We start from the raw sequence: 225,111 nt of genomic DNA, 5'->3' as shown, positions 1-225,111 counted from the left end.
GCGACCGTGACCGCCGCCCAGCCGGAGCGGGTCGACCTCGACCAGCAGCGCCGCAGTGCAGCGCAACTCGTCCGCCTCCGGGTAGAGCACGTGCGCGGTGCCCGCCGGCAGGTCGAAGCTCTGCACGCGGTCCGGGTGCTTGACGAGGAGGTGGCCCAGGTCGGTCGCGGGGCGGTGGGTGGTCGTCAGGGTGAGCAGCACGCCGTCGATGGTGTCAGCACGATCGATCTTGCGTCGTCCCGTTTTCGGTCGCGGCGGACACGGCGGTGCCCCGCCGACCGTGGTGGTCGGCGGGGCACCGGGTGTCGCTGGGTGGTGCGGGATCCGTCAGGCGACGAAGCGGGTCTTGCGGCGGCGGGCCACCACGTAGCCGCCCGCGCCGGCCGCCAGCAGCAGCGCGCCGAGGCCGGCGATCAGGGCGGTCGAGCTACCGGTGAGCGGCAGCGTGCCACCGTCACCGGCGCCACCACCGTTGCCGCCGTTGCCGGGCTCGCCGCCGTTGCCGCCGGACGTGCCGTTGATGACGACCGCCGCGGCGTTGTTCTTGAGGTCCGGGTCACCCGCGAGCCTCAGGGTCACCGTGCCGGTCGCGTTCGGCACGACCTTGTCGATCCGGAGCGCGAGCGGGTACTCGTAGTCCACGCCGGCCGGCGTCTCGCTGGCGGTGCAGCCGTACGCCTTCGCGCCGGGCTCGCCCCAGCTCATGTCGTACGGGTCCCACTTCTGGCCGGGGACCCACGGCGCGCACTCGCCGGACACGTCGACGGCGGTGGTGCCGGTCGGCACCACGATCTGGACCAGCGGCAGGCCCTGCTGCCACTCCAGCAGAGCCGGGCCGAGGTTGCGGAAGCCGGGGGTCACGGTGACCACGTCACCGGCCTTGCCCTTGGCCGATCCGCCGACGGCGGCGAGGTCGGCGTAGTGGGTGCCCTTGACGGCGATGTCCGCGATCGTCGAGCTGTTCCACTCCTCGCTGACGTCGGTCTGCGGCGCCCGCTGGGCCTTCGCCGGCCGCTCGACGAGGCGGAGTTCGCCGCCGGTGCCCGGCTCGCCCATTCCGGGGAAGTAGGGGTCCTTGGTGACGGTCTCCCAGTCGTCCACGGCCCACCAGTCCAGGTAGGCGTGCAGGGTGGCGCCGCTGCGGGCCGCCTTGGCCAGGCCCACCGGGAAGTCCTCGGAGAGCTGGTACTCCTTGTCGGTCTCCAGGTCGGCGGTGAAGGTGCAGATCGTGAAGCCGAACTCGGAGCTGCGGCAGTTGCGGTACTTGCCCGCGTACTCGGCGATCCCGTCGCCCTGCATCATCAGCACGGCGCCGTGGGCGGTGCTGGGGCCCGCGTTCCGGACCACGCCCGGCACCCCGACCGTGGTGCCGGGCTGGCCCTCGACCTTGACCGACTCGTCGCTCTGCAGGTCGATGCCCTCGGCCACGGTGACGGTCGGCTTCCGGGTCACCTCCTTGCCGTCGGCGGTCACCTTGACGACGAGCTCGCCGCTGGTGCCGGCCTTCGCCGCCGAATCGACGTTCACCCAGTACCCGAAGAAGGGAGCGCCCTGCTCCTCGGAGCCCTCGGCCTCGCAGTGGACCTTCGAGCCGGTGGTGTCGCACCGCCACAGCTCAGTGGCGATGTCGACGGTGGCGAAGCTGGAGATAGCCGACAGGTCGAGGTCGATGGCGAGTGCCTTGGGCTCCGGGTCCTCGGGCTTCGGCGTGACGTACAGGAAGCCGAGCTTTCCGTGGTCGACCGCGACCAGCAGGTCGCCGGCGTACACGTCGAAGGGGTCTTCCGCGGCGACGGCGGGGGTGGCGGAGGCGGCGACGAACGCGCCTGCGACGCCGATCCCGGCCAGCCAGCTCCGGGTGGAGTGGGTGAGCATTGGTGGGTTCCTCCCGTGGGGGTGCAGGTGGAGCGCGTGGATCTTAAGGAACCGTTAAGCCCACCCGCTGTCCCGAAAGACGGTCGGAGCCGGGAATCAGCCGAACGGATGATCCTCGCCCTTCTGCAATGTTCCGCGGGCCCGTACCCGTCAACAGGGCGGGACACCGGGAGGTGCAGTGACGTACGAGGAGTTCGCCGACTCGCGGCTGGGCGCCCTGCTGCGGTACGCGGTCATGTTGACCGGCGATCAGCACCAGGCTCAGGACCTGGTGCAGGACACCATGGTCCGGGTCCAGTTGAACTGGCGGCGGGTGGCCCGGACCGACTCCCCGGAGCGGTACGTCCGCCGGATGCTCACGAACCAGTATGTCGACTGGCGGCGTGGGTCGTGGGCGCGCCGGGTGCTGCTGCGCGGCGAGCCGGACGAGGCCGTGCCCGCGCCGACCGACCACGCGCAGTCCGCGGTGGACCGGGACCAGGTGTGGTCCTGGCTGTCCCGGCTGCCTCGAAGGCAGCGGGCCACGCTGGTGCTGCGCTACTACGAGGACCTCCCGGACGCCGAGATCGCCGAGATCCTCGGCTGTGCCGTCGGCACCGTCCGGTCCTGCATCTCCCGGGCGCTGGCCACCCTCCGAGCCGAGTACGTGGAGGCCTGATCATGATCGAGGACGACCTGCGGGCCGCTTTCGCGCGGCACGAGACCCTGACCCCGCCCACCGGCCCGGTACGCGCCGCCATCGAGCGGTCGGTGGTCCGCCGCCGGCGCCGCCGGTTCCGGCTCCGGGTCGGCGGCACGGCGTTGGTGCTGATCGCGGCCGCCCTGGTCGGCGTGCCGGCGTTCACCCCGGACCGGCCGGCACCCGCGAATCTCCTGCTCGACCCCGCCCCGTCGAAGCCCACCGGGGCGCTGAACGTGCTGCTGGTCGGGGCGGACGGGCCGGCGGACCGGCCCTACCGGCTCGCCGACTCGGTGCTGCTCGTGCACGTCCCGGCGGACCGCAGCCGGCTCTACCTGGTCTCGCTCCCGCGCGACCTGGAGGTGTCCATCCCCGGCCACGGCAGGGACAAGCTCAACGCGGCCCTGTCCGTCGGCGCCGGCACGCCGCGCCCGGACCTGGCCCGCGGCTACGCGCTGATCCGCCGGGTGGTCTCCGACACGATCGGTGTACGGATCGACGCGGGCGCCGTGCTGACGTACCCGGTGCTGCGCAAGCTGGCCGACGCGGTCGGCGGCGTGCCGGTCTGCCTGCCGGCCGAGATCCGCTCCGCGCACACCCGCCGAGTGTTCCCCGCCGGCTGCCAGCAGCTCGACGGCGCCGCCTCGGTGGACCTGCTCCGCCAGCGCTACGGGCTGCCCGACGGCTCCCTGGATCGCGACCGCAACGCGCAGCGGTACGCGGCCGGGCTGCTCCGCCGGGTCGACGAGCGGGGTGTGCTGACGAACCCGGTGCTGCTCTCCAGGCTGCTCACCCAGGTCGGCACCGGCCTGGTGACCGAGACGGGCGAGACGTCGCTGCCGGCGCTGCTCGCGGTGGCCGCGCAGGGGACCGGCGCCCCGCCGGTCGCGGTGGTCCTGCCGGTCAAGTACGTCGAGAAGCCCAGCTACCGGTTCCGGCTCGACCCCACGCTGAGCCCGGGGTTCCTGACCGCGCTGCGGGACGACCGGCTCGGTGAGTGGACGGCGGCCCACCCGGACCGGGTGACCGGCCTGGGGTGAGGGTCAGCGGTAGTCGTCCTCGTCGCGGGCGACCACCCGGGCCTGCTCCATCGCGTCCCAGTCGTCGACCTCCAGGCCACGGTGCGGCTCGCTCTCGCCGTCACCGGGGTCGGTGGAGATCGCCTGCTCGACCGCGTCGGCCGGTTCCGCCTCCAGATCCCGTTCCTCGGGAGCGAGGTGGTCGCTCGGGGCGAAGTCCTCGTCGGGCTGACCCATCGTCCCTCCCTGGATCTCGGTGCGGACAGCTACCCACACACCGTACGGGCTGCGCGGGAAGCCTGCTCGGAGCCGTGCGGAACGGAGTCGGCGGATTGTCCCTCCGTACCGGGACCCCGGTGCCAGGATGGGGGGCGTGGGATTCCTGATCCGACTGGCGATCACCGCGATCGCGCTGTGGGTCACCACGTTCATCGTGCCCGGGGTCGAGGTGACCGGCCGGAACGGCGCGAGCACCGCGCTCACCCTGATCGCGGTGGCGCTCATCTTCGGCGTGGTCAACGCGGTCCTCAAGCCGGTCATCAAGGTGTTCGGTTGCGTGTTCTACCTGCTCACGCTGGGTCTGTTCGCGCTGGTCGTGAACGCGCTGCTGTTCCTGCTCACGGACTGGATCGCCCGCGGGCTGGACCTGCCGTTCCGGGTGGACGGTTTCTGGGCCGCCTTCTGGGGGGCGATCGTGATGGCGGCGGTGAGCTGGCTGATCAGCGTCGCGGTGCCGGACCGCCTGGCGGACCGGTGAGCGGAACCGGTGGGCAGGGCCCGGGTCGGTTGTGCCCGTCGCCGCCTTCTACGGGATACTGCCCGCGGTGGACAGCGCGGTCCGGCGCACCCAAGGAAGACAACGGCCGGCACGGCCGAGAGCGGTAAGTAAGGAGCGTTCGACATGCCCATCGCTTCCCCCGAGGCCTACGCGGAGATGCTGGACCGGGCCAAGGCCGGCCGGTTCGCGTACCCCGCGATCAACGTGACCTCCTCGCAGACGCTGAACGCGGCGCTCAAGGGCTTCGCCGACGCGGAGAGCGACGGCATCATCCAGGTCTCCACCGGTGGCGCGGAGTACCTCTCCGGCCCGTCGATCAAGGACATGGTCACCGGCGCGGTGGCGTTCGCCGCGTACGCGCACGAGGTCGCCAAGAAGTACCCGGTGAACATCGCGCTGCACACCGACCACTGCCCGAAGGACAAGCTGGACAAGTTCGTCCGTCCGCTGATGGCGATCTCCCAGGAGCGGGTGAAGCGCGGCGAGGAGCCGCTGTTCCAGTCGCACATGTGGGACGGCTCGGCGGTGCCGGTGGCGGAGAACCTGGAGATCGCCGCCCAGCTCCTCGACGAGGCCGCCAAGGGCAAGATCGTCCTCGAGATCGAGGTCGGCGTGGTCGGCGGCGAGGAGGACGGCGTCGAGAACGCCATCAACGAGAAGCTCTACACCACCGTCGAGGACGGCCTGGCCATGGTCGAGGCGCTCGGCCTGGGCGAGAAGGGCCGCTACATGGCGGCGCTGACCTTCGGCAACGTGCACGGCGTCTACAAGCCGGGCAACGTCAAGCTCCGCCCGGAGGTGCTCGACCACATCCAGATGGCGGTCGGCGCCAAGTACGGCAAGGAGAAGCCGCTCAGCCTGGTCTTCCACGGCGGCTCCGGCTCGCTGCTCTCGGAGATCCGGGAGGCGCTGGACTACGGCGTGGTGAAGATGAACATCGACACCGACACCCAGTACACCTTCACCCGGCCGGTCGCGGACCACATGTTCCGCAACTACGACGGCGTGCTGAAGGTCGACGGTGAGGTCGGCAACAAGAAGATGTACGACCCGCGGGTCTGGGGCAAGGCCGCCGAGGCCGGCATGGCCGCCCGCGTCGTGGAGGCCTGCGAGCACCTGCGCTCCACCGGCACCACGATGAAGTAACCAGCACGTACCCCGGAAGGGCCGGCTCCCGCGCGGGGCCGGCCCGCCGTGTCAGGTCGTCGTGGTCAGCACCCGGACCGCCTCGTGGACGTCGTCGGTCAGGTGCACGGTCGCCGCCAGGTCGCCGCCGTGCGAGCCGGCCAGCAGCGGCCGCAGCAGCGTCTCGACCGGCAGCTGCGTCGTCCAGTACGCCCGGTCGAGGAAGACGTACGCGCCGCTCGCCCCGTCGGTGCCGTAGTACGTCTTGGTGGCCGCCTGGAACACCTCCTGCACCGTCCCGGCCCGGCCGGGCGCGAAGACGATGCCACCGCGGGCCAGCCGCAGGATGGTGTCCTCCCGGATCGCGTTGGAGAAGTACTTGGCGATCCGCCCGGCGAACAGGTTCGCCGGCTCGTGCCCGTACAGCCAGGTGGGGATGGCGAGCCCGCCCGAGCGGGCCCACTCGGTGCCGGCGGCCGCCGCCGGGCGCTGGGCGGGCAGCGTCGGCCCGGGCGCGTACCGCCGGCGTACCGCCAGGGCGGCGGCGGTGTAGCGGTCGTGGTCGGTGAAGTCGGGGGCGGTGGCGAGCAGGTCGATCGCGGCGGTCAGCTCGTCGGCCGGCCGGGCGGCGAGGAACGCGCCCAGGTTGGCCGCCTCCATCACGCCCGGACCGCCGCCGGTCACCACCAGCCGGTCGGCCCGGGCCAGCTCCCAGCCCAGCACCGCCGCCATCCGGTACGCGGCGCTGCCGCGCGGCACCGCGTGCCCGCCCATCACCCCCACCACCGACTGCGGCCGGTGCGCCGCCAGCCACGCCCGGGTGGCGTCGGCCAGCGCGTTGTCCACGCCGTGGTCGTGCAGCCGCTGGCCGAGCGCCTCGCGGACGTCCGGCAGCGCCCCGCCGTGCGCGCGGAAGTGCTCGTACACCCGGGTGTCGTACATCCCGGCGAAGCCACCCTCGGCGAAACCGGCGGCCAGGTCGTCCGGGGTGTAGAGGTGAGACGGCTGGGTCGGGTAGGGCAGCCCGGAGAAGGGCGGCACCACGTTCGCGCCGCGCCGGACCAGGTCCGCGCCGACCTCCCGGCCGGCGAACCGGCAGCCCACGAAGAGGGTGCCGGTGACCTCGGTGCCGGTCAGGTCGGGCACCGGGTCGAGGTCGAGCCGGAGGCCCTGCACGGTCAACCCGGCGAGGCTGCCGCCGGCCAGCCGCCGGTCGAACTCGGCGCGGGTCTCGATCTCGTGGACGCTGGTGTCGTGCGGCTCGATGACGTCCGCGGGAGGTGGGGTCGGCACCAGGCCATCCTGCCCCGACCAGGCAACGCGGCAAACTTGGGCCGGACGGACAGGAGCCCGGCGGCCAGGCCGTCGGGCTCCTGCGTAACCGGGTCCTGGGGAGGCTCCGGACCATCAGTTGTAGTGGAAAAAGTCGCCGCCGGGCATGGGCCGCGGGTACGTGCGTGGCGGGCCGCAGGCGTGACGAAACCCTCATCCGTTCAGCCGACCGGGTCGCCGGACCCCCTCGCGCGCCCCCGGGCGAAGCGGGTTGAATGGGGCGATGCAGAACCTGTTGCCTGAGCCACCGGCCACCCTCCTGCCCGCGCACGAGGAGGCCGACGCCGCCCTGGCTGACGCCGCCGCGCAGGACACCGACGAGGCGTACGCCTCGGTGGCGGCCCGTTTCCCGACCCACAGCGCGGCCTGGGCGGCGCTCGCCGCCCGCGCCTTCGCCGCGGGCCAGGTCATCCCCGCGTACGCGTTCGCGCGCACCGGCTACCACCGCGGCCTGGACCAGCTACGCCGGAGCGGCTGGAAGGGCCACGGCCCGGTGCCCTGGTCGCACAAGCCCAACCGGGGCTTCCTGCGCTGCCTCTACGTGCTCTCCCGGGCCGCCGACGAGATCGGCGAGGCCGACGAGGCGGCCCGCTGCGCCCAGTTCCTCCGCGACTGCGACCCGGCCGCCGGGGACGCGCTGGCCAGCAACTGAGCCCGCGCCGACGGCCGGCCCGGAATCCGCTCGGGCCGGCCGTCGTGCCTGTTCAGAGGCCTTCGGCGACCGCGGCGGCGATCTTCAGCCAGGCGTCCCGGGTGGCTGAGGAGAGCTGCCCGTACCGGATCGGCTCCCCGGTGTCGATCAGCCGCTCGTACGGCGCGAGCAGCACCGCCCGGGTCCGGGCGGCGAAGTGCTCCTGGATCGCCGGCAGGTCGATCTCCTTGCGCGACGGCGGCATCGACACCACCGTCACCGCCTGCCGGACCAGCCGCTGCCGGCCGCTCTGCTCCAGGTGGTCGAGCATCCGGGCGGCCGTCTCCGCCGAGTCGTTCCGGGCCGACATCGTGACCACCAGTTGGTCGGTGGCGTCCATCGCGGCCTGCCAGTTCTGTGCCCGGACGTTGTTGCCGGTGTCCACGAAGATCAGCTTGTAGAAGCGGCTGACCACGTCGCGGATCTCGGCGAACGCGGCCGCGGTGAGCATCTCACCGCCGGTGGCCGACTCGTCCGAGGCGAGCACGTCGAACATCCCCTCGCCCTGCGAGCGGACGTACTGCGACAGGTCACCGACCCGGCCGTGCGCGCCCTGGAACTGGCCCAGGTCGCGCAGCATGTCCCGGACCGTACGGGAGTGGAAGTCCTGCTGCGCCCGCATCCCCAGGGTGCCCTGGGTCTCGTTGTTGTCCCAGGCCAGCACGTATCCACCGCGCTTCTGTCCGAACGTCATGGCGAGCAGCAGGATCGCCACCGTCTTGCCGGCGCCACCCTTGGGGTTGACCACCGTCACCTGCCGCAGCCCGCCGAAGTTGCGGCGGACCATCTCGATGTCGCGCTTGAGTTCCTGCTCGTGCCGCCCGGGCGCGAGCCGGACCAGGCCCACCTTGTTGACCACCGCCCGCACGCCCATGGTGGCCACCGGGTCCACCGGCCGGCCCTGACGGCGACGCGCGAAGTCCTCCGCGGTCGGGGTGGCGCCCGTCTCCGGCGTCCAGCCCGGGTCCGGGTACGCCGCCGGCGCCGGCTGCGGCGGAACCGGCTGCTGCTGCGGCTGCGGGCCCGGCTGGTGCGCTCCGGTCGCGGCCTGCGACGGCCAGGCCGGCGGGTACCAGCCGGGCGGGGCGGCCGGGGTCGGCCCGGGCGCCTGCGGCGGCGGGTACGCGAACGCGCCGGGATAGCCGGGCCGGCCGTACGCCGACGCCGGCGGGTACCCGGTGCCGTCGCCGTACGGCGGCACCGGTCCGGGTGCGGGCGGCTGCTGGTCGGGCCGGTGGATCGGTACGCCCGGCGCGGGCGGGAACGGCCCGAGCCGGGGCGGGGTGGGCTCCTCGCCGGTCTGCGCGGGCGCCTCGGCGGCCGGCGGGGCCGGCGGGGCTGGCGGGGCCGGCGGGGCCGGCGACGGAGCGGATGTGCCGTCGGCTGCGGCGGCCGTGGCCGGGACGGTCTCCGGCCGGTCCGTGCGGGGCGTGGGCGGCTCGGTCGGTGCGTTCGTCAGCCGCTGCGGAGGCTGTGCCCAGGGCGACTCACCCGGCTTCCGGGGCGGGGCCGTCGCCGCGGCGCCCTTGTCCCCGCTGGCAGGTTCACCCGGGCCGCCGGGCCCTGACCCGACAGGTCCGTCGGTCTCCAAGGTGGCGTCAGCGCGCGGGGTGGCGGGGTGCCCCGCCGCCTCCTGGCCGTCGGCCACCGGTTGCGGCGTCGCGTCGGGCTGGGTGGTCGCCAGTTGCGGGGTCACGTCGGGCTGGGTGGTCGCCGGGTCGCCGGGTCCGGTCCTCGGCGGTGTGGCCATCGCCGACTGGTCGAGGGTGAACGGCAGGTCCAGGTCGACCGCCGGCTGTGCCGCCCGGGGCCCCGGGACCCCGACATCGGGAGTCGGCCGGGGTTGGTCCGCGTCGGCCGGGGCGGCGGACTGCTGCGGCGCCCAGGTCGGAGCGGGTGGCCAGGCGCCCGCGCCGGGCGGCCCGCTCATCGCCCAACCCGCGGCCGCGGTTCCATCGGCGGGCGGCGCCGGCGGCGTGTCCCCGTTCGACGGGGTGGGCCAGGCGGAGGCGGCCGGTTGGGTTTGCACCGCCCACGGTTGGGCGGCGACCGGTTCGGTCGGGTCCGGCGGCCAGAGCGGTTCGATGTCCCGCTCGGGCACCGGCGGTTGGCCCGGCACGTGGGCCCGGTCGGCGTTCTCGTGCACCACGGTTCCTCCCCATTCCTCCCGCCGAGGATAGGCCGTCCGGGTTTCCCGGTGGCCCGCCCACGGATCGACGGGGGTCAGAGCGTCCAGACCGCCCAGGCGCCCGGCTCGGTCCACCAGGACCGCTTGCGGCTCAGCTCGCTCTCGACGCCGTCGTCGAGGAAGGGCACCTTCTCGTCGCGCGGGACGACCGCCACGGCCCGGCCCCGGGCCCGGCGCACCTCCAGCCGTACCCGCTTTCTGCCCAGCGCCGTGCGGGTCACCACGGGAACGGCCACCGCCACCTCGAGCCGGCCGTCGGTCGGGTCCGGGTCGGCCAGCAGCGCCACGTCGTCGAGGCGGGCGTAGCCGCCGGCGTTGCCCACCGCGCAGGCCATGATCGGCTCGTCGCCGTCGGAGAGGACGGCGTCGTCCACCTCGACCCGGGCCCGCCAGTGCAGCGGCCGGCCGGCGTCGTCGGCGGCGCCGAGCAGCGCGCCGTCCAGGGTCACCGAGCCGCCGTCGTTGCGGAGCAGGTCCAGCCGGCGGGCGCTGCCGTCCAGCACCGCCGCGGCCACCGCCGCGGGGTCGCGGGGCAGCCCGAGCTGCGCGGCCAGGTCGCGGTGCGTCCCGCTCCGGGCCGGATCCAGCGGCAGTACGCCGACCGTCGGCAGGTCCGGCACGGTCCGGTTCGCGGGCAGGTCGGCGGGTCGGCGACTGGGCGGCGGGGCGTACCGCCGGACCAGCCGGCGCACCACGGCGCGCAACTGTCCGTCACTGGCCGTGGCGACCACGAGCCGGGTCTTCGAATCCGGGTCCGGCCAGGTCAGGCCGTCGGAGCGGGGTGGGCCGTCAAGCCGGGCCAGCACCTCGTCGATCTCCGCATCCGAGCGGGCGGTGACCATCTCCACCCGGCCCCCCCGGGCGGTCAGGGCGTCCGCGCAGGCCAGCACCGGTACGCGCGGCGTCTCGCAGCGCTCCCCGGTCTTCTTCCCGGCGGCCTCGTCGACGGCACCACCGCAGCAGGCTCCACCGCTGCCGCAGCCCTCACCGGTAGCGTCCCGCTCCGAGCCGAGGGTGAGCAGCACCACGTCGTACACGGGTAGAGCCTCCTGCCTCTCGCCGCGACCCCTGCCAGCCGCGCCGTCACTACTTGTTAGCCTGACACCCCGGGCTCGCCAACCGGTCGCCACCTGGCACCCGAGCCTTCTGGAGGCGGAAAAGATGCCAGCGATCGTGCTTCTCGGCGCTCAGTGGGGCGACGAGGGCAAGGGCAAGGTTACCGACCTGCTGGGTGAGCGGGTCGACTACGTGGTGCGCTACTCCGGCGGAAACAACGCCGGCCACACGGTGATCACCCCGGACGGCCAGAAGTACGCGTTGCACCTGATGCCGTCGGGCGCGCTGTCGCCCAGCGCGATGATCATCATCGGCAACGGCGTGGTGGTCGACCCGAAGGTGCTGCTGCAGGAGATCGACGGCCTCGCCGAGCGGGGTGTGGACGTCTCCCGGCTGCGCATCTCCGGCGACGCGCACCTGATCATGCCGCACCACCGGGCGCTGGACCGGGTCGTCGAGCGCTACCTCGGCTCCGCCCGGATCGGCACCACCGGCCGCGGCATCGGCCCGGCGTACGGCGACAAGGTCGCCCGGATGGGCATCCGGCTGCAGGATCTGCTCGACCCGGGCATCCTGCGCAAGAAGCTGGAGTTGGCGCTGCGCGAGAAGAACCAGCTGCTGTTCAAGGTCTACAACCGCAAGGCGATCGACCTCGACGCGACGATCGAGGAGTACCTGGAGTACGCCGAGCGGCTCAAGCCGTACATCGCGGAGACCCGGGTGATGCTCTGGGACGCGCTGGACCGCGGCGAGACCGTGCTGCTCGAGGGTGCCCAGGCCACCATGCTCGACATGGACCACGGCACGTACCCGTTCGTCACCTCGTCGAACCCGACGGCCGGCGGGGCGTGCGTGGGCGCGGGCATCCCGCCGACGGCGATCACCAAGGTGATCGCGGTGAGCAAGGCGTACACCACCCGGGTGGGTGCGGGGCCGTTCCCGACCGAGCTCTTCGACGACAACGGCCAGCACCTGGTCAAGATCGGCCACGAGTACGGCACCACCACCGGCCGGGAGCGCCGCGCCGGCTGGTTCGACGCGGTCGTCGCCCGGTACGCGTCGCGCCTCAACGGCGTCACCGACCTGGTCGTCACCAAGCTCGACGTGCTCACCGGCCTGCCCAAGGTCCCGATCTGCGTCGCCTACGAGATCAACGGCAAGCGGGTCGACGACATGCCGATGACCCAGACCGACTTCCACCACGCCACCCCCATCTACGAAGAGCTCGACGGCTGGTGGGAAGACATCACCAAGGCCAGAACCGAGGAAGAGCTCCCCGAAAACGCGAGACGCTACATCGCCAGGATCGAAGAACTCACCGGCACCCGCGTAAGCGTGGTGGGCGTGGGCCCCGGCCGCGAAGAAAACGTCCTCCGCCACCCCCTCCTCCCCTAACGACCCACCCCGGGCCTCCGCGTTGATCATGAAGTTATTGGTGTGACACGCCGGTAGCGCCGGCAATAACTTCATGATCGACCGGAGCGTGAGGCCCGGTTGTCCACAGCGGTGCGGGTGGTTGTCCACAGGGGGTTTCGCCGGGGTTCGGTGGGGTGGATCGTCGGCGGGTGTGGATGCTCTCGCGATCGTGCGTCGGGTGGCCGCCACCCGCGACGGTGTGGTGACGTTGGCGCAGGCGCGTGCTGCCGGTTTCAGCGTGCACGACGTGCATCGGTTTTGCCGGGCCGGGCGCTGGCGGGCGATCGCCCGGGGCGGCTACCTCGTCGACGCCGATCTCTATGACGGTGTTCCTCGGCGGGCACGCATCCGGGCCGCGGTGGCTTCGTTCGGTCCGGGGGCGGCTGTGGTGCTCGGCACGGCAGCGGAGCTGTACGGGATCGAAGGGCTAAGCGGCAGTGATGCAATCCATCTCTCCGTGCCCGGGCCGGCTGCGCGCCCGGCCCGGGCGGCCCACCCCGAAGTGGTGGTCCATCAGCTGCTCATCGCGCCGGTCCAGTTCGGGCGGGTGGCCGGCATCATGGCCACCGATCCGCTGCGCACTGTCTCCGATCTCCTCCTTCGCGAGGATCGGTACACCGCGGTCTCCCTGCTTGATTCCGCGCTGAATCGAGGGCTGGTTTCCACCGCTGGACTGGAGCGGGTGCCGTCGCTGCTCAGAGGCCGACGAGGCGCGGTGGCCGCCCGGGGATATCTCGCGGAGGCGAACGGTCTCGCGCAGTCCCCGCTGGAGACGCGCACCCGGCTGCGCTGCGTCGACGGGAAGGTCCCACCGGACGCCCTGCAACTGGAGGTCCGCGACCACGACGGCTACCTGGTGGGCATCGGCGACATGGGCTGGCGTGTCGCACGGATCATCGCCGAGGCCGACGGTCGCGCTCCACACGGCAACCCGGCCGACCTCTTCACCGACCGCCACCGCCAGAACCGCCTGCTCAACGCCGGCTGGACCGTCCTCCGCTTCACCTGGTCCGACACCCTCCGCCCCGACTACATCCCGTGGGTCGTCCGCGAGGCCATCGCCGCCGCCAACCAGTGTCGATCATGAAGCTGTTACCCGTGGCAACGCGGCGTTTCGGGACAACAACTTCATGATCAACGGGGGCGGGGGTGGGGTCAGTAGGATGCGGGGTCGTGCGGGTTCTTCTTGTGGGTGGTGGCGGGCGGGAGCATGCGCTCGCGCTCGGGTTGGCAGCCGATCCGTCCGTCGAGGTGTTGATCGCGGCGCCGGGGAATCCGGGGATCGCCGGGGTGGCGGACCTTCGGTCGGTCGACGCGGCCGATCCGGCGGCCGTGGCGGGACTCGCCGTGGAGGTCGGGGCCGACCTGGTGGTGGTCGGGCCGGAGGCGCCGCTGGTGGCGGGGGCCGCCGACGCGGTACGCGCCAAGGGCATCGCCGCGTTCGGACCGTCGGCGGAGGCGGCCCGGCTGGAGGGTTCCAAGGCGTTCGCGAAGGACGTCATGCTCGCCGCCGGTGTGCCGACCGCCCGCGCCTTCACCTGCGCCGACGCCGTGAGCGTCGGCCGGGCGTTGGACGAGTTCGGCCCGCCGTACGTGGTGAAGAACGACGGGCTGGCCGCCGGCAAGGGCGTCGTCGTCACCGACGACCGGGCCGCCGCGCTGAAGCACGCCGAGGAGTGCGGCCGGGTGGTGGTCGAGGAGTACCTCGCCGGCCCCGAGGTCTCGCTCTTCGTGGTCACCGACGGCGAGGCGGCGTTGCCGCTGCTGCCCGCGCAGGACTTCAAGCGGGTCGGCGACGGCGACTCCGGGCCGAACACCGGCGGCATGGGGGCGTACGCGCCGCTGCCCTGGGCGCCGCCCGGCCTGGTCGACGAGGTGATGCGCGACGTCGTGCACCCCACGCTGGCCGAGATGCGCCGCCGGGGCACGCCGTTCGCCGGGCTGCTCTACGTCGGGCTGGCGATCACCGCCGCCGGGCCGCGGGTGATCGAGTTCAACGCCCGGTTCGGCGACCCGGAGACCCAGGTCGTGCTGGCGCTGCTGGAGACGCCGCTCGCCGGGCTGCTGCACGCCGCCGCCACCGGCACGCTCGCCGCGCACCCGCCGCTGCGCTGGCGGGACGGGGCCGCGGTCACCGTGGTCGTGGCCGCCGACGGCTACCCGGCCGCGCCGCGTACCGGCGATGTGATCACCGGCGCGGACCGTGCGGGGGTCATCCACGCCGGCACCGCCCGCCGGGCCTCCGACGGCGCGTTGCTCTCCGCCGGCGGCCGGGTCCTCTGCGGTACGGCCACCGGCCCCGACCTGGCCGCCGCGCGGGACGCCGCCTACGCCCTGGTACGCGGCATCGAGCTGGCCGGCTCACACCACCGTACCGACATCGCCGCCGCCGCGGTGGCGGGCCGGATCACCCTGCCGCACTGACCCGGGCGTCCGCGACTGCGCCGCCCGCCGGTCCGGCGCCGGTCGCGACCGCGCTGGCCCGACACGCCGGCGCCAGCCACCACCCTCGGCCGGGGCGCTCGGTGACGGGCCGCGGCCGGCCGGTCAGGCCGCCGCGAACCAGCCGTTCGGCGGCCGTCCGGCGTTGACACCCCGTGCCACGATCAACCCTGCCGGTCAGGGGTGAGGCCCCCACCGGAAACGGGGAAGGGGGTGCGCCGGTGGCCGGGTTTCTGGGTACGGCGCTCAGCTTCCCCACCGTGCTGTTCAGCTTCCTGCTGGTGGTCGTCGTCGGGTACTGGCTGCTGGTGCTGACCGGGGTGCTGGACCTCGGCGACGACCTGGACGTCGACGGGGTGCCGGGTGGCGTCCTGGCCGGCCTCGGGCTCGGCGGCGTGCCCGCCACCGTCGTGTTCTCCCTGCTCGTGGCGGTGGCCTGGTTCGTCAGTCTGGCCGGCACCGCGCTGCTCGACGGGCTCGGCCTCGGCGTCGCCGCCCGGATCGCCGTGTCGATCGGGGTGCTGCTGGCGGCGGTGCTCTGCGCCTGGCTGGTGACCCGACTGGTCGCCGTACCGCTGAGCCGCCTCTTCCCCACCGGTACGGAGTCCAGCCGGCACGCCTTCGTCGGCAGCCTCTGCACCATCCGCACCGGCCAGGTGACGGCCGACTTCGGGCAGGCGGAGGTGACGGCGGCGGATGGCTCCTCCGCGGTCGTCCAGGTCCGCCAGCCCGGCGCCGAGCCGCTGCGCGCCGGCAGCTCGGCGCTGATCTACGACTACGACGTCGAGGGCGAGTTCTTCTGGGTCATGCCCGCGGGCATCGCCTTCGACCCTGACCCTTCGCGTCAGGCACCGATGTAACCGTCGCCGGTGGCCCACTCCCGCGACGGCGGGTCACCCCCTTCGAGCCCGGACCGGACACCGCACCCCGCCGCCGGCCCGCCCCACGCTGCCCCCGCACACCTCAGCGAAAGGAGGATGCGCGGCCCTCACCGGTCCGCCCGCACCCCGGGCCGGCGCCGCGCGCTCAGCCATGGATGTCATCACCACCGGGATCGGCGTACTGCTCGCCGTCCTCCTGCTCGTCGTACTCGGCGTGGTCCTGCTGGTCAGCCGCCTGTTCCGCAAGGTGGAACAGGGCAAGGCGTTGATCGTCTCCAAGGTCCGCCGGGTGGACGTCACGTTCACCGGGGCGGTCGTCCTGCCGGTGCTGCACAAGGCCGAGATCATGGACATCTCGGTGAAGACGATCGACATCGAGCGGACCGGCAACGAGGGTCTGATCTGCCGGGACAACATCCGGGCCGACATCCGGATCACCTTCTTCGTCCGCGTCAACAAGACCACCGAGGACGTCATCAAGGTGGCGCAGGCCATCGGCACCGCCCGGGCCAGCGACCGGGAGACCCTTCAGGAGCTGTTCAACGCCAAGTTCTCCGAGGCACTGAAGACGGTGGGCAAGCAGCTCGACTTCGTCGACCTGTACACCAAGCGCGACGAGTTCCGCGACCAGATCATCCGGGTGATCGGCACCGACCTCAACGGGTACAGCCTGGAGGACGCGGCGATCGACTTCCTCGAGCAGACCCCGATGTCCCAGCTGGACGCGAAGAACATCCTCGACGCCCAGGGCATCCGGAAGATCACCGAGCTGACCGCGATCGAACACGTGCGGACCAACGAGTTCCAGCGCAGCGAGGAGAAGGAGATCACCCGGCAGAACGTCGACGCCCGGGAGGCGATCCTGGAGCTGGAGCGTCGCCAGGCGGACGCCGAGGCCAAGCAGCGGCGCGAGATCGAGACGGTGCGGGCCCGCGAGGAGGCCGAGATCACCCGGGTCCGGGCGGAGGAGCGGCTGCGGGCCGAGACGGCGAACATCCGCACCGACGAGCAGTTGGGCATCCAGCACGAGAACCGGACCCGGGAGATCGCGGTCGCCGAGAAGAACCGCGAGCGGGTCATCGCGATCGAGACCGAGCGGATCGAGAAGGACCGCATGCTGGAGGTCATCGGCCGGCAGCGGGAGACCGAGCTCAGCACGATCTCCAAGGACAAGGAGGTCGAGGCGGAGAAGCGGGCCATCGCCGAGGTCGTCCGGGAGCGGATCGCGGTCGAGAAGACCGTCGCCGAGCAGGAGGAGAACATCAAGCGCCTGCGGGTGGTCGAGGAGGCCGAGCGGACCCGCCAGGCGGTGGTCATCCAGGCCGAGGCCGAGGCCCAGGAGAACCTGGTCAAGGACATCAAGGCGGCGGAGGCGGCCGAGACGGCGGCGAAGTTCAAGGCGCGTGAGGAACTCGTCCTCGCCGAGGCCCGGCAGCAGGCCGCCGAGCTGGACACCCGGGCCAAGATCCGGCTGGCCGAGGGCCTGCAGGCCGAGGCGGCGGCGGCCGGGCTGGCCGAGGTCCAGGTCCGCGAGCGGAGCGCCGAGGCGATCGAGAAGGTCGGCCGCGCGGAGGTCGCCGTCGAGCGCGACAAGGCCCTGCTTGCCGCCGAGGCGGTACGCGAGAAGCTGAAGGGCGAGGCCGAGGGTCTCACCGACAAGGCCGCGGCGATGGCCGCGCTGGACGACGCCACCCGCCAGCACGAGGAGTACCGGCTGCGGTTGGAGCTGGAGAAGGAGGTCCGGCTCGCCGGGCTGGACGCGCAGCGGCAGGTCGCCGAGGCGCAGGCGAGGCTGGTCTCCACCGGTTTGGAGAAGGCGAACATCGACATCGTCGGCGGGGACAGCGTGTTCTTCGACCGGCTGCTCAGCTCGATCTCGTTCGGCAAGAGCGTGGACGGCTTCGTTGCGCACTCCGACGTGGCCCGTGGGCTCGCCCAGCCGTGGCTGGACGGCACCGCCAGCTTCACCGACGACCTGACCCGGATGCTCGGTTCGATCAACACCGGTGACGTGCAGAACCTCACCCTCTCCGCGTTCCTGCTGCAGCAGATGCGGGCCGGCGGCGCGGATCAGGGCAAGCTTCAGGAGCTGTTGAAGGCCGCGCAGCGTCTGGGCGTGGCGGAGACCCCGGTGGGCGCCCTGGCCGGCCCCCGGCAGCGTGCCGGTGAGTGAGCCGGTGCCCGGTCCGACCGGCGGGAACGCGGCCGGGCCGACCGGGGTGGACGGCGGTCCGGCCGGGCTGGACGCGGGCAGCTACGAGGTGCTGCGGTACCGGCTCGTCGGGCAGGCCGCCGAGCTGGCCCGCCGGGCGGAAGGGCTCAACGCCCGGCGGCTGGAGGTCTTCGGCAGCACCGAGCTGCGCCTGCTCAGCACCGAGCGGATCCGTACCGGGAACAACTGCGTGCCCCGGGACATCGTCCCGGTGGGTGGGTTGATGCTCTTCGGCTACAACGTCTTCATCGGCCTGAAGCCGGAGACGACGGTCGACGACGTCTTCTCGCTGCACCGCTTCGCCTGGGACCGGGCCGTTGACGGCGCGGCCGACGAGGACGGGAAAGACGCGTTCCGGTTCGACCGGGCCGGCCCGGACGAGCTGCCCGGCCTGCTGCGCGACCCGGTGTTCCAGCGCGACTTCGCGGAGCTGTACCGCTACTACCGGCAGACCCGGCTGCTGCAGCTGCGCCGGCTTGACGGGCGGCTGCTGGCGGTGTTCCAGACCGGCCCGCGCACCGACGACATCCGGGTGCTGCGTTGGCGGCTCGACCCGGACGGCGGCGTCGGCTACCTGGACAACCGGGGCGAGCGGGACCACGTCTTCCCGCCGTCGCACGACTTTGAGTGGGTCGAGACGACCCGGGAGGACCACGTCCTCGGCCGCCACCCGCACATCTCCATCGCCGACGAGATCTTCGTGGAGACGGTCGGCGGCACGCTGACCGTCAAGCTGGAGAACAACACCGAGGTCGGCGAGGGCATCTACGACGAGCCGGTGGACGAGCCGTTGCAGAGCCTGGCCGACGGCGACGTGAGTTGGGCCCGGGTCGGCCCGCTGATCCTGCTGCGGATGCGGCCGTACAAGGAGACCGAGTGGCGGCACCTGGTCTTCAACACGCTGACCCGGGAGGTGGTCCGCCTCGACGGCATCGGGCCGGCCTGCCAGCGGCTGCCCGAGGACCACGGGATCATCTTCCCGGGCGGCTACCACCTGGCAACCGGGGTCACCCGGACCTTCGACACGGACGTGTCCGGGCTGGAGTTCGAGCGGGTGGTCCGCTCCCCGAACGGGGAGGACGTCCTCTACGTCTTCCACGCCCGGGCCGAGGGCCGCTCGCTGCTGCTGCCGTACAACGCCATCCGCAAGGAGGTGGCGGCGCCGATCCTGTGCCACGGGTTCTCGCTCTTCGACGACGGCACGCTGGTGGTGTTCCGGGCGACCTCCGAGGGGCCGACCCGGGTCCACCCGATGCAGATCTGGCAGACGCCGTACGTCTCCGACGCGTACGCGGCGGCCCAGCCGGCGGGCACCGGCCCGCTGGAGCGGGTCGGCAACGCCGACCTGGTCCGGGGCATCTCCGACTGCCTGTCGGTGGCCCGGATGGTCGACGGCGCCGTCGCCACCACCGGCGTGTACGAGGCGCTGATCGCGGCCTGCGCCCGGGTCGTCGACCACTACCACTGGCTCGGCGAGGCCGACCTCGGTGACCTGCTGGCGCCGCTGGCCGAGCTGCGGCGCACCGCCGTCGCGGTGCTCGACGAGTACGAGAAGGTCCGCGCCCTCACCGAGCAGGCGCGGACCGCGCTGGACGAGGCGGGCGAGCGGATCGCCGCGCTGGCCCGCCGGGCGCGCGGCGAGGCGCCGCTCACCGCCGACGACTGGGTGCGGCAGCTCGCCGGGCTGCGTCAGGCGCGCGGCCACCTGGAGACCCTGCGGGAGCTGCGGTACGTCGACCAGCGGCGGATCGACGAGCTGGCGGAGCGGCTGGACGGGGAGCTGACGGCCGCCGGCCGGCGGGCGGTGGACTTCCTGCGCCGGGACGACGCGTTCACCGGCTACCAGGCCGAGGTGGACCGGCTGGCCGGGCAGGGCGCCGCGATCGGCACGGTGGCCGAGGGCGGGGCGGTCCGGGAGGAGCTGGCCGGGCGGGCCGAGGGCCTGCAGACCATCACCGACGTGGTGGGCGGGCTGGACATCGCCGACGCGACCGTACGGACCGGGATACTGACCCGGGTCGGCGAGGTGCTGGGCGCGGTCAACCGGGCCCGGGCGGTGCTGGACAACCGCCGCCGGGAGCTGCTGGAGGTGGAGGGCCGGGCCGGCTTCGCGGCCGAGTTCGCGCTGCTCGGGCAGGCGGTGACCGGGGCGCTGGCGGCGGCGGACACCGCCGAGCGCTGCGACGAGCAGCTCGGCCGGCTGCTGCTGCGGGTGGAGGACCTGGAGTCCCGGTTCGGGGAGTTCGAGGACTTCCTCGCCGAGCTGACGACCCGGCGGACCGAGATCTATGAGGCGTTCTCCTCGCGCAAGCAGGCGCTGCTGGACGAGCGGGCCCGGCGGGCCGACCGGCTCGTCTCGTCGGCGGAGCGCATCCTGGTCAGCGTGCGACGCCGGATCGGCACCCTCGGCTCGCTGGACGAGATCAACACCTACTTCGCGGCGGACCCGATGGTCGGCAAGCTGCGCGCGGTCGTCGACGAGCTGCGTACCCTCGGCGACCCGGTCCGGGCCGAGGAGCTGGACGGCCGGATCCGGGCCGCGCGCCAGGAGGCCGGTCGCGGCCTGCGCGACCGCCTGGACCTGTACGCCGACGGCGGCGAGACGATCCGGTTGGGCCGGCACCGGTTCGCGGTGAACACCCAGCCGGTCGACGTGACCGTGGTGCCGCACGACGGCGGGCTGGCGGTGGCGGTGACCGGCACCGACTACCGCGCCCCGGTGCGGGACTCGGAGTTCGCCCGCACCCGCCGGTTCTGGGAGCAGCTGCTGGTCTCCGAGTCGCCGGCGGTGTACCGCGCGGAGTACCTGGCCACGTCGATCCTGACCGCCGCGGAGGCGGGCCGGGAGAGGCTGACCCTGGACGGGCTGCGGGCGGCGGCGGCCGACGCCGGTGACCTGCGCGAGCTGGTCCGCCGGTTCGCCGAGGCCCGCTACGACGAGGGCTACGAGCGGGGGGTGCACGACCACGACGCCACGGAGCTGCTGCGGGCGTTGCTGCGCCTGCACGCCGGGGCGGGCCTGCTCCGCTACCCGCCGGCCGCCCGGGCCGCCGCTCAGCTGTTCTGGCGGTTCGGCGCGGCCGAGCCGGCCCGGGCCGGCTGGACCGCCCGGGCCACCTCGCTGGCCCGGGCCCGGGACCGCTTCGGCCGCCCGGACCATGCCGCAGTGCCGTCCGACGGCGACCGGACGGACGCGGGTGACGCGATCGACCGGCTGCACGCCGAGCTGGCCGAAGAGGTGGGCCGCTTCCTGACCGACACCGGGCTGACCGGACCGGCCGCCGACGCCGACCTGGCCGGGGAGTACCTGTTCGAGGAGTTGTCCCGGCCGCCCGCGGGCTTCGTCACCGGCGCCGGCGCGCGGGCCGTGCTGGACCGGTTCCGCCGCGCCCTCGGCGGCCCGCAGTCCCGCTCCACCCGGGAGTTCGACGCCGACCTGCGCGCCCTCGACGGCGACCTGACCAGCCGGTACCAGCTCGTCGAGGCGTGGCTGACCGCGTTCCTCGCCACCGACGACGGCACGCTGTCCGGGTACGACCTGCCCGAGGCGGTCGCGGTGGAGCTGTGCGGCGCCGACCTGCCACGACACGAGGCGGCGGCGACGATGTCGGAGACCGTCGGCGGGCTGCTCGGCGCGCACCCGCGGATCGTCGGGTCGGCGGTCACGCTGCGGCTGGACGAGACGCTGGCCCGGACCCGCCGGTTCCGCACCGAGTCGGTGCCCGCCTACCGGGACTACCAGCGCCGGCGCAACGCGCTGGTGGCCGCCGAGCGGGACCGGCTGCGGCTGGAGGAGTACCGGCCGCGGGTGATGAGCGCGTTCGTCCGCAACCGGCTGCTCGACGAGGTCTACCTGCCGCTGATCGGCGACAACCTGGCCCGCCAGCTCGGCGCGACCGGCGACGCCAAGCGGACCGACCAGTCCGGCCTGCTGCTGCTGATCTCCCCGCCCGGCTACGGGAAGACCACCCTGATGGAGTACGTGGCCAGCCGGCTCGGCCTGGTCTTCGTCAAGGTCAACGGGCCCGCCCTGGGCTCGGGGGTCACCTCGCTCGACCCGGCCGACGCGCCCGACGCGACGGCCCGGCAGGAGGTGGAGAAGATCTCCTTCGCCCTGGAGCTGGGCAACAACGTCCTGCTCTATCTCGACGACATCCAGCACACCTCGCCGGAGCTGCTGCAGAAGTTCATCTCGCTCTGCGACGGGCAGCGCCGGATGGAAGGTGTCTGGGAGGGCCGGACCCGCACCTACGACCTGCGGGGCAAGCGGTTCGCGGTGTGTATGGCGGGCAACCCGTACACCGAGTCGGGGCAGCGGTTCCGGGTGCCGGACATGCTGGCCAACCGGGCCGACGTGTGGAACCTCGGCGACGTGCTCTCCGGCCGGGAGGAGGTGTTCGCGCTCAGCTACATCGAGAACGCGCTCACCTCGAACCCGGTGCTGGCGCCGCTGTCGGGCCGGGACCGCGGCGACGTCGAGCTGCTGGTCCGCCTCGCCCGCGGTGACGACTCGGTGCGGGCCGACCAGCTCTCCCACCCGTACTCGCCGGTGGAGCTGGAGCAGATCGTCGCGGTGCTGCGCAAGCTGCTGCGGGTGCAGCAGGTGGTGCTCGCCAACAACCAGGCGTACATCGCCTCGGCGGCGCAGTCCGACGCGTCCCGCACCGAGCCGCCCTTCCAGCTGCAGGGGTCGTACCGGAACATGAACAAGCTGGCCGAGCGGATCGTCCCGGTGCTCAGCGACGAGGAGCTGGAGGCGGTCATCGACGACCACTACGTTGGGGAGGCGCAGACCCTCGCCGCGGGCGCCGAGGCGAACCTGCTGAAGCTGGCCGAGCTGCGCGGCCGGCTCACCGCCGAGCAGGCCCGACGGTGGGCCGAGGTGAAGGACGGCTACCTGCGGGCCCGCGCGCTCGGTGGCGCCTCCGACGACCCGGTGGACCGGGCGGTGGGCGCGCTCGGCCTGCTCGCCGACCGGGTCGGCGGGGTGGCGGCGGCGATCGGCCGCGCCGCCGACCGGGCCTGACGCCGGCGGCGGGGTGTTTCCGGTACGCCGGGCGCCCCGCCGCCGACCCGTCAGCCGCCGGTTTGCACCACCGGGCCCGTCGACGCGCCGACCCGGCCGGTGATCCGGTCCAGCAGGTTGGCGGTGGCCCGCTCGATCCGCTCGTCCCGGTGCCCCTGCCGGTTCAGCGCCATCGTCCAGCACAGGGTGCCGGACGCGAACACCAGCGCGCCCTGCGGCGTCTCGTACAGGTGGGTGTTCTGCACCTGGCGGCGGCCGTCGCGGGTCCGGTACGGGGACGCGCTGAGCACGGCGGCGTCCACCCCGGACGGGCGGGGCGTGTCGGCTTGCACGCCGTCGGCCTCGCCGCCGACCAGGCCGGGGATCCGATCGCCGTCGGCCACCCCCGTGCCGGCCCAGAACCAGTGGTCCGCGGACCGGACCACCAGCGGCTCCGGGGTGCCGACGATGCCGTTGTACTGCACCCCCAGCAGCGCCTGCTCAGGTGGGCCGAGGGCGCGCCAGGTGACGGTCGGGCCGGCGCTGTCCGCGCCCGGGTCCGGGGTGGTCTTGGCGCAGGCCACCACCCGCCCGGGGCGGCCGTCGTCGGCGGGACGCACCCGGACGTGCCAGTAGATGCTGTTGGCGCCGAGGAAGGCGAGGCTGGTCCCGCCGGCGGCGGCCCGTTCCACCGCCCGGCGCATCTCCCGCGACCAGTACTCGTCGTGCCCGCAGAAGACGATCCCCCGGTGCCGGGTCGGGTCGAGCCGTCCCGAGTGCAGGTCGAGGCTGGTCGCGTAGGAGACGTCGTAACCGCTGCGCTCCAGCCACTGGATGGCGTCGTGGTCCCGGTCGAGCTGGATCGGGATGCCGTGTTGGGCATAGGGGCGGTCGAAGGAGACCTCCCGCGCCCGGAGCCGGGGGTCCCGGCGGCCGGTGGCCCCGTAGCCGTTGTAGAGGCTCTTGCCAGCCCGACGGTCCCGCGGCCACTGGTTGTACGCCTGCCAGGTGGTGAGCGGCAGGACCACGCAGAGCGCGGCGGGCCGCCGGTCGTCGCGGACCACGAACGGGGTGCAGGCGCGCCAGCCGTCCGCCGAGGTGAAGACGGCCTGGTAGAGGCCGGAGGTCCAGTCGTCGGGGACGCGGACCGTCCAGGACACCGGCCAGCGGCAGGTGATCGTCCCGGTCGTCGGGTCGGCCCGCGGCACCGGCCGCGGCACGCCGTCGAACTCGGGGCTGGTCAGCATCGTGCGGGCGCCCGCGCCGTCGTACCAGCCGAGCCGGTGGATGGCGATCCGGTACCGGCCGGCCGGGTTGACCGCGACGTGGAAGTCGATCGTCTCGCCGGGGGCGACGCTGGTGGCCGAGGCGTACCCCTGGATCTGGCGGTGCCGGTCGTCCACTGCCGGGTGGCGGTCCTGCGGCCACCAGGGCGTGCCGGCGGCGCGGTTCTCCACCTCGACCGGGGGCGGTTGCTGCCGGACCACCGGCTCGGTGTGGCGGCGCCCGAGGGCCGGCTCGGTGTGGCGGCGCCTGAAGACGGGCTCGCTGCTGCCGAGCGCCACGGCGGAGACCCCGCCGGCGAGGAGACCGAGTGCCCAGCGCCGGCGGAGACGGACCATCGAGCAGCTCCTGGAACATGTGAGCGAGGACCTGCCGGGACCGGCGGTGGATGAGAAGTTACCACCGGCCGAGAGCCGGGTCCGTCCCTTGTGTTCCCCGTTTCAGCCGTAGTAGCGGCGCAGCTCGCGGCTGAGCACCTTGCCGGTGGCGTTGCGGGGCAGGTACTTGACGAAGATCACGTCGCGGGGCACGGAGAAGCGGGCCAGGTAGTGCCGGACGTATTCGCGGACCGCCTCCGGGTCGAGCGTCTCGCCGGGGTGCAGGGCGAGGAACGCGGCGAGGCGCTGGCCGTACTCGGGATCGGGCACCCCGATCACGGCGGCCTCGCGGACCTGTGGCAGTTGGGCGAGCAGGTCCTCCACCTCGGAGGGGAAGACGTTCTCACCCCCGGAGACGATCATGTCGTCGGCGCGGCCGTCGACGAAGAGCAGACCCTCGGGGTTGACCCGGCCCAGGTCGCCGGTGTCCAGCAGGCCGTCGTGGGTCTCCCGGCCGGCCCCCGAGGTGTACCCCTCGAAGAGCATCTCGTTGCCCACGAAGATCCGCCCGACGCGCCCGTCCCCGACCGGCTCGCCGGTGTCGTCGAGGATCTCCAGTCGGGTGCCGTGCGGCGGGCGGCCGGCGGTGGTCGGGGCCGCGCGCAGGTCGGCCGGGCCGGCGATGGACGCCCAGGAGACCTCGGTCGAGCCGTACAGGTTGTAGAGGACGTCCCCGTAGCCGTCCATGAACCTCCGCGCCAGGCCGCCGGGCAGGGCCGAGCCGCTGACCGCGACCACCTTCAGCGGCGGCCGGGGGTTCGGCGGCGGCACCTCCAGCAGCCGCTGCAGCATCACCGGCACGGCGAAGAGCGCGTCGCACGGCTGGGCGGCCAGCGCGGCCACCGTGGCGGCCGGGTCGAAGCGGCGGTGCAGCACGATGGTGGAGCGCAGCGCGAAGGCGACCTGGAGGGCCGCGTACCCCCAGGTGTGGAAGATCGGCGCGGCGATCAGCACGGTGTCGCGGGCGTGCAGCGGGATCCGGTCGATGATGGAGACCAACGGGCCGAAGCCGTGCGGGGTGGGCCGTCGGGCGCCCTTCGGGGTTCCGGTGGTGCCGGAGGTGAGCACGATGGTCCGGCCGTCCCGCTCGGGCGGCCGGAGCTGGTCGCCGGGCAGGGCGCCCGCGATCAGCTCCTCCTGGCCGCGCTCGTCGACGCGCTGCACGTCGGCGGGGAGGCCGAGGACCCGCTCGGCGAACTCGGCGTCGTGCACCAGCACCCGCAGCGACTGTTCCTCAGCGACGGTGGTCAGCTGCGCGGCGGAGAGCCCGGTGTTGACCAGGACGGCGTCCGCGCCGAGCAGCATCGCCGCGACGATCGCCTCGATCAGCCCGTGGTGGTTGCGGCACAGCACCCCGACCCGGTCCCCGGCCTGGACGCCGAGCCCGGCGCGCATCGACCGGGCCAGGCGTTCGGACCGGTCCAGCAGCTCCTGATAGGTCAGTTCGACGCCCTGCTCGTCGACGACGGCCGTCCGGCCGGGGTCGCGGGCGGCGGCCTGGCGCAGCTCACCGGCGAGGCTCCAGCCCCACTTGCGCAGCGCGCCGAGCTGCGAGGCGACCCGGATCGGACGGCCGGGGGTGAGCAGCCCGCGCCGGGTCAGCGTGGCGACAATGAACGGCAGGTCCAAGCCGCAACCTCCTTCGGGGAGCAAGGGAGGGCCCCCGGGGAGCCCTGCCACGCCGAGCGTGTTCTTTCGATCATGCACCCGCGGCGGCGGGGAGCCCAGCCGGCGTTCGCCCTGCCCACCCGCCGGACACCGTGGGTCGGCACCGTCGGACCGGACGGTGAGGACGCTGTCGCCGCGTCGTCGGCCGGCGACCCGGGGTCACCCTCGGTGGGCGCCCAGGCCGTGGCGACGCCGCCCGGCACGGCGGCGCCGCCACGGGTCGGGTCCGCGTCGGCGGCCGGGGTCGGCCCGTGGGCCGGACCCGGCCGCGGTCAGCGGATCTGCACCCCGGAGATCGCGCGGGAGATGACCAGTCGCTGGATCTCGGAGGTGCCTTCAAAGATGGTGTAGATCTTGGCGTCCCGGTACCAGCGTTCGACCGGGTGGTCGCGCAGGAAGCCGGCGCCGCCGAGCAGCTGGACCGCCTTCTCGGTGACCGCGACGGCCACCTCGCCGGCCTTGAGCTTGGACATCGAGCCCTCGCCCGCGGTGAACGGCCGGTTGTTGCGCCCCATCCAGGAGGCCCGCCAGACCAGCAGCCGGGCTGCGTCGATCTCCATCCGCATGTCCGCCAAGGCGAACGCGACGGCCTGGTTCTCGATGATCGGCCGGCCGAACTGGACTCGGTCCTTCGCGTAGTCCAGGGCGTACTCGTACGCGGCCCGGGCCACGCCGAGGGCCTGCGCGCCGACCGTGGGCCGGGACAGCTCGAACGTGCGCATCGCCGCCTGGCCGGAGGCGCGCTGGCCGGAGCGGGCCCGGTCGAGCCGTTCCAGCAGGGCGTCCCGGCCGCCGAGCAGGCAGCGCCCGGGCACCCGCACGTCGTCGAGGAAGACGTCGGCGGTGTGCGACGCGCGCAGCCCCAGCTTGCGCAGCTTGCGGGTCGCGCTGAGCCCGGCGGTGCCCGGCGGCACGACGAACGCGGCCTGCCCCCGGGAGCCGAGCGACGGGTCGACGGAGGCGGTGACCACGTGCACCCCGGCGATCCCGCCGTTGGTGGCGTACGCCTTCTGCCCGCGCAGCACCCACTCGTCGGTGGCCTTGTCGTAGACCGCCCGGGTGCGCATCGACCCGACGTCGGAGCCGGCCTCCGGTTCACTGGTGCAGAAGGCGGCGACGGCCGGCGAGTCGACGTCACCGAAGCACTGCGGCACCCATTCGACGAGCTGGTCGGGGGTGCCCGCGCCGTAGATGGCGGCGACGGCGAGGGAGGTGCCGAAGATGCTGAGCCCGATGCCGGCGTCGCCCCAGAAGAGCTCCTCGCTGGCGATCGGCAGGGACAGGCCGGTGGGGTCGGCCCAGCAGGTGGCGAGGAACTCGAAGCCGTACAGGCCGACCTTCGCCGCCTCCTGGATGACCGGCCAGGGGGTCTCCTCCCGGGCGTCCCACTCGGCCGCGGCCGGGCGCACGACCTCGGCGGCGAAGCCGTGCACCCAGTCGCGGAGATCCCGCTGTTCCTCGTTCAGGTCGAGCGAGAACTCGGCCACGTCAGGCCTTGGGGATGTCGAACAGGTTGGCGATGTTGGCGGCGAGGCCCAGGTCGCCCTTGGCCTTCAGCTTGCCGGTCATGAACATCATGACCGGGTTGGCGCCACCGGAGACGATCTTCAGGAACTCGACCGGGCCCATGGTGAGGCTGAGCTTCGGGTCGCGCTGCGCGCCCTCGTTGACCGTGCAGGTGCCGTTGTCGATGACGATCTCGTAGGTGTCCGTGCCACCGTCCGGACGGCCCGTGATGTTCCAGTGGATGACCGCGTTGGTGGAGCCGGCACGGTCGGCGCGGAACAGCGACGGCATCCGGTTGAAGACCTCGCTGAGGACCTTGCCGCGCAGGTCGCCGGACATCACCTCGGCGATCTTGTCGTCGGGGGTGGACTTGACCAGCTGCGCGAACTCCTTGGGGCCGACGTTCGCGAAGTTGGCCGGGTCGAAGTCAGTCATGGGGGATGCACCTCTCGGGGCGGGCCGACTTTGGTTACTCTGGCGTAACCTTACGCACGAGTAGGTATGCTCGCAAGAGTGTCCAGCACACCCACCTTCAAGCGCCTGCCCCGGGCCGTCCGCGAGCAGCAGATGCTCGACGCCGCGGTAAAGGTCTTCTCCCGGCGCGGCTTCCACGCCGCCAGCATGGACGAGATCGCCGAGGACGCCGGGATCTCCAAACCGATGGTCTACGCGTACCTCGGCACCAAGGAGGAGCTCTTCGTCGCCTGCCTGCACCGGGAGGGCACCCGGATGATGGAGGCGATCGCCGGGGCCGCCGCCCCCGACCTCCCCGCCGACGAGCGGCTCTGGCGCGGGCTGCGGGCCTTCTTCGGCTTCGTCGGCGCGCACCGGGACGGCTGGGCGGTGCTCTACCGGCAGGCCCGCGGCGAGCAGCCCTTCGCCGGCGAACTGGCCACCATGCGCGGCCGGCTGGTCGAGGTGGTCGCCGGGATGCTCGACCACGCGCTGCGCGCCGAGGGACGCGAGGTGGGCCCCACCGACCTGGAGGTGGTCGCGTACGCCCTGGTCGGCGCGACGGAGTCGCTCGCGGACTGGCTCGCCGACCACCCCGACGCCGACCCGGAGAAGACCGCCACCCGGATGATGAACGTCGCCTGGCTCGGCGCCGCCCAGCTGCTCACCGGTGCCACCTGGCACCCACCCGCCCCCTGACGGCACCCGCCCCTACCGCCGTGCCCCACGCTGCGGCGGTTCGGAGCCGCGGCCGTGCCGGGTCAGCGGCGGGCAGCGGCGCGGGAGCGGGCGCGGCGGCGGGTCCAGCGGGTGACCTCCAGCACGCCGGTGACCGCGATGGCGAGGCCGATGCCGACCAGCAGGCCCTTGACCGGGTCGCGTTCGAAGGCCAGGCCGCCGAAGTAGCCGAGCAGCCCGCAGTAGACCGCCCAGGTCCCACAGGCCAGGGCGTCGTAGCGCAGGAAGCAGCGCAGCGGATAACGGACCGCGCCCATGGTCAGGGTGACGGCGGTGCGACCGCCGGGCAGGTACCGCGAGGTCGTGAGGATCGAGCCGCCGCGCCGGTCGACGGCCCGCCGGGCCCACTCCGACCCGGCCCGCCGGCGACTGTCGGCGGGCAGCCGGGCCACCCGGTGGGCGCCGCCGCCCCGGCCGATGCCGTAGGAGACGTGGTCGCCGACCAGCGCGCCGAACGCGGCCACCGCGATGACCGCGACCAGGTCGGGCTCGCCGCCCGCCGCGAACACCGCCGCGCTGATCACCACCGTCTCGCCCGGCACCGCGGGGAAGAACGCGTCGACCGCGGTGACCACGAAGATCACCAGGTACACCCACGGCGAGGTGACCGTGTGGTGCAGCAGGTCGAGCACGGACTCCATGCCCCCATGCTCGGGGGCTGCGGTGGCCCGAGGAGGCGCTTCCTCCACATACCGGTCGTCAGCGCACCGTCCCGGTCAGGTGCGGGCGCCCGGAACGGTCGTGCAGCGCGAAGTCCCAGCCCGGGGTGGCGCTGAACGCCACCATCGACGGCAGCGGCACCGGCAGCTTGAACGCCACGTCGACGGTGTAGGCGTCCGGCAGCCGGCCCTCCAGCGCCGCCAGGCAGTGCGCCTTGCTCCACATCCCGTGCGCGATCGGCCGGGAAAACCCGAACAGCCGCGCGCCCAGCCGGGAGGTGTGGATCGGGTTGTGGTCGCCGGAGACCCGCGCGTAGTCCGTGCCGACCCGCGGGGTCAGCCGCCAGTGCGCCGAGGGGGCCGGCGGGGTCGGCCGGTCGCCCCGGTCGCGCCGCGCACCGCCGCCGCCCTTGCGCTCCTTGCCGAGGTACGTCGAGACGCCGCGCCACACCTCCGCCCCGTCGACCGACCCGACGAGCACCACGTCGAGCTGCCGGCCCCGGTCGTGCGGGCGGAGGTTCTCCGCGTACGTCCGGAAGTCCAGCCGCTCGCCGGCCTCGATCGGCCGGTGCACGGTGATCCGGTTGGCCACGTGCACCACCCCGGTCAGGGGGATCGGGAACTCCGGCGCGGTCATCAGCCGCAACGCCAGCGGGAACCCCAGCACGTGCGGGTACGTCCCCGGCAGCCGGTCGGCGAGCCGGAAGCCGCAGACCCGGTCGTAGTCGGCCAGGTGGGCCCGGTCCACGGCGACACCGACCACCGTCAGCTCGACCGCGGGGAGGGTGTCGCCGCGCCGGCCGCCCAGCCCCGGCAGGGCGCCGAGCAGGGCCCGCCGGTAGAGCGCCCCGGCCGCCGGCATCCGGGGCAGCTCGACAACGGCCCGGCCGGCGCCGTCCGGTCCCGCCCCGCCGGAGCTGAGCCGCGCGGGCGATCCCCCGACCGCCCCGCCGGTCGGGGCGACCGCGCCGAAATCCCGGGTGGCCTCGACGCCGGGGTCCCCGGCCGCGTCGGCGGTGACGACGAACCCCGACAGGTCGCGGGTGGCATCCGCGTCCGGGGCGGCCGCCGCTGTCGCGGCGACGTGGAGGCCCGTGAGGTCCTGGGTGGGGCCGTCGATCAGCTCGTGGACCGAGAGGTCCTCGGCCGGGCCGTCCGCCGGCCGGTTCTTCCGCCTCGCCATCACGCCCCCAACAGACTCTGGCCGCAGACCCGGACCACGTTCCCGCTGACCGCGCCGGTCGCCGGCCAGGCCAGCCAGCCGATCGTCTCGGCGACGTCCACCGGCAGGCCGCCCTGGGACATGCTGTTCATCCGGCGGCCCGCCTCGCGCAGCAGCAGCGGGATGCGCGCGGTCAGCCGGGTCTCGATGAAGCCGGGGGCGACCGCGTTGACGCTGATGCCGCGGTCGCGCAGCGCCGGGGCCAGCGAGTCGACCAGCCCGATCACCCCGGCCTTGCTGGTGGCGTAGTTGGTCTGGCCGCGGTTGCCGGCGATGCCGGCGATCGAGGAGACCGAGACGATCCGTCCGCCGGTCGGGAACAGGGCGCGTTCCAGCAGCACGTCGTTGATCCGCTCCTGGCTGGAGAGGTTCACGTCGATGACGGAGTCCCAGCGGTCGGCGTCCATCCGGCCCAGCGTCTTGTCCCGGGTGATGCCGGCGTTGTGCACCACCACGTCCACCCGGCCGTGCCGGTCGGCCAGGTGCCGGGCGAGGCGGGTCGGGGCGTCCGGGGCGGTCAGGTCGAGCTGGACGGCGGTGCCGCCGATCTCGTTGGCGACCGCGGCCAGCTCGTCCCCGGCGGCCGGGATGTCCAGCGCGACGACCTGGGCGCCGTCCCGGGCGAGCACCCGGGCCAGCGCGGCCCCGATGCCCCGGGCCGCGCCGGTGACCAGCACGACCTGCCCGTCCAGCGGCCGGTCCCAGTCGGCCGGCGGCTGCGCGGTGCCGGCGCCGACCCGGATCACCTGGCCCGAGACGTACGCGGAGCGGCCGGACAGCAGGAAGCGGAGGGTCGACTCCAGGCTGGTCAGCGTGCCGGGGTCGGCGGCCTTCGTCACGTGGACCAGTTGGGCGGTGACGCCGCGGCCGAACTCCTTGCCGATGCTGCGGGTCAGCCCCTCCAGGGCGCGCTGGGCGGTGGCCGCGCGGGGCGAGTCGCACTCCTCGGGCGGGGTGCCGAGCACGACCACCCGGCCGCTGGGCAGCAGCGTCCGGGCCTGCGGGTGGAAGAAGTCGTAGAGCTGCCGCAGCTCGGTGGAGTCGGTGATGCCGGTGGCGTCGTACACCAGGGCGGCGTAGCGGGCGGTGGCGTCGGTGGCGGTGGCCGGGTCGCGCAGCTCGACCCCGGCGTAGGTCAGGATCTTGGCGACCGGCTCGGTGAGCCGACCGCCGTCGGCCGTGCCGAGCAGGACGGGTCCGGGGACGAGCGGGTCGCCCGGCGTGTGCCGGCGCAGTCGAGGCGGGTCGGGCAGCCCGAGGCGCTTGACCAGCGCGCGACCGGCCCCCGATTGGACGAAGCTCGCGTACCTGTCGGTCATGGGCGTAGCCTACTGGCGAGTAGGGTTCGGGCAACAGCTTCGAGGAGGCCGATCGTGCAGAGTGTCCGGCGGGTCGCGGTCATCGGTGGCAACCGCATCCCCTTCGCCCGCTCCAACTCCCGGTACGCGCACGCGTCCAACGCGGACATGCTCGGCGCGGCCCTGGACGGCCTGGTGGCCCGGTTCGGGCTGGCCGGCCAGCGGGTCGGCGAGGTGGTCGCCGGCGCGGTGCTCAAGCACTCGAAGGACTTCAACCTCACCCGCGAGGTGGTGCTCGGCTCCCGGCTCGACCCGCGCACCCCCGCGTACGACATCCAGCAGGCCTGCGGCACCGGCCTGGAAGCGGCCATCCTGGTCGCCAACAAGATCGCCCTCGGGCAGCTCGACGTGGGCGTCGCCGGTGGCGTGGACACCACCTCGGACGCGCCGCTGGCCGTCAACGAGGAGATGCGCCGCACCCTGATCCAGCTCAACTCCGCCCGGACCCTCGGCGAACGGCTGAAGGTCGCCGCGAAGTTCCGCCCGCACCAGCCGTTCAAGCCGGAGATCCCGCGCAACGCGGAGCCGCGTACCGGGCTGTCGATGGGGGAGCACGCGGCCCGGACCGCGCTGCGCTGGAACGTCGACCGGCAGGCCCAGGACGAGCTGGCGTTCCGCTCCCACCAGCGGCTCGCCGCCGCGTACGGCAAGGGTTTCTTCGACGATCTGATGACCCCCTACCTCGGGCTCAACCGGGACCAGAACCTGCGCCCCGACACCAGCCTGGAGAAGCTCGGCTCGCTCAAGCCGGTCTTCGGCCACCGTGGCCCCGACGCCGAGCGGGCCACCATGACCGCCGGCAACTCGTCGCCGCTCACCGACGGTGCCTCCACCGTGCTGCTGGCGTCGGAGGAGTGGGCGCGGGAGCACAGCCTGCCGGTGCTGGCCTGGTTCAGCTGGTCCGAGACCGCTGCGGTCGACTTCGTGCACGGCGACGAGGGGCTGCTGATGGCCCCCGCGTACGCGGTGCCCCGGATGCTGGCCCGGGCCGGGCTGACCCTCCAGGACTTCGACTACTACGAGATCCACGAGGCGTTCGCCTCGCAGGTGCTGGCCACGCTGGCCGCCTGGGAGTCGCCGGAGTTCTGCAAGGAGCGGCTGGGCCTGGACGCGCCGCTCGGGTCGATCGACCGGGACCGGCTCAACGTCAACGGCTCGTCGCTGGCCGCCGGGCACCCGTTCGCCGCCACCGGCGGCCGGATCGTGGCCACCCTGGCCAAGCTGCTCGCCGAGGAGGGCAGCGGGCGGGGCCTGATCTCGATCTGCGCCGCGGGCGGGCAGGGCGTCACGGCGATCCTGGAGCGCTGACTTCGGTACGAACGGCGACGCCCGCCCGGATCGTGCCGGGCGGGCGTCGAACGTGTGGTGCGGGCTCAGCCGAGGGTGAACTTCTCCCAGGGGCCGATGGCGGTGCGGTTGGCGATCAGCGGCTTGGCTCCAGCGTTTTCGGCGGTGACGTAGCGGGCGTTGATCGCGGCCTTGAGGCTGACCGTGCCGTCGGTGTTGCGGATCAGGGTGAACCGTTCCCAGGCGCCGACGGACGCCCGGTTGGCGATCAGCGGCAGGGTGCCCTTGCTGTCGGCGCTGACGAACTTGTTGTCGGCGCGGGCGAAGATGGCGATCTGCCCGTTGCCGAGGTCGACCAGGTCGAACCGCTCCCACGGGCCGACCGTGGTCCGGTTGGCGATGAGCGGCTTCGTGCCCCGGCTCTCGGCCGTGACATACCGGCCGTTCGCGCCGGCCTTCAGGGACCGGTCGGCGTCGGTGACGGTGACCCGGTAGAACTTCTGCGCCGTGCCGATCGTGGTGGAGTCGGCGGTCAGCGGCATGGTGGCCGACGGGACGCTCACGTAGCGGTTCGAGGCCGCCGCCCGCAGACTGACAGTGCCGTCCGCGTTGCGGAGCAGGTTGAAATGCTCGGCCGTGCTGGCCATGGTGCTGGCGGGAATGAGCGTGCCGTTGCCCTTGACATACCGGCGGGCGGCCCGGGAGAAGAGGGCCACCTGGCCGTTGCCGGCATCTGCGAGGTCGAACTGGGCGGTGGCGCCGAGCGCGGGCTGGTCGGCCACCAGTGTGCTGCCGGCGAAGGCCACCGCCGGGTAGCGGAGGTTCGTCAGGGCGAGGAGCCCGATCGTGCCGGTACGCCGCAGGATGGTGATGCCCTGCGTGGCGCTGCTGGACCGGCCGTCGCTGCCGGAGACCTGCACCGAGACGTTGTAGTCGCCGGGGGTCGCGTAGCGGTGCGAGGCGACGGGGGTGGCCTGCGTCAGGACCGTGCCGTCACCGAAGTCGAACACGTACGAGGTGATTGGCACGTAGCCGTTTAGCGAGGCGGAGGCGTCTGCTGTGACGGAACCGGCGCCGAGATCCAACGCCGTGTCGAGCTGGGCGTAGGGGCTGCCGAGGGTCTCGAGCGAGCCCCGGTCGGCGTAGGTGACCGGCCCGGCGCCGGTGTCGGCCCGAGAGGGATTGTCCACCCGGGCGGCCCCGACCCGGTCGGTGGCCTGATAGCCCGGGGCCGCCGAGTTGGCCGAGTCCTCTCTGTCCCAGCTGTACGGCGTGTCCCTGTCGTGGGCGGCCTGGCCCGACGCGGCACGGAAAGCGTTCAGACCCATCCGCGTGCCGTTCCACGAGTAGGCGGTCCCGGACGGCGAGGCGAAGTGGTAGGTGTTGTTGTAGTCGACCACCGTGTCCTTGCCGGCGTCGCCGTAGACGCCGATCTCCGCACCCGGGTCCGCCGACGGGTCGCAGTAGCTCTGGCCGAAGAGCCCGTTCGAGGTCAGCGCGTTGTTCTGCACCGACACGCCGGTCGACGCCCCGTCGACCCGGATGCCGTCGAGGCAACGACCGGTGACGCTGTTGTTGGTGATCGCCGTGCCGGCGGCACCACGGTTGTGGATGCCGGCGCCCGCGCCGCTGCCGACCTGGTTGTTGGCCACCACCGTGCCGGCCGCGTCCGGTCCCACCGCGATCGCCGCGCCGGTGAAGCCACTGATGTTGTTGTTCAGGACGGTGTTCCCGGGCCCGTCGACCTTGACGCCCACGCTGTGGTCGACGAGGTCGTAGTTCGACCAGCTCAGCACGTTTGCGGAGCGGACGACGACACCGGTGGTCGTCGCGTCCAAAGTCAACGCGGCGACGGGCGCCTTTCCGCTGGCGGTGAGCTGCTTCAGGGTCGACCGGGTAACCCCGGTGAGCCGTACGGCGGGCGCCGTGGAGACGTCGGCCATGGCGTAGGTGCCGCCCTGGATCGTGATGCCGGCGGCGTTGTGGAGGTCGAGGGCGGGCACGTCGACCGCCTTGGTCACCCGGAGGTTCTGGAGCACGATGTCGTGCTGGCCGTCGATGACGAAGCCGGCCGTCGCCCCGCTGAGGGTGGCGACGCCACTGGCGAGGATGGTGATCGGCTGGTCCGCCGTGCCGGAGGTGCCGATGGTGATGCGTTCCGGGTAGGTGCCCTGGCCGACATCGACGGTCTGGCCGGCGGTGACTAGCGCGACGGCCGGACCGATGGAGCAGAAGGGCTGCGCCAGCGTGCCGAACCCGGTGTCCGAGCAGTCGGTGGACTGCTGGCGGACGTACAGGACCGTCGGGTCGGCGGCCTGGGCGGGGGACGCGGCGGAGAGCAGGGAGCCGCCGGTCAGCGCGACAGCGGTGAGCCCGGCGAGGGAGGGTTTGCGCATGCGTGTCCTCGGTCGAGGAAGAAGGACCCGGCGCGTGCCGGAAGTGAGATGGAGACGATGATCTACTACTTTCCGGCAGCCCGCTGTCCGGGCCGGCATAAGGCGCAGAGCGTATCGAAGACGTCCAAGGAGGGCGGCCGTTCCACCCCGCTGCCGAGCTGATGGAACTCGGGAATGGACCGACACCAACCGCTCACGCCGTCTGACATCTCGCTTCGAAGCAACCTCGTCGCCGCGTCGTTCCCCAGACATGAGATGGACGAGAGGGCCGGCGCGGTGAAAGGCGTAGACGAGGACGAGTACCGGCAGTTCGTGGCGGCTCGGCTGGAGCCGCTGCGGGTGATGGCCTTCTTGCTCTGCCGCGACTGGCACACCGCCGACGACCTGCTCTCCATCATCATCGGCAAGCTCTACCGGCACTGGCGGCGGGTGCGCGCGATGGAGAACGTCGACGCGTACGTCCGGGCGATGCTGGCCAATGCCTGGCTGGACGAGCGCCGCCGGCCGTGGCGGCGGGAGCGGGCTACCGGCGAGCTGCCCGACCAGGCTCATCTGGAACTTCCCGATGCGGCGCTGGCCGATCGGGAACTGCTGCGCGACCTGCTGGCCCAGCTACCCCGGCGACGACGTGCGGTGATCGTCCTGCCGCTTCTACTGCGACCTCTCGGTCGAGGAGACGGCGCGGGCTTTGGGCATCAGCGCCGGCGCCGTCAAGAGCCAGGCGGCGCGGGGGCTGGCGAGCCTGCACCTACTGGCGACGGTGGATCCCACGGAGAACGGAGAGCGGGCATGAGCTACCGGGGGATCTTCCGGGAGGCGGTCGGGGAGATTCCGCCCACCTCCATCGATGTGGACCGGATCATCGCCCGGCAGCGCCGGCAGCGCCGGCAGCGCCGGCAGCGCCGGCAGCGCCGACTGCGGCGGATCCGGCTGGCGGCGACCGCGGCCATCACGGTGCTGGGGGTCACCGTGCCGGTGGCGCTGGCGGGTGGTCAGGGGAAGGACGCGCCGGTGACGTCCGGGAGCCCCACGCCGCACCTCGCGAGGACCCCCCGCCCCGAGCCAGGACGGACCTTCACGCCGCTCGACCAGGCCGTCTTCGCGGCGCTTGCAAGGCATGCCCCCGGCGTACAGTGGGCGACGGACAGCGGGAACCCGCGAGGTGACCTGGCGACGTGGAATTCCGGCAGCTCCAGTTCGCCCTACTTCGGGACGGGTCGGATCCGGTCGGGTGACCGGTTCGGCGACTTCCTCGTGCAGATTGACCGGGCCTGGAAGCTTGATCCGTGCACCGCGGACATGATCAAGCAGAACGGCTGCGTCGACAGTACGGGGCCGGGTGGCGAGAAGATCCAGTCCTGGACGAACCGTAATCCGGTCAGCCGTCCTCCTTCGCGGCCCGGGGCGCCCGCCCCGACCACCACTGCCACATTCTCGTTGCGCCACGACGTCCTGGGTGGAACGGCCGGACGGGATATTCCTGATCGTGACCGTCCAGGCCGACGGCGAGGATTCGCCCCTCACCCTGGCGCAGTTGACCGCGTTCGCCCTGGACCCCGCGATCACGGTCGACTGACGCCGTGGCGCCCGGCCGGGGGCGCGGTGGCGCCACGTCCCCGGCCAGCCCGGCGGCCTTCAGCCAGGGCCGACGGAGCCGGCCATCGCCTACTTGATCGAGCCGGCCGGTGCCAGCCAGCGCATCGGCTGGCCGGTCACGGCGGCGATCTGGTCGAAGTCGCGGTCGTAGTGCAGCAGGGAGAGCCCCTGGTACTCGGCCGTGGCGGCGATCAGGAGGTCGACCGCGCCGGCCGACCGGTGTTGACCCCGTCCGGTCAGCTCGACCTGGATCTCGGTCGCCCGTTCGTAGATCCGGTCGGGCATGGCCACCCACCCGAAGACGACGCGCAGTTGCTGCTCGAGGTGGGCGCGGTCGGCGGCGGACCGGGCCGAGTAGAGGAATTCCAGCTCGACGAGGGGGCAGACGGCGACGAGACCGGCGGTGACAGTTGGCTCCCAGCGGGCCAGCGTCTCGGGATCCCGGAGTAGTCGGACGAGGGCGCTGGTGTCGACCAGGTAGTCGGCGAGCTTCACGACCGGTACGTCGGCTTGTCGAGCAGCTCGTCGAAGTCGCCGGCCTGCCCACGGCTCGCCAGTTCGGCGAGCGCGCGGGCCCGGCGCACTCGTGCCGCTCCCTCGCGGAGCGCCACGTTGACCGTGTCCTTCTTCGTCCTGGTGCCGAACGCCTCGGCCGCGTCGGCCAGCGCGTCGTCGTCGACATCCACGAGGATCTTGGTCATCCGGCCCCCTATATACGGCAAGCTTCAGCAGTATATCCCCGCGGTGGCCTGGTGCAGGGCCGTGCGCCGGGTACGGGAGAATGAGGCGCGTGACGACGATCCCGAACGTGCTCGCCAACCGGTACGCCTCGCCCGAGCTGGTCGCCCTCTGGTCGCCCGAGGAGAAGGTACGCATGGAGCGCCGGCTCTGGCTGGCCGTGCTCCGGGCCCAGCGGGACCTGGGCGTGCCGGTGCCGGACGGGGTGGTCGAGGCGTACGAGCGGGTCGTCGACGACGTCGACCTGGCCTCGATCGCGCAGCGCGAGCGGGTCACCCGGCACGATGTGAAGGCCCGGATCGAGGAGTTCAGCGCGCTCGCCGGGCACGAGCACGTGCACAAGGGGATGACCTCCCGGGACCTCACCGAGAACGTCGAGCAGTTGCAGGTGCGGGCCTCGCTGGAGCTGATCCGGGACCGGGTGGTCGCCACCCTGGCCCGGCTCGCCTGGCACGCCCACGAGTACTCCGGCCTGGTGCTGACCGGCCGGTCGCACAACGTGGCCGCGCAGGCCACCACGCTGGGCAAGCGCTTCGCGTCGGCGGCGGAGGAGCTGCTGATCGCGTACGACCGGCTGACGGACCTGATCGGCCGGTACCCGCTGCGTGGGATCAAGGGTCCGGTCGGCACCGCCGCGGACCAGCTCGACCTCTTCGACGGTGACGCCGGCAAGGTGGCGGAGCTGGAGCGCCGGGTGGCCGAGCACCTCGGGTTCGCCCGGGTGCTGGACAGCGTCGGCCAGGTCTACCCGCGGTCGTTGGACTTCGACGTGCTCTCCGCGCTGGCGCAGGTCGCCGCCGCGCCGTCGTCGCTGGCCACCACGATCCGGCTGATGGTCGGCCAGGAGTTGGTCACCGAGGGCTTCAAGCCGGGTCAGGTCGGCTCCAGCGCGATGCCGCACAAGATGAACACCCGCTCCTCCGAGCGGGTGAACGGCTTCGCGGTGATCATCCGGGGTTACCTGTCGATGGTCGGCGAGCTGGCCGGTGACCAGTGGAACGAGGGGGACGTCTCCTGCTCGGTGGTCCGCCGGGTGGCCCTGCCGGACGCGTTCTTCGCCGCCGACGGGCTGTTCCAGACCTTCCTCACCGTGCTGGACGAGTTCGGGCCGTACCCGGCGGTGATCAACCGCGAGCTGGAGCGTTTCCTGCCGTTCCTGGCCACCACGAAGATCCTGGTCGCGGCGGTCCGGCGGGGCGTCGGCCGGGAGGTCGCGCACGAGGTGATCAAGGAGCACGCGGTCGCCGTGGCCCTCGCCATGCGGGAGAAGGGCGCCCCCGACAACGACCTCTTCGACCGCCTGGCGGCCGACGGCCGCCTGGGCCTCAGCCGCGCCGAGATCGACTCCCTGGTGGCCGACCGCAACGCCTTCGTCGGCACCGCCGCCGCCCAGGTCGACCGGATCACCGCCCGCATCGCCGACGTGGTCGCCGCCCACCCCCAGGCCGCCGCCTACTCCCCGCCCCCCATCCTCTGACTGCCCCTCCCCGGCCGCTCGGGGAGCCGACGTCGATCATGAAGTTGTTGCCGCGACACGCCGACGGCGAGAACAACAACTTCATGATCGATTCAGGTGGGCGGGTCCGGTCAGGAGTCGCGGGTGGGGGTTTCGGCGGCCGAGGAGAGATTGGGGGCGCTCGCGGGTTCGGCGATGCCGCCGGGGGCGGACGCGATCTCCGGCTCGTGGGCGGATTCCGCGGCCACCATGGGCTGGTCGGCGGGCATGACGTCCGGCATCTTGGGTACGACGATCACCGCCGTCCCGTACGCGCAGATCTCCATCCACATCTCGCCGCAGTCCCGGCTGTCGAAGCGCATACCGATCACCGCGTTCGCGCCGAGCCGCTCGGCCTCTTCGCCGAGCCGGGCCACCGAGTCGGTACGCCAGCGGGTGAGGTTGTCCGGCGCCATCGGGTCGTACGCGCCCCCGCGCAGGTTCTTCACCCCCTCGCGGTACGGGTTCCGGGTCCTGGCCATCGAGGACACCACTTCGCCGAGGATCTGGCGGATCTCGTAGCCGGGCAGTTGATCCGTCGTCACGACCAGCACGGTTCCGATGCTGTCAGGCGGGGAGCGGGTCTTTCGTGAGGGTTGTTCACCTGATCGGATGCTGCAAAACGGCGCGCCGGGGTCGGGAGGGCCGTCGGCCACCCGGAGGGCCGGCAACTGTCGGACATCGGCCAGTAGGCGATCGCCGGGCCGCTACCGTGTCGGATGCCCGAGAAGGCGTGATCAGTCCGAAAAGCGGCCGGAGCCGACAGCAGGGGACGGGCGCCGCGCCACGCCCAGGCGATCCGGTCCTTTCGCGGCTGCGCCGACGGACCTGGCGGCATGGAAGCTCACCGATGCGCTCCGCAAGGCGGTGAGGCGTGCGACATGCAGTAGCGCGACGGCGGCCGATGTAACAATTTGGCCACCTGTGGCGCTGTAAAACGCCTGGTACGGGCAGGTTTCCCGACCGACCCGACAGCCCGCCGGCCCGCTCTCCGCCGGTTATGTTGATCAGTGCCTGGACCGCGCCCGGCCGGTGCGGCCGGGACGGTATCTGCCAGGTACGCTGGCTGCGCTCGCCCCTTGTGGGTCGGCACCCAACTGCGTACACAGTCAGGAGTGCCCAGTGCCTCGCGTCGTCGTCGACGTCATGCTCAAGCCCGAGATCCTCGATCCCCAGGGCCAGGCCGTCGCAAACGCGCTGCCCCGGCTCGGCGTCAGTGACGTCGCCTCGGTCCGGATCGGCAGGCGGATCGAGATCGAGTTCACCGGTGAACCGGACCTGGACCGGGCCCGGGAGATCGCCGACAAGCTGCTCGCCAACCCGGTCATCGAGGACTTCACCGTCCGCGTGGTCGAGACCGACGAGACCGTGGACGCGCACCAGTGACCGCCCGGGTCGGTGTGGTGACGTTCCCCGGCTCGCTCGACGACGGGGACGCGGCCCGTGCCGTCCGGATCGCCGGCGCCGAGCCGGTGCGCCTCTGGCACGGTGATCCGGAGCTGTACGGGGTGGACGCCGCCGTCCTCCCGGGTGGCTTCTCCTACGGTGACTACCTGCGCTGCGGCGCCATCGCCCGGTTCGCCCCGGTGATGGAGACGATCGTGGACGCGGCCCGGGGTGGCCTGCCGGTGCTCGGCATCTGCAACGGCTTCCAGATCCTCTGCGAGGCCCACCTGCTCCCCGGCGCGCTCACCCGCAACCAGCACCTGCACTTCCGTAACCGGGACCAGGTCCTGCGGGTGGAGTCGACCGGCACCGCCTGGACGAACGCGTTCCAGCCGGGCCAGGAGATCCTCATCCCGGTCAAGAACGGCGAGGGCTGCTACGTCGCCGACCCCGCGACGCTGGACCAGCTCGAGGCCGAGGGTCGGGTCGTCGCCCGCTACCTCGGCGGCAACCCCAACGGTTCGCAGCGCGACATCGCCGCGATCACCAACCAGGCCGGCAACGTGGTCGGCATCATGCCGCATCCCGAGCACGCGGTGGAGGCCCTCACCGGCCCCTCCCTGGACGGTCTCGGCTTCTTCACCTCGGTGCTCAAGCACCTGGTGGGGGCGCCGGCGTGACCGTGCGCGGGATCATCGGCCGGCTCACCCGCCGGTACAGCGGCGAGCGCAGCGAGGAGAGGTCATGACCACCCATCCGGATCCGGCCGTACGGGAGACGCCGGGTGCCTTCCCGGCCGCCCCGGTGGAGCCGCGTGCGGCCGCCGTGGTGCCGCAGGCCGGCCCGGCCGATGCCGGTCGCCACGTCGAGCCCGCCCCGGCCGACGACTGGGCCCTCGGCGTGGACACCGTGCCCCGGGCGTCCGGCACGCCGGAGGAGCTCCAGCCGTACGCCGAGCTGGGCCTCCGCGACGATGAGTACGACCGCATCCGGCACATCCTCGGCCGCCGGCCCACCCAGGCCGAGCTGGCCATGTACTCGATCATGTGGAGTGAGCACTGCTCCTACAAGTCGAGCAAGGTGCACCTGCGCCAGTTCGGCGAGAAGGCTCCGCCGAGCGACCGGCTGCTCGCCGGCATCGGTGAGAACGCCGGCGTCGTGCAGGTCTCCGACGAGCTGGCGGTGACCTTCAAGGTCGAGTCGCACAACCACCCGAGCTTCGTCGAGCCGTACCAGGGCGCGGCGACCGGCGTCGGCGGCATCGTCCGGGACATCCTCGCCATGGGCGCCCGCCCGGTCGCGGTGATGGACCCGCTGCGCTTCGGCGCGGCCGACCACCCGGACACCGCCCGGGTGCTGACCGGCGTGGTCGCCGGCGTCGGCGGCTACGGCAACTGCCTCGGCCTGCCGAACATCGGCGGCGAGCTCGTCTTCGACCCCAGCTACCAGGGCAACCCGCTGCTCAACGCGCTCTGCCTCGGCGTGCTGCGCGTCGACCGGCTGCAGAACAAGGCCGCCGCCGGCCCGGGCAACATCGTGGTGCTGATGGGCGCCAAGACCGGCCGGGACGGTATCGGCGGCGTGTCGGTGCTGGCCAGCGCCACCTTCGACGAGGCCAGCGAGCAGCGCCGCCCGGCCGTACAGGTGGGCGACCCGTTCACCGAGAAGCTGCTGATCGAGGCCTGCCTCGAGCTGTACGACGCCGAGCTGGTCGTCGGCATCCAGGACCTGGGTGGTGCCGGCCTGACCTGCGCGCTCACCGAGACCGCCGCCGCGGCCGGCACCGGCATGCGGGTCTGGCTGGAGCGGGTGCCGCTGCGCGAGCCGTCGATGGAGCCGCACGAGATCCTGGCCAGCGAGTCCCAGGAGCGGATGCTGCTGGTCGTCGCCCCGGACAAGCTGGAGGCGGTGCTCAAGACCGCTGAGAAGTGGGGCGTGCTCGCCACCGCGATCGGTGAGGTCACCCCGCCGGCACCGGACGGCCAGCCGGGCCGGCTGCTGGTCACCTGGCGCGACCAGATCGTGGTCGACGTCCCGCCGGGCTCGCTGGTGGACGACGGGCCGGTCTACGCCCGTCCGATGCGCGAGCCGGCCGACCTGATCCTGCTCCAGGCGGACCGGGCCGAGACGCTGCCCCGGCCGAACGACCCGGAGGCGCTGCGGGAGACCGTGCTGCGCATGATCGCGTCGCCGAACCTGGCCGACAAGACCTGGGTCACCGAGCAGTACGACCGGTACGTGCTGGGCAACACCGTGCTGGCCCAGCCGGAGGACTCCGGCGTGATCCGGATCGACGAGCGGACCGGCCTGGGTGTCGCCCTCTCCGTCGACGGCAACGGCCGGTACGCGCGTCTCGACCCGTACCACGGCACCAAGCTGGCGCTCGCCGAGGCGTACCGGAACGTGGCGGTGACCGGCGCGAAGCCGATCGCCGTGACCAACTGCCTCAACTTCGGCTCGCCGGAGGACCCGGGCGTGATGTGGCAGTTCGCCGAGGCCGTCCGCGGCCTGGCGGACGGCTGCCTGGAGCTGGGCATCCCGGTGACCGGCGGCAACGTCAGCTTCTACAACCAGACCGGCGCCGCGGCGATCCACCCGACTCCGGTGGTCGGCGTGCTGGGCGTGCTGGACAACGTGGCCGAGCGGGTGCCGATGGGCTTCGTGCCGCGGCCGGGCGGCGACCACGACCAGCTCTTCCTGCTCGGTGAGACGCACGTGGAGCTCTCCGGCTCGGAGTGGGCCTGGGTGACGCACGAGCACCTGGGCGGTATCCCGCCGCAGGTCGACCTGGCCCGGGAGCGGCAGCTCGCCGAGCTGCTGGCCGAGGCGGCCCGGGTGGGCCACCTCAGCTCGGCGCACGACCTCTCCGACGGCGGTCTGGCCCAGAGCCTGGTCGAGTCCTGCCTGCGGCGGGGCGTCGGCGCCCGGATCGCGGTGCCGGAGCACTTCACCGGCGGTTCGATGCCGTTCGTCTACCTGTTCAGCGAGTCCGCCGGGCGGGTCCTGGTGTCGGTGCCGCGTGGGCACGAGAAGGCGTTCACCGCCCTCTGCGCCGAGCGTGGGGTGCCGTGGGAGTTGATCGGGGTCACCGACCCCGCCGGCGGTGCCCTGGAGGTGCACGGCCAGTTCCGGATCGGCCTGGACGAGCTCCGCACGGCGCACACCGAGACGCTGCCGCGGCTCTTCGGCGGCGCGGAGGCGGCCCAGGTGGAGGTGGAGGCGGCCCGGACCGGGGCGACCGGCGTCCTGCCGGCCACCGTCGAGCAGCCGGCCGAGGGCACGGTGCCCGCCACCGAGGGTGCCGCCGACGCGGCGACGACCGACGGCGGTCCCGACGCGTCCGGGACGGGCCCGGACGGGTCCGCGCCCGCCTCCTCCGGTGAGTCGGACCAGCCCACCGCGCCCGATCAGCGCTGAGGCGTTGGCCGCGGCCGTCTACGCACAGCCCGGTTCCGGCGCCCGGTTCGACTGGGGGCTGACCGGGGCGGCCGAACTCGGCCGGGTGTGTGCCGCCCTGGTGGTGGTGGACGTCCTCTCGTTCACCACCGCCGTGGAGGTGGCGGTCGGCCGCGGCATGCGGGTGCACCCCTTCCCCTGGGGTGAGCAGGCGGCCGAGTACGCCCGCCGGGTCGGCGCCGTCGCGGCCGTCGGCCGCCGCCGGGTGACCCCGGAGCACCCGTGGTCGCTGTCCCCGGCCGCGCTGCGCACCGCGCCGGTCGTCCCCGACCTGGTGTTGCCGTCGCCGAACGGTTCGGCGATCAGCGCCGCCGCCAGCGCCACCGGCCTGCCGGTGGTCGCGGCGTGCCTGCGCAACGCGCGCGCCGTCGGGCGTTGGCTGCGCGCCGAGGGGTACGGCTCGACCGACGCCCCGGTCGGTGTGGTCGCCGCCGGCGAACGGTGGCCGGACGGCTCGCTGCGTCCCTCGGTGGAGGACCAGCTCGGGGCGGCCAGCGTGCTGGATGCCCTCGCCGGCGTGCCGGGCGGGCTTTCGGTGGAGGCCGCGATGGCGCTGGCCGCGCTGGCCAGCACGCCGGACGTGCCGGCGGCGGTCCGGGGCTGCGTCTCCGGCCGGGAACTCGCCGAGGGCGGCTTCGCCGCCGACGTGGAGGTCGCGGTCCAGGTCGACGTCTCGGACGTGGTGCCGGTGCTGCGGCGGGGCTTCTTCTCCGCCGCCTGACCCGGTCCTGCCGGCCCGCATTCGGCCCTTGCCCTTGCCCTTGCCCTTGTGCTCGCCCTGCCGTCGACGCGGTCGCCTGGCCTGCCGTGGTGGACCGGGACGCTATGGACCTGATGACGTGGACGATTCAGGCGGGGTCAGGGGAGAGACTCGTCCGGGGTGGGCGTCGCGGCTGCGGCGCGATTCACTGACGACGTCAGCTTCATAGCCGTCGGCAGACCCTACCGCCGGCCGCGCCGGCCACCCGCAATGACGGCGACGGCCGCCCGGAATTCTCCGAGCGGCCGCCGTCGAGGTCACCGGGGCGGTGCACGCCCCGACCCGGTCAGTCGTCGAGCCAGTCCAGCCGGCGACCGCCGCGCTCCTGCGGGGCGTCCGGACGACCCCGACCGGCCTGCGCCGGGTCGGCGTAGTAGCCGCCCTGGTCGTAGCCCTGGTTGTCGTAGCCGCTGCGCTGCTGCGGCGGCTCCTGGCCGTAGCCGCCCTGCTGGCCGTACCCGCCCTGCTGGGGCTGGCCGTAGCCGGCGTCGGCGCCGCCGTAGCCACCGCGCTGGTCGTAACCCTGCTGACCGGTGTCGTAACCACCTGCGGGGCCGTTGTCGTACCCACCACCCGCAGGGCCGTTGTCGTAGCCGCTGCGCGTCCGGCCGCTGTCGTAGCCGCCGGCCGGCGCGCCATAGCCGGCGCCGGCGCCGTAGCCGTTGGTCGGCTCGGGCCCGCGGCCGTACTGGCCGGGATCCGGCTGGCCGTAGCCCCGCCCCTGGTCCGCCGGGGGCTGGTAGGTGCTGGTCGGGTACGGGTCGGCCGGCGGGACGTACGACTGCGTGCCGTCACCCGCGTAGCGACCGGTCGGCTCGTCGTACCGCTCGCCGTAGCCGGCGCCCTGGGCCGGCTCGCCGTAGCCACCGGCGCCCTGGGCGGGCGGGTAGCCAGCCGCTCCGGCGCCGTAGTCCCGGCTGCCGTAGCCGCCACCGGAGGACGGCGAGTTGCCGTAGCCGCCACCCGAGGAAGGGGCGTTGCCGTAGCCGTTGCCGGCGCCGTAGCCGCCCTGACCGGGGGCCTCCTCGCCGTAGCCACTGCCGGCCCAGCCCGGCTGCCCGCCAGGGCCGTACGAGGGCGGCGGAGCGCCGTACGGGTCCGGCGGGACATCGTCGACGACCGGTCGGTGCATCATCGTCGGCGCGTCGCTGAGCGGGGTGCCACCGGCCATGGTCGGGGTCGGACCGGCGCCCATCCCGTTCACCACCCGGGTGTGGTCGTCGGCGCCCCGGTAGGCGCCCCGGGCGCCCGGTACCGCACCGGCGCCGGTCACGGGACCCGGGCCGCCCGGGCCGTCCCCGTCGGTGTCGTCGTCGTTCTTGCGGCGCATGTAGAGCAGCACGATGGTGCCGACACCCACGGCCACGAAGAGGCCGCCGAGCAGGATCAGCAGCCAGGAGCTGCCGGAGTCCTCGTTGGCGGCGGCCTGCTGCTGGCCGGGGCCGGCCTCCGCGGAGGGGTCGTCGGTGGCCTCGTCGGTGGCCTCGTCCGTCGCCGCGGCCTCCTCGCTCGCCGCGGGGGTGGCGCTGGGGGTGGCCGCGGCCTTGATCGTCAAGCTGATCCGCTGGCCGGTCACGCTCTGCCCGGCGTTCGCGTTGATCATCTTGGTGGCCTTGATGTCGTTCTTGATAGCGCCGAGGTCGATCCGGCCGGGCGCGATCGGGTTGCTGGCCGAGCCGTCGAAGCGGTAGTTGCCGCTGCCGTCGCTGCTGGTGCTGTACTGGTGCCGCTGCGAGTCGAGCAGCATCACCGTGGCGTTCGCGATCGGATCCCCGGTGTTGCTGTCGACCACCTTGCCGGAAATCGACTTGACCGTCTGCGCCTGGGTCGGCGACGGAGCCGCCTTGGCCTTGACGGTCAGGGAGAAGGACGGCGCGGCGGGGCTGGAACTGTCCGGCACCACCTGGACCGTGACGTTCGCGCTGGCGTCCGGCGCGTTGTCGTTCGCCTTGAGCGTCAGCAACTGCGTCTTCGACGAGCCGGGGGGGCCGTTGAACTGGAAGTTGCCGCAACCGCCCGAACAGCTGACGCCCGCCGGCAGGCCGGTCAGGTTGATGGTGCCACTCTTGTCGTCGATGCTCGGCTTGATCACCACGGTGACGGTGGTGTCGCTGCCGGCGTTGAGGGTGACCGACTGGGGCTGCACGGTGGCTTCGGCCGCGAGAGCTGGTGTGGCGGGGGCGGCGAGCAGCGCGCCGGCAACCAGCGCTACGACCACACCGGCCCGATGCTTCCAGGCACGTCGGTGTGTTGACACGTCCACCGCCTTCCGGTCTGACTTCCCTGGCCGGTGGGAGCCGGGCCGGGGTTCATCACTCACGGTACGAATACGCCGTCGGCAACTATGCCTTGTCTGACCGGATCATCTCTACCCAGGGCCAGCCTCGACGGCTGCGCTCTCGGGTCGTATCGTCCCGTCGTGTCCTCTCCGCACATTAAATCCGCCGCCCTGGTCGCGGCATTGACGGCGCTGGACGAGGGGCGTACGCCCGAACGGCCGGTGTACCGGGAAGCGGTCCGTACTCTCTTGACCCTCCTCGCGGAGCGCGCCCCCGGCCGATCGGTGGAGGTGCGGGTCCCACCTTACGGTGCCGTGCAGTGCGTGGCCGGCCCGCGACACACCCGCGGCACGCCACCGAATGTGGTGGAAATGGACCCGGCCACCTGGCTCGCGCTGGCCACGGGTCGCCTCGAATGGTCGGAGGCGGTCACCGAGGGTCGCGTACGGACGAGCGGGATCCGGGCGGACCTTTCCGGTCATCTTCCCCTCTAGTGCGGTGTCCACTAACGTTCACCGGGTTTGCGGTGGGTGTTGTGGATCCTCGCCTGTTGGGCGAGCGACTCCCCACCGGGTGGTGGGGCGGGCCTCCGCGGGCCAACTGATCCTCGCGCCGTCCTTGGTGGGCGGCGGGGGTCACGTCGGGACCTGCCGGCACCGGGCAGGTGCCGGCCGGCTCGACGGTGCGTGACCACCTCCGGCAGCACGACGGCTGTCGGGGTGGTGGGTCCGCCGCCCGGAACACGGGTGGCGATGCTGGCAGCCGCGACGAGGTCGCGGTGGCCGGAGAATGCGCAGTGCGGGCAGGACAGGGTCCGCCCACGGGGTTTCGGGATTCGTTGACGGCAGGCGGGGCAGGTCGACGAGGTGCCGCGTTCGTCGACCAGCCGGACGGTGACGCCGGCGAGGGTGGCCTTGTCGGTGAGGATCTGCAGGAGCCGCCCGATCTGCCACTGCCGCAACCGCAGGTTGTGCCGCCGCCCCGCAGGAATGTCGAGCACCCCGCGGGGATCCCCGACGTGCAGCACACCCACCCGCTGCCGCACCGCCCACGACACGACGCCGCGGGCGGCTTCGTGCTGGGCTTGACGGACCCTGCGCCGGTGCCGGCCCTCCACCAGCCGTGCCCGACGCCGGTACTGCCGCCACCGCCGCGACCCCCGCTCACCACGTTTCGGCGCCCGCCGCGAGACGGCACGACGGCGGGCGTTGGTGTCCGCCAGGTGCATCCGGTGCTCCGCGCGGATCGCCCGCCCCGACACCAACAACCCCTCCCCGCCAGGGCCGGCCACCGCGTACGGGTGGATGATCCCCAGATCCACCCCGGCCACCCTGCCCGGATCCGGTCGTTCACCGGACGGATAGACGGCCACCGGCACCTCGGCGGTCACGTCGAGGAACAGTCGGCCACCCTCACAAAGCAGCGTGATCGAGCGGACCTGCTCGACCGGATACGGCACGTCGCGCGCCAGGCGCACCCACAACGGCGACGTGCCTTTCGCGGTCGGGATGCGCACCCGAAGTCTGTCGAGGGTGAACGTGCCGTGATACCAGCGCACCGGCACCAACCGTCGCCGACGACGCGGGAACCGCGCCGACAGGTCACCGGCGCTGCGGCGTTTCGCCGCCGCGAACCACGCATCGGAGAACCGGCGCAATACCGACCGGGCGTCGACCGAATCCAGCTCGGCGAACGTGCCCGACCCCGACGCCGCCAACTCCCGACACAACTCCTGATAACCGGACAGGGGTACGTCCCGGCGGCGGCGCCGCCACGCATTCACCTCCAACACGCACGCCCACACATCACCGGCCGAGCGGAGCAGCCCGAAACACCGCCGCCGCTGCGCCGGCGTCACTCGCACAGCAAGGCGAGCCGTGCGATGCACGACCCGCGGCAAAGCGGGATCCCGACGGCGAGGCATGAACCGGAGTCAACACCACCCCTACGACACTCTCCCCAACCCCGACCATCCCGGCGAACGTTTTATGGTCAGAGCACTAGTGGGCGGACGCCGGACCTCTGGTCACGATGAGCAGGCGAATCGTGACTATCAGTGCCGATCCCGATTCGCGTACACTGTCAGGCGACGACGGTCCCGGCCGACCGTGCGGAGCTGCCCCCCGACTCCGCCCAGGCCAGTCCAGAGCAGCATGAGGGAGCGGCACGTGCCCCGAGGCGATGGCCGGCTGAGCCACGACCTTGACCCCCAGCGACCCGGCCCGCAGGACGCGTGTGGCGTCTTCGGCGTCTGGGCGCCGGGCGAGGAGGTCGCGAACCTCACCTACTTCGGGCTCTACGCCCTCCAGCACCGTGGCCAGGAGGCCGCCGGCATCGCGGTGAGCGACGGATCGGGCGTGGTGGTCTACAAGGACCTCGGGCTGGTGGCCCAGGTCTTCGACGAGCCGACCCTGGCCAGCCTGCGCGGCCACCTGGCGATCGGCCATGCGCGCTACTCCACCACCGGCGGCTCGACCTGGGAGAACGCCCAGCCGACCATCCGGTCGACCACCTCCGGCACCACGATCGCCCTGGCCCACAACGGCAACCTGGTCAACACGGCCGAGCTCCAGCGTGAGGTGGCCGAGCGAGGGCTGGTCGCCGACGGCTCGACCAACGACACCTCGCTGGTCACCATGCTGCTGGCCAGCCGGCCGGATCTCTCCGTCGAGGCGGCCGCCCTCGAGGTGCTGCCGCAGCTGCGCGGCGCCTTCAGCTTCGTCTTCATGGACGAGTCGACGCTCTACGCGGCCCGCGACCCGCACGGCGTGCGGCCCCTGGTGCTCGGCCGGCTGGAGCGCGGCTGGGTGGTGGCGAGCGAGACCGCCGCGCTGGACATCGTCGGCGCGAGCGTGGTCCGTGAGGTCGAGCCGGGTGAGCTGATCGCGATCGACGAGGACGGCCTGCGCTCGGCCCGGTTCGCCGCGCCGGAGCCGAAGGGCTGCCTCTTCGAGTACGTCTACATCGCCCGCCCGGACGCCACCATCGCCGGCCGCAACGTGCACGCCGCGCGGGTGCAGATCGGCCGCCAGCTCGCCAAGGAGCACCCGGTCGAGGCCGACCTGGTGATCCCGGTGCCGGAGTCCGGCACGCCGGCCGCGATCGGGTACGCCGAGGAGTCGGGCATCACCTACGGCGCCGGCCTGATGAAGAACCCGTACGTCGGGCGCACGTTCATCCAGCCGTCGCAGACCCTGCGCCAGCTCGGCATCCGGCTCAAGCTGAACCCGCTGCGGGAGAACGTCCGGGGCAAGCGCCTGGTGGTCGTGGACGACTCGATCGTGCGCGGCAACACCCAGCGGGCCATCGTCCGGATGCTCCGCGAGGCGGGGGCGCTGGAGGTGCACGTCCGGATCTCCTCGCCGCCGGTCAACTGGCCCTGCTTCTACGGCATCGACTTCGCCACCCGGGCCGAACTGCTGGCCAACGGGCTGGACAACGAAGGCGTCCGGCGTTCGATCGGCGCCGACACGCTGGGCTACGTCTCGCTCCCCGGCCTCATCGCCGCGACCGAGCAGCCGAAGACCCGGCTCTGCCGGGCGTGCTTCGACGGGGAGTACCCGATCGAGCTGCCGGCCGGGAACCTGATCGGCAAGCACGTGCTCGAAGGGGTCGGCCGCCGGGTCGCCTCCGAGGCGTCCGACGCCGGCGGGCACGCCACCCCTCCGCTCGTCGCCACTCCGGGCGGCGTTGCCACCCACCGCCCGTAGCACCACCCGACGCGGAAGCCGCCACCGCAACGGCGGCCCCGCGAGAACCACAAAGGGGAGAACCGTGACGCACGTGTCCGAGCGCAGCGGCGCAGGAAGCAGCCCGACGGGCGCCGGTGGCGACCGCCAGCCCTGGACGGCCGGCACCAGCCGCTCGCCGCGCAAACGCTCGGTCTCGTACGCCGACGCCGGGGTGTCGATCGAGGCGGGCGACCGCGCGGTCGAGCTGCTGAAGTCCAAGGTCAAGCAGACCCGGCGCCCGGAGGTCATGGGCGACCTGGGCGGCTTCGCCGGCCTGTTCCGGCTGGACACCAAGAAGTACAAGAACCCGATCCTGGCCTCCTCCACCGACGGGGTCGGCACCAAGCTGGTCATCGCCCAGCAGCTCGACATCCACGACACGGTCGGCATCGACCTGGTCGCGATGGTCGTCGACGACCTGGTGGCCTGCGGCGCGGAGCCGCTCTTCCTGCTGGACTACATTGCCACCGGGGAGGTCGTGCCGGACAAGGTCGCCGAGATCGGCGCGGGCATCGCCGACGGCTGCCGGTACGCTGGCTGCGCGCTGCTCGGCGGGGAGACCGCCGAGCACCCGGGCGTGCTACGCCCCGACGAGTACGACATCTCCGCCACCGGCGTCGGTGTGGTCGAGGAGAGCGAGCTCCTCAGCCCGGAGCGGGTCGAGGTGGGCGACGTCGTCATCGCGATGCGCTCCTCGGGCCTGCACTCCAACGGCTACTCGCTGGTCCGGCACGTCCTGCTGGGCGCCGGTCGGATGCGGCTGGACGTGGTGATCGACGACTTCGGCCGACAGCGGACCCTCGGCGAGGAGCTGCTCACCCCGACCAAGATCTACGCGCAGGACTGCCTCAAGCTGATCGCCGAGGCCGAGGTGCGGGTGCTGGCGCACGTCACCGGCGGCGGCATCCCGGGCAACCTGGTCCGCGTCCTGCCGGAGCACGTCGACGCCGTGGTGAACCGCTCCACCTGGAAGCCGCAGCCCATCTTCGACCTGATCCAGTCGAAGGGCCGGATCGAGGACCCGGAGATGGAGGCGACGTTCAACATGGGCGTCGGCATGTTCGCGATCGTCTCGGCGGAGGACGCCGACCGCGCGTTGGCCACGCTGACGGGTCGGGGCGTGGACGCCTGGCGGGCCGGCGAGATCATCGAGGGCTCGGGCAACGTGCAGATGATCGGGCAGCACACCCGGGGTTGATCACGCTCTGCTGATCATCCAGGCACCTGATCGGGGGTTCACCCGAGTGGCCACCTCCGCCTAGCCTGAAGGGCACTTCGGGCTGGACGGGGGAGGGTTGATGGCTGCTCGTACATCGAGCGGGATGCGCGGCATCGCCGCGGTCCCCTCGTACGTGGTGATGCAGCCGACCACTCTCTGCAACCTGGACTGCGCCTACTGTTATCTGCCGATGCGGGCGGCCGACCAGCGGATGCCGGTGGCGGTGGCCGAGGCGGTGGCGGCGTCGGTCAACCCGTGGGCGGCCGCCGGCCGCTTCTCCGTGGTCTGGCACGGCGGGGAGCCGCTGGCGGCGGGACGGGAGCATCTGGCGGCGCTGCTGGCCCCGTTCGGGCCGGAGGTGGAGCACCACATCCAGACCAACGCCACGCTGATCGACGACGCCTGGTGCGCGTTCTTCGCCGAGCACGGCATCCGGGTGAGCGTCAGCGTGGACGGGCCGCGGGAGCGCAACGCCGAGCGGGTCACCCGGGGCGGCCGGCCGGCGTACGACCGGATCGTGGCCGGGGTGGCGGCGCTGCGCCGGCACGGGCTGCCCTTCTCGGCGCTCGCGGTGGTGTCCCGGCCCGGCCCGGGGCTGGCCACCGAACTGTACGACTACTTCCTCGGCCTCGGCTGCGACGTGCTGGGCGTCAACATCGAGGAGACCGAGGGGGTCAACACGCGGACGAACGCCCGGGACGCCGGCGCGGTCACCGCGTTCTGGGCGGAACTGGTCGCCGCCTGGCGCCGGGATCCGCGGATCCACCTGCGGGAGGTGGAGTGGTCGCTCCGGTACGCCGGGGCGGTGCTGGCCGGTACGGCGGACGGGCTGCTGCCCCGGAGCCTGGATCCGATCCCCACCGTCGCCCACGACGGTTCGGTGGTGGTGCTCTCCCCGGAGCTGGCGGGCTTCACCGATCCCCGGTACGGCGACTTCAGCAGTGGCAACGTGCTGGCCACACCGTTGGTCGAGATCCTGGCCGACGCCGGCCGGACGCCCTGGGTGGGCGAGTTCCTCGCCGGGGTGGAGGCGTGCCGGTCGTCCTGCCCCTACTTCGGGTTCTGCGGGGGCGGTCATGCCGCCAACCGCTACTTCGAGCTGGGGCGTTTCGACGGTACGGAGACCGAGCACTGCCGCAACAGCAAGATCCGCCTACTGGAGGGAGTGTTGGAGCATGCCAGAGACCACGAGTCGCCGGCAGCCTGAGGGCGTCGGGGGTGCCGACCCGGATCCGGTGGTCGACCGGGTGCGGGAAGCCGCCGTGGGGTTGACCGCACTGCTCCATGAGGCCGAGGCCGCACGGCGGCTGCGGGCGGAGGTGGCGGGCGGCGACGGTGCCAGCGCGGTGTGCGCGTGGAACCACTTCGAGAACATCCCGACGTTCTACAACTGGAACAACCGGCCCCGCTGAGGGGTACGCGTCCGAGATCAGGGACCCGCCGACCAGCCGGAGAGGTTTCCGGCAGGGCGAGGTCCCTGATCGTCGGTTGCGCCGCGTTGGATGGGCACATGCGTGAGCACGCGGGGAGTTACCGCGTGCTCAGCTGCGTCCGGAGGTCAGCGGGTCGGACGGACCCAGGTGTCCGGGTCCTCGTCCGCGTGATCCTCATCATCGTCGTCGACATACTCTTTGTAGTCGTCGTCGAAGTGCTGCTCAGACTTCCCACCAGCACCCGCCAGTTCGCGCTGCAAGGCGGTGAGGTCGGTGTTCGGGGAGTGGTACTTCAACTCCCGGGCCACCTTCGTCTGCTTGGCCTTAGCACGGCCGCGCCCCATGGCTCGACCCCCTCGCACAGAATGCGGGGCAGCCCGAAGGCGGGCCCCGATGACGTCAGGCATCTCTCGTGGCTCTTACGGTACATGGGGATGCCGCCGTTCGGCACCTCGGGTTACCGTCAGCCGGTCCTGCGCGTCGCAGTGATCCGGCCGTCACAAAGTGTACCCGGTAAGGACCGATGGCCGGGACCGGCCGTGACAGCGGTCAAACCGGCACGAAGCCCCCCAATTTCCAGTTTAACGCCGCTGCCCCGCGACCCATGGCCCGGGGGCGGACCCGACGACCCGCCCCCGGGTGACATTCACCGCAGGTGGATCGTGCGCAGCCGGCCGACCTCGGCCATCCGCCGCTCGGCGAGCCGGTCCGCGGCCACCGCCGGCGGGACGCCCTCGTCGTCGGCGAGCCGGAGGATCTCCCGGGTGGTGTCGTAGATCCGGGTGGCCCGCAGCTTGGCCCGGTCGAAGTTGAAGCCCTCGATCTCGTCGGCGACCTGGATCACGCCGCCGGCGTTCACCACGTAGTCGGGGGCGTAGAGGATGCCCCGGTCGGCGAGGACCTTCTCGATGCCCGGGTGGGCGAGCTGGTTGTTCGCCGCGCCGGCGACCACCTTCGCCCGCAGCACCGGCACCGTGTCGTCGTTGAGGGCGCCGCCCAGCGCGCAGGGGGCGTACACGTCGATGTCGGCGGCGACGAGCGCTGCGGCGTCGTCGACCAGGGCGACCTGCGGGTGGGTGGCGCGCACCCACTCCAGCGCCTTCGGGTTGACGTCGGTCGCCACCACCTCGGCGCCGTCGTCCAGCAGGTGGCCGGTGAGGTACTTGCCGACCTTGCCCAGGCCGGCCACGCCGACCCGCCTGCCGGTGAGCGAGGGAGTGCCCCAGACGTGCTCGGCGGCGGCCCGCATGCCCTGGAAGACGCCCCAGGCGGTGAGGATCGAGGAGTCACCCGCGCCGCCGTGCTCGACGCTGCGGCCGGTGACGTAGCTCGTCTCCCGGGCGATCACGTCCATGTCGGCGACGTAGGTGCCGACGTCGCAGGCGGTGTAGTAGCGCCCGTTCAGGGACTCCACGAAGCGGCCGTACGCGCGCAGCAGCGCCTCGCTCTTGATCTGCTCCGGGTCGCCCCAGATGACCGCCTTGCCGCCACCGAGGTCCAGCCCGGCCAGCGCGTTCTTGTACGCCATGCCGCGGGAGAGGTCGAGCACGTCGGCGAGGGCCTCGTCCTCGCTCGCGTACGGGTAGAACCGGGTGCCGCCGAGCGCGGGGCCCAGCGCGGTGGAGTAGATCCCGATGATCGCCTTCAGGCCGGACTGCTTGTCCTGGCAGAACACGACCTGTTCGTGCCCGGTGGATCCCGGGTCTTCGGTGCTGGCAAATACGCCCATGGCTGACTCCTGTGACGGTGTGCGCCCTTGTGGGGTGCGGACCTGGTGGCACGCCGGCGGGATGGTGCCGGTGCTGCTGAGCCTAATATCGGCCGAAGCCGTACTGTCGCGCACGTCACGTACCCCCGTCGCGGCGGCTACGTACGGGTCCCGTCTCGTGGGAGGATCGCGCCGTGCCGTCGCTCTTCGCTTCTTACCTGCGCGTGTACGAGCCGCTGACCGCCTTCGATCGGGACCGCCAGTCGTTCTGGCGCCGGTACGTCAACGAGGGCCGCGCGGTGGCCCCGCTGGAGGGGCCGGTCCGGCAGCGGACGGCGGTGATCGAGGCGCTCGGCGCGGGCTGGACCCGGCTGCCCGACCTGCCGGACGAGGCGTACGTCCTGGAGACCGACGACAGCCTGCTGGTCTGCCCCTGGAACCTGCGGATCCGGGTGGCCGAGGCGGCGCTGAGCGCCCGGGACGGGGTGCCGTCGGTGCTGGCCGACGCCTTCGTCCCGCCGATCCTGGCCGGGCAGGCCAAGGCGGTGGTGGAGGACTGGCGCAGCGGGGCGCGGGTGCTGGAGCACGGGGTGCCCCGGGTGCACGAGCAGATCGCCACCTGGGGGGTGCCGCTGCGCTGGTTCGTGCTCTTCGAGTCGGCCGAGCGGAACCTGGTGACCGACCCCGGCCGCCGGGCGCTGCGCTACCGGACCGAGATCTCCAAGGCCCGCCGCCGGTCGTCCCGGGCGCTGTCGGTGCTGCGCAAGTCGGTCGGCGAGGCGCCGATCACCGAGGCGGTCGAGGAGGCGGCCCGGTGGCTGGAGGAGTTCCACCCGCGCTCGGTGGTGGAACTGGACTACGGCGGCCTGGTGCAGCTGCTGCCGGACGAGACCCTGCTGGCCGACGACTCCACCGACCTGGTGGCGAAGGGCCTGGCCGGGCTCTCCCGGGGCGAGGCGGAGGAGGCCTCGACGGCGTACGACACGCTCGTCGCCCGGTGGCGCGCCGTGCAGCTGCTGGAGCGGTGCAACTAACCGCAAATCACCCGTGGAGCGCTCCCAATTCGAGGTTAGCTCGTAGTTGGCGGATCACGAACCGTGATCATGAGTCCGAATAAGGTACTTTCTGCGGCATAAAAGTCGTAAAAATCGGGCATGGTTCATCCGTCCGTCTAGGGACCTTCAGCCGTTCGGCCCATGTCGGACATCGGGGACTAGCCGGACCATGGGAGACGCGTCGGCCGGCGGGACCCCGGCCGATGTCTATACACGTGGAGGAGTGACCCGATGGCATCGCGAACGCATGAACCAGAGCCGCTACTCACGCCGGCCGAGGTGGCGTCGATGTTCCGTGTCGACCCGAAGACGGTGACCCGGTGGGCCAAGGCTGGCAAGCTCAGCGCCATCCGGACCCTGGGCGGCCACCGCCGTTACCGCGAGTCCGAGGTCAGGGCACTGCTGCAGGGCCAGATCCCGCAGCAGCGTCAGGGAGACTGACGACCCGGACGATTCAACAGGCGTTCCGATTCAGGGGCGGCCGGACGTACGCGACAGCGACGATCCGCCGCCCCTGAATCGCGTCCGGGTCGGTCGTCCGACGTGCGCCGCGCCCGGCTCAGACGTCCAGGGTGATCCGCAGCCCGACCGTGCCGCGCTCGCCCCGGCGCAGCCGGCTGCCGAGCAGACTCAGCCGACCGAGCAGCCGGTACTTCCGCTTCAGCAGGTCGCGTACCCGGCGGGTGCCGGTGAGGTCGCAGATCGTCGCGTGGCCCGGCACCGCCTGGCCGTGCGGATTGCCCCGCACGTCGCAGGGCGCCACGGTCACCGTGCCGTCGCGCCGGATCCGCTTCACCTTGCCGGAGTCCGACACCGTCCACACCGCGAGGGCGTCGCCGTCCCGGACCGCCCAGACCGGGGTGGGCACCGCCCGGCCGTCCTTGCGGAAGGTGGTCAGCAGGACGTACTTCTCCGCCCCCAGGCGGTCCAGGTCGGTCACGCCGCCCAGGATACGGCTGCGACAACCGATCGCAGCCCGGATAGCGTGATCGCCGTGACGGGGGAACCGACGATCGGCGACGTGTTCGGCGAGCTGATCCGCGACGCGTACGCAGTGGCCACCGGGATCGGCCCCCGGCCGCTGGTCGGCGGGCGCCTGCCCCGGCCGGTCATCGAGATCATCGAACGGGACGACGGGCTGGTCAACGGCGCGCCCGCCGCGCACTACCTCGACCCGCCGCAGGCGTGGCAGCCGTACGACCACCGGGCGGTGGACCGGGTCCGCGGCCGGACGCTCGACATCGGCGTCGGCGGCGGCCGGATCGCGCTGCACCTCCAGGAGCGCGGCGTGCCGGTCACCGGCCTGGACACCTCCCTCGGCGCGCTGCGGGTCAGCCGGCACCGGGGCGTCCGGGACCTGGTGCACGGCACGATCGACGAGCACGTCGCCGACGGCCGGCGGTACGACACGTTCCTGCTGCTCGGCAACAACCTCGGGCTGATCGAGGGGCGGGAGCGGGCACCCGGGTTCCTCACCGCGCTCGCCGCGCTGGCCCGGCCCGGGGCGCAGGTCATCGCGCACGGCACCGACCCGTACGGGACCACCGACCCGCTGCACACCGGCTACCACGAGCTGAACCGGCGGCGTGGCCGGCTCGGCGGCCAGCTGCGGCTGCGGCTGCGCTACCGGCAGCTCGGCACCGAGTGGTTCGACTACCTGGTCTGCTCGGTCGACGAGCTGACGGAGCTGCTGCACGGCTCGCCGTGGCGATTGGCCGACGTGGACGACCGCGACGCCCCCTACTACCTGGCGACCCTCACGCTCGCTGGCTGAGCCGGCGGTGTTGGCAGGGGCCCCCTGCTGTACCGAATGCGTTGACAGGGGGCCCTCCTTTCAGACCTAAACGGTGGGGGTGTGCTGCTCCGGGGGGAGGCCGCCGTCGCCGTCGACCACCTCGTCGGGGGTGCCGTCCTCGTCGATGTCGACCATGGTGATGTCCACCTTGCCGTCACCGTCGGTGTCGAACTGGAACAGGTCGGCCTTGCCGTCGCCGTCGGTGTCCACCACCCACACGTCGGTCTTCCCGTCGTTGTTGGTGTCCGCGCGCAGCAGGTCCACCCGCTCGTCGCCGCGGGTCTCCACGGTCTCGCCGCTCTCCACGCTCTCCGGTGCCTGGCTCATGTCGGTCCTTCCCTTGGCGTTGACGGCCGTCTGTACCCGATCCGGCGCGCCCCCACGCATGCCCCACGATCCGGTGCCGCCTAGGGTCGCACCCAGGAACGAGCGGAGCGAGCGGCCGGGCGTGGCGGAGATCCCGTGCGTCACCGCCCGCGGCGAGGGGACGACATGAGTGGTCGATTTGTGGTCGTCGGGGCCGGCACGATGGGGCTCGGCATCGCCTACGTGGCGGCCGGCGCGGGTTACCAGGTCGAGCTGGTCGAGGTGGACCCCGGTCGGGCGGCGGACGCGTCGGCCCGGCTCACCACCCTGTGGGAGCGGGCGGTGCAGCGCGGCAAGCTCGGCGCGGCGGAGGCCGCCGGGCACCGGGACCGGGTGGTCCTGCGCCCGGCGCTGAGCGAGGTGGCGCCCGAGCCCGACGTGATCGTGGAGGCGGTCCCGGAGCGGCTCGACCTGAAGCGGGCGGTGCTCCGCGAGGCCGCCGCCCGGCGCCCCGCCCTGCTGGGCAGCAACACGTCCAGCATCCCGATCGCCGACCTCGCCGCCGGCCTGGACCGGCCGGAGGCGTTCCTCGGCCTGCACTTCTTCAACCCGGTCTGGGCGATGGCGCTGCTGGAGATCGTGGTCGGCCCGACCACCGCGCCGGAGACCACCGACGCGGCCGTCGCGCTCGCCGGCCGGCTGGGCAAGGACCCCGTCGTCGTACGCGACATGCCGGGCTTCGCCACCTCACGGCTCGGGGTCACCCTCGGGCTGGAGGCGATCCGGATGGTCGCCGACGGGGTGGCCAGCCCCGCCGACATCGACAAGGCGATGGTGCTCGGCTACCGGCACCCGGTCGGCCCGCTGGAGCTGACCGACCTGGTCGGGCTGGACGTCCGGCTCGACATCGCCCGCACCCTCCAGGCGGCGTACGGGGACCGGTTCGCGCCGCCGCCGCTGCTGGTGGAGATGGTGGCCGCCGGCAAGCTCGGCAAGAAGTCCGGCCAGGGCTTCTACACCTGGGAAGGGGGCGTGAAGCAGTGAGCGGGCTGCGGATCGAGGAGCTGCCGGACCGGCTGGTGGTGACGCTGGACCGGCCGGAGAAGCGCAACGCCATCGACGCCGACCTGATCGGCGAGCTGCACGCGGTCTGCGCCGAACTGGAGGCCCGGCCCCGGCTGCTGCTGCTCACCGGCGGGGCCGACGGCATCTTCGCCGGCGGGGCGGACATCGGCCAGCTCCGCGAGCGGGGCCGCCTCGACGCCCTCGCCGCCATCAACTCGGCCGCGTTCGCCCGGATCCGGGCGCTGCCCATGCCGACCGTGGCGGCCGTGGACGGACCGGCGCTGGGCGGCGGTGCCGAGCTGGCGTACGCCTGCGACCTGCGGGTGTGCACGGCCCGGGCGGTCTTCGGTCAGCCCGAGGTGCGGTTGGGCATCCTGGCCGGCGCGGGCGCGACGCACCGCCTGCCGGCGCTGATCGGCGAGGCCCGGGCCAAGGAACTGCTCTTCACCGGCCGTCGGGTCGACGCCGACGAGGCGCTGCGGATCGGCCTGGTCAACCGGGTGGTGACCGAGCCCGCCGAGCTGCTGCCCACCGCGCACCGGCTGCTCGACGAGATGGCCAAGGGTTCGGCGCTGGCGCTGCGGCTGACCAAGCTGGCCGTAGACGCCCCGCCCGCCGCCCACCCGCAGCTCGACCTGGTCAGCCAGGCGGTGCTCTTCGAAGACGAGGAGAAGCGCCGGCGGATGACCGAGTTCCTGGAGCGACGCCGCTCCCGCTGACCCGGACACGACGAAGGCCGCACCGGGCGAACCGGTGCGGCCTTCGTCGTCGGTCAGTGCCGGATCTGCACCCCGGCGTCGGCCAGCGCGGTCACCACGCGCGCCGACTCGCCGAAGCCGATGATCAGTACGGCGTCCGCCCCGTAGTCCTTGATCTCCCTGGCCCCGGCGCTGAAGTCCAGCGGCGGCGGCTTCGTGCCGGCCGGCGGCACGTAGGTCAGCAGCTTGACCTTGTCGGCGCCCATGCCGGCCCGCTCCAGCTCCGCCCGCACGTTCTCCTGGAGGCCCTCGCCGTAGGAGTCCTTCCGGGCCACGATGACGATCTTGTGCGGCCCGTCGCGCAGGATCACGTCCGCCAGGGCTCGGCCCTGCAGGCTGTCCGGCGGGGCCGTACGGAAGTACAGACCCTTGTCGTCCACCGTGGTCAGCCCGGCGTCGGTGTTCGACGGGGAGAAGAGCACCCGGCCGGCGGCGACCACGTCCGGCAGGACCGCGCGGGAGATGCCCGAGGCGCCCGCGCCGATGAGGACCTGCACGCCCTTGGCGATGTGCGAGGCCACGGTCGCCTTCGCGACCGCAGGGTCGGTGCCGTCGTCGCCGTCGATCCAGACCACCGGCTCGCCGAGCGCCCCGCCGGCCGCGTTGACATCCTGCATGGCCAGCGCCGCGCCGGCCGCCATCGGCGGGTTGGCCAGCGCCAGGTCACCGGTCTGCGGCAGCAGCCCGCCGAGGACCAGCGGGGAGCCGTCACTCTTGTCTGACTTACCACCGCGCTGCTTCTTCGCCCGGGGCGGCGCCTTGGTGCTCGCCCCCGACTCGTCGCCCGCGCCGACGAACTCGGTCTTGCCGTCGTCGATCTTCTGGTCGTCGAAGTGCAGGGTGGCGTAGCTGGCCGTGGCCGGCTCGCCGGCTTCGGTGAACCCGGCCCGGGTGAGCGACACCCCCCGGTACTCGATGTCCCGCCCCTGCCGGGCCAGGTTCAGGCAGGTCGCCGGGTCCTCGCACTGTTCACCGCCGGTGGTCACCCCGACGATCTGCTTCGCGATCGCGGCCGGGTCGGTGCTGCCGGCGAGCTGAGCGGCCAGCGAGCTGATCACCACCGCGTCGTACGTCTCGGCGGAGTAGAGGTAGTCGGTGAGCTTCGGGTTTACGGCGAGTAACCGTTCCTTGAAGTTCTCCGGAAGTGGGGTCAGCGGGGTGGTGCCCTTCATCCCGTTCACGAGGTCGGCGCGGTCCTTCAGCTCCGTCGCGTACGAGTTGAGCATGTTGCCGTCAGTGCCGTAGAGGCGCACCTGGGTGGTGGTGGCCCCGCCGTCGGTCTTGTCGCTGCCGCAGGCGCTGGTGGCGAGCAGTAGCCCCGCACAGGCTGTGATCACGGCCGCGCGCGAACCGCGTGATACGAGCATGGTCGTCCTTCCTCCGCCAACGGTCCGCAGGCACACTAGCGTGCCGCGGCGGACGGCGGGACCGTGGAGGGCGGTGCGGTCGGGAGGCCGACCGGTCACCATACGGAGCGTGACGGCGGGACCGTGCCCTGGTCACCGCTTGACCGGCCGTCCTACTGTGCGGCACGTGACCGACGAAGCACAGCAGACGCTGGACGACGCGACCGCCGTGCTCCGCTCGGCACTGGCCGGCGACGGCGACGCGGTGGTGGGCGCCTTCGACGCGGTGGTCGACCGGGCCGGCCTGGCCGGGGCGTACGGGGTGGCCTGGTGCCTGGCCGGCACCATGGTCGGCGACGCCACCCCCGCCGGGGCCTGCGCGCTCGACTTCCCCGGCATCGAACAGGCCGACTACGACACCCGCTGGGTGGCCCGCTTCGTCAGTGCGTACGCCAACGACGACGCCGACACCGGCGAGGCGCTCTTCGGCGCGGCGATGGCCGACGGGCTGCTGCCGGACTGCCTGCTCACCCTCGCCGGTTCGACCGTGGCGACGCTGCGCAGCCGGGCCGGCTGACCGCGCGTGGCGCCCGGCCGGGGGGCGGGCGCCGCGCGTCGCGGGGTCAGAACGCGTGGTACGCAACCAGCGACTCGTACTCGTAGCGCAGGTTGGAGAAGCGGACCCGGAAGTCGACACCGTCGCGGACGTTGGTCGCCACGGTGACGAAGCCGGACCTGCCTCATCCCGTCCGCGTCCTATCGCTGTGGTACCTGTGGTGACATGTCGCAGGCGATGCTCAGCAAGGTCCGCAAGCTGCTCGCCCAGGCGGAGGACCCGGCCTGCACGCCCGCCGAGTCCGCGGCCTTCACCGCCAAGGCCACCGAGCTGATCGCCCGCTACGGCGTGGACCGGGCGCTGCTCGCCGCCCGCGACCCGGCCACCGACCCGGTCGGTGACCGGGTGGTCGACGTGGTCGCCCCGTACGCGCGGGACAAGGCCGGCCTGCTCGCCGCGGTCGCCGACCCGCTGCGCTGCCGGTGCGTACGCCGCCGCCAGGGCAATGGATTCGCGATGCACCTGTTCGGCTTCGCCAGCGACCTGGAACGGGTGGAGCTGCTCTTCACCTCGCTGCTGGTGCAGGCCGCGCACGGGTTGGCCGGCGCCGTCGTACCGGCCGGTGAGCATCCGGCGGCCTTCCGTCGTACCTGGCTGGCCGGCTTCGCCCACGTCGTCGGCGACCGGCTGCGGGCCGCCGAGGCCGGCGCGGTCGCCGAGGCCGGCGAGTCCTCCATGGCGCTGGTGCTGGCCGACCGCTCCGACCGGGTGCGGCGCCGGCTCGCCGAGGTCTACCCGCGGCTGCGCACCGCGCCGCCCCGCCGGCTGGCCGGCACCGGCTTCGGCCCGGGCGTCGAGGCGGGCCGCCGGGCCGACCTGGGCGGCGCCGGGGTGACCACCGGCCCGGCGTCGGCGCCGGGCATCGGACGGTGACCGTTCCGCCGTACGCCGGCTCGCCCGGTCAGCCCTCCGTCCGGGCCACCGTGGCCAGGTAGCGGCAGAGCAGCTCGTGCCAGCCGGCCGTCAACGCCTCGCGGTACCCCTCGGCCGCCTCGCCGTGCCGGTCGAAATGCCGGTGTTCGAGTTCCACCCGGGTCCGCCCGTCGCCCGCCGGGACGAAGAGGACCTCGACCTCGCTGGCCCGCGCCGGATCGGGCACCGGCACCCGGTCGGGGCCGAGCTGCCAGGTGAAGACCAGCCGGCGCGGCGGGTCCCAGGTGAGCACCCGGCCCCAGTCGCCCCGGAAGCCGTACGGGCCGATCTCGTAGAGCATGCCGCCGGCGCGTGGCTCGATCCCCAGCTCGGCCAGCGCTTCCGGGCCGGACCAGGTGTACTCGCGTACCCACCAGTCGGTCAGCGCCCCGGTGAACACCGCGAACGCCCGCTCCGCGGCGGCTGGGGCGAGGAGGCTGCTGCGTAACGAGAACCGATCCACATCCTGACGGACCTCATCCGGATCAGCCATCTCCTGTCCCATAGGCCCGGACCATACCGGCTGATGCCTCGGTGCGCAGCTTCGCGGTGTGCCCGCTTCCGGACAGCGGGAGACCGCTCTCCCGGCCGCCGGCGCCCGGGCCCGTTCCGGCGTACGGCCGGCCACCGGCGCCACGGGTGGCCACCCGGAAAGCGGGTATCCGCGGCTGATCCGGCCCGGACGTAGCGGGCCAGCTTGGAGCGGAGCGCATGAGCGAGAGCGGAGCGACCGAACGGGAACCGGACCCGACCAGCGAGCGGCTGGCCCACCACCAGGCCGGGTCGACCGAGCCGGACGTCCTGCTCGACATCCCGGAGGTGTCGGTCGACTCGATCCGGCTGGCGGTCGATGGTCTCGACGCCGACCTGTCGCTGCGCGCGCGGCTGGCCAACCTGCTCCAGCTCGATGCCGGCGTCCGGGTGCACCTGGAGGGCGTGGAACTGGACATCACCGGGGTGCACGTCGAGGCGCTGCTCAAGGTGCGGCTGGAGAAGCTGCTGACGATCCTGGACCGGGCGCTCGCCACGATCGACCGCAATCCGCAGGTCATCGAGGCGCTGGCCCGCACGGTGGAGACCAGCGTCGACGACGTCAACCGGTCCGCCCAGCAGTTCGCCGGTGCCGCGGGGCCGCTGCTCGGCGAGGCCGGGGAGCAGGCCGGCCAGGCGGTGCGGGAGGCCGGCCAGGTGGGGCAGCAGGTGGGGGCGGTCGGCGCGGTGGCGGACCGGTCGCTGCGGGAGCAGGCCGGGGCGCAGACCCCCGGACCGCCGGTGCCGCCGTCGGGCGCCCGGTCGCCCCAGCCGCCGACCGGACCGGGTGGGCAGGCGGTGTCGGCAGCCACCGGACGACCGGCCGGCCCCGCTGCCGGCGCCGGCGGGCGGGAGACCGGGAAGGCGCCCCCGGGCAGCGGTGGGGCCGGGACCGGGCAGGCCGGCGGCGAGGAAGGCGAGGCCGCGGGCGGGCGGGGCGGCCCCCGGCCGGCGGGGGCGTCCGGGGCGGCCCAGGTGGCCGGCCAGGCCGGGGAGACCCTGCGGCAGGCCGGCCGGAGCGTCTGGGAGGCGATCCAGGGCGGCGTGGGCCAGGGCCGCCAGCACCGCCCGAAGCGGTAGCCCCGCGCCGGCACGCGCCGCCGTGCCGCCGGCCGGTGTGCCGGCTCGTGGAAGGTCAACTACCTACCGTGCTTCACCCCGGCGGTACCACAACCCGGCGTGCTGCGGGTCGCGAAGCCGGCGGATGCGGGATGCCTCATCGGGGCGAGGCGTCCAATCGCGGTAGGGCAGGAAGGCCAGCCGCCACGCGATCTCCGCGAAGATGAAGAGACCTGGGCCAACCAACCACAACAATGCATCACGGCGGCGGTAGGAAACACGCGGCGCAAGCCAGGCCGTTGCCGCCACCGGAACTGCTATCCAGCCGATATCGGCCAGCGGGCCGCTTCCCATCGTGGCCTCGATCAGCTCACGGATGATGAGAGACGGCAGTATCACCCCGAGCACCAGCAGCGCCGCGATCAACCTGCGCGGCCCGCGGCCCAGTGGCGGGCGGGAACTGGATGGATCAACGGCCATGGCCCGGAGGATACGGTCCAGTAGCAATCACGATGCTGGTCTCCACCGCCTGAACGTCGGGCCAGACGTGAGGTTGCGACCTTGACACCTTCTGAATGATGGCCGCATGAGCCCGAGTGACCCGGACCCTCTGTTGGTGGCCGGCCGCCTGGTGATCGTGGTCATCAGCCTCTTCCTGCTCGTATTCGGTGTCCGCACCGCCGTGTCGCGTCGGTTTCCCCGGCCCTGGCTTCGCTGCGCGCGTCCGACGAAGAGCCAGCGGTCCCAACCCGTCCGCATCGGTGGGGGCCAAGCGTTGGTCGGCGCGAGCCTGCTGACCCAGCAAGCACCGTTTCTCATCCCCATGCCCTTCCCGGTCGGAGCCGCCCTGTTCGTGGTGGCACTGCTTCTTGCCGCGGCCGCGCTGGGATGGTCCATCCTGAGGCGGGACTAGCCATCAACTGGCCTTGGTGCCTGCGCCGCCGGGTGCTTGCCGGCGATGGTCTTCGTCCTTCCAAACTGAAGCTCTGGCCGAACCACCATCCGTCCAGGCCACGAGCACCCTCCAGCCAGTAGCGGCTACCGCGCGGGGAGAGATGAACAGGTACTGGCTCCACTTCGACATCTCGGTGAGCTACCCGCGCGCCTGGCCGCCTGTGGTGGGTGTGACCGGCCAAGACCTTGATGAGTGCGTGGAGATTCTGAGGCACTGGTACGTACAGCCATCCGACCAACCATCCGTGATCTTCTTCTAAACCCCAGGCCGCTCCGGACCGCCCACGGGTTACGCCTTCAGGTCGGTGCAGCAGCCATCGGCGCAGTTCGAGCCTTGGCCGGTGGCGGCGTAAGCGGCAGGGAGGGGTGCGCAGTCGTCGCAGTGTTCGCCGCGCCAGGCTTCAACGCCTTCCTTGATCGCGACCCCGGCGATGACGAGCGCGGCGATCGGGTCGGCCCACGACCAGCCCCAGACGGCGTTGAGGACCAGGCCGACGAGCAGCACCGCGGACAGGTAGGTGCACAGCATGGTCTGCGTGGAGTCGGCCATGACCGTCGCTGAGCCGAGTTCCCGGCCCGTGCGCCGCTTGGCTCGAACGAGCAGCGGCATCACGAGCAGCGACGCCACGGCAAGGCCGATACCGACGGGACTGGTGTCAGCGTCCCCGCCGGCCAGCAGGGAGCGGACGGCGTCGAAGGTCACCCAGGCGGCCAGGGCGAAGAACGACAGGCCGATGAACCGAAGGGCGAGCCGTTCCCGGTCTTCGGGCACGCGGGAGCGGAACTGCCAGATCAGCACGGCCGCGCTGGACACCTCGACGAACGAGTCCAGGCCGAAGCCGACCAGGGCCGTGGAGGAGGCCGCCGCCCCAGCGGCGATCGCGACCAGGCCCTCCAACAGGTTGTAGCCGGCGGTGGCGTAGGCCAACCAGAGGCTGCGCCGGGAGAGCACCGTGCGACGCTCGGGGGTCAGCAGCGACGTGCTCATGCGGTCACCTCCACCGGGGAACTGGCCGGTGTGCCGTAGACCGGGCACAGGGCGACCGCCTCGCCGGTGGCAGCGAGGACCTGTTCCGCCGAGCGCAGCAGGTCCAGCAGTTCCGGCCGCGTCAGGGCGTAGAAGGACTGGCGACCTTCGACCCGGTAGTCGATCAGGCCGCAGTCACGAAGACACGCCAGGTGCTTCGACACCGTCGACTGCGCCAGCCCCAACTCACCGGTCAGGTCCACTACCCGAGCCTCGCCGGTCGCGATCCGGCGCAGGATGGCCAGCCGGGTCGGGTCGCCGAGAGACCGGAACAACGCCACAGCAGGAGCGAGCCCCGGAGTGCAATCAATCGCCATGTCGCGATGATAGCCAGATATCGCGATTGAATGCCGCGGAAGGGCGTGCAATCTACGGGCAACAAGGGGCGACCATCAGCGGGAACCCGGGGTCAACGAGGGTCAGACCAGACAGGCGGGAGCGAGAGGCAAAAAGCAGAGCGCCGACCGGCGTTTCCGCTGGTCGGCGCTCCTGTAGCCCGGCGAAAGGCTATTCGGCCAGGGGCGGGGTCGAACCGCCGACCTTCCGATCTTCAGGCACGTGCATTCCGGCAGGTCAGGGAGCCGGCGGAGGCTGCCGTGCGATCTGTCATGCGATTGCGACCTTGACGCCCCTCCGATGATGGGCGCATGAGCCTGGATGACGAGGACCCGGTCATGATCGCTTTGCGACTGGTGGCCGTGGTCCTCGGTCTCGCCGCGGCTGCACTCGGCGTGCGTGTGGCCATGTCACGACGGTTTCCCGCAGCCTGGGTTCGGCTTGCACGCCTGACGCCGAGCCAGCGGTCCCAGCCCGTGCGCATGGGCAGCGCCCAGGCCATGATCGGTGCGGGCCTGGTGGTCCAACAGGCGCCCTTCCTCATCTCCATGCCCCTTCCGGTTGGACGCGCCCTGTTCGCGATGTCACTGCTGTTACTGGTGACGGCGGCGGGATCGTTTGCGCTGCTCCGCCGCTAGCCGCGCATGGTGATGTGCCGGGGCAGTCGCGCGACATCCCCGTGCGCGGCCAGCTCCGACAGCGCTTTGGCGATCTCCCGGTCTCGCCCGTCGACGGCGTGCAGGTACCGGCGAGCCGCCGCCATGGACGAGTGCCCGAGTCGCTTCATCATGGCGGCCCGCAAGCGGGTCGCGCCGGCCGCGCTCGGCCTGCTGGCGGCGCAAGCGCCGGCATCGGCCGGCGCGCCGGCCGATAAGGGCATGCCTCCGGCGGGGGCGCTTCGGGCTTCTGGGATGGGGGTGCCATCCCGCCCACCGTCGACCCAGGCGAAGCCGAGCAGACCTGCCCCGGGGTGCCAAGGTCGTTCGTCCAGTAGGGCGCTCCACCTTGTCACCCCGGGGCAGGCCCGCTCCACGGTGTGTGGGTCGACGGCGGACGGGATGGCGGCGAGTTGGGGCGGTCTCAGCTAGCTCTAGCTACTGAGACCGATCCCAACGACCAGGCGTCGACGGCAGCGATTCGTACCTGCCGCAACTCACGCTGTCCGTTCGTGCTGATGGCTAGATGCAGGCAGTTCGCAAGGGCGGGAGGCCGCCCAGTCCGCACATTAAGCGTCCACGATTCGGCAGGATCGACCGCGCGCCCCGCGGCATGACGGTGCGTTCGTCCGTGAGAGGGTTGCTGTCATGGCAGCTGAAGCGACTCCGGGCCGCGAGGTTGCACTCGAGACGGGTCGCCTGCTGCTCAGACCTTGGCGGGTGGCCGAGGCTGTCGTCCAGCGTGAGCTGTGGACCGAACGTGATCCACGAGTGCCGCCGCACCGCCGAATCGACGCGGATGGACACCCCACGGTCGCGGAGCTCGAGGATTCGATCCGCACCAACCAGCTATGGTCGATCGGGTTGCTGGCGGTCGAGCGGAAGGCCGCTCGTGACGTCATCGGCTACTGCGGGCTGGTCGACAGCGGACGAGGATCGGAAGGGGAACCGGAACTGGCGTTCGAGCTGCTACGCCGAGTCTGGCGTCAGGGATACGCGACCGAGGCCTCGTTGGCGGTTCTGGACTGGGCGAGATCGTCCGGGTACGAACCTCTGTGGGCCACGGTCTGGGAGTGGAACACCGCTTCTCGCCGTGTGCTGGCCAAGGTCGGGTTCACCGAGACCGAGCGGAAGGAAGTGGACCCGATCTACGGGACCACCCTGTTCACCACGAGACGGCTCTGACACACCGATGTTTGGCCTTGAGGGCGGCTCCGAGAAGCTCGATAGCATCGCCCGGGAGCCACAGGTGGGAGCCACCGGAGCGAACGGAGCTGGACGAGCCTGGACCGATCCAGCTGCCGAGCGCGCGGCGACCAGGGCGACGCGGACGTTGCCGAACGACTGCGGAGTGCTCTTGGGAATCTACGGATCAGATGGTCAGCAGCGGCCTGTCGCACAGCCATCCGTACAGCCAAGACGGCCAGCCAACGCCGACACCCTCCGACAATGACGGACGGGTTGAGCAGGGGAACGGCTCCCCTACCAGCACGCTCCGATCTTCTTCTACCCCCCAGGCCGCTCCGGCCGCCGGCGCCGACGTTTGCAACCGCCATTGAGACTCGTCCGGTAGGGCGCTCCACCTTGTCCCCGTCCGGGGAGGCTGGACGGTCTGCCGACTGCCCGACGAGGAGATCCGCAGCTCGGTGATGGATTCAGCTATCGCTGGCTATGCCCGCAATGCCGACAGAAGTAGATCCGTGACCATCGCGGGCTGCGTGACCATCGCCAGGTGATCGGCGTCCCGGCGCCGGACCCGGTACCCACATTCTTCCGCCTGCTCTGCGGTGGACTGGTACGCAGCGCTCAGCTGGAGGTAAACGTGGCTGGCGGATTCCCACGCTCCGCCCGGCGCGGGCAGCACCTCGGAGACGACCTTCCATGACAGCTCGGGTAAGCCGTGCAGCATCTGGCGCCGCTGGCCGGAATCGGGCAGGAGATCGTCGAGGGAGCTGGCGGGGAACCAGGTGTCCCACGTCGGCAGCCGGCCCGACACCGCCATCTCCCGCAGCCACGTGGCCCGCTCCGGCGGCAGGGACCCGACCCAGCTGGTGCCCGGGTGCGGCAGGCGGGCGTCCAGGAAGACGACGTCTAGCCGGTCGCTGCCGACCGCGTCGGCGATGCCGGGCAGGTAAGGACCCGCGCGGCTGTGGCCGACGACGACGGTGGGCGCACCGGGGGCGACGCTGACGGCCGCTGCCGCGCAGACCGCCGCATGGAAGTACGGAGCCTCGACCAAGGGGCGAAGGTCCAGTACCGCCACGCGCCAACCCGCCGCTTCGAGGTGCGGCCGCAGGGCGTCCCACGTCGCCCGGGTGAGGAGCGGACTGTGGACGAGGAGCATCGTCGGCTCGGCGAGCACAGTCCCATCCTGGTACATCCGGGTGGTCCAGCCATCGGGTGAACGGCGCACGCGCCTTGAAGCGAGCCAGGTGCCAGGTGCGCGTCCGTGCGATCCCCGTGCGACAAGGGGCGGCCAACAGCGGGATTCCGGGGTCACCGAGGGTCAGACTGGACAGACGGGCTTCCAGGGCACAAAGCAGAGCGCCGACCGGCGTTTCCGCTGGTCGGCGCTGCTGTAGCCCGGCGAAAGGCTATGTGGCCAGGGGCGGGGTCGAACCGCCGACCTTCCGATTTTCAGTCTGTGGTCACCCGATCTCCTGACCAGCATCTATGCCCATTTGTCCGGATCTCCTATGTATCAAGTTCTACGGAACGTGACGTTAGAAGGCATCTCCTTCGCCTCCCGTGCCCCCACGGGGGCACGGGAGGCGAAGGGCATGGCCATGGCTCTGATCAGGAGCCCCCGAAATCGAGGAGCCTTTCCCTCTTGGCCCCTGCTGCAGCGGCCCGATAGGGAGGACGCGCCGGAGTTGTGGCGCCGGAGGTCCACTTGGGCCCTTCAGGCGGCACTGCCCAGAAAGACTGCTTCACGCGGCGCGATCAATTCGTAGACACTGCGTCCATGTCGGTTGATCGAACATGGCGTTCGCCGCCCGGTATCACGCTGGCTCAGGCCCGGGCGGGGAACGAAAGCGGTGTCAGTGCCGCCTTGGAGATCGGCAACCGGTCGTGTCAGCGGCCCCGCAGCTTGTCCCACACTGTCCGTCTGGGTTGTGGTTGCGCCGAGGGCAGCACGTCTTCGGCAAGCATCCGCCGGGCCGCGTCGCGCGTGGCGGCGGACAGGTCCGGAGTCACGCACGCAAGCTGCGCCAACGACGTCGCGATGAGCACGGGCCGGGTCTGTTGCGCCGTAAACGCTTTCTCGAAGCGCTCGGCCACCAGCGCGGCGACACCGGCCCGTTGCGCCGGGTCCGTCCACGCCGAGGCCACCAGCGCGTAGACGGCCGCCTCGGTGGTCCAGTCCTCGACGCCGAAGACGATGTCGGCCAGCAGCCCCGTTTCACCCCGGTGCAGCAGGCCAAGGCAGCACCACGCCTGTACGGTCCGCTCCCACACGGACATCCGTGTGCGCACCGGCGACTGCGGCGGGTGGACGAGCAAAGACAACAATTCTTTGACGGGTACCTCGCGCAGCCGCGCCGCCGCATGCAAGGTGACCGCAGGCGGGCCCCAGGACCGTTGCGCGGCAAGCTCCGTCACCACCCCTGCGGCGTCCGGGTCGGGCGGGGGCAGGGCCGCGGTCTCCCGGGTACCGTCGTAATGCCACAGCACGGCGCCGCCTGGACGCAAGGGTTGGCGCGGATCGGGTTCGCCTGGGCGGCCCATGGCGATGACGATGCCCGGGCAGCGTCGCCGTACCAGGGCGATCGCGCTCGGCGGCTCCATCGCGGAGATCCCGATCTCCGTCGCCATCTGCTGGGGATTGAGTCCGGCGACGGCGTTGATGCTCGACGCCTTGCCGGCGGGCACAAAGCCTAGCCACGCAATGTCGCGGGCCTCCTCGAAATAACCGGCATTGACGCGCTCCATCAGCTGGCCTAGGTCACGTGCGCCATGATCGGCAGGCATGCGGGTCAGCCTAGACCGCCACCGCCGGCGACGCTGCCCGAGCGGCGATCCGGCCCGCGTCTCGCGACTGTGAAACATGTTCACCGATCTGGCCGTGCTCGCGGTAACGATGTCGCTACGGTGCTGATGAGGGCCGCGCCGAAAGGGACTCGTGACAGTCAAGCCGTTCCAGGGCAAGATCACCCTCGATGTCCGCGACTCGCTACCGGACTGGGCAGCGCTGCGCCTATCTGGTTTCCACCCCGCCGCCACCATGCTCGGCCACCCTCATTTGCCGCGATCAGCGCGCTGAGGTGTCGCAGATCAGTTGGCGGACGACTGTCGCGCATCAGTCGACGGAGGGCAGACGTTCGAAGCGCCGCAGTGCCGAACGACGGCATGGTCTGCGAATAGCCGCTTCAGCGGCGACGGTCCGAGGATCCCTTCAGCGGACGTCTTGGCTGGGCCAGCGGCGAGGTGGCCATCGGCCGGGTCGGCGGGTGCTCCTAGCGGTCACGCCGTCCGGTCCGCGACCTGGTTGATCGCCCGGTGCAGGTCCGACAGGCGGAAGGTGACTATCTTGTCTTCGGCCGCGGCCCGCTTTCCGTCAGCCACCAGCTCTCGCAGCATCACCGATGGGTTGATCCCTCGGCGGCTCGCTTCCTCTACCAGCCATCGGGAAAGGTCGTCGGGGAGACGGGTGGAGTACACCATGGTCACCCTGCGTGGCGTGGTTTCTACCTCGGCGCCCGACCAGTCGATCGGTTCTTGTGCTGCCCGCATTGCTTCATCACGATCCATGGTCAGCCCCCGTCGGTCAGTGCCTCGGCGTAGGGAGCCCTTGGCCGCTTAGATGTCGGGCAGTAGCCACGTCTGTTGCCGCCAGCGATCCTCCTACCACGCCAACCGAGTTTACAACTGTAAACAGGATGCTGGCGAAACTCCTGCTTCCTCCTGTCGGTTAGACGGGCGAGGTGGGTTTCGCGGCGTGGGGTCCCAGGCCCACGAGGGGTCACGGGTGGGAGGACTCTTGCCGATGAATGTGTCGGCTGCGGCATCCAGGACACCGTTTGAGCCGGTTGGCAGAGGCGCTCCTGAAAGTCAGGCGCACAAGCTTATGAGCGTCCCGGCAGCTGGCTCCGCAGCCTCAGCTGGAATGAAAAATGGTCGGCGGATCGAACTTGGCGCCGCTGCGTGCCCCCGCCGTGCCCCCAGAGATCATCAACGGGTAGTACTTCGTCGATGGATTGCTCGGGAAAAAGGAAGGGCGGTGACCGCGTTTCCGCTGGTCACCGCCCTTTAGCCCGGCGAAAGGCTATGTGGCCAGGGGCGGGGTCGAACCGCCGACCTTCCGATTTTCAGTCGGACGCTCGTACCAACTGAGCTACCTGGCCGTGCTGCTCGGCTCATGCTACCCGCAGGACGGGGTCGCCGCCGGGAGGGTCACACGCTCCGATACGCAGAACGCCGCGCAGCATTCGCGCGGCGTCAGCGCTTGCGGTCCTGACGGGACTTGAACCCGCGACCTCCGCCTTGACAGGGCGGCGAGCACTCCAACTGCTCCACAGGACCTAGCTCTGTTGCATCCGGCCGAAGCCGGACCGTGCCCCCAACGGGATTCGAACCCGTGCTACCGCCTTGAAAGGGCGGCGTCCTGGGCCGCTAGACGATGAGGGCGGCCCCGCCATCATTGCACACTCGCAACTTCAAGCGGACTTGCTCCCATCCGGCCCCGCCGGAGGCTTGGAAAGCATACGTGATGCCCGGGCGGTCAACCAAACCGGTATGGCGCGGGGCACACCGTCGGGTAAAACCGCAGTTCAGAGGTGGTGTCAGCGGAGCCGGGAGATCCCGTACCGGCGTTTCAGGTCGGGGATCAGATGCTGGCAGGCGGCCAGCGTGGGTCCCCGGTCGCCGCCTCCGTCGTGCATCAGCACGATGGCGCCGGGGCGGACCGCGGAGCCCACCCGCTGCGCGATCGTCTTCGCGCTCGGGTGGTCCCAGTCCTGCGGGTCGACGCTCCAGTGGAGTGAGCGCATCCCGAGCTTGCGGGCCACCGCCACCACCTCCGGGGTCCACCGGCCTCCCGGCTGGCGGTAGTACGGGATGTGGGCGTTCGGTACGGCCGCCTTGATCGCCTTGTCGGTGCGGAGCAGGTCGGCCTGGATGTCGGCCACCGGCCGGCGGCCCAGGTTGATGTCGTGGCGCCAGCTGTGGTTGCAGAGCTGGTGCCCCTCCCGGGCGATCCGGGCCACCAGCTCCGGGTAGCGCTTGGCCCGGCTGCCGATCAGGCAGAACGTCGCGGTGACGTGGGCGGCCCGCAACTGGTCGAGGAGCCGGGGCGTCCACCTCGGGTCCGGCCCGTCGTCGAAGGTCAGCGCCACCGCCTGGTCGCCGCTGTGCCGGCGCAGGCCGGCGGGGAGCGTGGTGGGCAGCGGCCGCAGCCGGGGCTTCGGCGGGGTGGTTCGGCTGGGCCGCGGCGAGGCGGTCGGCTTCGGCGGCGGCGGCGGGGTCGCGGCGGCCGAGGGGGACGGCGGACCGCCGGCCTGGGACGGGCTGCGGGCGGGGTCGCCGCACCCGACCAGGAACAGAACCAGGCTGAGGCCGAACGCCACCACGGCGCGTGAACGCATCTGTCGCTCCCGAGAGGGGGTCGGGGTACGCGGACGCCCCGACGGTACGGGACGCGGTCCGGAAGCGGGAGGGGCGGTCAGTCCGTTTTCGACTGGTCCAGCGAGTCGCGTACGGCCAGTGCGAGGGAGAGCGCCTCGGTCAGGTCGACCGGGCGGATCACCCCGGCGGGTAGCGTGTCGGCCCGCCAGCCCGGGCCGGCGGCGAGCACCAGCAGCGGCCGGCGGGGCGCCGCGAGCAGGGCGGAGAGCTGGCCCGGGTCGGCGGTGGCCCGGGTGTGCGACCACACCACGACGGCGGCCGGCCCGGTCCGGGTGACCGCCTCGACCAGCGCCGCCACCGGCACCCGGGCGCCGAGCATCCGGTAGCTCACCCCGACCTCCTCGAGGGCGGCGGCCAGCGCCTCCAGCGGCAGGCTGTGCTGCTCCTCGTCGGCGCAGGAGAGCAGGATCCGGGCCGGACCGGTGGCCGGACGGGATCGCGCCACCGCCGCGAACGCCTCCGAGACACACCGGGACATCAGGTGTTCCACCTCGATCAGCCCGCCGGTGGCGGCATGCCGTTCGCCGATGCCGGCGAGGACCGGGCGGAGCAGCCCGTCCCAGGTGGCGATCACACCGTCGGCGGCGAGGGCGTGCGCGATGGTCTCGCCGATGACCACCGAGTCCAGCCGCATGGCGGCCCGGGCCAGGCCGCGGGCCACCGGCCCGGCCCGGCCGACCGGGATGGTCATCCCGCCCCCGTCCCGGGCGGCGACCGGCCGGGCCCGTGGTGCGGTGACGTCGACGACGCCTCCCGCCGGCGCCTGGCGGGCCCAGCGGGCCGCCTCGGCCGGGGTCACCCCCTCGGCGGTGAGCCGGCGCATGATCTCCAGGCGCGCGAGGTCGGCCGGCGTGTAGCGCCGGTGGTGCCCGGGTACGTGCTCGCTGGGCCCGAGACCGTAGCGCTGGTGCCAGGTGCGGAGCGTGGTGACCGCGACGCCGAGTCGGCGTGCCACGGCCCCCGCGCTCAGCGCCTCATCGGCCACCTGACCGCTCCGACGCCTCGTCCGCGGGGACGCCGGACGGGATCGCGGCCGCCTCGGCGCCGCCGCCGGCACCGGGCGGGTTGCGCCGCAGCCGGTTCACCACCCCGCCCAGCCAGGGTGCGTACGCGCGGGGGTCGACGTCGAGGTCGGCCTCCAGCTCGGCGGGGTCGACCCAGCGCAGCTCGGCGACCTCGTCGGGGTCGGGCAGGGTGGGCAGCCCCGCCGGTACGTCGGCGCGCAGGACATGGTCATACTCGAATTCGACGCGGCCGGTGGCCGGGTCCTCGGCGTAGTAGACGTACACCCCGATCTCGGTGAGGGCGACCGGCTCGACGCCCAGCTCCTCGCGGAGCCGGCGGTTGGCGGCCTCGACCAGCGACTGGCCCGGCAGCGGGTGGCCGCAACAGGAGTTGGCCCAGCGCAGCGGGAACCGGGTCTTGGCGGCGGCCCGGCGCTGGAGCAGCACCCGGCCGTCGGGGTCGACCAGCAGCACCGAGAAGGCGCGGTGCAGCCGGCCGGGCGGCTGGTGGGCGGCGGCCACGGTGACCTCGCCGAGCGCGTGCCCGGTGTCGTCGACCAGCTCGACCAGGTGCCCCTCCCGCGAGGTCACGACGCGCTCCCGGTGATCCGGGAGGCGGCGAGCTTGCCGGAGATGAGGACCATCGGCACGCCCACGCCGGGCTGGGTGCCGGAGCCGACGAAGACCACGTTGTCCAGCGTGCGGTGCAGGTTCGACGGGCGGAACGGGCCGGTCTGGAAGAGGCTGTGCGCGGCGGCGAACGGCGTGCCGGCGGCCATCCCCTGCTCCTCCCACTCGGCGGGGGTGATCGTACGCAGCACCTCGACGCCCTCGCCGAAGCCGACGTACCCGCGCTCCTCCAAGGTGTCGACGAGCTGGTCGGCGTAGCGGCGGCTCAGGTCGCCGCGCCAGTCGAACGGCGCCCGGTGGAGGTTCGGCACCGGGGCGAGCACGTAGTAGGTGTGCCGGCCGGCGGGGGCGACCGACGGGTCGGTCCGGCTGGGGTTCGTCACCAGCAGCGACGGGTCGGTCATCAGCTCGCCTCGCCGGATCACCTCGTCGAACGTGCCGCTCCAGGATCGTCCGAAATGGATGTTGTGGTGGGCGATCTTCGCATAACCCTGCTTGGAGCCGACGTGCAGCACCACGCAGGAGGGCGAGTAGGTGAGCTTCCGGGCCCGGGCCGGGGGGAGCAGGTCGCGGTAGGCGACCGGCAGGTCCGGGTTGAGCACCACCACGTCCGCCGGGACGAACTCGCCGTCCGCGGTCACCACCCCGGTGGCCCGGCCGTGGGCGGTCTCCACCCGGCTCACGGTGGTGCCGTACCGGATCTGCACGCCGTGCTTCTCGGCCGCGCCGGCCATCCCCCGGGAGACCGCGTGGATGCCGCCGCGCGGGAAGCACACCCCGGCCACCGAGTCGAGGTACGCGATGACCGCGTAGATGGCCAGCGCGTCGTGCGGCGCCAGGCCGGCGTACATCGCCTGGAAGGAGAAGATCCGCTGGGTACGCGGGTCCTGGAAGAACTGGTTGATCTTCGTCTGGAGCCGCCGGAACGCTCCGCCGGCGACCAGCTTCAGCAGGTTGCCGGTGAGCAGGTCGGTCGGCGCGTCCAGGTTGCGCTCGATGAAGTCGGTGCGTTCCAGCTCCCACAGCCTGCGGGCGTAGTCGACGAAGCGCAGGTAGCCGTCGGCCTCCCGGGCGCCGCAGACGCGGGAGATCTCCGCCGCCATCCGGGTGGTGTCGGTGATGACGTCCAGCGTGGAGCCGTCCGGGTACCAGGCCCGGTAGGCCGGGTCGAGCGGGGTCAGGTCGAGCCAGTCGGACATCTCCTCGCCGACCGCGTCCAGCGCCGCGGCGATCAGGTCGGGCATGGTGAGCACGGTCGGGCCGGTGTCGAACTCGTACCCGTCGACGCTGAGCCGGCCGGCACGGCCGCCGGGCACCGGCTCGCGTTCCAGGACGGTCACCTGCCGGCCGCTCCCGGCCAGGTGCAGCGCGCACGCCAGCCCGCCCAGGCCGGCGCCGACGACCACCACCCGGTCCGTACGCCCGTTCACGGTCCGCACGTGACCACCTCCCTCACAAAGTTGCCCATCATGCCCGCCGCGTGGTGGCGGCGGTGGCGAGGCCCGTCAGCGCGGTGCGCGCGGTCTCGTCGATCGACGCGGTGCCGACCGCGGTCAGCGCGTCGGCCAGCCGATCGGAGATCATCCGCTCGACCCGGGTGACCGCCCCGGTGTCGGCGACCACCTCGGCCAGCCGGGCCACCTCGCGCGCCCCGGTGACCGAGCCGGCCCGGTCCAGCGCCCGGCGCTGGGTCGGGGTGCCGAGCTGCCGGGCCAGCATGAGCAGCGCGGTCGGCTTGCCGGTGCGCAGGTCGTCACCGGCCGGCTTGCCGGTGGTGGCCGGGTCGCCGTAGACGCCGAGCAGGTCGTCGCGGAGCTGGAACGCCTCGCCGACGGCCAGGCCGTAGCGGGTGTACGCGGCGATCAGCGGCGCGTCGGCGGCCACGCCGGCCAGGCAGGCGCCGAAGAGCAGCGGCCGCTGCACGGTGTAGCTGGCCGTCTTGTAGCGGGCCACCCGCAGCGCCCGGTCCACCGACCAGTTCGCCGCGTCGTTCTCGCCGAGCACGTCGAGGTACTGCCCGGCGACGGTCTCGATCCGCATCTGGTCGTAGCAGCGCCGGACGTCGAGCAGCCGGGCCGGTGGCACGGTGGCGTGCGCCAGCAGCCGGTCGGCCCAGACCATGCAGAGGTCGCCGATGAGCACGGCGACCGCCTCGCCGAACCGGTCCGGGTCGCCCGTGTGACTGGCCGCCCGGTGCCGGGTGGCGGCGGCCCGGTGCGCGGTGGGCAGGCCGCGTCGGGTGTCGGAGGCGTCCATCAGGTCGTCGTGCACCAGCGCGAAGGTGTGCAGCAGCTCCAGCGCGGCGAGCGCGGGCAGCACCGAGGGCAGCGGGCCGTCGCCGCCGACCACGCCGCGCCAACCCCAGTAGGCGAAGGTCGGGCGGACCCGCTTGCCGCCGGTCAGCACGCAGTCGCGCGCCGTCGCGGCGAAACCACCCATCGCTGCGTCGATCTCGGTGAGCGAGTCGACCTCGGCGGCCAGGAACGCCGCCAGCGTGTCGTCGACGCCCTTGATCAGGTCTTGGGTGAACGCGGCCAGCACGCCGCGGACCGGATCGTCCGTCGCTCCCGGCTGTGCCGGCGCGACGCGGAGCGCGTTGTCCGCAACTGCGTCGTTGGCCATGTCGGCGAGCGTACCCTAGGGTTACGAGTTGCGTCGATTGCTGCGTCGAATTTCGAGGAGGGCCGGTGGACGCCGATCTCACCGCTGCCTACGCCGCCTGCCGGCAGCTGCACAAACGCCACGGGCGCACCTACTATCTCGCCACCCGTCTGCTCCCCGCTTGGAAACGGCGGCACGTGCACGCCCTGTACGGATTCACGCGGTACGCCGACGAGATCGTCGACCGGACCGAGGACCTGCCGCCGGCCGACCGCGCCGCCCGGCTGGACAAGTGGTCCGCCCGCTTCGTCGCCGGGCTGCACGGTGAGCCGGTAGACGACCCGCTGCTCCCCGCCGTGCTGCACACCGTCGCCGTCTTCGACCTGGACCGGGCCGACTTCGCGTCGTTCCTGAAGAGCATGGCGATGGACCTGACCGTCATGTCGTACCCGACCTACGACGACCTGCTCGACTACATGGAGGGGTCGGCCGCCGTCATCGGCACCATGATGCTGCCCATCCTCGGCAGCTCCGACCCGGCCGCCGCCCGCGAGCCCGCCCGCCAGCTCGGCTTCGCCTTCCAGCTCACCAACTTCATCCGGGACGTCGCCGAGGACCTGGACCGGGGCCGCATCTACCTGCCTGACGAGGACCTGGCCAAGTTCGACGTCACCCGCGAGGACCTGCTCGCGGCGAAGGCGCGGGGCCGCGCCACGCCGAGGATCCGGGAGCTGATCGAGTACGAGGTGACCCGCGCGCAGGCCCACTACGCGGCCGCCGCACCGGGGATCACCCTGCTCGCCCCCGCCTCGCAGGCCTGCATGCGGACCGCGTACGCGCTCTACGGCGGGATCCTCGACGAGGTGGCGGCCCAGGACCACGACGTCTTCGTGCGGCGCGCCCTCGTACCGCAGCGGCACCGGATGGCGGTGGCCGCGCGGGCCCTGCTCACCGCGGCCGGCACGCCGGTGGTGATCCCCGGCCCGGCCCGGACCCCGGTCGCCGTGGGCTGAACCGGGGAACCGGAGTGGCCCGTCAGAGGCAGGAGTGCAGGGCCTCGACCAGCTCGTCCACCCGGTCGTGCTCGGCCAGCCGGGCGGTCGCGTACGCGAAGGTGTAACCGCGCCCAGGATCGGCCCAGGCGCTGCTGCCGCCGATCCCGCCCATGCCCCAGCTGCCGTCCGGCTCCCACTGCATGCCCAGCGTCCAGTAGGCCCGCCGATCCAGCACCAGGTCCGGGCCGTCGTACTGGACCCGGGTCGCCTCGGCGACCAGCTCCGGGCTGAACAGGCGTACCCCGTCCAGGGTGCCGCCGGCCAGCAGGCCCGCGTAGAGGCGCGCCAGGGCGGCGGCGGTGGCGTGCAGGTTGACCGCCGGCACCTCCGCACCCCGCCAGAGCGGCCCGTTCACCACCGCGAGCTCCAGGCCGCCGGGCGGGTTGCCCAGCGCCCGGGCCCGCGGCGACCCCGGCTCGCCCAGCATCCGGGTCGGCCACCCCGGATCGCCGTACGACAGCTCCGCGCAGCGCCGCTGGTCCGCCGGACCGAGGCCGAAGCCCAGGTCGAGCCCCCACGGTCCGGCGATCTCCTCGGCCAGGAACCGGCCCACCGGCCGGCCGTCCACCCGGCGGACCAGCTCGCCCACCAGGTGCCCGTACGTCCAGGCGTGCTCGCCCGCGACGGTCCCCGGCGCCCACTCCGGCTCGGCGGCGGCCAGGTCCGCGCAGAGCAGCTCCCAGTCGGCGATCGCCTCCGCCGGTCGGGGGACCGGGAACGCCGGCAGCCCGGCGGTGTGGCTGAGCACCTGCCGGACCGTCGCCGGGGTGCGGAATCCCGGCCAGTGCGCGGCCACCGGGTCGTCGAGGTCGACCCGGCCCCGGTCCACCAGCATCAGCAGGCAGAGCGCGGCCACCGGCTTGCCGACCGAGTAGACGTTCACCAGGGTGTCCGGTCGCCAACCCGGGCCGCCGAGCAGGTCGACCACCGGTGCGCCGTCGTACCAGACGGTCAGCGCCGCGCCGGTCTCCCGGCCGCCGGCGAAGAGGTCCTGGAAGCAGTCCCGGACCGGGGCGAAGCGTGGGTGCATCGGGCCACCGTATGGGGTCCGAGGTGTTACGGGCGCGGCAAATTCCGGCGGGTGTGGTGGTCGAGCGTTCGCCGGTGCGGAATGCTGGCGGAATGGCGGAGCCGGAACTGGTGGACGTGGTCGTGGTCGGACTCGGGGTCGGCGGCGAGGAGGTGGCCGGGCGACTGGCCGAGGCCGGCCTCAGCGTCGTCGGGATCGAGCGGGACCTGGTCGGCGGGGAGTGCCCCTACTGGGGCTGCGTCCCGAGCAAGATGATGATCCGGGCGGCGAACGCGCTCGCCGAGGCGCGCCGGGTCAACGTGCTGGCCGGCGCGGCGCAGGTCCGGCCCGACTGGGCGCCGGTGGCGAAGCGGATCCGTGAGGAGGCCACCGACACCTGGGACGACAAGGTGGCGGTGGACCGCTTCGTCGGCAAGGGCGGCCGGTTCCTCCGGGGCAGCGGCCGGCTCGACGGGCCCGGCCGGGTCCGCGTCGGCGAGCAGGTGTTCCAGGCCCGGTACGGGGTCGTGCTCGGCACCGGCACCCGCCCCTCGATCCCGCCGATCGACGGGCTGGCCGACACGCCGTACTGGACGAACCACCAGGCCATCGAGGTGGAGGAGCTGCCGGAGTCGCTGCTCGTTCTCGGCGGCGGCGCGATCGGGCTGGAACTCGCCCAGGTCTTCGCCCGGTTCGGCGTACGGGTGACCGTGGTGGAGGCGCTGGACCGGGTCCTCGCCATCGAGGAGCCGGAGGCGTCCGAGGTCGCTGCGGCGGCACTGCGCGCCGACGGGGTCATTATCGCCACCGGGGTGAAGGCGGAACGGGTCAGCCACGACGGGCGGAGCTTCACCGTGCAGGGGGGCGGCGGCGCGGAGTTCACCGCCGAGCGGCTGCTGGTGGTGACCGGCCGCAAGGCGCACCTGGACGAGTTGGGGTTGGAGACCGTCGACGTCGACGCGTCCCAGCGCTACCTGCCGGTGGACGAGCGGATGCAGGCGGCCGACGGCATCTGGGCGGTCGGCGACCTGACCGGTGAGGGCGCGTTCACCCACATCGCCATGTACCAGGCGGCCATCGTCGTCGCCGACGTCCTCGACCACATGCGGCGTACCAAGGGCGGTCCGGACCCCAGCGGCACCGCCAGCGTCGTCGGCGGCGCGGCCGGGGTGGCCAGCGCGGTCGGCGGCGCGATGAGCGCCGGCGGGGCGACCGCCGCGCCGGGCAGCGTCCCGCGCGCCGACTACCGGGCGCTGCCCCGGGTCACCTTCACCGACCCCGAGGTCGGCGCGGTCGGGCTCACCGAGAAGCAGGCCCGCGAGCGCGGCGTCAACGTCCAGATCGGCTTCACCGAGTTGTCGTCCTCAGCTCGGGGCTGGATCCACAAGGCCGGCAACGAGGGCTTCATCAAGCTGGTCGCCGACGCCGACCAGGGGGTGCTGATCGGGGCGACCTCGGTCGGCCCGGCCGGCGGCGAGGTGCTGTCCGCGCTGGTGGTGGCGGTGCACGCGGCGGTGCCGCTGAGCCAGCTCCGGCACATGATCTACGCGTACCCGACCTTCCACCGCGCCATCGAGGACGCTCTGCGCCAGTTGAAGTGACTCCGGTTCACTCCGGCGGCTCGCCGTGGCGGCCGGCGCCGGCGGTGAAGCGGGCGGCGCCCGGCATCGCGTCGGTGATCAGGGACTCCACGCCGAAGGCCAGCTCGGTCGCCATCGCCTCCGGCTCCGGCAGGCCGGCGTTGGCGAGCAGCGCGGCCCGGTCGTTGCGCAGGCAGGTCTGCGGGTGCCGGGCGATCTCGGCGGCCAGCCGCTCGGCCTCCGCCCGGGCCGTGCCCGGCGCGACCAGCCGGTTGACCAGGCCTATCGCATACGCCTCCTCGGCGGGGACCGGCCGGCCGGTGAGGATCAGGTCCATCGCCCGGCTCTCGCCGATCAGCCGGGGCAGCCGTACCGTGCCGCCGTCGATCAGCGGGACGCCCCACCGCCGGCAGAACACCCCGAGCACCGCGTCGGACTCGGCGACCCGCAGGTCGCACCAGAGCGCCAGCTCCAGCCCGCCGGCCACGGCGTGACCGGAGATCGCGGCGAGCACCGGCTTGGACAGGCGCATCCGGGTGGGGCCCATCGGGCCGTCGCCCTCCGGCTCGACCCGGTTGCCGCTCGGCGTGCCGATGGCCTTCAGGTCGGCGCCGGAGCAGAACGTGCCGCCGGCGCCCCAGAGCACCGCGACCGCCGCGTCCGGATCCGCCTCGAAGGCCCGGAACGCGTCGGCGAGCGCCCGGGCGGTGGGTCCGTCGACGGCGTTGCGGGCCGCCGGCCGGTCCAGGATCACCGTGGTCACCGGCCCGTCGTGCTCCACGCGTACGCCCATCGGGTCAGCATGCCGGGCGTGGTCCCGGCGCGCCAGGGTTCCGCCGCGGGCCCGCCTCGCCGCCCGCGCTGGCCGTCGTCGGGTCGGGCTGGCAGGCCGGAGGTTGTGGACGCCCGCTATGGAGCTGATGACGTGAACGAATCGCTGGTGTCGGCCAGCCTCAGGCGCGCTCGCGCAGCTCGGCGACGAAGGCTCGCCAGGCGGCCGGGGCGAAGGTGAGGGCCGGGCCGGTCGGGTTCTTGGAGTCGCGGACCGCGACCAGGCCGGGGAGGTTGTCGGCGACCTCGACGCAGTCGCCCCCGTTGCCGCTGCTGCGGCTGCTCTTGCGCCATCGGGCGCCCGTCAGCTCCATGTCTCCGCCACTTCAGTGATTAGGTCGACCGACTGCCAGTGGGACAACGCCTCGCCGCGCACGTTCTCCCACGCGGCCATTATCGCCGCGATCTCATCGACGTCGCTAACCACTTGTCCCTGGAGCTGGTTGTCGAGGTACCCGGCGAGCCGGTGGTCCGGGCAGGCCGCGACCACGAAGGGGCCGTTCAGCCCGGCGTAGGCGCCGACCGAGGACGGCACGACGTGGATCCGGACGTGCGGTTCGGCGCAGGCGGCCACCAGGGCGTGGAGCTGCTCGCGCATCGTCTCCGGACCACCGACGGGCCGGCGCAGAACTCCCTCGTCGATCACGGCCGTGAGCTGCGGCGGGTCCTCTCGTCTGAGGATGCCCTGGCGGGCGAGCCGAGCCGTGATGTGCCGGTCGATGTCGGCCCTCGGCAGCATGCCGGCGCCGGTGAGAACAGCTCTGGCATAGGCCTCGGTCTGAAGTAGGCCCGGCAGCACTACAGATTGATATGACCGCAGCGACACCGCCTCGCGCTCGATCTCCTGCCAGGGACGGAACCAAACTGGCTCACGACGTCTTGAAGTGTCCGGCCAAATGTCCCCGACGTCCCGGCCCAGCACCTCCGCCGCTGACACCCGATGCCGGGGATGGAGGATCCGGCCCTCGCTGAGCCAGCGCCCCACGGTCTTCGGGTCCACACCCACTCGCTCGGCGAGCGATTCGGTCGTGTGCCCGGTCTCGCTGAGCGCCACCCGCAGCGCGTCGTTCACGGCCCCTCCATCGGACGTCTCGAATATCCACCAACCATATAGCTACGCGGTGTATCTGTCCGATCACTGGAGGGAGCGTGTTGCGCAGGACGGCGCGGCCGGTGGAGGCGAGGAGCCCGGCGGTCAGCGTCAGCGCCGGGGCCGCCCGCCAACGACGTCGGAGGCGGCCCCCTCGAACCTCTTCCGAAGGGAGCCCACCGTGCGTTTCCGGTTCTGGCGACACCGGCCCGAGAGGTCGATCAACGTACCTCGACAGCGGACGCCGCTGAACGAGCGGCCGAGCTGGGCGACCCGGCCGACCGAGGTCTTTCCGACGAGCGACCCGGGTCGCGCGGGCAACCTCACTCCGGCGCAGCGCTGGCGGGCCGGCGGGTGGCGGCGCGACGGCGGCCGGAGGTGAGCCGCCCGTCCCGGTCGCACCTGCCGATGCGCCCGCTGTGGCGCTGCCGGGGCTGTGGCGCGGAGCGGCCCTGCCAGCTGGCGCGACTCTCCCTACTGGTCGAGTACCGCGACGACCGGACCGCGCTGCTGGTCTACCTCGGCACCCTGATGGCCGAGGCCGGCGCGCAGTTGTTCCAGCTCAACGGCCACGCCGCGGCGGAGAATCTGACCGAGCGGTTCCTGTCCTGGGCACGCGCCCGTTGACCAATGCGACGGTGGCTCCCGGCGGCCCGCGCCGGCGGTCAGGCGCGGCGGGCCAGGGTGGCGCCGAGGCCGAGCCGCAGGGCGGTGGTGCCGCCCGGACTGGTCGAGGCGAAGAGCTGCTTGGCGACCGCCGCGCCGACCTGCGTGGAGACCATCCCGAGCAGCATCAGCAGCGGCGGCGGTACGGCGTCCGGCCGGGCGAGGCCCACGGTCAGCCGTACGGCCACCGGGGCGCCCAGGGGGCGGGAGGCGTGCGCGGACATGCGGCCACCCTGCCGCCCGGCCGACCCCGACGCCACCGATATCGACCGTCAGAACACCTCGTCCAGCGCCACCGTCCCCTCGACCGCCACCTGGTACGCCGACACCCGCCGCTCGAAGAAGTTGGTCAGCTCCTGCACGTCCTGCAGCTCCATGAACGGGAACGGGTTCGCCGACCCGTACGCCGGCGGCAGCCCGAGCCGGGCGAGCCGCGCGTCCGCGACGTACTCCAGGTAGCGGCGCATGTCGGCGGTGTTCATGCCCGGCAGGCCGTCGCCGCAGAGGTCCCGGGCGAAGGCCAGCTCCGACGCGACCGCCTCGTCGAGCATGGCCCGCACCTGCGTGGCCATCTCGTCGTCGAAGAGGTCGGGTTCCTCCGCCCGGACGGTGTCCACCACCGTGAAGGCGAACTCCATGTGCATCGACTCGTCGCGGAACACCCAGTTGGTGCCGGTGGCCAGCCCGGAGAGCAGGCCGCGCGAGCGCAGCCAGTAGACGTACGCGAAGGCGCCGTAGAAGAACAGCCCCTCCACGCAGGCGGCGAAACAGATCAGGTTGAGCAGGAACGCCCGCCGGTCGGCCCGGTTCCCCAGCCGGTGCAGCGACCCGATCGAGTCGATCCAGCGGAAGCAGAACTCCGCCTTGTCGCGGATCGACGGGATGTGCTCGATCGCCGCGAACGCGCGGGCCCGCTCGGCGTGATCGGGCAGGTAGGTGTCCAGCAGGGTCAGATAGAACTGGACGTGCACCGCCTCCTCGAAGAGCTGGCGGGAGAGATACAGCCGGGCCTCGGGCGCGTTGACGTGCTGATAGAGGTTGAGCACCAGGTTGTTCGCCACGATCGAGTCGCCGGTGGCGAAGAACGCCACCAGGCGGTGGACCAGGTGCCGCTCGCCCTCGGAGAGCTTCGCCAGATCGGGTACGTCGGAGGCCAGGTCCACCTCCTCCACGGTCCAGGTGTTGCGGATGGCCGCCCGGAACCGCTCGTAGAAGTCCGGGTAGCGCATCGGTCGCAGGGTCAGATCCATGCCGGGGTCGAGCAGCATCCTCACTGGCAGGCCTCGCAGATCTCGGGGTTCTCCAGCGAGCAGGCGATCGCCTCGCCGTCGCCGACGGACAGGGTGAGCAGGGCCGGCGCGGCGGGTGTCGGCTGTGCCGGCAATCGCGCGGCGGCCGGGGCCGTGGCGACGGTGGTCTGGGCGATCCGGGTGGCCGGGCGCGAACGCAGGTAGTAGGTGGTCTTCAGGCCGGCCCGCCAGGCGTACGCGTACATCGAGGAGAGTCGGCCGATGGTCGGGCTCGCCTGGAACAGGTTGAGCGACTGCGCCTGGTCCACGTACGGGGCCCGCGCGGCGGCCAGGTCGATCAGGGCCTTCTGCGGCAGCTCCCAGGCGGTGCGGTACAACGCCCTCAGCTCCGCCGGCAGGTCCAGTTCCCGCACCGAGCCGTCCGCCCGCTTGATCGCGTCCCGGGTCTGCGGCGTCCACCGGCCCAGCCGCTTCAGGTCGGCGACCAGGTGCCGGTTGACCTGGAGGAACTCCCCGGAAAGGGTCTCCCGCTTGAAGACGTTGGAGACCAGCGGCTCGACGCACTCGGAGCAGCCGGCGATCGAGGCGATCGTCGCGGTCGGGGCGATCGCCACCAGCAGCGAGTTGCGCAGCCCGTGCCGGGCGATCTTGTCGCGCAGCGCGGCCCAGGCCTCCGGGCGGGTGGGCCGGGCGTCCGGCCAGTGGTCCGGGTGCAGCACCCCGTCCGCCGCCCGGGTCAGCGGGTACGCCGGATGCGCCCCGCGCGCCGACGCCAGATCGGCCGACGCGTCGTACGCGGCAAGGGCGATCTCCTCGGCGATCCGGGTCGACAGGGCCAGCGCCTCCGGCGCGTCGAACGGCAGCCGCAGGGCGGCGAGCACGTCGGCCAACCCCATCACGCCCAGCCCGAGGGGCCGCCAGCGCCGGTGCGCGGTCGCGGCCTGCTCGGTGGGAAACCAGTTCCGGTCGATCGCCCGGTCCAGCGCCCCGACCGCCAGCCGGACGGTGCGCGCCAGTGCCGGGAAGTCGACGCCGGAGGCCGTGGGGCCGGACCCGGCGTCGGGCCCGGTGACCGGCATCAGGTGCGCGGCCAGGTTGATCGAGCCGAGGGTGCAGACCGCCGTCTCGTCGTCGCTGGTCACCTCGAGGATCTCGGTGCACAGGTTGGAGTGGTGCACCACCCCGCCGCCGTTGCCGACCTGGTTGCAGGTCCGGTTCGCCGCGTCCTTGAACGTCATCCAGCCGTTGCCGGTCTGCGCCAGGGTGCGCATCATCCGCCCGTACAGGCTGCGGGCCGGCAGCGTCCGCGCGGCCCGGCCCGCCGCCTCCGCGGCCCGGTACGCGGCGTCGAACTCGTCGCCCCAGAGGTCGACCAGCTCCGGCACCTCCTTCGGGTCGAAGAGCGACCAGTCGGCGTCCGCCTCGACCCGGCGCATGAACTCGTCCGGCACCCAGTTGGCCAGATTGAGGTTGTGCGTACGCCGGGCCTCGTCGCCGGTGTTGTCCCGCAGCTCCAGGAATTCCTCGATGTCGGCGTGCCAGGTGTCCAGGTAGACGCAGGCCGCGCCCTTGCGCCGGCCGCCCTGGTTGACCGCCGCCACGCTCGCGTCGAGCGTGCGCAGCCAGGGCACGATGCCGTTGGACCGGCCGTTGGTGCCCCGGATCAGCGACCCCCGCGAGCGCACCCGGGACCACGAGATGCCGATCCCCCCGGCGAACTTGGACAGCTTCGCCACCTGCGTGTAGCGCTCGTAGATCGAGTCCAGCTCGTCGCGCGGCGAATCCACCAGGAAGCAGGAGGAGAGCTGCTGGTGCCGGGCGCCGGCGTTGAACAGCGTCGGCGAGCTGGGCAGGTACGCCAACCGGGCCATGAGCCGGTACAGCTCGCCGGCCTCCTCGACGGTGTCCGACAGGCCGGTGGCCACCCGCAGCCAGAAGTGCTGCGGCCGTTCCAGCACCGCCCGGCTGTCCGGGTGGCGCAGCAGGTAGCGGTCGTACAGCGTGCGCAGCCCGAAGTACTCGAACGCGTCGTCGTGGGCGTGGTCGATCAGGCCGTCGAGGGCGTCGGCGTGCGTCGCGACGAAGCCGGCGAAGCCGGGGGCCAGCAGCCCTTCGGCGTACGCGGCCGCGACGCTGCCGCCGAAGCCGGTGATGCCCTGGGCGGTGGTCTCGTCGGCGATCCGCCCGGCGAGCAGGCGCGCGGCGAGCCGGGCGTACGCGGGCTCCTCGGCGGTCAGGCCGGCCGCCGCCGCGATGGCCAGCTCGGTCAGCTCCGCCCCGTCGGCTCGGGTGGTACGCCCCGACCCGACCAGGGCGAGGATCCGGTCCGGGTCGGTGTCGGGCAGGTCATGGTGATGCCGGTGCAGCAGATCCCGCAGCGCGTCGACCGCGGGCGGGGCAAGGGTGGATGACGCCGTCACGTGCTCTCCTGAGTGGTCGGTGTGGACCCGCGGGAGGGCGCGACGGCACGCCGGATCGCCGCCGGTCGGTGTGCCGGCGGTGCTCCATACGGCTCGACGGCCCTCCCACGAGGCCCCGAGGTGGTACGCGCGCCGGACGGCGCGCCGTGCTGGCAGGTCTTCGGACTCACGGGCCGACGCGTTTCCGCGTACGCCTACTGGCCGTCGCTTCCCGGGCCCCGTCGGGCCCAGTGCTTGATGACGGCGGTCGTTCCCGCTCACCGCTGCGGGGCAGTCCCGGATTCGCACCGGGTTCCCTGTTCGAACGCGACGCCTGGCGGGCGCCGCGCCTGGCTGACCTGTCGCCAGGTCGAACCAGCAGTGAAAGTGATCCTAGATGTAGTGGGTCGGGAAAAGCCAACACACCACATGCTGTGGGCGTGTCGTCCACGATGGCGAGTCACCCGGTTGTGTGTCCCGTCGCCCGGTTTGGGGCCGCTCCTGCCGGGAAGTCGGACCGGGTGCGTGAACTGCTGACGAAACTCGAACAGGCCTCCGCGCTGGACCGAGTGGGCGACCGGTTGCAGCGCGCCGTCCAGGCCACCCTGCGTCCGCAGCGGGTCCGGGACGCGCTGCACGGCGTCTGGCTCGGGCACCCGCTGCACCCGGCGATGGTGCAGGTGCCGGTTGGCCTTTGGATCTCCGCCGCCGTGGTGGACCTGCTACCCGGGCAGCGCCGGGCCGCCACCGCGCTGGTCGGACTCGGCACGGTCAGTGCGGTGCCCGCCGCCGTGGCCGGGCTCAACGACTGGGCCTCGCTGACCCGCGACCAGCGCCGGGTCGGCCTGGTGCACGCCGCCTCCAACGTCGTCGGGGTGGCCCTCTATGCCGGCTCGCTGGCCGCCCGGCTGAACGGGCGGCACGGGTTGGGCAAGGCGCTGGCGTACCTGGGGCTCTCCGCGGTGAGCTCCGGCGCGTACCTGGGCGGGCACCTGGCGTACAAGCAGGGGGCGCAGACCACGCAGAGCGTCTCCGAGCTGCACCGGATCAGCGACGGCTGGCACTCGGTGGCCGACCTGGCCACCCTGCCGCAGCGGCAGCTGGTCACCCGGGAGGTCGACGACGTCTCGGTGATCCTCTACCGGCACGGCGACGACGTCACCGTGATGCTGGAACGCTGCCCGCACCAGAGCGGCCCGCTCGGCCAGGGCGAGGTGCAGGAGATCGACGGCCACGCCTGTGTGGTCTGCCCCTGGCACGGCAGCACGTTCCGGCTCAACGGTGGCGAGGTCGTGCACGGCCCGTCCGCCAACGACCAGCAGATGCTGCCGACCCGGGTGGTCGACGGGGTCCTGGAGACCCGGCTGCCCTGACGGCCGCGCCGGCCGCTGCCCGGGTCGGTCAGTCCCTGCGGTGCCGGCCGCTGGACAGCGCCCGCCCGGCGGTCCGGACGACGGGCGCCGTCGCAGGCCGAGCACCGCGCCGATCTGCGCGCCGACGATGCTCGCCACCGCGAGCGCCGCGGAGATCGCCAGCGGCCGGTTGATCCCGTCGTCGGTGATCGCCCGGGAGGCGCCGGCGGCCACCGCGGGGGGTGGGCCCACCGGCTCCTCGACCCGCGGGTCGGACTGCTGCGGTGCCGCGCCGGACGGATGTGTGGCGGCTGGCGTCCGGGGTGCCGGGGCGGGGCTGGTGGGCGTCACCGGACGGACCACCAGGTGCCCGCTGGCGTGGGTTTCTCGCCGTCGACCACCGGAAAGCTGACCTCGTGGCCGCGGACGCCGCGCGCGGCGGCCAGGTAGTCCGCGACGGCGGCCCGGGCGCTCGGCTCGTCGATCTCCTTCGGGCCGCCCTCGATCGCCCGCGCCCGGTCGATCATCTGGCCGCCGCTGCGGGCCGCCTCCGCGGCGAGGTCGTCCGCGCGCTGCAACGAGCGCAACTGCCCGGCCCCGTCGTAGGCGAGCCCGATGATGACGAGCACGCCGGTCATCGCGGCGGCGAGGAAGAGGCTGACCCGGCCGCTCTCCCGGACCGCCCACCCGGTCATCGGCGTGTCAGGCATGTCGCGGGTTCCTCGGGATGGCGAAGCGGCAGGGGTGAGCTGTCGCTCTCAGCGGGTTGGCAACCTGCACGTGCGGTTCGGCAAGGGCAGCGCCCTCAAGCCCTCGGACTCCTAACCCCCGCCCGCAGGCCCCAGCAACTACAGTGATCTTGGTGAGAGTGGCCGAGATTCGCAGATTCCCGATCAAGTCGCTGCTCGGTGAGCAGCTCGAGGCTGTCGACGTCGAGCAGCGTGGGCTCGCCGGCGACCGGCTCTGGGCTGTCCGCGACGGGGACGGCAAGTTGGGCAGCGGCAAGAACACCCGTCGATTCCGCCGAATGCCCGGCCTGCTGAGCCTCCGCAGCCACTTCGCCGAACCCGTACCTGTCGTGGAACTGCCTGACGGACGCACGTTCGCCGCCGACGATCCCGTTGGGCATGCCGCCCTCAGCCAGGCCCTCGACAGGCAGGTCAGGTTCGAGCGCGAGGCAACGGTCCAGCACCACGACGAGGGGCCGGTCAGCGTGATCACCACAGCCGGCCTACGCCAGCTCGCCACTTTGATCGGAGAACCTGTCGATCCGACGCGATTCCGCGCGAACCTGCTCATCGACCTACCAGGCACCGGCTTTCTCGAGGACGCCTGGATCGACCACGACATCCATGTGGGCCCTGCCGTCGTCCTGCGACCACGCGCGTCACTGACCCGCTGCGTGATGATCGACATGGCGCAAGGCGACCTACCCGAGCACGGCGACCTCCTCAAGACAGTCGCCGAGCACCACAACATGACCTTTGGCCTCTGGGCGACCGTCACCTGCCCCGGCCGTGTCGCCGTGGGAGACACGCTCACCCTGACCCGCACCGGAACGGCCGGCTGAGCGCGCCTGAGCAGACACGCGGCTGCCGGAACCGACAGCCGCACCATGACTCCTGAACCGGCGCTCGCCGCTATGCTCATCACAGGCCCCCACCACTCCAGCTCCCCGCGGTGCGCGCTTCGGTATTGCCGAACCCGAGAGCTCTGCTCCGGTAGGTGTCCAGCGGCGAGGTGAACCTGGCGGTCACGGCTTTGCCGGCCGGCACCCCGGGCAGCCCGGGGGCGCGCAGGTCGGCGAAGGAGACGGTGCAGCTCACCGTGACCGTGACGGTCGCCGGCACGCCCGGTGCGCTGCGGTACGCCGGATCGGCGGACTCCGGGCAGGCGGAAGCGCGCCCGGATGTGTTCGGCCGGGCCTGAAGTCGCTGCCGCTGCATTTACCTGTACGGATCTTTTAGAAATCGAAACCTGATGTCTCCGGTTGGCCTCCGCCGCCAATTGAACGGGGGTTGCGTCGTGCCCAAGGGGCGAGCATAGGCTGACGCTCGCCGATGCAACAGAGGTAATTCAAGCGAACACGCTCAGTGGTGACGAGTGGTGGTGACGGGTGGCTGTCCGGAGGATGACGCGACGACCTGGCGCGACGGCGCCCGCCGGTCGGCGAGGGCCGGCCAACCGCACGATCGGGCCACCCGCGGGTGGCGGGACGGCCGGAGGATCGGGTGGCATCGGTGCCTCTGGTCCGATCCGTCCCACGGTGATCCGGGCCGCCGAAGGGCTCGAGCCGGTCGCCGATCGGGTGCCGTCGTCGAGTCGGGCCCGCTCGACCGGCACGCCCATTTCCGCGCCATCCGCCACTCGTCGATCGGCCGTATCTCACGCTCCGTGTTCCAGAGTGGAACACACCGTGACTGTTCGGCGGGGGCTCCGATGACCGGCCGAGGGCTCCGGACCGCCGACCGGGCGGCCCGCGGGGAGGTGCCCGCACCGACCACCCGTCCGGTCGTAGGTCTGCTGGCCGCCCTGGCGGTCGTACCGCCGCTGCGGCTGGCGGTGGCCCGGTACGCCGTACCACCGGGGTCCGTGGACCGGGCCGGGTGCGATGGTTGCGGCGCACCGATCGGCCTGGACCGGCCGCTGCCGGCGCTCGGGCCCGCGGCCCGCTGTCCGGCCTGCCGGGCCCGGGTCGGGGCGCCCCCGGGCGCGGTAGAGCTGGCCCTGGCGGCGGCGCTGGCGGTGCTCGCGCTGGCCGGCGGCTCGCCCGGCGAGCTGGCCGCGACGGCCTGGTGGCTGGCCTGGGCGGTGCCGCTGGCCCTGGTCGACGCGGCCGTGCACCGGCTGCCCGACCGGCTCAGCTACCCGGCGGCCGCCGGCACCTGGGCGCTGCTCGGGCTGGCCGCGCTGACCGGACCCGGACCCGGACCGTGGCTGCGCGCCACGCTGGCCGGGCTGGGCCTCGCCCTCGGCTTCGCGGCGACCACCCTGCTGCTCGGCCGACGCGGGTTCGGGCTCGGCGACGCCAAGCTGGCGCTCAGCGTGGGGGCGCTGCTCGGCTGGTACGGCTGGCCGGTGCTGCTGGCCGGGCTGATGCTCGCCTTCGCCCTCTCCGCGCTGGTCGCCCTCGGCCTGCTGGCCGCCCGCCGGGCCCGCTGGTCCACCCACCTCCCCTTCGGTCCGTTCCTGATCGTCGCCACCGCCCTGACCCTCCTCCTCACCCCCTTTTAGGTTTTCCGACATTGGTCGAATCACGCCATGGTTGCGTTGAAGGTGGTACCGCTGGAGAACCTGCGGTTCCTGGCTGGGTACCGCCGGGAGTGGCTGTTCGATCCGGTGTTGCTGGCTGGGTCTTCACCCCTATGACAAGCCGTGGCCTCAGATTGTGACCGGGTGGCGCGGCTCGTAGAGGCCGAGCTCGCCGCCGCCGGGCAGCCGCAGCGCGGTGCGCAGCCCCCACCGCTCCTCGGTGACCGGGATCGTGAACTCGACGCCCTTCGCCGCCAGCTCGGCCATGGTCGCCTCGACGTCGTCGCACATCAGAAACAGCTCGTGGGCCGGCTCGCCGTCGGTCGGGTGCAGGGCGAGTTCGGCCGGCGGCAGCCTGAAGATGAGCCAGCCGTGGCCGGCGTCGACGTGCTGATGGCCGAGCGTGTCCCGGAAGAAGGCCCGGTCCGCCTCCGGGTCGCGGCTGTAGATGATCACATGAGCACCATTGATCATGCGTCGACCATAGCGGCGCGGTGGGAGGCACGCAGGCCGACCGCGGCGATCGCCACCACCGCCGGTACCAGCAAATAGGTGGCGGAAAAGGCGGCGACGACGCAGACCAGCGGCAGCGCCCCTACACCCCTGACCGAGCGGGCGGGGGTCAGCGGCGGGCGGGGTGGGTCAGGGGGCGGGCGGCGCGGCGGACGCGCCAGCGCAGGGCCTCGGCGACCGGGCGAGCCACGATGGGGGTGACCAGCTTGCCGACCAGCACGCCGAGGAGCAGGCCGGCGGCCACGTCGTGCGGGTAGTGCACGCCGATGAAGGTGCGGGAGAGCGCGGCGAGCAGGGCCAGTGGCGCGGCGACCAGTCCGATCCGGCGGTGCAGCAGCAGGGTCGCGGCGGCCAGGGCCCCGGCGATGGTGGCGTGGTTGCTGGGGAAGGACCAGTCTCCCGCCGGTGGGCAGTGGGCGGCCACGATCACCAGGTCGGCCGGGCTCCGGCAGGGGCGGTCCTCGGCGACCAGGTCCTTGAGTCCCTCGCTGCCGCCGTACGCCAGCAGGACCGACATCGGGGCGGCCAGGGCGAGCGCCCGCCCGCGGATGTCGCCGCCGAGCAGTTGGGCCGCCGCGGCGACCACCAGCAGCACGCCGAGCAGCAGGACCGCCCCTTCGGTGAAGTGGGTGGCGAACCAGTGCACCGGTTGTGGCGTGCCGTCGGCGAAGTCGACGATGTCGCGGTACCACTCGACGCTGATGTCGGGAACATCGGTCATGTTGGCGTTGGTCATGAATCACCTCACCAACTGTTCATACTCCGTTCACTTGGGGGTTTCCTCCGGAATGGCCGGGAGGGCGAGTTCAGTCGGTGGCGGCGGGCTCGGTGGGCTGGCGCGGCGCCGGCTGGGCGGTCACCCCGGACATCCGCTCGACCAGCGCCTCCAGCGCCTCGAAGGCGTACGCCCAGTTGTGGCACTTGAAGCTGCGCAGCCCTTCGATCGGGGTCCGGCAGTCGGCGCAGTACACCCCGGGGATCGCGTCCGGCACCTCGGTGTTGACGTACTTGCGCTCGCCGAGGATCACGCGGGCGATCATCGCCCGGTCGTGCACGCCGTGCAGCGCCGACGCGACGATGTCGTACCAGTTGACCCGCCGGCCGCACTTCGGGCAGTCCGGCTCGTCGCCGCTGACCCAGAGCGGCGCGCCGATGCTGCGCGCCGGCATCCCGAGCAGCTTCTCCAGTCGGCGTACGTCCGGCTCCGGGGTCGTCCACCGATGCCGACCCGGCAACGAGGCGGGCGAATCGTAGACGGCGCGGAACACGACCGGATCGACCTCCACGGTCTCGCGCTTGCTGGTCATGCGCTACCTCCTCGACGCTCGGTGGCACCACCGTCCTATCAGGTGGACGGGGTGCGCAGCCGGATCAAGGACAACGACACGACGGGTCAGCGGCGTGTCGCGCAGGGTGCTACACCTCAGGGCGCGAGCACGACCGTCGACGGAGGGAACGCTGTCGTGACCGGTGAGCCGGCGACCACCCCGACCGAGGCCCCGTCCCGGCCAAACGTCGCCCGGATGTACGACTACTACCTGGGCGGCTGCCACAATTTTGCCGTCGACCGGGCCGCCGCCGAACGGGTCCTGGAGATCTTCCCGGACACCGGCGTCGCTGCGCAGACCAACCGCGCCTTCCTCCGCCGAGCCGTCCGGTACGCCGTCGAGCAGGGCGTGCGGCAGTTCCTCGACATCGGGGCCGGCCTGCCCACCCAGGGCAACGTGCACGAGATCGTCCGATCCCTCGCCCCGGACTCCCGGGTCGTCTACGTCGACCACGACGAGGTCGCCGTCGCCTACGCCCGGCGGCTGCTGCCCACCGACGGCCGGACCGTGGTGGTCCGCGGCCACCTGTGCCGTGGCCCGACAGCGAGCCGCGCAGCGCGGTGTCGCACGGCTACGGCGGCGTCGGCATCCGCCGCTGACCGTCCCGCTCGCCAACTGGGTTCAGGCGCCGGTCGAGCTGGGCAGGCCCTGGTGGTTCAGGTAGAGCGCGACCCGGAGGTCGGTGCCGTCGTCGTACAGCAGGAACGAGGACGACAGCGGGACGGATCCGTCCCCGGCCAGGCGGGGTGCGCTCCACTCGGTGCGGACGAGCAGGTAGTGGTCGTCCAGCCGCTGGTGGGTGAGGGAGGTCAGGCTGGGCGCGCCGATGCCGGCGTCGGCGAACATCTCGGCCCGCTTCGGCAGGGCCCGCAGGAACGCGTCGCGCGGGACCGGGTGGGCGCCCGTGGGATCGGCGGCGAGGAACGGGTCGGCGAAGCAGCCGCCCAGGGCGTCCAGGTCCAGGGCGTCGCTCGCCATGGAGAAGCGGTCGAAGAACGCCTGCAGCCGGGTGTCAAGGGCGGGTGCGGAGGTGTGGGGCACGACATCGTCCTCTCGACGGTCGGTCTGATGAGAGGCCCCACGCTAGCAAGCGTAAACCGGCATAATAGCACAGAAACGGATCAAAATCCAGCCCTGGCCGAGCAGGAGTGGCTCCCCGTTCGGCTCATTCCGGCGGTTGCCGTCCCGACCTCGCGCTGGGGCTCGTCAGACGTTGACGGCCAAGCGGACCGTCACCATGTCGCCCACCTCAAGCCCCTCGGCCTTCCGCACCGGCACCCGCACCGGCACGATGTACCGCCCGTCCTTCGGGAACAGCGACGTCTGCCCACCCGGTTCCGCCGATCTGCACCCTGACCGGAGCCATGCCCCAGCCGTAGGTCACCAGCGCGGACGTCGCTGCCAGTTCACCGCACTCCTCTTCCGGAACGGTGACGAAGTGCCACGGCGCCGGACCTTTCCAGAACCACATCTCGCCGGTGAACCCCAGAGTCATCCGATCACCCCACCCCTGGAGAGCTCGCCTCTGATCCAGCGCTCATATCGTGCCCGATGAATACATCCCTGTGCTGTCACAGCTCAGAGGCGGCCTGTGGTGGGCCGCCAGGGACTCGAACCCTGAACCTATGGATTGCCGGCGAGCCGGTCAGATCGGGTGCCGTCCGAGGTCATGCGCCCCGCTGAGCCTGGTTTCGATTGGGTTCGGCTGGCACGGTTGCTGTACTTCGCTGCTGTACTGCGGGCTTCGATCGCTCGACCTGTCTGGTCCATCCGAGGAAGCGGCGGTGCAACACGCCGGCCGGCGTCCAGGGCATGTCCTCGGCGGCCTGGACAAGGTAGGAGCCGAGGTAGAGGGCCAGCGACAAGGGAGCGTCCGCATACTCCGCCCGCAGCTCCCGCCTCCGCGTCGGGCACGGCCAGGGCAGGTCGCAGCCTCCGCAGCTCCAGATCGGCATGACCGGGCCGTGGGTGGTCACCGCACACCGCCGAGGAACCGGGCGGTGATCGTCCGGGCCTGCCGGCTGGTCGCCCAATCCACCTGCCAGCACGGGTACGGAGTCAGCCGCGACCACCAGGCACGACAGCCGGCGCACATGCCATCGAGCCCTCGGACGTGCACCGCGAGGATGTCTCGCTCCTGCCGGTCGTTCACTGCTCACCCTCCCTCGGCCAGTGGCCACGATTGATCGGGATCCGGTGCCGGGCGCGACACGGCAACTCGGCTCCGCACCGGCAGACCAGCCTCCATCGCCGCCAGCACCAGACCGGCCCATGGCGCCGCGCGAGGGTCAGCGCGACGGCGAGCAGGTACTCCTCGTACGAGACACGCCGCACCGGATCTCCCCTCGGGCCTCGTCGACGGCACGGCGGCCGGGCGTTGGTTGGTCATCCGACCGCCGCACCTGCCAGCTCACCGTACATACGTAGGACTGTAGATACAATGACCCGTAGAGCTGTTGGACACGTAGCGTCACATTCGTGATCGACCCCAGCGCGGATCGCGCAGTGTTTCGGCAGCTCGCCGACCTACTGCGTGACCGGATCACGTCCGGCGACCTCGCGCCCGGCGCGTCGCTGCCCAGCGAGCTGCGACTGGCTCAGGAGTATGGACTGAGCCGGACCAGCGTCCGGCAGGCCATCTCGCTACTCCGGTCGGAAGGGCTCGTGATCGTCCAACCCCCGCGCGGCACGTTCGTCCGCAGCATGGAGCCGACCGAGACGGTGACCCTACTCAAGGGCGACACCGCCTCAGCCCGGATGCCCACCCCTGCCGAGCGCAGGGAGCTGGACATCGGCGAAGGCGTCCCGGTCCTGGTGGTCTTCCGCGCCGACGGGTCCCGCGAGCTGTACCCCGCCGACCGCATCCGGGTCGGCCGCTAGCCACTAGCCCGCAGCTGGCGAGCCCTCGCTTACAAGGCGCTTTCGGCAAAGGTCGCAGCGTCCGCTGAGGTCCACCGCGTTCAGGTCGGAGGCGACACCCGTCCGCGGTCGTCCGGCCTCGGCCGTCACCGTTGATGTCAACCACTGATGTCACGTCCCGCTGCTTCCGGCTTCCCGCGACGAGCGGAACCGGACCGGGCCAACGCCGGGGGAAGTGCGCTCGACCCGGAGCGCATGTGACCGCGGGCCCACACCGCCCTGTTAGCGTCGATCGGTGCCCGTCACCGTACCGGCGTCCCCTTCGCCCACCCATCGTGTCCGGCGGCTGGGTCTGGGACTGGTCTGGCTGGCGACCGCCCTGGCCGGGACGACGGTAGTGGTGACCGGAGTGCTCGTCACCCGGATGGACGAGATCCTCGCCTCGGCAGTGTCGCAGGGCCGCGCGTTCCCCTTCACCGGCGAGGCCGGTGACCAGTCCATGCTGCCGTTCCTGCTCGGGTGCGCCCTGACCGCCCTCTTCCTCACCACCGCGGCGCTGGGCTACCTGCTCAGGGGGTGGGCCTACCACAACGAGCACATCGGGCTGGCGCTTCCCGCTGCCGCGCTGATCATCGTGATCGTCCTCTGCACGCCGCGCGTCGGGCCGACCGACCTCGCGCACCAGCAGTACACCCACGACCTCTACGGGTGGTGGTACTTCCCCTTTCTCATTGCCACCGTGGCCTGTTACCTGGGCTGCCTCCTCGCTGCGGGGGTGGTCCTGTTTCGCGCGCGGCCAGCCCTGAGACAGTCAGCGTGACCTGCGGCGGAGGATGGGCTGACACAGGGACGACCCCGTCGGGGGAGCCTGGTCGCGGCAGCCGGCCAGACCGCCACCCCGGCGCGGTCCACCTCGGCCAGCAGGTGCAGCTCCGCGGCGGTGAAGGCCTGGTGTCATCAGACATCGTTTCGTGCTCTCATTCACGGCGGCGATGTCGTTCGTCCCGCCTGTCATCGTCGTGTTGGACGCTGTCTGCTGACTCGGCGCTGACCCTGCCGGGGACGTCTCGGTGTCGCAGTGTCGCCTGGTGGCGCTGCCGAGGGTGCCGAGGTTTCCGCGCGGGCATACTGAGTATGCTGCTCGCCGTGCAACCTGATCATCGAACGGTGGCGCTCACCGCCTTGGTTGGTGGTTTCCTGCTCGGCTTCCTCGACTTCGTGTGGATCAAGTGGGTGCCGTATCCCTTTGCCGAGCTCGGCAACTCCACCGCCACGTGGGCGGTTGCCGCCTTCGTCTTCGGGTATTGGGTCCGGTCGGGCTGGGTGCGCTCGGCTCTGGGCGCCGCTGTCCTGCTCGTCGTCGCGGTGCCCAGCTACTACCTCGCGGCGGCCCTCATCCAGGGAGACGACCTGGCTGTGGTGTGGGCACGGACATCGCTGCTCTGGATGGTCTTCGGTGTTCTCGCCGGGGTGGTCTTCGGCGTAGGCGGTAACTGGGCGCGCGGGGCAGGCTGGCGACGGGTCCTCGGGACCGCGCTGCCGGCCGCGGTGTTCTTCGAGGAAGCGGCACGGTTCGTCGGCAAGGCCAACAATCCCAGCTATCCCCCGGGCTCGGAATGGAACGTCGCCATCGACGTCGCGCTCAGTGTTCTGGCCGTCGCGCTGATCGGCAGGTCGAACCGTCAGCGAGCGCTCGCGTTGGCCGTGGCCCTCCCTCTTGCCATGGTCATCTTCATCGGATTTGCGATGGCCGGCGGTTACTGAGCGCGGCGCGCTTCGCTCGCCTCTGTCCACACACGTCTCTGACGTCCAGCGCTGGACCACCCGGGAAAGGGACGACCCCCGTCGGGGGGAGCCTGGTCGGCGTTGTCGGCCAGTATCACCGGTTGACGTTCCCTGTGGTCCTGCCCTCGGTGCCATGCCGGCTGTGACCATTGGATTCGCTCGCGCAGCACAGCGTTCGCTGACTTTCTGCTGACGCGGCACCTTCTGGTCTGTAGGTCACGACGGCGCAGTCTCGTGCGGTGCCGTGCGACATCGGAAGGCACGGTTCGGACCCGTCGCGGCTCCTGCGGTCGCTCGCGTTGCTGTACTTCTGTGCTGTACGTCGATCACTCCGGCCGCCTGCGGCCTAAGATGTTGCCTTGCGCGTTCACGGGGAGGCGACATGTGTCAATCCCCTGGAAGCGTGGAGGGTTGTTTAAGCTGCCTGAGCCCGGCGGGCTTCGGCGATGAAGTGTTCGTAGTCGACGGGGGACATGCCGTCGCAGGCGCTGTGACGTCTGCGGACGTTGTAGAAGTCGACGATCCAGGTGGCGATCTTGAGTCGGGCCTCGGATCGGGTGCGGAACCGTTGCCGGTGGATGTACTCGACCTTGATGGTGGAGTTGAACGCTTCGGCGGCGGCGTTGTCCAGGGCGCAGCCGACCCGGCCCATCGACTGTAGGACACCGAGGCGGCGGCAGGCCTTGGCGTAGTCGGCGGCGGTGTACTCGCTGCCGCGGTCGCTGTGGAAGATCACTCCGTCGACGGTGCCGCCGCGGGTCGCGGCGGCCATGCTCAGGGTCGCCTGTGTCAGGTCGGCGTCGTGATGCGCGCTCATCGCGTAGCCGAGCAGCCGCCTCGAGTACAGGTCGATCACCGTGGCGAGGTAGAGCTTGCCCTCGTCGGTGACGACCTCGGTGATGTCGCCGCACCACAACACGTCCGGCGCGACGGCGGTGAACTGCCGCCGCACCCGGTCCGGCGCCACCGGGCGTTTGCCCTGCTTGGTGAGGCTGCGTCGGCGCCTTCGGGTGCGTCCGGCCAGGCCGAGGGCGGCCATCCGCGCCGCGACGGTGTTGACCGACACCTGCCACCCGTCGGCGTGCAGATCCTGGGTCACCCGGGGAGAGCCGTAGGTGCCACCGGAGGCGTCGAAGCAAGCCCGGACCGCCTCATCAAGGGCGTCGCGGCGGGTCTGCCGCGCGGTGGGTTGCCGGTCACGCCACTTGTAGAACCACGACTCACTCAGCCCCAGCGCCCGGCAGGTCACCGCGTGCGGCACGGCGTGCTCGGTCCTCTGAGCGGCGACGAACCCGGCCACAGTCACTTCGTCGCCCCCTTGACCCACAGGACCACGGATCGCTTGAGCACATCGCGCTCCATCGCCAGCTCGGCGTTCTCCTTGCGCAGCCGAGCCAGCTCGGCGCGTTCGTCCTCACCGAGACCGCCGGCGGCGGCCTCACCCCGAGCCCGCCGGTCCTGCGCCACCCAGTTGGCCAAGGTGCCGTCGTTGATCCCCAGGTCCCGAGCGACCTGCGCGATCGGCTTGCCCGTCTCCCGCACGATCCGCACGGCGCCCTCACGGAACTCCCGGTCGAACCGCCGCCTCGTCTCAGCCATGACCATCTATCCCCTTAGGTCCGGCCTCCACGCTATCGGGGGAACCTCACCCGAGCCCACGTGTACGGCTGGCTCACGAGGTGGGATCCGGCCGGCAGCGGAGCGCCAAGTTTTAAAAGCTGGTTCGGAGCTATGTTCACTGCAGCTCCCGACCTACGAGTGGCCGCTAGGGACTCGAACCCTGAACCCCTTTGGCGTACTCCTGATCAACTCCAATCGGGCGAATCGGACGCCTGACCTCGGCGAATCTTCCGCTGCCTTACAGCGGTTGACAGCCCTTGTCGGCGTCACCGCCATTGACCCGGGCCCAACCGATACCGGCTGGATGACCGCAGAGATCAAGGCTGTGGTCCTACGCTCCACGCCGCTCGGACGCCTCGGGCGCCCGCAGGACTGCGCGAACCTCGTCGCGTTCCTGTGCTCGCCCGACGGAGGCTGGATCAATGGCCAGCTGCTGCACAGCAACGGGGGAATTTCCTAATCAGGTAACCCGCTTCGCGATGGACGAGGGGACCGCCTGCGGGATTACGGCGGGTTGACGTGTCGGTACCCGGTGCTACTCTGGCGCTCGTCGAGCACGCCAGCGCGGCCTTCCTGCCGGGTCGCTGGACTCGATGTCGGAGATGCCGAGCGGCCTTGCTGCCGCTGATGCGGGCCACGTCCCGCCGGCTCTCGATCGCACCGGCCGCTGTGCCGGTTTCCTGAATCCGCTGAGCGGCTCAGCACGGCCTTCCCTGCCGTCCACGATGGCCCGGATTCCTGGCAGCAGCGACCCCGATCGGGGCCGCTGACCTGCGTAAGAGTGGACTCAATGTGGCAGAACCCGAACCGGGTTCCCGCAGCTCAGGGGCCTGTTGTAGCGGTTTCCGTGGTGCGTAGGCGAGTGGTCTGACGTGACTGGTGGACATGATTACCGAAGGGCAGCGCCTTGGTCCACTGGGATCACTGCTCCGCCGACTGGCCGACCACCTGATCGCCAAGAGGGCTGCGCCGGTACAGCACGTGCCGTCCGTCGCGGGCGCGAGTGATCAGGCCTGTCGCGTGGAGGACCTGTAGGTGCTGTGACACGGCGCTGGGTGTGACTGTGAGCCGGCGGGCGATCTCCACGGTAGGTAGCGGTTCGGCAAGGAGGTGGAGCAGTCGCGCTCTGGGCGCGCCGAGGAGCGATGTGACGGCGGTCGCGTCGGCGGTCGGTGTCGGCGCCCAGAGCGTTGCTACTCCACGGCAGGGGTATGCCAGCAGTGGTGGCTCGTCCGGGCTGACTGGCGGGGCGGGCCTGTGGGAGAAGATGGATGGCACCAGCAGCAGTCCTCGGCCGGCTGCCGCGACGTGGTGCCTGCCGATCATCTTGTCGATGTGCAGGACGCCGTCCTGCCAGCGCAGATTCGGGTGCATGTCGGCGAAGAGCAGGCGTGCGCCTCCTACGGCCAGTTGTCGGGCGCGGTAGGTCGTGTCCGCTTCCAGGACGAGTCGCATCTGCGGCCAAGTCGGCTTGATCGCTGCTTGCCAATAGCGGTGCAGGCGGTCGCAGATGGCGTCGCGGAGTGCGAGCACCGGCTCATCCTCGTTCGCGGTGATTTCCTGAAAGACGGCCGGTAGCCCGCCACCTGGGTACACGGCCAGCACGTCGCGGCGTACGACGTCCGGAGGTGTTCGGCGTACGGCGGCCAGTTCGTCCTCGAAGGTCGCGGCGAAGCTCGCCGGCCGGGGCGTGAGGAAGTCCGGAACGCAGCGGTCTGGCCCGACCAGGGACATCAGCAGGTCGGCACCGGGCGCGTCGAGTCTGCCGAGAACCGACCTGCGCCAGGGCACATGCAGCGCGTACAGGCCAGGCTCGCGTAACACTCGCAGGCTGAGCACGGCCTCGTGGATCGGCGAGATCGCGAAGCGGGTGTCCGCGAGGTCTTCGACGCCGAGCATGAAGCTGATCATTAAGCTACATGCTACATCGCTTGGCGATCGCCGCCAGGGTGCCGTGGACTTTCCGGCATGACACAGATCAACATGACAGACCAGGCCATTCGGCGCACGGCGATCGTCACGGGCGCGGCACGCGGCATCGGCGCCGGAGTGGCCAGGCGTTTGGCGCGCGATGGCCTCGCGGTCGCCGTGGTCGACCTGGTCGAGGAAGACTGCGCCGGCACCGTGGATGCCATCACCCGCGACGGCGGAACAGCGGCGGCGTTCGCCGCCGACGTCAACGACGAGTCGGCCGTGACCGCCGCTGTCGCTCGGATCGCCGCCGAGTTGGGACCACCGACGGTGCTGATCAACAACGCCGGCATCGGCGGCCCCAACGCCGGCGTCGAGGAGACGAGCACCCAGCAGTGGGACGCGGTCACCGGGGTCAGCCTGCGCGGAGCGTTCTTCCTCACCCGGGCCGTGACCCCCCACATGCTCGCGGGCGGCTGGGGACGGATCGTCAACATGTCGAGCATCTCCGCGCTCGGCGATTCCGGCCGCGTTGACTACGCCGCCGCGAAGGCCGGCCTGATCGGCTTCACCAAATCGCTCGCGCTGCGGCTCGGGCAGCACGGCGTGACGGCGAACGCCATCGGGCCGGGCTTCGTGGTCAGTGACATGACCAGGGTCGCGGCCCAGCGGCGCGGCCGCAGCTTCGAAGAGCACCAGCGAATCGTGGCGCAGACCATCCCGGTGCGCCGGGTCGGCCAGCCTGAGGACATCGCGCACACCGCGTCGTACCTGGTCAGCCCCGAAGCCGGGTTCGTCTCCGGCCAGGTCATCTACGTCGCCGGCGGGCCGGTGGACTGACGTGATCGACGCTTTCGGACAGGCGGTTCGCAAATGAGTCGCAGGCTGCTGGTGCTCCTCGCCCTCACCTGTGGGGTCGCCGTCGGAAACATCTACTTCCCCCAGACGATCAGCCCGCTGGTCGCCGCCAGCCTGCACGTCAGCGCTGACTCGGCCGCCCTGGTGGTGACCGCGGTGCAGTTCGGCTATGCCGCCGGGATCTTCCTGTTGGTGCCGCTCGGCGACCGGCTCCCGCACCGCCCGCTGATCGTCACCCTGCTCGGCCTCAGCGGGCTGGGGCTGCTCGCCGCGAGCGCCGCACCCGCGCTGCCGCCGCTCGTCGGCGCGAGCGCGCTCGTCGGGGTCACCACCGTGGTCGCGCCGATCATCGGCCCCATGGCAGCCGGCCTCGTCGCCGACGACCAGCGCGGCGTGGTCAGCGGCACCCTGCTGAGCGGCTCCATCGCTGGCATGCTGCTGTCCCGCACCGTCGCGGGCACCATCGGCGACTGGTTCGGATGGCGGGCCCCCTACCTGATGGCCGCCGTGTCCGTGCTGCTCATCGCCGTGGTCATGGCCCGCGTACTGCCGACAACACGACCGCCGTCCGGGCACCGATACCCGGCGCTGCTGGCCGAGTCGCTGCGCCTGCTGCGCACCGAGGCCGACCTGCGCCGCTCCTGCTTCTACCAGGCGACGGTCTTCGCCGGTTTCTCCGCGGTCTGGACCGCCGTCGCGCTGCTGCTCACCGGCCCCACATACGACTTGGGCGCACCGGCGGTCGGAACGCTCGCACTGGTCAATGCGGCGACAATGCTGTGCACCCCGGTCGCCGGACGGCAGGTGGACCGTCGGGGCAGCGACGCGGTGAACCTGGCCTGCCTGCTCGGGATCATCGCCTCGGCCGCCGTCCTCGCGTTCGCCAGTCTCGGCGGGGCGGGGGGCCTCGCGGCACTGGCGCTCGGCACGTTGCTGCTCGACGTCGGAATGCAGTCCGGCATGGTCGCCAACCAGGTACGCATCTTCGCCCTGCGGCCCGAAGCCCGGAGCAGACTCAACACCGCCTACATGACCTGCGCCTACCTCGGCGGCAGCCTCGGCTCCTGGCTCGGAGCCCGCGCCTACACCCACTTCGGCTGGCTGGGCGTATGCGCGGTCCTGGCGCTCCTCGCCGCGATCGCTCTTGCCCGCCACCTGGCGTCAAGCCCTGCCACCGGCCACCCTCGAGCCACAGTCGCCGCCCAGAACACCTGACTAAGGATGATTGTCGTGCCAGCCTCTACCCACCGCGCACCCCTATCGCCGGATGTGCCGATGCACGATGGCCAGCTCACAGTCTCACTCAACGCGGTGCGTGAGCTGGTGGACGCGCAGTTCCCCGAGTGGCGGAGCCTGCCTGTCGGGCGCGTCGCTTCGCAGGGAACGGTCAATGCCATCTTCCGTATCGGGGAACGGTTCACGGCCCGGTTCCCCCTTCAGCCTCGTGAGGTCGACGCGGCGCAGGGCTGGCTGGAACGCGAAGCGGAAGCGGCCCGAGAACTGATGGGTCGTACGCGATTTCCCACCCCCGAGCCGGTCGCCATCGGTGAACCCGGCGTCGGCTACCCGCTTCCATGGTCGGTACAGACGTGGGTACCCGGTGTCGTAGCCACCGACCAGGACCCAGGTGACTCGTTCGCGTTCGCGCACGATCTGGCCGAGTTCGTCAGTGGCGTGCGAGCCATCGACGCACGGGGACGCTCGTTCACAGGCCAGGGTCGCGGTGGCGAGCTACCAGCGCACGACGGGTGGATGGAGACCTGCTTCGGGCACAGCGAGACGCTGCTGGACGTCCCGCTGCTCCGCCGGATCTGGGAGGTCATGAGGGAACTGCCGCGGGGCGAGGCCCCGGACAGGATGAACCATGGTGATCTCATTCCGGGAAACGTCCTCGTCTCCGACGGGCGGCTGGCCGGGGTTCTCGACGTGGGCGGACTGGGGCCTGCCGACCCTGCCCTTGACCTCGTAAGTGCCTGGCACCTGCTGGAACGCGAGCCACGTCAGGCATTTCGGCAGCAACTCGGCTGCGACGATCTCGAATGGGAGCGCGGCAAAGCGTGGGCCTTCCAGCAGGCAATGGGGGCGGTTTGGTACTACCACCAGACCAACGCCGCCATGAGTCGGATGGGCCGACGCACTCTCGCGCGCATCATTGCCGACCCGCCATCAGCCTGAGCCGGCACGCCCGAACGCGTCGTCGCAGCCAGCAAATACCGCCGCGTCGGCCCGCGCCGGATAGCCGCAAGTAACACGCAGACAGAGCGCGGAACCTCGCCGGGTCCGTATCCACCGAGCGGCGGCGTACCGCAGCATGCGGCCGTCCCTGTGGTTCGCGCACCGCCACCTACTGGACGCGCCCTCCGGTCACGCGAACCGCAGAAGCGCAAGTCAGCAGCGAGATCACGTCATGGAGTGGGCCGCCAGGGACTCGAACCCTGAACCTATGGATTAAAAGTCCACAGCTCTGCCATTGAGCTAGCGGCCCGCCCGCACAGGCTACCGGAACCCGCCCACGCCGAGCGTTCCGGCTTCCCGCCGCCCGTCGATGTCCGACAGCCGACGCCGAGACGACCGCGCATGCAGGTGAGCCGCTCGACGCGGCCGGCCCGGTGGACCGGATCGGCGACCTGGCGGCGGTCCGCGAGCGATTCGAAGCGAGCTGGGTGCGGTGGAACCTGGCCCGCACGGTGACCAACGTGGCCGCCTTCACCTGCCTGATCGGCGCCCTGCTGACCCGCCGCGCCTGAGCCGGCCCGGCTGGCTGACCAGGCCCGGTCGGCCTGCCGGCCGCGGCGACCACGGGCGGCGCCGGCGCGGGCATGGGGCGGTCGGGGTGGGGAACCGGGTGGGGCATGAGGATGACCAGCACCGCGGCGGTGGCGGCTTCCAGCGAGGTGGCGGGCGCGGACGGGGTGCGGCGGCCGGGCGGCGAGGTGCATGCCTGGCTGCCGGGGCAGAACCAGACGGTCTGCGGGCTGGCGCTCAGTCGCACCCGGCTGCGCCGCTTCCCGCACGTGCCGTTCGACTATTCCTCGACCGACGTGCTCACCGCGGCAGACCCGGAGGGCTTCGTCTGCCCGCGCTGCCTCGCCGCCACACAGGGCCGCCGCCGGCAGGAGAAAAGCTGGGTACGTCACTCGCCCCGACCGTGACCGGTCCGGGGGTTGGAGTCCGGTTCAACGGGTACGGCAGTCAGCATGCGGATCGTGATCGTCGGGGCCAGCGGCAACGTCGGGACGGCGGTGCTGCGCCGGCTGCGTCAGGAGTCCGGGCTGGAACTGGTCGGGGTGGCCCGCCGGCTGCCCGGGCCGGACGCCGGTGAGCCGTACGACCGGGTGGAGTGGCACTCCTGCGACGTCGGGGCGCCCGGCGCGGTCGAGCAGCTCGCGACGATCTTCGCCGGGGCCCGGGCGGTGCTGCACCTGGCCTGGCAGATCCAGCCCAGCCACGACCAGCGCACCCTGCGCAGGACCAACGTCGACGGCAGCCGCGCGGTGATCGACGCGGTCGTCCGGGCCGGCGTTCCGGCCCTGGTGTACGCCTCCTCGGTCGGCACGTACGCGCCCGGCCCGAAGGAACACCCGGTCAGCGAACGGTGGCCGGCGACCGGGGTGCCCGGGTCGTCGTACAGCCGGGACAAGGCGGAGGTGGAGGCACTCCTGGACACGGTCGAGCGGGAGCACCCGGAGCTGCGGGTGGTCCGGCTGCGCCCAGGGTTGATCTTCCAGCGGGACGCCGGCACCGAGATCAGCCGTTACTTCCTCGGGCCGCTGGCCCCGGTGCGGCTGCTCCGGTACGGCCGGATCCCGCTGGTCCCGACCAACCGCCGGCTGCGGATGCAGGCGGTGCACGCCGACGACGTCGCCGACGCGTACGCGAAGGCTCTGCTGGGTGAGGCCCGTGGCGCCTTCAACGTCGCCGCGGACCCGGTGCTGACCCCGGAGCTGGTGGCCCGGCACTTCCACGGCTGGACGGTGCCGGTGGCCGCCCCGGTGCTGCGCGTCGCGGCGGCGCTGACCTGGCGGGCGCGCCTGCAGCCGGTCGACGCCGGCTGGGTGGAGCTGGGTTTGAACGCGCCGCTGATGTCCAGCGACCGCGCCGAGACCGAGTTGGGCTGGACGCCCAGGATCGACGCCCTCACCGCCCTCAAGGAACTCTTCGCCGGCATGGCCCACACCGCCGGCACCGGCGCCCCACCCATGTCGACCGCGCCCGACCTTCCCGGCCGCCCCGCCGCCCTCCTCAAGACCCGGCCGCCCGGCCACGGCAACCCCTACTGAGGCGGGGAGTCAGGAGATGCCGGCGCCGAGGAAGAAGATGCCGGGGTGGCCCTTCGTCTCGAAGCCGTCGCTGGGGTTGCGGCGCAGCGTCGAGTTCTCGATCTTCAGGGTGCCGGTGCGGTTGTTGCTGACGAAGAAGATCGCCCCGCCGCCCTCGTTGGCGTGGTTGTCCTCGATGATCGTGCCGGCGATCCGTACGGTGAACTCGTTGCCGTCGCAGTAGATCGCGCCGCCGCTGCCGCCGCCCGGCGTGCCGGCCTTCGCCGGGTTCGCGCCATGGCCGACCGCCTGGTTGCGCCGGAACACGCTGTTCAGCACCGTCCAGGAGACGCCGATGCTGCTGGTCGCCGCGCCGTTCGCGCAGACCCCTCCGGTGAAGGTGCTGTTCACGACGTAGACCGGCCGGTTCTCGTACTGGCTGAGCACCCGCAGCGCCGCGCCGCCCAGGTCCGGCCCGGTCCGGTCACAGCGGTTGTCCACGAAGCGGGAGTTGACCACCTTGAACCGTCCACCCCGGACGAAGATCGCGCCGCCTCCGCCGCCCTCGGCGGTGTTCCCGGTGGAGTTGCCGCCGGTGAGGGTGAGGTTCTGCACGGTGAGCTGCGGGTGGTCCTGGTTCTGGCAGTGCGAGGTGGTCCAGCCCTGCGCGCTGTCGCAGGTGTTCATGTAGAGGATCCGGCGTTGGCCGCCGCCGCTCAGGGTGACCTTGCCGCCGCCGTCCAGCACGATCCTCGGCCCGTTGGCGTTGCGCACCTTCGCGGTGGCGGTCATCTTGATGGTCACCGGGTCCGGACCACAGTTGAACGTGATGATGCCGCCGGCCGCCACGGCCTTCACCACCGCGTCCGAGGTGCAACTGGCGGCGGTGCCGGTGCCGATCCGGCGGGTCGGGTGCGAGGTGTCCACCGCCCGGGCCTCGGCGGGCACCGCCGCGCCACCGTTCGGGTTGCCCGCCTGCAACGCCGCCCCGCCGTCCGACGACTTCGGCGACGCGCTCGGCTTCGGGGCACCGAATCCGGTACGTCCGGTCGGGGCGGTCGAGGGCCCGGCGGCGGTACCGGCCGCCGGCACGGTCGCCGGGCGGCTCCCGTCCGGGTCGGCGGACCCGCACGCGGGCAGGGCCGTGGTGACGACACCGAGGACGAGCAGGCCGACAAGGGACTTCACGCGCACCCGCCGATGCTAGGAGCCCGGCGGTCCCCACGACGAATCCCGCTCGATCCTTAACCCAGCCCTAACCTCCGCCACCCACCCCCGCGGGGCGTGGGATCTGGGGTCAGGCGTGGGAGAGGGCGAAGGAGACCAGGAAGCCGAGGACGGTGATCAGGCCGACCAGGAGGTGGGCGTCCTCGAACGCCTCGGGGATCATCGTGTCGGTGATCATCGCGAGGATCGCGCCGGCCGCCAGCGCCGTGATGGTGGCCAGCACCTCCGGCGGAGCGCCGCCGAGCAGCGTGTAGCCGGCCAGCGCCGCCGCCCCGCTGACCAGGGCGATCGCCGTCCAGAGCAGGAAGACGTACCGCCGGGAACGGCCGGCCTGGCGCATGCCGGCGGCGCTGGACAGGCCTTCCGGCACGTTGCTGAGGAAGACCGCGATCACGGTGACCAGGCTGACCGGGCCGCCGGTGAGCAGGCTGGCGCCGATCACCACCGATTCCGGTATGCCGTCGAGCAGCGCGCCGACCGCGATGGCGGAGCCGGACCCGGGCTGTTCCTGCTCGGAGGGCTGCTCGTCGCCGGAGCGTTTGCGGTGCCGGGCGCCGCGCCGGGCCAGCAGGATGTTCGCCCCGGTGTACGCGAGCGCCCCGGCCGCCGCGCCGATCGTGGTGGGCAGCAGGCCGCCCTGATCGTGCGCCTCGGCGATCAGCTCGAAGGAAACGGCGCTGAGCAGCACCCCGGCCCCGAACGCCATGATCGACGCGATGATCTTTCGGGGGACCCGGGCGAAGAATCCGACGGCCGCCCCGATCAACAGGGCGGACCCGGCGAGCAGACCCCAGAATCCCGCTTGCAACCATTCCGGCATTTGCAGGACCGTACCCGGACGGGGTGACGGTGGAACTGTCAGAAGTCGGCGAAGAGGTACGGCACCTTCCGGGGGAAGATCTGGCGCAGCTCGGCCGCCGCGTCCGCCGGCACGTCGCCCAGGTCCCGGATGTCGACCTCGGCGGGGTCGAGCACCCCGTACGCGAGGGCGGAGAGCCCGGCGGCGGTGAGCGTCGCGGTCGCGACGCCGCCGCTGGCGGAGTCGCCAGGCAGCAGCTCCAGCCGACCGGTGCCGCCGTCGAGCAGGTGCGTCCCGGTCAGCCAACGGTCGCCGACCAGCTCGACCCGGACCCGGCCGGCGCCGGCCGGCAGGCCGGTCAGCGCGTCCAGGGACAGCAGCCGGGCCATCGGCGCCGGCGACCCGGGCCGGGAGATCCGGGCCTCGACGTGCACGGCCAGGTCGGTGAGCCACAGCTCGGGCAGTTCGTCGGCGGGGAGTTGGACCCGGATCCGTTCGACCTGGTCGACGTGCCGGGCGAAGAACTGCAGCAGCAGCGCCCGCGCGTACGGGTCGGTGGCGAGCAGGTCGTCGGCGATCAGTTCGCCGCCGTGGTCGTCGATCCGGTAGGTGACCGCGCCGACCGTGGCGCCGTCGACCACGGCGGTGAGCAGCCAGCGGTCGTCCCGGTCACGCAGCCCGACGGCCCGGAAGTCGGGGAAGACCGCGAAGCCGTGCCGCTCGTGCAGACAGCGCTCGGTGAACGCGCGCCAGTTCGGGTAGCCCGCCGCGATCCGCTCCCAGACCACCTCCCCGGGCAGTTCGGCGCGGAGCAGCGGCCCGAGGTCGGCCGGGGAGAAGACGGCGGTACGCGCCCGGGGCAGCCCGACGTAGCCGAAGCGCTCGTAGAACGACGCCCGGAACGGGTACAGCGCGGTGAGCGGGTGCCCCTCGTCGCGCATCTCGTCGAGGAGCTGGTGCAGCAGCGCCCGGACGTGGCCGCGCCGGCGGGCCAGCGGGTGGGTGGCCACCCCGGCGACGCCGGCCATCGGCAGGACGGTGCCGCGCAGGTTCTGCCGCATGGGGATCGCCGTGACGGCGGCGACCGCCGTGCCGTCCTCGTCGACGACCAGCGTCCGGTTGCCGGCGTTGTAGGGGAGGTAGTCGCGGAACTCCTCCACCCGGGACGCGGCCAGTGGCGACGCCTCGAAGGCGTACGCCTGGAGCGGAAAGCTGGTGGCCAGGCGTTCCTCGGCGGCCAACCGACGGATGATCATTCCTCATCCCAACCCGGGCCGGTGGCCGGCGCAACCGCTTTGGCCGGCCCGGGGGACCGGTCAGGCCGTGGCGACGTCGGAGACGATCACGGTGACGTTGTCCGGCGCGCCCGCCTGGTGGGCGAGCTTGACCAGTTGCTCGCCGCACTGCTGGCGGTCGCCGTAGGTGCCGAGCGCGGCGCCGATTGCCGGGTCCTCGACGTAGTCGGAGAGGCCGTCGCTGCACAGCAGCAGCCGGTCGCCGGCCAAGACGGTGAGCACCCCGACCGCCGGGGGCGCGTCGGAGCCCTGCACGGCCCGGGTGACCAGGGACCGCTGCGGGTGGTGCCGGGCCTGGTCGGGGGAGAGGGCGCCCTGGTCGACCAGCGCCTGGACGAAGGTGTCGTCCCGGGTGAGCTGGGTCAGCTCCCCGTCCCGCAGCAGGTAGCAGCGGGAGTCGCCGACCTGGGCGAGGACCAGGGTGTCCCCGGCGAGCAGGGCGGCGGTCAGCGTGGTGCCCATGCCGTCGCGGGCCGGGTCGACGGTGATGGCGGCCCGGATCCGCTGGTTGGCGGTGCTCACCACGGCCCGCAGCGCGTCGGCGGCCTCGTCGGGGACGGTCGGCGGGGTCAGCTCGTCCAGGATCCGGATGACGATCTCGCTCGCCACTTCGCCGGCGGGGAGCCCGCCCATCCCGTCGGCCACCGCCACCAGGCGGTCACCGGCGAGGGCGGAGTCCTCGTTGTTGGTCCGGACGAGGCCGACGTCGTTGAGGATGGCCGAGCGGAGGATGAGCGTCATGGGGTCAAGCTTGCCAAGAAGACCCTGCCGCCGTCTCTACGCACTACTGCGTAGGGTGTGAGAAATGATGCCGGTGTCCATGGTCGGGCGCGCCGGCGAGCTGGCCGAGCTCGACCGGGCCTGGGCCGCCGTGGTCTCCGGCCACCGGCCGGCACCCACCGTCACGGTGATCACCGGGGACGCCGGGGTGGGCAAGAGTCTGCTGGTCGCGGCCGCCCTGGAGGGCTTCACCCCGCGGCCGGCGGTGGTCCTCGCGGGTGCCGCGCGGGTGCACGACCCGGCCCCGTACGACTGGTTGGCGGCCGTGCTCAGCGGCCGGGACACCGCCGGGCTGGAGCTGCCGCCGGACGCGCTGGCCTGGCTCGCCCAGCAGCCCACCGCGCCGCGCGAACGCTACGCGCCGGGCACCCTGCTGCGGCTCGCCGTCCGTACCGTGCGGTTGCTGGTCGGCGCCGGCCCGGCGGTGCTGGTGGTGGAGGACCTGCACGCCCTCGACCCGGCGAGCCTCAACCTGCTGGGCGAGCTGGCCGCCGCCCCGGAGCTGCCGGCCCTGCTGGTGGTGGCGAGCCGCCCGCCGGCCGACGCGGTGGCGCCGGACCTCACGGTCCGCGCGCTGGCCCGCCTCTGCGGGGTACGCGGCGCGGTGCGCCAGCACCTCGCGCCCCTCACCGTGGCGGAGGTGGCCGAGGTGCTGACCCAGGTGTACGACGGGACGCGCCCCGCCGAGCCGGTCGCGGCGGCGGTCCGGCGGCGGACGGGCGGCAACCCGTACGTGCTGACCGAGCTGCTCGCCGCGCACGGCGCGGCGGGGCCGGAGGGCCTGGTCCACGAGCCGCTGCCGGAGCACCTGGTGCCCCGGCCGGCGACGCCGCCGGACGCCGAACTGACCGGCCGGGAGATCGAGGTGCTGGGCTGCCTGGTCGCCGGGATGTCCAACAAGCAGGCCGCCCGGGCACTCGGCATCTCGGTGCGAACGGTCACCGTGCACGTCTCCAACCTGCTCCGTAAGACCGGGTCGGCGTCGCGGACGGAGGCGGCGCTCTGGGCGGTCCGCCACCGGCTGCCGGTCGGCGCGCCACCCGCCGGCTGACCGGTCACCAGCGCGGGTAGCGCAGCAGCAGGCTGGCCCGGACCTGCTCGTCGCCGATCGCGGCGTAGCTGTGCGGCACGTCGGAGGTCCAGCGCAGGTAGCCGCCCGGGCCGGCGGTCATCGGGGCGTCCACCGGCCCGGCGCGCAGCACCCCGGAGAAGACGGTGACGTGCTCGGTGACCCCGGCCTGGTGGGCGGGGGAGAGCTGCGCCGGGCCGGGGCTGACCCGCCTCCGGGCTGCTGGTGCTCTGTGTGGCCGCCGGCATCTGCGCGGTCTGGCTCGGGCTGCGGCACCGACTGCCGATGGCCATCGCCTGGTCCACCCCGGGCGCGGCGCTGCTGGTCGCCACCGGCCCGGTGCCCGGCGGCTGGCCGGCGGCGGTCGGCGCGTTCCTGGTCGCCGGCCTGCTGATCATTGCGGCCGGGCTGATCCCCGCGCTCGGCCGGGCGGTCGCCGCCATCCCCGCGCCGATCGCCGGCGCGATGCTCGCCGGCGTGCTCCTGCCCCTGTGCACCGCGCCGGTCCGGGCGCTGGTGGAGGTGCCCCGGCTCGCTGGGCCGGTGGTGCTCACCTGGCTGGTCCTGCACCGGTTCGCCCGCCGCTGGGCGGTGCCCGCCGCCCTCGCCGTGGCGGCGGTGGCCATCGCGCTCACCGCCCCCACCTCGGGGCCCGGCCGCCTGCACCTCGCGCCGGTCGTCGAACTCACCGCGCCGGCCTGGACGCTCTCCGCGGTCGTCGGGCTGGCGCTGCCGCTCTTCCTGGTCACCATGGCCGCGCAGAACGTCCCCGGGATGGCGGTGCTGGCCGGCTACGGCTACCGGGCGCCGCTCGGTTCCGCCCTCCGGGTGACCGGGCTGGCCAGCGCGCTCGGCGCACCGGCCGGCGGGCAGGCGGTGAACCTGGCGGCGATCACCGCCGCGCTGGCCGCCGGCCCGGACGCCCATCCCGACCCGGACCGTCGCTGGATCGCCTCGGTCACCGCCGGTATCGGCCTGGCGCTGCTCGGTCTCGGCGCGGGCGTGGCCACCGCCCTGGTGCTGCTCTCGCCGCCGATCCTGGTGGAGGCGGTGGCCGGGTTGGCGCTGCTGGGCGCGCTGGCCGGCGCGGTCTCGGCGGCCGTCGCCCAGCCGGACGCCCGGGAGGCGGCCGTGGTCACCTTCGTGGTGACCGCCTCCGGGGTCAGCCTGCTGGGGGTGGGCGGGGCGTTCTGGGGGCTGGCCGCCGGCTGGCTGATGCTGCTGCTGTTCCGCCGTCGGTGGCCGGGCGGCGACAACCGGGCGGCCACCATCGCCGCGCCGGTCGACGCCGCGCCGCCGGTCGACGCCGCGCCGGCGGCCGGGTCGGAGGCAGGCCGCGGGCCGGCGTCGCTGTCGGTGCCGCCGCTCCGCTGAGGGCCGGCAGGTGGTGTGGCTCCCTTTGGAGCTGAATCGTCTGCGTCATCACCCCGCTCGCGGGGTCAGGACGCTCCCTCGACCTCGGCACCGATCTCCATGAGGCGCAGGCGTACCCCGGTGATGTTCTCCTGGACCATCCGCTTCAGCGCCCGCGCGTTGTCGAGGGTGTCGATGACGACCAGGGCGTGGCTCAGCTCCGGGTCGTCGTCGTCCGCGCCCCACCAGCCCCGGACGAAGCCGGGGCTCTGCCGGGTCACCTCGGCCATGTGCCTGAACTGAGCCGATCGCTCCTCGGGATCCGTCGGCGTGCCGCGCTGCTCTCCGATCACCATCCACATCCGGTCCACACTAGGGCGGTCGGCGCGGGGCGGAGGCCAGCCAGGGCCGTCTCAGCTGCAGATCCGCTTCGGTTCGGTGGCCCCGGGGCGCAGCCGGAGGCGGACGACGTGCCCGGCCTGGTCGCGGAACTCCGCCTCGGTGGGCGAGGCCAGCCGCACGGTGCCCACCTGGTACGGGTTCCCCCACCCCGCAGGCGGGTTGTCGTTGCCGTAGGAGAGCGGCTCGACCGCCTCGTACCAGTGGCCCGCTATCTGGGCCTCGTCGACGCCGCAGTGGGTGTAGAGGCGGCCGGCCTACTCCTCCTCGGGCAGGTCGGCGGCGGGGACGTCGAGGCGTACCTGGTCGTCGGTGACGGCGGCGATCCGGTCGGCGAGCACGTAGACGGCACCCGTCCTGGCCAACTCGGTGGAGACCTTCAGGTAGCCGCTGTGCAGCAGCCGGGCCGCCAGGTCCGCCGGCACGTCCGGTTCCTCGACCGCGGTCGACTCGATCAGCTCGTCCAGGCTGCTGCCCGGATCGGCGGTGGGCGCCTGGACGGTCACCGCGGTCGGGTCGCCGCGTTGGACGAGATCCACCGTGCCGATCTCGACCCCGGTCGAGTCGACCACCCGCATGCCGGTGGTGACCCGGGAGATGGTGGCCTGCTGCTGCGTACCCTGCTGGTTCATTCAGGCGCGGTTCCCGGGTCGCCCCTGCGCTAAACGGACGGGGTCCAGCCGCTCGGCGGGCGGGGGGACAGCTCGCGCCAGCCGCCCGCCCCCGCCAGCAGGGCCCGGACCGTCTCCTCGGCCTCCTCGACGCTGGCGTACTCGTAGAACTGGGAGACCCCCTCGGCGCCGCCGGCCCGCTGCTCGACGTGCCAGCGGTCCCCGTCCACCCGGAGGAAGACGTCCCGCCGGGCCAGTCGCCCCCATTTCCCGTTCCACCAGTGCCTGCGCTGCTCCATGGCGGGACTCTATCGAACAGATGTACGACATGGGCCGGCCCCCGCGGGATTCCCGCGAGGGCCGGCGTGCATGTGCTGCGTCAGCGCGCGACCGGCGGCTCGTTCCGGCGGCCGAGCACGTCGTCCAGCGCACCCCGCTGCTGCCCGGGCGTGGCGTGGCCGGCGGCGACCAGGGCGTCCCGGATCTCGGTGAGCAGCTTGACCTCCTCGCTCGGTGCGGCCGGCGGCGGCTCCTCGCCCCGCTTGCGCCGCTCGGCCAGCCGGTTCATCGGGTAGACGACCAGGAAGTAGAGCACCGCCGCGGTGAGCAGGAACGTGATGAGGGCGTTGATGAATCCCGCCCAGTCCATGAGGTTGCCCTTGCTGATCTGCCAAGCGCCGGCGAACTGGTCCTTCCCGCCGCCGACCAGCTTGATGATCGGCTTCAGGAACGAGTTCGTGAAAGCCGTGACCACGCCGGTGAAGGCGGCACCGATGACGACGCCGACCGCCAGGTCGACGACGTTGCCGCGCATGATGAAGTCTTTGAAGCCCTTGAGCATCCGTACTCCCGTGCTGTCCGATTCTGCGTCCGGGACAACCTATGCCCCCGACGGCGACTCCAGGAAAGCACCGGCCTCGATCGCCGCGCGGGCCGGATCGCCGTCCCGGATCGCGTCGACGAGTCGACCGTGGTCGACGTACCGCTCGGGCTCCAGCGCGCCGCCCATGGCCTGCGCGACGGTGCTGCGCAGCGCGGCGCCGACCGAGGCGTACAGCTCGGCGAGCATGGCGTTGTGCGCGGCGGCGACCACCGCGGTGTGCAGCGCGGCGTCCGCCTCGACGAAGTCGTCCACCCGGCCGGAGCGCCACGCGGCCTCCCGGGCGGCGAGCGCGGCGTCGAGCGCCGCCAGGTCATCCGGGGTACGCCGCAGCGCGGCGAGCCGGGCCGCCTCCACCTCGAAGGCACGGCGCACCTCGACCACCTCGGCCATCCGGTCGTCGGTGAGTCGGCGGGCCACCACCGGGGCCAGCTCGTCGGTCGACACCACGTACGTCCCGGAGCCCTGACGGCACTCCAGCACGCCGGCGTGGACCAGGGCGCGGACGGCCTCGCGGACGGTGTTCCGCCCCACCCCGAGCGCGGCGACGAGCTGCGGCTCGGTCGGGATCCGGCCGCCCACCGGCCACTCGCCGCCGAGGATGCGCTCCCGGAGCTGGGCGATGGTCTCCCGCACCCGCTGGCCGCGCGGGGGCACCACGACGGAATCGACGGACGGTGTCACCGGTTACACCTGCTGCCGAAATTCATCCCATGATTGTAGGTTCGAGGTCATGACCCCGCCACCCGCCACCACCGCGGCCCCGACCGCCGACTCGGCCACGACCGCCGAGGCCACGCCGACCACCGACGTGACGCCCGGCCCGGCGCCGGCCGCCACGCCGGCCCGGACGACGTCCCCGGCCACCGGCGGCGCCCTGGTGCTGGTCGGCATGCTGCTCGTCGCGCTCAACCTGCGCGCCGCGGTCACCAGCCTCGGCGCCCTGCTCGACGAGGTACGCGGCGGTCTGGCCCTCTCCGGCGCGATGGCCGGCCTCGTCACCACCCTGCCCACCATCGCCTTCGCCGGTCTCGGCGCGCTCACCCCGTGGCTGGTCCGCCGGTACGCCCCGGCCCGGGTCCTCGTCGCGGCGATGCTCGCGCTCACCGTCGGGCAGTTGCTCCGGGTGGCGACCGACTCCGCGGCGATCTTCGTGCTCACCAGCGCGCTGGCGCTGGCCGGCATCGCGGTGGCGAACATCCTGCTGCCGATGCTGGTCAAGCAGCACTTCCCGCACCGCACCGGGCTGGTCACCGGGGCGTACACGATGACGTTGACCATCGGCACCACGGTGGCCGCCGCGTCCGCCGTGCCCGTCGCGCACGCCTTCGGCTCCTGGCGGGCCGGGCTGGGCGTCTGGGCCGGGCTGGCCGCGGTGGCCGTACTCCCGTGGGTGCCGCTGGCGCTGCGGACCCGCGCGACCCGGCGGGCGGCGACCCCGACGGCGGCCGTCGTCACCCCGGCCCGGATCCGGCCCGGACGGACCCGGCTCGGCTGGGCCATGGCGGTCTACTTCGGGGCGCAGTCACTCAGCGGGTACGCGATCATGGGTTGGCTGGCGCAGCTCTTCCGGGACGCCGGCTACCGGCCCGAGGCCGCCGGGCTGCTGCTCGCCGGGGTGACCGCGCTCGGCGTGCCGGTCGCGCTGGTGATGCCGACCCTGGCCGGCCGGCTGCGCACGCTACGGCCGCTGGTGCTCTCGCTGACCGCCTTCTCCACGGCCGCGTACGTCGGCCTGGCGTTCGCCCCGCACGGCCTCGCGCCGCTCTGGGTGCTGCTGCTCGCCGTCGGTCAGGGCGCCTTCCCGATGATCCTCACCACCATCGGGCTGCGTGCCCGCACCGCCGAGGGCACCGTGGCGCTGTCCGCGTTCGCGCAGAGCACCGGGTACGTGATCGCCGCGCTCGGACCGCTGCTGGTCGGCATCCTCTACGAGGCCACCGGCGGCTGGACCGCGCCGCTCGGGTTCCTCCTGGCGGCGCTCGCCGTGCAGACGACGGCGGGTCTGGTGATCGCCCGTCCCCGCTACATCGAGGACGAGCGCTGAGGGGCGTGGGTCAGGAGGAGGCCGGCGTCGGGTCGCCCGCGACGGCCTGCTCCACCGTGGGGTAGGTGTGCAGCACCTCGACCAGGCCGCTGACCTCGAGGATGCGCAGCACCCCGCGCTGCGGGGCGGCCAGCCGGACCACGCCGCCGGCCTCGTCGCAGCTGTTCTTGGCGCGGACGAACACCGACAGCCCGGTGGAGTCGCAGAACGACACGTTCGCCAGGTCGAAGACGAGGCGGCTGCGTCCCTTGTCCAGCAGATCCGTGATCTGGTCCTGCAGCTGCGGTGCCGTCGCCATGTCCAGTTCGCCCGCGACCGACACGACGACCACGTCGCCGCGCTGTTCCGTGTGCACCGTCAGGGACATTCGTCGACCTCCTGTGTTCGGTGGAACGGTATCCCACGAAGCGGGGAATACGCAGAACGGGAGCGGTTACCGGTGCCGCCGATCATTCTTTGCCGCGTGGCAAGTAGCGTGAGCCACCCCGGTGATAGAGTCCGGCCGGTTCGCCAGTCCAGGGAGGTCACCATGGCGTTGAGCGCCGAGGAAAGTGGTCGGCTCGCCCGCCTGCTGAGTGCACACGCGGAGCGGCTGGTCCAACGCTGGACGGAAGCGGTCGGCAGGTCGCTGCGTGGCCGCCTCAGCCAGGCCGAGCTTGCCCGTCAGGTGCAGGAGCTGCACGGTAGCATGATCGACGCCGCCGAGAACGGCCTCACCGACCTGGAATCCGAGCCGGGGGGCGAGCTGCGCGCCGTGCTCGCCGAGCTGTCCAGGGGCCGGGCCCGGCAGGGCTTCACCGCCACCGAGACGGCGATCAGCGTCTTCGCGCTGAAGGACGTCCTGCTCGCGCTGATGGAGGAGGACCAGGACGCGGCCAGCCTCCGCGACTTCGTGGCGTTCTCCGCCCTGATCGACCAGATGGGGCTCTTCACCTTCGAGAGCTATGTCCGTACCCGGGAGAGCCTGATCGCCGACCAGGCGGAGCAGCTGCTCGAGCTCTCCACCCCGGTGGTCAAGATCTGGGAGGGCGTGGTCGCCGTCCCGCTGGTCGGCACGCTCGACTCGGCCCGCGCCCAGGTGGTGATGGAGCGGCTGCTCCAGACCCTGGTCGACACCGGCTCGCCGTACGCGATCATCGACATCACCGGTGTCCCGGCGGTGGACACCCAGGTCGCCCAGCACATCCTCAAGACCGTGGTGGCCGCCCGGCTGATGGGCGCCGACTGCATCATCTCCGGCATCCGGCCGCAGATCGCCCAGACGATCGTCGCCCTCGGCATCGAGTTCGGCGACATCGCCACCAAGGCGAGCCTCGCCGACGCCCTGCGCCACGTGCTGCGACTGACCGGCGTGGACAACGCCCGCCGCCACCAGCGCCGGGAGTCCTGATGGACCGGGTACCGGTCCTCAAGATCGGCGACATCCTGCTGGTCTCCATCCAGGTCGACATGTCCGACCAGACGGCGGTGATGCTGCAGGAGGACCTGGCCGAGCGGATCGTCGCCACCGGCTGCCACGGCGTGATCATCGACATCACGGCGCTGGACATCGTCGACTCGTTCGTCGGCCGGATGCTCTCCACCATCGCGTCCATCTCCAAGGTGCTGGACGCCGAGACGGTGGTGGTCGGGATGCGTCCCGCCGTGGCCATCACGCTGGTCGAGCTGGGTCTGTCGCTCAACGGCATCCGGACCGCGCTGAACGTCGAGCGCGGCATGGAGCTGATCGCGGCGGCCCGCGCCGACGAGTGGGTCATGGTCGACGGCGACGACGAGGACGCCGAGACGACGGCTACGACATGACCGCCGGTGTCGACCTGGGCGCGCCGCAGACCCAGGCGATCCGCAGCGACGACGACGTCGTCCGGGTGCGGCAGCTGGTGCGTACGGTCGCGGTGGCCGCCAAGCTCTCGCTGGTCGACCAGACCAAGCTGGTCACCGCCGCCAGCGAGCTGGCACGCAACACCCTGATCTACGGCGGTGGCGGCACCGCCGACGTGGCGGGCGTCGACGACGGGCGCCGCCGCGGGGTGCGGATCGTCTTCACCGACTCCGGGCCGGGGATCCCGGACCTCGACCTGGCGCTGACCGACGGGTACACCACCGGCGGCGGCCTCGGCCTGGGGCTGAGCGGGGCCCGCCGCCTCGTGGACCACTTCGACATCGTCACCACCGTCGGCGAAGGCACCCGGATCACCGTCACCAAGTGGTCCCGATGAACGGGGACGTGGTCGCCGACCACGGTCTCTGGTTCCGGGTGGAGAGCAGCAGCGCGGGAAGCGCCGTACGCCGGGCCGCCGAGCGCCTCGGCGTCCAGCTGGAGCTGGGCGAGGGCCGCGTCGCCGACCTGGCCATCGTCGCCGCCGAGCTGACCAGCAACCTGGTGAAGCACGCCCAGGAGGGGGTGCTGCTGCTCCGCCCGGTGCGCCGGGCCGGGCGGGCCGGGGTGGAGCTGGTGGCGATCGACTCCGGGCCGGGCATGGCCGACCTGACCGTCTCGTCCCGGGACGGGCACTCCACCGCCGGCACGCTCGGCATCGGCCTGGGCGCGATCGCCCGGCAGGCGACCTGGTACGACGGCTACTCGCGGCCCGGTCGGGGCACGGTCCTCGCCGTGCAGGTCTGGTCCGGCCCGGCGCCGGAGCCGTCCTGGGCGGGCGGGCTGGTCCGGCCGATCACCGGCGAGCAGGTCAGCGGCGACGGGTACGGCGTCCGGATCGCCGAGGGGCGCCGCCAGGTGCTGGTGTGTGACGGACTCGGGCACGGCCCGTTGGCGGCGGCCGCCACGGAGGCGGCGCTCGCCGCGTTCCGGGCCGCGCCGGCCGCCCCACCGGCCACCGTGGTGCAGCACCTGCACCGCGCCATCGGGCACACCCGGGGGGCCGCGCTGGCCGTGGCCGAGCTGGATCCGGCCGTGGGCTTGCTCCGGTACGCCGGCCTCGGCAACATCTCAGCCATGATTGCGGTGGAGGGCGAGCGGCGTCGCGGGCTGGTCTCGCTGCCCGGCATCGCCGGCCACCACCGTCCCGCCGTGCGGGAGTACGAGTACCCGTTCGGGGCCGGCGCGACGCTGGTAATGCACAGCGACGGCGTGGTCGACCGCTGGGACCTCACCGACTACCCCGGCCTGCTCGGGCGGTCTCCCCTGGTGACGGCCGCCACCCTGCTCCGGGACGCCGGCATCCGCCGCGACGACGCCTCCGTCCTGGTCGCCGGGGGCTGGTCGTGACCGGGCCGGTCGGCATGCCCCCGCTGCTCCAGATGGCGCTGCGGGTCGAACAGGACATCTTCGTCGTCCGGCAGCGCGGTCGGGAGGTCGCGGCGGCGGTCGGCCTGGAACACCAGGACCAGGTCCGGATCGCCACCGCGCTCAGCGAGGTCGCCCGGGACCTGCTGCGCACCGCCGGCGGGGCGGACGTCACCTTCTCGGTCAATTTCGACGCCGTCGCCGGACGGCACGTGCTGTACGCGGATCTCGCCCCGGTGCGCCCGCTGCCCGACGACGGCTACCAGCCGCAGTCCGGCGCGGTGGCGCGACTGGTGGACATGCTGGGCGTCGTGGCGGACGAGGGGGATACGGTCGTGAGGATGTCCCGACGTGTCCCCGCCAACTCCCCGGCGCTGACTCCCGAACGGCTGGCCGAGCTCCGCGCGGAGCTGGGCAACACCGCTCCGGGCACCGCCCTGGACGAACTGGCCGAGCAGAACGGCCAGCTGATCGCCGCCCTGGACGAGGTACGCAGCCAGCGCGACGAGCTGGAGGTCCTCAACTCCGAGCTCCAGGAGACCAACCGGGGCGTGATGGCGCTCTACAACCAGCTCACCGAGGAGCTGGAGGAGACCAACCGCGGGGTGGTGGCCCTCTACGCCGAGCTGGACGAGAAGTCCGCCCAGCTGCGCGCGGCCAGCGAGTCGAAGAGCCGGTTCCTGGCCAACGTCAGCCACGAGCTGCGCGCCCCGGTCACCGCGATCATCGGGCTGTCCCGGCTGCTGGCCGACTCCGCCTCCGACCCGCTCACCGCCGAGCAGGCCCGCCAGGTGGGGCTGATCCGCTCCTCGGCGGCGGACCTGCTCGGGCTGGTCAACGAGCTGCTCGACCTGGCCAAGGCCGAGTCCGGCCGGATCGAGCCGAACTGGGCCGATGTGGACCTGCGGGCGGTCTACGGGCAGCTCCGGGGCACGCTGCGGGCGCTGGCCACCCGGCCGGAGGTCGAGCTGGTGGTGGAGGAGCCGCCGCCCGCGGCCACCGTCCGCTCCGACGAGGTGCTGCTCGCCCAGGTGCTGCGCAACCTGCTGCACAACGGGCTGAAGTTCACCGAGCGGGGCGAGGTGCGGCTGCGCGCCCAGCGGCGGGACGACCACTGGTCGCTGTCGGTCTCGGACACCGGCGTCGGCATCCCGCCCGAGCTGCACGAACGGATCTTCGAGGAGTTCTACCAGGTGCCCGGCGCGACCCGGGTCGGTGGCACCGGCCTCGGGCTGCCGTACGCGCGCCGGCTGGTGATGCTGCTCGGCGGGACGCTGGAGTTGTCCAGCGAGCCGGGCCGGGGCAGCACGTTCACGGTCACCCTGCCCGTGGGCGGAGCGTGACGGTGGACGGCGGCGCGGCGACCGTGCTGGTGGTCGACGACAGTGGTGCCAAGCGCTACCTGCTGGTCAGTTGGCTCACCCGGGCCGGTTTCGCGACGATCGAGGCGGAGAACGGCGCCGAGGCGCTGGCGCGGGTGGAGACCGAGCGGGTCGACCTGGTGGTGCTCGACGTCCGGCTGCCGGACCTGAGCGGCTTCGAGGTCTGCGAGCGGATCAAGGACCGCCACCCGGCGATGCCGGTCATCCACGTCTCCGCGCACGCGGTCGACGTGGTGGACCGGGCGCAGGGACTGACCCGGGGCGCCGACGCGTACCTGGCCGAGCCGATCGAGCCCGAGGAGCTGGTCGCCACCGCGAATGCGGTGCTCCGCTACTACCAGGCCCGGCAGCGGGCCGAGCTGCTCGCCGAGCGGCTGGCCGCGCTCGCCGACGCCACGGTGCAGATGCACGCCACCCCGAACTTCGTCCGGCTGCTGGAGGCGGCGGCGGCCGGCGCGGCGCAGATCTTCAAGAGTCCGGCGGCGGTGATCGCGGAGACCTTCGACGGCGACTGCCTGGCGGGCGTGGTGGCCGGGCCGGACGCCGAGCCGCACATCGTCCCGTGGGTGGTCGACGACACCGGGGTGCCGATCGGCGCCACCGTACGAGTCGAGGAGCCCGCCGCCTGGGGTCGGATCGACTGGCCGGCCGGCGACACGGTCACCGTGGCCGCCGCCAAGCTGCGCGAGGACCGCGCACCGCTCTACGTGGTGGTCCCGACCGCGACCCAGACGGTACGCACGCCGGTGCTGGTGCAGCTCGCCCAGGCGATCGCCTCGGCGGTCGAGGCGCAGCGCTCCTTCGACGAGGAGCACCGGATCGCGGTCACCCTCCAGCGCAGCCTGCTGCCCCGCCGGCTGCCCGAGGTCGCCGGACTCGACCTGGCCGTCCGGTACGAGCCGGCCAGTGCACAGACCGAGGTGGGCGGCGACTTCTACGAGCTGGTGATGCTCGACGGGCACCTGCTGATGGCGATCGGGGATGTGGCCGGCCACTCGCTGCACGCCGCGACCGTGATGGCCGAGCTGCGGCACGCGGTCCGGGCGTACGCGGTGGAGGGGCACCAGCCGGGGGTGATCCTGGACCGGGTCAACGAGTTGATGCTCACCCTGCTGCCGAACGAGCTGGCCACCATCTGCGTGCTGCTGCTGCACCCAGGCAGCGGGCTGATCCGGCTGGCCAGCGCGGGACACCTGCCGGCGCTGGTCAGCGCGGACGGCCGGGTGGAGTTCGTCGAGCAGTCCGCCCCGCTGCTCGGGGTCCGCGCGCCCCGCCCGCCGGACCTGGAGTTCGTGCTGCCGGCTGGCGCGACGCTGATCCTCTACACCGACGGCCTGATCGAGCGGCGCGACACCACCATCGACGAGGGGATGGCCGCGCTGGGCGGGGTCGCCGCCCGGGTGGACGACGACCTGGACGAGTTCTGCCAGCGGCTGCTGGTCGAGCTGGCCCCGCCGGAGATCCACGACGACGTCGCCGTGGTCGCGCTCCGCCGCCACTGAGCCGCCGGCGGGCCAGCAGCGTGGCGGGTCTGCGGGGTGAGGAGACTGGAGACTGACGGTCACCCTCCGCTGGGCTCGACCAGGGAGCGGGCGTACGCCGCGGGGGAGACGCCGGTGACCGAGGTGAACTCGCGGACCAGGTGGGCCTGGTCGCTGTAGCCGAGGTCGCTGGCCAGCCCGGCCCAGTCGAGCGGCCCGCCGGCGGCCTGCTCGGTCGCCTCCTGGAGCCGGTACCGCCGGATCACCCACTTCGGACCGACGCCGACGTGGTCGAGGAAGAGCCGTTGGAGCCGTCGGGTGGAGACGCCGTGCCGCCGGGCGAAGTCGTCCACCCGCAGGATGGTCCGGTCGGCGCGGATCTCCGCCACCAGCGCGGTCACCTCGGCGGCCAGCGGGTCGGGTGCCGGTGCCCAGCCGGTGAGCAGGGCGTCCAGCCGTTGGCAACGGTCGTCGTCGGTACCGGGGCAGACCGGGCCACCGGTGGGGAGGCCGACGGCGGCGAGCGGCCGACGCCGGCCGTTGAGGTCGGCGACCGGTCGCCGCCAGAAGGGCCGGAAGCCGCCCGGCCGGAACAGGATGCCGCTGGCCCGGCCGACGCCGTGCAGGGTGATGGCGAAGAGTTCGTCGCCGGGGCCGGCCACCTCGGCGGTCTCCGGGCCGCCGTCCTGGCCGTGGAACACCACGTTGACCGCCGGGTGCGGCACCACCCGCTGGGCGAAGGGCTCGGTCAGCTCCCAGTCGACGAGCCAGTAGTGCTCCACGTACGGGTGCAGCGCCGGGGCGGGCAGCCGGCGGCGGAAGCGGACCTGCCGCAGCAGCCGGCCGGGGTCGAGGATGCCTCGACTGTCCTGCCGCGGTCGCTGTCGCATTTCTTCAAGACCACCTTCATACGCTGGCCCTATGACCACGAAGACTAGTGAGCTGCTGGCCGTCGCCGCACCCCGGACGGTGGCGGTGGTCCAGGGCATCTCCGACGATCAGCTCTCCCGGCCCACCCCGTGCCCCGACTACTCGGTGCGCGACCTGCTCAACCACGTGTACGACGTGGTGGTCAACTTCCAGGAGCCCGCACGGAAACGGAAGGTCGACTGGTCGGCGAAGACCGACCACCTGACCGAGGGCTGGCGGGACCGGTTCGCGGCGGAGGCCGCCCGGCTGGTCGAGGCCTGGGCCGACCCGGCCACGGTGGAGGGCATCTCGTCCGGCATGGGCCTGCCGCAGGAGACGATCGGCGACATGGCCCTGACCGACCTGACGGTCCACGCCTGGGACCTGGCCCGGGCCACCGACCAGCACCTGGCCGTCGAGCCGGAGGTCCTCGCCGCGCTGCACGGCTTCATGGACCGCATGGGCGACACCGGCCAGCAGATGGGCGCCTTCGCCGAACCCGTCCCCACCACCCCCGACGCCACCGACCTGGACCGCCTCCTGGGCCGTACCGGCCGCAACCCCACCTGGCGCCCTTGACGGAGCTATTCGCGGAGTGAATAGTGGCAGGGGTGTCCACTCAGCACGTACTGCTCGGGCTGCTGGCGGGTGGGGCGCGGCACGGGTACGAGCTGAAGCGGGCGCACGACGCGCGGCTGCCCCGGGCCCGGCCGCTCGCCTTCGGGCAGGTCTACGCCACCCTCGCCCGCCTCCAGCGGGACGGGCTGGTGGTGCCCGCCGGGCAGGAGCGGGAAGGCGGCCCCGACCGCACCGCTTACGCGCTCACCGACGAGGGACGGGCCGCGCTGGAGCACTGGCTGGGCACCGTCGAGCCACCCGCGCCGTACGTGGCCAGCACGCTCTTCGCCAAGGTGGTCGTCGCGCTCCTGGTCGCCGACGTCGACCGGGCCCGGGCGTACCTGACCGCCCAGCGCCGGGCGCACACCGAGCGGCTGCGCGAGCTGACCACGGTCAAGACCGCCCCCTCGGCCACCCTGGACGACGTCGTCGCGGCCGACTTCGCCATCGCCCACCTCGACGCCGACCTGCGGTGGCTGCACACCACCCTGGACCGGGTCGCCGACTGGCACCGGGAGGTGCACTCGTGACACACCTGGAAGCTCGCGGCGTGGTCAAGGCGTACGGCAGGACGCCCGCGCTGGGTGGGGTGACCCTCGACGTGGCCGAGGGGGAGATCGTGGCGGTCACCGGGCCGAGCGGCTGCGGCAAGTCCACCCTGCTGCACTGCCTCGCCGGCCTCCTCCGCCCCGACGCTGGCGAGGTCACCTGGCGCGGCGCTCGGATCGACACCTGGCCCGAGGCGGCCCGGTCCCGGCTGCGCCGCACCGAGTTCGGGATGCTCTTCCAGTTCGGCCAGCTCGTCGCCGAGCTGACCGCGGCGGAGAACGTCGCCCTTCCGCTGCTTCTCGCCGGCACGGGGCGGCGGGAGGCGCGGACGGCGGCGCTGACCTGGCTGGACCGGCTGGGGGTGGCCGAGGTCGCCGACGTCCGGCCGGGCGAGATGTCCGGCGGGCAGCAGCAGCGGTGCGCCACCGCCCGGGCGCTGGTCACCGAGCCCCGGGTGCTCTTCGCCGACGAGCCGACCGGCGCGCTGGACACGCTGGCCGGCGAGCAGGTGCTCACCCAGCTGGTCCGGCTCGCCCGCGGGCAGCGCACCACCGTCGTGCTGGTCACCCACGAGCCGCGGATCGCCGCGTACGCCGACCGGGAGGTGGTGCTCCGGGACGGCCTGGTCGACCACACCGGCCTGGGGCTGGACACGCCGCTCGCGGGCGGCCACCGGTGAGGCCGGCCACCCTGGTCCGCCTCGCCCTGGCCGGCACCCGCACCGACACCGCCCGGGTGGCGCTGACCGCGCTGAGCGCCACGCTCGCCGTCCTCGCCGGCCTGGCCGCGTTCACCGTGCTGGCCATCCCGACCTCGGCCTGCTGCGGCGGCCGGAACCTCTCCGAGCAGTACAGCAACGCGCTGCTGCGCGAACCGGGGCTGCGCGGCGGCACCGCGCTGGCGCTGCTGCTGCTCACCGTGCCGGTGCTGGCACTGGCCGGCCAGTGCGCCCGGCTCGGCGCCCCGGCCCGGGACCGCCGGCTCGCCGCGCTGCGGCTGGCCGGGGCCACCCCCGGCCAGGTGACCCGGATCGCCGTACTGGAGACCGGGGTGGCCAGCCTCCTCGGCGCGCTGGTCGGGCTCGGCGCGTACCTCGCCGGCCGGGAACTGCTGGACCGGCCGGACCGGCGGGGCCGGCTGGCGCTGCCCACCGACGTGCTGCCGCCGACCGGTGTCATCGTGGCGCTGGTGGTCGGGTTGCCGCTGCTGGCCGCGCTGGTCAGCGCGGTGCTGCTGCGGGGGGTCACCGCCACCCCGTTCGGGGTGGTGCGCCGGGCCGTCCGGGAACGCGCCCCCGGTCCGTGGGCGGGCCTGCTGATCGGCTCCGGGCTGGCCGCGTTCGCCCTGTTCAACCCGGTGCTGGACTGGTATCAGGACCGTCATCAGGTGCCACCGCTGCTGCTGCCGCCCCTGCTGCTCGTCGGGGGCGGCCTGGCCGCGCTGGTCGGTGTGGTGATCGGCACCGGTTGGCTGTCGTACACGGCGGGCCGGCTGCTGCACCGGTACGGCCGCGGCCCGGCGGCGCTGCTGGCGTCCCGCCGGCTCACCACCGATCCGTGGGCCGGCAGCCGCACCTTCGCCGCCCTGCTGGCGGCGGTCATCGTCGGCGCCGGCGCGGCCGGCATGCGCGCGATGATGCTCGCCCAGGCCGAACTCGACCGGCGCACCGGCTCGGTCAACGGCAGCGGCGGCTTCTACCTGCGCACCATGGACCTGGTCGACCTCGCCGTCGGCGTGGCGATGGCGATCGCCGCCGGCGGACTGATCGTCGCGCTGGTCGAGGGCATCGTCGCCCGGCGACGGGCGTACGCGGCGCTCGTCGCCACCGGGGTGCCGCGAGGCACGATCGGCCGGTCGATCGCCTGGCAGTCGTTCGCCCCGGCGGTGCCGGCGGTCGGGGTGGCGCTCACCGTCGGTCTCCTGCTCAGCCGTGGCCTCGGTGGTGGCCCGGTCCGGGGCGGCGGCGGCACGATGGAGATCTGCGACGCCGCGGAGCGGCTCTGCGCCGACCCGCTGACCCGGGCGCAGCACATCCGGATCGAGCAGGTGCCCGAGGTGACCGTCTTCCCCCGCGTACCGCTGGAGCAGCTGGCCTGGGTCGGCGCCGGCGCCCTGGCCGCGGTGCTGGTGACAGTCGGGGTCGGCCTGGTCTTCCTGCGCGCCAGCACGGCGGTGGAGGAGCTGCGGACGACCTGATGTGACGCTGCGGCCGCCGGGGACGCTGTTGCCTGCGGAGGCCCACCGGTTGGACCCTCCGGGGCCGGGCCGGACCGGCCGGCAAAACGCGGAGCATCGGGAGATCAGCAGCATGCAGAACCAGCCCGGCGGGGCGCCGCCGGTGTTCGTCGACCGGACCGGACGGCGCCGCAGGCTCACCGTCATCGCCGGCGCGGCGATGGGCCTCGGCCTGCTCACCAGCCTCGGGCTGATCCTCGCCGGCCTCTTCTTCGACTCCTCCGTCCCGCTGCCCGGCTGGTCGGACACGAAGCAGCAGCCCCCCGTCGAGGCCGGTGTGGACGTCCCCGGCGCGGTGCGCCAGGAGACCACGCACACCCCGCGGCCGGCGCCGATCACCAGCACCTCCGTGCCCGCCGGCGCGCCGACCTCCGCCGCGCCGACCACCGCCACCAGGACCACCGCCCCGGTGCCCCAGCAGTCCACCAGCACCCCGCCGGGCCAGGGCGTCGACCGGCGCAGCACCGCCAAGCCCAGCAAGACCCCGGGCAAGCCCTGACGATGGCCAGACACGTCGCCCGACCCGATCCCCGGGCGCACTGGTTGCTGCTCCTGCTCGGCCTGCTCGCCCTGCTCGCGGCGCTGAGCTTCAACGGCCTGGTCACCAACGTCGGCGGCGGGTCCGGCCCGTCGGACGCGCCCGGCTCGCCCGCTCCCCGGCAGGCCACCGCCGGCGGGCCGGTGCTGCGGCTGGACGGGCCGACGCCGGTCGCCCGGCGGATGCCGCCGCGGACCGTCGCGCTCACCTTCGACGACGGACCGGACCCGCGCTGGACGCCGCAGGTGCTCGACGTGCTCCGCCGGCACCACGCGCACGCCACGTTCTTCGTGGTCGGCGCGCGGGTCGACGAGCACCCGGAGCTGGTCCGGCGGATCCTCGCCGAGGGGCACGAGATCGGCTCGCACACCTTCACCCACGCCGACCTGACCGGGGTGCCGAGCTGGCGGGCCCGGTTCGAACTCGCCTGGACCCGCAGCGCGGTCGCCGGGGCCACCGGCCGCGAGGTGACCCTGCTCCGGCCGCCGTTCTCGTCGACCACCGACTCGCTCACCGAGCCGCAGTACCAGGCGCTGCGGGACGCCGCCGGCACCGGCCACGTGGGCGTGCTCACCGACCAGGACACCAGGGACTGGCAGCGGCCCGGCGTGCCGGCCATCGTCCGGGCCGCCAGCCCGCAGGGCGGGGCGGGCGCGGTGGTGCTGATGCACGACGGCGGCGGCGACCGCGGCCAGACCGTGGCCGCCCTCGACCAGCTGTTGCCCCGGCTGACCCGCGAGGGCTACCGGTTCACCACCGTCTCCGCGGCGATCGGCGCGCCGGACTCGATGGTGCCGGCCGCCGCCGGCGCCCGGCTCAGCGGCACCGCGCTGCGCTGGGCGCAGACCGGCGCCGGCTGGCTGGCCGGGGCGATGAACCTGCTGCTCGGCGTCGCGCTGGTGCTCGGAGTCGCCCGGCTGGCGGTGCAGGTGGTCTGCGCCCAGCTGCACGTCCGCCGGGTCCGCCGGCCGCGCCACCGCCGGCCCGAGGTGAACGCCCCGGTCTCGGTCATCGTGCCGGCGTACAACGAGGCGGCGAACATCGCCGCGACCGTGCGGTCGCTGGTCGCCAGCGCGTACCCGGCGCTGGAGGTGATCGTGGTGGACGACGGCTCCAGCGACGGCACCGCCGACATCGTCGAGCGGCTGCGGCTGCGCGGGGTGCGGGTGATCCGGCAGGCCAACGCCGGCAAGCCGGCGGCGTTGAACACCGGCATCCGGGCCGCCCGCGCCGACCTGCTGGTGCTGGTCGACGGGGACACTGTCTTCCAGCCGGACACGGTGTACCGGCTGGTGCAGGGCTTCGCCGATCCCACCGTCGGCGCGATCTCCGGCAACACCAAGGTGGCCAACCGGCGCCGGCTGCTCGGCCGCTGGCAGCACCTGGAGTACGTGATCGGCTTCAACCTCGACCGCCGGATGTACGACGTGCTGCAGTGCATGCCGACCATCCCCGGCGCGATCGGCGCGTTCCGCCGGGAGGTGCTGCTCGCCGTCGGCGGTGTCCCCGCCGACACCCTCGCCGAGGACACCGACCTGACGATGAAGGTGCTCCGGGCCGGCTGGCGGGTGGTGTACGAGGAGGGCGCGATCGCCTGGACCGAGGCACCCTCGTCGCTGCGGCAGCTCTGGCGGCAGCGCTACCGCTGGTGCTACGGGACGATGCAGGCGATGTGGAAGCACCGGCACGCGCTCAGCGAGCCGGGCGCCGGCGGCAAGCTGGGGCGGCGCGGGCTGCCGTACCTGGCCGTGTTCCAGATCCTGCTGCCGCTGACCGCCCCGGCGGTCGACGTCTTCGCCCTCTACGCGTTGCTCTTCCTGCCCTGGTCGGCGCTGGTCCTGGCCTGGGCGGGACTGCTCCTGCTCCAGGGCTTCACCGCCGCGTACGCGCTGCGCCTGGACCGGGAGCGGTTCGGCCCGCTGTGGACGCTGCCGTTCCAGCAGCTCGTCTACCGGCAGGTGATGTACCTGGTGGTGGTGCAGTCGGTGGTCACCGCGGTGGTCGGCAACCGGCTGCGCTGGCAGCGGATGGTGCGTACCGGCGAGGCCGCCGCGCTGGTCGGCGCCGGCCCCACGGCCCGCTGACGTCGGGCCCATCGCCCTTAGGGGCGCGGCGCTCAGCGGGCGTCGAAGAGGCCGGCCGACCAGGCGACCACCACGCCGATGACGGCCGAGCAGCAGCAGATCAGCAGGGCGGCGGCGACCACGCCGAGGATCACCCAGGCGGTCCCGCGCCGGGCCGCACCCGGTCCCGTTCCGGCCGGTACGTCCGCACCGGTCGCCGCCTCGTCGTCGCTCACCACGCGGCCCCGTTCACCCCGGCAGTCTAGGTGTCGGGGTGCGCTCGCAGCCGGCAAGATCGTGGCCGCGTCCCGGCGAGGGCCGATGCGCGGGCGGGGGCGGCGGGCCGAGGGGCGGCCGGGGCAGGATGAGGCGATGGAGCTGATCACGATCGACGACGTGCGGGCCGCCGCCCACGACATCGCCGGGACGGTGGTGCGTACGCCGCTGCTGCCGAGCCCGTGGGACGACGAGCTGTGGCTCAAGCCGGAGAGCCTGCAACCGGTGGGGTCGTTCAAGCTGCGCGGGGCGACCCACGCGGTGGCCCGCCTCGACCCGGCGGTCCGGGCCCGGGGCGTGGTCACCCACTCGTCCGGCAACCACGGGCAGGCGCTCGCGTACGCGGCCCGGGCTGCGGGCGTCCCCTGCACGGTGGTCGTGCCGGAGGGGGCGCCACCGGTCAAGGTGGACCGGATCCGGGCCCTCGGCGCGGAGGTGCGCCTGGTCCCGCCGGCCCGCCGGTTGCCCGAGGCGGAGCGGATCGCGGCTGACACCGGGGCCACGCTGGTGCCGCCCTTCGACGACCGGCGGATCATCGCCGGACAGGGCACCATCGGGCTGGAGATCGTCGCCGACCTGCCCGAGGTGGACGTGGTGCTGGTGCCGGTGGGTGGCGGCGGGCTCTCCTCCGGCGTGGCCACGGCGGTTAAGGCGCTCCGCCCGTCGGCCGCGGTGATCGGCGTGGAGCCGCTGCTCGCCGCCGACGCCCGGGACTCGCTCGCCGCCGGCGAGGTCGTGGTCTGGGACGTCGAGCGCACCTACCGGACCAGCGCCGACGGGCTGCGCACCAACCTGTCCGCGCTGACCCTCGCCCACCTGCGGGACCGGCTCGACGGCATCGTCGCGGTGACCGAGGAGGAGATCGGCGCGGCGATGGGCCGGCTGGTCCGCGAGGCGCGGCTGGTGGTCGAGCCGAGCGCCGCCGTGGCGGTCGCCGCGCGCCTCTTCCACCGCGACGAACTGCCGTCCGGGCGTACGGTCGCGGTGGTCACCGGCGGCAACGTCGACCCGGCGCGGCTCGCCTCGGTGCTGGCCTGACCGGAGGGGGCCCGCGGTCCGGGCCCCCTCCGCCGATCGTCAGGCCCGGCCGAGGCGGTCCAGGATCCAGGCGTTGATGAACGCCTCTTCCCGCCAGGCGTCGTACCGGCCGCTGGGGCCGCCGTGGCCGGCGCCCATCTCGGTCTTGAGCAGGTAGTCACCCTGCGGCGCGACCGCGCGCAGCCGGGCGATCCACTTCGCCGGCTCGTGGTAGAGCACCCGGGTGTCGTTCAGGCTGGTCACCGCGAGGATGGCCGGGTAGTCGACCGGGGCCACGTTCTCGTACGGGGTGTACGACTTCATGTACGCGTACACCTCGGGGTCGTCGAGCGGGTTGCCCCACTCCTCCCACTCCGTGACGGTCAGCGGCAGCGACGGGTCGAGGACCGAGGTGAGCGCGTCCACGAAGGGCACCTGTGCCACGATCCCGGTGAACGCGTCCGGGGCCAGGTTGGCCACCGCGCCCATCAGCAGGCCGCCGGCCGAGGCGCCCCGGGCGACCAGCCGGTCACCGGCCGTCCAGCCCGCCTTGACCAGGTGCCGGGCGCAGGCGACGAAGTCGGTGAAGGTGTTCCTCTTGGCCAGCAGCTTGCCCTGGTCGTACCAGCGCCGGCCCAGCTCGCCGCCGCCGCGGATGTGCGCCACGGCGAAGACGACGCCCCGGTCGAGCAGGGAGAGCCGGGCGATCGAGAACCACGGGTCCATGCTCGCCTCGTACGAGCCGTAGCCGTAGATGACGGCGGGGGCGGAGCCGTCGCGTGGGGTGCCCTTGCGGCAGACCAGTGAGATCGGCACCCGGGTGCCGTCGTCGGCGAGCGCCCAGTCCCGGTGCTGCTCGTAGTCGGCGGGGTCGTACGGCCGGCCGTCCGGTCCGGGCCGCACCGGCTTCCGCTTGCGCAGCACCATCTGCCGGGTGACCAGGTCGTAGTCGGAGACGGAGTCGGGGGTGACCAGCGAGGTGTAGCGCAGTCGCACCTCGCTGGTGCGGTACTCGGGGTTGGCGTCCAGCCCGACGCTGTAGATCGGCTCGGGGAAGTCGATGTCGTACGCGTCGCCGCCGCCGACCGGCAGCACCCGCAGCCCGGTGAGCCCGTTGCCGCGCAGCGAGACGACGAGGTGGTTCTCGAACGCGTCGACCGATTCCAGCCGGGTGCCCGGGGAGTGTTCGATCAGCGGTGTCCAGTCGCCGGGCGCGTCCGCCGAGGTGAACGCGAGCGCGAAGTCCTCCGCGCCGTCGTTGTGCAGGATCAGGAACCGGTGCCCGTGGTGCTCCACCGAGTACTCGACGCCCTGCCGGCGCGGCGCGATGATCGCCGGCTCGCCGGTCGGGTTGGCCGCCGGGATCACCCGTACCTCGCTGGTGACCTTGCTGTGGATGTCGATGAGGACGAACCGCTCGGAGCGGGTCAGCTCGACGCCGACCCAGAACCGCTCGTCGTCCTCGGAGTGGACCACCACGTCCTCGCCCGACGGGGTGCCGATGGTGTGCCGCCAGACCCGGTTGGGCCGCCACGCCTCGTCGACGGTGACGTAGAAGAGCGTGGAGGCGTCGGTGGACCAGGCGGTGCCGTAGAAGGTGTCCGGCACCTCGTCGGGGAGCACCTCGCCGGTGGAGAGGTCCTTGACCCGCAGGGTGAACCGCTCGTCGCCGGCGAAGTCCGTGGAGTACGCCAGCCAGCGCCCGTCGGGGCTGACGTCGAACGCGCCGAGGGAGAAGAAGTCGTGCCCCTCGGCCAGCAGGTTGCCGTCGAGCAGCACCTCCTCGCCGTCCAGCGGGGCGCCGTCGGCGCTGATCGGGGGCGCGGTCTCGCCGTCGCGGACGGCCCGGCGGCAGTGCACGCCGTACTGCTGGCCCTCGACGGTGCGGGTGTAGTACCAGTACCCGTCCTTGCGGGTGGGCACCGACAGGTCGGTCTCCTGGGTGCGCCGGCGGGTCTCCTCGAACAGCTCCGCGCGCAGTGCCTCCAGGTGCGCGGTGCGCGCCTCGGTGTACGCGTTCTCCGCGGTGAGGTGGGCGATCGTCTCGGGGTCGTCCTTGGCGGCGAGCCAGGCGTACTCGTCGACGACGGTGTCGCCGTGGTGGGTGCGCTCGGTCGGGACGCGCTTGGCGACGGGTACGGGCGACGGCTCCAGGTCGGGGCGCGGCGTCAGACGCGCCGAGCTGGAGTTGTCGGGGGTCTCGGTGGTCACGGCGTCACGTTACCGGCCCCCGGCGCGCCGTCGTGGGGTACGCGCGGCACCGGATCGGGCAACCCGCCGCCACGTCTTTCGAACACATGTACGATGACCGGCATGGCGGCTGCAGCGAGTTTCACGGACCGGCCCGGAGCCCTGGAGATCACCCGACGGCTGGCGGAGATCTGCGGTCCGCCGTTCGCCCGCTTCGCCGGCCCGGCCGACGAGGTGGCCGGCCGGGCGGCCCGCTGGGTGGCGGTGCCGGGCGGACCGCACGCCGCGGCGGAGGTGCTGCGGCTGGCCGCCGCGCACCAGCTCACCGTCGTGCCGCGCGGTGCGGGCACCAAGATCGACTGGGGCGCCGCCCCGGCACAGGTCGACATCATGCTCGACACCGGCCGGCTCGCCGGGATCTGGCACGAGCCGCAGGGCTCACCGGTCGCCGAGATCGGCGCCGGCACGCCGCTCCGGGCGGTCCAGGCGACCCTGGACCGCACCGGCCAGCGGCTGCCGGTCGACGCGCCCTCCCCGGGGGCGACGCTGGGCGGGGTGCTCGCGGCCGACGAGGCCGGCCCGCTGCGGCACCGGCACGGCAGCCCGTGCGCCCAACTGGTCGGGGTGCGTTATCTGGACGCCGAAGGCGAGCTGGTCAGCCTGGGTGCGGCCGGCACCGCGCTGCTCGGCCGGGCCGGTCCAGCGGGCGGCCGGGCGGCGGGCGGTGGCGCGGCCGGCGGTGGCGCGGCGGCGCTGTTCGGTGCGGCGCAGGTTCCCGGGCTCGACGTGGCCCGGCTGCTCTGCGGCTCGCAGGGCGGGCTGGGCGTGCTGGTCTCGGCGACCATGCGGGTGCAGGCCCTGCCGGCCAGCCGGGCCTGGGTCACCCGGCCGGTCTGGACCCCGCTGGAGGTGCACGACCTGGTCCGGGCGGTGCTCGCCGCCCGGCTCGACCCGGCGGCCGTCGAGCTGGACCTGCCGGTGACGGTGCCCCTGCCCCGCCGCCGGGTGCACCCCGATCACCCGTCGGTCCGCCACCGGCCCGACCACCCCTCGATCGCCCGGGGGTCCGCCGGGCCGGCCGCGGCGGGCAGTCTCGTGGTGCTGCTGGAGGGCGGCCCGGCCGACGTCGCGGAGCGCGTGGAGCGGCTGGTGGCCCTGTTCGGCCCGGAGGCGGTGGTCGGGCATGCCGCCCCGGAGTGGTGGGGGCGCTACCCGTTCGGCCCGGGCGAGACCGCGTTGCGGATCGAGGTGCCCATCAACGACCTGCACGCGGCGGTGTACGCGCTGCGCGACGCGGCCGGGGCCCCGGTGCCGGTGCGCGGCTCGGCCGGGATCGGCACGGTGCACGCCGTGCTGCCCGGGTCCCTGCCGCCCGGCCGGGTGGCGTCGATCCTCGCCGCGGTGCGCGGGGTGCTGCTCGCCCGGCAGGGCCGCTGCGTCGTGGTGGCCGCGCCGGCGCCGGTCCGCCGGGTGGTCGATCTCTGGGGCGAGCTGCCCACCCTGCCCCGCCTCCGCGCCGCCAAGGACCACCTCGACCCCCACCAACGCCTGGCCCCCGGCCGCCTCCCCGGCGGCCTCTGACCCCACCCACCCCACCCGCCCATGGTGGCGGGGCCGGGGGTCAGATGGTGTCGTTGCGGAGGACGAGGATGGCGATGTCGTCGCGGGGGGCCTCCACCGAGAAGCCGATCGCGGTGGCGCGCAGCCGGGCGGCCGTCACGTCCGCCGAGTAGCCGGCCAGCGGGGCCGCCGCGTCGCGCAGCCGTTCGGTGCCGAAGAGTTCCCGGCCGCGCCGCCGCTCGGTCACCCCGTCGGTGTAGAAGATCAGCGCGTCGCCCGGGCCGAGCGGGACCGCGGCGGTGGGCGTGGCGATCGAGTCGAGCAGCCCGAGCGCCGTGCCGCCGGTGCCGACGAAGTCCGCGCCACCCCCGCCGCGCAGCAGCACCGGCCGGTCGTGGCCGGCCAGGTGCAGGTCCACGTCGAGCTGCTCGCCCCCGGCCGGTCCGACCGCGGCCAGGGCCAGCGTGCAGTACCGGCCGCCGCCCCGCTCGACCAGCGTCTCGTTCAGCCGGCCCAGCACCTCCGGCAGCGGCTTGCCGTCGCCGACCAGCACCCGGATCACGTCCCGGACCAGGCCGGTGACCGCCGCCGCCTCGACGCCCTTGCCGGACACGTCGCCGATGACCACCAGCCACCGGCCGCCCGGCAGCGGCACCACGTCGTAGAAGTCGCCCCCGACCTCGGCGTCGTCGCCGGTCGGGACGTACTCGGCGGCGAAGCCGATGCCCTCCACCAGCGGCAGCACCGGCGGCAGCAGCGACTGCTGGAGGGTCTGCGCGACCCGGCGCCGTTCGGCGTGGATGCGGGCGTTCTCGATCGCCAGGGCGGCCCGGCGGGCCACGTCCTCCAGCACCGAGACCTCGTCGGGGTCGTGCCGGTGCCGCTGGTGCCGGCCGACCGCGAGGGTCCCGAGCCGCTGGCCGCGGGCGATCAGCGGGACGGCGAAGCCCTCCATCGGGGCGCCGAGCGGCACCTGCGACGCGCTCCGCGACGCCTCGCGCAACCGGGCCTGGATCGAGTCGGGCCCGGTCTCCTGGAGCACCCTGTGCAACTGCGGCAGCACCGACTCGTCGGCGTGGCTGGCGGCGGCGAGCCGCAGCCGGCCCCACTCGTCGGTGGTGTGCACCGCGCACCACTGGCCGAGCCGGGGCACTACCAGCTGCGGGATGAGCGCCATGGTCAGCTCGACGTCCAGCGACTGGGCGAGCAGCTCGCTGGCCTCGGCCAGGAAGGTCAGCCAGGCCGACCGGCGGACGTCGGCCCGGCGCAGCCGGTCGTTCTCCAGGTGCAGCGAGAGCCGCTCGGCCGCCAGCACGGCCAGCGGCCGGGCGTACGCCGACGGCGCCGCGTCCAGCTCCAGCTCACCGGCGTACGGGCGGTGCACGGCCAGCGGCACCCGGATCAGCTCGTTGTCGTCGCGGGGCTGCCGGCCGTACCGGGCCAGGACCTGGGTGCCATGTCCGTCGCCCCGGTCCAGCCGGACGACGCCACCGGCCGCGCCGACCATCTCGGCCAGCCGGGTCACCAGATCGGTCGCGAACTCCGGCAGCGGGTCCTCCGCGTACGGGTCGGGGCTGGTCTGCATCAGCTCGCTCATCGCGGCGGCGCTCGGCGCGCCGTGCGCGGTGTCGTTGGTGTCGGAGCCGGCGAGCGGGCTGTGCGCCTCGGTGACCGCCGTCCGCTGGTCCGGCGGGGCGGCGTCGTGCCGGTCCAGCCGGAACCAGACGCCCTTTCCAGTGGGCAGGTAGGTGGTGCCCCAGCGGCTGGCGAAGTGGTCCACCAGCAGCAGCCCGCGCCCCCGCTCGGCAACCTCGGTGATCTCGTCGGAGTCGTTGCGCACGCCGACCACCAGCTCGTCCACGGGGCCGACGGCGAAGTCGGAGACCGTCACGGTGAGTCCGGTTTCGTCGGCCGCGACCTCGATGTCCAGTTCGGTCCGGGCGTGTTCGACCGCGTTGGTGGAGAGTTCGGTGGTGAGCAGCAGTGCCTCGTTGAGCAGCTCCTCCAGGTCCGCCTCGGCGAGGACGGACCGGACGAGGGCCCGGGCGGCGGCGGGCGTGCGCCGGTCGGCCGGGAGTCGGACCCGCCGGACGTGCTCGTCCGAGCTGTCCGTCATGCCCGGTTCCGCCTCCGCTGACATCTCCGTATCCTCCACCGCGTCGACCCGGCTGCCAAACCGCCCCCGGCGGTCCGCGTGGCCGGATCCGCCGTCCCGGGGCGGGTCGGTCGGGCGACTCGTGGGCGTGGCGGCTGCTCGCCGGCCTTGGCCTCGACGGCGGCGCGGGCAGAATGGTGGGATGTCGGCGTGTCGGCACGAGCCGGTGGCCCCGAGCTGAGCGAGGAATGATGACCACGGCGAAACAGTCGATTGCCGCGGACCCGTCCGCTCCCGATCACGAGGTGCTGCTGGGCGAGCTGGTGGAGGCGCTGCGGCGGGTCCGCGGCGGCGACCTGCGCGTACGGCTGCCCCGGCGGGCCGGCCTGGGCGGCGAGGTGGCCGACGCCTTCAACGACGTGGTGTCGCTCCAGGAGCGGCAGCACCTCGACCTACGCCGGATCAGCCGGATCGTCGGGCGGGACGGCCGGCTCACCGAACGCCTCGACGACGAGGGCCTGGACGGCTCGTGGGCGGAGGGCCAGCGGGCGGTCAACTCGCTGATCGACGACCTGGGCCGCCCCACCACGGAGATCGCCCGGGTGATCGTGGCGGTGGCCGACGGCGACCTGTCCCAGCACATGGCGTTGGAGATCGACGGTCGTCCGCTGCGCGGCGAGTACCTGCGCATCGGCCGCACGGTGAACACCATGGTCGACCAGCTCTCGTCCTTCTCGAACGAGGTGACCCGGGTGGCCCGTGAGGTGGGCACCGAGGGCAAGCTCGGCGGCCAGGCGGACGTCCGCGGGGTCGCCGGCACCTGGAAGGACCTCACCGACTCGGTGAACACCATGGCGTCGAACCTGACCGGCCAGGTGCGGTCGATCTCCCAGGTGGCGACGGCGGTGGCGAAGGGCGACCTGTCGCAGAAGATCACCGTGGGCGCTCGCGGTGAGGTCGCCGAGCTGGCCGACACGATGAACTCGCTGACGGACACCCTGCGGCTCTTCGCCGAGCAGGTCACCCGGGTGGCCCGCGAGGTGGGCACGGAGGGCAATCTGGGCGGCCAGGCGGAGGTGCCGAACGTCGCCGGCACCTGGAAGGACCTGACCGACAGCGTCAACTCGATGGCGTCGAACCTGACCAGTCAGGTGCGCAACATCGCCCAGGTCTCCACGGCGGTCGCCCGGGGTGACCTGTCGCAGAAGATCACGGTGGCCGCGCAGGGCGAGATCCTGGAGCTGAAGGACACCGTCAACACGATGGTGGATCAGCTGTCGTCGTTCGCGGACGAGGTGACCCGGGTGGCCCGTGAGGTGGGCATCGAGGGCAAGCTGGGCGGTCAGGCCCAGGTGCGGGGCGTCTCCGGCACCTGGCGCGACCTCACGGAGAACGTCAACCAGCTCGCCGGCAACCTGACCAGCCAGGTCCGCAACATCTCCCAGGTCTCCACCGCGGTGGCGAAGGGCGACCTGAGCCAGAAGATCACCGTGGACGCGCAGGGCGAGATCCTGGAGCTGAAGAACACCGTCAACACCATGGTCGATCAGCTCTCGTCGTTCGCGGACGAGGTGACCCGGGTGGCCCGCGAGGTGGGCACCGAGGGCAAGCTGGGTGGCCAGGCGCAGGTCAAGGGCGTGAGCGGTACGTGGCGGGACCTGACCGACAACGTGAACTCGATGGCGTCGAACCTGACCAGCCAGGTGCGCAACATCGCCTCGGTCACCACCGCGGTGGCGAAGGGCGACCTGTCGCAGAAGATCACCGTCGACGCCCGGGGCGAGATCCTGGAGCTGAAGTCGACGGTGAACACGATGGTGGATCAGCTGTCGTCGTTCGCGGACGAGGTGACCCGGGTGGCCCGTGAGGTGGGCACCGAGGGCAAGCTGGGTGGCCAGGCGCAGGTACGCGGGGTCGCCGGCACGTGGCGCGACCTGACCGACAACGTGAACTCGATGGCGTCGAACCTGACCGCCCAGGTGCGCAACATCGCGCAGGTCTCGACTGCGGTGGCGAAGGGCGACCTGTCGCAGAAGATCACCGTCGATGCCCAGGGTGAGATCCTGGAGCTGAAGTCGACGGTGAACACAATGGTGGATCAGCTGTCGTCGTTCGCGGACGAGGTGACCCGGGTGGCCCGCGAGGTGGGCACCGAGGGCAAGCTGGGTGGCCAGGCGGAGGTCAAGGGCGTGAGCGGTACGTGGCGGGACCTGACCGACAACGTGAACTCGATGGCGTCGAACCTGACCAGCCAGGTGCGCAACATCGCCTCGGTCACCACCGCGGTGGCGAAGGGCGACCTGTCGCAGAAGATCACCGTCGACGCCCAGGGCGAGATCCTGGAGCTGAAGTCGACGGTGAACACGATGGTGGATCAGCTGTCGTCGTTCGCCGACGAGGTGACCCGGGTGGCCCGCGAGGTCGGCATCGAGGGCAAGCTCGGCGGCCAGGCGCAGGTGAAGGGCGTCTCGGGCACCTGGCGGGACCTGACGGAGAACGTCAACCAGCTCGCCTCGACGCTGACCACCCAGCTCCGGGCGATCGCCCAGGTCTCCACCTCGGTGACCCGGGGCGACCTGACCCAGCGGATCGCGGTCAAGGCGCAGGGCGAGGTCGCCGAGCTGAAGGACAACATCAACCAGATGATCGTCACCCTCCGGGAGACGACCAAGAAGAACGCCGAGCAGGGCTGGCTGGACTCCAACCTGGCCCGGATCGGCGGCCTGCTCCAGGGTCAGCGGGACCTCGGCGAGGTCTGCCGCATGATCATGATGGAGGTGACCCCGCTGGTCGACGCGCAGCTCGGCGCGTTCTTCCTGACGGACAGCTCCGACGGCAGCATGCGGCTGCGGCTGACCGCCTCGTACGGCTACGTGGCGCGGGGACACGACGTGACCTTCGGTCCGGGGGAGGGGCTGGTCGGGCAGGCCGCCCTGTCCCGCCGGACGATCCGGGTCAACGCCCAGCCCGACGGGCGGCTCGTGCTCCGCTCGGGGCTGGCCGAGACGCCACCGGCCGACCTGGTGGTGCTGCCGGTGCTCTTCGAGGGCGAGTTGCTCGGCGTGATCGAATTTGCCGGGGTGACCACCTTCTCCGAGCTGCACCTGTCGTTCCTGGAGCGGCTGGTGCTCACCATCGGCCTGGCGGTGAACACCATCCAGGCGAACCGGCGTACGGAGGAGCTGCTGGCTCAGTCGCAGCGGCTGGCGCACGAGTTGCAGGAGCAGTCGGCCGAGTTGCAGCGCACCAACGCCGAGCTGGAGGACAAGGCCCAGCTGCTCTCCGAGCAGAAGGGCAACATCGAGACGAAGAACCGGGAGATCGAGCTGGCCCGGCTGGGCCTGGAGGAGAAGGCGCAGCAGCTCACCCGGGCGTCGGCGTACAAGTCGGAGTTCCTGGCGAACATGAGTCACGAGCTGCGTACTCCGCTGAACTCGCTGCTGCTGTTGTCCCGGCTGCTGGCGGAGAACTCGGAGCAGAACCTGACCCGCAAGCAGATCGAGTTCGCCCGGACGATCCACAGCGCCGGTTCGGATCTGCTCTCGCTGATCGACGACATCCTCGACCTGTCCAAGATCGAGGCGGGCCGGATGGACGTCGAGCCGACCGAGGTCCGGTTCTCCGAGATCCGCGGCTACGTCGAGCAGGCGTTCGCCCCGCAGGCCGAGGAGAAGGGCCTGGACTTCCAGGTACGGGTGGCGAAGGACCTGCCGCCGTCGCTGGTCACCGACGCGCAGCGGTTGCAGCAGATCCTGCGCAACCTGCTCGCCAACGCGGTCAAGTTCACCGGCAACGGCGCGGTGACGCTGCGGATCGCCCCGGCCCCGGAGAACGCGGTCTTCGGCGTGCCGGCGCTGACCAACGCTCGGCAGGTCATCGCGTTCACCGTGATCGACACCGGCATCGGCATCTCGGACGACAAGCTGTCGCTGATCTTCGAGGCGTTCCAGCAGGCCGACGGCACCACCAGCCGGCGGTACGGCGGGACCGGGCTGGGCCTGTCGATCAGTCGCGACCTGGCCCGGCTGATCGGCGGGACGATCACCGTGTCGTCGGCGCCCGGGCAGGGCTCGACCTTCACTCTCTTCGTACCGGATGTGCTGGCGCCGGACGCGGTGGTGGCGCCGGCGCCGCCGTCGCCGACCCGCGCGGGCCTGCCGTCGTCGCTGCTCATGCCGATGGAGCTGCCCCAGCCGCCGGAGACCCCGGTGACCCGGCGACTGGAGGGGGCGACCGTGCTGATCGTCGACGACGACGTCCGCAACGTCTTCGCCCTGACCTCCGCGTTGGAGTTGCACGGGATGACCGTGTTGTACTCGGACAACGGGGCGGACGGGGTCCGCCTGCTGGCCGAGCATCCGGAGGTGGACATCGTGTTGATGGACGCGATGATGCCGGACCAGGACGGGTACGAGACGACCCGGCAGATCCGGCGTAACCACCGCTTTGCGGACCTGCCGATCGTATTCCTGACCGCGAAGGCGATGCCGGGCGACCGCGAGTCGGCGCTGGCGGCCGGTGGCAGCGACTACATCACCAAGCCGGTCGACCTGGACGAGCTGATCGAGTTGATGGCGTCGTGGATCACTGGCGGCCGAGGCGAGGAGAATTCGTGACACAGATGGCCAAGGCGCTGCTGGTGGACGACCGGCGGGAGAACCTGATGGCCCTGGAGGCGATCCTCCAGGGGCTGCCGGTGCAGTCGGTCGCCGTGGAGAGCGGCGAGGCGGCGCTCAAGCAGCTGCTGGTGGACGACTTCGCGGTGATCCTGCTGGACGCCCAGATGCCGGACATGGACGGCTTCGAGACGGCCAGCCACATCAAGCGGCGGGAGCGGACCCGGCACGTGCCGATCATCTTCCTGACCGCGGCGGACAAGGACGCCCAGCTCGCGCTGCGCGGCTACGCGGTGGGCGCGGTGGACTACCTGACCAAGCCGTTCGACCCGTGGGTGCTGCGGGCGAAGGTGTCGGTCTTCGTCGAGCTGTGGGTGAAGACCCGGCAGCTCGCCGCCCAGTCCGACGTGGTGCGGGAGCGGGACGCCCAGTGGCGGGTGCTCACCGAGGCGGTGGACGAGGCGACCGGCCTGCTGCGCGGCGACGACGGCCCGGAGTCCCGGGACCGCGCGGTGGACCTCCTCGAGCAGGCCCGCTGGGGCAACACCCCCTGACGGCCTGGCCTTTGGCCGCACCGCCGTGGTCCGGCTCCGGGCGGCGGTGCCGGGTCCGTAGTGCGCGAGGGTCAGGCGGAGGCGCGATCGCCGTGGCCGGTCGCGGCCCGCCGCGCCCGCCACCGCTCGCTGAGCGAGTTCATCTCCTCCTCGAGGAAGAGGAAATAGTCCCGCATCTCAGTGATCCGCTCCCCGGCCGGGCTCGACGGCCCGTTCAGTGCCGCGACACCCGCGTTGGCGACGTCGATGAAGGTCTTATAGATGTGCGCCTTGACGATGCTCGCCTCGTACCAGGGGTTGTCCGGGGTGCGGTAGCGGTCGCGGCGGGAAGCCTTGAGCGGTTCGCGGATCAGCATGCCGAACTGGGTGAGGTAGCGGACCGCGCCGGAGACGGCCGCCGCGCTGACCCCGAGCCGCTCGCCGATCTCGGCGGCGGTCAGCGGGTCGTCGGCACTCATCACGGTAAAGAGCACCCGGCCGGCCATCCGGGGAAAGCCGACGTCCGCGAAGGCCATCGCCATCCGCTCGACGAAGAGGTGAACCTCCTCTTCGTTCGGGACCGGGCGGTGGTCGTCAGGCATCGGCGATGGCTCCTTCCGTGAAAAAGTCGTGAAGTTGATGGTGCCTCAGGTCTCACAGTCTTCACAAGTTTGTGAACTAAGCGTAGCTTCCAAATCATGGAAACTCCGATTGAGGTGTCCGGCCTGGTGAAGACCTTCGGCCGGACCCGGGCGCTCGACGGACTCGACCTCACCGTCCGCAGCGGCGAGGTGCACGGCTTCCTGGGCCCCAACGGCTCCGGCAAGTCGACCACCATCCGGGTGCTGCTCGGCCTGCTCCGGGCGGACGCGGGGGCCGTCCGGCTGCTCGGCGGCGACCCCTGGCGGGACGCCGTCGCCCTGCACCGCCGGCTGGCGTACGTCCCCGGCGACGTCACCCTCTGGCCCAACCTCTCCGGTGGCGAGGTGATCGACCTGCTCGGCCGGATGCGCGGCGGCCTCGACCCGAAGCGCCGGGCGGAACTGCTGGAGTCATTCGAGTTGGACCCGCGCAAGAAGGGACGGACCTACTCCAAGGGCAACCGGCAGAAGGTGGGGCTGGTCGCCGCGCTCGCCTCCGACGTCGAGCTGCTGATCCTCGACGAGCCGACCTCCGGGCTGGACCCGCTGATGGAGGAGGTCTTCCAGCACTGGGTGCGCCGGGCGAAGCAGGAGGGCCGCACCGTGCTGCTCTCCAGCCACATCCTCGCCGAGGTGGAGGCGCTTTGCGACCGGGTGACGATCATCCGCAGCGGCCGCGCGGTGGAGAGCGGCACCCTGGCCGAGCTGCGCCACCTGCACCGCACCTCGATCGAGGCGGAGATTGCCGGCCCGCTGGACGGGCTGGCCAACCTGTCCGGGGTGCACGACCTGCGGGTGGACGGCAACCGGGTGCGCTTCGACGTGGACACCACGGCGCTGGACGCGGCGCTGCGCCGGCTCACCGAGATCGGCGTACGCAGCCTCGTCAGCAAGCCGCCCACGCTGGAGGAGCTGTTCCTGCGGCACTACGAGTCCACCGGCGAGCCCGCCGAGGCGACCCGATGAGCACCCTCACCGGCACCCGCCACCTGGTCCGGCTGATCCTGCGTCGGGACCGCGTCATCCTGCCGCTCTGGGTGCTGGTGTTGTCCGTGCTGCCGATGACGTACGCGACCAGCTTCTTCGAGCTCTTCCCGACGGCCGCCGAGCGGGCCGCGTACGCCGCCGGCACCGCCCGCAACCCGTCGATCATCGCGCTGCTCGGCCCGGTGTACGGCGACAGCGTCGGCGCGCTGACCGCCCAGCGCGGCGGTTTCCTCACGGTGATCATCGGGCTGGTCAGCCTGCTCACCGTCATCCGGCACACCCGCACCGAGGAGGAGGCCGGGCGCCGGGAACTGCTCGGCGGCAGTGTGCTCGGCCGGTACGCCGGCCTCACCGCCGCGCTGCTGGTGACGTACGCGGCGGACCTGCTGCTCGGCCTGCTCACGGCCGCCGGGCTCGGCTCCACCGGCCTGCCGGCGGGCGGGTCCCTGGCGTACGGGCTCTCCGCGGCACTGGTCGGTGTCGTCTTCGCCACGCTGGGCGGGCTCACCGCCCAGCTCACCGAGAGCGCCGGTGGTGCCCGGGGGATCGCGATCGGCGTGGTCGGGCTGGCCTTCGCGCTCCGGCTCGCCGGGGACGCCGCGGAGCGGGACTGGCTGAGCTGGCTCTCCCCGCTGGGCTGGGCCCCGCGCATCCGGGCGTACGAAGGCGACCGCTGGTGGGTGCTGCTGCTGCCGGTCGCGCTGAGCGTGCTGCTCGCCGCGGTGGCGTACCCGCTGTCGGTGCGGCGAGACCTCGGCGCCGGGCTGCTCCCGGCCCGGCTCGGGCCGGCCACCGCCGGACGTGCCCTCTCCGGATCGTTCGGGCTGGCCTGGCGGCTGCACCGGGGTCAGCTGCTCGGCTGGTCGGTCGGCTTCGGCCTGCTCGGGCTGATCCTGGGCGGGGCGGCGGAGGCCGCCGGCAGGTCGGTCGAGGGCAACCCCCAGCTGGAACAGATCATGGCCCGGCTGGGCGGCGCCTCCGGGCTGGCCGAGGCGTACCTCGGCGCGACGTTGAGCCTGGCCGGGCTGGCCGCGGCCGGCTACGGGATCCAGGCGGCATTGCGGATGCGGGCGGAGGAGACCGCCGAGCGGGCCGAGCCGCTGCTGGCCACCGGCGTGCACCGGTCCGGCTGGCTCCTGTCGCACCTGGTGTTCGCACTGCTAGGGCCGGTGGTGGTGCTCGCCGTGACCGGGTTCGCCACGGGGCTGACCTACGGGATCAGCGTCCACGACGTGCCCCGTGAGCTGCCCCGGATGGTCGGCGCCGGCCTGGCGCAGGCGCCGGCGGCGTGGGTGCTGGCCGGCCTCGCGGTGCTGCTCTACGGGCTGCTGCCCCGGCTCGCTCCGGTGGCCTGGGCGGTGCTCGCGGTCTGCGTGCTGCTCGGCCAGCTCGGCGCAGTGCTGAAGCTGAGCCAGTGGCTGCTGGACGTCTCCCCGTTCACCCACACCCCGCAGGTGCTGCGCGACCACTGGAGCGCCACCCCGCTGCTGTTCCTGGCAGCCCTGGCGCTGCTGATGGCGCTCGCCGGCCTGACCGCCTTCCGCCGCCGCGACGTCCCCATCACCTGACCCCCAGGCCGCCCGCCCGCGCTGACCCCGCCCGCTCGTGTTGATCATGAAGCTGTCGCCCTCCGCCTCGGCGTGTCGCGGCCATAACTTCATGATCACCCGGGGCGGGGCGGGGCGTACCGGGGCGGGGGTTAGGGGGCGGTTTCGTTGCGGATCATCAGGGCGGAGCGGAGGCCGGTGATGTCCAGGACGCGGAGGAGGAAGTCGCCGACGTTGCTCAGGACCAGCAGGCTCTGGGCGCGGCTGGCTTTGCGGCTGAGCACCACCAGGGTGCCGAGGCCCTGCGAGTCGCAGAAGGTGACCCCGCCCAGGTCGAGCACGATGCGGGGTGGTGGGTCGACCAGCACCTCATTGACGACGGTCGACAGCTGGGCGGCCGTGAGCATGTCGATCTCACCGGCCAGGCGAAGCGTAGCTTCATCGCCGGTCCGGTGCACCGTGATGGACAGTTCGGCACGATCCACCCGGTCACCCTATCGCGATCTCGACCACCCGGCCCGTCGAGCGGGGCCCCGGCGGTCCGTCCGCCCGGGCCCCGGCCGCGCCTGCCGCGGCTGATCTCCGTTCCGCCCGGCGACCCGCACGGCGGGTGAGCCCGGTAACCCCGGTGCGGGGTGGCTGCCGATTCGCCGGCCGGCGCTGACACAATGGCGGCATCGTGACCGATACCCTTTCCGCCGGATCCGGCCGCTACCCGGCCGACGCGCCGGCCTCCGAGGCCCTGTTCGACCGCGCCAAGGCCATCGTGCCCGGCGGGGTGAACTCCCCCGTGCGCGCGTTCCGTGCCGTCGGCGGCACCCCGCGCTTCATGGTCCGGGGGGAGGGTCCCTGGATGTACGACGCGGACGGGCGGCGCTACGTCGACCTGGTCTGCTCCTGGGGGCCGTTGATCCTCGGCCACGCCCACCCCGAGGTGGTCGAGGCCGTCCGGGAGGCGGCCACGCTCGGCACCAGCTTCGGCACCCCGACGCCCGGTGAGGTGGAGCTGGCCGCCGAGATCGTCGACCGCACCCCGGTCGAGCAGGTCCGGCTGGTCAACTCGGGCACCGAGGCGACCATGTCGGCGATCCGGCTGGCCCGCGGCTTCACCGGGCGCGCCAAGATCATCAAGTTCTCGGGCTGCTACCACGGGCACTCCGACGCCCTGCTCGCCGCCGCCGGCTCCGGCGTCGCGACCCTCGGCCTGCCCGACTCGCCCGGCGTGACCGGCGCGGCGGCCGGCGACACCATCGTGCTGCCGTACAACGACATCACCGCGGTCGAGGAGGCCTTCGCCGCCGAGGGGCCGCACATCGCGGCGATCATCACCGAGGCGGCCGCCGGCAACATGGGCGTGGTCGCCCCCCGCGACGGCTTCAACCAGCAGCTCGCGGCGATCGCCCACGCGTACGGCGCGCTGCTCATCGTCGACGAGGTGATGACCGGGTTCCGGGTCTCCCGCACCGGCTGGCACGGCCTCGACCCGTCCGACGCCGACCTGTGGACGTACGGGAAGGTCATGGGCGGTGGCCTGCCCGCCGCGGCCTTCGGCGGGCGCACCGAGATCATGGCGCGCCTCGCCCCGGCCGGCCCGGTCTACCAGGCCGGCACCCTCTCCGGTAACCCGCTCGCCTGCGCCGCCGGCCTGGCCACGCTGCGGCTCGCCGACGACGCGCTCTACCGGAAGCTCGACGAGACGGCCGCCGTCGTGGGCAAGCTCGCCGCCGACGCGCTGGCCGCCGCCGGGGTCCCGCACCGCCTGTCGTACGCGGGCAGCATGTTCTCGATCTTCTTCACCGACGCCGACGTGGTCGACTACGACAGCGCGCGCACCCAGCAGGTCCGCGCGTTCAAGGCGTTCTTCCACGCGATGCTCGCCGCCGGCGTCTACCTGCCGCCGAGCGCGTTCGAGTCGTGGTTCGTGTCGGCGGCACTGGACGACGCCGCCCTGGAGCAGATCTCCGCCGCCCTGCCGGGTGCGGCGACGGCGGCGGCAGCGGCGGGTCACGGGGGGTAGGGAACGTGAGCGAGACGGTGGTCCACGTGCTGCGGCACGGCGAGGTCTACAACCCGGAGGGCGTCCTCTACGGCCGGCTGCCCGGTTTCCGCCTCTCCGAGCTGGGCGTCCAGATGGCCAAGGCCGCCGCGCAGGGGCTCGCCGAGCGGCACGTGGTGCACGTGGTGGCCAGCCCGCTGGAGCGTGCCCAGCAGACCGCCGAGCCGATCGCGGCGCAGTTCGGCCTCCCGGTCGGGGTGGACGAGCGGCTGATCGAGAGCGCCAACTGGTTCGAGGGCAAGAAGGTCTCGCCGGGCGACGGCTCGTTCCGCGACCCGCGCAACTGGTGGGTGCTGCGCGACCCGGTCACCCCGTCCTGGGGCGAGGCGTACCAGGCCATCGCCGAGCGGATGTTCGCCGCGCTGCACGCCGCCCGGGTCGCCGCCGAGGGGCGCGAGGCCGTGCTGGTCTCCCACCAGCTCCCGATCTGGACGCTGCGCCGGTACGTCGAGCGCAAGCGGCTCTGGCACGACCCGCGCCGCCGGCAGTGCGGGCTGGCCAGCCTCACCTCGTTCCACTTCGACGGCGCCAAGGTCGTCGGCATCGGCTACTCCGAGCCGGCGGCCCACCTGATCGCGATCTCGCCGACCGCCCGGACGGCCAAGGGGGCCTGATGCGCACCCGCAGGCCCATCGCCGCGCTGCTCGCCGCCGTCGCAGCCGCGACGGCGCTGGTCGGCTGCTCCGCCGGCAGCGAGGAGAGCAGGTGCGCAGACAAGGCCGGCATCATCGACTGCGCCCCGGACCGGCGCTCGGCGGCCCCGAAGATCACCGGTGAGCTGCTGACCGGCGGCAACTACGACGTCTCGCAGGCGCGCGGCCAGGTCGTGGTGCTCAACTTCTGGGGCTCCTGGTGCGCGCCCTGCCGGGCCGAGGCCGACGACCTGGAGGCCACGTACCAGGCCACCAAGGCCTCCGGGGTGACCTTCCTCGGCATCAACGTGCAGGACAGCAAGGACAAGGCGGTCGCGTTCGAGGAGGGCCGGGTCAGCTACCCGAGCCTGTTCGACCCGGCCAGCCGTCTCGCGCTGGCCCTGGACATCCCGCCGAACACCATCCCGGCCACCGTGGTCCTGGACCGGGACGGTCGGATCGCCACGGTGATCCGGGCCGCCGTCACCCAGGACGGCCTGCGACCGATCGTCGAGCGGATCGCCGCCGAGCAAGCGGCCTCCGGATCCCGCTGATGGGCGAGACGTTCCGCGAGGTCGCCCAGTCCGGCCCGCTGCTGCTGGCGATCGGCGCGGCGGCGCTCGCCGGCCTGGTCAGCTTCCTCAGCCCGTGCGTCCTGCCGCTGATGCCGGGCTACCTGTCGTACGTCACCGGCCTGGCCGGCGCCGACCTCGAGGGCCGGGCGCGCACCGAACCGGCGCCGGTCGGCGGGGACGCTCCGACCGGCGGCGGGGTCGCCATGGCGACCAGCGGGGTGGCCGTCGCGGCCCGGCCGGCGGCCGCGGTCAAGGGGCGGGTGCTCGCCGGGACGCTGCTCTTCATCGCCGGCTTCACCGCCGTCTTCACCGCCACCGCGATCCTCTTCTCCAGCGTCGGCAAGGTCTTCTTCGAGCACGAGCGCGCTCTGGAGATCGTCATCGGCGGGCTGGTCGTGGTGCTCGGGCTCGGCTACCTCGGCCTGGTGCCGGGGATGCAGCGCGAGTTCCGGATCCACCGGCTGCCCGCCGCCGGGCTGCTCGGCGCGCCGGTCCTCGGCGCGGTCTTCGCGCTGAGCTGGATGCCGTGCACCGGCCCCACGCTCGGCGCGGTGCTCGGCATGGCCGCCGTCGAGGGCAAGAGTGACCGAGCGGTGCTGCTGGCCGTGGCGTACTGCCTCGGGCTGGGGGTACCGTTCGTCGTCTTCGGGCTGGGCTTCCACCGCCTGCTCGGGGTCTTCCGCGCCGTCCGGCGCAACAGCCGCTGGGTCACCCGGATCGGCGGCGCCCTGCTGATCCTGATCGGCCTGGCGCTGGTCACCGGCGGCTGGCAGAACTTCGTGATCTGGCTGCAGACGCACGTCGGCGTGGGCGAGGTGAGCATCTGATGACGACCGTGGACGACCGGCCGGCGACGCCGCCCGCCGAGGCGCCCCGGCGGCGGGTCAACCCCCTGTTCGCCCTGCTGCGCAACTCGTGGCGGCAGCTGACCAGCATGCGTACCGCGCTGATCCTGCTCTTCCTGCTCGCGGTCGCCGCCATCCCCGGCTCGGTGCTGCCCCAGCGCGGGGTCAACCCGGAGAAGGTCAACCAGTACTTCGTCGACCACCCCGACCTGGCCCCGCAGCTCGACCGGATCGGCGCCTTCGCGGTCTTCGGCTCGATCTGGTTCTCCGCGATCTACCTGCTGCTCTTCACCTCGCTGGTCGGCTGCGTCCTGCCCCGGATGCGGGACCACCTGCGGGCGCTGCGCTCCCGGCCGCCGGCCGCCCCGAAGCGGCTGGACCGGCTGCCCCAGCACGCGGTGCTGGACTCGCCGGCCGCCGCCGACGCGCAGGCCGTCGCCGCCGTGCTGCGCCGCCGCCGCTGGCGGGTCGAGGTCCGCGGCAACGAGGTCTCCGCCGAGAAGGGCTACCTCAAGGAGACCGGCAACCTGCTCTTCCACACCTCGCTGGTCGCCGTGCTGCTCGGCGTCGCGCTCGGCTCCTGGTACGGCTGGCACGGCAACCGGCTGCTGGTGGCCGGCGCGGAGAACGCATTCTGCAACACCCGCCAGCAGTACAGCGAGGCCTCGCTCGGCCCGCGCGTGGACAGCGCCGACCTGCCGCCGTTCTGCCTCACCCTGGACGACTTCCACGCGAGGTTCCTGTCGTCCGGCCAGCCGGCCAGCTTCCGGGCCACCGTGACCGTCGACGAGCCGGACGGGGTCAAGCGGACCGCCGACTTCTCGGTGAACTCGCCGCTGCGGCTCGGCTCCGCCAACGTCTACCTGCTCGGTCACGGGTACGCCCCGATCCTCAAGTACACCGACAAGTACGGCCGCAGCCAGACCAGCACCGTGCCGTTCCTCGCCACCGGCGACGTCGGCCTGACCGGCGCGGGCGTGGCCGCCTTCCCGGACGCCAACGTCGACCCGAAGACCGGCAAGCGGGCCGCCGACCAGCAGGTCGCCTTCGACGGGCTCTACCTGCCGACCGCCCCGGACACCGCGCCGTTCGTCTCATCGAAGTTTCCCGAGGAGCGGAACCCGGCGGTGGTGCTGGTCGCGTACCGGGGCAACCTCGGGCTGGACGCCGGCATCCCCGGGTCGGTCTACAAGCTCGACCAGCGGCAGGTCGACAACGGCAAGCTCAAGCAGGTCGGCGACAAGAAGCTCGGCGTCGGCGAGAAGTGGACCCTGGACGACGGCAGCACGCTGGAATTCGTCGGCACGAAGCCGTACGTCACCCTCTCCGTCCGGTACGCCCCGGCGCAGACGCTGATGCTCGGTGCCTGCGTGGTGCTGCTCGCCGGGCTGATGGGTTCGCTCTTCGGCCGGCGGCGACGGGTCTGGTTCCGCGTGACGCCCCCCGACGATGGATCTCCGACGAGCGGTAGTAGCTTGGTGGAGGCCGGTGGGCTGCCGCGCACCGAACATCCAGGGTTCGCCGACGAGTTCGCCCAGTTGGTCACCGCGGTCAGCGCCGACGAGCGGGGCGACGAGCGGGCGCGAGAAGGAGTCGAGTGATGTCCGCACTCTCCGACCAGCTGGTGACCTTCGCGATCTTGGCGTACCTGGTCGCGATGATCAGCCACGCCGTCGAGTACGCGCTCGGCAACGCCCGGGCGGTGCCGGCGACGGCGGCCGCCCCGGCCCGGGAGCTGGTCGGCGCGGGTGTCGGCGGCGCCGGCGGGACCGTCGACGCCCCCGTCGCTCCGGTCGAGACCCGGCCCGGCCGGTCGGCGCAGCGGGCCCGCCTGGCTGGTCGGATCGCCGCGTGGCTCACCGCGCTGGCCGCCGCGCTGCACCTGGCTGGGCTGGTGACGCGGGGCGTCGCCGCGGGGCGGATGCCCTGGGGCAACATGTACGAGTTCGTGCTGACGGTCACCTTCATCGGCGCCACCGCCTGGCTGGTGGTGCTCTGGAAGCGCCCCTCGCTGCGCCAGCTCGGACTCTTCCTGACCCTGGTCATGGTGCTGCTGCTGGCCTTCGCCGAACTGAAGCTCAAGGTCGCGGTCGAGCCGCTGATGCCGGCGCTCCAGTCGTACTGGTTCCTCATCCATGTGTCGACGATCGTCTTCGCCTCCGGCATCTTCCTGCTGGGCGTGGTGCCGGCGGCGGCGTACCTGATGCGGGCCGGCTGGGAGCAGGGGCGGCGCAGCTTTCCGTACACCCTGGCCCGCCGGCTGCCCGCGGCGGCCGGGCTGGAGCGGATGACCTTCGCGCTGCACGCCTTCGCGTTCCCGATCTTCACCTTCGCGGTGATCGCCGGCGCGATCTGGGCCGAGGCGGCCTGGGGCCGGGCCTGGGGCTGGGACCCGAAGGAGACCTGGGCATTCATCTCCTGGGTGGTCTACGCCGGCTACCTGCACGCCCGGGCCACCCCGAGCATCAAGCGGAACGTGGCCACCTGGATCGCCATCCTGGGCTTCCTGACCATGCTGATGAACCTGTTCGGGGTGAACTTCTTCTTCACCGGCCTGCACTCGTACGCCGGCGTCAGCTGACCACCGTTTCGTGGCCGTCCGGGCAGGGCTCCCGTCAGCCCGTACGCCGGAGGCGGTACCGGGCGGCCGCGGCCACCAGGCCGAGCACGACCGGAACGACGAGGGCGACCGGCAGGGAGCCCGCTGCGGTCAGGGCCCGCTTTCCGGCCACCGTCACGTGCACCGGCTGGCTCACCACCAGCGGGCCGGTGCCGGCTGTCGAGGCGCCGTTGGGCATGACCACGACGTAGATGTCGAAACTGCCGGTGTTGACGGCCTGGAACTGCCAGGACAGCGACCTGTTACCACCCGCCGCCACCGGTGCCACCTCCCGGGTCACATCGGCCGACCAGTCCTCGAGGTCGACGTAGACGCCGTCCAGGCTCGCGACGTTGAGGTGCGCCACCAGCCGGTCGGTCGGCGCGCCGCCCGAGTTGATCACGAGAGACTGAACCGTCAACCTCTCGCCCACGACGGTGCTGAGCCGGTTCTGGTCCAACGCGATCTCGACGGCGCCGGGCAATGGCGGCGGAGCAGCCGCCGCCGAAGCGGCCACGCAAAGGGGAGCCGTCAGCGCCAGCAGCAGCCCGGCGGCCGCGAACCATGTCTTCATTCTCCGCTCACCCCTCCGTGCAGGCGGACGATCCGGGTGCCGGCGGCAACCAGAACGCCTCCGGCCAGGACAGCTGTGAAAAGCGGGGACAGCAGGTAAGACAGATCTCGCGTCCAGGTGTGCCCGGTGACGAGCACCGCCGTCAGGTAGTGCAGCGCCGCGTCGACCGGATTGAGCCGGACGAGAAGATCCCCGAACCAGCCCTTCGGCGCGCCGCCCGGCAACTGGGTCGGTGCGAAGAGCGCCAACAGCACGAACAGGCTCACCGCGAGGCTGACCTTGTTGGAGCTCGAAACGGTGCTGATCAGCAGACCGAGCGCGGCGAGCGCGACCGCCAGCAGTGTGCCGACGAGCAGGCCCAGCAGCAGCGCCAGCCCCACGACGGACACCCCGCGACCGAGCACCCACAGGTACGGCACGCTCACGACGAAGGTCGCGAGCCAGAGCGACAGCGCTGCGGCCATCTTCCCGATGACGATGGCACGGCGGGAGACGGGGGTGAGCAGCAGGCTCTCCAGCGTTCCCCGCTCCCGCTCCCCGCTGATCGCGTCGGCGGCCACGACGAGCGTGACGAGGACGCCGACCGCCACCGCAACCTGCAGGGTGAGGTTCACGGCCTCCCGCTGCTCGAGGAAGTTGAGCACCTGATTGGTTCCGGCAAGGTAGGTCATCACGCTCAGGACGAGGCTGAATGCGAAGACCAGGGCGGGCCCGCGCCCGCTCAACCACAGATCGCGGCACTCCTGTTCGGCGACGACCCGCCAACCCGGGCCATCGCCGCGGACCGCGTCCGCGCTGGTTTCGGCGTTCCGGACGCGCCCACTGAGACCCGCGGTCATCGCACAGCCTCCCCGGTCATCGCGAGGAACGCGTCGCTGAGCCGGGCCCCTTCCACCTCGAAGGAGAGGACCGGCACGTCGGCGCTCAGCACCGCCCGGAGGGGCCCGTTCATGCCCGTGTCCGTGCCACCCTGTTCCGCGCGGGGCCTTCCGTGCAGGGAGATCCTGAGGATGTCGGGACGTTCGTCGGCGGGCTCCACCGCCAGGCCGGCGACGCTCGTGAGCGCTTCCCGGGCCCGGCCGACCAGCTCGACCGGCACGCGCAACTGCGCGTACTGCTGCGCGGCGACCGCACGCGTGACGTCGCCGACGGTGCCGGAGGTGAGGACGCGTCCCTTGTGGAGGATCAGCACGCTCGTGCACACCTCCTCGACCTCGGGAAGGGTGTGGGTGCTGAGGATGACGGTAGCTCCTCTGCGCACCGCGATGTCCCGGACGATCGCCAGCACCTGGCGCTGCCCGGCGGGGTCGAGCCCGAGCGTCGGTTCGTCGAGAAAGACGACAGCGGGATCGTTGACCAGAGCCCGTGCGATGCCCAGGCGCTGCCGCATGCCCCGGCTGTACGTCGAGATCCGCGACGAGGCACGCTCGTCCAGGCCCACGTCCGCCAACAGCCGCTCGGCGACCCGCGCGGCGTCCGGGCGGGACAGGCCGAACAGCCGCCCGTGATAGCGCAGGTACTCCGTCCCGGTCTGGTGTCCGGGATAACCGGTGCTCTCGGGCAGCACACCGACCCGCCGCCGAATCTCGCTCGGCCGGGTGCACGGCACACCAGCCACCGAGAACTCCCCGCTCGTCGGGGCGAGCACCGTGGTGAGCAGCCGGATGGTCGTCGTCTTGCCCGCCCCGTTCGGGCCGAGCAGTCCCACTACCTCGCCTTGTCGTGCCGCGAAGCTCAACCCCTCGATGGCGGTACGGTCACCGAACCGCTTGGTGAGCCGCACAGCCTCGATCTGCACGTTGGCCATCGGCCTCCCCCTCTTCCCGCTGGACGCGAGGTGACGACGTACCACCCCGCGGTCCGTCCGACCAGGACGTTACGGCGAATGTACGGCGGGCCGGCTGAAGACCGGCTGAACGCGGGCGAAGCCGATGTCTGCGCCAGCCGGTCTTCAGCGGGCGGTAAGCCGGCGGGTGGCACACTCGGAGAGTGCGCATCCTCGTGGTCGAGGACGACAAGCACCTCGCCCGATCAATCAAGCGTGGGTTGGAGGCCGAGGGGTTTGCGGTTGACGTCGCCCTCGACGGCGTCGACGGTCTGTGGCGGGCCAAGGAGGGCGACTACGACGTCGTCGTCCTCGACATCATGCTTCCCGGCAAGAGCGGCTACCAGGTGTGCGCCGAATTGCGCGAGCTCGGGAACTGGACACCGATAATCATGCTCACGGCGAAGGACGGCGAACTCGACGAGGCGGCAGCTCTCGACACGGGAGCCGATGACTACCTGTCCAAACCGTTCTCCTACGTGGTCCTGGTCGCCCGCATCCGGGCGCTGCTGCGCCGGGGCTCGCGGGAGCGCCCGGCCACGCTGAACGTCGGCGACCTGCGGCTCGACCCGGCCGCTCACCGTGCCTGGCGGCGGGATACGGAGGTGTCGCTCACTCCTCGCCAGTTCGCCCTGCTCGAGTTCTTCATGCGACGCGCGGGCGAGGTGCTGCCCAAGAGCACCATCCTCGACCACGTGTGGGACTTCGCGTTCGACGGCGACCCCAACATCGTCGAGGTCTACGTCCGGCACCTGCGGAAGAAGATCGACGAGCCCTTCGGGCGAACCGCGATCCAGACCATCCGGCTCGTCGGCTATCGACTGGACCCTGATGGCGGCTGATCGCAACCGGTCCCGGGTACGCCTCACCACGGTGCGCGCCCGCACCACCATGGCCGCCACCGTCGTCGTCGGTGTCGCTCTCGTGGTCACCGCCGTCAGCCTGGTCGTGTTCCTGCGCCGTTCGCTCGTGGAGCGCGTCGATGACATCGCGAAGGTGCGTGCGCAGGATGTCGCGACCCTGGCCCGCCAGGGCACGCTCCCCGCGGAGCTGTCCGTCGACAGCAACGACGACGGCAGCATTACCCAGGTCATGGACGCCTCCGGCCGGGTCGTGGCCGCCACCGCCGGGCTGCGCAGCGACCTGTCTCTCGCCCGGTTCCGTCCGTCCAGCCCGGCGTCGGAGGTCCGCACAGTCGACGGTCTTCCCTTCGGCGAGGGCGGCAGCTACCGGGTCGTCGCGGTGCCGAGCGCCACGCCGGGAGGGCCGGTGACCATCTACGTGGCGGCGAGCCTCTCCCCGGTCGAGGACGCCGTCGACGTTCTCCAGGGTGCCCTCGCCGCCGGCGCTCCGCTGCTGCTGGCACTCGTCGCATTCACCACCTGGACGGTCGCGGGTCGCACCCTGCGGCCGGTGGACGCCATCCGGGCCGAGGTCGCCGACATCTCCGAACGGTCACTCGGCAGCCGCGTCTCCGTGCCACCGACGGACGACGAGATCAGTCGCCTCGCCGACACCATGAACATGATGCTCGACCGGTTGGACGCCGCCGCCGAGCGTCAACGTCGCTTCGTCGCGGACGCCTCGCACGAGCTGCAGACCCCGCTCGCGGCGGCGCGCACGGATCTGGAGGTCGCGCTCGCCCACCCCGACAGCACCAGTTGGAACGACATCGCAGCCGACCTGCTCGTGGCGAACCGTCGCATGGAACGGCTGGTCCGGGACCTGCTGTTCCTGGCCAGGGCGGACGCCGGCGCCCCGCGCACCGCAGCCCGTCCCGTCGACCTCGACGACATCGTGCTGTCCGAAGCAGCCCGGATCCGTGCCGGCGGCCAGCTGCGCGTCGACACCGGCGCGGTCTCGGCGGCTGCCGTCGACGGCCGTCCCGACGAACTGACGCGGGCGGTACGCAACGTGTTCGACAACGCCGAGCAGTACGCCTCGTCCCAGGTCAGCGTCGAACTCTCCAGCGATGACCGCCGGGTCACGCTGGTCGTCCACGACGATGGGCCGGGGATACCGCCCGAAGACCGCAAGCGCATCTTTGCGCGATTTACGCGACTCGACGACGACCGGAGTCGTCGAACCGGCGGTACCGGTCTTGGTCTGGCCATCGCAAGGGAGATCATCGAGGCGCACCAGGGGTCGATAGTCGTCGAGGAGGCGCCCCGCGGGGCACGGTTCGTCATCCGCCTGCCCGCGCGTTGATCGACCCCTTCCTCCTGATGGCTCCGGCCGCGCCGGTGAGTCTCCTGGCGGTGGGGCGCGGTCGCGCGACTCGATGCAGAAATGTCGGATGCCTGATGAAAAGCGTCGATTGACCAGCCTTTCAGGCGTCATCGATGTCTGGTGCATTGACAGTCGGGCTCCGACTCTGTTAATGGTCGTTTAGGTGCGTTAGGTCTTATTGGCTCGTGCTTGCCAAATTTCCGCCAGAGCCGGCGGAATGCAAAGAACGTGAAGAATCGTCCGTTAATCGGTTTGGCGGGGTGATCAACGGCGTGATCTGAGAACCTGCACGGCGCGGCGGAGGAGGTGCAGGCAGCCTGGCGCGGCGGAGGGGGGGGCCGTGGAGTTCCGACTTCTGGGTGAAGTGGAGGCATGGGCGGGGGATCGGCAGCTCGATCTCGGACCACGCCAACAGCGACTTGTGCTCGCGGTGCTCGCGTTGCAGGTGAACCGGCTCGTTCCGGTCGACCGCCTGGTTGATCTGACGTGGCCCGAATCGCCGCCCCAGTCCGCTCGCCATGCGATCCATGTCCGCGTCTCACAACTGCGCACCATATTGGCGATGGCCGGGGCACATCATGATGGCGTAAAGATCGCCACTCGTGGGCCCGCGTACGTCTTGCGGGCCGACCCGATGTCGGTGGACGCCCACCGCTTCCGCTCTCTCGTCGCCGCGGCTCGTGCTGAGACGCACGACCCGGAGCTCCAGGCTTCGCTGTTGCGGCGTGCTCTCGACCTGTGGCAAGGACCCCCATTGGCCGACGTGGCGACACCGCGGGTCGAGGAGTTGTGCCGGGGACTGAAGGAAGCGCGGTTGACGGCCCTGGAGGAGTGGCTGGGCGCGGAACTGCGGCTCGGGCGGCACGAGGAGGTCATCGACGAACTCGCCGATTTCGTCGTGCAGCATCCGCACCGACAACGATTGCTCGCGCACCTCATGCTCGCCTTGTACCGCGTCGGCCGCGTCCCCGAAGCGCTGGCGGCATACCGGCTTGCGCGGAGCCGGCTCGTCGACGAATTCGGACTGGACCCCGGACCGGAGCTGCAGAGGCTGGAGAGAGCGATACTTCGCGGCGATCCCTCGCTTGACCTTCCCCCGGAGCGGCCCACGATGTGATGTCGCCTCCGGCGTCGACGGCGATTTGTGGTGGCTGGGATGAGGGTCCGCCCGTCAGGCGTGGGACCTACCGAGCCGCCAGGCGGCGAGCCACCGGCGCGTTGCAAGAGCAGATCCCCCGCGGGCGGACGGATCCATGTGCCGGCTGAAGCGCAGATAGAGGGACGGGAGGACGAACAGGTTCAGCAGCGTCGAGGTGACCAGGCCGCCCAGAATCACGACCGCCATCGGGTGTTCTATCTCGTGACCGGGCAGGCTGCCCTCGATGGCCAGGGGAACCAGGGCGAGCCCGGTCGCCAGCGAGGTCATGAGGATCGGCGAGAGCCGCTCCTTCGCGCCACGGAGGACGAGGTTACGACCGAAGGCTTCCCCTTCCTCCCGCTCGAGATACTGGAAATGGTTGATCATCAGAATGCCGTTGCGGGCGGCGATGCCCAGCACGGTGAAGAATCCCACGAGCGAGCCGAGCGAGAGGATGCCGCCACCGACGTATGCCGCGAGGATCCCGCCCACCAGAGCCATGGGCAGCGTGAGGAGGACCAGGAACGACAGCCGCCAGCTGTTGAAGGCGGTGGTCAGCAGGAAGAGGATCCCGATCACCGCGACGCCGGCGAAGAGCCGCAGCCGGTCCTGGGCGCTCGTCGCCTCCTTGTACTCACCGAGCAGTTGCGGGTGGTAGCCGGGCGGGAAGCCCACCGTCGCCAGGCGGCGCTCAACCTCGGCCGCGACGTCGCCCAGGGCCTTCCCCGCGGCCACGTTGGCACCCACATTGATATACCGCGATCCGTTCTCCCGCAGGATCTGGTTGGGCGTGGGCACCATCTTGACCTCGGCCAGCTCACCCACGGGGACCTTGCTCCCGTCCGCCGCGTCCATCAGGAGGTTACGGACGCTCTCGATGCTGTACCGGGCACTCGGCACGCTCCACACGTGCACTTCGGTGTTCTTGCCGTTTCGCCAGATGTCGCCCGCCTCCTCGCTGGCGATGAACGTGGCCGCCGTTCGGCGTACGTCGCCGGGCTTGATCCCGTACCGCGCCGCCTTGGCCAGGTCGACCTGGACATCCACCTGAGGAACCGGGGTCTGCAGCGTCACGTGTTCGTCGATGATGCCGTCGATCCCGGCAATGAGCTCCTTGACCTCGTCGGCCTTTTGGCGGAGCACGTTGAGGTCGTCGCCGACGATGCGGATGATGATGGCGTCGCTGGAGCCGGTGAGCACCTCCTTCGTGCGTTCCTTCAGGTAGGTCTGCACATCGCGCTGCAGTCCGGGATAGCCGTCGACCACCTTCTGCACGGCTGCATGAGTCTTGTCGTAGTCGACCTTCGGGTCGATGCTGATCCAGTTCTCGGTGAAGTTCATGCCGACGACCTCGTCGGCGAGGGTGCCCTGCCCGATGTGGGCGCCGAAGTTCCGGACCCCCGGGATCGCCCTCAGCTCCTTGCTGACCTGTTCCGTGATGCGGACGCTCTCCTCCCGGGAGGTGCCGGGCTGGGTCACCCAGTGCATGAGGAAGTCCCGCTCCTTGAACGCGGGGAACAGGTTCTGCCCCAGCATCGGTACCACCATGACGCCGCCCGCCAGGACGAGTACGACGGTCGCGTAGGCGACGGCGGGACGCGGGATGATGCGTGCCAGCGACGCGGTGTAGCCGCGCTGGAGCCAGCGCACCAGGGGCGACTCCCGCCGCTCGATCGGTGACCTGGTCAGCAGCATCAGGGCGAGCGCCGGGATCACCGTCAGGGCCACCAGCAGCGAGGCCAGGACGGCCAGCCCGTAGGCGAACGCCATGGGCCGGAAGAACGAGCCGGTGAGCCCGGTGAGCAGGAAGATCGGGACCGTGCTGACCAGGATGATCATCGTGGCCTGGACGATCGGTCCCCGCACCTCCACCGACGCGTCGAGGACGATGGCGGCGGTCGACTTCGTGCTGCCCGCTCGCCGATGCTGGCGGATGCGGCGCACGATGTTCTCGACGTCGATGATGGCGTCGTCGACGAGCACGCCGAGGGCGATCACGAGCCCTGCCAGGATCATCGTATTTATGGTGGCCCCGGTCCAGTGCAGGACGAGTCCCGCCGCGACGAGGGAGAGCGGGATCGAAATGGCGCTGATCAGCGCGACCCGCCACTCGAAGAGGAAGAGCACCAGGATCAGGACCACCAGGATGAATCCGATGACCATCGCCCGACCGAGGTTCTCGACCGAGGTCTCGATGAAGGTCGCCGGCCGGAAGATCTCGGTGTCGACGTTGAGGCCCTGCATGCCGGGCGCCATCTCCTGCAGCGCGGCCTCGACCCCGCGGGTCACCTCGAGGGTGTTGCCCCAGGGCAGCTTCTCGACGATGAGCATGAGGCCGGGGCCGTCGTTGATGACCGCGTCCCCCGTGAGCAGGGACGGGGGCATGATGTCGTCCGTGATGTAGGCGACGTCCTTGAGGTAGACCGGCTTGGCGCCCTTCGGCACCTCGATGGGGATCTCGGCCAGTTGCTGTCCGGTCAGGGCGGGCAACTGGTGCTGCACCTGGAATCGGTGGTTGGGCGTGTCGACCCACCCGCCGGTGCCGATCTCGAACCCACCGTTGAACTTCAGCTGGCCCACGTCCACCGCGTCTCCGGCGGCCTCCATGACCTGGGCCAGCGTGACGTTGTGCTGCTTCATGAGCTCGGGATCGACGAGGGCCTGCTTGACGTGCCACCGATCGCCCCAGATGGCCACGTTCGCCACCCCGGGTACGCGCATCAGCCGGGGCCGGACCGTCCAATACGCCTGCAGCGCCATGTCGACGTGGGCGGCGTCGGACTTGTCCGCCTGGGATATCCCGATCTTCATGACCCGGCTGGTCGACGACAGCGGCTGGATCATGAAGGGGGAGTTGGCCCAGCGCGGCAGTCTGGGAGTGATGGCGGTGAGGCGCTCCTGGATCAGCAGGCGGGCCGCCATCAGGTCGGTCCGGGGCTTGAAGATCAGGACGATCGAGGAGAGCTGGGAGACCGACTTGGAGCGCATCTCGTCCAGGCCCTCGATCCCGGTGAGCCCCTGCTCCAGCGGGACGGAAACCAGCTCCTCGACATCCTGGGCGGACAGCCCGATGCAGATCGTCTGGATCTCCACCCGGGGCGGCGCGAATTCGGGGAACGCGTCGACGGGCATGTCGCGAATCTGCAGCACGCCGAAGAACATCAACATCGAGGCCCCGACAACCACGAGGAACCGGAGCTTCAGACTCGTTCCAATGATCCAACGCATCATGGCCTGGGGTCCCTACCCTCGTACCGACTGGATGGACTACTTGCCGACCCCGAGTTCGGCGCCCCAGAGTTCGATCACGCCGATCGTCACGATCGAGGTCCCCGCCGGCGGTGCCTGGGCAAGGAACGCATCCGTCCCGCGCGCCCCGCCCACCGTCGCGACCACGACCTTCTCGCGGACGTAGGTCAATGGCTGGGGAACCGTGTAGACCCAGGTCACGCCGTTCGCGTCGTAAAGCACTGCCGAGTAGGGCACCACCGTCGCCGGCGTGCCAGGCGACGGGCTCGGCCCTGCCGGTGCTGCCGGCTGCGTCGCGCCGACCGTGACCGTCGCGATGCCCACCCGGTGAGCCGCCTGCTCGGTCAAGGTCACCTTCTTGACGTCCTTGCCCGGGATCGCCTCGACCGTGGCAGGGCTGTCCTTGTGGCCACTCGAGGTGTTCGAGGCGGGCGTCGTGCAGGCCGCCGAGGCCAGCGTGATCAAGATCGCTGCCGTCCACCGACCACTGTGTCGCATGTGGTCGCTTCCTTGTCTGCGCATGGGACTCTCCTGCTTCCGATCAGGCCGGAGCCGGGCTTGACGTGGTTTCCTTGCCCGTTGCCTCGGGTTGTGGCCTGGGCGCGGGTAGCGATCCGGCCCCAGGCTCCGACGGGGGCACCGACGGAGACCGGACGGCGAACCGCAGATACAGCACGGGCAGGACGAGCAGGTTCAGCAGCGCCGTCGTAATCAGGCCACCAAGGATGACCAGGGCGAGCGGACTCGCGATCTCGAGGCCGGACCCGCCGCCGTAGATCACCATGGGAACCAGTGCCAGCCCCGCCGCCAGGATGCCCGTCACGGCCGGGATGAGCTGCTGCCGTGACCCGAGTTCGACCAGATCGGCACCCGGCGCGTGGCCCTCGTCCTCCAGTTGCTGGTACCGCTTGATCTGCAGGATGCCGCCCCGAACGGCCATGGCCAGCACGGTGAGCAGCCCCAGCAGCGCGACCACCGAGACGGCCGCCCGGTCGACGGCCGCCAGCAGCAGCCCGCCGGCCAGTGCCGTCGGCAGGAGCAGGAAGTACAGCGACGCCACCCGCCAGCTCCCGAAGCCGGCCTGTAGCAGGAAGAAGATCAGGATCACGGCGCCGATCACGAAGGTCCACACCCGGAAGTCGGAACTCGCCTTCGCCTGGGCCTCGCCGAGCACCTCAAGGTGGTGCTCGCGGGGGAAGGTCACCTGGCGGAGGCGGTCCTTGACCTCGCCGGTGACGGCGCCCAGACCACGCCCGCGCACGTTCGCGACGACGTCCATGCTGCGGGACACCTGGTCGTGCGTGATGACCTCCGGCTTCGCCGCGACTCTGACGTCGGCGACGTCGGCCAGGCGCACCTGGGTCGGGCCGCCGCCCGGGCCGCCGACCGGCGCATCGATCAGCAGGTTCTGGACGGTGGACAGGTTCTGGCGCACCGCGGGGACGCCCCACACGACGACCTCGAACACCTTCTGGTCGTCGAAGAGGTTGCCCGCGATCGTGGACGAGATGAGGGTGGCGGCGGCCCGGCGCACATCGCCCGGCTTGAGGCCGTACTTCGCGGCCTTGGCGACGGATACCTCGATCTCCACCGTGGGGGCGACCTGTGCGGTCCGCACCCGTGGTTCGGCGACGCCGTCGATGGCGGAGATGATGCCGAGCACCTCCTGGGCCTTTTCGTTGAGCACCGCGTAGTCGTTGCCGTAGATGCGCACGACGAGGTCCTCCGCCGCACCGCGGGTCACCACCTCCCGGATCCGCTTGTCCGAGTACGTGATCACGTCGCTCTGCACCCCGGGATAGCCATCCACCACCCGCTGGACAGCGGCCAGGGTCCTGCCGTAGTCGGCCGCCGGGTCGACGCTGAGCCACACCTCGCCCGAGTTCATGTTGACGACCTGGTCCGACGCCAGTGCCCGCCCGGTGTGCGCGCCGACGTTGCGTACTCCGCGGACGGCCCGCAGCTCGGCACTGAGCGCGCTCGTGATCCGGTTCATCTCCGGTCGGGACGCGCCGGGCGGCGCCTCCCAGGTGATCAGCAGGTCCCGCTCCTGAAGTGTCGGGGACAGCGGCCGCGAACCGAGGAACGGCAGGGCGACCAGGCCCGCCACCACGAGGAGACCGACCAGGGCATAGGACCAGACTGGCCTCCGGAGCAGCCGGGGCAGCAGCGTGCCGTACGCCCGCTCCAATGCTCGGGCGAGCGGCGACGGGCCGAGCTGCAGCGAGGACCGGGAGAGCAGGAGTGTGGCCAGCACGGGGGCGACCGTCAGCGCGACCACCAGTGAGACCACCGTGGCGGCCAGGAAGCCCTGTGCGACCGGGGTGAGGAACGCGCCGCGGACCCCGTCGAGGATGAAGACGGGCACGACCGAGACCGCGGTGATGAGGGCGGCGACGAAGAGCGGGCCGCGTACCTCGAGGAAGGCCGCCCGGATGGTGTCGGAGACGAGCTCTTCGGAGCCATCCTCGCGGCGTTGCCGCAGCCGTTGCCTGATGTTGTCGACGGCGACCACGGCATCATCCACGACGATGGCGAGGGCCATCACCAGCCCCGCCAGGGACATCATGTTGAGGGGCACGCCGAACCAGGACAGCACGAGCACCGTCACCGCCACGGAGGACGCGATGGTCAACAGGCTGACCAGCGCGGCGCGCCAGTTGAACAGGAAGGCGCCGAGCACCAGCAGCAGGAGGATGGCGCCGAGGATCAGCGTCGTGGTCAGGTTGTCGACCATCTTCTCGATGAAGGTGGCCGGCCGGTACACCGTCGTGTCGATCTCGACGGTCGGCATGGCGGGTCGCAGCTCGTCGAGTGCGGCCTCCACGTCCCGGGTCACGTCCGCGACCTTGGCGCCCGGGAACCTCTCCACCACGAGCATGAGGCTCGGCGTGTCCTTGACGACCGCGTCGCCGATGAGGAGCTGGTGGCCCTCGACGATCTGGGTGACATCACCCAGCAGCACCCCGCGGTCCTCGGCGCCCTGAACGGTGACCTTGCCGAGATCCGCCGCGGTCTTGATCGGCTGGTTGTGCTGGATCTCGATCCGCTGGTTGGCGGTGTCGATGAAGCCGCCCAGCCCGGGCGTCGAAGCCTCCACAAAGGTCAGCGGCGAGACCCACAGCGCGTTCGCCGACGTGCGCAGCACCTGGTCCAGCGTGACGCCGTGCTGCATCAGCTTGGCGGGATCGACCTGCACCTGCAGTTGGCGGTCACGGAACCCCCAGATGGCCACGTTGGCCACGCCGGGGACGCTCAGCAGGCGGGGCACGATCGTCCAGCGCGACAGGAGCGACATGTCGATCAGTGAGCGGTCCTGGGACGACAGACCGACCATCATCAGCCGGCTGGTCGACGAGAGGGGCTGTACCACCAGGGGTGGCCTCGATGACGCGGCCGGCAGCATGGCGACCATGGTGAGCCGCTCCTGCACGACCTGCCTGGCCCGGATCGGGTCCGTGCCGGGCTTGAACGTCATCTCCATCGACGACAGTCCCGGTAGCGTCCGGGACTCGAGTTTCGCCAGCCACGGGATCCCGTTGAAGAACTCGTTCTCCATCGGGTTGGTGATCAGATTCTCCACCTCTTCGGCGGAGAGCCCGAGTGCCTCGACCTGCACATCCACCCGCACCGGCCCGAACTCTGGCAGGGCCTCGACCGAGGTGTTGCGAAGCTGAACGAAGCCGACGGCCATCAGGGCGACGGCGATGGCGAGCACCAGCCGTTGATATTTGACGCTTGACCCGACGATCCACCGCATCATGGCCCGGGACCTCTCAGTTGGAGATTCGTCAGTTGCCGACCAGGGCCAAAGAATCACGCCGGTCCCTCACGCTCCGCTCACACTGGGCTCACAAGCTGCCGACCCGTGGAGGTGCTGGCTTCCTGCGCTCGCTACGGATCCTCGGCGGACCGTGCTCGGGCCCGGCTTCGAGGAGACCGTCCGGCAGCGGGTGCTGGGGGAGCCGGCGCTCGGCGACGGCCCGCTCCCGCGACCTGCTCGTCGCGCGGCCCCGGCCTGGACGCGCGGATGACCTTCGCGCTGCACGCCGTCGCCTTCCCGGGTGGTCTACGCCGGCTACCTGCACGCCCGGGCCACCCCGAGCATCAAGCGGAACGTGGCCACGTGGATCGCCATCCTGGGCTTCCTGACCATGCTGATGAACCTGTTCGGGGTCAACTTCTTCTTCACCGGCCTGCACTCGTACGCCGGCGTCAACTGACCGACCAACGCCGACCGCCGGGAGCCTGACGGCTCCCGGCGGTCGGGTCGTTTCCGGGGATCAGGAGATGGTCACCGGAGCGGTGTCGTTGGCCGGGTCGTCGTCGACCCGGGGGTAGCCGTAGGGGATCCGGACCTCGCCGGGCGCGCCCAGCGGCCCGTCGACCCGCAGGTCGAAGCCGACCAGGAAGGTCTCCCCGGACGCGAAGATGCCCCCCAGCTTGGGGCAGTACCAGGTGACCGGGGTGGCCGGGTCGGGTTCCTCCTCCTCGCTGCCGCTGGGCCAGCACTGCCGGGGCGCCTGGGTCACGACGGTCCCGGCCGGCGGGGTGAAGACCAGGCGGGCGGCGCCGTCGCCGGAGATGGTGCCGTCCGGCACCCCGGGACCGTCGTTGCGCAGACCCACCTCGACGTGGACGGTGTCGCCGATCGACCCGGTGGCGGTCGCGCCGAGGGCGACGACGTCGAACGCGCCGTGAATGGCTCGCAGGTAGTACTGCCCGGACGGGTACTGGTGCTCGGGGCCGAGCACGTCGACCGGCTCGCCCACCTGACGCAGCCGCAGCGAGCGGTCGGCGTCGCGCCGGGTGAGCGGCACGTCCTCGGGCAGCGGTCCGGCGGTGTCGGCGGGCGCCACCGACTGGGTGATCCGTTTGTCGCCGAGCGCGGCGGTCCCGACCGTGGTGGCGAAGCCGCCGGGGACCTCGTACCGGGCGCCCGGGATCAGCTCGCCGCCGACGGTGCAGACCACGATCGTGCTCAGCTGATCGCCGGAGCCGTACCGGCAGTTGCGGTAGGCGGCGGGCTCCAGCCCGACCGGGAAGCGGAGGGTGATCCGGAGGTCGTCCGCCGGCCGGTCGCCGGCGCTGATCAGCGCCACCGGCATGGCGAGCTGGTCGCCGGTCTTCGCGCCGCTGACGTACTCGTCGACCAGGTCGATCGTGTCCGGTCCGGCGTGCACGGTGACCGTGGCCTGCTGGGCCCAGCCGTCGACGCCGTCGGCCAACGCGGTGTAACCGATCGTCCCGGTGGCGCCGTCGGCCGCGCCGGCGACCGCCCGGAGCACGATGGGCAGGGTGCCGTTCAGGGTGCCGAACTCGTCCGGAGTGGCGGTCGGCGGCATCGGGCAGGTGGCGGAGGCGGCGTCGGTGACGCACCAGTCCGGGAAGGTGGCGCTGGCCACCCCGGTGAGGCCGCTCAGGTCGAAGGTCACCCGGGGGTTGGTCGCCCCGCCGCTGCTCAGGGCGAGGGCGGCGGTCCGGGCGGGGGCGCCGGCCGCGCCGACGGTGGTGTCACCGAGCCAGCCGCTGACCCAGCCGGGATCGGTCTCCGCCGCCGCCGGGCTCGCCACCGCGCCGGTCATGGTCGCCGCCGCGAGCGCCGCCGCGCCGACGCGGAACGCGCGGGAAACGCGTACAGATGTCATCGAACTCCCTTGAGGATGGTGGACCGGGCGGGCCCTCCAGCCCGATCGGCGCGCCGATCGTAAGGGGAGCCGGTGACAGATGAGGTCCCGGTCGCCGGGCGACGTCGGCTCAGCACGCCGTCGACGCGCAGGGTCACCTGGTACGCGACCTCCGGCAGATCGGCGAGTTCGAGGCGGTCGGCCCGCAGGGCGAACTGGGCGTGCAGCTCCCGGGCGACCGCGTCCCGGATCTCCACCAGCAGCGGGGAGAGGCCGTCCGGGTCGCCTTCCAGGTACGCGTCAGTCATGTGCGTATCGTCCCGCCACCGAGCCGGACGTGTCATCCCACCTACGCACTTCGTAGGAGTACACTTCTAAGAACTGTAGTCCTATGAATTGCGGTGAGCCGTGAGCCTGTTGGCGAAGCCCGACCGGATCTTCGACCGCGACGTCGAGTGGGCCGAGCTGGCCCGCTTCGCCGCCGACGAGCGTCCCGGCGCGACCCTCGGCGTCGTCAGCGGTCGCCGTCGGCAGGGCAAGACCCTGTTGCTCTATGAGCTTGCCCAGGCCAGCGGGGGGTTCTATTTTGGCGCCACGGAGGCCACCTCGACGGAATCGCTCCGCCGGCTGGGTGAGGTGCTCGGCGCGTACGCGGGGTCGCCGGGCCCGCTACAGCTGGCCGACTGGAGCGCCGCGATCGACGCCCTGCTCGCCCTGGGGCGGACGCGGCCCGTGACCGTGGTCATCGACGAGTTCCCGTACCTGGTCCGGGCTGCCCGGGACCTGCCGTCGATCATCCAGCACGCGCTCACGCCCGGGCGACCGGAACGAGCGGAGTCGCGGACCCGCCTGCTGCTCTGCGGATCGGCCCTGTCGTTCATGGGCGGGCTGCTCGCCGGTTCCGCCCCACTGCGCGGCCGGGCCGGCCTGGAGCTACCGGTGCAGCCGCTGGACTACCGGGCCGCGTCGGCGTTCTGGGAGATCGATGATCCCTTGTTGGCGGTCAAGGTGTTCTCCATCGTCGGTGGCACGCCGGCCTACCGGCGCGAGTACGTCCAGGACGACGCCCCGACCGGGGCGGGCGACTTCGACGCGTGGGTCGTCCGGGCGGTGCTCAACCCCGCACGGCCGCTCTTCCGGGAGGCGCGCTACCTGCTCGCGGAGGACCCCGACCTGCGAGACGCCGCGCTCTACCACTCCGTCCTGGCGGCCGTCGCCGAGGGCAACGCCAGCCGGGGTGGGATTGCCGGTTACATCGGGCGGAAGGCGACCGATCTGCAACATCCGCTCACCGTGCTGGAGGATGCCGGCCTGCTGCTGCGGGAGCCGGACCCCCTTCGCGGCGGACGCAGCAGCTACCGGATCACCGAACCGCTCATCACCTTCTACCAGGCCGTCATGCGACCCGCCTGGACGGCGCTGGAGCAGCGCCGGGGCGCGGACGTCTGGCACAGGTCGCAGCGCCGGTACGCCAGCGCGGTGCTCGGCCCCCGCTTCGAGGAGATCGTCCGGCAGTGGTCCCTGCGGTTCGCCGACCCCGACGTCTTCGGTGGCCTGATCGCGGAGGCCAGCGCCGGCACCCTGACGGATCCGGCCAGCCGGACCAGTCATGAGCTCGATCTCGTGGCACTGGGCGAGCCGCCACTTGGCGACGGACCCCGTCCGCTGCTCGCCATCGGCGAGGTGAAGTGGGGGCGCCGACTCGGCCTGCCGGACCTGGACCGGCTGACGCGGGTGCGCGAGCTGCTGCTCCGCCGCCCGGGGATCGACGCCGCCGGTGTCCGGCTACTGCTGGCGAGCGCGGAAGGCTTCACGCGCGACCTGACTGCGGCGGCGGCGGATCGCGCCGAGATCGTTCTCGTCGATGCCGCACGGCTGTACTCGTACTGACCACGTCGGCCGATCGACGCCGCCGGGGCGGGCGACAGCGCGTCGCCGGCCCCGGTCGGAGGTCCGTCCCGTCAGGGCAGCTGCCCGGCGCGGTCCACCACGGCGACCGTCAGCACCGCCGTCGAGTTGATGGTCTCTCCAGCCTTCAGCCCGTACGCGTCGCGGGTCAGCACCAGGTGCTCACCGAGGTACGCGTAGGTCTTCCGGTCGAAGATCAGCTCGGACCGGGTGCCCTGCACCTCGTCCCGGGCCAGGGCGACACCCGCGCGCCCGGCCCGGTCGGTGACGTCGCCGACCACCCGCACCCCGGGAATCCGGGCGACCGCCTCGAAGACCGCCGCCAGCGATGCCGGGGACAGGTACGCCTCCCGGATCAGGTCGCCCGCCGCGCTGAAGGCCTCCTGGTCCCGGGGGTTCTTCGTCCCGTCAGCCTGGCGGTAGAGGTACGCCAGCATGCCGGCGGCATCGCTGGGCAGGTCGGCGTGGTAGCCCGGGAGGGGGGTGCAGGCGACCTCCTCGGTCTTGCCGTGCTTGGACTGGGTGCTCAGTCCGTCGTGGCAGCCGGGCAGGACCATGCCGTCCGGTCCGCCGGGCCCGGGGCGGCCCTGCTCCCGCAGCAGCCCGTCCCGGGTGCCGTCGGCGGAGAGCCAGATCCGTCGCTGGGCCGCACTGATCGTCGCCCGTTCCGAGCTGCCTTCGTGCACGCTGATGCTGGCGGTCAGCGACTCCACGTAGATGAACTGGTCGCCGCGGACGGGCACGGTGGGTTGACGCCGGGCCTGCTCGGCCGCGCCGGCGAGGACGCGTTCGGCGGCGGACGCGGTGGACACCGGGGCGTGGTCGGGGAAGGACACCACCTGGGTGGCCAGGACGCCGACGGTCAGCGCCGCGGCCAGGCCGCCGGCTGCCGCCAGCCGCCAGCCGAACCGGGGTGCCGCGATTCGGGGGCCGCGGCGGGCGGGGCGGGTGGCCTCGGTGAGTACCCGGTGCCGGAGCCGTCCCGGCGGGGTCGCGGTCTGCGGGTCCAGGGTGCGGCCCAGCTCGTCCAGCATCTTCAGGTCGTTCATCGGTCCACCTCGGTGATGTCGGTCGGGTTGGTGTCGCCGAGCGCGGCGCGCAGCTTGCGGCGGGCGCGATGCAGTCGGGAGCGCACCGTGCCGATCTTGATCTGGAGCGTGTCGGCGACCTCCTCGTAGCTGAGGTCGCCCCACGCGACGAGCAGCAGCACGTCCCGGTCACCGGGCGAGAGTCGGCGCAGCGCCTCGGCCAGCGGGCCGCGGGTCGCCCGGGCGGTGACCGAGGCGGCGACCCGGTCCGCGAAGCCCTCGGCGACGTCGCTGTCGGCGGCCCGGCCGAGGACCCGCCACCGGGCCTCCTCGGACCGGCGGCGCCGGGCGATCTCCCTGGTCAGGATGCCGAAGAACCACGGGCGGGCGTCGATGCGCGTCAGGTCGTAGGAACTGCGTCGGCGGAACGCGGCGAGGAAGGTGTCGGCGACGACATCCTCGGCGAGTTCCGGGCCGACCCGTCGGTAGGCATACCGGTAGAGCTGCGCGGCGTACCGGTCGTAGAGAACGCCGAACTCCTCCGCGTCGGAGTGGGACGCGGCGATGGCCGTGGCGTCACTGACGTCGCGGCCCGATGCCACCGTCACCACGCTGGTGCGGTCTGCTGGGGCTGACTCACGAGGGACCTCCCGTCCACGAGCGATCTGACACCCTGTCTCTCCCGTGGCGGGGTTCCGGGTTCACGCCGGGCCGGGACGGGGTCAGCCGCCGAACCAGCCGGGCATGTCGAGGCGGAAGAAGTTCGCCGAGGCGACCACGTGCAGGTCGTCCTCCAGGGCGGCGACCCGGTCGGGGCCGAGCGTCGCCGCCCAGCGGTCGCGCAGCTCGTCGAAGACGACCGCGGAGCGGCGCAGCCCGTCCAGGCCGTGCTCGGTCATCCGGACCAGCTTGCGCCGGGCGTCGGCGGGGTCGTCGGCACGGTCCAGGTAGCCGAGGGCGACCAGCCGGTCCACGGTCTTGCCGGCCGCCTGCTTGCTGACGCCGAGCCGCTGGCCCAGCTCGGAGGCGGTGGTGCCGTCGACGCCGACGGCTTGGAGGACGAAGCCGTGCAGCGGCCGGAGGTCGGGGTGGCCCTGCCGGGCCAGCTCGGCGTGCAGGTCGTCGATCAGCGTCCGGAAGCCGGCGAGCAGCAGCAGCGGCAGTACGAAGCCGGGGCGGTCAGGTGTTGTCATGTTCGACAACCTCGTTTACCATTTCGTCAACCACGTTGACTATCGTACCCGAGAGAGGTCGGCATGTCCCGACAGGTCTTCACCGCCCACACCCCCGACACCGCGCCCGCCGCCGCCCGGCCGACCCTCGAAGCGGTACGGAAGAAGCTCGGCTACCTGCCAGCCGCGGTCGGCCTGATGGCCGAGTCCCCGCAGTTGGTCAAGGGCTTCCTCACCGCCAACGCCGTCTTCGAGGCCGGCAGCCTGGCCCCGGTGGAACGGGAGGTCCTCGTCTTCACCGTCGCCACCCGCAACGAGTGCCACCTCTGCGTCGCCATGCACACCCCCACCCTTGAAGGGCACGGCGGCACGCCGGAACTGGTCGAGGCGCTGCGGGCCGGCACCGAACTGCCCGACGCGCGGCTGGAGGCGCTGCGCCGGTTCACCCTGGCCGTCCTCGACCACCGGGGCGCCGTCCCGGACGCGGACCTCGCCGCCTTCCTCGCCGCCGGCTGGCAGCCCCGGCACGCCCTCGACGTGGTGCTCGGCGTCGGGACGTACACCATCTCGACCTTCGCGAACCGGCTCACCGACGCGCCGCTCGACCCGTCCCTGGCCGCGTACGCCTGGCAGCCGGCCGCCTGAGCCGGCTCAGCCGCGCAGGAACGGCAGCACCAGCGCGGACAGCTCCGCCGGCCGCTCCTCGAACAGCCAGTGGCCGCAGTCCTCCACCACCTCGCCGGTGACCGTGTCGGCGTACCCGCGGACCTGCGTGGCCACCTGCTCGCCGAGACTGGCCCGGGCGCCCACGGCGAGGACCGGCATCGGCAGCTTCGTCGACCGGTACGCGCCGTTGTCCGCCACGTCCTGCCCGAACGCCCGGAACCAGTCGAAGCTGGCCCGCAGGTGGTCCGGGTCGCGCAGGTGCCGGGCGTACTCCTCGACGTCGTCCGGGCCCATGCTGCCCTTCTTCACCATGATCGAATCGGTGAAGCGGTCCACCCAGAGCGTCTCCCGGCCGGTGATCAACTGCTCCGGCAGGCCGTTGCCGACGTTGAAGAAGCCGAAGTTCCAGACCGCCGGGCCGGCGGACGTCAGGGCCGGGATCGCGTAGATGCTCTCGTCCGGGATCGGCGCCTCGGTGAGCACCAGCCGGGACACCGCGTCGGGATGGGCGGCGGCGTACGCGTACGCGACCATGGTGCCCAGGTCGTGGCCGACCAGCCGGAGGTCGCCGGTCAGGCCGAGCCCGGTGAGCAGGCCGTGCAGGTCGGCGGCGATCGTCTTCTTTTCGTAGCCGCCGGCCGGGGCGTCGCTGTCGCCGAAGCCGCGCAGGTCCGGCGCGACCACCTCGAACGAGCGCCCCAGCTCGGGCAGCAGGTGCCGCCACATGTGCCAGCACTGCGGATAGCCGTGCAGCAGCACCAGCGGGGGACCGTCGCCGCCGCGCAGGTAGTTCATGTTGATCTCGCCGACCCGTGTCCGCTGCTCGGTGAACCCCGCTGGAACCCGTCCCCCGCCCATCGCCGCCCCCGTCCCACGCCGGACGGCCCGGTTACCCGGTCGTTCGCCGCCCATGCCCGGCAGAGGTGTCAGCAGGGCCCCCTCCTCTACCGGAGGCGTCAAGAAGGGGCCTCTGCGTACATCACAGCACCCGGCTTGGGCGGTGGGGTGGGTGGTGCGGGAGACTGACGGCATGGCGGCTCGTGGCTTCCCGTACACCGATCTCAAGGACTTCCTCGCCGCGCTGGAGCGCGCGGGCGAGCTGCGGCGGGTGAGCGTCCCGGTCGACCCCACCCTGGAGATCAGCGAGGTGGTCACCCGGACCGTCCGGGCCGGTGGCCCGGCGCTGCTCTTCGAACGCCCCACCCGGGGCGAGATGCCGGTCGCGATCAACCTCTTCGGCACCGAGAAGCGGATGGCGATGGCGCTCGGTGTCGACTCGCTGGATGAGATCGGCGAGCGGATCGGCGCGCTGATCAAGCCGGAGCTGCCGGTCGGCTGGTCCGGCATCCGCGAGGGCCTGGGCAAGGTCATGCAGCTCAAGTCGGTGCCGCCGCGCAAGGTGAAGACCGCCCCCTGCCAGGAGGTGGTCTACTCCGGCGACGACGTCGACCTGAACCGGCTGCCCGGCCTGCAGGTCTGGCCCGACGACGGCGGGATCTTCCACAACTACGGGCTGACCCACACCAAGCACCCGGAGACCGGCAAGCGCAACCTCGGCCTGTACCGTCTCCAGCAGCACGGCCGGAACACCCTCGGCATGCACTGGCAGATCCACAAGGACTCCACCGCCCACCACGCCGTCGCCGAGCGGCTCGGCCAGCGCCTGCCCGTCGCGGTCGCGATCGGCTGCGACCCGGTGGTCTCGTACGCCGCCTCCGCGCCGCTCCCCAGCGACATCGACGAATACCTGTTCGCCGGCTTCCTGCGCGGCGAGCGGGTCGAGATGGTCGACTGCCTCACCGTCCCGTTGCAGGTGCCGGCGCACGCCCAGATCGTGCTCGAGGGCTACCTGGAGCCCGGCGAGCGGCTGCCCGAGGGCCCGTTCGGCGACCACACCGGCTTCTACACCCCGGTCGAGCCGTTCCCGGTGCTGCACATCGAGACGATGACCATGCAGCGGAACCCGGTCTACCACTCGATCGTCACCTCCAAGCCGCCGCAGGAGGACCACGGCCTCGGCAAGGCCACCGAGCGGATCTTCCAGCCGCTGCTCAAGCTGCTGATCCCAGACATCGTCGACTACGACCTGCCGGCCGCCGGGGTCTTCCACAACTGCGCGATCGTGTCGATCCGCAAGCGCTACCCGAAGCACGCGCAGAAGGTGATGAACGCGATCTGGGGCGCGCACCTGATGTCGCTGACCAAGCTGATCGTGATCGTCGACTCCGACTGCGACGTGCACGACTACAACGAGGTCGCCTTCCGCGCCTTCGGCAACGTCGACTACGCCCGCGACCTGCTGCTCACCGAAGGGCCGGTCGACCACCTCGACCACGCGTCGTACCAGCAGTTCTGGGGGGGCAAGGTGGGCGTCGACGCGACCCGCAAGCTGCCCACCGAGGGCTACACCCGGGGCTGGCCGGAGGAGATGTCCATGTCGCCCGAGGTGGTCTCGCTGGTCGACAAGCGCTGGAAGGAGTACGGGATCTGATGGCGGTCCTCGACGCACCGGCCGAGAAGTCGGGCCGGGTGAAGTCCTTCCTGAAGCTCGTCGCGATCGAACACTCGGTGTTCGCGCTGCCCTTCGCGTACCTGTCGGCGCTGACCGCGATGCAGGTGGCCGGCGGGCGGGTGCGCTGGCTCGACCTGCTGCTGATCACCGTGGCGATGGTCGGGGCGCGGACGTTCGCGATGGCCGCCAACCGGATCCTCGACCGGCGGATCGACGCGCGGAACCCGCGTACCGCCGGGCGGGAACTGGTCACCGGGGCGGTCAGCGTGCGGACGGCCTGGACCGGCGCGGCCGTGGCGCTGGTGGTCTTCCTCGCCGCCGCCGCCCTGCTCAACCCGCTCTGCCTGGTGCTCGCCCCGCTCGCGGTGGTCCCGCTGGTCGTCTACCCGTACGGCAAGCGGTTCACCAACTGGCCGCACGCCATCCTGGCGATCGCCCAGGCCGTCGGCCCGGTTGGCGCCTGGCTCGCCGTCACCGGCACCCTGGACGGCTCCTGGCCGGCCTGGCTGCTCGGCGCGGCCGTCGGCCTGTGGATCGGCGGGTTCGACCTGATCTACGCCTGCCAGGACGCCGACGTCGACCGGCGGATCGGCGTGCACAGCGTCCCCGCCCGGTACGGCCTGCGCTTCGCGCTGCACGCCTCCACCGTCGCGCACGTGATCACCTTCGCGCTCTTCATCTGGTTCGGCGCGCTGGTCGGCTTCGGCTGGCTCTGGTGGATCGGGCTGGCGTTCACCGCGGTCGCCTTCGGCTACCAGCACCTGGTGGTCAGCCCCACCGACCTGAGCAAGGTCAACCGGGCCTTCTTCACCGCCAACGGCTTCGTCGGCATCGCGTTGTTCGTCTTCGCCCTGCTCGACCTGGTGGTCCGCCTCGGCCTGCGCCCCTGAGCGGCGCGGTCAGGACCCGGGGGCGACCGGGTAGCGGCCGCTCTCCAACGTCCAGTCCACCGTGCCGCGCACGGCGTGGGTTACCCCGTCGAGGTGGGCGGTGACGGCCTCGTCCAGCGCCGGACCGAACGACGGCACCGCGGCGCGTAGCGCCACGAACCGGGCCATCCCCGCCCGCCAGCGCTCGGCCACCAGCTCCACGGCGGTCTCCACCGGCACCCCGTGCTCGGTCGCCACCGCGAGCACCAGGTTGTGGCCACCGGCGCTGACCCGGTCCTGCTCCAGCGACGCCAGGTCGTTGAACCAGGAGAGCAGGTCGTTGCCGAGGTCGGCGATCCGGCGCAGCGTCGGATGGTGGTAGACCGCGTCGGGCAGCGGCCGGCCGGTCGCGAACTCGATCAGCGGGTACGACACGTACGCCGCCGAGGTCGCCCGGCGCAGCTCCACGTACTCCGCGACGCCGGGGGCCCGGCCGGCGGCCTTCGCGACCGCCTCCCGCCAGGCGCCGTCCAGGTGGTGGCTAACCGCGTCGGTGAATCGCAGCCGCCACCGGGCCGGCATCCGCCGTCGCGGCTCCCGCCACGCCTGCACGAGCAGCCGCCGCAACGGCCCCGAGAAGCCGGGATGACGGACCCGGGGGCCCTCGCGCAGCAGGGCGAGCGTTCCGTCGCGCAGCGCGCGGATCTGCGGCGGCGACAGCCGGTCCGGCCGGTCACAGGCGTCGTCGACCAGGAAGAACCAGGTGAACAGGGCGGTCAGCACGCGCAGGTCCGCCTCGGCGGCGTCCGGGTAGAGCCGCCCGGCGTACCGGGCGAAGCCCGCCCGGCGCAGCCGGTCCAGGGCGGCCGCGTCCGATGGCAGGTCCAGCCGGACGAGCTGGTCGAGCAGCCACTGCTGGGTCCGGTCGGCGTACGGGGAGAGTCGGGGCACGAGCGGGCAACCGGACCGCAGCGACCAGAGCACCGCCTCCGTCATCCCGATCCCTCCCGTGGCCGTGGATCGTCGCCGGAAGCATGGCAGGTCGCCGGGACGACTGTGGACCCGGCGGGACAACGGTGGTGGTCCCGGGACAAGGGGGACGCTCCGGACCGTACGGCGGGGGGTGCCCGCCCGTCCCCTTTGCCGACCAGGCAGGCTTGTCCTATGCGCGAACCATGGGTGGTCGGCGTCTCCGGGGCCTCCGGCACACCGTACGCGGCAGCCGTCGTGCGGGGCCTGCTCGACGCCGGCGAGGCGGTGGACCTGATCGTCTCCCGGGCGGCCCGACTGACCATTCTCGACGAGACCGGGCGCCCCTTCCGGGACGGGCACTGGGCCGATGACCTGGCCGCCTGGCTGGGCCGCGAGCTGACCGGCGCGAACGTGCGGCACTGGCCGGCCGGCGACCTGGCCGCCGGCCCGAGCAGCGGCTCCTACCGGGTACGCGGCATGGCCGTGGTGCCGGCGAGCACGGCGGCCTGCGCGGGCATCGCGATCGGACTCTCCAAGGACCTGTTGCAGCGGGCGGCCGAGGTCAACCTGAAGGAGCGGCGGCCGCTGGTGGTGGTGCCGCGGGAAACCCCGGTGACCCGCAGCCACCTGGAGCATCTCATCGCGCTGCACGACGCCGGTGCGGTCGTGCTGCCGGCCAGCCCGGGGTTCTACGGCGCGGGCGCGTCCGCCTCGGGACAGCAGTTGGTCGACTTCGTGGCCGGCAAGGTGCTGGACGCCCTCGGCGTACCGCACACGCTGTTCCGTCGCTGGTCCGGCGAGCTGGCCGCGGCCCAACGGGACGCGGACCGGACCTGACAGGCCGGTCCGCGTGCCGATCCGTACTCAGTACATGCCAGCGTTGGCCGGTCCGGGGCCGGTCGAGGCGGTCGGACCCATGTTCCGTGCCTTGCCCATGTCCTCCGCCTCGTCCAGCATGCCCTCCCCCTCAAGCAGGGCCCGCACCTCGGATTCCCGAAACCGGCGATGCCCGCCTGGAGTCCGGATGCTGCCTATCCGGCCGGCCGCCGCCCATCTCGTCACAGTCTTCGGGTCAACCCGAAACAGCGCGGCGACCTCACCCGGTGTCAGCAGGCGATCTCCAGTGTCCACAGCCCCCTCCTCGCGTCGACGAAGCCCCCGGCTGAACACACTGCCCCCGGCTGGTGCGAGCCCAGAGCCGTCATGAGGGACGTATGGCAATTACAGCACCAGCGACCTGGCCTGTCCGCCAAACGCGAAAAACGCACGGCTTGAGAAGTTAGTAAATGGTACCGGCGAAGAACTCCCATGACCATCAGTTTGTGAATGGGTACGTGACGTCACGTTCAACTGATGTCGAGCGTCGGGCGTTACGCTCGAACGGATAGGGTCACTCTCCGTGGACGCGATCGACCTGAGTCTCGTGGAACTGCTGCGTGGCAACGCCCGCCTGTCGTACGCCGAGCTGGCCCGCCAGGTGGGCCTCTCCGCCCCGGCGGTGCACGAACGGGTCGGCAAGCTGGAGTCCAGCGGGGTCATCCGGGCGTACCGGGCCGAGGTGGAGCCGGAGGCGATCGGGCTCGGCGTGACCGCGCTGATCGGCATCGTCGAGGACTCCGGCGGGGACACCGACGACGTGCTGGAGGTGTTCCGGCAGATGCCGGAGATCGAGTCCTGCTACTTCATGGCCGGCGTCGAGTCGTTCCTGCTCAAGGCGCGGGTGGGCACGATCGCCGAGCTGGAGCAGCTGATCGTCCGGCTGAACCGCACCCCGGGCGTGGCCTCCACCCGCACCGGGATCGCCCTGTCGACCAAGTGGGAGAACCGCCCCCAACCCATCGAACTCCCCGCCGCCTGACCCGTCCTCGCCCACCAGGCCCGGCCGTGGCCGGGAGTGTCAGGTCGGCATCCTTTGGAGCTGATGTCGTCAACGAATCACCGGTCAGCGTCGGCCCGCCCGCGCACCGACCGGCCCGCCCGCGCACCGACCGGCCCGCCCGCGCACCGACCGGCCCGCCCGCGCACCGACCGGCCCGCCCGCGCACCGACCGGCCCGCCCGCGCACCGACCGCTCGTGCCCGGCTGATTCGTTAACGACATCAGCTCCATAGCGCACGAACGACAGGTCCGCCGCCCGCAGCCCGCACCGACCCGTGCCCGGCCGATACGTCACGACATCACCCCATAGGGCGAAACCAACAGGTGCGCCTCCGCCGTCCGGCCGCACGCCGCACCTCGCCCCGCCCCGCCCCCACGCCGGGCTTCCCCACCGGGCGACGTCCGCGATTGGCGGGCTGCTGGCGCAGCACCTCTGGTGCCGACGGGAGTCCGGCGATACCGTGCGCCGATGACGACGCCAGCGCCCGGGACGGCCGCGGGAACCGGGACGGCCGTGGGAACCGGGACGGCCGGGGTGACCGGAGCGGCCGTGCCCGCCGGAGCGGCGGTGGTGACCGGGGCGGCAGGCGGTCTCGGCCGGGCGATCGCCGCCGCGCTGCACGCCGACGGCTGGCGGGTGCTCCTGACCGACCTGGACGCCGCCGCCGTGGCCGCCGCCGCGGCGCCGCTCGGCGGCTGGTCCCGGGCCTTGGACGTCCGCGACGAGGCGGCCTGCGCCGCGGTCGCCGCCGAGGCGGCGCAGGCGGCCCCCGGCGGGCTGGGACTCTGGGTGAACAACGCCGGCATCCTGGTCACCGGGCCGTCCTGGACGCACGACACGGCCACCCGTCGCCGGCTGGTCGAGATCAACGCCCTCGGCGCGATGAACGGCACCCTCGCCGCGCTGGAGGTCATGCGGGCCCAGCGGCGCGGGCACGTGCTCAACGTCGTCTCGCTGGCCGGGCTGATCGCCGCCCCGGGCGAGACGGTCTACGCGGCCAGCAAGCACGCCCTGCTCGCGTTCAGCCTGGGCACCCTGACCGACCTGCGGATGGCCGGGCTCCGGGGCGTACACGTGTCATGTCTGTGCCCGGACGGGATCTGGACGCCGATGCTGCACGACCGGCTCGACGACCCCGGTGCGCTGGCCTCCTTCACCGGGTCGATGCTGACGCCGGAGCGGGTGGCCGCACGGGCCGCGCGGCTGGCCCGCCGGCCGCGGCCCGTGGTCAGCCTGCCGCGCTGGCGCGGCGCCCAGGTCCGGCTCCTCGACGCGCTGCCCCGGCTGGCGCTCGCGCTGACGCCGGTGGTGCGGGCGGCCGGCCGGGCCGGGCAGCGCCGGCAGCGCCGCAGGGTCGGGCCGAACCCCAGCTGACCTCGCTTGTAACGTTGCCGGCGTGACACATCTCGACCGGTGCGACGAGGCAGGCCGGACGTGGGTGACCGAGGCGATCGCCACGGTCGAGGCCGACGCGAACCGGTCCGCCGACACCCACCTGCTGCCCTTCCCGCTGCCCCGGGAGTGGGGCATCGACCTCTACCTGAAGGACGAGTCGGTGCATCCCACCGGCTCGCTGAAGCACCGGCTCGCCCGGTCGCTCTTCCTCTACGGGCTGTGCAACGGCTGGATCGGCCCGGACACCACGGTCGTCGAGGCCTCGTCCGGCTCAACCGCCGTCTCCGAGGCGTACTTCGCCCGGATGCTGGGGGTGCCGTTCATCGCGGTCATGCCCGCCTCCACGTCGCCCGAGAAGATCGCCCAGATCGAGTTCCAGGGCGGCCGCTGCCACCTGGTCCAGGACCCGGCGAAGGTGGTGATCGAGGCGCGCTGGCTCGCCGAGGACTCCGGCGGGCACTTCATGGACCAGTTCACCTACGCCGAGCGGGCCACCGACTGGCGGGGCAACAACAACATCGCCGAGTCCATCTACGCGCAGCTCGCCCTGGAGCGGCATCCCGTGCCGGCCTGGGTGGTGGTGGGCGCCGGGACCGGTGGCACCAGCGCCACCATCGGCCGGTACGCCCGCTACCGGCGGCTGCCCACCAAGCTCTGCGTGGTCGACCCGGAGAACTCCGCCTTCTACCCGGCCTGGCAGGCCGGCGACTGGTCGGTGCGGACCGACCGTGGCTCCCGCATCGAGGGCATCGGCCGGCCGTCCGTCGAGGCATCCTTCCTGCCCTCGGTGGTGGACCGGATGGTCCAGGTACCGGACGCCGCGTCGCTGGCCGCCATGCGGGCCGGCTCGGCCCTGCTCGGCCGCCGGGTCGGCGGCTCGACCGGCACCAACCTGTGGGGCGCGTTCGGGCTGATCGCCGAGATGCTGGCCGCCGGGCGGACCGGGTCGGTGGTCACCCTCATCTGCGATGCCGGGGACCGCTACGCCGACACGTACTACGCCGACGACTGGGTGGCCCGGCAAGGACTGGACCTCACCCCGCACCTGGCCACCATCGACCGCTTCCTGACCACCGGCGGCTGGCCGGCCTGACCGGCCGACCCCGGATCAGCGGGGGTCGACCCGTTCGGCGAGACCCGGGTAGCGCACCACGAAGCCGTCCGGATCGACGGTCAGGTCCGCGGTGAAGGAGTCGCTGGCGAACCGCACCCGGGCCGGCCCGAGCGGGGTGTAGGTCTGCTCGGCGGGGACCACGACCAGGCTCGGCACCAGCACCCACGCCACGGTCACCCGGCGGGCCTGGTCGGCCGGCGCCCGGCTCAACCCGAGGCGGCGTACCGGCAGGGTGTTGAAGAGCGGCGAGCCGCCCAGGTCGATGTCGAGCGCGTCGGCCAGCCGGTCCGGGTCGTCCGTGCCCGGCAGCCCGGCCGGGGCGTGCCCGGCCGCGCGCAACGCCGCGTCCAGGTCACCCTCCTCGCCGGTCCGCACCCGCCAGCCGTCCGCGGCGCGTTCCAGCCGTACGCTCCGCGACCAGCCGGCGCCCTCGGCCTCCGCCTCCAGCCAGGCGACCGCCCAGTCCGGGCCGACGGTGAGCTGGTACCGGCAGGTGTACGGAATCGGGTCCACCGCCAGCGCGGTGCCCCTCGCGGTCAGCCCCTGACGGTCGTCGAACCCGACGTACTCGGCCCCCGCGGTGTCCGTCCTGGTCCAGAAGAGCGACTTCGGCATGGTCGGCATGAACCGGACGTTACGCGACGGCGTGGACACCGGCACGGGATGTGGAAACGCCGCCGCGGAGCGGGTGCTCCACGGCGGCGTCCCGGCGTCAGATCAGTGGGTACGCGCCGGCGGTCGCCCGCCGAAGCCCCGCCGGTCGTCCCGCGGCCGGTCGTCGCGTGGCCGGTCGTCCCGGCCCCGCGCCTCGGGACGGAACCCGCCCCGGCGGTCCGCCGAGCGGAAGTCGCCGCCCCGCTCGCCCGACCCGCGCTCACCCCGGGCGTCCCGGTCGCCGAAGCGCCGCTCGCCCTGAGCGCGGTCCTCGTAACGCCGCTCGCCGGTCGGACGGTCCTCGTAGCGGCGCTCGCCGGACGGACGGTCCTCGTAGCGCCGCTCACCCGTCGGCCGGTCGCCGTAGCGCCGCTCACCGGACGGACGGTCCTCGTAGCGCCGCTCACCCGTCGGCCGGTCGCCGTAGCGGCGCTCGCCGGACGAGCGGCTGAAGCGCTGGTCGCCCCGGTCGCCGAACCGGCGCTCACCACGGCCGTCCCGGTCGCCGAAGCGGCGCGGGCCGGACGGACGGTCGCCGTAGCGGCGGTGCTCCTGCGGCTCCTCGCGCACCGGCACCCCGCTGGGCTCGCGGGCGCCGGTCAGCTCGGCGAGGGCCGGGTCACCGACCCGGACCCGGGTCTCCTCCGGAGCGACGCCGGCCTTCTCCAGCATGGCCAGGGTGGTCCGGCGCTGCTTCGGTAGCACCAGGGTGGCCACCGCGCCCGACTCGCCGGCCCGGGCGGTACGTCCCGCCCGGTGCAGGTAGTCCTTCGGGTCCTTCGGCGGGTCGACGTGCAGCACCAGCGAGACCCCGTCGACGTGGATGCCGCGGGCCGCCACGTCGGTGGCGACCAGCACGTTCATCCGGCCCTCGCGGAACTCGGCCAGGGTCTTGGTGCGCATCCGCTGGGTCTTGCCGCCGTGCAGCCCGCCGGCGCGTACGCCGACCGCGGCGAGCTGCTCGACCAGCCGGTCCACGCCGAGCTGGGTACGCGCGAACAGCATCGTCCGGCCGGAGCGGGCCGCGATGGAGGCGGCCACCGCGAACTTGTCGTGCGGCGGGATCAGCAGCAGGTGGTGGTCCATGGTGGACACGGACGCGGTCGACGGGGCGGTCGAGTGGGTGACCGGGTCGGTCATGAACCGCTTGACCAGCGAGTCGACGTCGCCGTCCAGGGTGGCGGAGAAGAGCAGCCGCTGGCCGTCCGCCGGGGTCTTCGCCAGCAGCTCGGTGACCTCCGGCAGGAAGCCCATGTCGGCCATCTGGTCGGCCTCGTCGAGCACGGTGATCTCGATGTCGTCCAGGTTGCAGACGCCGCGGGAGACCAGGTCGCCGAGCCGGCCCGGGGTGGCAACGATGATCTCCACGCCCCGGCGGAGCGCGTCGATCTGCCGGTCGTACGGCACACCGCCGACGGCGGTCTTGAGGAAGATGCCGACGGCCTTGCCGAGCGGCATCAGCGCGTCGTTGACCTGCATGGCGAGTTCCCGGGTGGGCACCAGGACCAGGGCCCGGGGGTGCAGCGGGCGGGCCCGGTTGCGCTCGGCGAGCCGGGCGATCATCGGCAGGCCGAAGGCGAGGGTCTTGCCGGAGCCGGTCTGGCCCCGGCCGAGCACGTCGTGGCCGGCGAGGGCGTCCGGCAGGGTGGCCCGCTGGATCTCGAACGGGGTGGTGATGCCCTGACGGGCCAGCGCGGCGACGAGCTGCCGGGGCAGTCCCAGCGTGGCGAAGTCGGGGGTGTCGACGCCGGCGGGGTTCTCCTGGGCCGGGGCGTCGGGGGCGGTTGGGGACGTGCCGGGATCAGCGAAGGTGGTCAAGAAATGCCTTTCGAGCGGGGCGCATCTTCGCGATGGCCCGCTGCGGCTGAACGCCGCCGAATCGCCCGCAAGATCGCCCATGGGCGCGCGACAGGCGCGCCGGGTCAGTGATCCAGCCAAGTGTACGGCGGCGCGGCGAAGCCGCCACCGCGCCGCGAGGCCGTAGTGGGCGGGCTCACCATGCTCCCGCCGACCGGTCACCCGTGCGTCATTTGCCGGTCATCCCGCTCAGCGCGTCGTTGGCCAGGAAGACCACCAGCAGGCTGATCGCGATCAGCAGGCCCAGCGACGCGGCCAGCACGATCACCACCTTCGTGTTGCTGGACCGGGTCGCCGGGGCGTCCTCGGCCCAGCCCTGGGCCAGGATGTGCCCGGTCAGCGAGCCGGAATTCTCCAGCGGGTTGCCCTGCGGGAGCGACACAGTCGCGAAGCCGGGGCCTTCGGTGCCGCCGTAGGCCGTGCCCGCGTAGGCCGTGCCGGCCAGGCCCGGGCCGCCCTGGTGGGGGAGGTGGCCGGGCCGCCCGGCGGCGGGCAGCGCGCCGACCGGGCGGTCCGCGGCCGGCGGCGCACTGGTCGGGTACGGGTGGGCGCGGCCAGGCACCGCAGTGCGCTGGTCGGTGGGGTTGGTCGACGGTGGCCAGCTCGGCAGCGCGGGCGCCGGCACCACCGGTGGTGCGGAGACCGGCCCGCCCGCCGGGGCGGCCATGGCGGGCGGGGGCGGGAACGGCGGGGCGGGCATCGGGCCCGGCGGCGGCGGTGGCGCGGGCACCGGCGGGCCGGGCGGCGGCACCGGCGGCCCGGGAAGCGGGGGGATCGGCCCGGGCGGCGTCGGCCGGGGAGCCGGCGGTGGCGCGGGGACCGGCGGTGGGGCGGGCACCGGCGGCACCGGGGCAGGTGGCGTCGGTGCCGGCACGGGCGGCGCCGGGGAGGGTGGCGTCGGTCCCGGTACGGGCGTGGGGGCCGGCTCGGGCTCCGGCGTGGGCGGCGCCGGGGGCTGGGCGGGCTCCGGTGGCTGGGCGGGCTCGGGCGGCTCGGGGTTCACCGGCCCCGCCCGGTAGATCTTGGTGCCGCCGGCCCTGGCCGCCACCGCGGCGCCGGCGGCCCCCGCCTCGTCGGCGGAGATCCGGCGCACCCCCGGCACGGCGGCGCTGGCCCGGGCGGGTGCCGTGTCGACCGCGTCGCGTGGCTCGGGCACCGCCGGGCCCGGCGTGGAGTCCTGCGGCGCGGGTGCGGAGGCGACCCGCGCCGATCCGGAGGCGGCCGGGGCGGGCGCGGAGGCGTCCAGAGCGCGGTCCGGGGCGGCCGGGGCCGGTCCGGAGGCGACCGGCGCGGGCCGGGAGGCAGCTGGGGCGGGGGCGGCCGACCGGTCCGGGTCGGGGTCGGCGGGCCGCTCGGCGGCGGCGAAGCCGGACCACGTCGAGGGCGGCGTGACCGAGGCGCCGGGCTGACGCCGGTCCAGCGGCTCGGCCGGGCTGCCCGCCCGGTAGGTGGTGGCGGTGACCGGTGCGACGGGCCGTTCGCCGTCCGGCGGCGCGGCGGCGGCGACGCTGACCCGACCGCGGGCCATGCCGGTGCTCATGGCCGCCGGGCTCTCGTCGTCCGCCGGGTCGTCCGTCGACCGGACGGCTGCGGGATCGGCCGGCCGGTCGGTGGAGCCGGGCACGGATCCCGGATGGACCGTCCCCGCCGGAACCTCTAGCTCGCCCATGCTCGCCTCCGCGCCCACGCTCGCACCCGGACCGCGGTGGGCGGCCCGGGAGTGCCTGGATCTCACCGTGCCACATTCCGGGCCGGCAGCACAGCCGGAGTGGACGGTTGCGGTCAGCTGCTGGCGCTCGGGCTGCCCGAGGTGGCCTCCGCGGAGCTGTCGGCCGGGGCGGCGCTGCTCGTCACCGGGGCGGGCTCGGTGCTCGTCGTCGAGCTGGGCGCCGTGGACGGCGAGGTGGACGACGGGCTCGGCGACGGCGACGGCGACGGGGAGGTGCTGGGCGACGGCGAGGTCGACGGGCTGGTGGTGGGGCTGGGCTTGGTGGTCGTGGGCTTCGGCGTCGCCGTGCGGGTCGGCTTCGGGGTGGCCGTCCGGCTGGGCGTCGGGGTCGGCTTCGGCGTCGTGCTCGGCGGGGTGGTCGTCCCGGTCGGGATTGGCACCGGGACGGTCGGGCCGGGCACCGCGCCGACGACCCGGGTGGCGGCGTAGAGCCGGGTCCACCGGACGACCGAGATCTTGACGACGTCGCCCGTCCGCGGCGCCTCGACCATCTTGCCGCCGCCGATGTACATCGCGACGTGGTGGATGCTCTGCCAGCTGCTGCCCGAGGCGAAGAAGAGCAGGTCGCCCGGGAGCAGGGAGTTCGGGTCCACGGTGCGGGAGCGGGTGGCGTAGTACTGGTCCCGGGAGACCCGGGGCAGGTCGTGATAACCGGCCGACAGGTACGCGGCGAGCATCAGTCCGGAGCAGTCGAACCGGTCCGGCCCCTCCGCCGCCCAGAGGTAGTCGTCGCCGCGCTGGGCCAGGGCGTACCGCACTGCGGCCAGCGCCCGCGGGTCGGCGACCAGCCCGCTGACGCTCTGGCTGCTCACGTACGACGTGCCGATGCGCTGCTCGGCGGCGTCCTCGCGCTTCTCGATCTCGAGCAGCCGCGCGGCGTTGTCCTTGCGCAGCTTGAGCAACGTGGCTTCCTGCCGGTGCAGGTCCGCCTCGGCCTTCACGTACGCGGCGTTGCGGTCCTGGACCCGCGCCTCGGCGGCGGCGTGCGCCTCCCGGGCGATCTGCTCGGCGGCGGTGGCCCGGGCGACCTCGCCGGCGACCGCCGTGGTGGCGCCCTCGGCCTTGTCGCCGCGGGTGATCCGCTGCAGCGTGCTGAAGTCGTGCAGGTCGGCGCCGAACTCGCCGGGCGGCAGCGCGGCGGCGGCCTTGACCGCGTCCGCGGCGGCGGCCTTGGCGCTCTCCTGCGCCCGCAGGAGCGCCTCGTGCGCCCGCTGGAGCTCGGTGGCGGCGAGGGCGAGCTGAGCCTGCGCCTCGTCCCGCTGGCCCTTGACCTCGAGCAGGTCGTCGCCGAGCTGGCCGACCAGCGCGTCGGACGCGTTGATCTGCGCGATGAGCGGGCCGTCGCCCGGGCTGGCGGTCGCCGCGCCGGGTGTCGTGCCGAGAGCGCCGGGCGTGCCGACGCCGGGCAGGCCCGGGACCGAGCTGGGCAGCCGCAGGTCACCGGCGGCGACCGGCCGCTTGCCGATGTCGGGGATGGTGTCGGGCAGCGGCGGCTCGGCCCAGGCCGGGGTGGCCAGCGCGGCGGCGGCCACCGCTCCGAGCAGCGCGGACCAGAGCGCCGGACGCAGCACCGGCGAGATCACCGGACTCCCGCGTCGTTGCCGTCGGCCCTGTGCGCTGTCGACCATTCCGCTCCCCGTCCGGTCTGGCGTGTTCCGCGCTCTGTTGGGCGCGGTGATCCGGGACGGTACCAGTGGGTGTGTTCCGCCCCACCCTGTCTTACCTCACGGACGCAGGGATGTCGATGCGCGGAGGGTGACGACGAGCTGAGAGTCCGGTGAAGTACGTCGCTGGGGTTGACCGGCCCGCCGGTTCGTCGGAGCACCGACGTACGCTCGACCGGGACCGCAGGTGGAAGGGACGTGGCTTTCGATGGACGCCGGACTCAAGCGCGAGCTCGAAGCGAAGGTGTACGCGGGTGAGCGGCTGACCCGTGAGGACGGGATCGCCCTCTACGGCAGCGACGACCTCGCCTGGCTGGGCCGGCTGGCCCACCACAAGCGCACCGAGCTGAACGGCGACCGGGTGATGTTCAACGTCAACCGGCACCTCAACCTGACGAACGTCTGTTCCGCCTCGTGCGCGTACTGCTCCTTCCAGCGCAAGCCGGGCGAGAAGGACGCGTACACGATGCGCATCGACGAGGCCGTCCGCAAGGCCAAGGAGATGGAGGACGAGCAGCTCACCGAGCTGCACATCGTCAACGGCCTGCACCCGACGCTGCCCTGGCGCTACTACCCGAAGGTGCTGCGGGAGCTGAAGGCGGCGCTGCCGAACGTCAAGCTCAAGTGCTTCACCGCGACCGAGGTGCAGTGGTTCGAGAAGATCAGCGGCCTGAGCGCCGACGAGATCCTCGACGAGCTGATGGACGCCGGCCTGGAGTCGCTGACCGGTGGCGGTGCGGAGATCTTCGACTGGGAGGTCCGCCAGCACATTGTGGACCACGCCTGCCACTGGGAGGACTGGTCGCGGATCCACCGGCTGGCCCACTCGAAGGGCATGAAGACCCCGTCGACGATGCTCTACGGCCACATCGAGGAGCCCCGGCACCGGGTGGACCACGTGCTGCGGCTGCGCGAGCTGCAGGACGAGACCGGCGGCTTCGCGGTCTTCATCCCGCTGCGCTACCAGCACGACTTCGTCGACTCCGCGGACGGCAAGATCCGTAACCGGATCCAGGCGCAGACCACGATGGCCTCGCCGGCCGAGTCGCTGAAGACCTTCGCGGTCTCCCGGCTGCTCTTCGACAACGTCCCGCACCTCAAGAACTTCTGGGTGATGCACGGCCTCTCGGTCGCCCAGCTCTCGCTCAACTTCGGTGTGGACGACCTGGACGGCTCCGTCGTGGAATACAAGATCACCCACGACGCCGACTCGTACGGCACCCCGAACACGATGCACCGGGACGACCTGCTGCACCTGATCTGGGACGCCGGTTTCCAGCCGGTCGAGCGGGACACCCGCTACAACGTGGTCCGGGAGTACGACAAGGCGCCGTCGCTGGCCGAACGGCGCGCCGAGCCGCAGCAGGTCTGGGCCTGACGCCGGGCCGATGACGGAGCCTCAGCAGCAGCGCGCCGCCTTCCCCCGGCGGGACGCCCAGGGACGCATCCTCACCCTGGGTGACCTGCTCGGGGTGAGCCTCGCCGGTCTGGTGATCGGGGTGCTGGCGCTGGTGCTCTTCGAGTGGGCGTTCGCCTCGATGGGTGCCGGTGGCTTCGGCCGGACCAACGGCTGGCTGGCGGTGATCCTGCCGCTCTGGCTGTTCTGGGACGACTTCCGGGCCTGGGAGTTCGGCGCGGCCCGGGTGATCGCCGTGCTGGTCGCCGCGGCGGTCGGGGTGTTCGCCGGGCTGCTGGCCGCCGGTCTGGCCGCCGGGCTGCCGCCGCTGGTGTCCGGCGCGCTCGCCGCAGCGGTCTTCACCCTGGCGTACGCGGTGATCTGGTTTCATGGCGTCCACTGGCTGGCCCGCCGGACGGGCTGAACCTCCCGCACCGGGAACCCGGGCGGCGGAGAACGGAGTGCGAACGTGAGCGCGGCGGTCAAGTACACGCTGGGCCGGATCGGGCTGTTCGTCGGCGTGCTGGCGGCCCTCTGGTTCGTCGAGATGAACATGTTCCTGCGGCTGATGCTGGCGCTGGTGTTCTCCGCCGCGCTCTCGTTCTTCCTGCTCAAGGGCTGGCGCGACGAGATGGCCGGCGAGATGGCCGAGGCGTCGGAACGCCGCCGCGCGGAGAAGGAGCGGCTCCGCTCCGCGCTGGCGGGCGACGACCAGTCCGCCGCGGACGGACCCGCCGACGGTGAGCCGGGCGACCGGCAGCGGTGAGCCGCCGCCCGACGGGGCAGCGCGAGGGCTCCGGTCACGCTAGGGTCGGCCACCATGCTGCAGAAGATCAGTGACTGGCGGCTGAAGTTCTTCCTCTGGGTCGGCCTCCCCGTCATCGCCGTCATGGGGTTCGCCTTCGCGGCGCCTGACCTCGCCCCGGTCTGGCAGGCGAAGTCCGGCGGCGGCGCGGCGGGCATGTTCACCGCGGTCAGCGAGCGGTGCGGCCGCCGCAACTGCACCTGGTACGGCGACTTCGTGCCGGACGCGGGCGGCGCGTCCCGCAAGCACGTCATCCTCTACGACGCCCCCGACGGGCTGGCCCAGGGCGGCACGACTCCCGCCCGGGACACCGGGGCCGGCAAGGGCGTCTTCGCCACCGCGGGCGGGTCGACCTGGCTGCTGGTCACCGGGTTCACGGTGGCCGCGGCGCTCGCGGCGGTCGGCTGGGTGGGCCTCGTGGTCACCACGATCCTCCGCCGGCGCCGCGACGCGGCCGCGATCGACCGGCTGGCCGGGACGCCCGGACCGCGCTGAGACCAGGAAAGACGACGGGCCCGGCGGGATCGCGCCGGGCCCGTCGCCGTCGGGTCCTACCAGTTGGTGGAGCCCGGCACGACCGGCCAGGGCCGGTCGGCCGGCTTGATCAGGTACGCGATGCCGCCGGAGCCGCTGGCGACTGTGCCGTTCGCCCGGTGCCGCTTGGTCCGCAGCCAGATCTGCTCGAACTGCGCCCGCTTGTAGACGTTGCGCACCACCGCGTCCGAGGACGAGGCGGGGTCGTTGACGATCACGTCACCGTCGGCGGTGAAGCCGACGATCACGAAGAGGTGGCCGGAGGTGCCGTAGTTCGCCCCGTCCAGTTCGCTGGCGAGGAAGGACTGCGAGGTGACGACCGGAATGCCGGCCTTGATGAAGCGCTCCACCTCGTCCAGCGAGTGCAGCCGGGCGACCCGCGCGTCCAGGCCCGGGAAGCTGGCCGCGTACGCGGTGTTGAACGGCCAGTTGCCGGCGCCTTCGTACTCGTAGTCGTAGGTCATCCGGGCGGCGTGGTCGACGGTGGGGTCGGCGTAGCTCGGGTCGACCCAGGCTGTGTCCTCGGCCGCGGGCTTGCGGCCCCAGTACTCGACCACCATCTCGGTGGACGTGGGCGAGCACCAGGCCTCACCGCCGCCGTCGAACTCCGGGTACTGCCCGCTGTGGATGTTCTGCGAGTAGCGCGGCACGGGCAGTTCGGTGCCCCAGGCGATGCCGCCCTTGCTCGGCGTGACGGTGAACCGGTCCGGCACGTTGGAGCTCATCGCGCCGAGCATCCAGACCCGCGGCGAGGCGGTCTGACCGGGCGCGCGGTAGAGAGTGAGCTTCAGCTGGTACGACCGCAGCAGCACCCCGGCCTTGGCGTCGTCGATGGAGAAGGTGTCGGTCCAGATGCTCGACCAGGGGTCACCCTGACCGTCCAGGGTGGCCCGCTTGACGTCCTGGTCGCCGGAGGACCAGCGACCCATCACGTACCAGGGGGTCTGGTTGCCGGTGTTGTACGTCCCCTGCAGTTCGACCTGGAGCCAGGTGCCGGCGGGCGTCTCGGCGTTCCACGAGGCGACCAGTTCGGTGGCGTCGAAGCCGATCTCCCGGCGCGGGGAGGTCCAGGTGGCGTACTCCCAGCTGCGGGTGGCGCCGGTGTGCTCGTCGGTGAACTCGGTGGTGCCGGCCGGCTGGCCGATGGTGATGCCGGTGCGGTGGCCGGGGATGGCGTACGTCCCCTGGTGGGTGCCGGTACGCCAGTCGGGGTGCGACGACCACTCCTGGAAGGTGATCTGCTCGTCGTGCGCGACGACGGGCAGGTTGTTGTCGGCGTGCACGGGTGCGCTGGTGCCGAGCAGGGCGAGTGCGGTGACGCCGGCGAAGGCGACCGCGCGCAGGGTTTTCTTGATCATGTGAACTCCGCTGGGTGAGGCGGGTGGGACTTTTCTGCCGGCCGCTGTCCGGCGGCCGGAGCTTCAGAGGGTGTCGATCGGTGGGGAGCCGGTCACCAGTTGGTGGAGCCCGGCACCTGCGGCCAGGCCACCCCGGTCGGCTTGATCAGGTAGACGATGCCGCCGGAGCCGCTGCCGATGCCGCCGCTGGCGGTGGTCCGCTTGGTCCGCAGCCAGATCTGCTCGAACTGGGCCCGGGAGTAGACGTGCCGCACGGCGTCGTTGTCGGGCGAGGCGGGGTCGTTGGCGATCACGTCGCCGGTGGCGGTGAAGCCGACCACCACCATCAGGTGCCCGGAGGTGCCGTAGCCGGCGCCGTCCAGCTCGCTGGCGAGGAAGGACTGGCTGGTCACCACGGGGATGCCGGCGGCGATGAAGTGCTCCAGCTCGTCCAGGGAGTGCAGCCGGGTCACCTTCGCCTCCAGCCCGGGAAAGCTGGCCGCGTACGCGGTGTTGAACGGCCAGTTGCCGGCGCCGTCGTACTGGTAGTCGTAGGTCATCCGGGCGGCGTGGTTGACCGTCGGGTCGGGGTAGCTGGGGTCCACCCAGGACGTGTCGGCCGCGGACGGCCCCCGGCCCCAGTACTCGACCACCATTTCGGTGGAGGTCGGCGAGCACCAGGCCTCGCCGCCGCCGTCGTACTCGGGGTAGTGGCCGGCGTGGATCTCCTGAGAGTGGCGGGGGACGGCCAGTTCGGTGCCCCAGGCGATGTGGCCGGCGCTGGGGGTGACGGTGAACCGGTCGGGCACGTTGGAGCTCATCGCGCCGAGCGAGCGGACGACCGGGGCGGCAGTCTGCGCCGGGTCGCGGTAGAGGGTCAGCCGGAGCTGGTACGCCCGCAGCAGCACCCCGGCGGCCGGGTCGTCGACGGCGAAGGTGTCGGTCCAGATGCTCGAGGTCTTGTCGCGCTGCTTGTCGACACTGGTCCGCTTGATGTCGGCGTCGCCGGAGGCCCAGCGCCCCATGACGTACCAGGGGGTCTGGGTGCCGGTGGTGTAGGTGCCCTGGAGTTCGACCTGGATCCAGGTGCCGGCGGGGGTGTCGGCGTTCCAGGAGGCGACCAGTTCGCTGGCGCCGAAGCCGACCTCGGTCAGCGGCGAGGTCCAGGTGCCGTACGCCCAGGTGCGCTTGGTGCTGGTGTGCGGGTCCCGGTAGAGGGTGGTGCCGACCGGGGTGCCGAGGGTGAGACCGGCGGCGGTGACCGTGGTGCCGGCGGTGGCGCCGGCGGACAGGGTGGCGCCGGACCAGCCCTGCCAGGTGATCTGCTCGTCGTGGACGACGGTCCCGGTGGCCGGCTTGGCGGCCGTGGCGGGGGCGGTGGCGCCGAGGAGGGTGAGCGCGGTGACGCCGGCGAGGGCGACGGCGCGCAGCGGTGTGGTGACCATGGCAGCTCCACGGGTGTGCGGCTTCCTTGCCGTTCACTGTCCCGTCTGGAAGGAAGTTTCGGAAGACATCAAACGATGGAAAATCTTTGCCGGTGTGAGGATCCGGCTGGCCCCGGTTCCATCCCCGCCGGGGCCCCACCCACCCCTCCCGTCCGGACGATCTCCGCTGCTCGTGCGCTACCGTGACAGCGACCAACCCGCAGCGAAGCCGGTGTGAAACCGGCGCTGTCCCGCAACTGTGATGCCCCGCACGGTGTCGGCCCCGGCCGACGCCGACATGTGTGGGGACGAGCCAGGTCGCCTGCGGCACGGTCGCGACACGCGCTCTCGAGGAAGGGCGCCTCGCGGACGGGCACGCGAAGGCGGTCCCTGTCGGCGAAGCACCACACTCCTCGACCGACAGGAGGATCCATGTCCAGACGTACCCCCCGGCTCTTCGCCGCGACCCTCGCGGTGGCCGCGCTGGCCCTCGGCGCCTGCGCCGAGAAGACCTCTACCGACACCCCCGCCGCCGGCGGCAGCCCGGCGGCCGCCGCCTTCCCGGTCACCGTCGGCAAGCTGACCCTGGAGAAGCGCCCCGAGAAGATCGTCTCGCTCGCGCCGACCGCGACCGAGATGCTCTTCGCCGTCGGCGCCGGCAAGCAGGTCACCGCCGTCGACGACCAGTCGAACTACCCGGCCGACGCGCCGAAGAGCGACCTGTCCGGCTTCCAGCCGAACGCCGAGGCGATCGCCGGCAAGAGCCCCGACCTGGTGGTGCTCTCCAACGACACCAACAAGATCGTCGACCAGCTCACCACGCTGAAGATCCCGGTGCTGCTCATCCCCGCGGCCACCACGCTCGACGACACGTACCGAGAGATCACCGACCTGGGCGCGCTCACCGGCCACCCGGCGGAGGCGGCCGACGTCACCAGGAAGATGAAGGACGACATCGCCGCGCTGACCAAGGACCTGCCGCAGCGGGCGAAGAAGCTGACCTACTACCACGAGCTGGGCCCGGAGCTGTACAGCGCGACCAGCAAGACCTTCATCGGCTCCATCTACGCGATGGCCGGCCTGGAGAACATCGCCGACCCGTCGGACGCCGACGGGAAGAACGGCGGCTACCCGCAGCTCTCCCAGGAGGTCATCGTCAAGGCCAACCCGGACTTCGTCTTCCTGGCCGACACCAAGTGCTGCAAGCAGAACCCCGACACCGTCAAGGCGCGCAGCGGCTGGGCCGGCGTCACCGCGGTGAAGAACAACCAGATCGTCGCCCTCGACGACGACATCGCCTCGCGCTGGGGCCCGCGCGTCGTCGACCTGCTCAGGGCGATCGTCGACGGCACCGCCAAGGTGCCCGCGTGACCCGTCGGTGACCGTGCGACCCACCGACCCCCGGCCGGCCGGGACGCCCGACGCGTCCCGGCCGGCCGGCGTGCCCGCCTCCGGGGCGGCCGGGTCCGCGTCCGGTCCGGGCCGTCCGGTCCCTGCGCCGGCCGCAGCCGGTACCGGCCGGCCGGCCGGGCTGCGCAAGCGCTGGCTGGCCGCCGGGGTCGTCGCCGTGCTCGTCGCCCTGGTCGCCGGGGTGTCCCTCGGGCCGGTCAGCCTGCCGCCCGGCAGCGTCGCCGCCGAACTGCTCAACCTGCTGCCCGGGGTGCACCTGGACAGCGGGCTGACCGAACGCGAGGTCGCCATCGTCACCGAGCTGCGGCTGCCCCGGGTGGTGCTCGGCCTGCTCGTCGGCGCGCTGCTCGCCCTGGCCGGCGGCTGCTACCAGGGCGTGTTCCGCAACCCGCTGGCCGACCCCTACCTGCTGGGTGTGGCGGCCGGCGCGGGGCTCGCGGTGACCGCCGTCATCGCGCTCGGCGCCGGGGCGGGCGGGGCGCTGACCGGGATGCCGGTCACCATCCCCCTCGCCGCGTTCGTCGGCTCGCTCGGGGCGGTCGCCATGACGTACCTGCTCGGCGCGGCCGGCGGGCGGGACCGGTCACCCGCCACGCTGATCCTGGCCGGGGTGGCGGTGTCGGCGTTCCTCGCCGCGGGGCAGACGTACCTGCTGCAACGCCACTCGGACAGCATCCAGCAGGTCTACTCCTGGCTGCTCGGGCGGCTGGCCACCGCCGGCTGGCACGACGTCCGGCTGGTCCTGCCGTACTTCGTGCTGACCGCCGTGGTGGTGCTGCTGCACCGGCGGGAACTCGACGTGCTCTCCGTCGGCGACGACGAGGCGACCAGCCTCGGCCTGCACCCGCAGCGCTCCCGCTACCTGCTGATCGCCGCCGCCTCGCTGGGCACGGCCGCCGCGGTCTCCGCCTCCGGCCTGATCGGCTTCGTCGGCATCATCGTGCCGCACACCGTGCGGCTGCTCGCCGGGTCCAGCTACCGGGTGATCCTGCCGCTGTCGATGCTCTTCGGCGGGGCGTTCCTGGCGCTGACCGACGTGGTCGCCCGGACCGCCGCCGCTCCCGCCGAGATCCCGATCGGCGTGGTCACCGCTCTGCTCGGCGGCCCGTTCTTCGTCCTGGTCCTGCGCACCGCCCGCCGGGTGTTCACGTGAGCGCTCGGCCGCGGCCGGCGGCCGGCGGCGTGCTGGGCGCGCCGGCGGTCGAGGTGCGGGACCTGCACGTCCGGCTGGGTGGCGCGCCGATCCTGGCCGGTGTCGACCTGAGCGTCGCGGCCGGCGAGTGGGTCACCGTGATCGGCCCGAACGGCGCCGGTAAGTCGACCCTGCTGCGCGCCGTCGGCGGCCTGCTGCCCGCGCCGGGCGCGGTGTCCCTCTTCGGTACGCCGATCCAGTCGCTGCGCCGCCGCGACCGGGCCCGGGTGGTGGCCACCGTCGCCCAGTCCCCGGTGGTGCCGGCCGGCATGTCGGTGCTGGACTACGTGCTGCTGGGCCGCACCCCGTACATCCCGCCGCTGGGGCGGGAGTCCGCGGCCGACCTGGTGGCCGTGCACGAGGTGCTGGACCGGCTGGACCTCGGCGCGTTCGGGCGCCGTGAGCTGGCCACCCTCTCCGGCGGCGAGCGGCAGCGGGTCTTCCTGGCCCGGGCGCTCGCCCAGGGCGCCACCCTGCTGCTGTTGGACGAGCCGACCAGCGCGCTGGACATCGGGCACCAGCAGGAAGTGCTGGAGCTGGTCGACCAGCTCCGCCGGGAGCACGGCCTCACCGTGCTCGCCACCATGCACGACCTCTCCGTCGCCGGCGAGTACGCCGACCGGATGGTGCTGCTCGCCGACGGCCGCGTCGCCGCCTCCGGCCCACCGAACGAGGTCCTCACCGAACCCCTCCTGGCCCGGCACTACCGCGCCCACGTCCGCGTCATCCCCGGCGACCACGGCCCCCTGGTGGTTCCCGTCCGCCCCCGCTGACGGCGGACGGGGTCAGGACAGGGCGGTGATGGAGAAGAGGGCGCCCTGGGGGTCGCGGAGGGCGGCGGTGCGGCCGGCCGGGATGTCGCGGGGTGGGACGAGGATGGTGCCGCCGAGTTCGGCGGCGCGGGCGGCGGTGGCGTCGGCGTCCTCGACCGCGAAGTAGACCGACCAGTACGCCGGCAGGTCGGCCGGCAGCTCCTCCAGCGGCGGCATCATCCCGGCGACCACCCGCGCCCCGCAGCGCCAGCCGGTGTAGGTGACCGGGCCCACCGGCTGCTCCTCCGGTTGCCAGCCGAAGACCAGCGCGTAGAACTCCTTCGCCCCCTCCGGATCGGGGGTGACCAGTTCGTTCCAGCACATCGCGCCCGGCACGTTGAACACCTCCGCCCCGGACATCGCCATCGGCTGCCAGACGCTGAACACCGCGCCGGCCCGGTCGGCGAGGACCGCCATCCGGCCCTGGTCGAAGACGTCGAACGGGGTGACCACGACCTGCCCGCCAGCCGCCTCCACCCGGGTCGCGACCAGGTCGGCGTCGTCGGTCGCCACGTACGTCGACCAGATCGGCACCTGGTCCGGGGTGCCCGGCGGGCCGGCACCGGCGACCGATCGGCCGTCCTTGAGGAAGACGGTGTACCCACCCGCCTCCGGCTCCGGGGAGACCCGGCCGGTCCAGCCGAACAACTGCGGGTAGAACCGCTTCGCGTCCGCCAGTCCCGGGGTGGCCAGGTCGGCCCAGCAGGGCGTGCCGGGCTCGACGGTGTTCACGCTGACCCCTCTCGGCAGGGGCGTACCCCGACGGCACGCCCTGCCGGCATCGTGGCACCGTCCCCCGGCCCGCCGGGCCGGTTCCGGACAAAACGTCAGCTGAAGCGGTGCCCCTCGTCCCGCCGGTACGCCCACCCGGCGACCGTCGCCAGCGCGACGATCCAGACGCCGAGCATCGCCACGGAGAGCGGGTTGAGCCGCCAGTCGGTGGTCGCCGCCCACATCAGCTCCACCGCGCCCCGGGTCGGCAGGTAGGGGGCGATCGCCTTGATGAAACCGGGCGCGTCGTCCGGGCCGGAGAGCAGCCCGCCGCCGAAGGCGAGTGGGAAGAAGACGATCTGCGCGACCACGATCGCCGCCTTGCTCGGCAGCGAGTAGCCGATGGCCAGCCCCAGCAGGGTGAACGGCACCGAGATCGCCGCGACCGTGGCCGCGCCGAGCAGGAACTGGACCGGGGTGACCCGGGCCGCGGTGGCCACCGCGGCGATGACCACCACCGGCAGCATCGACAGGTAGGTCAGCACCAGGCCGGCCAGGATCCGCCCGGCCAGGCGGGGGCCCGGTCCGGCCGGCAGGGTCCGGGTGTACGGGTTCCACGGCTGGTCGCGGTCCTCGGCGACCCCGGCGCCGTACTGGAAGATGTTGGCGCTCATCACCGCAAAAGTGATCATCGCGGCGGTGGCGTAGGTGGCGCCGGCGGGGTCGTCGCCGGCGAACGGCACCACGAAGAAGAGCATCGCGGCGGCGGGGAAGAAGGCGCTGCCCACCACGGCCACCGGAATCCGGATGATGGTCAGCAGTTGGTAGCGGGCATGGATCAGGGCGAGCGGCACAGCGGGCTCCTCAGACAGTGGTGGGCTGGGCGGTGGCCGGCTCGCCGGTCGCGGTGATGGCGAGGAACGCCTCCTCCAGCGAGGTGGGGCGCACCTCCAGCTCGCGGAACGCCACCCCGGCGGTGACCAGATCGCGGACCAGTTGATCGGCGTCGGTGGTGAGCAGGTGGGTACGTCCCTCGACGTGCTCGGTGGCCACCACCCCGGGCAGCCGCGGCAGGTCGTCTGCGAGCAGGCTGACCCGGCGCACCCCGACGACGCTGCGGACCGCCTCAACGGTGTCGTCGGCGAGCACCCGGCCCCGGCCGATCACCACGACCCGCTGGGCCAGCGCCTCCACCTCCTCCAGGTAGTGGCTGCTCAACAGGACGGCGCCGCCGTCGGCGTGGAACGACCGGATCGCCTCCCACAGGGTGCGGCGGGCCTCGACGTCCAGCCCGCTGGTCGGCTCGTCGAGGACCACCAGCCGGGGTCGGCCGACGAAGGCCAGGGCGACCGCGAGTCGACGCCGCTGGCCGCCGGAGAGGCCGCCGGTCTGCCGCCGTACCTGGTCGGTGAGGCCGAACCGGTCGAGCAGCTCGCCCCGGGGCACCGGGTCGGGGAAGTGCGCGGAGGCGAAGTCCACGACCTCGCCGACCCGGAGCGTGCCGGGCAGGCCGGTCTCCTGCGGGGTGACCCCGAGCTGCCGGCGGGTCGCCGGGACGCGGGGGTCGCCACCGAGGAGTTCCACCCGGCCGGCGGTGGGCCGGCGCAGCCCGACCAGCAGGTTGATCAGGGTGCTCTTGCCGGCGCCGTTCGGGCCGAGCAGGCCGACCAGCTCGCCGGGCCGGACCTCCAGGTCGACCCGGTCCAGGGCGAGGACGTCGCCGTACCGGCGGCTCACCTGTTCGGCGCGGGCGAGGATCATGACGGCTCCTTGCTGTCGGTGGGGTCGAGCAGCGCGCGGATGTTCTCGGTGTACTCCTCGAACGCCAGGCGACCGCGCCGGCTGAGGCGGACCAGCGTGGTCGGGGTGCGTCCGCGGTGCGTCTTGTCGATCTCGACGTAGCCGGCGTCCTCCAACTTGCGCAGGTGGACGGAGAGGTTGCCGGCGGTGATGCCGAGGAGTTCCTGCAGGCGGGGAAAGGTGATCCGGTCACCCGTGCCCAGGGTGGACAGGGTGGCGACGACCCGCAGGCGGGCCTGGGCGTGGATGACCGGGTCGAGCTCGGTCACGGACGGTCCCGCCGGTGCAGCCGGGCCAGCTCGCCGGCGAGGAGCATCCCGCCGCCGCCCGCGACGGCGACCACGAGGGCGTGCCAGCCCGGTCCGGCGAGCACTCCGACGATGTTGATCGCGGTGAGCCAGAGGCCGAGCCGGAACAGGGTGCGGTCGAGCCAGATCGCGCCGCCGGCCATGTGCAGGGCGCCGGTCAGCCCGACGGCGAGCGCGGACCAGAGCAGCCCGGCCAGGTCGGCCGGGAGGCTGTCGGAGACCCGGCCGGCGACGGTGAACAGGCTCAGGAAGCCCAGCCCCCAGGCGGCGCCGTACCATCCGCCGCGCCGGGCGGACTCCCCGGTGACCTGCCGGTAGGCGCGGGCGCTGCCCAGCGTGAAGACCACCGAGGCGGCGCCGAGCAGCACGAAGAGCGTGGTCAGGGGAACCCACTCGGGCATGGTCAGGAAGGTTCGGCCGCCGGGGGAGAAGCGCAGGAAGAACAGCCCGAAGCCGACCAACCAGGCGACTCCCCAGGGCCAGTAGTGCAGCCGGGGGTCGGGTTCCAGACGCTGTGCGGTGGCCGCCCGCTGGTCGCGGATGAGTCGCATCGCGCTGGCGGCGTCGACCGGGGGCGGATCGTCGTCCGGGTTCATGCAAAGAACTTTAAACCGCAAAGTCAAGCGGCGGCCGCCGCGGCCCCCTCAGTCGGCCAACGGACCGGGCAGCGGCGCGGTGTGCAGCACCGAGAGCCGGGAGACCGCCCGGGTCAGCACCACGTAGAGGCGGTGCAGCCCGCGCGGCTCCGCCTCGACGATCGCGGCCGGCTCGACGACCACGACGTGGTCGTACTCCAGGCCCTTGACCAGGGTCGCGGGCACCACGGTGACGCGCGCCGCGGTCGCCACGTCGTCGGCGCTCGCGGTCTCGACGCCCGCGTCCGCGAGCGCCGCCCGGAGCCGGTCCACCGCGTCGTCGGCGGCGATCACGCCGACCGAGCCGTCGTGCGCGAGCGCCGCCCGCACCTCGGCCACCGTCGCCGCGACCAGGTCGATCACCGTACGCACGTCCAGCGCGCCGTCGCGGCGCAGCGACTCGGCCGGCGGTACGTCGACGGCGAGGGCAGGCAGCAGCCGGTTGGCGAACGCGACCACCGCCGCCGGCACCCGGAAGCCGATGCTCAGCGGAACCACGACCGCGTCCGGCTTGCCCAGGTGGGCCAGGGACTCCCGCCAGTCGGTGGCGGCCCACGGCGCGGTGCCCTGGGCCAGGTCGCCGAGGAGGGTGATCGACCCGTGTTCGCTGCGCCGCGCGATGGCCCGGCACTGCATCGGGGACAGGTCCTGCGCCTCGTCGACCACCACGTGGCCGAAGCCGCCCGGCCGCTCGATCAGCCCGGCCGCCTCGTCGATCAGCACCGCGTCGGCGGCGGTCCACCTCGTCGCCTTCGGCGTCCGCCCGAGCTTCGTCCCGTCCCGCAGCAGCGCCTGCTCGTCGGGGGTGAGCAGGCCGTCCGCGGCGGCGGCGAGCGCGTCCGGGTCACCGAGCAGCGTGTGCACCAGGCCCTCGGGGGTGAGCGCCGGCCAGACCGCGTCGAGGAAGGTGGAGACCGGCCTGGCCTTGGCCATCCGGCGCAGCCAGGCGTCGCTCGGCGACTCGGCGCGGCGCGCCTCGGACTGCCGTTGCAGCAGTCCCACCACCCGGGCCAGCACCCGCTCCCGACCGGTGGCGTACGGCAGCCCTTCCCGGCGGGTCTCCTCGACCACCCGGTGCAGCGGGTCGAGGCCGATCCGCCAGCGGTACGAGCCGTCCGAGACCATGATCGGCTCGGTCGGCGTACCGATGTGCGCCTCGACCGCGCGACGCAGCACGTCGGCCATCCGCACGTCGTGCTTGAGGGCCGCGACGGCCGGGTCGTCGACGGCCCGCACCGGCACCTGGCCGACCAGGTCCTCCACCGTCGCCTGCGCGACCTCGACCTCGCCGAGGGCCGGCAGCACCGCCGCGATGTACGACAGGAACGCCCGGTTCGGCCCGACGATCAGCACCCCCGAGCGGCGCAGCCGCTCCCGGTGCAGGTAGAGCAGGTACGCGGCCCGGTGCAGCCCGACGGCGGTCTTGCCGGTGCCCGGTGCCCCCTGGACGCAGATCGAATCGGCCAGGTCGGCGCGGACCAGCTCGTCCTGCTCGGGCTGGATGGTGGCGACGATGTCCCGCATCGGCCCGACGCGGGGGCGCTCGATCTCGGCGGTGAGGATCCGGCTGGTCGTGCCCAGCTCCTCGCCCCGGTCCAGGCGCTCGTCCTCGAAGCTGGTGAGCAGGCCGTTGCTGAAGCCGAAGCGCCGCCGGACGGCGACGCCCTGCGGGTCCCTGGCGCTGGCCCGGTAGAACGAGCGGGAAATGGGGGCCCGCCAGTCCAGGACCAGCGGCTCGCCCGCCTCGTCGGTGACGTGTCGCCGCCCGACGTGGTACGCCCCGACGACTTCGTCGGGGTCGGCGTCGCCGCTGTGCCGGCTGTCCGCGGTCCCGCCGAAGTCCAGCCGGCCGAAGAAGAGCGGGGTGGTCGGGTCGTCGGCGAGTTCGGCGACCCGCCGGGCCATGTGCCGGCCCAACTGTTCGGCGGTGTACGCGTCTCCGGCGACCTTGTCGCCGGTGGCGAAGAGGGCTTCGGCGCGTTCCCGCATCCGGCCCAGCGCGGCGCGGGAGGTGTCCAGGTGGGCGCGTTCGGCGGTGAGTTCGTCGTCCAGGGTCTGTTCTTGGGCGTGCAGGGTCATCCACGTACTCCTCGACACGGGAAAAACGCTGCCGCTCGCGTTTCCGACCGTCGTGGGTCGGCGCGGGGACGTCCGCTGCGGTGCTACACACCTCGGCCGTCGGGCGGGGAGAGGGAAGCCTACTCCCGCCAGTCTGCCCGGCAACCGAATATCGGGACGTGCCATCCCGGCCGGCCGTTGGTCGGAGCGTCGGGTGGGCGGGATCATGGGGGGATGACCGAGGCGCGCCCCGAGCAGCGCCGGGTGACGATCAGCGACCCGCAGGTGATGCGGGCGCTGGCCCATCCGGCCCGACTCGCGATCATGGAACATCTCAGCTCGCTGGAGGGCGGCGCGACCGCCACCGAGTGCGCGGAGATCGCCGGCCTGTCGCCGAGCGCGACGAGCTACCACCTGCGGGCGTTGGCGAAGTTCGGGCTGATCGAGCCGGCGCCGAGCCGGGGCGACGCGCGGGAGCGGGTGTGGCGGGCGTTCAGCCCGTCGTACACCGTCTCTGCCGGACCCGAGGCCGGGTCGGAGGCGCGAGCGGCGGAGCTGGCCCTGGTGGAGGCGCACATCGCCCGCGACGCCCAGCGGACCCGGGACTGGATCCGGCGCGCGCCGGAGGAGTCGGCGGAGTGGTACGAGGCGGCGTGGCTGAGTGACACCCTGCTGCTGCTCACCGCCGAGGAGTTGGCCGCGCTGAATGCCGCCGTCCACGACCTGCTCGCCCCCTACCGCAGGCGGGTGCGGGTGGATCCGCCGGCCGGTGCCCGTCCGGTCGGGGTGCAGTACCGGGCGGTGCCGATCGACTGAGGGGGTTGCGCGAACCAGATGTGAAGGATTATTTTCGAAGTATGCCCTTCACATCTGGTCCGTCGCGCTGGTCCGACGTCTGGCTCACCACCGCCGCCCGGGGCATCTCCACCTGTGGGGACTTCCTCGCCGCGAGCGCCCTCACCCTGGCCCTCCAGTCCGCCGGGGCGGGCGGGATGGCCGTCTCCGGCCTGCTGCTCGCCGCCACCCTGCCGCTGGTGGCGCTCGCCCCGCTGACCGGACGGCTCGCCGACCGGGTCGACAGCCGCAACCTGCTGGTGGGGGTGGGGCTGGCCCAGGCCACGATCTGCGTCGTGCTGGCGTACACCGGACACCCGGCCCTGGTGATCGGCCTGGTGGCGCTGCTCGCGGCCGGCCTCGCAGTCACCCAACCGACCCTGTCCGCGCTGGTGCCCGCCATGGTCCGGGCAGCGGACCTGCCGCGGGCCACCGCGCTCAACCAGACGGCCGGCCCGCTGGGCGCCCTCGCCGGTCCGGCGTTGGCCGGTCTGCTGGTCGGCGGGTTCGGCGTCCGCCTGCCGCTGCTCATCGACGCTGGCAGCTACCTCGCGCTGGTGGCGGCCGGGCTGCTGATCCGTACCCGACGGGGCGGCAGCCGGCGCCCGGCCCCGGCGGCGACCCACGGCGCGGCAGCCGGCGCGGCCCCGGCGGTCGCCTGGCGGCTGCGCCGGGACCCGCTGCTGGTCGCGATGGTCGCCACCATCGCCGGGGTGATCGGCGCGGTCGGGGCGATCAACGTGGTCGAGGTGTTCTTCATCCGCGAGACCCTGGGCAGCTCCACCACCATGTACGGCCTGGTGACCGGATCGTGGACGCTCGGCCTGCTGGGCGGTGCGTGGCTCTTCGCGCGGCTGGCCCGGCGGTTGACCGACGACGGCGGGCTGCTCGGCGCCTATCTCGCCCTGCTCGCCGGGTGCTGCCTGATGATCCTGCTCTCCGCCGCGGTGCCCGCCGCGCTGCTGCTGGTGCCGATCTGGCTGATCGGCGGGCTGGGCAACGGCGGGGCCAACGTCTTCGACAACATGCTGCTGGCCCGGCGGGTGCCGGAGGCGGCGCGCGGCCGGGCGTACGCCACGTTCGGCGGGGCGGTCCAGGGTGCCGCGATGGCCGGTTACCTCCTCGGCGGCCTCCTGCTCGAGGTGGCCGACCCCCGGCCGCTGGTCGCCGGCTGCGGGGTGGCCGGGCTGCTGGTGGTCGCCGCGGTGGTGGTCCCGGTCCGCCGTGCGGTCCGCGCCGAACGTTCCGCCGTCCGGTCCGCCGCGCCGCACCCCGCCGTTCCGACGGACCGCCCGGAATCCGTGGTCCCGCAGCCCGCCGCCCGGCCGGCCGGGAGCCCGGACGCCGCGGCGGAACGGTCCGGCGGCGCTCACCTCCGCCGGCTGGGCGAGGAGCCCGGTGCGGAGTTGGCCACTCCTGGACCGGCCCGCTGAGCCGAGCGCGGGCGGCGGGGATACGGTCGGGGCATGGCTGACCGCATCGCCCGCCCCCGGGTCGGACACATCCAGTTCCTGAACTGCCTGCCGATCTACTGGGGGCTGATGCGGTCCGGCGCGCTGCTCGACGTCGACCTGCACAAGGACTCGCCGGACCGGCTGAACGCCGCGCTGGTCGCCGGCGACCTGGACATCGGGCCGATCTCGCAGGTGGAGTACCTGCGGCACGCCGACGAGCTGCTGCTCCTGCCGGACCTGGCGGTCGGCAGCGACGGCCCGGTGCTCTCGGTCAACGTGGTCTCCACCAAGCCCCTCGCCGAGCTGGACGGCGCTCGGGTCGCCCTCGGCTCGACCTCCCGGACCGGGGTGCTCCTGGCCCAGATGCTGCTCGGCGAGCGGTACGGGGTCCGCCCCGACTACTTCCGCTGCCCGCCGGACCTGACGCAGATGCTGCTGGAGGCCGACGCCGGGGTGCTGATCGGCGACGTGGCGCTGCGCGCCCTCTACGAGGCGCCCCGCCGGGGCCTGGAGGTCACCGACCTGGGCCAGGCCTGGCGGGAGTGGACCGGCCTGCCGATGGTCTTCGCCGTCTGGGCGGTCCGCCGGGACTTCGCCGCCGCCCACCCCGGCCTGGTGAAGGAGGTGCACGAGGCGTTCCTGCGCTCGCGGGACCTCTGCCTGGCCGAGCTGGACCAGGTCGCCGAGGCGGCCGCCCGGTGGGAGCCGTTCGACGCGGCGACCCTGGCCACCTACTTCCGCACCCTCGACTTCTCCCTCGGCGAGCGGCAGGTGGCCGGCGTGCGCGAGTTCGCCCGGCGGGCCGCCGCGCTCGGCGAGGCCCCGGCCCTGCCCGAGGGCGGCCCGGAGTTCTTCGCCGGCTGACCGGCCCGCGAGCCTGTTCCCCCGGAACGGCGACGTGGCGGCATCCCGGGCACCGGGACACCGCCACGTCGGCGATCCGGGGGTGGCTCAGGTGGCCGGCCGGAGCAGCGCCTCGGTGATCTTCTGGCAGTTCCTCATGCCGTAGTCGTAGCCCATGTTGATCGGGTAGCGGACCATCACGCCCATCGTCCAGGTGTCGCCGATGGCCAGGCAGTTGATGTGCATCTCCTGCTCGCGCTGCCGGTCGATCCAGCCGTTCTTGATGGCGATGGTCTTCTGCACCTTGGTCGGGAACGCCTTGCGGATACCGAAGTCGCCGACGCCCCGGACCAGCCGCATCTCGTTGAGCAGCCACTTGGTCCACTTCGGCCCGGCGGCCCGGCCGTCGTCGATGCACAGTCCGAGCCGGGCGGTGTCCCGCGGCGACAGCATCGTCCGGCTCCAACCGCCGTCCGAGGCCACCTTGCTGTCGGTGAGCTTGCAGGTCGAGATCAGCCGCTTGATCGAGGCGGCCCGGCCGACGCCGTTGTAGAACTGCTCGGCGCGGGTGTTGTCGCTGTCCCGGATGATCTGGGTGGCGTCGGCGAGCTTGGCGTCGCTCGGGGTCTGCCCGGCCTCGGCCGCCCGCCGCAGGTAGTCGGCGACGATCCACGACTTGATCATCGAGGCGGTGGTGCTGGTCTCGCCCATGTTCTTCGAACCGATGATCTCGCCGGTCCGCTTGTCCAGCACACTCCAGGCGTACCAGCCCTTGATGTCGAGGTCGAGCTCCTGGGCCTGGAACGGCAGCGGCTCCAGGGAGGCGGACGGCGACGGGGTCGGCTGGGGCCGGCTGTTGCGGTCGGTGGGCGCGTTGGTGGACCGGCCGCCCGACCCGGTCGAGTGGGAGGCGGCCGTGGGGCGCAGCGGGGAGCCGGGGACCAGCCGGAGCGAGACGAGCACCAGGCCGACCAGCACGACGGCAACGGCGGCGAACGTCAGCGGCCGCTGGTTGCTGCCCGGCCGGCGCCGGTTGCCGGCCATCAGAGCTTCCCGACCGGCTGCTGCGGCACCTTGAGGGCGGCGCCGGGCTGCGGGGTGACGAGCTGCGTGGCGACGCTGGCGCAGACCTTCGCGCCGTACGAGGGGGACAGGCTGGTGGTGGCGGGGTAGCGCATCATCACCGCGAGGCTCCATTTGTCGGTGACCGCCAGGCAGTTGACGTGCCAGTTGCCGTCGTAGACGAGCCGCGTCCAGCCGTTCTTGATGCTCACCGGGCCCTGTGCCTTGATCTCGGCGGGCAGGCCGTCGATGATGCCCCACTTGCCGCCGCCGGACGTGTCCTGCTGGTCCTTGACGCTGCCCCGGACGTTGGCCATCTCGTTGAGGACCCACTTGGTCCACTTCCCGGCGGCCTTGCCGTCGGCGATGCAGTCGCCGAGCCGGACCGCGTCCCGGGGGGACATCCGGGTGAAGCTCCACCAGCCGTTGTACATGGCGGGGGCGGGGGGTCCACTGCGCTCGGTGTCGGTGAGGCCGCAGATCTTGATGGCCCGCTGGATCACCGGGTCCGGCTTTCCGTTCGGCTGCGGCTTGTACGACCCGCCGGCCGCTGCGTAGACCTTGTTGGCCCCGATGTCGTTGCTGTCCCGAATCGCCTTGCTCGCCCACGTCTTCAGCGCGGGTGTCGGCTGCTTGTCGCCGAGCTGGCGCAGGTAGTCCGACACGATCCAGGTCTTGAGCATCGACTCGGTCGAGTTGGTCGACGTCATGTTCTTGGCGCCGCTGATCTCTCCGGTCTGCCGGTCCATCAGCGCCCAGGAGAAGAACTCGCCGTTGAAGTTCACCGAGACCGGGCCGGCGGCCAGGGTCGGCGGGGGCGGTGTGGTGGGGGCGGGCGCGGGCACGTTCTGCGCGCCGCCGCCGATGCCGCCGATGCTGGCGAGGGCGTCGCCGCCGGAGAGGCGGGCGTACGCGGCAGGCACCAGTATGGCGCCACCGATGAGGACCGCCACGATGGCGAGCACCATGGTCACGCGAGGTCGCATGAGTGGGTGAGCTCCAGATGTCTGGCCGGGGGGACCGGCATTTTCCGAATGGGTACGGCCTGATCGCCGAGGCCGGGGGAGTGGCCGTGAGCCGGTGGCGATCGTCAGCAGCCGATCGGTGTGCCGGGCGAAGTCTACTTCCGGACAAGCCCGGCGCCAGAACCTGAGGCCTGTCAACTCGCAATGAGGCCGAGGCAATAGCCCGCTATGCCGCGCTTGCGAGGATTCATCTTTGCCGGGTGGGCGATGTCACAGGTTTGGGCAGCTCGGCGGCCCTCACCCGAAGCGGCCACCCGGTGACGGAAGGTGCGGACGGATTCCTGTTACACCCCCTGGTGTCTTTGGTCGGAAGCTGTAACACTGGCCTCATGTATGGCAACGACTTCTCCGCCCCGGAGGACAGGCCCGGCGGAGGTCTGCTCGGCGAGGTCGAGGCGGCGGAGGTGGCGCTGCGGGAGGCCGCCGCCCGCGCCCGGCGCGGCGGACCGGCCCCCGACGACGACCTCGAGGCGTACTTCGTGGACGTGATCGACGCCGATCAGAAGATCGAGCCGCGCGACTGGATGCCCGAGGCGTACCGGAAGACGCTGATCCGACAGATCGCCCAGCACGCGCACTCCGAGATCATCGGGATGCAGCCCGAGGGGAACTGGATCAGCCGCGCCCCCTCGCTGAAGCGCAAGGCGATCCTGCTGGCCAAGGTGCAGGACGAGGCCGGCCACGGCCTCTACCTGTACGCCGCGGCGGAGACCCTCGGGATCAGCCGGGACGAGCTGGTCGAACTGCTGATCAGCGGCCGGCAGAAGTACAGCTCGATCTTCAACTACCCGACCCTGACCTGGGCCGACGTGGGCGCGATCGGCTGGCTGGTGGACGGCGCGGCGATCGTCAACCAGGTCCCGCTCTGCCGCTGCTCCTACGGGCCGTACGCCCGGGCGATGATCCGGGTCTGCAAGGAGGAGTCCTTCCACCAGCGCCAGGGGTACGAGATCCTGCACACCCTGGCGCACGGCACCTCCGGGCAGAAGGCGATGGCCCAGGACGCCGTCGATCGCTGGTGGTACCCGTCGCTGGCCATGTTCGGCCCGCCGGACGGCGACTCCACCCACTCCGCCCAGTCGATGTCCTGGAAGATCAAGCGCTTCTCCAACGACGAGCTGCGGCAGCGCTTCGTCGACATGTGCGTGCAGCAGGCCGAGATCCTCGGCCTGCGCGTCCCCGACCCGGACCTGCGCTGGAACGACGAACGCCAGGCGTACGACTACACCCAGCCGGACTACGACGAGCTGATGCAGGTGATCAAGGGCAACGGACCGTGCAACCGGCAGCGGATGGCACACCGCCGCCGCGCCCACGACGAGGGCGCCTGGGTCCGTGAGGCCGCCGCGGCGTACGCCGCCAAGCGCGCGGAGAAGAAGGAGAAGGTGGCCGCGTGAGCGAGCGCAGCGAGCGAACCGGCAAGGCCGGCGCGAGGGAACATTCGCCTCTTTGGGAGGTCTTCGTGCGGGCGCGGCGCGGGCTGTCGCACACCCACGTCGGCAGCCTGCACGCCCCCGACGCGGAGCTGGCCCTGCGCAACGCCCGGGACCTTTACACCCGGCGCCAGGAGGGCGTGTCCATCTGGGTGGTGCCGGCGGGTGCGATCACCGCGTCCAGCCCGGACGAGAAGGACGCCTTCTTCGACCCGGCGGCCGACAAGGTCTACCGCCACCCCACCTTCTACGAGGTGCCGGACGGGGTGGCCCACCTGTGAACGGCCCCTTCGACTTCGTCCTCTCCCTCGGCGACGACGCGCTGATCGCGGCGCAGCGGCTCGGCGAGTGGACCTCCCGCGCGCCGGAGATGGAGGAGGACATCGCGCTGGCCAACATCGCCCTCGACCAGCTCGGCGCGGCCCGCCTGCTGCTGACGTACGCGGGTGAGCTGGAGGGCGCCGGCCGGGACGAGGACGCGTTGGCGTATCTCCGCGACGACCGGGAGTTCCGCAACTGCCTCCTGGTCGAGCTGCCCAACGGCGACTTCGCGATGACCATGGCGAAGCTGTTCTTCCTGTCGGCGTACCAGTTGCCGCTCTACACCGCGCTGGCCGGCTGCGCCGACGAGCGGCTGGCCGCGATCGGCGCGAAGGCGCGCAAGGAGTCGGCGTACCACCTGGACCACGCCTCGCTCTGGGTGAAGCGGCTCGGCGACGGCACCGAGGAGTCACACCGTCGCCTGCAGGCCGCGGTCGACGAGGTCTGGCCGTACGTCCACGAGCTGTTCGCGGCGGACCCGGCGGCGCCGGTCGACCCGGCCACCCTGCGGGCCGACTTCGACACATGCGTCTCCACCGTGCTGGACGAGGCCACGTTGACCCGGCCGGCCGACGGCTGGATGCCCGGCGGTGGGCGGGCCGGGGTGCACACCGAGCACCTCTCCTTCCTGCTCGCCGAGATGCAGGTGCTGCACCGGGCCCACCCGGGGGCGAAGTGGTGAATCCGAGGGAGGCCGCGGCGGCGGTGGTGGACCCGGAGATCCGGGTCATCACCATCGACGAGCTGGGCATCCTGCGGGCGGTCGAGGAGGATCCGGCCACCGGCCGGGTCGTCGTCACCATCACCCCCACCTACACCGGCTGCCCGGCGATGGACGTGATCCGCTCCGACATCCGTCGGGCGCTCGCCGCCGCCGGCCACCCGGATTCCGAGGTCCGCACGGTCTACAGCCCGGCCTGGAGCACCGACTGGATCTCGGACAGCGGCCGGGCGAAGCTCGCCGCCGCCGGCATCGCCCCGCCCGCGCCGGTCCGCGCCGGCAACGTCGTGCCGCTGACCCTCGCCGTCCGCTGCCCGCGCTGCGGCTCCGCGGAGACCGAGCAGGTCAGCCGCTTCGGTTCCACCGCGTGCAAGGCGCTGTGGCGCTGCCGCTCCTGCTCCGAACCCTTCGACCACCTGAAGGCGCTGTGACTGTCACCATCACCCGACCGGTCCGTCGCCGGCCGGCCTTCCACCCGCTCCCCGTCGCCGCCGTCGACCGGCTCACCGACGATTCCGTGGCGGTCACCTTCGCCGTGCCGGAGGAGCTGCGGGAGACCTTCGCGTTCTCCGCCGGCCAGCACCTGACGGTGCGGCGCACGGGTGAGGGCGGCGAGGACGTCCGGCGGTCGTACTCCATCTGCTCCACTCCGGAGGACCTGGCCCGGCACGGCCGGCTGCGGATCGGGGTGCGGGAGATTCCCGGCGGCGCCTTCTCCGCGTTCGCCTGCGGCGCGCTGCGCGGCGGCGACACCGTCGAGGTGCTGCCCCCGCTCGGGCACTTCACCACGGCGTTCGCGCCGGACCGGGTCCGCCACTACGGCGCGGTGGTCGCCGGTTCCGGCATCACTCCGGTGCTCGCGCTGGTCGCGACCGCGCTGGCCGTCGAGCCGGCCAGCACCTTCACGCTGGTGTACGGCAACCGCACGGCCAACACCGTGATGTTCGCCGAGGAGTTGGCGGACCTGAAGGACCGCTATCCGACCCGGCTGCACCTGGTGCACGTGCTCTCCCGGGAGCAGGGCGAGTCGCCGCTGCTGTCGGGGCGGATCGACGCCGACCGGCTGGTCCGGCTGCTGGACACCATCGTGCCGGGCGACGTCATCGAGGAGTGGTTCCTCTGCGGCCCGTACCAGCTGGTGGTGGACGCGAAGGCGGTGCTGACCGGCCGTGGGCTGCCGGAGTCCGCGGTGCACACCGAACTGTTCCACGTCGACGCGCCGCCGGAGCCGGTGCGCCGCCCGGCGGACGAGCCCGGGGCGGGGGCCGAGGTGACGATCGTGCTGGACGGCCGGTCGTCGAGCTTCACGATGGGCCGGGACGAGCGGGTGCTGGACGCGGCGCTCAAGGTCCGCGGCGAGCTGCCGTACGCCTGCAAGGGCGGCGTCTGCTCGACCTGCAAGGCCAAGGTCGTCTCCGGCGAGGTGACCATGGCCCGCAACTACGCGCTGGAGCCCGATGAGGTGGCGGCGGGCTACGTGCTCACCTGCCAGTCCAGCCCGGTGACCGACAAGCTGACGGTCGACTACGACGCGTGACCCTGGCGCAGCGCGTCGAGGGTTACGCCGAGTCACGGCCTCGGCCGACCGCGGTATCCCCTGTCCCGCCCTTTGCGTTGCTTCATCATCCGCAACACGTGCCTTGGGCAGGCGTTCTCTCCTCGGCCGCCTCGGGGTGGCGCGAAGAGCCTGCTCGCGATGGGTGATTGTTGCGTAGGTAGCAGCAGAGCAAAGGCGGTGGGCCGGGGTGTCTGGGCGGATGCCGGCGTGACGCCGCGTGTATGTCGGAGGGGCGAGGCCAAGGACGTCACATCGGGGTGGCCGCGCGTCGCCGCGCCGGAGCCGGCGACGTAGGCTCGGGGGCGTGACGGTGAGCCGGGAGATCGACGACATCCTGCAGCGCGGCGCGGACGGCGGGCGGATCACGCCCGAGGAGGCCCTGCTGCTCTACACCGAGGCGCCCTTCCACGCCCTCGGCGAGGCGGCGGACGCGGTGCGCCGGCGGCGCTACCCGGACAACATCGTCACGTACCTGATCGACCGCAACATCAACTACACGAACGTCTGCGTGACGGCGTGCAAGTTCTGCGCGTTCTACCGAGCCCCCAAGCACAAGGAGGGCTGGACCCACCCGACCGAGGAGATCCTGCGCCGTTGCGGCGAGGCGGTCGAGTTGGGCGCCACCCAGGTGATGCTCCAGGGTGGCCACCACCCGGACTACGGCGTCGAGTACTACGAGGAGCTCTTCTCCTCGGTCAAGCAGGCGTACCCGCAGCTCGCCATCCACTCGATCGGGCCGAGCGAGATCCTGCACATGGCCAAGGTCTCCGGGGTCAGCCTGGACGAGGCCATCGCCCGGATCAAGGCGGCCGGCCTGGACTCGATCGCCGGGGCCGGCGCGGAGATGCTGCCGGACCGCCCGCGCAAGGCGATCGCCCCGCTGAAGGAGTCCGGGGCGCGCTGGCTCGAGGTGATGGAGCTGGCGCACCGGCAGGGTGTCGAGTCCACCGCCACGATGATGATGGGCACCGGCGAGACCAACGCCGAGCGGATCGAGCACCTGCGGATGATCCGGGACGTGCAGGACCGCACCCAGGGCTTCCGGGCCTTCATCCCGTGGACGTACCAGCCGGAGAACAACCACCTCAAGGGCCGCACCCAGGCCACCACCCTGGAGTATCTGCGGCTGGTCGCGGTGGCCCGGCTCTTCTTCGAGACCGTGCCGCACCTGCAGGCCTCCTGGCTGACCACCGGCAAGGACGTCGGCCAGCTCGCCCTGCACATGGGGGTGGACGACCTCGGCTCGATCATGCTGGAGGAGAACGTCATCTCCTCGGCCGGCGCGCGGCACCGCTCCAACCTGCACGAGCTGATCGGCATGATCCGTACCGCCGGCCGGATCCCGGCCCAGCGGGACACCCTCTACAACCGACTCGCCGTGCACCGGACGCCGGCCGACGACCCCAGCGACGACCGGGTGGTCTCGCACTTCTCCTCGATCGCCCTGCCCGGCGGTGGGGTCGGGAAGTCCCTGCCGCTCGTCGAGGTCAACTGACCCCCTGCCGGCGACGGCCGCGGTCGAACGGTCGGTTCCCGTGGACCGTTCGTCCGAGAGGTGGCCCGGGTCACTCCCAAAAAGGGCCATCAATCCGGACAATCCTGGGGTGGCCGCTGGTCAGGCAGGTGGCGAGGGTTCGGCACGGGGGGTGGCGGTCGTGATCGGGTCCCGCTAACGTGCCCGCTCGGAGCATCCGCGCCGCGCGGCGGCGCACCCAGGATCGTCCTCCATCGGCCCGGGAGGGCCGTTCACATAACGCACGGCAGCAGGGGCGGGATGGGTCACCATCCCGCCCCTGCTGTCCTCGTCGGTTCCCCGGTCCGGGCGGCCCGCGGCGGTGTGCCCGGGCTCGCGCCCGGCCACCCGTCGATCGCCGCAGCGCGCGCGGCTGGCAGAGTGGAGGGGTGAGCCGTACCCCGCAGGGCCAGCGCGCCAGCCTGGACAAGCAGCCGCACGAGGTCGCCGCGATGTTCGACGGCGTGGCCGCCCGCTACGACCTGACCAACACCGTGCTCTCCTTCGGGCAGGACCGGTCCTGGCGACGGGCCACCCGGGCCGCGCTCGGCCTGCGCCCCGGCGAGCGGGTGCTGGACGTGGGCGCCGGCACCGGCGTCTCGACCGAGGAACTGGCCCACTCCGGGGCGTACGCGGTGGGCGCGGACCTGTCGCTGGGCATGCTGCACGCCGGCAAGCGGACCCGTCCACAGGTGCCGTTGCTGGCCGGGGACGCCCTGAAGCTGCCCTTCGCGGACGCCAGTTTCGACGCGGTGACCATCTCCTTCGCGTTGCGCAACGTCAACGACACCGACGCCGCGCTGCGCGAGCTGGCCCGGGTGACCCGGCCGGGCGGCCGGCTGGTGGTCTGCGAGTTCAGCACCCCGGTCAACCCGGCCTTCCGGACCGTCTACCTGTCGTACCTGATGCGGTCCCTGCCGGCGGTGGCGCGCGCGGTCTCCAGCAACCCCGACGCGTACGTCTATCTCGCCGAATCGATCCGGGCCTGGCCCGACCAGGCGGCCCTGGCGGCGCGGATCGGCGCGGCCGGTTGGGGCCGGGTGGCCTGGCGCAACCTGACCGGCGGCGTGGTGGCGCTGCATCGCGCGATCCGCGACTGACAGACCGACCTGACCCGGCCGGGCGAAACGGCTATTTCGTGAATATCCGTTTTCGGTCTACTTTGACCCGTAAGCTCGCCCCATGACGGGACCAGAGCAGCCGGTCGCGCCGCCGGCCACCGACGACGACGCCGCGGAACTCATCGCGCAGCTCAAGGAGCTGGCCGGCGCCGATCCCGCGGACGTCCGTCAGGTGGTCGCCGAGGTGCTCGCCGCGCTCGACCGCGCCGCCGGAGGCGCGCTCCGGGACCACCTGCCCGAGACGATCCGGGTAGATGCCGGGCTGGACGCCTCCGCCCCCACCCGCCCGTGACGCCGAAGTGGACCGCGACCGGCAGGTTTCCAGGAAGTTAGGTACCCCTCACCGGCTACGGGTGTAACGCCGGTCATAGACTCCAACCCGATCGGCTTGTGAAGCATTTCACGAGCATGCGGGAGGAGGCGCAGATGACCGCGGTGGAGAACGACGCCGACGTGATCGTCGTGGGCGCCGGTCCCGGAGGATCGGCGACGGCGTACCACCTGGCGCGGCACGGCGTACGTGTGCTGCTGCTGGAGAAGACCGAGTTCCCCCGGGAGAAGGTCTGCGGCGACGGGCTCACCCCGCGCGCCGTACGCCAGCTCATCCGGATGGGCGTGGACACCTCGCCCGAGGCCGGCTGGCTGCACAACAAGGGCCTGCGGGTGATCGGCGGCGGGGTACGCCTCGAACTGGACTGGCCCGACCTGGCCAGCTTCCCCAACTACGGCCTGGTCCGCACCCGGCTCGACTTCGACGACCTGCTCGCCCAGCGCGCGGTCTCCGCCGGGGCGAAGCTGCGGACCAGCGTGAACGTCGTCGGCCCGGTGCTCGACGCCGACGACCGGGTGATCGGCGTGCAGGCCGAGGTGGGCCCGGAGAAGGAGCCGGCCACCTTCCACGCCCCGCTGGTGGTCGCCGCGGACGGCGTCTCCGGTCGCTTCCCGCTCGCCCTCGGGCTGGCCAAGCGGGAGGACCGGCCGATCGGCGTGGCCGTCCGGCGCTACTACCGCTCGCCCGCGAAGCACGACGACGACTACCTGGAGTCGTGGCTGGAGCTGCGCAGCAAGGACAGCGGCGACAACCTGCTCCCCGGATACGGCTGGATCTTCGGCCTCGGCGACGGGCGGGTCAACGTCGGCCTCGGCGTGCTGAACTCCTCCGCCGCCTTCGGCAAGACGAACTACCGGCGGCTGCTCACCGACTGGCTGGCCAACACCCCCGAGGACTGGGGGATGACCGACGAGGCGAACGCGGAGGGGCCGATTCTGGGCGCCGCGCTGCCGATGGGCTTCAACCGGGTCCCGCACTACACCCGCGGGGTCATGCTGGTCGGCGACTCCGGCGGCATGGTCAACCCGTTCAACGGCGAGGGCATCGCGTACGCGATGGAGTCCGGCGAGCTGGCCGCCGAGGTCGCGGTCCAGGCGCTCGCCCGGCCGGCCGGCGCGGAGCGGGAGCGGGCGCTGATGGCGTACCCGCAGGAGCTGAAGGCGCGCTTCGGCGGCTACTACCGGCTCGGCGGGATCTTCGTGAAGCTGATCGGCCGTCCGGAGATCATGCGGATGGCCACCAGGCACGGCATGCCGCACCCGACGCTGATGCGCTTCGTGCTCAAGCTGCTGGCCAACCTGACCGACCCGCGCGGCGGCGACTCGATGGACCGGGTCATCAACGCGATGACGAGGGTGGCGCCAGCCGTCTAGACCTCACGCCCGGGGCCGGTAACGGCCCCGGGCGGGGACCGAGATCGACCCCCGATGACGCAGGTCACGAGGGACGTGAATAGTGTGATTTTCGCCAAGCACCAGGGGCAGGGGAAGGACGAGCAGGAGAAAAGATGTCGCTCTCGCCTTACGCACCGATCATCGGGCTGTTCGCCCTCGCCGCGGGGTTCTCGCTGTTCTCCGTGGCCGCCGCCCGCTTCGCCGGTCCCCGGCGCTTCAACAAGGCCAAGCTCGAGGCGTACGAGTGCGGCATCGAGCCGAGCCCGCAGCCGGTCGGCGGTGGCCGGTTCCCGGTCAAGTTCTACCTGACGGCGATGCTCTTCATCGTCTTCGACATCGAGATCATCTTCCTCTACCCCTGGGCGGTCTCCTTCGACGCCCTGCCGATCTTCGGCTTCGTGGAGATGGTCATGTTCATCGTCGCGGTCTTCGTCGCCTACGCCTACGTCTGGCGGCGCGGCGGCCTGGACTGGGACTGAGGGAGGTACGGCAGATGGGTATCGAGGAGAAGCTTCCCGCCGGCGTCCTGCTCACCTCCGTGGAGAAGCTGGTCAACTGGTCGCGGAAGTCGTCCGTCTGGGGCGCCACCTTCGGTCTGGCCTGCTGCGCCATCGAGATGATGGCGGCCGGTGGTCCGCACTACGACATGGGCCGCTGGGGGATGGAGGTCTTCCGTGCCTCGCCCCGCCAGGCGGACCTGATGATCGTCGCCGGCCGGGTGAGCCAGAAGATGGCCCCGGTGCTGCGCCAGATCTACGACCAGATGGCCGAGCCCCGCTGGGTGCTCTCCATGGGCGTCTGCGCGAGCAGCGGCGGCATGTTCAACAACTACGCCATCGTGCAGGGCGTCGACCACGTGGTGCCGGTCGACATGTACCTCCCGGGCTGCCCGCCCCGGCCGGAGATGCTCATCGACGCGATCCTCAAGCTCCGCGAGAAGATCATGTACGAGCCGCTGGGCGCGAACGGCCGCAAGATGCTGGAGGCCCGCAAGGAGCGCGGTGACGTCCCGGTCGTGCCGTACGGCTCGATGCCGTCGTCGTACCGCAACGACAAGGCCCGGCGTGCCGAGTGGACGCAGGCGGTCCGCGAGGGGCGCGAGGAGCAGCTGCGGATCGAGAACTGGATGAAGGCACAGAACCACCTCCACGCTCACGGGGGCCCGAAGTGACCGCACCGAACGACAAGAACAACGACGGCGGCGTGCCGGTACCGGTCACCCCGGCCGGCGCCAGCACCGGCGCCCCGGCCGAGTACCCGCCGGCCAGCCCGGCCGGGCGCGGCATGTTCGGCATGCATGGCACCGGCGACGTCTCCGGCTACGGCGGCCTGGTCCGCCAGCGCAAGCCGATCGAGGAGGCCGCCCGGCCGTACGGGGGCTACTTCGACGAGGTCCGCGACGCGCTGGAGGAGGCGTACCCGGCCTTCGGCGACGCGATCGAGAAGGTCGTGGTCGACCGCGGCGAGCTGACCCTGCACGTCCGCCCGGAGCGGATCGCCGAGGTCTGCCAGGTGATGCGGGACGACCTGGCGCTCCGCTTCGAGCTCTGCTCCTCGGTGTCCGGCGTGGACTACCTGGGCGCGGACGAGCGTCGGCTGCACGTGGTCTACCAGCTCACCTCGATGACCTACCGGCGCAGGGTCCGGCTGGAGGCCGCGGTCTCCACCGAGGACCCGCACCTGCCGAGCGTCACCGCCGTCTACCCGACCGCCGACTGGCAGGAGCGGGAGACGTACGACATGTTCGGCATCGTCTTCGACGGCCACCCCAACCTGACCCGGATCCTCATGCCGGACGACTGGGAGGGGCACCCGCAGCGCAAGGACTACCCGCTGGGTGGCGTGCCCGTCGAGTACAAGGGCGCCGAGATCCCGCCGCCGGACCGGAGGAGGTCCTACCAGTGAGCGCGAGGAGTGCAGCGGAGCGGAGCCCCGCAGTCGCGAACGGAGGGCAAGCACTGTGACCACGTCCAACTACGCGACCGAGCGTGAGACCACCGAGGGCAAGGTCTTCACCGTCACCGGTGGGGACTGGGACCAGGTCGTCGCCGGCACCGACCCGATCAACGACGAGCGGATCGTCGTCAACATGGGTCCGCAGCACCCGTCCACGCACGGCGTGCTCCGGCTGATCCTCGAGCTGGAGGGCGAGACGGTCCGCGAGGCCCGCTCGGTCGTCGGCTACCTGCACACCGGCATCGAGAAGAACCTGGAATACCGCAACTGGGTCCAGGGCTCGACCTTCGTGACCCGGATGGACTATCTCGCCCCGCTGTTCAACGAGACGGCGTACGCGCTGGCGGTGGAGAAGCTGCTCGGCATCACCGACGAGGTGACCGAGCGGGCCACCACCATCCGGGTGCTGATGATGGAGCTGAACCGGATCTCCTCGCACCTGGTCTGGCTGGCCACCACCGGCATGGAGCTGGGCGCGATCTCGATCATGCTGTACGGCTTCCGCGAGCGGGAGTACATCCTCGACATCTTCGAGACCATCACCGGCCTGCGCATGAACCACGCGTACGTCCGGCCGGGCGGTGTGGCGCAGGACGTGCCGGACGACGCGATCCGCAAGATCCGCGACTTCCTGAAGATGATGCCGAAGAAGCTCAAGGAGTACGAGGACCTCCTCTCCGGGCAGCCGATCTGGACCGAGCGGACCAAGGGCGTCGCGGTGCTGGACGTGACCGGTTGCCTGGCGCTGGGCGTCACCGGCCCGGTGCTCCGCTCCGCCGGTCTCGCCTGGGACCTGCGCAAGACCATGCCGTACTGCGGCTACGAGACGTACGAGTTCGACGTGCCGACCCACCCGGACGGTGACGTCTGGGGCCGCTACCTGGTCCGGCTCGCCGAGATCCGGGAGTCGCTGAAGCTGGTCGAGCAGGCCCTCGACCGGTTGAAGCCGGGCCCGGTGATGGTCGCCGACCGCAAGATCGCGTGGCCGGCGCAGCTCGCCATCGGCGTCGACGGCATGGGCAACTCACTGGAGCACGTCGCCAAGATCATGGGTCAGTCGATGGAGTCGCTGATCCACCACTTCAAGCTCGTCACCGAGGGCTTCCGGGTCCCGCCGGGCCAGGTGTACGTCGGCATCGAGTCGCCCCGCGGCGAGCTGGGCGTGCACGCGGTCTCCGACGGCGGCACCCGGCCGTACCGGGTGCACTACCGGGAGCCGAGCTTCGTCAACCTGCAGGCCCTCCCGGCGATGGCCGAGGGCGGCCTGATCGCCGACGTGATCGCCGGTGGCGCCTCGCTGGACCCCGTGATGGGTGGGTGTGACCGGTGAGCGCGAGGAGCGCAGCGAAGCGGAGCACCGCAGTCGCGAACGAAGGGCGGCTCTGATGACGACGACTTTCACTGAAGAGACCCGGGAGCGGGCGCGGGAGATCATCGCTCGCTACCCGGCCGACCGGTCCCGCTCGGCGCTGCTGCCGCTGCTGCACCTGGTGCAGTCCGAGGAGGGCTACGTCTCCCCGACCGGCGTCGAGTTCTGCGCCGAGGTGCTCGGGCTGAACAAGGCCCAGGTCGGCGCGGTGGCCACCTTCTACACCATGTACAAGCGCAAGCCGACCGGTGACTACCTGGTCAGCGTCTGCACCAACACGATGTGCAACGTGCTCGGCGGCCAGGAGGTCTACGACACGCTCGCCGAGCACCTGGGTGTCGGGCACGACGAGACCACCGCCGACGGGAAGATCACCCTGGAGCACGCCGAGTGCCTGGCGGCGTGCGACTACGGCCCGGTGATGACGGTCAACTACGACTTCTTCGACAACGTCGACCCGCAGGGTGCGCTCGGCGTGGTCGAGGAGCTGCGCGCCGGTGGCCGGCCGATGCCGACCCGGGGCGCCCGGCTCTGCACGCTGAAGGAGATGGCGGTGCAGCTCGCCGGCTTCGCCGACGAGCGCGACGGCGCGGTCGCCGACGGCGGGCCGGGCGAGCCGACCCTGCGCGGCCTGCGGCTGGCCGAGCAGCACGGCATCGCGGTGCCGGGCTTCGACCCGAACACCCCGATCCGCAGCAAGGCCGAGGCCGACCAGGCGGCGGCCAAGGCCAAGGCCGAGGCCGCGAAGCCGGCCCCGGCGGCCGAGCCGGCGAAGGGCGGCGACGGCGCGTCCACCCCGACGGGTACGCCGGGCGCCGCCGAGCCGGTGAAGCCGGAGGCGGCCACCGGCAGCACCGCGCCGGACGTCAAGGCGCCGGATGACAAGTCGCCGCAGGTGCGTACCGCCGAGACCCGGCAGCCGGACGCGCGGACCGCCGTGCCCGACGCGCCCGGCACCAAGGTCCCGGCGGACACCACCGCGCCGGCGCCGCGCGACGCGCAGGAGGCGGTGGCCGCCGGTGCGGCGGCCAACGCGCCGGCCGGCGACGGCAAGCCCGCCGGTGACTCCGCCGAAGCGCAGGAGCGCAACCTCAAGGAAGCGTCGTCGGGCGCCAATGGCGCGGGCCCGGCGGTCGCGAGCGAAACGGGGGGCCAGAAGTGACCACTCCTCGGCCGGAGACGCTGGCCAAGCTGACGCCGGTGCTGACCAAGCGCTGGCTGTCGCCGGACGCCTGGCGGATCGGCACCTACGAGAAGCTGGACGGCTACGCCGCCCTGCGCAAGGCGCTCAAGGCCCACCCGGACGACCTGATCCAGCTGATCAAGGACTCCGGGCTGCGCGGCCGCGGCGGCGCCGGCTTCCCGACCGGTCTCAAGTGGGGGTTCATCCCGCAGGGCGACGGCAAGCCGCACTACCTGGTGGTCAACGCCGACGAGGGCGAGCCGGGCACCTGCAAGGACCTGCCGCTGATGACGCACGACCCGCACTCGCTGGTCGAGGGCGTGATCATCGCGTCGTACGCGATCCGGGCCAACCGCGCCTACATCTACATCCGCGGTGAGGCGGTGCACGCCGCCCGCCGGCTGCGCAACGCCGTGCAGGAGGCGTACGCCAAGGGCTACCTCGGGCGGAACATCCAGGGCACCGGCTTCGACCTGGAACTGGTCGTGCACTCCGGCGCCGGGGCGTACATCTGCGGCGAGGAGACCGCGCTGCTGGACTCGCTGGAGGGCTTCCGCGGCCAGCCCCGGCTGCGCCCGCCGTTCCCGGCGACCCACGGCCTGTACGCCAGCCCGACGGTGGTGAACAACGTCGGCACCATCGCGAGCGTGCCGTACATCGTGCTGGGCGGGGCCGACTGGTGGAAGACCATGGGTACGGAGAAGTCCTCCGGGCCGATGATCTACTCACTGTCGGGCCGGATCGCCAACCCCGGCCAGTACGAGTGCTCGATGGGGATCACCCTGCGCGAGCTGATCGAGCTGGCCGGCGGGATGCAGCCCGGGCACGAGCTGAGGTTCTGGACCCCGGGCGGGTCGTCGACCCCGCTGCTCACCGCCGAGCACCTGGACGTGCCGCTGGACTTCGATCAGGTGGCGGCGGCCGGCTCGATCCTGGGCACCACGGCCACCCAGATCTTCTCCGACCAGGACTGCCCGGTGTACGCGACCTACCGGTGGATGGAGTTCTACCACCACGAGTCGTGCGGCAAGTGCACCCCGTGCCGGGAGGGCAACTACTGGATGGCCCGGATCTACCGGCGGATCCTCGCCGGCCACGGCACGTACGAGGACCTGGACACCCTGCTCGACACCTGCGACAACGTCCTGGGCCGCGCGTTCTGCGGCCTGGGCGACGGTGCGACCAGTTCGGTGACCTCGTCGCTGAAGTACTTCAAGCAGGACTACCTCGACTACATCGAGGGGCGTACCGCGCCGAAGCTCTCCGACAAGCAGCTGGTTGGAGCCCACTGATGACTGATGTGGCGAAGGCCGCCGAGACCGTCACGCTCACCATCGACGGCGTCGAGGTCACCGCTCCCAAGGGGGCGCTGCTGATCCGGGTCGCCGAGCAGATGGGCACCGAGATCCCGCGCTTCTGCGACCACCCGCTGCTGGCCCCCGCCGGCGCCTGCCGGCAGTGTCTGGTGGAGGTGGAGGGCCAGCGCAAGCCGGTCGCCTCCTGCACCCAGACCGTCGCCGACGGCATGGTGGTCCGTACCCAGCTCACCTCTCCGGTCGCCAAGAAGGCGCAGGAGGGGATCATGGAGCTGCTGCTGGTGAACCACCCGCTCGACTGCCCGATGTGTGACAAGGGCGGCGAGTGCCCGCTGCAGAACCAGGCGATGTCCACCGGCCGGACGGACTCGCGGTTCCACGAGCACAAGCGGGAGTACGAGAAGCCGATGGAGATCAGCACCCAGGTGCTGCTCGACCGCGAGCGCTGCGTGCTCTGCCAGCGCTGCACCCGGTTCTCGGAGGAGATCGCCGGCGACAAGTTCATCGACCTGATGGGCCGGTCGTCCGCCGAGGAGATCAACATCTATCGGGACGACGCGTACGGCGAAGAGGGCGACGCGGGTGACGTGCCGTTCAACTCGTACTTCTCCGGCAACACCGTGCAGATCTGCCCGGTGGGCGCGCTGACCGGCGCGCAGTACCGGTTCCGGGCCCGCCCGTTCGACCTGGTCTCCACTCCGAGCGTGTGCGAGCACTGCTCGGCCGGTTGCGACCAGCGCACCGACTGGCGGCGCGGCAAGGTGCTGCGCCGGCTGGCCGGCGACGACCCGGCGGTGAACGAGGAGTGGAACTGCGACAAGGGGCGGTGGGGCTTCCAGTACACCCGCGCCTTCGACCGGATCTCCACCCCGATGGTCCGCGACGAGCGGACCGGTGAGCTGCGCGAGGCCTCCTGGAGCGAGGCGCTGACCCGGGCCGGCGAGGGGCTGCGCGCGGCCCGCGACGGGGGCCGGGGCACGGCGGTGCTCACCGGCGGCCGGCTGACCGTCGAGGACGCCTACGCGTACGCGAAGTTCGCCCGGGTCGCGCTGAACACCAACGACATCGACTTCCGCGCCCGGCCGGTCTCCCGCGAGGAGGCCGACTTCCTGGCCAGCACCGTGGCCGGGGCCACCGACGTCACCTACGCGGACGTGGAGAACGCGCCCGCGGTGGTGCTGGTCGGCCTGGAGCCGGAGGAGGAGTGCCCGATCCTCTTCCTGCGGCTGCGCAAGGCGTACCTGAAGAAGAAGCTCACCGTGTACGCGATCGCGCCGTTCGCGACCCGCGGCCTGGAGAAGCTCGGGGCCAAGCTGGCTCGGGTGGTGCCGGGCGAGGAGGCCAGCGTGCTGGCCGAGCACGCCACGGTCGCCGAGGCGCTGAGCCAGCCCGGAGCGATCCTGGTCGTCGGCGAGCGGCTGGGCGCCGTGCCGGGCGGGCTGTCCGCCGCGGCGGGCATCGCCCGGCGTACCGGCGCGAAGCTGGCCTGGGTGCCGCGGCGCGCGGGTGACCGGGGCGCGGTCGACGCGGGCTGCCTGCCCAACCTGCTCCCCGGTGGCCGCCCGGTCACCGAGCCGGCCGCCCGGGCCGAGCTCGGCGAGGCGTGGGACATCGCGGCCGGGGTGATCCCCAGCCAGGCCGGCCGGGACACCGACGGCATCCTCACCGCTGCGGCCAACGGCCAGCTCGGCGCCCTGGTGGTGGCCGGCGTCGACCCGGCCGACCTGGCCGACCCGCGACTGGCCGAGCAGGCCCTCGACGCGGTGCCGTTCCTGGTCAGCCTGGAGCTGCGGATGAGCGCGGTGGCCCGCCGGGCCGACGTGGTGTTCCCGGTCGCCCCGGTGGTCGAGAAGGCCGGCAGCTTCCTGGACTGGGAGGGCCGGCTGCGCCCGTTCGACGCGGTGCTGGAGACGGCCGCGATGACCGACGGCCGGGTGCTCGACGCGCTCGCCGCGCAGCTCGACGTGCGGCTCGGCACCGGCGACGTGATGAGCGTCCGCCGGGAGCTGGGCGCGCTGCCGCCGACCCGGGTGGGTCGCCCGGCCGTCCCCACGGTCGAGCCGGCCACCGTCCGACAGCCCGGGCCCGGCGAGGCGGTGTTGGCCACCTGGCACCAGCTGATCGACCTGGGCAGCCTGACCGACGGGGACGAACACCTCGCCGGCACCGCCCGCCCGCCGGTGGTCCGGCTGGGCAAGGGCACCGCCGAGGCGCTCGGCGTGGCCGACGGCGACCCGGTGACGGTGGGCACCGACCGCGGGGCGGTCACCCTGCCGGCGGCGATCACCGAGATGCCGGACGGCGTCGTCTGGCTGCCGACCAACTCACCCGGCTCGACCGTGCGGCGCAGCCTCGGCGCGACGTCCGGCACGGTCGTACGGCTCTCCGTCCCGACCGTGGCCGTCCCGGCCGAACGGGTCGCGGCGGACGAGGCCGGGCGTCCGGGTCCGCTCCTCAACTCCGGGAGTGTCCAGTGAACCTCTACCTCGCCGCGCAGGACCCGACGCTGGCCGACTTCGGCAAGGACCCGTGGTGGCTGGTCCTCATCAAGATCGTCTTCGCCTTCGTCTTCGGTCTGCTGGCCACGCTGCTCGGCGTCTGGTTCGAGCGCCGGGTCGTCGGCTACATGCAGGTCCGGCCCGGCCCCAACCAGGTCGGCCCGTTCGGCCTGCTCCAGACGCTCGCCGACGGCCTGAAGATGGCCTTCAAGGAGGACATCCTCCCGCGGGCCGCCGACAAGGTCGTCTACTTCTTCGCGCCGACCATCTCGGTGATCTGCGCGGTGACCGCCCTGTCGGTGGTGCCGTTCGGCCCGATGGTCAGCATCTTCGGTCACCACACGCCGCTGCAGGTCACCGACGTGCCGGTGGCGGTGCTGGTGCTGCTGGCCTGCTCCTCGATGGGCATCTACGGCATCGTGCTCGGCGGCTGGGCCTCCGGCTCGACGTACCCGCTGCTCGGTGGTCTGCGGTCCAGCGCCCAGATGATCTCGTACGAGGTCGCGATGGGGCTGAGCATCGTGGCGGTCTTCATGACCGCCGGCACGATGTCCACCAGCGGGATCGTCGCCGCCCAGGCGAAGGGCACCCAGCTCAGCATCGGCGGTGTCGACGTCCCGGCCCCGGGCTGGTACGCGATCCTGCTGCTGCCCAGCTTCATCATCTTCTTCATCGCCACCGTCGGTGAGACCAACCGGGCGCCGT

General features: G+C 72.5%; 217 protein-coding genes, 5 tRNA genes, 3 pseudogenes and 2 riboswitches (2 of these 227 cut by a window edge). Of the genes and pseudogenes, 119 read left to right on the top strand and 106 right to left on the bottom strand.

The genetic code is table 11. From position 1 onward, the window contains the following. Both OG799_RS28180 and OG799_RS28175 read right to left on the bottom strand, forming a co-directional pair. A protein-coding gene (locus tag OG799_RS28180) for a 3' terminal RNA ribose 2'-O-methyltransferase Hen1 (RefSeq protein ID WP_406039199.1) crosses the window boundary here: on the bottom strand, positions 1-201 show its 5' portion. The gene continues 1,233 nt to the left of window position 1, outside the view; the window shows 201 of its 1,434 coding nt (coding positions 1-201); the start codon lies at positions 199-201; the stop codon falls past the left edge of the window. Positions 202-327: 126 nt separating this feature from the next. After that, a complete protein-coding gene (locus tag OG799_RS28175) occupies positions 328-1,875 on the bottom strand; it encodes an LPXTG cell wall anchor domain-containing protein (protein WP_406039197.1) in 1,548 nt (515 codons plus the stop codon). A 178-nt stretch (positions 1,876-2,053) separates the two neighbouring features. On the opposite strand from OG799_RS28175, the gene OG799_RS28170 reads away from it, so the two are divergent. Continuing rightward, on the top strand, positions 2,054-2,533 hold the full coding sequence (locus tag OG799_RS28170; protein WP_406039195.1) for a SigE family RNA polymerase sigma factor: 480 nt from the start codon (positions 2,054-2,056) through the stop codon (positions 2,531-2,533). A gap of 2 nt (positions 2,534-2,535) precedes the next feature. Then, positions 2,536-3,594, top strand: coding sequence for an LCP family protein (locus OG799_RS28165; protein WP_406039193.1), 1,059 nt, complete (start codon positions 2,536-2,538; stop codon positions 3,592-3,594). A gap of 3 nt (positions 3,595-3,597) precedes the next feature. On the opposite strand, the gene OG799_RS28160 is transcribed toward OG799_RS28165, so the two are convergent. Beyond that, a complete protein-coding gene (locus OG799_RS28160) occupies positions 3,598-3,810 on the bottom strand; it encodes a hypothetical protein (RefSeq protein WP_406039191.1) in 213 nt (70 codons plus the stop codon). A 136-nt stretch (positions 3,811-3,946) separates the two neighbouring features. On the opposite strand from OG799_RS28160, the gene OG799_RS28155 reads away from it, so the two are divergent. Beyond that, positions 3,947-4,330, top strand: coding sequence for a phage holin family protein (locus OG799_RS28155; RefSeq protein ID WP_406039189.1), 384 nt, complete (start codon positions 3,947-3,949; stop codon positions 4,328-4,330). A gap of 144 nt (positions 4,331-4,474) precedes the next feature. Beyond that, on the top strand, positions 4,475-5,497 hold the full coding sequence (gene fbaA, locus OG799_RS28150; protein WP_406039187.1) for a class II fructose-bisphosphate aldolase: 1,023 nt from the start codon (positions 4,475-4,477) through the stop codon (positions 5,495-5,497). A 51-nt stretch (positions 5,498-5,548) separates the two neighbouring features. Here the strand turns inward: fbaA and OG799_RS28145 are convergent, their stop codons facing one another. Further along, complete coding sequence (locus tag OG799_RS28145; RefSeq protein WP_406039185.1) at positions 5,549-6,769, bottom strand: LOG family protein; 1,221 nt, start codon at positions 6,767-6,769, stop codon at positions 5,549-5,551. Between the two features lie 262 nt (positions 6,770-7,031). Between OG799_RS28145 and OG799_RS28140 the strand changes: the two genes are divergently transcribed. Beyond that, on the top strand, positions 7,032-7,460 hold the full coding sequence (locus OG799_RS28140; RefSeq protein ID WP_406039183.1) for a DUF3151 domain-containing protein: 429 nt from the start codon (positions 7,032-7,034) through the stop codon (positions 7,458-7,460). A 52-nt stretch (positions 7,461-7,512) separates the two neighbouring features. On the opposite strand, the gene OG799_RS28135 is transcribed toward OG799_RS28140, so the two are convergent. Together OG799_RS28135 and OG799_RS28130 are read right to left on the bottom strand one after the other, a co-directional pair. Beyond that, a complete protein-coding gene (locus OG799_RS28135) occupies positions 7,513-9,648 on the bottom strand; it encodes a chromosome partitioning protein (protein WP_406039181.1) in 2,136 nt (711 codons plus the stop codon). Between the two features lie 74 nt (positions 9,649-9,722). Continuing rightward, positions 9,723-10,724, bottom strand: coding sequence for a hypothetical protein (locus OG799_RS28130; protein WP_406039179.1), 1,002 nt, complete (start codon positions 10,722-10,724; stop codon positions 9,723-9,725). 124 nt (positions 10,725-10,848) lie between these two features. Here OG799_RS28130 and OG799_RS28125 point away from each other — a divergent pair, with 124 nt between their 5' ends. The 6 genes from OG799_RS28125 (at position 10,849) to OG799_RS28100 (ending at position 22,720) form a co-directional block, all read left to right on the top strand. Further along, positions 10,849-12,138, top strand: a complete 1,290-nt coding sequence (locus tag OG799_RS28125; RefSeq protein ID WP_406039177.1) for an adenylosuccinate synthase — start codon at positions 10,849-10,851, stop codon at positions 12,136-12,138. 199 nt (positions 12,139-12,337) lie between these two features. Next, positions 12,338-13,246: a hypothetical protein gene (locus OG799_RS28120; RefSeq protein ID WP_406039175.1), complete on the top strand. Its 909-nt coding sequence runs from the start codon at positions 12,338-12,340 to the stop codon at positions 13,244-13,246. Between the two features lie 86 nt (positions 13,247-13,332). Continuing rightward, entirely contained in the window at positions 13,333-14,583 is a 1,251-nt protein-coding gene (purD, locus tag OG799_RS28115; RefSeq protein WP_406039173.1) for a phosphoribosylamine--glycine ligase, read from the top strand. 239 nt (positions 14,584-14,822) lie between these two features. After that, positions 14,823-15,461 (top strand): hypothetical protein, encoded by a 639-nt coding sequence (locus tag OG799_RS28110; protein WP_406039171.1) that lies wholly within the window; start codon positions 14,823-14,825, stop codon positions 15,459-15,461. A 172-nt stretch (positions 15,462-15,633) separates the two neighbouring features. Next, the gene (locus OG799_RS28105; protein WP_406039169.1) at positions 15,634-17,655 is read left to right on the top strand and encodes a flotillin family protein; all 2,022 of its coding nucleotides are present in this window, start codon (positions 15,634-15,636) and stop codon (positions 17,653-17,655) included. Continuing rightward, positions 17,648-22,720, top strand: a complete 5,073-nt coding sequence (locus OG799_RS28100) for a DNA repair ATPase (RefSeq protein ID WP_406039167.1) — start codon at positions 17,648-17,650, stop codon at positions 22,718-22,720. Before OG799_RS28105 ends, OG799_RS28100 begins: the two co-directional genes overlap by 8 nt. A 50-nt stretch (positions 22,721-22,770) precedes the next feature. Here OG799_RS28100 and OG799_RS28095 read toward each other — a convergent pair whose 3' ends face one another. The 4 genes from OG799_RS28095 to OG799_RS28080 all read right to left on the bottom strand — a co-directional run bounded on the left by OG799_RS28095 (position 22,771) and on the right by OG799_RS28080 (position 27,969). Then, positions 22,771-24,321, bottom strand: a complete 1,551-nt coding sequence (locus tag OG799_RS28095; RefSeq protein WP_406039165.1) for a N,N-dimethylformamidase beta subunit family domain-containing protein — start codon at positions 24,319-24,321, stop codon at positions 22,771-22,773. Between the two features lie 102 nt (positions 24,322-24,423). Further along, the gene (locus OG799_RS28090) at positions 24,424-25,989 is read right to left on the bottom strand and encodes an AMP-binding protein (RefSeq protein ID WP_406039163.1); all 1,566 of its coding nucleotides are present in this window, start codon (positions 25,987-25,989) and stop codon (positions 24,424-24,426) included. Between the two features lie 311 nt (positions 25,990-26,300). Further along, positions 26,301-27,515: an acyl-CoA dehydrogenase family protein gene (locus tag OG799_RS28085; RefSeq protein WP_406039161.1), complete on the bottom strand. Its 1,215-nt coding sequence runs from the start codon at positions 27,513-27,515 to the stop codon at positions 26,301-26,303. A gap of 1 nt (position 27,516) precedes the next feature. Then, complete coding sequence (locus tag OG799_RS28080; RefSeq protein ID WP_406039159.1) at positions 27,517-27,969, bottom strand: SCP2 sterol-binding domain-containing protein; 453 nt, start codon at positions 27,967-27,969, stop codon at positions 27,517-27,519. Positions 27,970-28,047: 78 nt separating this feature from the next. On the opposite strand from OG799_RS28080, the gene OG799_RS28075 reads away from it, so the two are divergent. Next, the gene (locus OG799_RS28075) at positions 28,048-28,686 is read left to right on the top strand and encodes a TetR/AcrR family transcriptional regulator (RefSeq protein WP_406039156.1); all 639 of its coding nucleotides are present in this window, start codon (positions 28,048-28,050) and stop codon (positions 28,684-28,686) included. A gap of 62 nt (positions 28,687-28,748) precedes the next feature. Here OG799_RS28075 and OG799_RS28070 read toward each other — a convergent pair whose 3' ends face one another. The 3 genes from OG799_RS28070 to OG799_RS28060 all read right to left on the bottom strand — a co-directional run bounded on the left by OG799_RS28070 (position 28,749) and on the right by OG799_RS28060 (position 31,925). After that, positions 28,749-29,366 carry a DedA family protein gene (locus OG799_RS28070; RefSeq protein ID WP_406039154.1) on the bottom strand — a complete coding sequence of 206 codons (618 nt, stop codon included), beginning with the start codon at positions 29,364-29,366 and terminating at the stop codon, positions 28,749-28,751. Positions 29,367-29,424: 58 nt separating this feature from the next. Continuing rightward, positions 29,425-30,246, bottom strand: coding sequence for a MaoC/PaaZ C-terminal domain-containing protein (locus OG799_RS28065; RefSeq protein ID WP_406046431.1), 822 nt, complete (start codon positions 30,244-30,246; stop codon positions 29,425-29,427). A 320-nt stretch (positions 30,247-30,566) separates the two neighbouring features. Continuing rightward, positions 30,567-31,925 (bottom strand): 3-oxoacyl-ACP reductase, encoded by a 1,359-nt coding sequence (locus OG799_RS28060; protein ID WP_406039152.1) that lies wholly within the window; start codon positions 31,923-31,925, stop codon positions 30,567-30,569. Positions 31,926-31,979: 54 nt separating this feature from the next. Here OG799_RS28060 and OG799_RS28055 point away from each other — a divergent pair, with 54 nt between their 5' ends. Then, positions 31,980-33,272, top strand: coding sequence for an acetyl-CoA C-acetyltransferase (locus OG799_RS28055; protein WP_406039150.1), 1,293 nt, complete (start codon positions 31,980-31,982; stop codon positions 33,270-33,272). 65 nt (positions 33,273-33,337) lie between these two features. On the opposite strand, the gene OG799_RS28050 is transcribed toward OG799_RS28055, so the two are convergent. Continuing rightward, on the bottom strand, positions 33,338-35,647 hold the full coding sequence (locus OG799_RS28050) for a PKD domain-containing protein (protein WP_406039148.1): 2,310 nt from the start codon (positions 35,645-35,647) through the stop codon (positions 33,338-33,340). Positions 35,648-36,335: 688 nt separating this feature from the next. Here OG799_RS28050 and OG799_RS28045 point away from each other — a divergent pair. Then, positions 36,336-36,440 (top strand): hypothetical protein, encoded by a 105-nt coding sequence (locus OG799_RS28045; protein WP_406039146.1) that lies wholly within the window; start codon positions 36,336-36,338, stop codon positions 36,438-36,440. 872 nt (positions 36,441-37,312) lie between these two features. On the opposite strand, the gene OG799_RS28040 is transcribed toward OG799_RS28045, so the two are convergent. Both OG799_RS28040 and OG799_RS28035 read right to left on the bottom strand, forming a co-directional pair. Further along, a complete protein-coding gene (locus tag OG799_RS28040; RefSeq protein WP_406039144.1) occupies positions 37,313-37,738 on the bottom strand; it encodes a PIN domain nuclease in 426 nt (141 codons plus the stop codon). Beyond that, positions 37,735-37,944, bottom strand: coding sequence for a type II toxin-antitoxin system VapB family antitoxin (locus tag OG799_RS28035; protein ID WP_406039142.1), 210 nt, complete (start codon positions 37,942-37,944; stop codon positions 37,735-37,737). Before OG799_RS28035 ends, OG799_RS28040 begins: the two co-directional genes overlap by 4 nt. Before the next feature lie 89 nt (positions 37,945-38,033). On the opposite strand from OG799_RS28035, the gene purB reads away from it, so the two are divergent. Next, positions 38,034-39,458, top strand: a complete 1,425-nt coding sequence (gene purB, locus OG799_RS28030; protein ID WP_406039140.1) for an adenylosuccinate lyase — start codon at positions 38,034-38,036, stop codon at positions 39,456-39,458. 110 nt (positions 39,459-39,568) lie between these two features. On the opposite strand, the gene OG799_RS28025 is transcribed toward purB, so the two are convergent. Next, entirely contained in the window at positions 39,569-40,132 is a 564-nt protein-coding gene (locus OG799_RS28025) for a YbjQ family protein (protein ID WP_406046430.1), read from the bottom strand. 466 nt (positions 40,133-40,598) lie between these two features. On the opposite strand from OG799_RS28025, the gene purS reads away from it, so the two are divergent. The 4 genes from purS (at position 40,599) to OG799_RS28005 (ending at position 45,039) form a co-directional block, all read left to right on the top strand. Then, on the top strand, positions 40,599-40,862 hold the full coding sequence (gene purS, locus OG799_RS28020) for a phosphoribosylformylglycinamidine synthase subunit PurS (protein WP_393180097.1): 264 nt from the start codon (positions 40,599-40,601) through the stop codon (positions 40,860-40,862). Further along, entirely contained in the window at positions 40,859-41,542 is a 684-nt protein-coding gene (purQ, locus tag OG799_RS28015) for a phosphoribosylformylglycinamidine synthase subunit PurQ (RefSeq protein WP_406039137.1), read from the top strand. The genes purS and purQ overlap by 4 nt, the downstream gene beginning before the upstream one ends. Before the next feature lie 64 nt (positions 41,543-41,606). Beyond that, a complete protein-coding gene (purL, locus tag OG799_RS28010) occupies positions 41,607-44,279 on the top strand; it encodes a phosphoribosylformylglycinamidine synthase subunit PurL (protein WP_406039135.1) in 2,673 nt (890 codons plus the stop codon). 4 nt (positions 44,280-44,283) lie between these two features. Next, positions 44,284-45,039: a 2-phosphosulfolactate phosphatase gene (locus OG799_RS28005; RefSeq protein WP_406046429.1), complete on the top strand. Its 756-nt coding sequence runs from the start codon at positions 44,284-44,286 to the stop codon at positions 45,037-45,039. A gap of 325 nt (positions 45,040-45,364) precedes the next feature. Here OG799_RS28005 and OG799_RS28000 read toward each other — a convergent pair whose 3' ends face one another. Then, complete coding sequence (locus tag OG799_RS28000; protein WP_406039133.1) at positions 45,365-47,335, bottom strand: carboxypeptidase regulatory-like domain-containing protein; 1,971 nt, start codon at positions 47,333-47,335, stop codon at positions 45,365-45,367. A 192-nt stretch (positions 47,336-47,527) separates the two neighbouring features. Between OG799_RS28000 and OG799_RS27995 the strand changes: the two genes are divergently transcribed. Further along, positions 47,528-47,851 (top strand): sterol carrier family protein, encoded by a 324-nt coding sequence (locus OG799_RS27995; protein WP_406046428.1) that lies wholly within the window; start codon positions 47,528-47,530, stop codon positions 47,849-47,851. Positions 47,852-47,862: 11 nt separating this feature from the next. Here OG799_RS27995 and OG799_RS27990 read toward each other — a convergent pair whose 3' ends face one another. Further along, positions 47,863-49,281, bottom strand: coding sequence for an RNA-guided endonuclease InsQ/TnpB family protein (locus OG799_RS27990; protein ID WP_406039131.1), 1,419 nt, complete (start codon positions 49,279-49,281; stop codon positions 47,863-47,865). Positions 49,282-49,525: 244 nt separating this feature from the next. Between OG799_RS27990 and purF the strand changes: the two genes are divergently transcribed. The 4 genes from purF to amcA all read left to right on the top strand — a co-directional run bounded on the left by purF (position 49,526) and on the right by amcA (position 53,719). After that, positions 49,526-51,067, top strand: a complete 1,542-nt coding sequence (purF, locus tag OG799_RS27985) for an amidophosphoribosyltransferase (protein WP_406039129.1) — start codon at positions 49,526-49,528, stop codon at positions 51,065-51,067. A gap of 64 nt (positions 51,068-51,131) precedes the next feature. Next, positions 51,132-52,286, top strand: coding sequence for a phosphoribosylformylglycinamidine cyclo-ligase (gene purM / locus OG799_RS27980; RefSeq protein ID WP_406039127.1), 1,155 nt, complete (start codon positions 51,132-51,134; stop codon positions 52,284-52,286). A 124-nt stretch (positions 52,287-52,410) separates the two neighbouring features. Next, complete coding sequence (amcB, locus tag OG799_RS27975) at positions 52,411-53,514, top strand: cyclophane-forming radical SAM peptide maturase AmcB (protein WP_406046427.1); 1,104 nt, start codon at positions 52,411-52,413, stop codon at positions 53,512-53,514. After that, positions 53,483-53,719: a multiple cyclophane-containing RiPP AmcA gene (gene amcA, locus OG799_RS27970; protein WP_406039125.1), complete on the top strand. Its 237-nt coding sequence runs from the start codon at positions 53,483-53,485 to the stop codon at positions 53,717-53,719. The genes amcB and amcA overlap by 32 nt, the downstream gene beginning before the upstream one ends. A 146-nt stretch (positions 53,720-53,865) precedes the next feature. Here amcA and OG799_RS27965 read toward each other — a convergent pair whose 3' ends face one another. Both OG799_RS27965 and OG799_RS27960 read right to left on the bottom strand, forming a co-directional pair. Then, positions 53,866-54,084 (bottom strand): DUF3073 domain-containing protein, encoded by a 219-nt coding sequence (locus OG799_RS27965; protein WP_130330566.1) that lies wholly within the window; start codon positions 54,082-54,084, stop codon positions 53,866-53,868. Positions 54,085-54,386: 302 nt separating this feature from the next. Beyond that, positions 54,387-55,469 carry a Glu/Leu/Phe/Val dehydrogenase gene (locus tag OG799_RS27960; protein WP_406039123.1) on the bottom strand — a complete coding sequence of 361 codons (1,083 nt, stop codon included), beginning with the start codon at positions 55,467-55,469 and terminating at the stop codon, positions 54,387-54,389. Between the two features lie 173 nt (positions 55,470-55,642). Between OG799_RS27960 and OG799_RS27955 the strand changes: the two genes are divergently transcribed. Then, positions 55,643-56,482, top strand: a complete 840-nt coding sequence (locus tag OG799_RS27955; RefSeq protein WP_406039121.1) for a hypothetical protein — start codon at positions 55,643-55,645, stop codon at positions 56,480-56,482. A gap of 252 nt (positions 56,483-56,734) precedes the next feature. Continuing rightward, entirely contained in the window at positions 56,735-56,944 is a 210-nt protein-coding gene (locus OG799_RS27950; protein WP_007073996.1) for a BldC family transcriptional regulator, read from the top strand. Positions 56,945-57,062: 118 nt separating this feature from the next. Here the strand turns inward: OG799_RS27950 and OG799_RS27945 are convergent, their stop codons facing one another. Beyond that, positions 57,063-57,443 (bottom strand): PPOX class F420-dependent oxidoreductase, encoded by a 381-nt coding sequence (locus OG799_RS27945; RefSeq protein ID WP_406039118.1) that lies wholly within the window; start codon positions 57,441-57,443, stop codon positions 57,063-57,065. Between the two features lie 54 nt (positions 57,444-57,497). On the opposite strand from OG799_RS27945, the gene OG799_RS27940 reads away from it, so the two are divergent. Next, positions 57,498-58,277 (top strand): class I SAM-dependent methyltransferase, encoded by a 780-nt coding sequence (locus tag OG799_RS27940; protein ID WP_406039116.1) that lies wholly within the window; start codon positions 57,498-57,500, stop codon positions 58,275-58,277. 66 nt (positions 58,278-58,343) lie between these two features. Here the strand turns inward: OG799_RS27940 and OG799_RS27935 are convergent, their stop codons facing one another. Then, positions 58,344-58,625: a hypothetical protein gene (locus tag OG799_RS27935; protein ID WP_406039114.1), complete on the bottom strand. Its 282-nt coding sequence runs from the start codon at positions 58,623-58,625 to the stop codon at positions 58,344-58,346. A gap of 165 nt (positions 58,626-58,790) precedes the next feature. On the opposite strand from OG799_RS27935, the gene OG799_RS27930 reads away from it, so the two are divergent. Together OG799_RS27930 and OG799_RS27925 are read left to right on the top strand one after the other, a co-directional pair. Continuing rightward, positions 58,791-59,648: a 3-hydroxyacyl-CoA dehydrogenase family protein gene (locus tag OG799_RS27930; RefSeq protein WP_406039112.1), complete on the top strand. Its 858-nt coding sequence runs from the start codon at positions 58,791-58,793 to the stop codon at positions 59,646-59,648. After that, entirely contained in the window at positions 59,645-60,388 is a 744-nt protein-coding gene (locus OG799_RS27925; protein WP_406039110.1) for an enoyl-CoA hydratase/isomerase family protein, read from the top strand. Before OG799_RS27930 ends, OG799_RS27925 begins: the two co-directional genes overlap by 4 nt. A 53-nt stretch (positions 60,389-60,441) precedes the next feature. On the opposite strand, the gene OG799_RS27920 is transcribed toward OG799_RS27925, so the two are convergent. After that, positions 60,442-61,794, bottom strand: a complete 1,353-nt coding sequence (locus tag OG799_RS27920; RefSeq protein ID WP_406039108.1) for an ABC transporter substrate-binding protein — start codon at positions 61,792-61,794, stop codon at positions 60,442-60,444. A 166-nt stretch (positions 61,795-61,960) separates the two neighbouring features. On the opposite strand from OG799_RS27920, the gene OG799_RS27915 reads away from it, so the two are divergent. Together OG799_RS27915 and OG799_RS27910 are read left to right on the top strand one after the other, a co-directional pair. After that, entirely contained in the window at positions 61,961-62,350 is a 390-nt protein-coding gene (locus tag OG799_RS27915; protein ID WP_406039106.1) for a hypothetical protein, read from the top strand. 204 nt (positions 62,351-62,554) lie between these two features. Next, complete coding sequence (locus OG799_RS27910) at positions 62,555-63,262, top strand: DUF2786 domain-containing protein (RefSeq protein WP_406039104.1); 708 nt, start codon at positions 62,555-62,557, stop codon at positions 63,260-63,262. A gap of 28 nt (positions 63,263-63,290) precedes the next feature. Here OG799_RS27910 and OG799_RS27905 read toward each other — a convergent pair whose 3' ends face one another. Beyond that, complete coding sequence (locus OG799_RS27905; protein WP_406039102.1) at positions 63,291-63,806, bottom strand: SRPBCC family protein; 516 nt, start codon at positions 63,804-63,806, stop codon at positions 63,291-63,293. Between the two features lie 206 nt (positions 63,807-64,012). Between OG799_RS27905 and OG799_RS27900 the strand changes: the two genes are divergently transcribed. Continuing rightward, positions 64,013-64,912 carry a hypothetical protein gene (locus tag OG799_RS27900; protein ID WP_406039100.1) on the top strand — a complete coding sequence of 300 codons (900 nt, stop codon included), beginning with the start codon at positions 64,013-64,015 and terminating at the stop codon, positions 64,910-64,912. A gap of 63 nt (positions 64,913-64,975) precedes the next feature. On the opposite strand, the gene OG799_RS27895 is transcribed toward OG799_RS27900, so the two are convergent. After that, entirely contained in the window at positions 64,976-65,371 is a 396-nt protein-coding gene (locus tag OG799_RS27895) for a hypothetical protein (RefSeq protein WP_406039098.1), read from the bottom strand. A 106-nt stretch (positions 65,372-65,477) separates the two neighbouring features. On the opposite strand from OG799_RS27895, the gene OG799_RS27890 reads away from it, so the two are divergent. After that, positions 65,478-65,804, top strand: coding sequence for a hypothetical protein (locus OG799_RS27890; protein ID WP_406039096.1), 327 nt, complete (start codon positions 65,478-65,480; stop codon positions 65,802-65,804). A 330-nt stretch (positions 65,805-66,134) separates the two neighbouring features. On the opposite strand, the gene OG799_RS27885 is transcribed toward OG799_RS27890, so the two are convergent. Then, positions 66,135-66,833, bottom strand: coding sequence for a cation diffusion facilitator family transporter (locus OG799_RS27885; RefSeq protein ID WP_406039094.1), 699 nt, complete (start codon positions 66,831-66,833; stop codon positions 66,135-66,137). Further along, a complete protein-coding gene (locus tag OG799_RS27880) occupies positions 66,830-67,189 on the bottom strand; it encodes an ArsR/SmtB family transcription factor (RefSeq protein WP_406039092.1) in 360 nt (119 codons plus the stop codon). The genes OG799_RS27885 and OG799_RS27880 overlap by 4 nt, the downstream gene beginning before the upstream one ends. Before the next feature lie 330 nt (positions 67,190-67,519). Between OG799_RS27880 and OG799_RS27875 the strand changes: the two genes are divergently transcribed. Further along, on the top strand, positions 67,520-67,846 hold the full coding sequence (locus tag OG799_RS27875) for a hypothetical protein (protein WP_406039090.1): 327 nt from the start codon (positions 67,520-67,522) through the stop codon (positions 67,844-67,846). On the opposite strand, the gene OG799_RS27870 is transcribed toward OG799_RS27875, so the two are convergent. Further along, a complete protein-coding gene (locus OG799_RS27870; RefSeq protein WP_406039088.1) occupies positions 67,843-67,998 on the bottom strand; it encodes a hypothetical protein in 156 nt (51 codons plus the stop codon). The genes OG799_RS27875 and OG799_RS27870 overlap by 4 nt on opposite strands. A 514-nt stretch (positions 67,999-68,512) precedes the next feature. Between OG799_RS27870 and OG799_RS27865 the strand changes: the two genes are divergently transcribed. Further along, positions 68,513-69,049 carry a GNAT family N-acetyltransferase gene (locus OG799_RS27865; protein ID WP_406039086.1) on the top strand — a complete coding sequence of 179 codons (537 nt, stop codon included), beginning with the start codon at positions 68,513-68,515 and terminating at the stop codon, positions 69,047-69,049. Positions 69,050-69,533: 484 nt separating this feature from the next. On the opposite strand, the gene OG799_RS27860 is transcribed toward OG799_RS27865, so the two are convergent. The 12 genes from OG799_RS27860 to OG799_RS27805 form a co-directional block, all read right to left on the bottom strand. Next, positions 69,534-70,226, bottom strand: coding sequence for a hypothetical protein (locus tag OG799_RS27860; RefSeq protein WP_406039084.1), 693 nt, complete (start codon positions 70,224-70,226; stop codon positions 69,534-69,536). 237 nt (positions 70,227-70,463) lie between these two features. Then, a tRNA-Phe gene (locus tag OG799_RS27855) sits at positions 70,464-70,530 on the bottom strand. A gap of 409 nt (positions 70,531-70,939) precedes the next feature. Next, complete coding sequence (locus OG799_RS27850; RefSeq protein ID WP_406039082.1) at positions 70,940-71,836, bottom strand: hypothetical protein; 897 nt, start codon at positions 71,834-71,836, stop codon at positions 70,940-70,942. A gap of 492 nt (positions 71,837-72,328) precedes the next feature. After that, positions 72,329-72,616 (bottom strand): hypothetical protein, encoded by a 288-nt coding sequence (locus OG799_RS27845; RefSeq protein WP_123809784.1) that lies wholly within the window; start codon positions 72,614-72,616, stop codon positions 72,329-72,331. A gap of 519 nt (positions 72,617-73,135) precedes the next feature. Further along, positions 73,136-73,209: transfer RNA gene (locus OG799_RS27840), tRNA-Phe, on the bottom strand. A gap of 104 nt (positions 73,210-73,313) precedes the next feature. Beyond that, a tRNA-Asp gene (locus OG799_RS27835) sits at positions 73,314-73,387 on the bottom strand. A gap of 32 nt (positions 73,388-73,419) precedes the next feature. Beyond that, positions 73,420-73,492 (bottom strand) — tRNA-Glu (locus tag OG799_RS27830). A gap of 155 nt (positions 73,493-73,647) precedes the next feature. After that, a complete protein-coding gene (locus OG799_RS27825) occupies positions 73,648-74,448 on the bottom strand; it encodes a polysaccharide deacetylase family protein (RefSeq protein WP_406039079.1) in 801 nt (266 codons plus the stop codon). Positions 74,449-74,525: 77 nt separating this feature from the next. Then, on the bottom strand, positions 74,526-75,473 hold the full coding sequence (locus tag OG799_RS27820; RefSeq protein ID WP_406039077.1) for a MerR family transcriptional regulator: 948 nt from the start codon (positions 75,471-75,473) through the stop codon (positions 74,526-74,528). After that, complete coding sequence (gene idi / locus OG799_RS27815) at positions 75,463-76,083, bottom strand: isopentenyl-diphosphate Delta-isomerase (RefSeq protein WP_406039075.1); 621 nt, start codon at positions 76,081-76,083, stop codon at positions 75,463-75,465. Before idi ends, OG799_RS27820 begins: the two co-directional genes overlap by 11 nt. Continuing rightward, positions 76,080-77,561, bottom strand: coding sequence for a phytoene desaturase family protein (crtI, locus tag OG799_RS27810; RefSeq protein ID WP_406039073.1), 1,482 nt, complete (start codon positions 77,559-77,561; stop codon positions 76,080-76,082). Before crtI ends, idi begins: the two co-directional genes overlap by 4 nt. Positions 77,562-77,589: 28 nt before the next feature. After that, positions 77,590-78,744 (bottom strand): polyprenyl synthetase family protein, encoded by a 1,155-nt coding sequence (locus OG799_RS27805; protein WP_406039071.1) that lies wholly within the window; start codon positions 78,742-78,744, stop codon positions 77,590-77,592. Positions 78,745-78,809: 65 nt separating this feature from the next. Between OG799_RS27805 and OG799_RS27800 the strand changes: the two genes are divergently transcribed. After that, on the top strand, positions 78,810-79,736 hold the full coding sequence (locus OG799_RS27800; protein ID WP_406039069.1) for a phytoene/squalene synthase family protein: 927 nt from the start codon (positions 78,810-78,812) through the stop codon (positions 79,734-79,736). A gap of 22 nt (positions 79,737-79,758) precedes the next feature. Here OG799_RS27800 and OG799_RS27795 read toward each other — a convergent pair whose 3' ends face one another. Continuing rightward, positions 79,759-80,808: a serine hydrolase domain-containing protein gene (locus tag OG799_RS27795; RefSeq protein ID WP_406039067.1), complete on the bottom strand. Its 1,050-nt coding sequence runs from the start codon at positions 80,806-80,808 to the stop codon at positions 79,759-79,761. Positions 80,809-80,900: 92 nt separating this feature from the next. Here OG799_RS27795 and OG799_RS27790 point away from each other — a divergent pair, with 92 nt between their 5' ends. Beyond that, complete coding sequence (locus tag OG799_RS27790; protein WP_406039065.1) at positions 80,901-82,388, top strand: dihydrolipoyl dehydrogenase family protein; 1,488 nt, start codon at positions 80,901-80,903, stop codon at positions 82,386-82,388. Positions 82,389-82,395: 7 nt separating this feature from the next. Here the strand turns inward: OG799_RS27790 and OG799_RS27785 are convergent, their stop codons facing one another. The 3 genes from OG799_RS27785 to OG799_RS27775 form a co-directional block, all read right to left on the bottom strand. Next, on the bottom strand, positions 82,396-83,160 hold the full coding sequence (locus tag OG799_RS27785) for a crotonase/enoyl-CoA hydratase family protein (protein WP_406039063.1): 765 nt from the start codon (positions 83,158-83,160) through the stop codon (positions 82,396-82,398). A gap of 160 nt (positions 83,161-83,320) precedes the next feature. Beyond that, positions 83,321-83,512, bottom strand: coding sequence for a DUF397 domain-containing protein (locus tag OG799_RS27780; RefSeq protein WP_406039061.1), 192 nt, complete (start codon positions 83,510-83,512; stop codon positions 83,321-83,323). Continuing rightward, entirely contained in the window at positions 83,503-84,270 is a 768-nt protein-coding gene (locus tag OG799_RS27775) for a Scr1 family TA system antitoxin-like transcriptional regulator (RefSeq protein WP_406039059.1), read from the bottom strand. Before OG799_RS27775 ends, OG799_RS27780 begins: the two co-directional genes overlap by 10 nt. A gap of 396 nt (positions 84,271-84,666) precedes the next feature. On the opposite strand from OG799_RS27775, the gene OG799_RS27770 reads away from it, so the two are divergent. Further along, positions 84,667-84,915, top strand: coding sequence for a flavin reductase (locus tag OG799_RS27770; RefSeq protein ID WP_406039057.1), 249 nt, complete (start codon positions 84,667-84,669; stop codon positions 84,913-84,915). 38 nt (positions 84,916-84,953) lie between these two features. Here the strand turns inward: OG799_RS27770 and OG799_RS27765 are convergent, their stop codons facing one another. Genes OG799_RS27765 through OG799_RS27755 form a run of 3 tightly spaced genes read right to left on the bottom strand, consistent with a single transcriptional unit; the run spans position 84,954 to position 88,624 of the window. Beyond that, a complete protein-coding gene (locus OG799_RS27765) occupies positions 84,954-85,178 on the bottom strand; it encodes a hypothetical protein (protein ID WP_406039055.1) in 225 nt (74 codons plus the stop codon). Between the two features lie 48 nt (positions 85,179-85,226). Further along, positions 85,227-86,222 carry a ribonucleotide-diphosphate reductase subunit beta gene (locus tag OG799_RS27760; RefSeq protein ID WP_406046426.1) on the bottom strand — a complete coding sequence of 332 codons (996 nt, stop codon included), beginning with the start codon at positions 86,220-86,222 and terminating at the stop codon, positions 85,227-85,229. 2 nt (positions 86,223-86,224) lie between these two features. Beyond that, entirely contained in the window at positions 86,225-88,624 is a 2,400-nt protein-coding gene (locus OG799_RS27755) for a ribonucleoside-diphosphate reductase subunit alpha (RefSeq protein WP_406039053.1), read from the bottom strand. Between the two features lie 154 nt (positions 88,625-88,778). After that, positions 88,779-88,925, bottom strand: a riboswitch (cobalamin riboswitch). Between the two features lie 199 nt (positions 88,926-89,124). Between OG799_RS27755 and OG799_RS27750 the strand changes: the two genes are divergently transcribed. Then, positions 89,125-89,976 (top strand): DUF2231 domain-containing protein, encoded by an 852-nt coding sequence (locus tag OG799_RS27750; protein ID WP_406039051.1) that lies wholly within the window; start codon positions 89,125-89,127, stop codon positions 89,974-89,976. Positions 89,977-90,341: 365 nt separating this feature from the next. On the opposite strand, the pseudogene OG799_RS27745 reads toward OG799_RS27750, so the two are convergent. Further along, positions 90,342-90,650, bottom strand: a pseudogene (locus tag OG799_RS27745) (hypothetical protein); the annotation flags it as partial. Positions 90,651-90,817: 167 nt separating this feature from the next. Here OG799_RS27745 and OG799_RS27740 point away from each other — a divergent pair. From OG799_RS27740 to OG799_RS27730, 3 genes are all read left to right on the top strand, one after another. Then, the gene (locus OG799_RS27740) at positions 90,818-91,525 is read left to right on the top strand and encodes an MOSC domain-containing protein (protein WP_406039049.1); all 708 of its coding nucleotides are present in this window, start codon (positions 90,818-90,820) and stop codon (positions 91,523-91,525) included. A 155-nt stretch (positions 91,526-91,680) separates the two neighbouring features. After that, on the top strand, positions 91,681-91,884 hold the full coding sequence (locus tag OG799_RS27735; protein WP_406039047.1) for a hypothetical protein: 204 nt from the start codon (positions 91,681-91,683) through the stop codon (positions 91,882-91,884). Positions 91,885-92,394: 510 nt separating this feature from the next. After that, positions 92,395-93,189 carry a prepilin peptidase gene (locus OG799_RS27730; RefSeq protein ID WP_406039045.1) on the top strand — a complete coding sequence of 265 codons (795 nt, stop codon included), beginning with the start codon at positions 92,395-92,397 and terminating at the stop codon, positions 93,187-93,189. Positions 93,190-93,336: 147 nt separating this feature from the next. Here OG799_RS27730 and OG799_RS27725 read toward each other — a convergent pair whose 3' ends face one another. The 3 genes from OG799_RS27725 to OG799_RS27715 form a co-directional block, all read right to left on the bottom strand. Next, on the bottom strand, positions 93,337-93,681 hold the full coding sequence (locus OG799_RS27725) for a VOC family protein (RefSeq protein ID WP_406039043.1): 345 nt from the start codon (positions 93,679-93,681) through the stop codon (positions 93,337-93,339). A gap of 148 nt (positions 93,682-93,829) precedes the next feature. Next, positions 93,830-94,456: a phosphatase PAP2 family protein gene (locus OG799_RS27720; protein WP_406039041.1), complete on the bottom strand. Its 627-nt coding sequence runs from the start codon at positions 94,454-94,456 to the stop codon at positions 93,830-93,832. A gap of 70 nt (positions 94,457-94,526) precedes the next feature. After that, positions 94,527-95,027, bottom strand: a complete 501-nt coding sequence (locus OG799_RS27715) for a hypothetical protein (RefSeq protein WP_406039039.1) — start codon at positions 95,025-95,027, stop codon at positions 94,527-94,529. Positions 95,028-95,183: 156 nt separating this feature from the next. Between OG799_RS27715 and OG799_RS27710 the strand changes: the two are divergent. Next, positions 95,184-95,582: pseudogene (locus OG799_RS27710) on the top strand (SAM-dependent methyltransferase); the annotation flags it as partial. An 87-nt stretch (positions 95,583-95,669) separates the two neighbouring features. On the opposite strand, the gene OG799_RS27705 reads toward OG799_RS27710, so the two are convergent. From OG799_RS27705 to OG799_RS27685, 5 genes are all read right to left on the bottom strand, one after another. Next, positions 95,670-96,089: a hypothetical protein gene (locus tag OG799_RS27705; protein WP_406046520.1), complete on the bottom strand. Its 420-nt coding sequence runs from the start codon at positions 96,087-96,089 to the stop codon at positions 95,670-95,672. Positions 96,090-96,254: 165 nt separating this feature from the next. Then, complete coding sequence (locus tag OG799_RS27700) at positions 96,255-96,326, bottom strand: hypothetical protein (protein WP_406046425.1); 72 nt, start codon at positions 96,324-96,326, stop codon at positions 96,255-96,257. Next, entirely contained in the window at positions 96,298-96,543 is a 246-nt protein-coding gene (locus tag OG799_RS27695; protein ID WP_406039037.1) for a DUF1905 domain-containing protein, read from the bottom strand. The genes OG799_RS27700 and OG799_RS27695 overlap by 29 nt, the downstream gene beginning before the upstream one ends. A 172-nt stretch (positions 96,544-96,715) precedes the next feature. Further along, positions 96,716-97,024 carry a hypothetical protein gene (locus OG799_RS27690; RefSeq protein WP_406039035.1) on the bottom strand — a complete coding sequence of 103 codons (309 nt, stop codon included), beginning with the start codon at positions 97,022-97,024 and terminating at the stop codon, positions 96,716-96,718. After that, positions 97,021-97,200 (bottom strand): hypothetical protein, encoded by a 180-nt coding sequence (locus OG799_RS27685; protein WP_406039033.1) that lies wholly within the window; start codon positions 97,198-97,200, stop codon positions 97,021-97,023. Before OG799_RS27685 ends, OG799_RS27690 begins: the two co-directional genes overlap by 4 nt. A 326-nt stretch (positions 97,201-97,526) precedes the next feature. Here OG799_RS27685 and OG799_RS27680 point away from each other — a divergent pair, with 326 nt between their 5' ends. The 3 genes from OG799_RS27680 to OG799_RS27670 all read left to right on the top strand — a co-directional run bounded on the left by OG799_RS27680 (position 97,527) and on the right by OG799_RS27670 (position 99,671). Continuing rightward, on the top strand, positions 97,527-97,928 hold the full coding sequence (locus tag OG799_RS27680; protein ID WP_406039031.1) for a GntR family transcriptional regulator: 402 nt from the start codon (positions 97,527-97,529) through the stop codon (positions 97,926-97,928). Between the two features lie 274 nt (positions 97,929-98,202). Then, positions 98,203-98,727 carry a hypothetical protein gene (locus OG799_RS27675; protein WP_406039029.1) on the top strand — a complete coding sequence of 175 codons (525 nt, stop codon included), beginning with the start codon at positions 98,203-98,205 and terminating at the stop codon, positions 98,725-98,727. Between the two features lie 314 nt (positions 98,728-99,041). Then, positions 99,042-99,671, top strand: coding sequence for a DUF6518 family protein (locus OG799_RS27670; RefSeq protein ID WP_406039027.1), 630 nt, complete (start codon positions 99,042-99,044; stop codon positions 99,669-99,671). Positions 99,672-100,107: 436 nt separating this feature from the next. Here OG799_RS27670 and OG799_RS27665 read toward each other — a convergent pair whose 3' ends face one another. Both OG799_RS27665 and OG799_RS27660 read right to left on the bottom strand, forming a co-directional pair. Beyond that, positions 100,108-100,998 carry an IS3 family transposase gene (locus OG799_RS27665; protein ID WP_406039025.1) on the bottom strand — a complete coding sequence of 297 codons (891 nt, stop codon included), beginning with the start codon at positions 100,996-100,998 and terminating at the stop codon, positions 100,108-100,110. After that, positions 100,995-101,291: a transposase gene (locus OG799_RS27660; RefSeq protein ID WP_406039023.1), complete on the bottom strand. Its 297-nt coding sequence runs from the start codon at positions 101,289-101,291 to the stop codon at positions 100,995-100,997. Before OG799_RS27660 ends, OG799_RS27665 begins: the two co-directional genes overlap by 4 nt. Here OG799_RS27660 and OG799_RS27655 point away from each other — a divergent pair. After that, positions 101,290-101,772 carry an SDR family oxidoreductase gene (locus tag OG799_RS27655; RefSeq protein WP_406039021.1) on the top strand — a complete coding sequence of 161 codons (483 nt, stop codon included), beginning with the start codon at positions 101,290-101,292 and terminating at the stop codon, positions 101,770-101,772. The genes OG799_RS27660 and OG799_RS27655 overlap by 2 nt on opposite strands. A gap of 461 nt (positions 101,773-102,233) precedes the next feature. Here the strand turns inward: OG799_RS27655 and OG799_RS27650 are convergent, their stop codons facing one another. Further along, entirely contained in the window at positions 102,234-103,223 is a 990-nt protein-coding gene (locus OG799_RS27650) for a MarR family transcriptional regulator (protein WP_406039019.1), read from the bottom strand. A gap of 57 nt (positions 103,224-103,280) precedes the next feature. On the opposite strand from OG799_RS27650, the gene OG799_RS27645 reads away from it, so the two are divergent. The 3 genes from OG799_RS27645 to OG799_RS27635 all read left to right on the top strand — a co-directional run bounded on the left by OG799_RS27645 (position 103,281) and on the right by OG799_RS27635 (position 106,256). Continuing rightward, positions 103,281-104,063 carry an SDR family NAD(P)-dependent oxidoreductase gene (locus tag OG799_RS27645; protein ID WP_406039016.1) on the top strand — a complete coding sequence of 261 codons (783 nt, stop codon included), beginning with the start codon at positions 103,281-103,283 and terminating at the stop codon, positions 104,061-104,063. Positions 104,064-104,096: 33 nt separating this feature from the next. After that, positions 104,097-105,296, top strand: coding sequence for an MFS transporter (locus OG799_RS27640; RefSeq protein ID WP_406039014.1), 1,200 nt, complete (start codon positions 104,097-104,099; stop codon positions 105,294-105,296). A gap of 96 nt (positions 105,297-105,392) precedes the next feature. Beyond that, positions 105,393-106,256, top strand: a complete 864-nt coding sequence (locus tag OG799_RS27635) for an aminoglycoside phosphotransferase family protein (protein ID WP_406039012.1) — start codon at positions 105,393-105,395, stop codon at positions 106,254-106,256. Positions 106,257-106,494: 238 nt separating this feature from the next. On the opposite strand, the gene OG799_RS27630 is transcribed toward OG799_RS27635, so the two are convergent. Further along, a tRNA-Lys gene (locus tag OG799_RS27630) sits at positions 106,495-106,566 on the bottom strand. A 124-nt stretch (positions 106,567-106,690) separates the two neighbouring features. On the opposite strand from OG799_RS27630, the gene OG799_RS27625 reads away from it, so the two are divergent. The 3 genes from OG799_RS27625 to OG799_RS27615 all read left to right on the top strand — a co-directional run bounded on the left by OG799_RS27625 (position 106,691) and on the right by OG799_RS27615 (position 108,361). Continuing rightward, positions 106,691-106,828, top strand: coding sequence for a hypothetical protein (locus tag OG799_RS27625; protein WP_406039010.1), 138 nt, complete (start codon positions 106,691-106,693; stop codon positions 106,826-106,828). Positions 106,829-106,939: 111 nt separating this feature from the next. Next, positions 106,940-107,233: a hypothetical protein gene (locus OG799_RS27620; RefSeq protein WP_406039008.1), complete on the top strand. Its 294-nt coding sequence runs from the start codon at positions 106,940-106,942 to the stop codon at positions 107,231-107,233. A 45-nt stretch (positions 107,234-107,278) separates the two neighbouring features. After that, entirely contained in the window at positions 107,279-108,361 is a 1,083-nt protein-coding gene (locus tag OG799_RS27615) for an NAD-dependent epimerase/dehydratase family protein (RefSeq protein ID WP_406039006.1), read from the top strand. A gap of 9 nt (positions 108,362-108,370) precedes the next feature. Here the strand turns inward: OG799_RS27615 and OG799_RS27610 are convergent, their stop codons facing one another. From OG799_RS27610 to OG799_RS27595, 4 genes are all read right to left on the bottom strand, one after another. Continuing rightward, complete coding sequence (locus OG799_RS27610) at positions 108,371-109,528, bottom strand: hypothetical protein (RefSeq protein WP_406046424.1); 1,158 nt, start codon at positions 109,526-109,528, stop codon at positions 108,371-108,373. 109 nt (positions 109,529-109,637) lie between these two features. Continuing rightward, entirely contained in the window at positions 109,638-110,387 is a 750-nt protein-coding gene (locus OG799_RS27605; RefSeq protein WP_406039004.1) for a ZIP family metal transporter, read from the bottom strand. A 38-nt stretch (positions 110,388-110,425) separates the two neighbouring features. Beyond that, on the bottom strand, positions 110,426-111,622 hold the full coding sequence (gene eis, locus OG799_RS27600; RefSeq protein WP_406039002.1) for an enhanced intracellular survival protein Eis: 1,197 nt from the start codon (positions 111,620-111,622) through the stop codon (positions 110,426-110,428). A gap of 60 nt (positions 111,623-111,682) precedes the next feature. Beyond that, on the bottom strand, positions 111,683-112,402 hold the full coding sequence (locus OG799_RS27595; protein WP_406039000.1) for a PP2C family protein-serine/threonine phosphatase: 720 nt from the start codon (positions 112,400-112,402) through the stop codon (positions 111,683-111,685). A 64-nt stretch (positions 112,403-112,466) separates the two neighbouring features. Here OG799_RS27595 and OG799_RS27590 point away from each other — a divergent pair, with 64 nt between their 5' ends. Continuing rightward, positions 112,467-113,492, top strand: a complete 1,026-nt coding sequence (locus OG799_RS27590) for an AAA family ATPase (RefSeq protein WP_406038998.1) — start codon at positions 112,467-112,469, stop codon at positions 113,490-113,492. A 4-nt stretch (positions 113,493-113,496) separates the two neighbouring features. On the opposite strand, the gene OG799_RS27585 is transcribed toward OG799_RS27590, so the two are convergent. Then, positions 113,497-113,643, bottom strand: a complete 147-nt coding sequence (locus OG799_RS27585) for a hypothetical protein (RefSeq protein WP_406038996.1) — start codon at positions 113,641-113,643, stop codon at positions 113,497-113,499. Positions 113,644-113,735: 92 nt separating this feature from the next. Here OG799_RS27585 and OG799_RS27580 point away from each other — a divergent pair, with 92 nt between their 5' ends. Then, entirely contained in the window at positions 113,736-114,884 is a 1,149-nt protein-coding gene (locus OG799_RS27580) for a benzoate/H(+) symporter BenE family transporter (RefSeq protein WP_406038994.1), read from the top strand. Between the two features lie 65 nt (positions 114,885-114,949). Here the strand turns inward: OG799_RS27580 and OG799_RS27575 are convergent, their stop codons facing one another. From OG799_RS27575 to OG799_RS27555, 5 genes are all read right to left on the bottom strand, one after another. Continuing rightward, positions 114,950-115,225, bottom strand: coding sequence for a hypothetical protein (locus OG799_RS27575; RefSeq protein ID WP_406038991.1), 276 nt, complete (start codon positions 115,223-115,225; stop codon positions 114,950-114,952). Between the two features lie 294 nt (positions 115,226-115,519). After that, positions 115,520-115,894 carry a hypothetical protein gene (locus OG799_RS27570; RefSeq protein WP_406038989.1) on the bottom strand — a complete coding sequence of 125 codons (375 nt, stop codon included), beginning with the start codon at positions 115,892-115,894 and terminating at the stop codon, positions 115,520-115,522. A gap of 29 nt (positions 115,895-115,923) precedes the next feature. Then, on the bottom strand, positions 115,924-116,172 hold the full coding sequence (locus OG799_RS27565) for a hypothetical protein (protein ID WP_406038987.1): 249 nt from the start codon (positions 116,170-116,172) through the stop codon (positions 115,924-115,926). Positions 116,173-116,252: 80 nt separating this feature from the next. Then, positions 116,253-116,714, bottom strand: coding sequence for a large conductance mechanosensitive channel protein MscL (gene mscL / locus OG799_RS27560; RefSeq protein WP_406038985.1), 462 nt, complete (start codon positions 116,712-116,714; stop codon positions 116,253-116,255). Between the two features lie 39 nt (positions 116,715-116,753). Continuing rightward, positions 116,754-117,437 carry a FadR/GntR family transcriptional regulator gene (locus tag OG799_RS27555; protein ID WP_406038983.1) on the bottom strand — a complete coding sequence of 228 codons (684 nt, stop codon included), beginning with the start codon at positions 117,435-117,437 and terminating at the stop codon, positions 116,754-116,756. A gap of 49 nt (positions 117,438-117,486) precedes the next feature. Between OG799_RS27555 and OG799_RS27550 the strand changes: the two genes are divergently transcribed. Beyond that, complete coding sequence (locus OG799_RS27550; RefSeq protein ID WP_406038981.1) at positions 117,487-118,800, top strand: MFS transporter; 1,314 nt, start codon at positions 117,487-117,489, stop codon at positions 118,798-118,800. 10 nt (positions 118,801-118,810) lie between these two features. Here OG799_RS27550 and OG799_RS27545 read toward each other — a convergent pair whose 3' ends face one another. Next, positions 118,811-119,167, bottom strand: a complete 357-nt coding sequence (locus tag OG799_RS27545; protein WP_088976933.1) for an STAS domain-containing protein — start codon at positions 119,165-119,167, stop codon at positions 118,811-118,813. 162 nt (positions 119,168-119,329) lie between these two features. Here OG799_RS27545 and OG799_RS27540 point away from each other — a divergent pair, with 162 nt between their 5' ends. The 6 genes from OG799_RS27540 to OG799_RS27515 are packed head-to-tail and all read left to right on the top strand — an operon-like array spanning position 119,330 to position 124,931. Beyond that, positions 119,330-120,190, top strand: coding sequence for an STAS domain-containing protein (locus OG799_RS27540; protein ID WP_406038978.1), 861 nt, complete (start codon positions 119,330-119,332; stop codon positions 120,188-120,190). Further along, entirely contained in the window at positions 120,190-120,603 is a 414-nt protein-coding gene (locus OG799_RS27535) for an STAS domain-containing protein (RefSeq protein ID WP_406038976.1), read from the top strand. Before OG799_RS27540 ends, OG799_RS27535 begins: the two co-directional genes overlap by 1 nt. Then, positions 120,600-121,019, top strand: coding sequence for an ATP-binding protein (locus tag OG799_RS27530; protein WP_406038974.1), 420 nt, complete (start codon positions 120,600-120,602; stop codon positions 121,017-121,019). The genes OG799_RS27535 and OG799_RS27530 overlap by 4 nt, the downstream gene beginning before the upstream one ends. Continuing rightward, positions 121,016-122,029: a SpoIIE family protein phosphatase gene (locus OG799_RS27525; RefSeq protein ID WP_406038972.1), complete on the top strand. Its 1,014-nt coding sequence runs from the start codon at positions 121,016-121,018 to the stop codon at positions 122,027-122,029. Before OG799_RS27530 ends, OG799_RS27525 begins: the two co-directional genes overlap by 4 nt. A 32-nt stretch (positions 122,030-122,061) precedes the next feature. Then, the gene (locus OG799_RS27520) at positions 122,062-123,390 is read left to right on the top strand and encodes a sensor histidine kinase (protein ID WP_406046423.1); all 1,329 of its coding nucleotides are present in this window, start codon (positions 122,062-122,064) and stop codon (positions 123,388-123,390) included. Positions 123,391-123,392: 2 nt separating this feature from the next. Continuing rightward, positions 123,393-124,931: a SpoIIE family protein phosphatase gene (locus OG799_RS27515; protein WP_406038970.1), complete on the top strand. Its 1,539-nt coding sequence runs from the start codon at positions 123,393-123,395 to the stop codon at positions 124,929-124,931. 59 nt (positions 124,932-124,990) lie between these two features. On the opposite strand, the gene OG799_RS27510 is transcribed toward OG799_RS27515, so the two are convergent. Continuing rightward, a complete protein-coding gene (locus OG799_RS27510; protein ID WP_406038968.1) occupies positions 124,991-125,800 on the bottom strand; it encodes a DUF6597 domain-containing transcriptional factor in 810 nt (269 codons plus the stop codon). A gap of 31 nt (positions 125,801-125,831) precedes the next feature. On the opposite strand from OG799_RS27510, the gene OG799_RS27505 reads away from it, so the two are divergent. From OG799_RS27505 to OG799_RS27480, 6 genes are all read left to right on the top strand, one after another. Then, complete coding sequence (locus OG799_RS27505) at positions 125,832-126,398, top strand: TIGR03086 family metal-binding protein (protein ID WP_406038966.1); 567 nt, start codon at positions 125,832-125,834, stop codon at positions 126,396-126,398. Positions 126,399-126,430: 32 nt separating this feature from the next. Then, entirely contained in the window at positions 126,431-126,967 is a 537-nt protein-coding gene (locus tag OG799_RS27500) for a PadR family transcriptional regulator (protein WP_406038964.1), read from the top strand. Then, positions 126,964-127,665 (top strand): ABC transporter ATP-binding protein, encoded by a 702-nt coding sequence (locus tag OG799_RS27495; RefSeq protein WP_406038961.1) that lies wholly within the window; start codon positions 126,964-126,966, stop codon positions 127,663-127,665. Before OG799_RS27500 ends, OG799_RS27495 begins: the two co-directional genes overlap by 4 nt. After that, positions 127,662-129,182 carry an FtsX-like permease family protein gene (locus OG799_RS27490; protein WP_406038959.1) on the top strand — a complete coding sequence of 507 codons (1,521 nt, stop codon included), beginning with the start codon at positions 127,662-127,664 and terminating at the stop codon, positions 129,180-129,182. Before OG799_RS27495 ends, OG799_RS27490 begins: the two co-directional genes overlap by 4 nt. Positions 129,183-129,294: 112 nt before the next feature. Further along, positions 129,295-129,720, top strand: a complete 426-nt coding sequence (locus OG799_RS27485) for a hypothetical protein (RefSeq protein ID WP_406038957.1) — start codon at positions 129,295-129,297, stop codon at positions 129,718-129,720. Positions 129,721-129,722: 2 nt separating this feature from the next. After that, a complete protein-coding gene (locus tag OG799_RS27480) occupies positions 129,723-131,843 on the top strand; it encodes a bifunctional polysaccharide deacetylase/glycosyltransferase family 2 protein (RefSeq protein WP_406038955.1) in 2,121 nt (706 codons plus the stop codon). A 32-nt stretch (positions 131,844-131,875) separates the two neighbouring features. Here OG799_RS27480 and OG799_RS27475 read toward each other — a convergent pair whose 3' ends face one another. Then, complete coding sequence (locus OG799_RS27475; RefSeq protein WP_406038953.1) at positions 131,876-132,058, bottom strand: hypothetical protein; 183 nt, start codon at positions 132,056-132,058, stop codon at positions 131,876-131,878. Positions 132,059-132,194: 136 nt separating this feature from the next. On the opposite strand from OG799_RS27475, the gene OG799_RS27470 reads away from it, so the two are divergent. Beyond that, a complete protein-coding gene (locus OG799_RS27470) occupies positions 132,195-133,136 on the top strand; it encodes a threonine/serine dehydratase (RefSeq protein ID WP_406038951.1) in 942 nt (313 codons plus the stop codon). Positions 133,137-133,175: 39 nt separating this feature from the next. On the opposite strand, the gene OG799_RS27465 is transcribed toward OG799_RS27470, so the two are convergent. Beyond that, complete coding sequence (locus OG799_RS27465) at positions 133,176-135,269, bottom strand: S9 family peptidase (RefSeq protein ID WP_406046422.1); 2,094 nt, start codon at positions 135,267-135,269, stop codon at positions 133,176-133,178. A gap of 159 nt (positions 135,270-135,428) precedes the next feature. On the opposite strand from OG799_RS27465, the gene OG799_RS27460 reads away from it, so the two are divergent. After that, on the top strand, positions 135,429-136,886 hold the full coding sequence (locus tag OG799_RS27460; RefSeq protein WP_406038949.1) for an FAD-binding oxidoreductase: 1,458 nt from the start codon (positions 135,429-135,431) through the stop codon (positions 136,884-136,886). 40 nt (positions 136,887-136,926) lie between these two features. Here the strand turns inward: OG799_RS27460 and OG799_RS27455 are convergent, their stop codons facing one another. Then, positions 136,927-139,005: a SpoIIE family protein phosphatase gene (locus tag OG799_RS27455; RefSeq protein WP_406038947.1), complete on the bottom strand. Its 2,079-nt coding sequence runs from the start codon at positions 139,003-139,005 to the stop codon at positions 136,927-136,929. 206 nt (positions 139,006-139,211) lie between these two features. On the opposite strand from OG799_RS27455, the gene OG799_RS27450 reads away from it, so the two are divergent. Together OG799_RS27450 and OG799_RS27445 are read left to right on the top strand one after the other, a co-directional pair. Further along, positions 139,212-143,576 carry a HAMP domain-containing protein gene (locus tag OG799_RS27450; protein WP_406038945.1) on the top strand — a complete coding sequence of 1,455 codons (4,365 nt, stop codon included), beginning with the start codon at positions 139,212-139,214 and terminating at the stop codon, positions 143,574-143,576. After that, a complete protein-coding gene (locus tag OG799_RS27445; protein ID WP_406038943.1) occupies positions 143,573-144,130 on the top strand; it encodes a two-component system response regulator in 558 nt (185 codons plus the stop codon). Before OG799_RS27450 ends, OG799_RS27445 begins: the two co-directional genes overlap by 4 nt. A gap of 71 nt (positions 144,131-144,201) precedes the next feature. On the opposite strand, the gene OG799_RS27440 is transcribed toward OG799_RS27445, so the two are convergent. Then, positions 144,202-144,711, bottom strand: coding sequence for a GbsR/MarR family transcriptional regulator (locus OG799_RS27440; RefSeq protein ID WP_406038941.1), 510 nt, complete (start codon positions 144,709-144,711; stop codon positions 144,202-144,204). A 96-nt stretch (positions 144,712-144,807) separates the two neighbouring features. On the opposite strand from OG799_RS27440, the gene OG799_RS27435 reads away from it, so the two are divergent. Both OG799_RS27435 and OG799_RS27430 read left to right on the top strand, forming a co-directional pair. Continuing rightward, positions 144,808-145,716: an ATP-binding cassette domain-containing protein gene (locus tag OG799_RS27435; protein ID WP_406038939.1), complete on the top strand. Its 909-nt coding sequence runs from the start codon at positions 144,808-144,810 to the stop codon at positions 145,714-145,716. After that, the gene (locus OG799_RS27430) at positions 145,713-147,305 is read left to right on the top strand and encodes an ABC transporter permease (RefSeq protein WP_406038937.1); all 1,593 of its coding nucleotides are present in this window, start codon (positions 145,713-145,715) and stop codon (positions 147,303-147,305) included. Before OG799_RS27435 ends, OG799_RS27430 begins: the two co-directional genes overlap by 4 nt. Before the next feature lie 131 nt (positions 147,306-147,436). On the opposite strand, the gene OG799_RS27425 is transcribed toward OG799_RS27430, so the two are convergent. After that, positions 147,437-147,769 (bottom strand): STAS domain-containing protein, encoded by a 333-nt coding sequence (locus OG799_RS27425; RefSeq protein WP_406038935.1) that lies wholly within the window; start codon positions 147,767-147,769, stop codon positions 147,437-147,439. A gap of 194 nt (positions 147,770-147,963) precedes the next feature. Between OG799_RS27425 and hemL the strand changes: the two genes are divergently transcribed. The 6 genes from hemL to ccsB are packed head-to-tail and all read left to right on the top strand — an operon-like array spanning position 147,964 to position 153,973. Continuing rightward, positions 147,964-149,301 (top strand): glutamate-1-semialdehyde 2,1-aminomutase, encoded by a 1,338-nt coding sequence (hemL, locus tag OG799_RS27420; RefSeq protein ID WP_406038933.1) that lies wholly within the window; start codon positions 147,964-147,966, stop codon positions 149,299-149,301. 5 nt (positions 149,302-149,306) lie between these two features. Beyond that, positions 149,307-149,954, top strand: a complete 648-nt coding sequence (locus OG799_RS27415; RefSeq protein WP_406038931.1) for a histidine phosphatase family protein — start codon at positions 149,307-149,309, stop codon at positions 149,952-149,954. Continuing rightward, a complete protein-coding gene (locus OG799_RS27410; protein ID WP_406038929.1) occupies positions 149,954-150,526 on the top strand; it encodes a TlpA family protein disulfide reductase in 573 nt (190 codons plus the stop codon). Before OG799_RS27415 ends, OG799_RS27410 begins: the two co-directional genes overlap by 1 nt. Next, positions 150,526-151,374 (top strand): cytochrome c biogenesis CcdA family protein, encoded by an 849-nt coding sequence (locus tag OG799_RS27405; RefSeq protein ID WP_406038927.1) that lies wholly within the window; start codon positions 150,526-150,528, stop codon positions 151,372-151,374. Before OG799_RS27410 ends, OG799_RS27405 begins: the two co-directional genes overlap by 1 nt. Then, positions 151,374-152,993, top strand: coding sequence for a cytochrome c biogenesis protein ResB (locus OG799_RS27400; RefSeq protein WP_406038925.1), 1,620 nt, complete (start codon positions 151,374-151,376; stop codon positions 152,991-152,993). The genes OG799_RS27405 and OG799_RS27400 overlap by 1 nt, the downstream gene beginning before the upstream one ends. Then, positions 152,993-153,973 (top strand): c-type cytochrome biogenesis protein CcsB, encoded by a 981-nt coding sequence (gene ccsB, locus OG799_RS27395; protein ID WP_406038923.1) that lies wholly within the window; start codon positions 152,993-152,995, stop codon positions 153,971-153,973. Before OG799_RS27400 ends, ccsB begins: the two co-directional genes overlap by 1 nt. 34 nt (positions 153,974-154,007) lie before the next feature. On the opposite strand, the gene OG799_RS27390 is transcribed toward ccsB, so the two are convergent. From OG799_RS27390 to OG799_RS27380, 3 genes are read right to left on the bottom strand one after another with little or no spacing between them, the layout of a single operon-like run. After that, positions 154,008-154,565 (bottom strand): hypothetical protein, encoded by a 558-nt coding sequence (locus OG799_RS27390; RefSeq protein WP_406038921.1) that lies wholly within the window; start codon positions 154,563-154,565, stop codon positions 154,008-154,010. Further along, positions 154,562-155,404, bottom strand: a complete 843-nt coding sequence (locus OG799_RS27385) for an ABC transporter permease subunit (protein WP_406038919.1) — start codon at positions 155,402-155,404, stop codon at positions 154,562-154,564. The genes OG799_RS27390 and OG799_RS27385 overlap by 4 nt, the downstream gene beginning before the upstream one ends. Further along, positions 155,401-156,372: an ABC transporter ATP-binding protein gene (locus OG799_RS27380; RefSeq protein WP_406038917.1), complete on the bottom strand. Its 972-nt coding sequence runs from the start codon at positions 156,370-156,372 to the stop codon at positions 155,401-155,403. Before OG799_RS27380 ends, OG799_RS27385 begins: the two co-directional genes overlap by 4 nt. A 182-nt stretch (positions 156,373-156,554) precedes the next feature. Between OG799_RS27380 and OG799_RS27375 the strand changes: the two genes are divergently transcribed. The 3 genes from OG799_RS27375 (at position 156,555) to OG799_RS27365 (ending at position 159,736) form a co-directional block, all read left to right on the top strand. Then, a complete protein-coding gene (locus OG799_RS27375; RefSeq protein WP_406038915.1) occupies positions 156,555-157,232 on the top strand; it encodes a response regulator transcription factor in 678 nt (225 codons plus the stop codon). Further along, the gene (locus OG799_RS27370; protein ID WP_406038913.1) at positions 157,222-158,598 is read left to right on the top strand and encodes a sensor histidine kinase; all 1,377 of its coding nucleotides are present in this window, start codon (positions 157,222-157,224) and stop codon (positions 158,596-158,598) included. Before OG799_RS27375 ends, OG799_RS27370 begins: the two co-directional genes overlap by 11 nt. A gap of 361 nt (positions 158,599-158,959) precedes the next feature. Beyond that, on the top strand, positions 158,960-159,736 hold the full coding sequence (locus tag OG799_RS27365; RefSeq protein ID WP_406038911.1) for a BTAD domain-containing putative transcriptional regulator: 777 nt from the start codon (positions 158,960-158,962) through the stop codon (positions 159,734-159,736). Between the two features lie 54 nt (positions 159,737-159,790). Here the strand turns inward: OG799_RS27365 and OG799_RS27360 are convergent, their stop codons facing one another. The 3 genes from OG799_RS27360 to OG799_RS27350 all read right to left on the bottom strand — a co-directional run bounded on the left by OG799_RS27360 (position 159,791) and on the right by OG799_RS27350 (position 166,769). Continuing rightward, positions 159,791-162,988 (bottom strand): efflux RND transporter permease subunit, encoded by a 3,198-nt coding sequence (locus OG799_RS27360; protein WP_406038909.1) that lies wholly within the window; start codon positions 162,986-162,988, stop codon positions 159,791-159,793. A gap of 36 nt (positions 162,989-163,024) precedes the next feature. Beyond that, positions 163,025-163,471: a hypothetical protein gene (locus tag OG799_RS27355; protein WP_406038907.1), complete on the bottom strand. Its 447-nt coding sequence runs from the start codon at positions 163,469-163,471 to the stop codon at positions 163,025-163,027. A gap of 76 nt (positions 163,472-163,547) precedes the next feature. Beyond that, positions 163,548-166,769 carry an efflux RND transporter permease subunit gene (locus OG799_RS27350; protein ID WP_406038905.1) on the bottom strand — a complete coding sequence of 1,074 codons (3,222 nt, stop codon included), beginning with the start codon at positions 166,767-166,769 and terminating at the stop codon, positions 163,548-163,550. 295 nt (positions 166,770-167,064) lie between these two features. On the opposite strand from OG799_RS27350, the pseudogene ccsA reads away from it, so the two are divergent. Then, positions 167,065-167,229 (top strand): annotated as a pseudogene (gene ccsA / locus OG799_RS27345) (cytochrome c biogenesis protein CcsA); the annotation flags it as partial. A gap of 60 nt (positions 167,230-167,289) precedes the next feature. Here ccsA and OG799_RS27340 read toward each other — a convergent pair. Together OG799_RS27340 and OG799_RS27335 are read right to left on the bottom strand one after the other, a co-directional pair. After that, complete coding sequence (locus OG799_RS27340; protein ID WP_406038903.1) at positions 167,290-168,654, bottom strand: hypothetical protein; 1,365 nt, start codon at positions 168,652-168,654, stop codon at positions 167,290-167,292. Continuing rightward, on the bottom strand, positions 168,651-168,941 hold the full coding sequence (locus OG799_RS27335; RefSeq protein WP_406038901.1) for a hypothetical protein: 291 nt from the start codon (positions 168,939-168,941) through the stop codon (positions 168,651-168,653). Before OG799_RS27335 ends, OG799_RS27340 begins: the two co-directional genes overlap by 4 nt. A gap of 100 nt (positions 168,942-169,041) precedes the next feature. Here OG799_RS27335 and OG799_RS27330 point away from each other — a divergent pair, with 100 nt between their 5' ends. Beyond that, the gene (locus OG799_RS27330) at positions 169,042-170,523 is read left to right on the top strand and encodes an ATP-binding protein (RefSeq protein WP_406038899.1); all 1,482 of its coding nucleotides are present in this window, start codon (positions 169,042-169,044) and stop codon (positions 170,521-170,523) included. A gap of 71 nt (positions 170,524-170,594) precedes the next feature. Here the strand turns inward: OG799_RS27330 and OG799_RS27325 are convergent, their stop codons facing one another. From OG799_RS27325 to OG799_RS27315, 3 genes are all read right to left on the bottom strand, one after another. Continuing rightward, the gene (locus OG799_RS27325; protein ID WP_406038897.1) at positions 170,595-171,590 is read right to left on the bottom strand and encodes a CU044_5270 family protein; all 996 of its coding nucleotides are present in this window, start codon (positions 171,588-171,590) and stop codon (positions 170,595-170,597) included. Beyond that, positions 171,587-172,171 carry an RNA polymerase sigma factor gene (locus OG799_RS27320; protein ID WP_406038895.1) on the bottom strand — a complete coding sequence of 195 codons (585 nt, stop codon included), beginning with the start codon at positions 172,169-172,171 and terminating at the stop codon, positions 171,587-171,589. Before OG799_RS27320 ends, OG799_RS27325 begins: the two co-directional genes overlap by 4 nt. A gap of 120 nt (positions 172,172-172,291) precedes the next feature. Further along, positions 172,292-172,762, bottom strand: coding sequence for a MarR family winged helix-turn-helix transcriptional regulator (locus OG799_RS27315; protein WP_406038893.1), 471 nt, complete (start codon positions 172,760-172,762; stop codon positions 172,292-172,294). Between the two features lie 63 nt (positions 172,763-172,825). Between OG799_RS27315 and OG799_RS27310 the strand changes: the two genes are divergently transcribed. Continuing rightward, on the top strand, positions 172,826-173,386 hold the full coding sequence (locus tag OG799_RS27310) for a carboxymuconolactone decarboxylase family protein (RefSeq protein WP_406038891.1): 561 nt from the start codon (positions 172,826-172,828) through the stop codon (positions 173,384-173,386). Between the two features lie 6 nt (positions 173,387-173,392). Here OG799_RS27310 and OG799_RS27305 read toward each other — a convergent pair whose 3' ends face one another. Continuing rightward, complete coding sequence (locus OG799_RS27305) at positions 173,393-174,265, bottom strand: alpha/beta fold hydrolase (protein WP_406038889.1); 873 nt, start codon at positions 174,263-174,265, stop codon at positions 173,393-173,395. Positions 174,266-174,437: 172 nt separating this feature from the next. Here OG799_RS27305 and OG799_RS27300 point away from each other — a divergent pair, with 172 nt between their 5' ends. Both OG799_RS27300 and mqnP read left to right on the top strand, forming a co-directional pair. Continuing rightward, positions 174,438-175,898: a menaquinone biosynthesis decarboxylase gene (locus OG799_RS27300; protein WP_406038887.1), complete on the top strand. Its 1,461-nt coding sequence runs from the start codon at positions 174,438-174,440 to the stop codon at positions 175,896-175,898. Beyond that, positions 175,898-176,809, top strand: coding sequence for a menaquinone biosynthesis prenyltransferase MqnP (gene mqnP / locus OG799_RS27295; RefSeq protein WP_406038885.1), 912 nt, complete (start codon positions 175,898-175,900; stop codon positions 176,807-176,809). The genes OG799_RS27300 and mqnP overlap by 1 nt, the downstream gene beginning before the upstream one ends. A 9-nt stretch (positions 176,810-176,818) precedes the next feature. Here mqnP and OG799_RS27290 read toward each other — a convergent pair whose 3' ends face one another. Next, entirely contained in the window at positions 176,819-177,784 is a 966-nt protein-coding gene (locus tag OG799_RS27290) for a terpene synthase (RefSeq protein ID WP_406038883.1), read from the bottom strand. A gap of 168 nt (positions 177,785-177,952) precedes the next feature. Here OG799_RS27290 and OG799_RS27285 point away from each other — a divergent pair, with 168 nt between their 5' ends. Beyond that, positions 177,953-178,597 (top strand): UbiX family flavin prenyltransferase, encoded by a 645-nt coding sequence (locus OG799_RS27285; protein ID WP_406038881.1) that lies wholly within the window; start codon positions 177,953-177,955, stop codon positions 178,595-178,597. A 27-nt stretch (positions 178,598-178,624) separates the two neighbouring features. On the opposite strand, the gene OG799_RS27280 is transcribed toward OG799_RS27285, so the two are convergent. Continuing rightward, entirely contained in the window at positions 178,625-178,891 is a 267-nt protein-coding gene (locus tag OG799_RS27280) for a BldC family transcriptional regulator (RefSeq protein ID WP_013473529.1), read from the bottom strand. 268 nt (positions 178,892-179,159) lie between these two features. On the opposite strand from OG799_RS27280, the gene OG799_RS27275 reads away from it, so the two are divergent. The 3 genes from OG799_RS27275 (at position 179,160) to OG799_RS27265 (ending at position 182,127) form a co-directional block, all read left to right on the top strand. Beyond that, positions 179,160-179,618 (top strand): Lrp/AsnC family transcriptional regulator, encoded by a 459-nt coding sequence (locus OG799_RS27275; RefSeq protein ID WP_406038878.1) that lies wholly within the window; start codon positions 179,160-179,162, stop codon positions 179,616-179,618. Positions 179,619-180,107: 489 nt separating this feature from the next. After that, on the top strand, positions 180,108-181,013 hold the full coding sequence (locus OG799_RS27270; protein ID WP_406038876.1) for an SDR family NAD(P)-dependent oxidoreductase: 906 nt from the start codon (positions 180,108-180,110) through the stop codon (positions 181,011-181,013). A 22-nt stretch (positions 181,014-181,035) separates the two neighbouring features. Next, entirely contained in the window at positions 181,036-182,127 is a 1,092-nt protein-coding gene (locus OG799_RS27265; RefSeq protein WP_406038874.1) for a PLP-dependent cysteine synthase family protein, read from the top strand. A gap of 15 nt (positions 182,128-182,142) precedes the next feature. Here the strand turns inward: OG799_RS27265 and OG799_RS27260 are convergent, their stop codons facing one another. From OG799_RS27260 to OG799_RS27245, 4 genes are all read right to left on the bottom strand, one after another. Then, positions 182,143-182,763: a putative glycolipid-binding domain-containing protein gene (locus OG799_RS27260; RefSeq protein ID WP_406046421.1), complete on the bottom strand. Its 621-nt coding sequence runs from the start codon at positions 182,761-182,763 to the stop codon at positions 182,143-182,145. Between the two features lie 102 nt (positions 182,764-182,865). Continuing rightward, positions 182,866-184,620 (bottom strand): DEAD/DEAH box helicase, encoded by a 1,755-nt coding sequence (locus tag OG799_RS27255; protein WP_406038872.1) that lies wholly within the window; start codon positions 184,618-184,620, stop codon positions 182,866-182,868. Between the two features lie 208 nt (positions 184,621-184,828). Next, positions 184,829-186,328, bottom strand: coding sequence for a hypothetical protein (locus OG799_RS27250; protein WP_406038870.1), 1,500 nt, complete (start codon positions 186,326-186,328; stop codon positions 184,829-184,831). Between the two features lie 113 nt (positions 186,329-186,441). Continuing rightward, positions 186,442-188,016: a C40 family peptidase gene (locus OG799_RS27245; protein WP_406038868.1), complete on the bottom strand. Its 1,575-nt coding sequence runs from the start codon at positions 188,014-188,016 to the stop codon at positions 186,442-186,444. A 244-nt stretch (positions 188,017-188,260) separates the two neighbouring features. Between OG799_RS27245 and mqnE the strand changes: the two genes are divergently transcribed. From mqnE to OG799_RS27225, 4 genes are read left to right on the top strand one after another with little or no spacing between them, the layout of a single operon-like run. Beyond that, a complete protein-coding gene (gene mqnE / locus OG799_RS27240) occupies positions 188,261-189,430 on the top strand; it encodes an aminofutalosine synthase MqnE (protein WP_406038866.1) in 1,170 nt (389 codons plus the stop codon). A gap of 10 nt (positions 189,431-189,440) precedes the next feature. Next, positions 189,441-189,872: a hypothetical protein gene (locus OG799_RS27235; protein WP_406038864.1), complete on the top strand. Its 432-nt coding sequence runs from the start codon at positions 189,441-189,443 to the stop codon at positions 189,870-189,872. A 45-nt stretch (positions 189,873-189,917) separates the two neighbouring features. Then, complete coding sequence (locus OG799_RS27230; protein WP_406038862.1) at positions 189,918-190,214, top strand: DUF4229 domain-containing protein; 297 nt, start codon at positions 189,918-189,920, stop codon at positions 190,212-190,214. 54 nt (positions 190,215-190,268) lie between these two features. Continuing rightward, positions 190,269-190,748, top strand: coding sequence for a hypothetical protein (locus tag OG799_RS27225; RefSeq protein WP_406038860.1), 480 nt, complete (start codon positions 190,269-190,271; stop codon positions 190,746-190,748). A 56-nt stretch (positions 190,749-190,804) separates the two neighbouring features. Here the strand turns inward: OG799_RS27225 and OG799_RS27220 are convergent, their stop codons facing one another. Beyond that, on the bottom strand, positions 190,805-192,145 hold the full coding sequence (locus tag OG799_RS27220; RefSeq protein ID WP_406038858.1) for a C39 family peptidase: 1,341 nt from the start codon (positions 192,143-192,145) through the stop codon (positions 190,805-190,807). Between the two features lie 92 nt (positions 192,146-192,237). Next, a complete protein-coding gene (locus tag OG799_RS27215; protein ID WP_406038856.1) occupies positions 192,238-193,569 on the bottom strand; it encodes a peptidase C39 family protein in 1,332 nt (443 codons plus the stop codon). A 207-nt stretch (positions 193,570-193,776) separates the two neighbouring features. Next, positions 193,777-193,866: riboswitch (cobalamin riboswitch) on the top strand. A gap of 114 nt (positions 193,867-193,980) precedes the next feature. Between OG799_RS27215 and OG799_RS27210 the strand changes: the two genes are divergently transcribed. From OG799_RS27210 to OG799_RS27200, 3 genes are all read left to right on the top strand, one after another. Further along, complete coding sequence (locus OG799_RS27210; RefSeq protein ID WP_406038854.1) at positions 193,981-194,919, top strand: ABC transporter substrate-binding protein; 939 nt, start codon at positions 193,981-193,983, stop codon at positions 194,917-194,919. A gap of 160 nt (positions 194,920-195,079) precedes the next feature. After that, entirely contained in the window at positions 195,080-196,111 is a 1,032-nt protein-coding gene (locus OG799_RS27205; RefSeq protein ID WP_406046420.1) for a FecCD family ABC transporter permease, read from the top strand. Between the two features lie 32 nt (positions 196,112-196,143). Then, entirely contained in the window at positions 196,144-196,923 is a 780-nt protein-coding gene (locus OG799_RS27200; protein ID WP_406046419.1) for an ABC transporter ATP-binding protein, read from the top strand. 12 nt (positions 196,924-196,935) lie between these two features. Here OG799_RS27200 and OG799_RS27195 read toward each other — a convergent pair whose 3' ends face one another. From OG799_RS27195 to OG799_RS27170, 6 genes are all read right to left on the bottom strand, one after another. Further along, positions 196,936-197,694 carry a VOC family protein gene (locus OG799_RS27195; protein ID WP_406038852.1) on the bottom strand — a complete coding sequence of 253 codons (759 nt, stop codon included), beginning with the start codon at positions 197,692-197,694 and terminating at the stop codon, positions 196,936-196,938. Between the two features lie 95 nt (positions 197,695-197,789). Then, positions 197,790-198,527, bottom strand: a complete 738-nt coding sequence (locus OG799_RS27190) for an ABC transporter permease (protein ID WP_406038850.1) — start codon at positions 198,525-198,527, stop codon at positions 197,790-197,792. Between the two features lie 10 nt (positions 198,528-198,537). Further along, on the bottom strand, positions 198,538-199,434 hold the full coding sequence (locus OG799_RS27185) for an ABC transporter ATP-binding protein (RefSeq protein ID WP_406038848.1): 897 nt from the start codon (positions 199,432-199,434) through the stop codon (positions 198,538-198,540). Next, positions 199,431-199,742 carry a winged helix-turn-helix domain-containing protein gene (locus tag OG799_RS27180; protein ID WP_406038846.1) on the bottom strand — a complete coding sequence of 104 codons (312 nt, stop codon included), beginning with the start codon at positions 199,740-199,742 and terminating at the stop codon, positions 199,431-199,433. Before OG799_RS27180 ends, OG799_RS27185 begins: the two co-directional genes overlap by 4 nt. Further along, a complete protein-coding gene (locus OG799_RS27175) occupies positions 199,739-200,377 on the bottom strand; it encodes a transporter (protein ID WP_406038844.1) in 639 nt (212 codons plus the stop codon). The genes OG799_RS27180 and OG799_RS27175 overlap by 4 nt, the downstream gene beginning before the upstream one ends. 48 nt (positions 200,378-200,425) lie before the next feature. Beyond that, positions 200,426-202,495 (bottom strand): HelD family protein, encoded by a 2,070-nt coding sequence (locus tag OG799_RS27170; RefSeq protein ID WP_406038842.1) that lies wholly within the window; start codon positions 202,493-202,495, stop codon positions 200,426-200,428. Between the two features lie 213 nt (positions 202,496-202,708). Between OG799_RS27170 and OG799_RS27165 the strand changes: the two genes are divergently transcribed. From OG799_RS27165 to OG799_RS27155, 3 genes are read left to right on the top strand one after another with little or no spacing between them, the layout of a single operon-like run. Further along, positions 202,709-203,290, top strand: a complete 582-nt coding sequence (locus OG799_RS27165; RefSeq protein ID WP_406038840.1) for an ArsR/SmtB family transcription factor — start codon at positions 202,709-202,711, stop codon at positions 203,288-203,290. A 41-nt stretch (positions 203,291-203,331) separates the two neighbouring features. Then, the gene (locus OG799_RS27160) at positions 203,332-204,741 is read left to right on the top strand and encodes an MFS transporter (protein ID WP_406038838.1); all 1,410 of its coding nucleotides are present in this window, start codon (positions 203,332-203,334) and stop codon (positions 204,739-204,741) included. A gap of 33 nt (positions 204,742-204,774) precedes the next feature. Further along, complete coding sequence (locus OG799_RS27155) at positions 204,775-205,626, top strand: menaquinone biosynthetic enzyme MqnA/MqnD family protein (protein ID WP_406038836.1); 852 nt, start codon at positions 204,775-204,777, stop codon at positions 205,624-205,626. Between the two features lie 87 nt (positions 205,627-205,713). Here OG799_RS27155 and OG799_RS27150 read toward each other — a convergent pair whose 3' ends face one another. Beyond that, a complete protein-coding gene (locus OG799_RS27150; RefSeq protein ID WP_406038834.1) occupies positions 205,714-206,649 on the bottom strand; it encodes a hypothetical protein in 936 nt (311 codons plus the stop codon). Then, positions 206,649-207,653 (bottom strand): hypothetical protein, encoded by a 1,005-nt coding sequence (locus OG799_RS27145; RefSeq protein ID WP_406038832.1) that lies wholly within the window; start codon positions 207,651-207,653, stop codon positions 206,649-206,651. Before OG799_RS27145 ends, OG799_RS27150 begins: the two co-directional genes overlap by 1 nt. Before the next feature lie 368 nt (positions 207,654-208,021). Here OG799_RS27145 and paaA point away from each other — a divergent pair, with 368 nt between their 5' ends. From paaA to nuoH, 17 genes are all read left to right on the top strand, one after another. Continuing rightward, positions 208,022-209,089: a 1,2-phenylacetyl-CoA epoxidase subunit PaaA gene (paaA, locus tag OG799_RS27140; RefSeq protein WP_406038830.1), complete on the top strand. Its 1,068-nt coding sequence runs from the start codon at positions 208,022-208,024 to the stop codon at positions 209,087-209,089. Further along, a complete protein-coding gene (gene paaB, locus OG799_RS27135) occupies positions 209,086-209,406 on the top strand; it encodes a 1,2-phenylacetyl-CoA epoxidase subunit PaaB (protein ID WP_406038828.1) in 321 nt (106 codons plus the stop codon). The genes paaA and paaB overlap by 4 nt, the downstream gene beginning before the upstream one ends. Then, positions 209,403-210,128 (top strand): 1,2-phenylacetyl-CoA epoxidase subunit PaaC, encoded by a 726-nt coding sequence (gene paaC, locus OG799_RS27130; RefSeq protein ID WP_406038826.1) that lies wholly within the window; start codon positions 209,403-209,405, stop codon positions 210,126-210,128. Before paaB ends, paaC begins: the two co-directional genes overlap by 4 nt. Next, complete coding sequence (gene paaD, locus OG799_RS27125) at positions 210,122-210,598, top strand: 1,2-phenylacetyl-CoA epoxidase subunit PaaD (protein ID WP_406038824.1); 477 nt, start codon at positions 210,122-210,124, stop codon at positions 210,596-210,598. Before paaC ends, paaD begins: the two co-directional genes overlap by 7 nt. Then, positions 210,595-211,704 (top strand): 1,2-phenylacetyl-CoA epoxidase subunit PaaE, encoded by a 1,110-nt coding sequence (gene paaE, locus OG799_RS27120; protein WP_406038822.1) that lies wholly within the window; start codon positions 210,595-210,597, stop codon positions 211,702-211,704. The genes paaD and paaE overlap by 4 nt, the downstream gene beginning before the upstream one ends. 325 nt (positions 211,705-212,029) lie before the next feature. Then, entirely contained in the window at positions 212,030-213,220 is a 1,191-nt protein-coding gene (gene mqnC / locus OG799_RS27115; RefSeq protein WP_406038820.1) for a cyclic dehypoxanthinyl futalosine synthase, read from the top strand. 407 nt (positions 213,221-213,627) lie between these two features. Then, positions 213,628-214,338, top strand: coding sequence for a demethylmenaquinone methyltransferase (locus tag OG799_RS27110; protein ID WP_130330837.1), 711 nt, complete (start codon positions 213,628-213,630; stop codon positions 214,336-214,338). An 82-nt stretch (positions 214,339-214,420) separates the two neighbouring features. Further along, positions 214,421-214,651 (top strand): hypothetical protein, encoded by a 231-nt coding sequence (locus OG799_RS27105; RefSeq protein ID WP_406038818.1) that lies wholly within the window; start codon positions 214,421-214,423, stop codon positions 214,649-214,651. A gap of 134 nt (positions 214,652-214,785) precedes the next feature. Further along, entirely contained in the window at positions 214,786-216,063 is a 1,278-nt protein-coding gene (locus tag OG799_RS27100; protein WP_406038816.1) for a geranylgeranyl reductase family protein, read from the top strand. A 134-nt stretch (positions 216,064-216,197) separates the two neighbouring features. Then, positions 216,198-216,563 (top strand): NADH-quinone oxidoreductase subunit A, encoded by a 366-nt coding sequence (locus OG799_RS27095; protein WP_130330841.1) that lies wholly within the window; start codon positions 216,198-216,200, stop codon positions 216,561-216,563. 14 nt (positions 216,564-216,577) lie between these two features. Continuing rightward, entirely contained in the window at positions 216,578-217,255 is a 678-nt protein-coding gene (locus OG799_RS27090) for a NuoB/complex I 20 kDa subunit family protein (protein ID WP_406038813.1), read from the top strand. After that, entirely contained in the window at positions 217,252-217,989 is a 738-nt protein-coding gene (locus OG799_RS27085; RefSeq protein ID WP_406038811.1) for an NADH-quinone oxidoreductase subunit C, read from the top strand. Before OG799_RS27090 ends, OG799_RS27085 begins: the two co-directional genes overlap by 4 nt. A gap of 55 nt (positions 217,990-218,044) precedes the next feature. Beyond that, positions 218,045-219,370: an NADH-quinone oxidoreductase subunit D gene (locus OG799_RS27080; RefSeq protein WP_406038809.1), complete on the top strand. Its 1,326-nt coding sequence runs from the start codon at positions 218,045-218,047 to the stop codon at positions 219,368-219,370. A 55-nt stretch (positions 219,371-219,425) separates the two neighbouring features. After that, positions 219,426-220,571 carry an NADH-quinone oxidoreductase subunit NuoE gene (gene nuoE, locus OG799_RS27075; RefSeq protein ID WP_406038807.1) on the top strand — a complete coding sequence of 382 codons (1,146 nt, stop codon included), beginning with the start codon at positions 219,426-219,428 and terminating at the stop codon, positions 220,569-220,571. Then, the gene (gene nuoF, locus OG799_RS27070; protein WP_406038805.1) at positions 220,568-221,884 is read left to right on the top strand and encodes an NADH-quinone oxidoreductase subunit NuoF; all 1,317 of its coding nucleotides are present in this window, start codon (positions 220,568-220,570) and stop codon (positions 221,882-221,884) included. The genes nuoE and nuoF overlap by 4 nt, the downstream gene beginning before the upstream one ends. Further along, entirely contained in the window at positions 221,884-224,385 is a 2,502-nt protein-coding gene (locus OG799_RS27065; protein WP_406038803.1) for an NADH-quinone oxidoreductase subunit G, read from the top strand. The genes nuoF and OG799_RS27065 overlap by 1 nt, the downstream gene beginning before the upstream one ends. Continuing rightward, positions 224,382-225,111, top strand: the 5' portion of a protein-coding gene (nuoH, locus tag OG799_RS27060) for an NADH-quinone oxidoreductase subunit NuoH (RefSeq protein ID WP_406038801.1). It continues 626 nt past the right edge of the window; the window shows 730 of its 1,356 coding nt (coding positions 1-730); its start codon is at positions 224,382-224,384; its stop codon lies off the right edge, out of view. The genes OG799_RS27065 and nuoH overlap by 4 nt, the downstream gene beginning before the upstream one ends.

Source organism: Micromonospora sp. NBC_00898, from assembly GCF_045207895.1.
Classification (GTDB): Bacteria; Actinomycetota; Actinomycetes; order Mycobacteriales; family Micromonosporaceae; genus Micromonospora.
This window is presented reverse-complemented; position numbering and strand designations above follow the sequence as displayed.

What these genes read in the sequence shown, in the direction of transcription:
- OG799_RS28175 (WP_406039197.1), bottom strand. Translation starts at nt 1,875, where the DNA reads ATGCTCACCCACTCCACCCGGAGCTGGCTGGCCGGGATCGGCGTCGCA.
- OG799_RS28165 (WP_406039193.1), top strand. Translation starts at nt 2,536, where the DNA reads ATGATCGAGGACGACCTGCGGGCCGCTTTCGCGCGGCACGAGACCCTG.
- OG799_RS28160 (WP_406039191.1), bottom strand. Translation starts at nt 3,810, where the DNA reads ATGGGTCAGCCCGACGAGGACTTCGCCCCGAGCGACCACCTCGCTCCC.
- fbaA (WP_406039187.1), top strand. Translation starts at nt 4,475, where the DNA reads ATGCCCATCGCTTCCCCCGAGGCCTACGCGGAGATGCTGGACCGGGCC.
- OG799_RS28140 (WP_406039183.1), top strand. Translation starts at nt 7,032, where the DNA reads ATGCAGAACCTGTTGCCTGAGCCACCGGCCACCCTCCTGCCCGCGCAC.
- OG799_RS28125 (WP_406039177.1), top strand. Translation starts at nt 10,849, where the DNA reads ATGCCAGCGATCGTGCTTCTCGGCGCTCAGTGGGGCGACGAGGGCAAG.
- OG799_RS28105 (WP_406039169.1), top strand. Translation starts at nt 15,634, where the DNA reads ATGGATGTCATCACCACCGGGATCGGCGTACTGCTCGCCGTCCTCCTG.
- OG799_RS28095 (WP_406039165.1), bottom strand. Translation starts at nt 24,321, where the DNA reads ATGGTCCGTCTCCGCCGGCGCTGGGCACTCGGTCTCCTCGCCGGCGGG.
- OG799_RS28080 (WP_406039159.1), bottom strand. Translation starts at nt 27,969, where the DNA reads ATGACTGACTTCGACCCGGCCAACTTCGCGAACGTCGGCCCCAAGGAG.
- OG799_RS28070 (WP_406039154.1), bottom strand. Translation starts at nt 29,366, where the DNA reads ATGGAGTCCGTGCTCGACCTGCTGCACCACACGGTCACCTCGCCGTGG.
- OG799_RS28065 (WP_406046431.1), bottom strand. Translation starts at nt 30,246, where the DNA reads ATGCCGGCGGCCGGGGCGCTCTACCGGCGGGCCCTGCTCGGCGCCCTG.
- OG799_RS28060 (WP_406039152.1), bottom strand. Translation starts at nt 31,925, where the DNA reads ATGACCGACAGGTACGCGAGCTTCGTCCAATCGGGGGCCGGTCGCGCG.
- OG799_RS28050 (WP_406039148.1), bottom strand. Translation starts at nt 35,647, where the DNA reads ATGCGCAAACCCTCCCTCGCCGGGCTCACCGCTGTCGCGCTGACCGGC.
- OG799_RS28035 (WP_406039142.1), bottom strand. Translation starts at nt 37,944, where the DNA reads ATGACCAAGATCCTCGTGGATGTCGACGACGACGCGCTGGCCGACGCG.
- purL (WP_406039135.1), top strand. Translation starts at nt 41,607, where the DNA reads ATGACCACCCATCCGGATCCGGCCGTACGGGAGACGCCGGGTGCCTTC.
- OG799_RS27990 (WP_406039131.1), bottom strand. Translation starts at nt 49,281, where the DNA reads ATGCCTCGCCGTCGGGATCCCGCTTTGCCGCGGGTCGTGCATCGCACG.
- amcB (WP_406046427.1), top strand. Translation starts at nt 52,411, where the DNA reads ATGCGCGGCATCGCCGCGGTCCCCTCGTACGTGGTGATGCAGCCGACC.
- amcA (WP_406039125.1), top strand. Translation starts at nt 53,483, where the DNA reads ATGCCAGAGACCACGAGTCGCCGGCAGCCTGAGGGCGTCGGGGGTGCC.
- OG799_RS27965 (WP_130330566.1), bottom strand. Translation starts at nt 54,084, where the DNA reads ATGGGGCGCGGCCGTGCTAAGGCCAAGCAGACGAAGGTGGCCCGGGAG.
- OG799_RS27960 (WP_406039123.1), bottom strand. Translation starts at nt 55,469, where the DNA reads ATGGGCGTATTTGCCAGCACCGAAGACCCGGGATCCACCGGGCACGAA.
- OG799_RS27950 (WP_007073996.1), top strand. Translation starts at nt 56,735, where the DNA reads ATGGCATCGCGAACGCATGAACCAGAGCCGCTACTCACGCCGGCCGAG.
- OG799_RS27935 (WP_406039114.1), bottom strand. Translation starts at nt 58,625, where the DNA reads ATGAGCCAGGCACCGGAGAGCGTGGAGAGCGGCGAGACCGTGGAGACC.
- OG799_RS27930 (WP_406039112.1), top strand. Translation starts at nt 58,791, where the DNA reads ATGAGTGGTCGATTTGTGGTCGTCGGGGCCGGCACGATGGGGCTCGGC.
- OG799_RS27920 (WP_406039108.1), bottom strand. Translation starts at nt 61,794, where the DNA reads ATGCTCGTATCACGCGGTTCGCGCGCGGCCGTGATCACAGCCTGTGCG.
- OG799_RS27910 (WP_406039104.1), top strand. Translation starts at nt 62,555, where the DNA reads ATGTCGCAGGCGATGCTCAGCAAGGTCCGCAAGCTGCTCGCCCAGGCG.
- OG799_RS27905 (WP_406039102.1), bottom strand. Translation starts at nt 63,806, where the DNA reads ATGGGACAGGAGATGGCTGATCCGGATGAGGTCCGTCAGGATGTGGAT.
- OG799_RS27900 (WP_406039100.1), top strand. Translation starts at nt 64,013, where the DNA reads ATGAGCGAGAGCGGAGCGACCGAACGGGAACCGGACCCGACCAGCGAG.
- OG799_RS27895 (WP_406039098.1), bottom strand. Translation starts at nt 65,371, where the DNA reads ATGGCCGTTGATCCATCCAGTTCCCGCCCGCCACTGGGCCGCGGGCCG.
- OG799_RS27890 (WP_406039096.1), top strand. Translation starts at nt 65,478, where the DNA reads ATGAGCCCGAGTGACCCGGACCCTCTGTTGGTGGCCGGCCGCCTGGTG.
- OG799_RS27885 (WP_406039094.1), bottom strand. Translation starts at nt 66,833, where the DNA reads ATGAGCACGTCGCTGCTGACCCCCGAGCGTCGCACGGTGCTCTCCCGG.
- OG799_RS27880 (WP_406039092.1), bottom strand. Translation starts at nt 67,189, where the DNA reads ATGGCGATTGATTGCACTCCGGGGCTCGCTCCTGCTGTGGCGTTGTTC.
- OG799_RS27875 (WP_406039090.1), top strand. Translation starts at nt 67,520, where the DNA reads ATGAGCCTGGATGACGAGGACCCGGTCATGATCGCTTTGCGACTGGTG.
- OG799_RS27870 (WP_406039088.1), bottom strand. Translation starts at nt 67,998, where the DNA reads ATGATGAAGCGACTCGGGCACTCGTCCATGGCGGCGGCTCGCCGGTAC.
- OG799_RS27865 (WP_406039086.1), top strand. Translation starts at nt 68,513, where the DNA reads ATGGCAGCTGAAGCGACTCCGGGCCGCGAGGTTGCACTCGAGACGGGT.
- OG799_RS27850 (WP_406039082.1), bottom strand. Translation starts at nt 71,836, where the DNA reads ATGCCTGCCGATCATGGCGCACGTGACCTAGGCCAGCTGATGGAGCGC.
- OG799_RS27845 (WP_123809784.1), bottom strand. Translation starts at nt 72,616, where the DNA reads ATGGATCGTGATGAAGCAATGCGGGCAGCACAAGAACCGATCGACTGG.
- OG799_RS27825 (WP_406039079.1), bottom strand. Translation starts at nt 74,448, where the DNA reads ATGCGTTCACGCGCCGTGGTGGCGTTCGGCCTCAGCCTGGTTCTGTTC.
- OG799_RS27805 (WP_406039071.1), bottom strand. Translation starts at nt 78,744, where the DNA reads ATGGCCAACGACGCAGTTGCGGACAACGCGCTCCGCGTCGCGCCGGCA.
- OG799_RS27795 (WP_406039067.1), bottom strand. Translation starts at nt 80,808, where the DNA reads ATGCACCCACGCTTCGCCCCGGTCCGGGACTGCTTCCAGGACCTCTTC.
- OG799_RS27790 (WP_406039065.1), top strand. Translation starts at nt 80,901, where the DNA reads ATGGCGGAGCCGGAACTGGTGGACGTGGTCGTGGTCGGACTCGGGGTC.
- OG799_RS27785 (WP_406039063.1), bottom strand. Translation starts at nt 83,160, where the DNA reads ATGGGCGTACGCGTGGAGCACGACGGGCCGGTGACCACGGTGATCCTG.
- OG799_RS27780 (WP_406039061.1), bottom strand. Translation starts at nt 83,512, where the DNA reads ATGGAGCTGACGGGCGCCCGATGGCGCAAGAGCAGCCGCAGCAGCGGC.
- OG799_RS27765 (WP_406039055.1), bottom strand. Translation starts at nt 85,178, where the DNA reads ATGTCCGCGCACGCCTCCCGCCCCCTGGGCGCCCCGGTGGCCGTACGG.
- OG799_RS27760 (WP_406046426.1), bottom strand. Translation starts at nt 86,222, where the DNA reads ATGCTGCTCGACCCCGGCATGGATCTGACCCTGCGACCGATGCGCTAC.
- OG799_RS27730 (WP_406039045.1), top strand. Translation starts at nt 92,395, where the DNA reads ATGACCGGCCGAGGGCTCCGGACCGCCGACCGGGCGGCCCGCGGGGAG.
- OG799_RS27725 (WP_406039043.1), bottom strand. Translation starts at nt 93,681, where the DNA reads ATGATCAATGGTGCTCATGTGATCATCTACAGCCGCGACCCGGAGGCG.
- OG799_RS27720 (WP_406039041.1), bottom strand. Translation starts at nt 94,456, where the DNA reads ATGACCAACGCCAACATGACCGATGTTCCCGACATCAGCGTCGAGTGG.
- OG799_RS27715 (WP_406039039.1), bottom strand. Translation starts at nt 95,027, where the DNA reads ATGACCAGCAAGCGCGAGACCGTGGAGGTCGATCCGGTCGTGTTCCGC.
- OG799_RS27695 (WP_406039037.1), bottom strand. Translation starts at nt 96,543, where the DNA reads ATGACTCTGGGGTTCACCGGCGAGATGTGGTTCTGGAAAGGTCCGGCG.
- OG799_RS27670 (WP_406039027.1), top strand. Translation starts at nt 99,042, where the DNA reads ATGCTGCTCGCCGTGCAACCTGATCATCGAACGGTGGCGCTCACCGCC.
- OG799_RS27655 (WP_406039021.1), top strand. Translation starts at nt 101,290, where the DNA reads ATGACCATCTATCCCCTTAGGTCCGGCCTCCACGCTATCGGGGGAACC.
- OG799_RS27660 (WP_406039023.1), bottom strand. Translation starts at nt 101,291, where the DNA reads ATGGCTGAGACGAGGCGGCGGTTCGACCGGGAGTTCCGTGAGGGCGCC.
- OG799_RS27650 (WP_406039019.1), bottom strand. Translation starts at nt 103,223, where the DNA reads ATGATCAGCTTCATGCTCGGCGTCGAAGACCTCGCGGACACCCGCTTC.
- OG799_RS27645 (WP_406039016.1), top strand. Translation starts at nt 103,281, where the DNA reads ATGACACAGATCAACATGACAGACCAGGCCATTCGGCGCACGGCGATC.
- OG799_RS27640 (WP_406039014.1), top strand. Translation starts at nt 104,097, where the DNA reads ATGAGTCGCAGGCTGCTGGTGCTCCTCGCCCTCACCTGTGGGGTCGCC.
- OG799_RS27620 (WP_406039008.1), top strand. Translation starts at nt 106,940, where the DNA reads ATGACCAGCACCGCGGCGGTGGCGGCTTCCAGCGAGGTGGCGGGCGCG.
- OG799_RS27615 (WP_406039006.1), top strand. Translation starts at nt 107,279, where the DNA reads ATGCGGATCGTGATCGTCGGGGCCAGCGGCAACGTCGGGACGGCGGTG.
- OG799_RS27605 (WP_406039004.1), bottom strand. Translation starts at nt 110,387, where the DNA reads ATGCCGGAATGGTTGCAAGCGGGATTCTGGGGTCTGCTCGCCGGGTCC.
- eis (WP_406039002.1), bottom strand. Translation starts at nt 111,622, where the DNA reads ATGATCATCCGTCGGTTGGCCGCCGAGGAACGCCTGGCCACCAGCTTT.
- OG799_RS27595 (WP_406039000.1), bottom strand. Translation starts at nt 112,402, where the DNA reads ATGACGCTCATCCTCCGCTCGGCCATCCTCAACGACGTCGGCCTCGTC.
- OG799_RS27590 (WP_406038998.1), top strand. Translation starts at nt 112,467, where the DNA reads ATGATGCCGGTGTCCATGGTCGGGCGCGCCGGCGAGCTGGCCGAGCTC.
- OG799_RS27575 (WP_406038991.1), bottom strand. Translation starts at nt 115,225, where the DNA reads ATGTGGATGGTGATCGGAGAGCAGCGCGGCACGCCGACGGATCCCGAG.
- OG799_RS27570 (WP_406038989.1), bottom strand. Translation starts at nt 115,894, where the DNA reads ATGAACCAGCAGGGTACGCAGCAGCAGGCCACCATCTCCCGGGTCACC.
- OG799_RS27565 (WP_406038987.1), bottom strand. Translation starts at nt 116,172, where the DNA reads ATGGAGCAGCGCAGGCACTGGTGGAACGGGAAATGGGGGCGACTGGCC.
- mscL (WP_406038985.1), bottom strand. Translation starts at nt 116,714, where the DNA reads ATGCTCAAGGGCTTCAAAGACTTCATCATGCGCGGCAACGTCGTCGAC.
- OG799_RS27550 (WP_406038981.1), top strand. Translation starts at nt 117,487, where the DNA reads ATGACCCCGCCACCCGCCACCACCGCGGCCCCGACCGCCGACTCGGCC.
- OG799_RS27545 (WP_088976933.1), bottom strand. Translation starts at nt 119,167, where the DNA reads ATGTCCCTGACGGTGCACACGGAACAGCGCGGCGACGTGGTCGTCGTG.
- OG799_RS27540 (WP_406038978.1), top strand. Translation starts at nt 119,330, where the DNA reads ATGGCGTTGAGCGCCGAGGAAAGTGGTCGGCTCGCCCGCCTGCTGAGT.
- OG799_RS27535 (WP_406038976.1), top strand. Translation starts at nt 120,190, where the DNA reads ATGGACCGGGTACCGGTCCTCAAGATCGGCGACATCCTGCTGGTCTCC.
- OG799_RS27530 (WP_406038974.1), top strand. Translation starts at nt 120,600, where the DNA reads ATGACCGCCGGTGTCGACCTGGGCGCGCCGCAGACCCAGGCGATCCGC.
- OG799_RS27525 (WP_406038972.1), top strand. Translation starts at nt 121,016, where the DNA reads ATGAACGGGGACGTGGTCGCCGACCACGGTCTCTGGTTCCGGGTGGAG.
- OG799_RS27520 (WP_406046423.1), top strand. Translation starts at nt 122,062, where the DNA reads ATGGCGCTGCGGGTCGAACAGGACATCTTCGTCGTCCGGCAGCGCGGT.
- OG799_RS27510 (WP_406038968.1), bottom strand. Translation starts at nt 125,800, where the DNA reads ATGCGACAGCGACCGCGGCAGGACAGTCGAGGCATCCTCGACCCCGGC.
- OG799_RS27505 (WP_406038966.1), top strand. Translation starts at nt 125,832, where the DNA reads ATGACCACGAAGACTAGTGAGCTGCTGGCCGTCGCCGCACCCCGGACG.
- OG799_RS27485 (WP_406038957.1), top strand. Translation starts at nt 129,295, where the DNA reads ATGCAGAACCAGCCCGGCGGGGCGCCGCCGGTGTTCGTCGACCGGACC.
- OG799_RS27480 (WP_406038955.1), top strand. Translation starts at nt 129,723, where the DNA reads ATGGCCAGACACGTCGCCCGACCCGATCCCCGGGCGCACTGGTTGCTG.
- OG799_RS27470 (WP_406038951.1), top strand. Translation starts at nt 132,195, where the DNA reads ATGGAGCTGATCACGATCGACGACGTGCGGGCCGCCGCCCACGACATC.
- OG799_RS27460 (WP_406038949.1), top strand. Translation starts at nt 135,429, where the DNA reads ATGGCGGCTGCAGCGAGTTTCACGGACCGGCCCGGAGCCCTGGAGATC.
- OG799_RS27455 (WP_406038947.1), bottom strand. Translation starts at nt 139,005, where the DNA reads ATGTCAGCGGAGGCGGAACCGGGCATGACGGACAGCTCGGACGAGCAC.
- OG799_RS27450 (WP_406038945.1), top strand. Translation starts at nt 139,212, where the DNA reads ATGACCACGGCGAAACAGTCGATTGCCGCGGACCCGTCCGCTCCCGAT.
- OG799_RS27440 (WP_406038941.1), bottom strand. Translation starts at nt 144,711, where the DNA reads ATGCCTGACGACCACCGCCCGGTCCCGAACGAAGAGGAGGTTCACCTC.
- OG799_RS27435 (WP_406038939.1), top strand. Translation starts at nt 144,808, where the DNA reads ATGGAAACTCCGATTGAGGTGTCCGGCCTGGTGAAGACCTTCGGCCGG.
- OG799_RS27430 (WP_406038937.1), top strand. Translation starts at nt 145,713, where the DNA reads ATGAGCACCCTCACCGGCACCCGCCACCTGGTCCGGCTGATCCTGCGT.
- OG799_RS27410 (WP_406038929.1), top strand. Translation starts at nt 149,954, where the DNA reads ATGCGCACCCGCAGGCCCATCGCCGCGCTGCTCGCCGCCGTCGCAGCC.
- OG799_RS27405 (WP_406038927.1), top strand. Translation starts at nt 150,526, where the DNA reads ATGGGCGAGACGTTCCGCGAGGTCGCCCAGTCCGGCCCGCTGCTGCTG.
- OG799_RS27400 (WP_406038925.1), top strand. Translation starts at nt 151,374, where the DNA reads ATGACGACCGTGGACGACCGGCCGGCGACGCCGCCCGCCGAGGCGCCC.
- ccsB (WP_406038923.1), top strand. Translation starts at nt 152,993, where the DNA reads ATGTCCGCACTCTCCGACCAGCTGGTGACCTTCGCGATCTTGGCGTAC.
- OG799_RS27390 (WP_406038921.1), bottom strand. Translation starts at nt 154,565, where the DNA reads ATGAAGACATGGTTCGCGGCCGCCGGGCTGCTGCTGGCGCTGACGGCT.
- OG799_RS27385 (WP_406038919.1), bottom strand. Translation starts at nt 155,404, where the DNA reads ATGACCGCGGGTCTCAGTGGGCGCGTCCGGAACGCCGAAACCAGCGCG.
- OG799_RS27380 (WP_406038917.1), bottom strand. Translation starts at nt 156,372, where the DNA reads ATGGCCAACGTGCAGATCGAGGCTGTGCGGCTCACCAAGCGGTTCGGT.
- OG799_RS27370 (WP_406038913.1), top strand. Translation starts at nt 157,222, where the DNA reads ATGGCGGCTGATCGCAACCGGTCCCGGGTACGCCTCACCACGGTGCGC.
- OG799_RS27360 (WP_406038909.1), bottom strand. Translation starts at nt 162,988, where the DNA reads ATGATGCGTTGGATCATTGGAACGAGTCTGAAGCTCCGGTTCCTCGTG.
- OG799_RS27350 (WP_406038905.1), bottom strand. Translation starts at nt 166,769, where the DNA reads ATGATGCGGTGGATCGTCGGGTCAAGCGTCAAATATCAACGGCTGGTG.
- OG799_RS27340 (WP_406038903.1), bottom strand. Translation starts at nt 168,654, where the DNA reads ATGACATCTGTACGCGTTTCCCGCGCGTTCCGCGTCGGCGCGGCGGCG.
- OG799_RS27335 (WP_406038901.1), bottom strand. Translation starts at nt 168,941, where the DNA reads ATGACTGACGCGTACCTGGAAGGCGACCCGGACGGCCTCTCCCCGCTG.
- OG799_RS27325 (WP_406038897.1), bottom strand. Translation starts at nt 171,590, where the DNA reads ATGAACGACCTGAAGATGCTGGACGAGCTGGGCCGCACCCTGGACCCG.
- OG799_RS27315 (WP_406038893.1), bottom strand. Translation starts at nt 172,762, where the DNA reads ATGACAACACCTGACCGCCCCGGCTTCGTACTGCCGCTGCTGCTGCTC.
- OG799_RS27310 (WP_406038891.1), top strand. Translation starts at nt 172,826, where the DNA reads ATGTCCCGACAGGTCTTCACCGCCCACACCCCCGACACCGCGCCCGCC.
- OG799_RS27305 (WP_406038889.1), bottom strand. Translation starts at nt 174,265, where the DNA reads ATGGGCGGGGGACGGGTTCCAGCGGGGTTCACCGAGCAGCGGACACGG.
- OG799_RS27300 (WP_406038887.1), top strand. Translation starts at nt 174,438, where the DNA reads ATGGCGGCTCGTGGCTTCCCGTACACCGATCTCAAGGACTTCCTCGCC.
- mqnP (WP_406038885.1), top strand. Translation starts at nt 175,898, where the DNA reads ATGGCGGTCCTCGACGCACCGGCCGAGAAGTCGGGCCGGGTGAAGTCC.
- OG799_RS27290 (WP_406038883.1), bottom strand. Translation starts at nt 177,784, where the DNA reads ATGACGGAGGCGGTGCTCTGGTCGCTGCGGTCCGGTTGCCCGCTCGTG.
- OG799_RS27285 (WP_406038881.1), top strand. Translation starts at nt 177,953, where the DNA reads ATGCGCGAACCATGGGTGGTCGGCGTCTCCGGGGCCTCCGGCACACCG.
- OG799_RS27270 (WP_406038876.1), top strand. Translation starts at nt 180,108, where the DNA reads ATGACGACGCCAGCGCCCGGGACGGCCGCGGGAACCGGGACGGCCGTG.
- OG799_RS27260 (WP_406046421.1), bottom strand. Translation starts at nt 182,763, where the DNA reads ATGCCGAAGTCGCTCTTCTGGACCAGGACGGACACCGCGGGGGCCGAG.
- OG799_RS27250 (WP_406038870.1), bottom strand. Translation starts at nt 186,328, where the DNA reads ATGGGCGAGCTAGAGGTTCCGGCGGGGACGGTCCATCCGGGATCCGTG.
- OG799_RS27245 (WP_406038868.1), bottom strand. Translation starts at nt 188,016, where the DNA reads ATGGTCGACAGCGCACAGGGCCGACGGCAACGACGCGGGAGTCCGGTG.
- mqnE (WP_406038866.1), top strand. Translation starts at nt 188,261, where the DNA reads ATGGACGCCGGACTCAAGCGCGAGCTCGAAGCGAAGGTGTACGCGGGT.
- OG799_RS27235 (WP_406038864.1), top strand. Translation starts at nt 189,441, where the DNA reads ATGACGGAGCCTCAGCAGCAGCGCGCCGCCTTCCCCCGGCGGGACGCC.
- OG799_RS27225 (WP_406038860.1), top strand. Translation starts at nt 190,269, where the DNA reads ATGCTGCAGAAGATCAGTGACTGGCGGCTGAAGTTCTTCCTCTGGGTC.
- OG799_RS27220 (WP_406038858.1), bottom strand. Translation starts at nt 192,145, where the DNA reads ATGATCAAGAAAACCCTGCGCGCGGTCGCCTTCGCCGGCGTCACCGCA.
- OG799_RS27215 (WP_406038856.1), bottom strand. Translation starts at nt 193,569, where the DNA reads ATGGTCACCACACCGCTGCGCGCCGTCGCCCTCGCCGGCGTCACCGCG.
- OG799_RS27210 (WP_406038854.1), top strand. Translation starts at nt 193,981, where the DNA reads ATGTCCAGACGTACCCCCCGGCTCTTCGCCGCGACCCTCGCGGTGGCC.
- OG799_RS27185 (WP_406038848.1), bottom strand. Translation starts at nt 199,434, where the DNA reads ATGATCCTCGCCCGCGCCGAACAGGTGAGCCGCCGGTACGGCGACGTC.
- OG799_RS27175 (WP_406038844.1), bottom strand. Translation starts at nt 200,377, where the DNA reads ATGAACCCGGACGACGATCCGCCCCCGGTCGACGCCGCCAGCGCGATG.
- OG799_RS27170 (WP_406038842.1), bottom strand. Translation starts at nt 202,495, where the DNA reads ATGACCCTGCACGCCCAAGAACAGACCCTGGACGACGAACTCACCGCC.
- OG799_RS27165 (WP_406038840.1), top strand. Translation starts at nt 202,709, where the DNA reads ATGACCGAGGCGCGCCCCGAGCAGCGCCGGGTGACGATCAGCGACCCG.
- OG799_RS27160 (WP_406038838.1), top strand. Translation starts at nt 203,332, where the DNA reads ATGCCCTTCACATCTGGTCCGTCGCGCTGGTCCGACGTCTGGCTCACC.
- OG799_RS27155 (WP_406038836.1), top strand. Translation starts at nt 204,775, where the DNA reads ATGGCTGACCGCATCGCCCGCCCCCGGGTCGGACACATCCAGTTCCTG.
- OG799_RS27150 (WP_406038834.1), bottom strand. Translation starts at nt 206,649, where the DNA reads ATGGCCGGCAACCGGCGCCGGCCGGGCAGCAACCAGCGGCCGCTGACG.
- OG799_RS27145 (WP_406038832.1), bottom strand. Translation starts at nt 207,653, where the DNA reads ATGCGACCTCGCGTGACCATGGTGCTCGCCATCGTGGCGGTCCTCATC.
- paaA (WP_406038830.1), top strand. Translation starts at nt 208,022, where the DNA reads ATGTATGGCAACGACTTCTCCGCCCCGGAGGACAGGCCCGGCGGAGGT.
- OG799_RS27105 (WP_406038818.1), top strand. Translation starts at nt 214,421, where the DNA reads ATGACGGGACCAGAGCAGCCGGTCGCGCCGCCGGCCACCGACGACGAC.
- OG799_RS27100 (WP_406038816.1), top strand. Translation starts at nt 214,786, where the DNA reads ATGACCGCGGTGGAGAACGACGCCGACGTGATCGTCGTGGGCGCCGGT.
- OG799_RS27095 (WP_130330841.1), top strand. Translation starts at nt 216,198, where the DNA reads ATGTCGCTCTCGCCTTACGCACCGATCATCGGGCTGTTCGCCCTCGCC.
- OG799_RS27090 (WP_406038813.1), top strand. Translation starts at nt 216,578, where the DNA reads ATGGGTATCGAGGAGAAGCTTCCCGCCGGCGTCCTGCTCACCTCCGTG.
- nuoE (WP_406038807.1), top strand. Translation starts at nt 219,426, where the DNA reads ATGACGACGACTTTCACTGAAGAGACCCGGGAGCGGGCGCGGGAGATC.
- OG799_RS27065 (WP_406038803.1), top strand. Translation starts at nt 221,884, where the DNA reads ATGACTGATGTGGCGAAGGCCGCCGAGACCGTCACGCTCACCATCGAC.